Annotated in this window: 131 protein-coding genes, 1 tRNA gene, 28 pseudogenes and 1 other annotated feature; of the genes and pseudogenes, 89 read left to right on the top strand and 71 right to left on the bottom strand. The window is 69.8% G+C overall.

The window, feature by feature from the left end; translation table 11 throughout:
• Positions 1–64: 64 nt before the first annotated feature.
• The 3 genes from AADZ78_RS27970 to AADZ78_RS27960 all read right to left on the bottom strand — a co-directional run bounded on the left by AADZ78_RS27970 (position 65) and on the right by AADZ78_RS27960 (position 3007).
• Positions 65–1252: a recombinase XerD gene (locus AADZ78_RS27970; protein ID WP_204080035.1), complete on the bottom strand. Its 1188-nt coding sequence runs from the start codon at positions 1250–1252 to the stop codon at positions 65–67.
• A 301-nt stretch (positions 1253–1553) separates the two neighbouring features.
• Entirely contained in the window at positions 1554–1889 is a 336-nt protein-coding gene (locus AADZ78_RS27965; protein WP_085251496.1) for a helix-turn-helix domain-containing protein, read from the bottom strand.
• A complete protein-coding gene (locus AADZ78_RS27960; protein WP_139828828.1) occupies positions 1889–3007 on the bottom strand; it encodes a tyrosine-type recombinase/integrase in 1119 nt (372 codons plus the stop codon). The genes AADZ78_RS27965 and AADZ78_RS27960 overlap by 1 nt, the downstream gene beginning before the upstream one ends.
• A 616-nt stretch (positions 3008–3623) precedes the next feature.
• Between AADZ78_RS27960 and AADZ78_RS27955 the strand changes: the two genes are divergently transcribed.
• A complete protein-coding gene (locus AADZ78_RS27955; RefSeq protein WP_085251494.1) occupies positions 3624–3971 on the top strand; it encodes a PadR family transcriptional regulator in 348 nt (115 codons plus the stop codon).
• Positions 3968–4162: a hypothetical protein gene (locus AADZ78_RS27950; RefSeq protein WP_139828827.1), complete on the top strand. Its 195-nt coding sequence runs from the start codon at positions 3968–3970 to the stop codon at positions 4160–4162. Before AADZ78_RS27955 ends, AADZ78_RS27950 begins: the two co-directional genes overlap by 4 nt.
• A 160-nt stretch (positions 4163–4322) precedes the next feature.
• Here the strand turns inward: AADZ78_RS27950 and AADZ78_RS27945 are convergent, their stop codons facing one another.
• On the bottom strand, positions 4323–4481 hold the full coding sequence (locus AADZ78_RS27945) for a hypothetical protein (protein WP_372510556.1): 159 nt from the start codon (positions 4479–4481) through the stop codon (positions 4323–4325).
• Positions 4482–4578: 97 nt separating this feature from the next.
• Between AADZ78_RS27945 and AADZ78_RS27940 the strand changes: the two genes are divergently transcribed.
• Together AADZ78_RS27940 and AADZ78_RS27935 are read left to right on the top strand one after the other, a co-directional pair.
• Entirely contained in the window at positions 4579–4773 is a 195-nt protein-coding gene (locus AADZ78_RS27940) for a hypothetical protein (protein WP_085251493.1), read from the top strand.
• Positions 4764–5177 carry a PIN domain nuclease gene (locus AADZ78_RS27935; protein ID WP_085251492.1) on the top strand — a complete coding sequence of 138 codons (414 nt, stop codon included), beginning with the start codon at positions 4764–4766 and terminating at the stop codon, positions 5175–5177. The genes AADZ78_RS27940 and AADZ78_RS27935 overlap by 10 nt, the downstream gene beginning before the upstream one ends.
• 54 nt (positions 5178–5231) lie before the next feature.
• On the opposite strand, the gene AADZ78_RS27930 is transcribed toward AADZ78_RS27935, so the two are convergent.
• Complete coding sequence (locus AADZ78_RS27930) at positions 5232–5447, bottom strand: heavy-metal-associated domain-containing protein (RefSeq protein ID WP_085251497.1); 216 nt, start codon at positions 5445–5447, stop codon at positions 5232–5234.
• A 273-nt stretch (positions 5448–5720) separates the two neighbouring features.
• The gene (locus AADZ78_RS27920) at positions 5721–5981 is read right to left on the bottom strand and encodes a hypothetical protein (RefSeq protein WP_239657207.1); all 261 of its coding nucleotides are present in this window, start codon (positions 5979–5981) and stop codon (positions 5721–5723) included.
• Between the two features lie 139 nt (positions 5982–6120).
• On the opposite strand from AADZ78_RS27920, the pseudogene AADZ78_RS27915 reads away from it, so the two are divergent.
• A pseudogene (locus AADZ78_RS27915) lies at positions 6121–6282 on the top strand (ATP-binding protein); the annotation flags it as partial.
• 53 nt (positions 6283–6335) lie between these two features.
• Here the strand turns inward: AADZ78_RS27915 and AADZ78_RS29360 are convergent.
• The 5 genes and pseudogenes from AADZ78_RS29360 to AADZ78_RS27890 form a co-directional block, all read right to left on the bottom strand.
• Positions 6336–6584 (bottom strand): annotated as a pseudogene (locus AADZ78_RS29360) (IS1634 family transposase); the annotation flags it as partial.
• Between the two features lie 148 nt (positions 6585–6732).
• Positions 6733–7161 (bottom strand): hypothetical protein, encoded by a 429-nt coding sequence (locus AADZ78_RS27905; protein WP_204805626.1) that lies wholly within the window; start codon positions 7159–7161, stop codon positions 6733–6735.
• Positions 7162–7289: 128 nt separating this feature from the next.
• Positions 7290–9638, bottom strand: coding sequence for an arylsulfatase (locus tag AADZ78_RS27900; RefSeq protein ID WP_239656885.1), 2349 nt, complete (start codon positions 9636–9638; stop codon positions 7290–7292).
• Positions 9639–10302: 664 nt separating this feature from the next.
• A complete protein-coding gene (locus AADZ78_RS27895; RefSeq protein ID WP_275579516.1) occupies positions 10303–10617 on the bottom strand; it encodes a transglycosylase family protein in 315 nt (104 codons plus the stop codon).
• A gap of 134 nt (positions 10618–10751) precedes the next feature.
• Positions 10752–11162 carry a hypothetical protein gene (locus AADZ78_RS27890; protein WP_085251487.1) on the bottom strand — a complete coding sequence of 137 codons (411 nt, stop codon included), beginning with the start codon at positions 11160–11162 and terminating at the stop codon, positions 10752–10754.
• A 434-nt stretch (positions 11163–11596) separates the two neighbouring features.
• Between AADZ78_RS27890 and AADZ78_RS27885 the strand changes: the two genes are divergently transcribed.
• A complete protein-coding gene (locus AADZ78_RS27885) occupies positions 11597–11989 on the top strand; it encodes a hypothetical protein (RefSeq protein ID WP_085251486.1) in 393 nt (130 codons plus the stop codon).
• Between the two features lie 120 nt (positions 11990–12109).
• Positions 12110–12178: pseudogene (locus tag AADZ78_RS29355) on the top strand (hypothetical protein); the annotation flags it as partial.
• A gap of 15 nt (positions 12179–12193) precedes the next feature.
• Here the strand turns inward: AADZ78_RS29355 and AADZ78_RS27880 are convergent.
• Positions 12194–12352: a hypothetical protein gene (locus AADZ78_RS27880; protein WP_239655426.1), complete on the bottom strand. Its 159-nt coding sequence runs from the start codon at positions 12350–12352 to the stop codon at positions 12194–12196.
• 298 nt (positions 12353–12650) lie between these two features.
• On the opposite strand from AADZ78_RS27880, the gene AADZ78_RS27875 reads away from it, so the two are divergent.
• Complete coding sequence (locus tag AADZ78_RS27875; RefSeq protein ID WP_085251484.1) at positions 12651–12872, top strand: hypothetical protein; 222 nt, start codon at positions 12651–12653, stop codon at positions 12870–12872.
• Between the two features lie 376 nt (positions 12873–13248).
• Here the strand turns inward: AADZ78_RS27875 and AADZ78_RS27870 are convergent, their stop codons facing one another.
• Complete coding sequence (locus AADZ78_RS27870) at positions 13249–14490, bottom strand: integrase catalytic domain-containing protein (RefSeq protein ID WP_085251563.1); 1242 nt, start codon at positions 14488–14490, stop codon at positions 13249–13251.
• Positions 14491–14700: 210 nt separating this feature from the next.
• On the opposite strand from AADZ78_RS27870, the pseudogene AADZ78_RS27865 reads away from it, so the two are divergent.
• The 6 genes and pseudogenes from AADZ78_RS27865 to AADZ78_RS27840 all read left to right on the top strand — a co-directional run.
• A pseudogene (locus AADZ78_RS27865) lies at positions 14701–15067 on the top strand (WS/DGAT domain-containing protein); the annotation flags it as partial.
• Between the two features lie 194 nt (positions 15068–15261).
• Positions 15262–16527, top strand: coding sequence for an MFS transporter (locus tag AADZ78_RS27860; protein ID WP_085253374.1), 1266 nt, complete (start codon positions 15262–15264; stop codon positions 16525–16527).
• 437 nt (positions 16528–16964) lie between these two features.
• Entirely contained in the window at positions 16965–17330 is a 366-nt protein-coding gene (locus AADZ78_RS27855) for a hypothetical protein (protein WP_085253363.1), read from the top strand.
• A gap of 113 nt (positions 17331–17443) precedes the next feature.
• Entirely contained in the window at positions 17444–17809 is a 366-nt protein-coding gene (locus AADZ78_RS27850; protein ID WP_085253364.1) for a hypothetical protein, read from the top strand.
• Positions 17810–18984: 1175 nt separating this feature from the next.
• The gene (locus AADZ78_RS27845) at positions 18985–19311 is read left to right on the top strand and encodes a hypothetical protein (RefSeq protein ID WP_085253365.1); all 327 of its coding nucleotides are present in this window, start codon (positions 18985–18987) and stop codon (positions 19309–19311) included.
• A 428-nt stretch (positions 19312–19739) separates the two neighbouring features.
• The gene (locus tag AADZ78_RS27840) at positions 19740–20888 is read left to right on the top strand and encodes an IS30 family transposase (RefSeq protein WP_085253366.1); all 1149 of its coding nucleotides are present in this window, start codon (positions 19740–19742) and stop codon (positions 20886–20888) included.
• Positions 20889–20896: 8 nt separating this feature from the next.
• Here AADZ78_RS27840 and AADZ78_RS29350 read toward each other — a convergent pair.
• The 6 genes and pseudogenes from AADZ78_RS29350 to AADZ78_RS27815 form a co-directional block, all read right to left on the bottom strand.
• Positions 20897–21045: pseudogene (locus AADZ78_RS29350) on the bottom strand (helix-turn-helix domain-containing protein); the annotation flags it as partial.
• Positions 21046–21224: 179 nt separating this feature from the next.
• Positions 21225–21884: pseudogene (locus AADZ78_RS27835) on the bottom strand (IS1634 family transposase); the annotation flags it as partial.
• 129 nt (positions 21885–22013) lie between these two features.
• Positions 22014–23276: a haloacid dehalogenase-like hydrolase gene (locus tag AADZ78_RS27830; protein ID WP_085253367.1), complete on the bottom strand. Its 1263-nt coding sequence runs from the start codon at positions 23274–23276 to the stop codon at positions 22014–22016.
• A 256-nt stretch (positions 23277–23532) separates the two neighbouring features.
• Complete coding sequence (locus AADZ78_RS27825; RefSeq protein WP_085253368.1) at positions 23533–23844, bottom strand: hypothetical protein; 312 nt, start codon at positions 23842–23844, stop codon at positions 23533–23535.
• On the bottom strand, positions 23834–25444 hold the full coding sequence (locus AADZ78_RS27820) for a glycosyltransferase (protein ID WP_169726426.1): 1611 nt from the start codon (positions 25442–25444) through the stop codon (positions 23834–23836). Before AADZ78_RS27820 ends, AADZ78_RS27825 begins: the two co-directional genes overlap by 11 nt.
• An 823-nt stretch (positions 25445–26267) precedes the next feature.
• On the bottom strand, positions 26268–26588 hold the full coding sequence (locus tag AADZ78_RS27815; RefSeq protein ID WP_204806220.1) for a hypothetical protein: 321 nt from the start codon (positions 26586–26588) through the stop codon (positions 26268–26270).
• Positions 26589–27157: 569 nt separating this feature from the next.
• Between AADZ78_RS27815 and AADZ78_RS27810 the strand changes: the two genes are divergently transcribed.
• A complete protein-coding gene (locus AADZ78_RS27810) occupies positions 27158–27931 on the top strand; it encodes an SDR family NAD(P)-dependent oxidoreductase (protein ID WP_085253371.1) in 774 nt (257 codons plus the stop codon).
• Between the two features lie 40 nt (positions 27932–27971).
• Here the strand turns inward: AADZ78_RS27810 and AADZ78_RS27805 are convergent, their stop codons facing one another.
• The gene (locus AADZ78_RS27805) at positions 27972–29294 is read right to left on the bottom strand and encodes a WS/DGAT/MGAT family O-acyltransferase (RefSeq protein WP_085253372.1); all 1323 of its coding nucleotides are present in this window, start codon (positions 29292–29294) and stop codon (positions 27972–27974) included.
• 202 nt (positions 29295–29496) lie between these two features.
• Here AADZ78_RS27805 and AADZ78_RS27800 point away from each other — a divergent pair.
• Positions 29497–30889, top strand: a pseudogene (locus AADZ78_RS27800) (ISNCY family transposase).
• Positions 30890–31040: 151 nt separating this feature from the next.
• The gene (locus AADZ78_RS27795) at positions 31041–31436 is read left to right on the top strand and encodes a hypothetical protein (RefSeq protein ID WP_085253373.1); all 396 of its coding nucleotides are present in this window, start codon (positions 31041–31043) and stop codon (positions 31434–31436) included.
• A gap of 144 nt (positions 31437–31580) precedes the next feature.
• On the opposite strand, the gene AADZ78_RS27790 is transcribed toward AADZ78_RS27795, so the two are convergent.
• The gene (locus AADZ78_RS27790) at positions 31581–32789 is read right to left on the bottom strand and encodes an IS4 family transposase (protein WP_204080107.1); all 1209 of its coding nucleotides are present in this window, start codon (positions 32787–32789) and stop codon (positions 31581–31583) included.
• Between the two features lie 410 nt (positions 32790–33199).
• Here AADZ78_RS27790 and AADZ78_RS29345 point away from each other — a divergent pair, with 410 nt between their 5' ends.
• The 8 genes and pseudogenes from AADZ78_RS29345 (at position 33200) to AADZ78_RS27755 (ending at position 44231) form a co-directional block, all read left to right on the top strand.
• Positions 33200–33496 (top strand): transposase, encoded by a 297-nt coding sequence (locus AADZ78_RS29345; protein WP_085250974.1) that lies wholly within the window; start codon positions 33200–33202, stop codon positions 33494–33496.
• 866 nt (positions 33497–34362) lie between these two features.
• Positions 34363–35112: a glycosyltransferase gene (locus tag AADZ78_RS27785; RefSeq protein ID WP_085250972.1), complete on the top strand. Its 750-nt coding sequence runs from the start codon at positions 34363–34365 to the stop codon at positions 35110–35112.
• Positions 35113–35479: 367 nt separating this feature from the next.
• Positions 35480–36919, top strand: coding sequence for an ISNCY family transposase (locus AADZ78_RS27780; RefSeq protein ID WP_085251832.1), 1440 nt, complete (start codon positions 35480–35482; stop codon positions 36917–36919).
• Positions 36920–38012: 1093 nt separating this feature from the next.
• Positions 38013–38453 carry a lipocalin-like domain-containing protein gene (locus AADZ78_RS27775; RefSeq protein ID WP_085250285.1) on the top strand — a complete coding sequence of 147 codons (441 nt, stop codon included), beginning with the start codon at positions 38013–38015 and terminating at the stop codon, positions 38451–38453.
• 591 nt (positions 38454–39044) lie between these two features.
• A pseudogene (locus AADZ78_RS27770) lies at positions 39045–40064 on the top strand (VOC family protein); the annotation flags it as partial.
• A 146-nt stretch (positions 40065–40210) separates the two neighbouring features.
• Positions 40211–41128 carry a fumarylacetoacetate hydrolase family protein gene (locus tag AADZ78_RS27765; protein WP_085250287.1) on the top strand — a complete coding sequence of 306 codons (918 nt, stop codon included), beginning with the start codon at positions 40211–40213 and terminating at the stop codon, positions 41126–41128.
• Complete coding sequence (locus tag AADZ78_RS27760) at positions 41125–42762, top strand: bifunctional 3-(3-hydroxy-phenyl)propionate/3-hydroxycinnamic acid hydroxylase (protein ID WP_085250288.1); 1638 nt, start codon at positions 41125–41127, stop codon at positions 42760–42762. The genes AADZ78_RS27765 and AADZ78_RS27760 overlap by 4 nt, the downstream gene beginning before the upstream one ends.
• A 536-nt stretch (positions 42763–43298) precedes the next feature.
• Positions 43299–44231: a hypothetical protein gene (locus AADZ78_RS27755; RefSeq protein ID WP_139828672.1), complete on the top strand. Its 933-nt coding sequence runs from the start codon at positions 43299–43301 to the stop codon at positions 44229–44231.
• Here the strand turns inward: AADZ78_RS27755 and AADZ78_RS27750 are convergent.
• The 3 genes from AADZ78_RS27750 to AADZ78_RS27740 form a co-directional block, all read right to left on the bottom strand.
• Entirely contained in the window at positions 44128–44706 is a 579-nt protein-coding gene (locus AADZ78_RS27750) for an HdeD family acid-resistance protein (protein ID WP_139828673.1), read from the bottom strand. The genes AADZ78_RS27755 and AADZ78_RS27750 overlap by 104 nt on opposite strands.
• Positions 44707–44735: 29 nt before the next feature.
• Positions 44736–46064, bottom strand: coding sequence for an adenylate/guanylate cyclase domain-containing protein (locus tag AADZ78_RS27745; RefSeq protein WP_085250290.1), 1329 nt, complete (start codon positions 46062–46064; stop codon positions 44736–44738).
• A gap of 67 nt (positions 46065–46131) precedes the next feature.
• Positions 46132–46209: transfer RNA gene (locus AADZ78_RS27740), tRNA-Leu, on the bottom strand.
• Positions 46210–46299: 90 nt separating this feature from the next.
• Here AADZ78_RS27740 and AADZ78_RS27735 point away from each other — a divergent pair.
• Positions 46300–46843 (top strand): annotated as a pseudogene (locus tag AADZ78_RS27735) (ANTAR domain-containing response regulator); the annotation flags it as partial.
• A 293-nt stretch (positions 46844–47136) separates the two neighbouring features.
• Here the strand turns inward: AADZ78_RS27735 and AADZ78_RS27730 are convergent.
• Both AADZ78_RS27730 and AADZ78_RS27725 read right to left on the bottom strand, forming a co-directional pair.
• Positions 47137–47310, bottom strand: coding sequence for a hypothetical protein (locus AADZ78_RS27730; RefSeq protein WP_204805618.1), 174 nt, complete (start codon positions 47308–47310; stop codon positions 47137–47139).
• On the bottom strand, positions 47307–47477 hold the full coding sequence (locus tag AADZ78_RS27725; RefSeq protein ID WP_169726286.1) for a hypothetical protein: 171 nt from the start codon (positions 47475–47477) through the stop codon (positions 47307–47309). Before AADZ78_RS27725 ends, AADZ78_RS27730 begins: the two co-directional genes overlap by 4 nt.
• A 542-nt stretch (positions 47478–48019) precedes the next feature.
• On the opposite strand from AADZ78_RS27725, the pseudogene AADZ78_RS27720 reads away from it, so the two are divergent.
• The 9 genes and pseudogenes from AADZ78_RS27720 to AADZ78_RS27680 all read left to right on the top strand — a co-directional run.
• A pseudogene (locus AADZ78_RS27720) lies at positions 48020–48960 on the top strand (IS3 family transposase); the annotation flags it as partial.
• Positions 48289–48420, top strand: a sequence feature (AL1L pseudoknot). It overlaps the preceding pseudogene by 132 nt.
• 139 nt (positions 48961–49099) lie before the next feature.
• A complete protein-coding gene (locus AADZ78_RS27715) occupies positions 49100–50200 on the top strand; it encodes a tyrosine-type recombinase/integrase (protein ID WP_085250291.1) in 1101 nt (366 codons plus the stop codon).
• Positions 50197–50388 (top strand): hypothetical protein, encoded by a 192-nt coding sequence (locus tag AADZ78_RS27710; protein WP_085250292.1) that lies wholly within the window; start codon positions 50197–50199, stop codon positions 50386–50388. Before AADZ78_RS27715 ends, AADZ78_RS27710 begins: the two co-directional genes overlap by 4 nt.
• Before the next feature lie 24 nt (positions 50389–50412).
• A complete protein-coding gene (locus tag AADZ78_RS27705) occupies positions 50413–51495 on the top strand; it encodes an IS630 family transposase (protein WP_085251828.1) in 1083 nt (360 codons plus the stop codon).
• Between the two features lie 15 nt (positions 51496–51510).
• A pseudogene (locus tag AADZ78_RS27700) lies at positions 51511–52632 on the top strand (IS256 family transposase); the annotation flags it as partial.
• A 6-nt stretch (positions 52633–52638) separates the two neighbouring features.
• On the top strand, positions 52639–52887 hold the full coding sequence (locus AADZ78_RS27695) for a tyrosine-type recombinase/integrase (RefSeq protein ID WP_085252572.1): 249 nt from the start codon (positions 52639–52641) through the stop codon (positions 52885–52887).
• Positions 52884–53834 carry a tyrosine-type recombinase/integrase gene (locus tag AADZ78_RS27690; RefSeq protein WP_085252573.1) on the top strand — a complete coding sequence of 317 codons (951 nt, stop codon included), beginning with the start codon at positions 52884–52886 and terminating at the stop codon, positions 53832–53834. Before AADZ78_RS27695 ends, AADZ78_RS27690 begins: the two co-directional genes overlap by 4 nt.
• Entirely contained in the window at positions 53834–54874 is a 1041-nt protein-coding gene (locus AADZ78_RS27685; RefSeq protein WP_085252574.1) for a tyrosine-type recombinase/integrase, read from the top strand. Before AADZ78_RS27690 ends, AADZ78_RS27685 begins: the two co-directional genes overlap by 1 nt.
• A gap of 115 nt (positions 54875–54989) precedes the next feature.
• A pseudogene (locus AADZ78_RS27680) lies at positions 54990–55328 on the top strand (integrase core domain-containing protein); the annotation flags it as partial.
• A gap of 45 nt (positions 55329–55373) precedes the next feature.
• Here AADZ78_RS27680 and AADZ78_RS27675 read toward each other — a convergent pair.
• Positions 55374–56645 carry an MFS transporter gene (locus AADZ78_RS27675; protein WP_085252575.1) on the bottom strand — a complete coding sequence of 424 codons (1272 nt, stop codon included), beginning with the start codon at positions 56643–56645 and terminating at the stop codon, positions 55374–55376.
• Between the two features lie 681 nt (positions 56646–57326).
• Complete coding sequence (locus AADZ78_RS27670; protein ID WP_204903581.1) at positions 57327–58139, bottom strand: class I SAM-dependent methyltransferase; 813 nt, start codon at positions 58137–58139, stop codon at positions 57327–57329.
• Positions 58140–58879: 740 nt separating this feature from the next.
• On the opposite strand from AADZ78_RS27670, the pseudogene AADZ78_RS27665 reads away from it, so the two are divergent.
• A pseudogene (locus tag AADZ78_RS27665) lies at positions 58880–59464 on the top strand (IS1634 family transposase); the annotation flags it as partial.
• Positions 59465–59582: 118 nt separating this feature from the next.
• Here the strand turns inward: AADZ78_RS27665 and AADZ78_RS27660 are convergent.
• From AADZ78_RS27660 to AADZ78_RS27650, 3 genes are read right to left on the bottom strand one after another with little or no spacing between them, the layout of a single operon-like run.
• Positions 59583–60581 (bottom strand): tyrosine-type recombinase/integrase, encoded by a 999-nt coding sequence (locus tag AADZ78_RS27660; RefSeq protein WP_085251883.1) that lies wholly within the window; start codon positions 60579–60581, stop codon positions 59583–59585.
• Positions 60578–61531, bottom strand: coding sequence for a tyrosine-type recombinase/integrase (locus AADZ78_RS27655; protein ID WP_204080055.1), 954 nt, complete (start codon positions 61529–61531; stop codon positions 60578–60580). The genes AADZ78_RS27660 and AADZ78_RS27655 overlap by 4 nt, the downstream gene beginning before the upstream one ends.
• Positions 61528–62520 (bottom strand): tyrosine-type recombinase/integrase, encoded by a 993-nt coding sequence (locus AADZ78_RS27650; protein WP_085251881.1) that lies wholly within the window; start codon positions 62518–62520, stop codon positions 61528–61530. The genes AADZ78_RS27655 and AADZ78_RS27650 overlap by 4 nt, the downstream gene beginning before the upstream one ends.
• A gap of 189 nt (positions 62521–62709) precedes the next feature.
• On the opposite strand from AADZ78_RS27650, the pseudogene AADZ78_RS27645 reads away from it, so the two are divergent.
• The 5 genes and pseudogenes from AADZ78_RS27645 to AADZ78_RS27625 form a co-directional block, all read left to right on the top strand.
• Positions 62710–63642 (top strand): annotated as a pseudogene (locus tag AADZ78_RS27645) (IS1634 family transposase); the annotation flags it as partial.
• Between the two features lie 731 nt (positions 63643–64373).
• Positions 64374–72536, top strand: a complete 8163-nt coding sequence (locus AADZ78_RS27640) for a PE family protein (protein WP_341343655.1) — start codon at positions 64374–64376, stop codon at positions 72534–72536.
• A gap of 57 nt (positions 72537–72593) precedes the next feature.
• Complete coding sequence (locus AADZ78_RS27635) at positions 72594–73850, top strand: amino acid deaminase/aldolase (RefSeq protein WP_204903580.1); 1257 nt, start codon at positions 72594–72596, stop codon at positions 73848–73850.
• 16 nt (positions 73851–73866) lie between these two features.
• Complete coding sequence (locus tag AADZ78_RS27630) at positions 73867–75072, top strand: M28 family peptidase (protein ID WP_085248400.1); 1206 nt, start codon at positions 73867–73869, stop codon at positions 75070–75072.
• Positions 75069–76355, top strand: coding sequence for a D-arabinono-1,4-lactone oxidase (locus tag AADZ78_RS27625; RefSeq protein WP_085248402.1), 1287 nt, complete (start codon positions 75069–75071; stop codon positions 76353–76355). Before AADZ78_RS27630 ends, AADZ78_RS27625 begins: the two co-directional genes overlap by 4 nt.
• Before the next feature lie 145 nt (positions 76356–76500).
• Here the strand turns inward: AADZ78_RS27625 and AADZ78_RS27620 are convergent, their stop codons facing one another.
• Positions 76501–77286: an IclR family transcriptional regulator gene (locus AADZ78_RS27620; protein ID WP_085248416.1), complete on the bottom strand. Its 786-nt coding sequence runs from the start codon at positions 77284–77286 to the stop codon at positions 76501–76503.
• A gap of 65 nt (positions 77287–77351) precedes the next feature.
• Here AADZ78_RS27620 and AADZ78_RS27615 point away from each other — a divergent pair, with 65 nt between their 5' ends.
• Genes AADZ78_RS27615 through AADZ78_RS27605 form a run of 4 tightly spaced genes read left to right on the top strand, consistent with a single transcriptional unit; the run spans position 77352 to position 80357 of the window.
• Positions 77352–78695 carry an FAD-binding oxidoreductase gene (locus AADZ78_RS27615; protein ID WP_085248404.1) on the top strand — a complete coding sequence of 448 codons (1344 nt, stop codon included), beginning with the start codon at positions 77352–77354 and terminating at the stop codon, positions 78693–78695.
• Positions 78695–79504 (top strand): DAPG hydrolase family protein, encoded by an 810-nt coding sequence (locus AADZ78_RS27610; RefSeq protein WP_085248406.1) that lies wholly within the window; start codon positions 78695–78697, stop codon positions 79502–79504. The genes AADZ78_RS27615 and AADZ78_RS27610 overlap by 1 nt, the downstream gene beginning before the upstream one ends.
• A gap of 60 nt (positions 79505–79564) precedes the next feature.
• Positions 79565–80005 (top strand): class I SAM-dependent methyltransferase, encoded by a 441-nt coding sequence (locus AADZ78_RS29340; protein ID WP_085248408.1) that lies wholly within the window; start codon positions 79565–79567, stop codon positions 80003–80005.
• Positions 79911–80357: a hypothetical protein gene (locus AADZ78_RS27605; RefSeq protein ID WP_169726197.1), complete on the top strand. Its 447-nt coding sequence runs from the start codon at positions 79911–79913 to the stop codon at positions 80355–80357. The genes AADZ78_RS29340 and AADZ78_RS27605 overlap by 95 nt, the downstream gene beginning before the upstream one ends.
• A gap of 65 nt (positions 80358–80422) precedes the next feature.
• Here AADZ78_RS27605 and AADZ78_RS27600 read toward each other — a convergent pair whose 3' ends face one another.
• Positions 80423–80698, bottom strand: a complete 276-nt coding sequence (locus tag AADZ78_RS27600; RefSeq protein WP_085248412.1) for a hypothetical protein — start codon at positions 80696–80698, stop codon at positions 80423–80425.
• Between the two features lie 158 nt (positions 80699–80856).
• Between AADZ78_RS27600 and AADZ78_RS27590 the strand changes: the two genes are divergently transcribed.
• The 4 genes from AADZ78_RS27590 (at position 80857) to AADZ78_RS27575 (ending at position 87355) form a co-directional block, all read left to right on the top strand.
• A complete protein-coding gene (locus tag AADZ78_RS27590; protein WP_204080107.1) occupies positions 80857–82065 on the top strand; it encodes an IS4 family transposase in 1209 nt (402 codons plus the stop codon).
• 271 nt (positions 82066–82336) lie between these two features.
• Positions 82337–83545 carry an IS4 family transposase gene (locus AADZ78_RS27585; RefSeq protein ID WP_204903364.1) on the top strand — a complete coding sequence of 403 codons (1209 nt, stop codon included), beginning with the start codon at positions 82337–82339 and terminating at the stop codon, positions 83543–83545.
• A 389-nt stretch (positions 83546–83934) separates the two neighbouring features.
• Entirely contained in the window at positions 83935–85551 is a 1617-nt protein-coding gene (locus AADZ78_RS27580) for a hypothetical protein (protein WP_085250120.1), read from the top strand.
• Positions 85552–85693: 142 nt separating this feature from the next.
• A complete protein-coding gene (locus AADZ78_RS27575) occupies positions 85694–87355 on the top strand; it encodes a hypothetical protein (protein ID WP_204903578.1) in 1662 nt (553 codons plus the stop codon).
• Between the two features lie 175 nt (positions 87356–87530).
• Here the strand turns inward: AADZ78_RS27575 and AADZ78_RS27570 are convergent, their stop codons facing one another.
• Positions 87531–93005 (bottom strand): PE family protein, encoded by a 5475-nt coding sequence (locus tag AADZ78_RS27570; protein WP_341343654.1) that lies wholly within the window; start codon positions 93003–93005, stop codon positions 87531–87533.
• A 652-nt stretch (positions 93006–93657) separates the two neighbouring features.
• Between AADZ78_RS27570 and AADZ78_RS27565 the strand changes: the two genes are divergently transcribed.
• The 7 genes from AADZ78_RS27565 to AADZ78_RS27535 all read left to right on the top strand — a co-directional run bounded on the left by AADZ78_RS27565 (position 93658) and on the right by AADZ78_RS27535 (position 99888).
• Positions 93658–93810: a hypothetical protein gene (locus AADZ78_RS27565; protein ID WP_239656883.1), complete on the top strand. Its 153-nt coding sequence runs from the start codon at positions 93658–93660 to the stop codon at positions 93808–93810.
• 477 nt (positions 93811–94287) lie between these two features.
• On the top strand, positions 94288–95526 hold the full coding sequence (locus AADZ78_RS27560) for a PPE family protein (protein WP_085250063.1): 1239 nt from the start codon (positions 94288–94290) through the stop codon (positions 95524–95526).
• A gap of 170 nt (positions 95527–95696) precedes the next feature.
• Positions 95697–96869, top strand: coding sequence for a PPE family protein (locus tag AADZ78_RS27555; RefSeq protein ID WP_085250064.1), 1173 nt, complete (start codon positions 95697–95699; stop codon positions 96867–96869).
• 527 nt (positions 96870–97396) lie between these two features.
• Positions 97397–97684, top strand: a complete 288-nt coding sequence (locus AADZ78_RS27550) for a type II toxin-antitoxin system Phd/YefM family antitoxin (RefSeq protein WP_085250068.1) — start codon at positions 97397–97399, stop codon at positions 97682–97684.
• Positions 97681–97938, top strand: coding sequence for a Txe/YoeB family addiction module toxin (locus tag AADZ78_RS27545; protein WP_085250065.1), 258 nt, complete (start codon positions 97681–97683; stop codon positions 97936–97938). The genes AADZ78_RS27550 and AADZ78_RS27545 overlap by 4 nt, the downstream gene beginning before the upstream one ends.
• Positions 97939–98264: 326 nt before the next feature.
• A complete protein-coding gene (purU, locus tag AADZ78_RS27540) occupies positions 98265–99176 on the top strand; it encodes a formyltetrahydrofolate deformylase (protein ID WP_085250066.1) in 912 nt (303 codons plus the stop codon).
• A gap of 391 nt (positions 99177–99567) precedes the next feature.
• On the top strand, positions 99568–99888 hold the full coding sequence (locus AADZ78_RS27535) for a type II toxin-antitoxin system PemK/MazF family toxin (RefSeq protein WP_085250067.1): 321 nt from the start codon (positions 99568–99570) through the stop codon (positions 99886–99888).
• Between the two features lie 228 nt (positions 99889–100116).
• Here the strand turns inward: AADZ78_RS27535 and AADZ78_RS27530 are convergent, their stop codons facing one another.
• On the bottom strand, positions 100117–110511 hold the full coding sequence (locus AADZ78_RS27530; RefSeq protein WP_341343653.1) for a PE family protein: 10395 nt from the start codon (positions 110509–110511) through the stop codon (positions 100117–100119).
• 468 nt (positions 110512–110979) lie between these two features.
• Between AADZ78_RS27530 and AADZ78_RS27525 the strand changes: the two are divergent.
• A pseudogene (locus tag AADZ78_RS27525) lies at positions 110980–111152 on the top strand (electron transfer flavoprotein subunit alpha/FixB family protein); the annotation flags it as partial.
• Positions 111153–111315: 163 nt separating this feature from the next.
• Here AADZ78_RS27525 and AADZ78_RS27520 read toward each other — a convergent pair.
• The 7 genes and pseudogenes from AADZ78_RS27520 to AADZ78_RS27490 form a co-directional block, all read right to left on the bottom strand.
• Positions 111316–112131, bottom strand: a complete 816-nt coding sequence (locus AADZ78_RS27520) for an ExeA family protein (protein ID WP_085252377.1) — start codon at positions 112129–112131, stop codon at positions 111316–111318.
• Positions 112128–113618 carry a DDE-type integrase/transposase/recombinase gene (locus tag AADZ78_RS27515; RefSeq protein ID WP_085252376.1) on the bottom strand — a complete coding sequence of 497 codons (1491 nt, stop codon included), beginning with the start codon at positions 113616–113618 and terminating at the stop codon, positions 112128–112130. Before AADZ78_RS27515 ends, AADZ78_RS27520 begins: the two co-directional genes overlap by 4 nt.
• A gap of 127 nt (positions 113619–113745) precedes the next feature.
• Positions 113746–114894 (bottom strand): annotated as a pseudogene (locus tag AADZ78_RS27510) (IS1380 family transposase); the annotation flags it as partial.
• 56 nt (positions 114895–114950) lie between these two features.
• Complete coding sequence (locus AADZ78_RS27505) at positions 114951–116186, bottom strand: IS256 family transposase (protein ID WP_204081902.1); 1236 nt, start codon at positions 116184–116186, stop codon at positions 114951–114953.
• A gap of 120 nt (positions 116187–116306) precedes the next feature.
• Positions 116307–116556, bottom strand: a pseudogene (locus AADZ78_RS27500) (IS1380 family transposase); the annotation flags it as partial.
• A gap of 218 nt (positions 116557–116774) precedes the next feature.
• Positions 116775–117395: a hypothetical protein gene (locus tag AADZ78_RS27495; RefSeq protein ID WP_085252296.1), complete on the bottom strand. Its 621-nt coding sequence runs from the start codon at positions 117393–117395 to the stop codon at positions 116775–116777.
• Between the two features lie 322 nt (positions 117396–117717).
• Complete coding sequence (locus AADZ78_RS27490) at positions 117718–118680, bottom strand: alpha/beta hydrolase (RefSeq protein ID WP_239656880.1); 963 nt, start codon at positions 118678–118680, stop codon at positions 117718–117720.
• Between the two features lie 663 nt (positions 118681–119343).
• On the opposite strand from AADZ78_RS27490, the gene AADZ78_RS27485 reads away from it, so the two are divergent.
• From AADZ78_RS27485 to AADZ78_RS27475, 3 genes are all read left to right on the top strand, one after another.
• Complete coding sequence (locus AADZ78_RS27485) at positions 119344–120567, top strand: ATP-binding protein (RefSeq protein WP_085249488.1); 1224 nt, start codon at positions 119344–119346, stop codon at positions 120565–120567.
• A 209-nt stretch (positions 120568–120776) separates the two neighbouring features.
• Positions 120777–121190 carry a hypothetical protein gene (locus AADZ78_RS27480; RefSeq protein ID WP_239656879.1) on the top strand — a complete coding sequence of 138 codons (414 nt, stop codon included), beginning with the start codon at positions 120777–120779 and terminating at the stop codon, positions 121188–121190.
• 33 nt (positions 121191–121223) lie between these two features.
• Positions 121224–123005, top strand: coding sequence for an IS1634 family transposase (locus tag AADZ78_RS27475; RefSeq protein ID WP_239656878.1), 1782 nt, complete (start codon positions 121224–121226; stop codon positions 123003–123005).
• Between the two features lie 60 nt (positions 123006–123065).
• Here the strand turns inward: AADZ78_RS27475 and AADZ78_RS27470 are convergent, their stop codons facing one another.
• Entirely contained in the window at positions 123066–123278 is a 213-nt protein-coding gene (locus tag AADZ78_RS27470; RefSeq protein WP_204903572.1) for a hypothetical protein, read from the bottom strand.
• Between AADZ78_RS27470 and AADZ78_RS27465 the strand changes: the two genes are divergently transcribed.
• Entirely contained in the window at positions 123231–123782 is a 552-nt protein-coding gene (locus AADZ78_RS27465; RefSeq protein ID WP_085250902.1) for a hypothetical protein, read from the top strand. The two genes, AADZ78_RS27470 and AADZ78_RS27465, sit on opposite strands and share 48 nt — an antisense overlap.
• Before the next feature lie 112 nt (positions 123783–123894).
• Here AADZ78_RS27465 and AADZ78_RS27460 read toward each other — a convergent pair whose 3' ends face one another.
• Positions 123895–132396: a PE family protein gene (locus tag AADZ78_RS27460; RefSeq protein WP_341343652.1), complete on the bottom strand. Its 8502-nt coding sequence runs from the start codon at positions 132394–132396 to the stop codon at positions 123895–123897.
• A gap of 413 nt (positions 132397–132809) precedes the next feature.
• Positions 132810–133949: a hypothetical protein gene (locus AADZ78_RS27455; RefSeq protein ID WP_341343650.1), complete on the bottom strand. Its 1140-nt coding sequence runs from the start codon at positions 133947–133949 to the stop codon at positions 132810–132812.
• Between the two features lie 140 nt (positions 133950–134089).
• Between AADZ78_RS27455 and AADZ78_RS27450 the strand changes: the two genes are divergently transcribed.
• Positions 134090–134491, top strand: coding sequence for a hypothetical protein (locus AADZ78_RS27450; protein ID WP_139828797.1), 402 nt, complete (start codon positions 134090–134092; stop codon positions 134489–134491).
• Between the two features lie 70 nt (positions 134492–134561).
• On the opposite strand, the gene AADZ78_RS27445 is transcribed toward AADZ78_RS27450, so the two are convergent.
• The 4 genes from AADZ78_RS27445 to AADZ78_RS27430 all read right to left on the bottom strand — a co-directional run bounded on the left by AADZ78_RS27445 (position 134562) and on the right by AADZ78_RS27430 (position 143433).
• On the bottom strand, positions 134562–141299 hold the full coding sequence (locus AADZ78_RS27445) for a PE family protein (protein WP_341343651.1): 6738 nt from the start codon (positions 141297–141299) through the stop codon (positions 134562–134564).
• Positions 141300–141714: 415 nt separating this feature from the next.
• Positions 141715–142854, bottom strand: a complete 1140-nt coding sequence (locus tag AADZ78_RS27440) for a hypothetical protein (RefSeq protein ID WP_341343650.1) — start codon at positions 142852–142854, stop codon at positions 141715–141717.
• A gap of 196 nt (positions 142855–143050) precedes the next feature.
• Positions 143051–143197, bottom strand: coding sequence for a hypothetical protein (locus AADZ78_RS27435; RefSeq protein WP_169726212.1), 147 nt, complete (start codon positions 143195–143197; stop codon positions 143051–143053).
• A gap of 17 nt (positions 143198–143214) precedes the next feature.
• Complete coding sequence (locus AADZ78_RS27430) at positions 143215–143433, bottom strand: hypothetical protein (RefSeq protein ID WP_085248907.1); 219 nt, start codon at positions 143431–143433, stop codon at positions 143215–143217.
• Between the two features lie 134 nt (positions 143434–143567).
• On the opposite strand from AADZ78_RS27430, the pseudogene AADZ78_RS27425 reads away from it, so the two are divergent.
• A pseudogene (locus AADZ78_RS27425) lies at positions 143568–143792 on the top strand (arginine RICH protein); the annotation flags it as partial.
• Positions 143793–143810: 18 nt separating this feature from the next.
• Positions 143811–144149 (top strand): helix-turn-helix domain-containing protein, encoded by a 339-nt coding sequence (locus AADZ78_RS27420; protein WP_249044856.1) that lies wholly within the window; start codon positions 143811–143813, stop codon positions 144147–144149.
• A 489-nt stretch (positions 144150–144638) separates the two neighbouring features.
• On the opposite strand, the gene AADZ78_RS27415 is transcribed toward AADZ78_RS27420, so the two are convergent.
• A complete protein-coding gene (locus AADZ78_RS27415) occupies positions 144639–151142 on the bottom strand; it encodes a PE family protein (protein WP_341343649.1) in 6504 nt (2167 codons plus the stop codon).
• 210 nt (positions 151143–151352) lie between these two features.
• On the opposite strand from AADZ78_RS27415, the pseudogene AADZ78_RS27410 reads away from it, so the two are divergent.
• Positions 151353–151778: pseudogene (locus tag AADZ78_RS27410) on the top strand (transposase); the annotation flags it as partial.
• Between the two features lie 249 nt (positions 151779–152027).
• Here AADZ78_RS27410 and AADZ78_RS27405 read toward each other — a convergent pair.
• Positions 152028–158111, bottom strand: coding sequence for a PE family protein (locus AADZ78_RS27405; protein WP_341343667.1), 6084 nt, complete (start codon positions 158109–158111; stop codon positions 152028–152030).
• Positions 158112–158663: 552 nt separating this feature from the next.
• Here AADZ78_RS27405 and AADZ78_RS27400 point away from each other — a divergent pair.
• On the top strand, positions 158664–160292 hold the full coding sequence (locus AADZ78_RS27400) for a transposase (RefSeq protein ID WP_085250103.1): 1629 nt from the start codon (positions 158664–158666) through the stop codon (positions 160290–160292).
• Positions 160293–160665: 373 nt separating this feature from the next.
• On the opposite strand, the gene AADZ78_RS27395 is transcribed toward AADZ78_RS27400, so the two are convergent.
• Positions 160666–166623 carry a PE family protein gene (locus tag AADZ78_RS27395; protein WP_341343648.1) on the bottom strand — a complete coding sequence of 1986 codons (5958 nt, stop codon included), beginning with the start codon at positions 166621–166623 and terminating at the stop codon, positions 160666–160668.
• Positions 166624–167112: 489 nt separating this feature from the next.
• A complete protein-coding gene (locus AADZ78_RS27390; protein WP_341343647.1) occupies positions 167113–180393 on the bottom strand; it encodes a PE family protein in 13281 nt (4426 codons plus the stop codon).
• Between the two features lie 338 nt (positions 180394–180731).
• On the opposite strand from AADZ78_RS27390, the gene AADZ78_RS27385 reads away from it, so the two are divergent.
• From AADZ78_RS27385 to AADZ78_RS27365, 4 genes are all read left to right on the top strand, one after another.
• Positions 180732–181876 (top strand): IS3 family transposase gene (locus AADZ78_RS27385; RefSeq protein ID WP_139828804.1). Its coding sequence is split into 2 segments (ribosomal slippage): positions 180732–180999 and positions 180999–181876, totalling 1146 coding nucleotides; the frame shifts between segments, so codons are not numbered across the junction.
• A 407-nt stretch (positions 181877–182283) separates the two neighbouring features.
• The gene (locus tag AADZ78_RS27380; protein WP_341343646.1) at positions 182284–183132 is read left to right on the top strand and encodes an integrase catalytic domain-containing protein; all 849 of its coding nucleotides are present in this window, start codon (positions 182284–182286) and stop codon (positions 183130–183132) included.
• Between the two features lie 231 nt (positions 183133–183363).
• Complete coding sequence (locus tag AADZ78_RS27375) at positions 183364–183537, top strand: hypothetical protein (RefSeq protein ID WP_249044889.1); 174 nt, start codon at positions 183364–183366, stop codon at positions 183535–183537.
• A gap of 650 nt (positions 183538–184187) precedes the next feature.
• On the top strand, positions 184188–185894 hold the full coding sequence (locus tag AADZ78_RS27365; RefSeq protein WP_139828805.1) for an FAD-binding dehydrogenase: 1707 nt from the start codon (positions 184188–184190) through the stop codon (positions 185892–185894).
• 586 nt (positions 185895–186480) lie between these two features.
• On the opposite strand, the gene AADZ78_RS27360 is transcribed toward AADZ78_RS27365, so the two are convergent.
• The 3 genes and pseudogenes from AADZ78_RS27360 to AADZ78_RS27350 form a co-directional block, all read right to left on the bottom strand.
• Entirely contained in the window at positions 186481–187710 is a 1230-nt protein-coding gene (locus tag AADZ78_RS27360) for a DUF6880 family protein (RefSeq protein ID WP_239656869.1), read from the bottom strand.
• 166 nt (positions 187711–187876) lie between these two features.
• Positions 187877–188709, bottom strand: a pseudogene (locus AADZ78_RS27355) (plasmid pRiA4b ORF-3 family protein).
• A complete protein-coding gene (locus AADZ78_RS27350) occupies positions 188591–189466 on the bottom strand; it encodes a hypothetical protein (protein ID WP_169726340.1) in 876 nt (291 codons plus the stop codon). The pseudogene AADZ78_RS27355 and the gene AADZ78_RS27350 overlap by 119 nt, the downstream one beginning before the upstream one ends.
• Before the next feature lie 187 nt (positions 189467–189653).
• On the opposite strand from AADZ78_RS27350, the gene AADZ78_RS27345 reads away from it, so the two are divergent.
• Positions 189654–189917 carry a helix-turn-helix domain-containing protein gene (locus AADZ78_RS27345; RefSeq protein WP_204805952.1) on the top strand — a complete coding sequence of 88 codons (264 nt, stop codon included), beginning with the start codon at positions 189654–189656 and terminating at the stop codon, positions 189915–189917.
• Between the two features lie 5 nt (positions 189918–189922).
• Positions 189923–190126 carry a hypothetical protein gene (locus tag AADZ78_RS27340; RefSeq protein WP_085251318.1) on the top strand — a complete coding sequence of 68 codons (204 nt, stop codon included), beginning with the start codon at positions 189923–189925 and terminating at the stop codon, positions 190124–190126.
• Between the two features lie 85 nt (positions 190127–190211).
• Here the strand turns inward: AADZ78_RS27340 and AADZ78_RS27335 are convergent, their stop codons facing one another.
• Positions 190212–190436 carry a hypothetical protein gene (locus AADZ78_RS27335; protein ID WP_341343645.1) on the bottom strand — a complete coding sequence of 75 codons (225 nt, stop codon included), beginning with the start codon at positions 190434–190436 and terminating at the stop codon, positions 190212–190214.
• Between AADZ78_RS27335 and AADZ78_RS27330 the strand changes: the two are divergent.
• A pseudogene (locus tag AADZ78_RS27330) lies at positions 190416–190622 on the top strand (VapC toxin family PIN domain ribonuclease); the annotation flags it as partial. The gene AADZ78_RS27335 and the pseudogene AADZ78_RS27330 sit on opposite strands and share 21 nt — an antisense overlap.
• 502 nt (positions 190623–191124) lie before the next feature.
• On the opposite strand, the pseudogene AADZ78_RS27325 reads toward AADZ78_RS27330, so the two are convergent.
• Positions 191125–191581: pseudogene (locus AADZ78_RS27325) on the bottom strand (transposase); the annotation flags it as partial.
• Between the two features lie 461 nt (positions 191582–192042).
• Positions 192043–192873, bottom strand: coding sequence for a class I SAM-dependent methyltransferase (locus AADZ78_RS27320; RefSeq protein WP_204903563.1), 831 nt, complete (start codon positions 192871–192873; stop codon positions 192043–192045).
• Positions 192874–192909: 36 nt separating this feature from the next.
• On the opposite strand from AADZ78_RS27320, the pseudogene AADZ78_RS29335 reads away from it, so the two are divergent.
• Positions 192910–193065: pseudogene (locus tag AADZ78_RS29335) on the top strand (hypothetical protein); the annotation flags it as partial.
• A gap of 186 nt (positions 193066–193251) precedes the next feature.
• Complete coding sequence (locus AADZ78_RS27310) at positions 193252–194586, top strand: lipase family protein (protein WP_085252887.1); 1335 nt, start codon at positions 193252–193254, stop codon at positions 194584–194586.
• A gap of 175 nt (positions 194587–194761) precedes the next feature.
• On the opposite strand, the gene AADZ78_RS27305 is transcribed toward AADZ78_RS27310, so the two are convergent.
• Positions 194762–197662 (bottom strand): PE family protein, encoded by a 2901-nt coding sequence (locus AADZ78_RS27305; protein WP_085252888.1) that lies wholly within the window; start codon positions 197660–197662, stop codon positions 194762–194764.
• A gap of 323 nt (positions 197663–197985) precedes the next feature.
• On the opposite strand from AADZ78_RS27305, the gene AADZ78_RS27300 reads away from it, so the two are divergent.
• Together AADZ78_RS27300 and AADZ78_RS27295 are read left to right on the top strand one after the other, a co-directional pair.
• Positions 197986–199494 carry a cellulase family glycosylhydrolase gene (locus AADZ78_RS27300; RefSeq protein WP_085252889.1) on the top strand — a complete coding sequence of 503 codons (1509 nt, stop codon included), beginning with the start codon at positions 197986–197988 and terminating at the stop codon, positions 199492–199494.
• A gap of 514 nt (positions 199495–200008) precedes the next feature.
• A pseudogene (locus tag AADZ78_RS27295) lies at positions 200009–200256 on the top strand (formyltetrahydrofolate deformylase); the annotation flags it as partial.
• Between the two features lie 212 nt (positions 200257–200468).
• Here the strand turns inward: AADZ78_RS27295 and AADZ78_RS27290 are convergent.
• Complete coding sequence (locus AADZ78_RS27290) at positions 200469–206318, bottom strand: PE family protein (protein WP_264033206.1); 5850 nt, start codon at positions 206316–206318, stop codon at positions 200469–200471.
• Between the two features lie 310 nt (positions 206319–206628).
• Between AADZ78_RS27290 and AADZ78_RS27285 the strand changes: the two genes are divergently transcribed.
• The 3 genes from AADZ78_RS27285 to AADZ78_RS27275 all read left to right on the top strand — a co-directional run bounded on the left by AADZ78_RS27285 (position 206629) and on the right by AADZ78_RS27275 (position 208765).
• Positions 206629–206931 carry a group II intron maturase-specific domain-containing protein gene (locus AADZ78_RS27285; protein WP_085251629.1) on the top strand — a complete coding sequence of 101 codons (303 nt, stop codon included), beginning with the start codon at positions 206629–206631 and terminating at the stop codon, positions 206929–206931.
• A gap of 1201 nt (positions 206932–208132) precedes the next feature.
• Positions 208133–208354: an AbrB/MazE/SpoVT family DNA-binding domain-containing protein gene (locus AADZ78_RS27280; protein ID WP_085251630.1), complete on the top strand. Its 222-nt coding sequence runs from the start codon at positions 208133–208135 to the stop codon at positions 208352–208354.
• 3 nt (positions 208355–208357) lie between these two features.
• On the top strand, positions 208358–208765 hold the full coding sequence (locus AADZ78_RS27275) for a type II toxin-antitoxin system VapC family toxin (protein ID WP_085251631.1): 408 nt from the start codon (positions 208358–208360) through the stop codon (positions 208763–208765).
• Positions 208766–209083: 318 nt separating this feature from the next.
• Here the strand turns inward: AADZ78_RS27275 and AADZ78_RS27270 are convergent, their stop codons facing one another.
• The gene (locus AADZ78_RS27270; RefSeq protein ID WP_085251632.1) at positions 209084–209929 is read right to left on the bottom strand and encodes a DUF4436 domain-containing protein; all 846 of its coding nucleotides are present in this window, start codon (positions 209927–209929) and stop codon (positions 209084–209086) included.
• A gap of 343 nt (positions 209930–210272) precedes the next feature.
• Between AADZ78_RS27270 and AADZ78_RS27265 the strand changes: the two are divergent.
• From AADZ78_RS27265 to AADZ78_RS27255, 3 genes and pseudogenes are all read left to right on the top strand, one after another.
• Positions 210273–210497 (top strand): annotated as a pseudogene (locus AADZ78_RS27265) (FitA-like ribbon-helix-helix domain-containing protein).
• Positions 210494–210853 (top strand): hypothetical protein, encoded by a 360-nt coding sequence (locus tag AADZ78_RS27260; protein WP_239656870.1) that lies wholly within the window; start codon positions 210494–210496, stop codon positions 210851–210853. Before AADZ78_RS27265 ends, AADZ78_RS27260 begins: the two are co-directional and overlap by 4 nt.
• Before the next feature lie 277 nt (positions 210854–211130).
• Positions 211131–211682, top strand: coding sequence for a hypothetical protein (locus AADZ78_RS27255; RefSeq protein WP_169726353.1), 552 nt, complete (start codon positions 211131–211133; stop codon positions 211680–211682).
• Here AADZ78_RS27255 and AADZ78_RS27250 read toward each other — a convergent pair.
• From AADZ78_RS27250 to AADZ78_RS27240, 3 genes and pseudogenes are all read right to left on the bottom strand, one after another.
• Positions 211660–211911, bottom strand: a complete 252-nt coding sequence (locus AADZ78_RS27250; protein ID WP_085251633.1) for a hypothetical protein — start codon at positions 211909–211911, stop codon at positions 211660–211662. The genes AADZ78_RS27255 and AADZ78_RS27250 overlap by 23 nt on opposite strands.
• On the bottom strand, positions 211908–212189 hold the full coding sequence (locus AADZ78_RS27245) for a DUF6247 family protein (protein WP_085251634.1): 282 nt from the start codon (positions 212187–212189) through the stop codon (positions 211908–211910). The genes AADZ78_RS27250 and AADZ78_RS27245 overlap by 4 nt, the downstream gene beginning before the upstream one ends.
• Positions 212186–212801: pseudogene (locus AADZ78_RS27240) on the bottom strand (recombinase family protein). The gene AADZ78_RS27245 and the pseudogene AADZ78_RS27240 overlap by 4 nt, the downstream one beginning before the upstream one ends.
• Positions 212802–212945: 144 nt before the next feature.
• Here AADZ78_RS27240 and AADZ78_RS27235 point away from each other — a divergent pair.
• From AADZ78_RS27235 to AADZ78_RS29330, 5 genes and pseudogenes are all read left to right on the top strand, one after another.
• Positions 212946–213158, top strand: a complete 213-nt coding sequence (locus AADZ78_RS27235; RefSeq protein WP_239656871.1) for a hypothetical protein — start codon at positions 212946–212948, stop codon at positions 213156–213158.
• Positions 213159–213160: 2 nt separating this feature from the next.
• On the top strand, positions 213161–213571 hold the full coding sequence (locus AADZ78_RS27230; protein WP_085251636.1) for a PIN domain-containing protein: 411 nt from the start codon (positions 213161–213163) through the stop codon (positions 213569–213571).
• A gap of 137 nt (positions 213572–213708) precedes the next feature.
• Complete coding sequence (locus tag AADZ78_RS27225) at positions 213709–213972, top strand: type II toxin-antitoxin system VapB family antitoxin (protein ID WP_085251637.1); 264 nt, start codon at positions 213709–213711, stop codon at positions 213970–213972.
• 5 nt (positions 213973–213977) lie between these two features.
• Entirely contained in the window at positions 213978–214391 is a 414-nt protein-coding gene (locus AADZ78_RS27220) for a type II toxin-antitoxin system VapC family toxin (protein WP_085251638.1), read from the top strand.
• Between the two features lie 286 nt (positions 214392–214677).
• Positions 214678–215747, top strand: a pseudogene (locus tag AADZ78_RS29330) (transposase).
• A gap of 48 nt (positions 215748–215795) precedes the next feature.
• On the opposite strand, the gene AADZ78_RS27200 reads toward AADZ78_RS29330, so the two are convergent.
• From AADZ78_RS27200 to AADZ78_RS27185, 4 genes are read right to left on the bottom strand one after another with little or no spacing between them, the layout of a single operon-like run.
• A complete protein-coding gene (locus AADZ78_RS27200; protein ID WP_239655411.1) occupies positions 215796–216128 on the bottom strand; it encodes a hypothetical protein in 333 nt (110 codons plus the stop codon).
• Positions 216125–216247 carry a hypothetical protein gene (locus AADZ78_RS27195; protein ID WP_275580498.1) on the bottom strand — a complete coding sequence of 41 codons (123 nt, stop codon included), beginning with the start codon at positions 216245–216247 and terminating at the stop codon, positions 216125–216127. Before AADZ78_RS27195 ends, AADZ78_RS27200 begins: the two co-directional genes overlap by 4 nt.
• Complete coding sequence (locus tag AADZ78_RS27190) at positions 216244–216507, bottom strand: hypothetical protein (RefSeq protein ID WP_085251641.1); 264 nt, start codon at positions 216505–216507, stop codon at positions 216244–216246. Before AADZ78_RS27190 ends, AADZ78_RS27195 begins: the two co-directional genes overlap by 4 nt.
• The gene (locus AADZ78_RS27185; protein ID WP_341343644.1) at positions 216455–224848 is read right to left on the bottom strand and encodes a PE family protein; all 8394 of its coding nucleotides are present in this window, start codon (positions 224846–224848) and stop codon (positions 216455–216457) included. Before AADZ78_RS27185 ends, AADZ78_RS27190 begins: the two co-directional genes overlap by 53 nt.
• A 392-nt stretch (positions 224849–225240) precedes the next feature.
• Between AADZ78_RS27185 and AADZ78_RS27180 the strand changes: the two are divergent.
• Positions 225241–225536, top strand: a pseudogene (locus AADZ78_RS27180) (electron transfer flavoprotein subunit alpha/FixB family protein); the annotation flags it as partial.
• Between the two features lie 30 nt (positions 225537–225566).
• On the opposite strand, the gene AADZ78_RS27175 reads toward AADZ78_RS27180, so the two are convergent.
• The gene (locus AADZ78_RS27175) at positions 225567–226529 is read right to left on the bottom strand and encodes an alpha/beta hydrolase (RefSeq protein ID WP_239655419.1); all 963 of its coding nucleotides are present in this window, start codon (positions 226527–226529) and stop codon (positions 225567–225569) included.
• Between the two features lie 219 nt (positions 226530–226748).
• A partial coding sequence (locus tag AADZ78_RS27170) for a hypothetical protein (protein WP_341343643.1) occupies positions 226749–230686 on the bottom strand: 3938 nt, incomplete at its 5' end.

The following is a 230686-nucleotide window of genomic DNA, read 5'->3' as shown; positions in this document are numbered from 1 at the left end:
GCCGCCAAATTATCTACCGGTCGCTAGTCACAGGTGACACCTATCCGTGCAGCAGACCCGGGGCTTAGTCGCGGAGCGCACGTGGTGTGTTGATCGCGGGATAGGTAGCCATTGGGACGGCGGCGCGGGCCGCGTGGATGTTCATGACCTGGGTTGAGTAGCCGAGGAGATCGGCGAGGGAAACGGGGTCGATCTCTTTGGTGAGATCGTGTAGAACCCCGTTTCGGGCGGCTTTGATGTCAATTTTGAGGCAGCTGCGTAGTGACTTCATGAGTACTTGTTCGGAAATATGTTGTCCTGCACGCGTTCCGGGGAATAGCCACCGTGAGCGGTGGTTCATGGTGCGGTGGTTGCCGCGATCGGCAAGGTGGCGGTGGAAGAGAGGGAGCAGGGCTTCTGGTACTGGTGCGGGCAGGTCCCCGACCTTGATCGTTGTCCGCGTCGGCGTTGTGTCGACATCGTCGAGCGTGAGTTCGGAAATCCTGCTGACTGGGGTGCCGTAGAGCAGCAGGATCAGTCCGGCGATCCTGATGGATAAGGCGGTGTGCTCGGCTTCTGCAACGGCTTTGATTAGCTCGAGGCGTTGCCTCGATGAGGTGAGCGGGGTGGTGCGGGCGAGGCGGTATCCGGTTTTAAACGGCGGCGCGATACCGGCGCGGGTGCGCCATTGGATGAAGTTTCGGATAGTGCTGCGGGTTGTTGTTCCCTCGGAGAGATAGGCGTCGAGGTGGGCCTGCTGCAGATCGTTGATGGTGGTGTGGTGCTCGTCGAGCAGCCAGCGCAGGAACTTGCCGGCTTCGGTGATTTCTTGTTTGGCGCCTCGGGTGGCGTTGTCCATATTGCGTGTGGGATCGGTGTTTTCACGTAGCCGGCGCAGATGGTGCCATCGTGCGAACTGTTCGATGGGGGTGTGGATGGCCGGTGTGGGTTGCAGAGTTTCCAGTCGACGCGCGAGCCAGGTTTCGAAGCGGGCCAAACGCGGGTCCCCGCGCTCGGGCATCATGTGGTGATGCACCAGCATTTCGCGTAAATGCTCCAGGCTGCGTGAGGCCGGCAGCGCGTCGAAGGCGTCGTGGCTGAGGTGCAGTTCTCGGGTGCCGATCTTGGTCAACAGTGCAGCGGTGACGGGGTGACGCATCCAGGTAATGATGCTTTCGGGGCGGGGGACCGCGGCCAGCTCGGCGATGAGCCGTTTGAGGCGCATATCCGGTGGTGCATGGGGTTTGAGGATCTGCTCAAGATCGTGGGTCACCACGCAGCGTGCGCACTTGCCCCCGCGTAGGCGTTCGGCTTCGCCTCCGCAGCTGTCGCAGTCCAGGTTCGTAGTGATGCCGGCGCAGTCGCGGCAGATGTCTTGTCCGGTAGGAGAACGTCCCGGAAGCAGCCGCTGGGCGCCGCAGAAGGCACACGGCCCGTAAGTGCGGGCTGCCGCAGTGAAGCAGGGCCCGCAGATCGGCCCCTCGGGCCACGTCGCCCGAAACTTGGGGACCAGGCTGTGGCATCGGCCGCATTCGCGAGTCCCGGCGCTGCGGGGACGACCGCGTCTCCGTGGTTCAGTCATCAGTGACGATCCGCGCTTTGACCGGACGATAGGCATTAAGCAGGGGAACGTCGGCAGCCGCGTTAGCCACCTTGCTGCGCGATTGACGAGCGTCGGTGGCGGTGTAGGTGATCAGATCACCCGCCTCGATACCGAAGATGTCACACAGCGCGACAAGGACTTTGAACGCGATCCGTTCGGGCTCTTGCCCAACGATGCGATAGATCTGCGACTCCGACAGCGTGATGCCCCGCTCACGCAGGGGACCAACCAGGTCACGGCTGTTCTTCATCCCGGCTCGGGCCATGAACTCCCGTATCCGCCAGTGGTATTGGATCTCGCGTCTCATCACGACTCCTTGGGTGTCGGCCCGCCCAGGCGGGCATTACTGCGAGCCAGCGTCGCACTCAGGACACGTTCGAGCTCACGGGCTCGGTAGTCCGGTGCAGCCAGGGTGTAGATGGAGGTGGTCGAGGCATGCTCGTGGCCCAATTGCAGCTGGACGAAACTGACGTCGTAGCCGTATTCGACTTGCAGGTTGGTCGCATAGGCCCGGCGGAACGAATGCAGATCCAACCCGGCCGGGAACCCCAGTTCGTCGACGAAGCTGCGCATGCGTTGCCACAGGTTGCGTTCGGGAACCAGCCCACCCTTCTCGGTGGGGAACAGGTCGTTGATGGGCCGGCCGTAGCGGGGAAGTCCGCGCTCGGCCCAATCTGCGAGCGCTTCAGCCGCCCAGTCGAACACGGTCAACACAGTGCGCTGCTTGGCCGGCGACCCACGCATGGCCTTGCCGTAGCGCACCCGCACCAGGCCCCACTCACCGAAGAACGGAGCCCGGGCATTACGTGAGAAATCCACGAGTTGTAGGTGCCGGGCCTCGTTGCGGCGCAATCCCCATCCGTAGAGAGTTTTGAAGGCGACCGCGTCTCGCCAGGCCGCCAGCGCGCCTTTGCGTCCGGCATAAAGGATCCGCTCGGGCTCCAGGTCAGCCAGGTCGAAGAACTGCTGCAGCTCGGTGGGAGTGAACGGCCGTTTCAGCGGGCGCGCGTCATCAGCCTGAACATGCCGGGCCTTGTTGAACTCGGTGATGACCTGAGAAAACACCGTCCCAAACAGTCGCCCGCAGTGCTCATTCCAGTCGTACGCCGGATCGGTGGCGTAATCGAGGAACAGTTTCACATCCGTCTGGTAGGCACGCACCGTCGAATGGGCGAGGTTACGAACACCGCGCAGGTGGCCGAAGAAATCATCGGCATCGGTCGCCGTCCACTGCCACGGATAGGAGCCCACGAAGTCGCCCATCCGCAACACCGAGGTCGCCCGCCGGCGCGCTGTGCCAGGCGAGAAGTTCTGCGCCAGTTGCGCTCGTCGCCAACCCGTCAAAACATCACTCAAGAACGCATCGGGATCCGGGCCTGCCGCACCAGCCGGCAGGTAAACCAACTGACCCATCGTCGCGTCCACCCAACCTCCTCACCGACTGCAAATTCTGCATTCAGAATGCGAATCCTGCAATCCGAAACGCTGAACACCAAGGTCAACGCCACCCGGACACGACCGACAAACCCGTCCGGCGGCGCAGTGCCGTCAAGGGGGGACCGCAACCGGTCTCAAGCGAATCACCCTGCGAGTCAATGCAACTCACCTGAGACTGGGGAAGTACCACAAGCAGACGTATTCGCATTACATGCGAATAACCAACTTACAACTTGACATAAGATAAAATATCGGCGAAAGATGTTGTGCGCCAACGTATTACGATTAAGTGATCTCTTAAACTATTGCCACAGTTGGCGATCCATAACATAGATGCGTTCTGCGTTGGGCGTAAGCTGCCACGTTGGGGGTCATTAGTGAAGACGTCGCCCCCGTCTCGGCACCGGGCCTGGAAGAAACGCAGAACTCAACTTGCCGGGCCGCCCCAGCCTGTAGCTCAGGCCATTATCGTCACTGTGACGAAACCCTCCTCGATCAACCCCACCATCTTGGCCCCCTTTTGGTCCCAGCCCTACCGTCGGCAGCTAACACCACCCAGTGTGGTGTCACCTTTCCAGCACACTGAAATGTCAAGGACGTTCACATGCAGGTCGGCGGGCTGGTGAAACTCGCCAACACCAGCAGCAAAACCGGGTATCCCACCCCACCCCGGGTGGGGCCCCTGCTCGAGGAAGGCCGAGTTGACTTCGGCAACCTCTACCGTCTCTTACGTTCGCTCGAGGCCGAAGGCCTCGTCAGCTCATCGTGGAACGACGACCTGCCGGGGCCGCTCAAACGGACATACGAGCTCACCAGCGAGGGCGCTGCCCTGCTGGGTGCCTGGGCTGCGTCGCTGCGGGCCGCAGCGCAGCGGATCGACGCAGTGCTGCAGCGTTACGACGCTATCGCCACGCGGATCGAGGAGATCCAGGAAGGAGAGCAACAACCATGAGAACAATCCAGCGAGACGGCCCGCGCCGCAGGGGCGGCTGTGGCTGCGGATCACACGGGTCCGTGGAGGACACGGCGGAGGCCAGGCGCCGCGCACTCGAAGAGCACCAGCGCGACCTCGAGCAGGAGCTGGCCGACGTCGCCGAGCAGCTTCGCGATCTGTCCACCGACCAGCCCGCAGCAAGCGAGTGACGCTCGGTTGCTGCACGACAATGCGTACAACGTCTTGGATGACAACACCGGCGAGGTGTCACCAACCGCGCGAGAAGGTTGACCGCTGACACGACTCCACCGCCGAGGTCGCCGGCTGACGGCTTGTTTCGCGCTTGGCGAACCCACCGATGCCCGGTGGCTATGGCGGTCCGCCGGGTCCCATCACGCCGTGCATCATCGCGGGTATGCCGTCGCGCACGAACCCGGTGACCTCACGAGCGTGGGCGCGGATGGCATCAGTCAGCGCGGGATCGTCGGAGGTTTCCTCGGCGATGACGCCTGTGGGCGTGAGCGTCAACTGGCGGCGTTAGTCACCGGCGTTGCGGCATAGTCGCCTCCGACCAGACGTTACCCAATGCGTATATATCGCGATGCCTCTTGTATATACTGGGTTTATGGGTAAGCATCTGATCGACATTGATGAGCAGGCATTGGAGATGGCCCGCGCAGAACTGGGGACTTCCACGATCAAAGAGACGGTGAACGCGGCTCTGCGCAACGCAACGTCGCACCGACTACAGCATGTGGCCGCCGCGCTGGACGCACTGGCCGCCGCACCATCTGACGATCGCGCTGAGGCATGGCGCTGACGTTTCTCATCGACACCAGTGTGATCAAACGACTTGGCCAGCCCAACGTGCGGCAAGCGTTGGAACCCCTCGCGGCTTCGGGTGAACTCGCGCGGGCCCGTATCACCGATCTCGAGGTCGGCTATTCAGCACGGAATGCGGCCGAGTGGGACCGCTTAATAGCGGCGTTGGACGCATTCAAACCTGTCGAATCGACCGAATCGCATCATCGTCGTGCGCTTCAGGTGCAACGACTCCTCGCTCAGAAAAGCCAGCGCGGCCGCAAGATCCCCGACCTACTCATCGCCGCCGCCGGCGAAGAACACGGACTGACCGTTTTGCACTACGACTCAGACTTCGACCTGATTTCCGCAGTGACCGGCCAACCTTGCCAGTGGGTGGTGCCTTCTGGGACCGCCGATTAGAGCGTCCTAAGGTACCGAGAAGATTGATTGGGGGTCGTGGTTTGCGTCATGGCGTCAGCCGTTCGCGGCGACCGCGTACCCCTGGCTCTCGATCGCGGCCACCAATGCGTCGTGATCGATCAGGGTCTCATCGAATTCCACACTCACTCGTTTGCCCGGTATGTCGACAACCGCCGCGCGTACACCATCGAGGGGGCCCAGCGCGCCCTCGATGGTGTTCTTGCAGGCCTCGCAGCAGATTTCGGGTACCGAAATAACCTCTGTGCGCACCGCGATCACCGCCCCTCACGGCCCCTTTTGATCCCAGCTCTACGGCCGGCAGCTAACACCACCCAGTGTCATCCTTCCAGTGCACTGGAATGTCAAGGGTGGGGGCTCACGGATCGGCGTGCCGGATGAAACTCACCAACACCAGCACCGAGATCATCCGCGTCCACGAGGACTCGGGCCTGCTAACGCCGCTTGCACCCAGTGCATCCGGGTATCGTGATTGCGCGCCGATATGTTGGATCGTTTCTTCGATTCCCGACGATCACGGCGCGCTCAAACTACCGAGTCGGATGTCGGTTCGCCCACCACCCGGTCAACATCCTCGGCGGTCACCTCCCACGCCGGCCGACCCAGCGCCGCCAACATCCGCTCCAACACACCGACGTCGTTGGCGATCGTCGATTCGGCGAATCCCCGCGCGGTCCACGACGCCACAAACGCCTCCACGCAGTCGGCCTGAAACCGCTGGGGATCTCGCGTCTCAACGACCGGCGCGACCTCGCCCGTGACTACCCGCAGCCGCCCGTCTCCCACCCGCACACCTTCCTCACACCGGAGGTTTCGAGGCAGTACCTTAACTCGCGGGCTTACGCCTTGAAGATCAGCGACACGCCAATCGGCGGGAAAACCTCAGGCAGCAGCCTGAATCCGCGGAAACGAACCTGTGCTCGTTCCATATGAATGGCTGACCATGACCGCCGACACGCTGCTGGCTCAATCAGCCATCGATCGACTGACCTCCACCGCCCACACCCTCGTCGTCGAAGGACCGTCCTACCGCCAACGCACCCGCGGCCAGCTTGACCCAGACCGCCCCGACGAGCATCCTCAATAACGCGCCAAGGTGGTCCCATCCCCCTGGCAATCAGGTGATCCCATCACCCTGGCAAGCGACACCGAGCGGGTCGCCACGATCTCCAGCGGAGCCCCCGGCGAGCCGGGGCGGTCCAAGCCCAGGTCCAGGCTCCGCTGCCCGGCAGCAAGGCACTGTTCGGTGGCGGCCTTGAGCAGCTCCAAGCGGGCCTCGTCGTGGGCTGAGCCCAGGTGCTCGATCTTGCGCGAACCCCTCCGCGATGACCAAACGATCTGCACCGCCGTGGCACCCGATGCCGTCTTCACGGTGCGCACATACGCCACCACCGCACCCTAAAGCCCACCAATTAGTGCACACGTTCCGGGCCGAAAACGACGAAAACCCGAGGTCAACGACCTGCCAATGCACCGATCACCAAAACCTGGCCCAAGTCAGGCCTACTTGGACGCGCCCAGCCAGGACCAGGAAGCTTCAAAACAAGCAAAAAACAAACGCAGCCGTGGTCTTGACCGGCCCCGCCCCTTCAGGAATGACCTGTGGGGCACCGGTGTGCGAGCTGACCGATATCTTTCGGGATGTGGCGCCGCTGTAAAACGCCCCAGGCTGTGGGCGGCCACGCGACGTTGGACGCAATTCGTCGGCAAGGTCTACCCGATGCGCGAAATTGGTGGTGCCGAGGTGCCACAAAGCAGGTGAAATCTTAGGCCCGGTCAACGTCAATGCCGTATCGCCGGTACCCGCGGCCGAATTCCAGCCATCGGGCACGCTGATCGTGATCCGCGGTGCAGCCGGGTCGGACACGGTGGCCGTGGTTGCGAGGCCATTGCCGATCGGTGACGCGATGCAGGACAGCGCATCGGGCGGAATGTGGTCGGGCAGCGTCGGCGCGATGCCGGGCACCGGCTCCGCCGGGTCGGAATGCGCTGTAGTTTCGGCAGATCCACCGGTGACGCGGCCGCAGCCGGGTGCCGACAGGCAGACCAGGCCCGCCGCCACCAAGGACCGCGCACAGCAGTCTCGCTGGAGCGCTAATCGCGCGAAAAGGCAAGCGCCAGTTCCTTTTCCACATCCGAATACGGTCGACCGGACAGGTCGACGGTAACCTGGGCGATGGTGCCGCCGGTGAACGTGAACGGAGCCTTGTAGCGGCTCGACACCGCCGAACCCCCGTTGCGGCCAACGGTAATGCCGGCACCGGCCAACCCGAACGTTCCGGGATGCGTCGTTACTTCCGACAAGCTGCCGACCTCGTGCTCGTCGAAGAACAGCGTGGCATCACCAAGCGGCGTGTGGCTGTTGGCCACGGTTCCCGTCCGGTTGTAGCAGACGCCGAGCAGGTGCCTGCCCAAGGGAATCGGACCATTGGAGGAGATGAGCTGCTGGCGTTCGCCGAGGAAGTTGTAGACGTAGTGCAGGCGCCCGTCCTGGATGAAGAGCACGTGTCCGCCATGAGCGCCGCCTTGCTTGAACAGCACACCCTCGGCGCCGGTGGTATCCACGGTTACCTCGGCCACCACGGCGAACGAGCGGCCACGAATCTCGGCGGTCGCACCGATGCCGACGTCGGAGCAATTCGGATAGTAGACGTAGCTGGATCGCTCGCTGACCAAATACGGCCGCGACCGCATCATTGCTTGCGCGAAGTTCAAATCCGACAGCGGCAGCCCGTTGTACTTGGCGGCCTCGGAGAACCACAGCGCCTTGAGTTCCTCGAGCTTGTCGGGATGCTCGGCGGCCAGGTCGTGACATTGGCTGCGGTCTTTTTCGATGCGGAACAATTCCCAACGATCTGCATCGAAGTGTGACCAGCCCGCCGGTGTGGCGGCGTGGACGGTGTTGGCGAACCAACCCCGGTGCCAGATCCCGCGGGTCCCGAGCATGGTGTAAAACTGGGTGGTCTTTCCGGTATCGGCGGCCGGATCATCAAGAGCCGCTTTGAAACTCACACCGTCCAACGGCTTCTGCGGGATGCCCTTGACGGTCTCCGGCGGGGTCATGCCTAACAGGTCGTACACCGTCGGAGTGATGTCGCAGACATTGACGTAGTTGTCGCGGACCTCGCCGTGCGCGGCAATACCGTTGGGCCAGGAGATGATTGCCGAGTCGGCGATGCCGCCCTCATGCGAGGCGTAGCGCTTGAACAGCTTGTAGGGCGTGTTGAACGCCATCGCCCAGCCGATCGGGTAGTGGTTGTAGGTCTGCGGCCCACCAAGGTGGTCGAAGAGCTTCATGCTTTCTTCGACGGTGTCGATGTAGCCGTTGAAGAACTTGCCCTCGTTCACCGACCCGTTGGGTCCGCCTTCACCGCTGGCACCGTTGTCGGAGATCGCCACGATGATGGTGTTGTCCAGCTGCCCGGATTCCTCGAGATAGTCCAGGATCCGGCCGATCTGGGCGTCGGTGTAGCTCAGGAAGCCGGCGAATACCTCGGCCATCCGGTTGAACAGCTTTTTCTCTTCGTCGTTGAGCGAGTCCCACGGCCGCACCGTGTCCTGCAGCGGCCACGGCTCCCCGTTGGGTCCCTTCACGTCGAGATAGGGATTGATGGGCGACAGTTCGGTGTCCGGCGGCACGATGCCCATCGACTTCTGCTTTTCCAGCGCGATTTCGCGGTACTTCTCGTAGCCCATGTCGAATCGGCCGGCATACTTATCGGCCCATTCCTTGAAAACGTGATGCGGGGCGTGCCCTGCACCCGGGCACACGTAGCTGAACCACGGCTTGTCGGGCGCAATCACCTTCGCATCGCGTATGAACTCGATCGTCTTGTCGGCGAGGTCCTTCGACAGATGGTAGCCGTCCTCGGGTGTGCCGGGCGGGTTGACCGGGTGGTTGTCGTACACCAGGTCCGGATACCACTGATCGGTCTCACCGCCCATGAACCCGTAGAACCGCTCGAAACCCCGCGAGGTCGGCCAGTGCCGCTTGGTCGACGCCATACTGGATTCCTCGAGGGGCGTCAGATGCCACTTGCCCACGCAGTAGGTGTTATAGCCCCGTTCGGCGAGCACTTCGGATAGCAGCGCGGTGTCGGCCGGGATGCGACCGTTGCAGTTGGGGAAACCATCGGTCAATTCTTCGACGGTGGCCATCCCAACGGTCGTCGCGTTGCGCCCGGTCAACAGCGACGCCCTCGTCGGTGAGCACAGCGCGGTGGTGTGGAACTGCGACAGCCGCACGCCACGCTCGGCGATGCGCGACATGGCCGGCATTTCAACCAGGCCGCCGAAGCAGTCCCACGTCGCGATGCCGGTGTCGTCCCAGACCACGTACAGGATGTTCGGTGCGTTCTCCGGCGCCGTCGGCGCAGCATAGGGACCCCAATCCGGTTCCGAATCACGAATGTCCAGCTCGATCTTGCCGTTAAACTCAGTCACCTTCGCAGGACTCCCTCCCATAGTGGACTTACTTGCCGAACGTTGCGCAGATTACACCTGCCGACGGTCTCGCCAGCCCAACTCAGAAACACCTGAGACCTCTGACGTGAGCGCGCTTACCGCAGCTCCACGACCAGGTGCCGCCGCGCGTTACGGCACTACGACTTTGCGCCTGCCAGCGGCGGGTCGGTGTTTGGGCTCAATAGATCTTTGACGGGTCTGTTCTCAAGAGACGCTTGATGTTTCGGCCTAGGTCATGATCTTGTTTCGTCCGACTTTGTCGGTGTCGGAATGGACGGGTTGTGGATCAAGAAGCGTTGGCGGAGTACCTGTATCGGGCGGCGTGCGAGGTGCTGGGCGGCTCACCGATCGGTGAGGTGGGGGTGAACGCCTTTCTAGTAGGGTTTTGATATTTCGTTCGGTCATCGGCGGTCAGTTGCCGGGACACGCTGTTGCAGCGGGCTTTTGGGAATCTGGTTGCGTAAGATGCCAGGATGTTGTTCCGGATCACTGACAACCCAGCCGTCCACGAAGTACGCTTCAACTGCGGAGCGTCTACCAGACAATAGAACTTGAACCGCAGCAGGTCCAAGAATGCCTTAATGGACAAGCGCTTCCGTGTATCCACACATGGCGACACCCCCTTACCGGTGAACGATCCGGGTTAGCCAGTCTTGCAACTGCTCTTTCCATTGATCACCCCCACGATATTGGTCAATGAGCCTGTGGGAGCTGCCTCATGACTGCAGGACGAGCACTTCCCCCATGCGCTGATTCCTTGCTTGGCAGCAATCCTATTCGCCACATCGATCTGATCCTGACGGCTGGCAGTCGCCGGTGACGGCCCGACACCACCATAGGATCGCCAATCGTCCAGGCTCATCTGCAAGCCTCCGTATCGACCGTTACCAGTGTCGGCGGCCCAATTGTCGTTGGATTCGCACTGCGCGATCGCGTCCCAGTTGATGGAATCCGCCATTGACGTACCAGTAGACAACGCCGTTGCCGTAGCAACACTTGCTCCCACAACAGTGGCTCCAACGAATAATCTACACGCCGTCATCGGTAGCCATTCGCGCCGACCTCGAGTCGTTATCGGCTGCCTCGAAAGCGTCATAGTAGCCGTACCTTACTGGCCAACCAGCGGCCGTCCACCTTATCCATGACCATGACGACGCGTCCGCGATCAAGCTTCGGGGTCGGGTTGTCGGCATCGGTCAGCACCTGATCGACAAACATCACAACCACAACCTCGCTCGTGGCGGCGGACTGTACTGCCCCTGCAATGACGGTCCCGTGTGCCGAAGCCTGATGGCTTATCAGACCCTCACGCAACTGCGAACGGGTTTTGCTGAATGCCTCCCTGAACTCCCCTGTCGAGCCCTCGAGGACAAGGCCGAACCACTTGTTGTCAAGCATTTCGGGCTCGATGTTGACCAGAACAGTCATATATGTTTGCGCCGCTACGAGAGCCTGCTGAGTGGCGACGTCTTTTTGGTGTTGCTGAAAGAGCAACCAACCCATGAAACCTGACCCTGCCAGTAGCGCAGCGACCGCAACTGCAGCGGTCCACCGAAGAGCTGCTCTAGCCCGGAGTGAATGCGCGGGTTGGGCGGCAGCGTCGTGGACGGTTTCCGGTGGGGCCTGGACCGCGACCTCAGCACCGAACGAGTTTTGGTCGACGGGTTCGTGGGCACCGATTAATGGGCGATCTCCTGGAGATTCCATTTCACTCACCTACTTACTGATTGCATGTCGCGCTTCCTTGGCGGACGGATTGTGACTCATCCTCCCCTGCCATAGCCCCGGCCGCAGGGAACGACACGACCCGGTTTTCGGGGACGCTCTGCGGAACAACATCGATATTGCGCGCGGCTGGCCTGGCGGTTTGGCGCAGCGTCACGTGACCGATTTTGTGTCGCGTGTCCAGGTAGGACCGCGCCAGGTTCGCCCGGCTGGTGTCGCGGGTGTGCATTGGCGAGGTCGCGGCGATCTTCGGGCTGGAGATCTCGCGGCTGACCCTCTCCAAGGCCGAGGTGCTGACAGCGATCTCCGACCTGTTCGCGGTGTTTGCCACATGCGAGTCGGCCTACCGTGTGGTCGCCGCGTTCGCCGGGCGGCGGTTCCCGCTGGCGCCTATGGCGGGGTGTGGGCCGGGCAGCTGCGCTGGGGTCGGCTGTCGCACGCCGGGTGCTCGGCGTGCTCAAGAATCCCTATTGTGCCGGGGCCTACGTGCACGGCCGCTACACCTCGGCGCGGCGGGTCCACCCGGACGGCACCGCGCACGCCAGGATCATCGAACGCCCCCGCCGGTGCTCATCGGCGACCACCACGAGGGCTACAAAGGCTGAAGCGACTACCCGGTCAACGATGTCGAACTGGACGGCAACCGCACCAACACCTGCGCCCGCCCATCGAGGGAATCGCGTTGTGCCAGGGGCATCATCGCCTGCGGGTCGTGCGGAAAGCCGGTGCGCACGAACTGCCACAGCGATCAACGCCCGGCCTACGACTGCTCGGGCCGCGCCGATCGGGCCACCACCCGGACCTGCCGCTCAGTCGCCGTGGCCACCGTCGATGACGCGGTCGCCGGCAGGCTGCTCGCCGCGCTGAACCCAGACGAGGTCGCACTGGCCCTCGCTGCCGCCGATGAGGTCGCCGACCGGCACCACCGGCTCGGTCGCGCCGCCGAGCTCGCTGTGGAACGCGCCCACCTCGAAGGCCCGACCGCTCCCAGCGAGCCTTCCGCACCGTTGAACCCGAAAATCGTTTGGTCGCACGGACGTTGGAGGTTCGTAGGGAAACCAAACTCGCCGCCGTCGCCGAGGCCAAACAAGCACTGGCAACCGCACGCGAGCGCTGCCGCCGTTGCCGGACCGCCGAACTCGAACGGCTCACCGGCGACATGCCCATGCTGTGGCAGGCGCCGACCACCAGCAACAAAGATCGAAAGCGGTTGCTGCGCACCCTGAGCGAAGGCATCACCTTGCTTTCCGAGACCATCGGGACAAAGTGCGAACGGGGATCCGCTGGCACACCGGCGCCATTGACGAGATCGCCGTCGCCCGCGCTGCCCATCTCGGCACCGCCAAACGCAGCTCCTCGCCCGGCGGTCGCGATGGTGACCCACCTCGGCCCCACTACCCCACCGCCGAACTCGCCGAACTTCTCAACACCGCCGGGCTGACCATCGGCACCAGAGCCCCATTCGACGACGCGAGGTGCCTCACGTAATAGTGAGGCACGTCGAAGGCCGTGCAATGGACGGGTTCAGTGTTATCCTGGGCGCTGGGCCGTCACGGGCATCTAGGGGCCTCCCCCCTGCGCCCCTATCCCCTATCCCCTATCCCCTATCCCCACCCGGGGCACTGCCCGTGACGCCCAACCATCGATCTACGGGTCTGCGGTCATAAGCTCATCCCCGGATCAAGTGGCCGTGTTCTGCGGATGAACCGATACAATCCGCATTGATTGCCCACACCGCACAAAGAAGCGGTCTCAATCCCTTCCACCACACGGGTTTCGAGGCCAGCATCGATGGTTGGCCCCATCCGATCGCAGCGGCGCACCGACTTTCTCGGCATAAAATTCGGTAGCCTGTTGCCTCATTTCAAGATGCGCGCGAAGTTTGATTCGTTGACTCATCTACGGATGCGCGCGTGGGAGCGGGCTCGACTGGGGCCTTGGTCTTCGGTGCGGCCTTGCTGGTGGTGATCGCGAGTAGCTCGGAGGTGAGGGCCTGGATCTGACGTTGCACGGCGGCGGGGTTGATGCGGATGTAGGTGTCGGCCAGGATCGCCTTGTCCTCGGTGCTGATGGTCTCATGGGCCTCGGCACGGCGGTACGGCGTGGCCGCTTGGTCGTATTTCTTGGAGACCTTTGCACCAACCCGGACTTTCGACACCAGCTTTTGTTGCGGGTAGAAGTAGTTGGTCAGCTTCGACTGCAGGATCCAGATCTTGTTGAGCAGCAACAGTTCTGCTTGCGTGTCGTAGCGGTGGTAGCCCACCACGATGCGCACGATCGCCCAGTTCTTCTGCTCGACATGGCAGCCGTCGTTTTTGTTGCCCGGCCGCGAGCGGGTGAAGGTGATCCGGCGTTTCTCACACCACGCCAGCAGATGGCTATTGATGAACTCCCCGCCATTGTCGCTGTCCACGCCGAGGATCGGAAACGGCATGCTCTTGGCGATGTCATCGAGTGCGGCCAGCACCCATTTGCGGGCCTTGTTGGGCACGCTGCGGTTCTCGGTCCAGCCGGTAGCGATGTCGGTGACGGTCAAGGTCCAGGCGTGCTCACCAGCGGCATTACCGCCGTCGTGGGACACCAGGTCGATCTCGACAAACCCCGGTCGCGCGTCGTCCCAGTCCGCCCAGGTGCGTACCGGGATCTGAGACTTCAACAACGTCCCGGGCTTGGTGGTGCTGCGGCCCTTAAGCTGGTAGCGGCGCCGCTCGGGTGCCAGGCGGCGGTCGATGGTGGCCGCGGACATGCCCACCAGCAGCGCGGCGGTGTCGTCATCGATGACCAGCTCACCAAACTGCCGCAAAATCGCCACCAGCTCGCCCAGCACCGGCGCCAGCCGCTTACCCGCAGGCATGCCCAGAACTGCCCAGCAGAAGACCAGCGCTGCAACGACTTTCGGTCCATACTTCGGTGCACGCGGTGACCGGGGCTTGACCAGCTTTGGCCGCAACGCCGCCTTAAGTGCCTTGCGGGCATGATTGCGATGCCATCCCGTGGTGGCGCACAACTCGTCGAGAATCCGGCCCTTGCCAGCCTTGTCCGCCCGCGCGTAACGGCTCGCGATCGCCTTCGTCACGGCCTTGCGTTGACTCATCGTCAGTCCCATCGTCCGGGCCTAACCAGCGATGCGTCAGCAGCCAGGTAGGCGCGCCCTACGCGCGCACTCTCAGATGAGGCAACGATGAGAACTACGCGCGCATTATTGGTGAGTCAACGCGGGTAGTTGCATCTGGTAGATGAAACGTTAAGCTCATGGGATGAAGCGACTTTCGAGCGTTGATGCCGTGCATGCTCTGGTGTCCGGTGTGGTCCGCGCCACATGAGCACCCAAAGCGAAGGCATGGCCAAGGCGTCTTCAGCGCATCAAATCATGGGGCTCACCGACACCGCCCCACCCGGGCTGCTCGAGCTGGCTGCGCGCGGATACACCATGAGCGGGCTATCCCAGAACCTGCTCCCAATCAGCCTCGTCCTATCCCAATGTCCCGATCCCCTGTCCCGCTTTACATGACAGGCGCCGAATTGGAATCACTGGTGCCCTACGCTCGCCGGTCATGGACGTGGCCCTCAATATCAGGTGCTTCTCCTGCCGGGAGTACCTGGACTTAGGCTTGGTGACCACACCCGAAGTGGCGAACGACATCGACGAGATGGCCGACGCCATCGAGCCGGCACTCTCCTAACCCGAGCAGGTCGCTGGCTTGCGCAAGGCGCTGCGTTCTCGGAAGCCGACTCCGGCAGAAGGTAATAGGGTAGCGCCGTTTACCTTGATCCGTGCAACGGTGGTGCATATGAGCACATGTACACCCTACGTTCAGATGTCGCCGCGGGAATCGGTGGATTCCCAACGGCTTTGGCGCGAATGTTCCGGATCGCCATGAGCAACTGTAACCGCGTTCCGGCGTCTCTGATTATGTTCGCGACGTTAACGACCGCGATGGGTGTCGGGATCTCAATGCTTGTCTTGCCCTGGCTGGTGTTACAGCGCCACCATAGCGCCGGTGATGCATCGATCGTGGCCAGTGCCGCGATGGTGCCGCTGGTGTTCTCCACGCTGATCGCCGGCAATGCGATCGATTACTTCGGGCGTCGCCGGGTGTCGCTCTTCTGCGATTTTTTTACCGGTGTATCGGTGGCCGCTGTCCCGCTGATCGCGTCGGTGTTCGGCGCCAACGCACTCAACGTCGGCGTGTTGGCCCTAGTGGCCGCCTTCACGGCCACCTTCGACTCGGCGGGAATGACGGCTCGCGCGTCAATGCTGCCCGAGGCCGCGAGCCGAGCGGGCTGGTCGTTGGACCGCATGAACAGTAGTTGTCAAGGGGTCCGCAACGTGTCCTTGATCGTGGGTCCGGGCATCGGCGGTTTGATGATCGCCGCCATCGGCGGCATTAACACGATGTGGATCGTCACGGGGGCATCGGGGTTGTCCATCATGGCAATTGCTGCGCTGCGGCTCGAGGGCACTGGCAAGCCGCGCCATGAGAACCGTCCTGAAGGTCTGCTGTCCGGGATCGCGGAGGGATTGCGATTCGTGTGGGGCCTACGCGTGCTGCGCACGCTGGCCCTGATCGAATTGGCCGTAGCCGCATTGTATCTGCCAATGGAAAGTGTGCTGTTTCCGAAATACTTCGTCGACCGCCACCAACCGGCGGAGCTGGGTTGGGTGCTGGCGGCGATGGCTGTCGGGAGCCTGGCCGGAGCGCTCGGGTACGCTGCATTGTCGAAACGCATACGCCGGCGCACGACCGTACTCGTTAGGATACTCACCCTCGCTGCAGCGACCGTCGGCTTTGCGTTGCTGCCGCCGTTGCCGATTATCTTGGTGCTCAGCGTATTCGTCGGTCTCGTCTACGGGCCGATCCGCCCGATCTACCTCTACCTGATGCACACCCGGGCACCCCATCATCTGCGTGGCCGCGCGGTCGGGGCGATGACCTCGCTAACTTGCGCAGCGGCCCCGCTTGGCTTGGTGCTGGCCGGTCCGCTATCTGACGCCGTTGGGCTGCGCGCGACGTTTTCGGTGATGGCCGTCCCGATCACCGTGATCGGTCTTGTTGCCATGCTGCTTCCCTCGTTGCACGAGATGGACCGAACGTCCGAGCAAGACCGGAGTGAGCGTTCGCTGTGGCAACTTGCCTCTTGACGTTCTCCCTGCATCTGGAAGTTTGGAGATTCCCCGTGCCAGTCGGCCGTCTCGGTAGTTGATTTATGCGGCTATCGCAGTCGACCGATTGGTGGTGGAAGTCCGCGTCTCGTGACCGTGTCGCTTCGCGGCCCTGCCTCCATCGACTTCAATTTGGAGCCAGCTGCACTCATGGGGGCGCTGCCGCAGCGATCAGCTGTCCCGTACCGCGGCCGGAATATACTCTGGCGGTAATCATCTCAGGTGGTTGCGCGCCGAAACCCACTGCTACGCTCCTTATTGCTCGCGGTGATTGCGCTGACGGGTCCTTGCAGCCAGGGTGCACTCGCGGTTGCCAACACAATGGCTGCTACGCCACTTCCGGGACTTGGCCCGGAAGTGGTGGTCCTTCGGGCAGTTGGACCTCGCGCAAGCGGGTGGGTTCGTAGGTTGAGTGGGTGTCTGGTGACGAGTTCAGCCTGTGGTATTCGGATTCGGTGACGGGCAGTTATGACTGTGTGGACCGGATTGTGTTCAATGCTTTCTTCTCCCTCGGGCACAACCTGGGCGGGTTTCGTACCTGGTGGCGGTGGCTGCATGGCGGCAGCGACGAGGGGCTGGATAACACCCATCTGATGCGGGTGGTGGGCCGGTTCGAGCGCCGGGTCAAGGTGTGGGGCGCGGCCAAGTCGGTGGCCTGTGATCTTTTTGCAAGGCCGGCGAGCGCGAGCACTGTATTGCCGAGGAGCGTCTGGCCGGCTGGCCGGCATGCTCGAGCGGTTTGCCACCGCCTCGGACTGTGTGGACACCGGATTCCTCGATGACGGCATCCTCGGGGAGCTGCCTACCGGCACTAGCCTGGGCGCCACCCGAGTCGGCGGTGTTGACCTCAACAAACCCCCATCCATGACGCGCTGCGGGCCGCCCTGGCGCTGGCGTGGGCCCGCACTGGGTTCACGGTCGCGCCGAGCTGGTGGCCAAAGTGCACGGCCTCACCGGGCGCTGTGACTACACCGTCTGTCAGGCGGCCTACGACCTACGCAAACTGCGCGGCAAACAGCTGGTCGTCTTGCCCGGCCGATCACGCCGCTACCTCGTGCCGCCGCTGGCTGCACGAACCGTCGCCGTCCTACTCGCTCTGCGAGACCAGGTCATCGCTTCGATCCTGGCCGGGATCCGCAGCCCAAGGATGGGCCGCAAGCTCGTGCACTGGACCCGCGTTGACCGTGACTACGAAAAGATGCGTATCGACATGCAAACGTTGTTCACCGAGCTCGCCATCGAAACACCGTTAGCCGTTTGATGATTCACCGCAATCCAGTCATTCGACATCGACAACAAATTGTCGAAGGTCGATCCTCAAGAGGCTAAAGATGGAGCAAAAGAGGACATGAAACTTTTGACTCGCCTTGTTTGATAGGCGTTTCACGCTCGTCGGCCAACGAGCTTGTCGTGACGGGCGGTTGGGGCATAGGTGCCCCTTGGCTCTCTGTCACGAGATTCTCAATAGTGCGGTCGCATTCGTACTGCCAAATCGAATTGTACGCATTGAACTTGAAGGGACGATACGGATCCGGCGTTCGCCGATATGAGCCCTGTCAATGTTGCTGACGACAGCGTTTACCCTTATTCGTTGTGGCGGGTTCCGTCAGGTGGAGGGGTCGTTGATATGGATCGGTTCTGGTCGACAAACTTTGCGAAAACTAACGTGTTGCGAAGCGAAAACTGGCAGCTGCAGCGAGCCCGCCGGGTTACCGTGACTGGATGATGAGTTCCTATCTGCTAACAACGGGCACATCTGGACGGGCGAGCCGGCCCAGCTATGTGCGCATCTGCGACGTCGCCGACGACTTCATCGCGGCCGGCACCGAGCTGATCGACATGCAGGGCCCGAATGTGTCTGCCCGGCTTCATCGATGCCCACAATCACCCGACCGCGGGGGGGTTGACCAAGCCCTCGGTACTCGAGGGTCTTGTTACCCCGGACCCGGCATGGCAGCCGTACTTGACCTGCTCGGTGGAGTACAACCGCATTACGGTGAGTCGAGAAGATGGGTGGTCCGTGACTGGCCTTTGGGAACATAGCCGGGTTGGCTCAACGTGCTTGTCCACGTACTCAACGATCACCAAAGATCCTTCCGGGGAGGGTATTCCGCTAGGGTTGTCCACCCCACTGACCGCGCATAATTCATTCGCCGGCCCGGCACCGGTATGCCAAGTTGCGAATTGGCGTCACCATACTGACTATCGAATTCGATCCGGTGACCATGGTCGATATGTATGGGCGTCCGTGAGGCAACTCCGGCTGACGATCGAATCAGGGCACGCGCCGCCGACGAACATTTTCGATTTGCCGCCGGCGACATCCCGGCCCAATGGGCTTGCCCAGCTCAGCAGATCCGGCAGCGACCTGACGTGGTTGCCGCCAGTTCGGCCTCTCGCCAACACATTTCGTCATCTGGCCGAGGAGCACGGCGCATGAGTGGTGTACCCGGTAACGAGATCCCGAATACACTCACTGCCCTCGACTGGAACGAAATCACCTGCCAATTCGGAGCTGGATGCACCAATCGGGCTACGCACACCGTGCATTTGCATGTCGTGGACGCATGCAACAATCCCGGACTCGACCCGTTCGGCAATTCCGTCGGCATACTGTGCGTCGCCTGCCTGCGGAGCATTGAGGCCCGAGTCATGCGGCAGTTGAAGCGACTCATGCGCTACGGGGTGGTAATGCACTGCTTGACGTGCGGGGCACCGGTATGCGGGCTGACCGACATATTTCGCGATGTGGCGGCGCTGTAAACGCCGCAGAGGTAGACGGCCGCGCACGCTTGACGCGGTCTGTCAGGTCCGCCCGAGGTGCGAAATCGGCGGTGGGGCTATGAGTAATGTCAGTGCCTCGATCTCGGCGTCGAGCTTGGTCGGGCTGGTGTGCGATCGGCGAGGCCGGCCATGCCTCAGACTCAAGTGGTCGCTGTAACACCTGACGAGTTCGGAGGTGTTGTTCGATGGGGTTTCGGGTGCGGGGTTCGCGTGCGGTGCCAGCTTCGGTGCGGGAGCGGTTCTGGGAGGCGCTGAATTCGGGGCTGTCGCCAACAGCGGCGGCGACGGTGGCCGGGGTGCACGGCGGTACGGGTCGGGCCTGGGCTAGGGCTGCGGGTTATCAAACCAATCCCAAGCATTACGGCCTCCGGTATTCGCAGGCCACACGGGAGAGGTTTTGGGAGGCGATGTATTCGGGGGCCACGGTGACCGAGGCCGCGGTGATCGCCGGCGTGTCGGAGCACACCGGTAAGCGGTGGGTCCAACAGGCTGGATTCGTGCCACGAACGCCTGTGCCTGTTGATGCCCAGTCCGACCCGTCACCGCCGAGGGGGCCGATGTCATTTGTCGAGCGCTGCCGGTTGGAGCAGCTGCTGGAGACGGGGTACACCCGGGCGCAGGCCGCCAAGGTGTTGGAGCGCCACGAGGACACAATTCGCCGCGAGATGGACCGTGGACAGACCGTTTCGGGATACCGTGCCCGTGTCGGGCAGGACGTGGCCGAGGCCAATCGCAAGCGCCCTAAATCGCGCCACCTCGAGGACAGGCCTGCGCTGTTGGCTGAGGTGGTGGCACGCTTGGAGCAGCGGCACAGTCCCGAGCAGATCGCGGGGCGGCTGCGGGAGGATTTTCCCGACGATCCGGAGATGTGGGTGTCACACGAGACGATCTATCAAGCCCTCTACGTCCAGCCGCGCGGGGAGTTGGCCCGGCTGGTCAAAGACGCGCTGCGTACCGGCCGTACTCAGCGAAAACCACAGGGCCGCAAGCCGACTGGGGTCGGCAAGCTCAAGGGCATGATCAACATCAGCCAACGTCCCGCCGAGGCCGATGATCGTGCGATTCCTGGCCATTGGGAGGGGGATTTGATCCTGGGTAGTACCGCCTCGGGCTCAGCGATCGGCACCCTGGTCGAGCGCACCACCGGATTCGTGGTGCTGCTGCACCTGCCCGGCGACCGCACCGCGGCCACCCTGGCCGAAGCGATGTCGGCCAAGGTCCCCGAGATACCGGAAATCCTGCGCCGCTCGCTGACCTGGGACCAAGGCAGCGAGATGGCCCTGCACACCCAGATCACCGAGGCCACCGGCCTGCCGATCTACTTCTGCGATCCGCATAGCCCCTGGCAGCGCGGCACCAACGAAAACACCAACGGACTGTTGCGCCAGTACTTCCCCAAAGGCACCGACCTGTCGTTCTACGGCCCCGGCTGGCTCGACCAGGTCGCCGCCGAACTCAACGCCCGACCAAGAAAACGCCACGGCTGGCGCACCCCCGCCGAAGAACTCCACCGACTACTCTCGGACCCGTCCACATTCGTTGCAGCCACCGCTTGAATCCAAGTGCCCTCCTGCTTGAAGCGCGTACGCCAGGAGTCCAGCGACTGCCGCGTCGTGCCGTAGCGCGTTGCTACCTCACCGATCGGTGAGCCGCCCAGTCCCTTGCTACCGCGCGATACCGGTGCTCCGCCAACAAGGCCCCACCGGAGCACACAGGAAAAGCTGGGCATACCAGCAGATACCTACGAGGAATTGTCAAAAGCTGTGGATTGGTGGGGTTTCAGGCGACTTCCGATCCCGCGGTCTCGTCGTCGGGCGGTATCGGGTCCGGCGTGATGTCAGTGGGTCGTTCGAGCAGTTTGCCTTTGTGAAACCTGACTTAGGACATTTGGCTTAGTAAGCGATTTGGATTCCGAGGCGGGCGATGATGTCGCGTTGAGCTGCGGGGATCTCGGGCGGGAAGCCCTGGGTGGTGCCGTTGATGGTGATGGTGGAGGTGCGCAGGGGTCGGAGTTGTTTGATGACGTTGGCGATGGCCAGGCCGGACTGGTTTTGAATGCGGCGGGCCACGGCCAGGGCGGCGAAGACGATGGTCAGGTGCGCTTCGATCGAGTCACGGGTGTGATGGAAGATCGGTCGAGCCGCGAGGTCGTGTTTGGACATGCGGAATGACTGCTCGACGTGCCAGAGGTCGTGGTACTTGGCGATGACCTCGGCCGCCGGCATCGTCGCGACGTCGATGTTGGTGACGTAGCCCTTGAGGCCAATGAGCTTGCGGGCGCGGGCCAGGCTGGCCTCGTCAAGGAGGCGCTCGTCGCCTTTGGCGGTGACGAATCTGGTCTGTTTGGCGGGTTTGGTTCCGTCGATGATGGCGCGGGCTTCCTGGGCATTGAGGGTCGCGGCGTCGCGGCGGGCCCGTTTGGTCGAGTACTGCCAGACCGCCCGCCACGCTTTGGGATGCTCGGCCGGGACCCAGACCGGTTCGGCTCGGAGTTTGATGTTGTTGACCCGGCTGCGGGAATGTTTCGGCGTGACGGTGTCGATGATCTGTCCGGCGCATGGCGGAGACAGCGCATTTGCACGGACTTCACATGAAGTTGTGCGGTATGTCGATAATGCTTGCAGCGCAACGGTTTTAGTGCGTCAGCGACATGTTTTGTCAACTTGTCCGTTGCATGTACGTCATGCTCGGTACACCCGGTCCGGCTGGTCGGGCATGACATGTCCATCGGGTTGGCGCAGTGGTGCTTGCCCGCCGTCGGGCTCGTCGAAACCCTGGCTAGCGCACGGATAGGGCGGGCTCATCGGCAGCGGATTGATGAACGTCGGATTGACCAGCCACCGGCCGTCGGAGTCGGCATAAGCCCGGCACATCAGCTCGATCTGGTTCCGATTGAGCACCAGCCGCAGCGCGGTGGCGTCGGTGACAAAGGACACATCGCCATCGGAGTCGCCCGCGCCGAACACCTGGCGGCGCTGCGGCGCCAACTGCTGGAACGCCGCCGCGCCCTGCACGCCGAACACCTGCTCGTTGACCCGGCACCGTTTGCCTTCGTTGAAGGGCATCGATGGTTCATCCCCGCAGAGGGCGATGCGGGGAGTCAACACGTCGCCGTCGTGGTCGGTGCGTACGCCCATCACGCGATCTGCACTGACACCCAGGTCGGCGGCCCAGACCCGAACCACCGCCTCCGGGGAAGCGGAGATAATCCGCACGTCGAATCCGTTGGCCTGCAGAGTCCCAACGAGGTCTCGCATCTGCGAGTAGTAACGCACCCACCCCGTTTGGCGGGTACTCCCCACGGTCTGCACGGCGCCCTGTGCGGCGTCCAGATTCTCCCGCCGTGCTGCGGTGGCGAATCCGGTGACATCGGCGTCGGTCCAGCCGGCGAGCAATTGCAGCAACCAGGCATCGACCGGTTTGAACCTTCGGTGGTTGTACCCGGCGAATGCCGTTGCACCCGAACGAGTCTGGCCGTCGTTGTAGATTGACACCAGCTCGTCGGCGCATCCGGGGTCGGTTCCGGTTGGCAGCGGCTGGCCGGCAGCCGCAAGCGGGCCACACGCGGCGGCCAGGGCAGCGGCGGCCGGCGGGGTGAGGAATTGGCTGGTGGTGGTCCAGTCCCCGGCAGGGGGTTGGCGGATCTTGGAGTTGCGGACGATCCAGAAGAAGGTCGCGTGGCCGATGTCGTTTCGCACCACGGTGTTGTCCCAGTCGAACAATGCCAAGGGGGCTCCGTCGGTCACCGTACCGGTTTTTCCGCAGCTGCCCAGCTGCTTGATCATCCCGTTGATCCGGTCGCGGTTATCGCCGTACCATCCGGGATCGGCAGCCAGGGTCCGGCAGCCCGCGCTGGGCGCGCCCGGATGTCCGCCGGTGCAGCCGGTGAGCGCCAGTAGGACCGCACACGCCGCTGCGAGCGTCCGCGAAGGTGACAGTGTCATTGTTTTCCCTCGGGTTGGCTAGGCGTAGGATTTCAGCCGCGCGTTTTGACAGCGGTGTGCGGTGTGTGCCGTCATAGGCGGTCCATCTCGCGAGATATCCGCGCCGCCTCGAAATAGGCTGCTGAACGTCGCGGATAGCACGGTTGTGGCTCCGGTAGCGTGAGAAGGCGGCCGATTGCGACAATCATCCCCGCGCCCAGTCGGCGGCAGGTCGTTGCGGGTCCTGGCCCAGATTCTTCGCCTTGGCGTGACACGGTTAGTGTAGGCCCGCGACGCGAATACGAGCGCGTATCCGGGCCAGGCTGAGTAGGCGGTATGGGCTATTATCGACCACGGTGGCCCACCGTTCCCACCCATCGATCGCTTCGTCGATCTCTCTTTTCGACACGTCGTGCCTGCTCAGGGCGATTTCGTTAAGCCGGTTGTTGTCTTGGATCGCGATGAGTTGGCCGATTTCGCCAAAGGCGCACAAGTCGGACCACGGTGCGGAGCTGCACCGGAAGCGTAGTTTAAATCGTCGGCCGTCGTCATCGACGAAGTCCCAGCCGTATGCGTAGTCAATTTCCATGTCCACAGATCCCTGTCAGTCTTGAGGTTGATTCGCAGTGGCCGGGAGAGGCCGTAACGGTCGCTGATTCCGTGGCTCCGTTGGCATGATGTGCGGTCTTTTCCCAGACGAATGGCGCGGTAACCAGCTGATAGAGTGCGCGCCACGCGGCGAACCAGTGCGCCAGCCAATACACTGGCAGGGCGGCAACGACGAGCAGATGAATCCGGCGTGGTTTGACGCAAGCTAGATACGCGGCAATTAGCCAGATCAGCAAGGTCGCGAATTGGATCGCCGATATCACGTTGGTGTCTGCATAGACCGCGTGAATTAAACCCCGGAATCCGAGCGAGCCACTGATCCCGAGAGCGGATATTACGGGTTGCACAAGGAACTGCAGCGGTGTGCCCAGCACGACGGTCATGAGCCCTACTAGCCCTCGGACACCGAATCGCTGGACTGTGTCTAGTGGTGCTCGTGTGTGGATCAACGCGGTCAGCAGATAGCCCTTATGCCACCGCGTCCGCTGCCAGATCCAGTCCCGCAGCCGGTCTGTCGCGTCGGTGAAGGTGACGGAGTCGACCGTTGTCATCCGATAGCCCAGTGCGTGCAGGCGCATCCCCAGGTCCGCGTCCTCAGAAACGTTCCAGGCGTCCCATCCGCCCACATCCCGCACCACCTGAGTCCGGAAGTGATTGCTGGTGCCACAGGGGGGAAAGGGCACGCCGAGCGCGACCAGTCCCGGCAATATCAATCGCGAACGCAGTGCGTACTCCACACCGAAGCAATGCGTGAGCAGGTTCGTGCGTTCGTTGCCGGTGCGCAATTCCGCCTGTACGCACGCCAGGTCAGTAGAATTGGCGGCGAACACCGCGGCGGCGCGCCTGAGCTGATCGGGTTCCGGCCGGTCCTCTGCGTCGAAGATCGTTAGCAACTCGCCATTGGCGACTAGCAATCCGGCGTTGCAGGATCGCGGCTTGGTCCGCGGCGGGCCCGATGGCACCTGCAGGACCCGCATGTACGCCGGTGGACCCGCTGCCGCGATCGCGCGCTGCGTGCCGATGTCGCCGCGTTCAACAAGCAGCAGCACTTCAAGACGCTGCGGCGGATAGTCCAGCTTAGCCAGGCACTTCACCATGGCACCGATGACCTCCTCCTCCCGGTAGGCCGGGACCAGCACGGTATAGGTGGGTAGCTGCTCGTCGGCCAACTCCGGCACCAACTGCCGCCGAGCGCTGCCGGCTCTGGAACGCAGCAGACCCGCGACCGACAGGATGAACGTGATCAACACAATGCCGGACGTGATCCCCAGTAAGGCCAGTAGCAGCACCGACGGCGCCAGTAGCGCAGCGATGACACCAAACGCCGCCGAACTCAATCCGGCGAGCTTCTGCCACCCCCGTATGCCGTAGCGGGCAGCCATTTCTGGGTTGTTGTCCGCGAGGTCATGGACGATGGCGTGCGCCACTTCGGCTTCCGAGTCGGCAAAGACCTGGTTCTGTTGCCAGACCGGAAGCGAATGCAAGCCGGCCAAATCGACCGTCCCGGTTGTGGCCAGCCGCGGCGACGCCGACAATGCCGCGTTTCGAGAGTCACTGGCGGACGCGCTCGCTGTCGCCACGGAGAGCTCCTCACTGGGCAGCGTCATAGCGCTCCTGTCTCGGGGTTACCACTGCGCAGGCGGCAATCGCCCCGGCTACGCGCAATGCGCTTGAGGGTGCTTCCGGCGGCAGCGCAGCATAAATAGCTGTGATTCATATAACGGATCCTAATCTACCGTATAGCGGAGCGTCAACCGCTATCATCGCAGTTACATATCCTGTTCGCCAGGACAGCACTGCTGTTATTTGGTAGACTACATATTTGCTCGTGCGAATCCCTGTCGCGTAGGCGCGGGGAACAGGCGATAGCTGACGACGTCAGCTATCGCCTGTTCGAGCAGATCAACGGCTACCGCTACCAGGTCATCGCGACCTCCACCCGCGGCGGGCAGGCCCCAGCGGTTGGAGGCGCGGCTTCGGGTGTACGCCCTACGGCGACGGGTTCATCCGCTGCGGCAAGGACCGCTGGGTGGCCGTCGCACTGGTTCACGCGATCGATACCACCGGGTTATCGCCGCCGCCATCGCGTTTCGACCTTGCTGTGCTGGAGGATTCGGCGTCTGCTGTTGGATGGTCCGGTGGCCAAGGCCGAAACGGAGACTCTGCGCTGCCCGGCTGCTGCACGCGCTACCCACCCCATGCGCCATTCCCGCTACGTTATGCTTCACGTCTCGAAACCTTCCGCTGAGCACAGAATTTCGCCGACGCAGCGAACCGTGTTGGGGAGATCCCCCGACCCACAGGCCTCGCGTCCGATCGACCCCGGGATAGGCGCAGCCACCCACCAAGGACCATGGAACCCGGCGTCACTCCGCGGCATCTGGCGGCAACGCCTACCACGACTCAGCGAATCACGACGAACTCGTCAGCCCAACGACCCCTCACGAACGAACTCGGGCCACTGTGAAATGTAAAGGTCACCCAGATATGGGTGTTGCGTGGCACTGAACTGACGACGATGCCGTCACTTGTGGTAAAGACGTAGATGGTGGGGTTGGTCGTCGCACTGTACTGACGGCTGCTCGACGGAGTGACGGCATTGTGGGCGGCGTGACGGTTGGTGTTCGACGTGGTGAGCCGCCACGCCGACGCCGCGAGGTTGCCTTGGGTGCCTGCTTTTCGGCCGGTGTGAGGCGGAGCGAGGAGCCGGCCGAAGGTGTACATACCGTTCAGCGTCCGCATCGGGTCGTAGAACCCGTGGCGTCGGTGATCCCAGTAGGCGGCACCAGTGAGCACTGGTAAGCGAGTCTCGCAGCTGGTTGCCGGCGTCGGCGAGTAGGGGCCTCGGCGTCGTCGGGTCGGCGGATGACGATCATTCCCGGACAGGGCGTTCACGGTGTATCGGTGTCGCATACCACACCCCGGGGCTGGGGAAGGGGTCAGTTCGTATTGGGCGCAACATGTTTCGGGTCGCCGCCGTCACCCACTATGGGTGACAACGGCTCCGTTGGCTGCGCGATCTCGGTCACCGGCAGCGCCACTGGACGTTGTCACGTTGGTGATGCCGATATAAGCCGCGGTACGAAATCTCATCGGCATCGGCATCGGGAACGAGAAACAGACCGTTGGCGGTCGTCATGCGGAGAGACGGCCACCAAAGGGTGATAACGCCAACGGGCGAGAATCGCTGAATTGTGGCTCCGGCATCTCGATTTCGAGAAATCCGCATTGGGGGAGCCGATCCGCATGCTTGCTGGAGTTTGATGTACTTGGTGTCTGGTTATACTGGCACGATGCCTCGCCCCGTCGCTCTAATCACAGGCCCCACCTCCGGAATCGGCGCTGGTTTTGCTCAACATTATGCAGACCTCGGCTACGACTTGGTGTTAGTGGCCCGAGGCGTGGACCGATTAGAACAAATTGCCAGCGAGCTACGTCACGCTGGCCGTACCGTCGAGGTGTTACCAGCCGATTTGTCTGATCCTGCCGACCGTCGCAAAGTGGCCGACCGGCTGGCGGCCGGCGTCCGGGTGTTAGTGAACAACGCAGGTGCCATGCCCGGCAAGTTTTGGACCACGGATCCCGCCCAGCTCCAAGCTCAGTTGGACCTCAACGTGACCGCGGTAATGCAGTTGACCAGGGCGGCATTACCGGCGATGCTCGCTTCCGGTACTGGCACGGTCATCAACGTTGCCAGTGTGGCCGGCCTCCTGCCAGGACCAGTGTTTGGGTCTATGTACTCGGCATCCAAGGCGTGGGTGGTCGCGTTCACAGAGGTTTTGGCCCGGGAGTTGAAGGACACCGGTGTCGGTGTCCACGCGGTGTGTCCAGGAATTACGGCCACCGAATTCTTTCGAAAGGCTGGCACCGCTGAGCCCCAGGTACCGTCGTTTATGTGGCTGGAGGTCGACGACGTGGTATCCAGGGGTGTCGCCGATGTCGCCCGCGGCAAGGTGATCAGCATCCCGGGGATGCAGTACAAAGCGCTTGTCAGTGTGGGGCGGATACTCCCACCACGTCTGATGCGCGCCTTCACCGATCGGGTCGGCACCCCCCGTCGCGCTTGAGCCCCGACGGATAATGCAGCCGCATGGAGGTTAAGTATCTCTAGACTCCGATGGCGCGTTCCAGATCACTGAGCGACGTTTCCAAATGCGCAAGCAGCCGCTGCAGGTGCGGCACACTGCGCCGGCACGCCACCAGACCGAAATCCAGATTACCCGCGTTGTTCGTCAGAATGACGCTTAGCGCTTCACCGTTCATAACGTTGGCTAACGGATAAATGCTGTCGAGCCGGGCTCCCCCCCAATACATCGGTTCAGCCGGTCCAGGAACATTCGATATGAGAACATTGGCCGAAGGAAAAGCCAGCGGCAGTAACATAGTGAGCATTGACAATGCCAGCACATGCAACTGATCCAATTCGGAGAACACCTTCTTGCTTCGGCGCATTGACACGCTGATCGTCTCCAGCCTTGTCGCGGGATCATCGATGTTGGTAGCAAGATTGCACAGAACCGTGCCGATCTTGTTACCGCCTACTTCGGATACCGAGCGCAGACTAATCGGCACCGATGCGACCAGCGGCGTGTTCGGCAATGCGTGTTGTTCGACCAGGTAGTAGCGCAACGCGCCAGAACACATAGCTAGCACAACATCGTTAACAGTCACCCCGGCGGCCTCCTTGACGGCCATAACGCGCTCCAACGACCAAGACTGCACTGCGCATCGCCGTGCCTCCCCGATCTTGACGTTGAACATGGTGCGTGGTGCCAGAAAAGGCAAGGTCAGTTGCTGCTCCCATAGCGCGGCACGGGCCAGTTTCAGTGTCGAATGGGCCAGCGCTGCAAAAGATTTCGCCCGGTTCCTGACGGCACAGGAAGACATCGATCCCCCCGATCCCTCCGGTCGACGATGGGAACTCCACCATGCTCGCAGCTCCGTGTCAGCTGGATCTGCCGACAGCATGTTCTGCTGTATGACCCGTACCGCCGAGACTCCGTCCATCAGCGCATGATGCAACTTGACGTACAGCCCAAACCGCCCGTCGTTGAGCCCTTCCACCATGCACGCTTCCCACAGCGGGCGCCGGCGGTCAAGCATGCCGCTATGCAACCGGGAAGTCAGCTCCAACAGCTCGCTGACACCTCCCGGCCGCGGCAGCTCCGAGCGGCGCACGTGGTAGCCGACATCGAGCTCGCGATCATACGACCATGCCAGGTTGGGAACTCTACCCAGCAACGTCGCGGGACGCTTACGGAACGTGGGCTGGACATCCTCGTTCGCGAGCAGTGCCTCATAGAGCTCCCCGATGTAATCTCGGCCTGCGCCTTCTGGCGGCTCGAATAGCAGTAAGCCGCCTACATGGGTGGGACGCTCACGAGATTCGGCAAGCAGAAACAATGCGTCGGTGAGCCTCATGAGATCCATCCAGTCATTTAAGCAAGTGCAGCCCTGTTGATCCCCGGGGTTTTATGCACGCCTTCCTTTGGGGAAGGGAGGGCCCGACGGACACGACGAGAACGTCTAGCACTAAGACCTGAAAAAAGTCGGCGCGTTGATCCGTCGTGTGGTGTGGCTTAGCAGGTAAGGATGACCTCGAACCCTTGGGCAAGAAGGGATCGAGGCCATCGTGTTCAGAGGTGTAAATGATCAGCCGACGTTGTGGGATGCGATCTTGCCGTCGGAGTTGCTGGTGTTGCCCGCGGAGTTGGCTCGAGTGGATGCGCTGCTGGATGATCCGGCGTTCTTCGCGCCGTTTGTGCCGTTTTTCGATCCGCGACTGGGGCGCCCATCGACACCGATGGAGACCTATCTGCGGCTGATGTTCTTGAAGTTCCGCGACCGGCTGGGCTACGAATCGCTGTGTCGCGAGGTCGCCGATTCGATCTCCTGGCGCCGGTTTTGCCGGATACCGCTGGACGGGCTGGTGCCGCATCCGACCACGGTAATGAAGCTGACGACGCGCTGTGGTGCGGCAGCCGTCGGGGGGCTCAACGAGGCGCTACTGACCAAGGCGATCGAGTCGAAATTGGTGCGCACCAATAAGGTTCGTGCCGACACCACCGTGGTAGAGGCCGATGTTGGGTATCCGACCTATTCGGAGCCTTTTGGCCAAGGGGATCGCGACGATGGCGCGCAGTGTGGAGGCGATCAAAGCCGCCGGCGGGGCGGTGCGTACTTGCGCCCGCGACCGTCGCCGCTCGGCGGGTCGACGTGCCCGCTCGATCGCCTCCAAACTGCGGTTGCGTGGTTAGCAGCAACAGGATCAGGCCCAGGCGACGGTGCGGCGTATCACCGGGGAGTTGGCTGGGATCGCCGAACAGGCCATCGGTGAGGCCGCCACGGTGATCCGCAACGCCAAACGCGCGGTTGGGGGTGCAAGCGGGCGGCGTAGGGCCCGGTTGCGGCAGGCGATCAACCACTTGGCCACGGTCGTGGCGCGCACCCAGTGTGTGGTGGTACAGACCCGTAGCCGGTTGGCCGGGGTGATGCCGGACTCCAGCCGCCGCCTGGTCAGCTTGCATGATCCCGATGCGCGCCCAATCCGCAAAGGGCGCCTGGGCAAGCCGGTCGAGTTCGGCTACAAAGCTCAAATCGTCGACAACGCCGACGGTGTCATCCTCGACCACAGTGTCGGGCTCGGAAACCCGTCCGACGCAGCACAATTAGCCCCTGCGATCGAACGGATCATCCGCCGCACCCGACGTCCACCACGAGCAGTGACAGCCGATCGCGGCTACGGAGACGCTTCGGTCGAGAACGATCTACGCCAGCTCGGTGTGTCGAGCGTGGCCATCCCACGCAGGAGCAAACCTGGTGCTGCGCGCCGCGAGTTCGAACACCGACGGGCCTTCCGCGACAAGATCAAATGGCGAACCGGATCCGAAGGCCGAATCAACCACCTCAAACGCAGCTATGGCTGGAACCGCGCCGAACTCACCGGCATCGACGGCGCCCGAATCTGGTGCGGACATCGAGTCTTCGCGCACAACCTCGTCAAGATCAGCACCCTGGCAGGCTGAAACCCACACCGCCAGCCGGCCAGCAAGCTGATGTAAGCCGATCGCCCGACCAGCACCACCCCAACCCCAGGTTTCAGGTCTTAGTAGCTGATAGGCCATGAACCGTAACTGAGCGGACTCTTGTTGGAGTTCGATTCAGAGGAGGCGGTTCATGTCGATGTTGGCGGTTGCCCTTGATCCGGCGACGGTGGTAGTTGCGGTGGATCCGGGGAAGGTGCTGAACCGGGTTTGGGTAAGTAATGGGGCTGGTTTACTGGCCGAGCCGGTGTCCTTGCCGGTGTCGCGTGCGGGAGTGGATGCCCTAGGGCGTCTGATGGCTGCACACAACGCCAAAGAGGCGGTGATCGCGGTCGAAGCAACCGGTGATTTGCATTGGTCGTGGGTTGCCGAGCTGGAACGGTCTCACCCGGATTCGGTGCGGATTTTCGCGCCGTCGGAAACCAGGGCTGCGCGAACGCAATTGGGATCGGCACGGTTTAAGACCAATACCGTTCAGTTAAGGCGGAGAGTCGTGACGTCTGGTGGGCGTTGGGGTTGGGGCCAGTGAGCGTGAGTTGCGCGTTTGACGTGCCATTTGGACATTTTGCGTTTGATCACCCGTGGTGCGGATCGTCGGCGCCTGGCGGGGTTGAGTCGGTCGAGCAGGCGGCGCAGGAAGGCCCACCAGTGCTGATCGGCGGCTTGGGGGTCCTCAGGGGGGAAATGCGCCCTGTTGGGCGACGGATTGGCGGGTGATGCGCAGCGCGGCGGTGAAACTGACCCGGTCGGGGTCCTCGCCGGCGTGTTCGGCGGCCTGGGCCATCAGGGTACGAATGGCGTAGTGACAGCACAGATGTCCCCAAATCTCTTGTAGGACAAGATCAGGGGACTTCGAGCGCAGTACCACCTGGGGTCCGCGTTGATGGGTTTTGAGTTCGTCGAAGGTGTTTTCGATTTCCCAGCGCTGGGCGTAGGCGGCGGCCAACTCGACGGCGGGGGCCTGTTCGGGATCGGTCAGCGTGGTGAATAGCCGGTAGCTGGTGGAGTTTTCGCGTCCGTCGTCGATGGTGTAGTCGATGACTCGTGCCAGCATCGGCTCGCTGCGACGGTCAGCGCTGGACTGCAGATGCGCTAGCCACGAGCCGTCAGCAAGATCCTGCACATGCACCGGTTGTGGCGCGTAGGCGTCGGTGCGTACTCGCCACAACAGGTCGGCTCCGGTCGCAAGGGCTTTGCGCCACAAGGCATACGAGAAGAACCCGCGATCAGCCAGCAGCAGCATGTCCGGCGTGAGAGCATCCAGCAGCTTTTCGGCGAGTTTGGCCTCCGAGTCACGGTAACCACCGATCGTTGCGGCGAAGACCGCATGCGTGGCACACTCGGCCAGCCCCAGGATCCGGGCCTGCGGAAATGCGGCCTTCTCACCCCTGCCGCCGGCCCCCGGACGACTGAAGTACTCGTCGTTGGCTGGGGTGTCGGCCACATCCAGACAGCTGCCGTCGATGGCCACCAGCCGCCGCTCGGCCAGCCAAGCCCCTGGGGTTTGCGGTCCGGCTAACGGGCGGGCTACCCGGGAAAACAAGCTGGCCAACGGGGCCGATCCCAGCCGCTCACGAGCCTGAAAGATCGCCGACTTACCCGGCAGTCGATACTCTTCACGCCACCCCGACGCCCACGCCAAACCATCAGTGAGCTGGGCCAACACATCCTCATACGAGCCCTCTGAATACAGGCCCATCGCGATCGCGAAATACGCCATCACCCGCGCCGGCAACGACCGATGCCGCTGCTGAGTGCGACCGGCCTGCTCGATCACCTCATCCACCACCGTTGCGGGAAACACCCGCGTCAGCACCCCCACCGACACCAAATCTGACAACCGGCGATCCGACTCAGGCTTCCGCCAACCCGCACGAGGCATAGGTCATAAACTACACCCATGTAACCTTAACTGAACGGTATTGGGTTAAGACCGATGGCCGCGACTGCGCGGCGTTGACTAATCTGGCCCGCCAGGGCCATGGCCGGCGCTACGGCGAGGAATTGGTGGTAGATGCATTGCGGGCGGCGGTTCGTCATCGTCGTGGCCTAGTGATTGACCGTAAGGTCGCTCAGCAGCGTTTGCATGCGCAGTTGAATGCGTTGTGTCCGGGTCTGTCGGCTCCGCCCGGGCATGGCCGGGCGGAGCCGCTGGCCTCGCCGACGGGGCTGGCTGTATTGGGCTGTGCTGCCGCGTTTGCCGGTCGCCCGCCCCAGTTGCGCTCATTGAGCCCGGGCTCCAGGCCGAATAACCCAAGTCACCGCCGAGTACTGGGTGCGCCGCTGGCGAGGATGTCTGTCCCCGCCGGCCGATGCCAAACAACGTGCCCGGCGACTGGACCGAGACGTGCACCGCTACCGGGCTTTGCAAGCCGACATCGCTCACTTGATGCCGAGATCACCGAGCTGCTCGCCGCCACGGAAGGTCAGATCTTGACCACATTGCCCGGAGTCGCAGTCACCCGCGCCGCCGCATTTGCGGCGTTCAGCCTGCCGATTGCGCGCTTCTCCGACGCTGAGCACCTGTATTCGGCAACCGGTTTAGCACCCGCTCTCTACCAGTCGGCGACCCTACATCGCCGGAGCTGAATATCCCGACAGGGCCTCGCCGAACATCGAGACGCGTTAATGGGCATGGCCTGGGGTCTGTCGATCAGCTCACCGTCATTCGCCGAACGCAACGCCGAATTGCGCGCCCGAGGCATGGCACCGATCCAGGCCCGGGTGGCATTGGCCCGCAACGTGTGCCGTCTGGCATATCGGCTCCTGCGAACCCAACAACCCTTCGATGAAGAGCGGTATCATCGAGGAAGGCTCAGCCGCGGACGGTGACGGCCACGGTAGCTATGCCGCACGACGGCGCAACCTAGCTTGCCGCTCGCCCGCGCTGGGCCGTCTCATGGCGCACACGAAAGCCTGCCGCTCGACGGCGCCTGATCAGCCTGCCATTCTCGCGCGGCTCAGCCATCCACAACGACAGCCCTTCATCGCGCCAAACGCCGAGCACAGCGCCCGGCTATACGATCGTGCCCGATGTCAGACTGACTACCAGCGTGAAAGCTAGCCCGGGGGCTGCGGATGGTCTTCGGGCACACCGGTGACTACAAGACCCCGTGGTCGGTGATCAGGGCGAACGCTGGCCGGATGGGGATAGCGCGGCGACACTGCACCGGTGGTGGGCTGAGCCGAGGTCGATACCGGCGAGGCGGGCGGGAGTGTCGAGCCGGGAGGATCGGGAGCTGCGCGAGCTTTGCCGCGCGTGCCGCGAGCTCGGCTTCTGGGGCCGCGCCGCCTACGGGCATGCACGCCAAAGGCGCTTTGCGATGCCCCGCGAAATGCCAGTTGATCCCAGCGCGAGACCCTATGATGATAAATCATAAAAGCACCGTTGCCGCTTTGGAAGCAAAAATCCGAAGGAGGCCGACCGCGCATAAGGAGCTATAACGGAGCCAACAATGCCAATAATTTCCGTATTGACCCCAACTCAGCAAGCACGACGCGACTTCCTGCTTGAAGCAGGTCGAAGTCTAATGAATCAGGCGCTCCCCCCTAGCTGGACATTAGAATGGATTGTTCAAGAGGACGGCGAATCTCCGAAGCTAAGCGAAGACGTCGCCCTCTTTCCGTTCGCTAGGTACCAGTCCAATCGTAAGCAACTCGGCGAAGGGCAAACCCGCAATCTTGCCTTAGTTCGTGCCCTAGGCGAGCTTGTTCACGTTCTCGACGACGATGATCTGTTACTGCCCGGCGCCCTTGCCATGGCAATTGACACATTCGCAAATTACCCCCAAATCCATTGGGTAGCAGCACAAGTCGATGACTTACTCCCCGGTAACCGTCGGGTATCCATCACCGCACCAATCACCCCTGGAATCATCGAGCCCGGAGTGGTCAACGACTACATCTGCGATGTCTGCGCTCGTAACGAGCCATTTCTATGGCCAGTGCACACTGCGGGATTGACCATACGCACCACCACCATACGCGCATTAGGTGGATGGGGCAGCTACCCCGTAGGAGCCGATGTCGCACTCCTTACTGCTCTCACAGAATTAACACCAGGCTATCTACTCTCAACCATTACTTGGCTCTACCGCAGACACTCCCAACAAGTCACCGCGTCCAACGATTGGAAAGATCTAGCACCACAGATCGCCGCCCAACGCATAACCGCCATCAGAGAATTGGGACTGGGCTGCTTGTGACTTAGTGCTAGCCTCGTTTTTTCATGCCGGTGGGTGTGAGCTGGGGTCTGTTCGGGTTAGCTTGTGGCGAAGGTGTTTTCGGGTTTGGGCATAGTGGACTGGGGGCGGGGTCAGGGAAAGGCGGCTCGGGTGTGGTGCCAGGCGATTGCGATCGCGGTAGCCCATCGCGAGGGGTTCAGCGGTCGTGGGTGGGGTTGCGGAATCCGATCCGAGGGCGTTGCGGCGGATGGCGAGTCCTCCGCTACTGAGTCCACCCCCCGCTCTAGTTACTTCGACCTGAAAAAGTCGGCGCGTTGATCCGCGGGTTGATGGTGCTGAACAGGAAAGATGGCCTCAAGCCCTTGTTGCGGAAGGGATTGAGGCCATCGTGTTTCGTACTGTAGGCGATCAGGTGTCGCTTTGGGAGGCAGTGCTTCCCGCGGAGTTGTTGAAGTTGCCCGATGAGTTGGCGCGGGTCGATGGGCTGCTCGATGATCCGGTGTTCTTCGCCCCGTTCGAGCCGTTCTTCGATACACGGATCGGGCGTCCGTCCACGCCGATGGAGACCTATCTGCGGTTGATGTTCTTGAAGTTCCGTTACCGGCTGGGCTATGAGTCGCTGTGCCGAGAAGTCGCGGATTCGATCACTTGGCGCCGGTTCTGCCGGATCGGACTGGATGGGTCGGTGCCGCATCCGACCACGTTGATGAAGCTGACCACCCGGTGTGGCAGTGCGGCGGTCGACGGGCTCAATGAGGTGCTGTTGGCCAAGGCGGCTGAGGCGAAGTTGTTGCGTACTAATCGGATTCGGGTGGATACCACGGTGGTGCCGGCTAATGTGGCCTATCCGACCGATTCGAGTCTGCTGGCCAAGGCGACGCGCCGGATCGCCGGGATCGGCAAGCGGATCCAGGCCGCTGGGGGCGCGGTGCGCACCCAGCTGCGGGACCGCTCCCGCGCGGCGGGCAAGCGCGCGCACGCGATCGCGTCGAAACTGCGCTCTCGCGCCGCGCTGGGCCGCGACGAGGCCAAGGCCGCGGTGCTGACCAGCACCGGGGAGCTGGCTGTGCTGGCCAAAACCGCGGCGCGCGAGGCCGAGCGGCTACTGGTCAACGCCAAGCGGGCGGTGCGCCGGGCCCAGGTCAAAGCTGCCGACCTGCGCGCCCGCGGCGAGCATGATGCAGCAGCCGGCCGGCGACGTGGCCGGCTGGTGCGTGCGGTCAACGACCTGGCCAAACTGCTGGAAGCGACGCGGCAGATCGTGGCGCAGACCCAGCAGCGCGTCGCCGGGCACATCCCGGACGGGGCGAGTCGGCGGGTCAGCCTTCACGACGGCGATGCCCGCCCGATCGCCAAGGGCAGGCTGGGCCGGCCGGTCGAGTTCGGGCACAAGGCCCAGATCGTCGACAACGACGACGGCATCGTCCTGGACCACCGTGTGGAGCAAGGCAATCCACCCGACGCGCCGCAACTAGCGCCCGCGGTCAAACGGGTCACCAAACGCGCCCGGCGTACCCCGGGCACCGTCACCGCCGACCGCGGCTACGGCGAGGAACGCGTCGAAAACGACCTGCACGACCTCGGTGTACGTACGGTCGTGATACCGCGAAAAGGCAAACCCGGCAAGGCTCGGCAAGCCGAGGAACACCGGCCAGCCTTCCGACGAACAATCAAGTGGCGCACCGGCAGCGAAGGCCGCATCAGCACTCTCAAACGAAACTACGGTTGGAGCCGCTCCTCCATCGATGGCACCGAAGGAACCCGAATCTGGACCGGACACGGCGTCCTCGCCCACAACCTAGTCAAGATCAGCGGCCTCGCAGCATGACCCGACGCCCCAAAGCACGGATCTCTGCCTCCACAGTCACGCGGTATTCGCGCACCAACAGCAGACTCAGGGGCCGTCACTTTTTCAGGTCGAAGTAGTTAGAGTCGGGTTTGCTTGATTCGGATTCAGTTGGTCTCGCAGGCCATTGAGGTGTGGGTGTGCCTGCGCGCCGCAGCGTACTCGGCCGGTGTGCGATAGCCCGGCGTCGAACGGAGGCCTGTGATCATGTTCGTGTTTGAAGTCCGCGATGACCCCGCGGGCCTCGAATAGGGTGTTCCAGTGGTTGCGATTGAGGCACTGCTTCCTGGGTCGGTTGCTGAACGATATGGCCGTTGACCCCGGCGGAATTTAGACCAATGTCGGCCCTGTGCTCGCAGAACTGTTGTCGCGCTTTGGAATCCAACTCCGGGCGTTGTCTATCCGCAGCATCTTCGGCGGTCCGCCGGCCGCCGTGTAGGCCGTCTCGAGTTCGGTGATGAGTCGTTCGTCGGTGATCGAGCGCTCGACGATGTGCAGCAGGGAGAATCGGGGCGATCTTGATGGTCTTGCCGTCGGTGGTGGAGTCGAATTGGAAATCGATCGCCCACGCGCCACGTTCGAAGCATCAGCCTCGACCGGCGGGACCGAGGACACTCCGGTCTGTGTACGCGGATGGCGCCCCCGCGCCCGGAGGTGTGCGAGTCCGAACTCACCACCATGATTGGGGCGTAGTAGGAGTGCACCCGGCAGCGATTCTCGGCCATGGCCCTGTTCCTGCCGCGCAGCAGTGCCAACTCTGACGGCCGACTACGCACCCCTACAGCGACGTTCCATCGCCAGCTCGGCCTTTGGCTCGAAAATCAGTGTCACCGACGAGACCGCCGATGGTGTCCAAAATCGCTGTCCCACGGCGATCGACTGCAGGCCGAAAGTAACTACACAACAACCAGTTACGCCGTTAACTTGATAGCCTGTGCGTCGGCCCCAGAGTCGCCAATGGCACTGGGATCTCGGGGACATCGCCGTCCTTTGGCGAGACGATCGCGCGCAAGGCGATATGGTTACCGCGACCACCCGATTGTTGCTGCCATATGGCGCGTGAGGAGGCTGATTCGTGACGGAACTGTCTGACGTATTTGGGGTTTGGCGCCTGAGAAGCTACTTCTTGCAGAACGTGAAGACGAGCGAGCGCATCGAGCCATTCGGGGCCCGGCCAAACGGTGTTCTGATCCTGCTCCCCGAAGGTCGCATGGCAGCGTTGCTGACCGCTGAAGGACAGAAACTACCCGCAACCGAAGCTGAAGAAGCCGACGCATTTCGACACACAATCGCGTATTCCGGGCAGTTCCGCCTGGAGCCACCGGACCGATTCATCACGATGGTCGATGTTGCGTGGTCTCAACCCTGGGTAGGTTCCGAGCAGGCGCGGAAATTCGCGCTTGATGGCGAGACGCTCCACATCATCAGCGATCCCACCCGCTCTCCGCTGACCGGCGACGACGTAGTCGAAGGCGTACTGTCGTGGGTTCGCGAGAGGGCAATGGATGGAGGGTAGCGAGGCAACGGGCCGCCGGCCGTGATCGTTCTACACCAAATTGCTGGACAGGTTGCCGCGTCGTTAGCTGTTCGCGCTGCTCTTTTATGGTTTTGGCACCAAACGGTTTCGGTACCGAGCACGGCATCTACCTGGAAGCCATGGGTGTGACGACCATCCCGCTCGCTGGGGCGTGCGTTGTGTATGCGACTCTGGCGCTGGCCGAGCAGATGCGCCTGGCCCCCCTGCTACGCATGTGCGGTACCCGTGGACGCACCGATTGCCCTAGGACGGCCCGAATGCCGGACACAACACCGGCTGTCGAAAAGTACAGCGCCGGCAGTAGTTTAGCTGCTCGTGATGTAATACCGCACGCTGGGCCTGCCCAGCCAATTGGCACGACAACCAATGGATTCGAAAGTAGCACCGATTCGCTAGGTCTCGGTGCTACGCTTGCCTCTGCGCTGAGCTTTGGCATTCCGAACCGTTTGTCTGCAAGTCACCGCCACGACGTCATCGGCAAGGCCACGCGGACGCGACACCCCGTCCAAGTCAAGCCGCACACGAACCGCGAGGTTTCCCCCAGTGCCGGGGATTAGGAGAGCATCATCTATGAGCAAGCATGTCAGCGGTGCGCAGGGTGATCTGCACAGCGAGGAGGGCGCACGTAAGGGAGAACATCCGGGACGGTCGCGTGACCCGATCATCAAGGTGCATGACGTCGCTTGGTTGGAGTTCGAAAAGCCCGACTTGACTGACGCTGAAAAATTCGCCCACGCGTTCGGCTTCACTACCGCGTTGCGCACGGACGATGAGCTGCATCTGCGGGGCAGCGACGCCGGCACGGCGTGCCTGGTGATCCGCCGCGGTCCGCACGCGCGCTGTATCGGGCCGACGTTCGCCGCCGTCGACAAATCGGACGTGCAGCGGTTGGCCGATGCGACGGGTGCCAGCGTCCGTCCACTGCCGGAGACACTCGGCGGGGTGGCGGTCGATATGGTCGACCCCAGCGGGCTGCCGGTGAGGGTCGCATCTGGGATGCATCAGCTTCCGGCGCTGCCCGCCCAAGACCCGCATGTGTTCAACTTCGGCCACGAAGTGGTGCGCGTTAACGCGACCCAGCGGCCCCCGCGGGTGCCCACCGGGGTACAACGGCTCGGGCACGTGGTGTGGCAGACCACAAAGTACATCGAATCGCTGAACTGGTTTCTGGATCATCTAGGGTTAATCGTCAGCGACTTTTGCTTCGCCCCCGGTCAGCGTGAGCGCGGACCGGTCATGAGCTTCAACCGCTGCGACCGCGGCGCAACCCCCACCGACCACCACACTCTGGCGTTGGCGTCAGGCCCGGCCAACTGTTACGTGCATTCGGCGTACCAGGTGTGCGACCTCGACGCTCTGGCCGCCGGTGGCCAATACCTGGCCGAGCGCGGGTATCGCCGCTCGTGGGGCATCGGCCGCCACATTCAGGGCAGTCAGATCTTCGACTACTGGCGCGACCCGGACGGTTTACTGGTCGAGCACTTCACCGACGGCGACCTGTTCGATAGCACGCTCGAGCCCGGCTGGGCGCCGTTCACCGTTTCCGGGCTGTACCAATGGGGACCCGAGGTCACCAAAGATTTTCTCGGAGGTGCGGAATTGTCGGATCATCTCTAAGGGTAGGGAATCGAGCGACGGCCAACCTAGACTCAGGCGACTGGCGGATTCGTTGACCGCTGATGCGTTGCTTATCTGATTCGCAAACCCCCACCTCATAATCGAAAGAAGGACTTGTTATGACCGTCTCGATTCTCCGCACCGCCGATGGTTGGTGGGTGCAAACCGCTACCGGGGCCGCTCGCGTCTCAACGGATGCCGCCACCACTCGCGAGCTGCTGGCCGACCGAGCGGCCATCGACGACGCCGCGCGCAGCACTGACACGGTTCCTATCGACAGCCTGGAGCTGCTATCGCCGGTGACTTTGCCGTGTCGAGTGGTGGCCCAGGCAGTCAACTACGCCTCCCACGTCAGAGACGTCGGCCGCGACCCTGCCAAGACGCAGCTGACCTTTTTCCGTAAGGCGTCCGGTTCAATCACTGGGCCATTTGATGACATCGTCAAACCCGACCATGTCCAGCTTTTGGACTACGAAGTGGAGATCGGGCTGGTCATCGGCCGCGCTGTACCTGTCGGCACTGAGGTCATCGACGCAAACCTGGCCGATTTCGTCTGCGGTCTGGCGGTGACCAACGATGTGTCGGCGCGAGACGTGCAACAGGCCAAAGGCCAGTACTACGAAGCGAAGTCCTATCCGACATTCACACCGGTCGGGCCCGCGCTGGTGCTACTCGATGCCGATGAGCTTGAGCGCTTCGGGGAGCTGCGGGTACAGCTGCAGGTCAACGGCGAGGAACGCCAGAACAGTGTGGTCAAGGGCGACATGATCTATCCCCCGGTCCAAGCGCTGCAGGCGCTGTCCCGTTTCCAGCGCTTAGACGCCGGCGACCTGATATTGACCGGCACCCCGGTGGGCACCGCGGTCAGGAAGCCCAAAGATGCCCCCGCCGGCCCACCGACCTTAGAAGGGTTCTTGGCCAGCCAGGCGCAAAATCCGTTGTACCTGCATGACGGCGACGTGGTGGAAGCAACCGTGGCCACCGACGATGGCACCATCAACCTCGGCACTCAACGGAACGTGGTCAGGTACGCGTGAGCGGGAGCGAGTCGGACGTATCACCTAGCGCGCCGACGCCGGTTGCGGGGCCGGCGCCGCCGGTTGTCGTCGTCGGCGCCGGCCCCGCCGGCATCACCGCGGCCACGCTGCTCACCCAGTACGGCATCTCCTGTCTGGTTCTGGAGCGTCATCCCAATGTTTACCCGCAGCCACGTGCGGTGCACTGCGACGACGAGGTCTGCCGCATCTTGGCCCGCGTCGGCGTCTACGAGGAATTCGCGGCCATCTCCCGGCCCTGCGTGGGCGTTCGGCTGGTGGACCCGAAGATGCGGGTGCTGGATGAAGATCCCGCCCCGCAGGATAGCCCGCATGGTTTCCCAAAGGCCAACATGTTCGACCAGCCTGAGTTGGAGGTCTTGCTGCGCGCCAACCTGGCTAAACAACAGCCCGGCGCCGTGCTGCGAGGCGACGCCGAAGTTACCGGTATCACCCAATCGGACGACGGCGGCGTTCGGGTCACCTTCACCGATCGCGTCAGCGGCGCCGAGCACAGTGTCGAGACCACCTATGTCCTGGGCTGCGACGGCGCCAACAGCATGGTCCGCTCAGCGATGGGTGCGGTTATGACCGACCTGCACTTCGAGCAGCGCTGGCTGGTGATTGACGTGGACACCGACGCCGAGCTGCACCAGTGGGAGGGGTTGCACCAGCTCTGCAGCTCCGTGCGCGCGGGCAGCTACATACGGGTCGGTGACACCCGCTACCGCTGGGAATTCCAGCTCCTTGACGGCGAGACGGCCGACGATTACCGGAGTATCACCGCGATCCTTCCGCTGATCTCGCCCTGGCTGGCAGACACGCCCGTCGAGCGGCTGAGGCTGGTGCGGGTGGCCGAGTACACTTTCCGAGCCCGAGTTGCCGACCACTGGCGCGCACGCAGCCTGTTTCTTCTCGGCGACGCCGCCCACACCACTCCACCGTTCATCGGTCAGGGCATGTGTGCGGGCTTGCGAGACGCGATGAACCTGACCTGGAAACTGGCCGGCGTGCTCAGTAAGAGTCTGCCCGACAGCGTGCTCGACACCTATCAGCAAGAACGTGAGTCTCACGTCCGCACCACGATTCGGGCTGCGATCGGCTTGGGGTTGGCGATGACCGCCGGCGGGCAACTGGGAGACCTTTGCCGACGGTTAATCTTCCCGCGGGTGCTGCACTTACCAGCCGTACGGCGTATAGCCACCGCCGGCGTTGACCCGGCGTTGCACAGCTCTGCTCTGGTGATCAAGTCCCGCGGTAGAAGGGAGCTGGCCGGAAAGTTGTGCCCCAATCCGGTTCTGCCGCAGGGTGGTCGGCTCGACAATATGATCGCAAACCGATTCGCGCTGATCACCTCGTCGGTGCTGGGTGAGCAACAGCAGAACGAACTGGAGCGCCGCGGCGCCGTCGTTGTCTCCGCAGTCCCGGGAAGCCAGCTCGCCAGTTGGCTCGAGCAAGGTGCGGCCACCGCCGCGATCATCAGGCCTGACGGCACTGTGATGCAGGCGGGCCGTAACATCCAGGCGATCTGTGATGCGGTTCCCCAGTTCGCCGGAATTCACATACCGACGAGGCTTCCTATGCCTACTACTCAAGCTGGCGAGCCGGACGGCACGCCCCGGCTAGCCCAAAGTTAATGCATCATCGGCGAAACGCGGTTCGCATTTGAAGAGAGTTTTACTGGCAGGATTTGTCGTAATGATCGCCGAGTTCGCGATGCCAGTCAAGTAAAGGTGCGGCACCTCGGAGTGTGCCTGCGCAACGGCACAAGACGCATGCGGCAACGTGCACTACTACTACGAGGTCGAGCCACTAGCCGCATTTCTCCTTGAAGGCCTACCGGGGCTTCGCCTCAACCTGTGGAAGCGTGCCAAGGGTGGGCCACTGATCTGGAGGCTCCGGCTGGGACGTAATCGGTGAGATGCTGATGTCACCACACTGTAGGACCGCTCGTAGCGGTTGAGGGACCCGGTATTTGGGTCCTCGTCCCGAACCGGAACCTGTGATGACGCTACCTCGCACCGCCCGCCGATGCCTTGTCCGAGCATGTGGCGTTCGAGTTGGAATCGCTGGATCGGATGCGACTCAACGTGCGCCCGCCACGGCTGCAGTACGGGCCATCTTTGTCCACCACCGCGGCTGGAAGTTCGCCCCAACGGCGCTAATGGCGCCGATGACGAAGAACTATGTGGCCGAAGTCGATCATTACATCGATTCCCACCATCGGGCGCGGGAACGGTTCAACAGCGGGCAACGCAAGGGCGAAGTGACCCAAAAGTATCTGGCCGGCCACGACGGCAGCGAGGGCTTGTTGTACGTGGGAATCGCCCAGGAGCGGGCCGCGGTGTGGACCTCGACCCGGCGGCGCAACCCGCTCACCGGGTTGACCACCTACGCCTGGTTGAACAAGACCAGCAAGCTGGTCAACCACGTCTACTGGTACTGCTTCGATGACGACTTTGGCCCGTTCCTGCTGCGGGTGTGCACTTATTTCCCGTTCAACGCCCAGCTGATCGTCAACGGCCACCATTGGGCACAGCGGCAAGCGAGCAAGGCGGGGATCGGGTTCACCCCGCTGGACAATGGGTTCGCCGACTGCGACGACGTCGCCGGATTGCAGGCGATCTGCGAGGGCTTCGGCGGCGCACACATCGAGGCGCTGCTGATCAAATGGCAGCAGCGGCTGCCGCAGCCATTCACCGAGGAAGACGAGAGCCTCGGCGGCTACTACTACAAGCTCGCCCTTGATCAGGTGGAGTTCTCGGTGACCCACATGCTCGACAAGCCGGTGTCGGGGCGGATCTTCCTGGAGCAAGTCATCGCCGACAACCTCGACGTGGGTCGTCCTGACAAGGTCGGGCTGATCTTCGGGCGTCAGATACACCACGGCCGCAAACGACCCACTCCGGGGCCGTTCCGCACCCGAGTGTTCACCTGCGGGGTAACCGGCCAGTTTGCATTTCGACTACAAGTCGACCAGAGCGAAGCAATACCACAAGGAACTACTGTTGGAGCGATTGGGAGCCCTGGCGAATGCGGAATGCCGAAACGATCTCGAACACACCAATCACCACGAACCAGACGCCGACCACAATCGCCAGGGTGATGATCGACTCGAACGGCGATGCCATCACCACGATGCCGGCGATCAAACTGATCACGCCGACGAAGATGTTCCATCCCCGTCCGGGCAGCGCCGGATCGCTGATGGCGGAAACGGTGGTGGCGACACCGCGGAAGATGAACCCGATGCCAATCCAGATGGCCAGCAACAGAACTGCGTTACCGAAATGACGAAAAGCCAGCACCGCCAGGATCAGCGAGGCGGCGCCGCTGATGAACAGCAGGACCCGGCTACCTGCCGAGACATGCAATGCGAACGCGAAGGCGACTTGTGCGATACCGGTGAGCACGAGATAGACGCCGAAGGTGATGGCGGCAGCCAGGACGGATATTTGCGGCCAGGCCAGTATCACGACACCGAGGATCAGCGACAGAATTCCCGAGAGCAGCGTGGATTTCCACAAATGCGGCAACAAGCTTGGGACAGGAAGCGGTTCCATTGCACCAGTGTGACGCATGTGGCGATTCTGGTATAGGGCGTGCCGGCTCAGACGCCTGCCGTGTGCGGTTCTTCGGCTACCACGTCACGCGGCGCTTCGGCCGCCTTGCGCCCGATCAGGTACCACGTGCGCATGACGCCTTTGCCCTTGACGTCGATGTGGCCGCGTTCCCGCAGTACGAAGTCGTCCTTCAGACGCTCGTAAACCTCGTCGGGCACTTGAATCTGTCCGACCGAGTTGGTGGATTCCATTCGCGACGCGACGTTGACCGCGTCGCCCCACACGTCGTAGAAGAATCGCCGAGAGCCCACCACCCCGGCGACCACCGGACCGGTGGCCAAGCCCACTCGCAGCGGTACCGAGCGGCCGTGTGGGTCTTTCATTTCGGCCGCGACGGCGGCCATCTCGAGCGCAAAGTCCGCCAGCGCGTGGACATGATCGGGACGTGGTCGCGGGACTCCGCTGACGACCATGTAGGAGTCGCCGCTGACCTTGATTTTTTCCAGCTCATGCTTGTCGACCAGGGCGTCGAAGGCGCTGTAGAGGCGGTCCAGGAAGCGCACCAGGTCAGCCGGTGCGGTGCTGCTGGCGCGCTCGGTGAAGCCGACGATGTCGGCGAACAGCACCGAGGCCTCGTCGTATTTGTCGGCGATCACGTTGCGCTGCGGTTCCTTGAGCCGATCGGCGATGCTGGCCGGCAACATGTTGGCCAGCAAGGCCTCCGATCGCGCGTGCTCGGCTTCCATGATCGCCTCGGCGCGCGCCGTATCACGCAGCGCGAACCACACCGTTGCAACCGCCATCATGCACGAGGCTATGGCTGTGATGACGAAGCCAGTGTGCAGCGCCCAGGGTGGCTCCGCCCCGGTCGAGTAGGGGGCGAGGAACTGGACGGCGATCAGCAGTCCAGCACCGGCGGCAGCCAGCAACATGGCCAGGCGGATGCGCTCGATGCCCAGCTGCAGCACCACCAGGCTGGCGTTCGTCACGAAGTAGAACTGCACACCGGAGCCGGTGCCAACCTCCATCGCGATGACGAAGACCACAACATTGGCCGACAAGATAAAGGTCAGCGGCGCAACAAGTTTTCCGAAGCGGTGCAGCAACGGGACCATCGCGAAGATCGCTGCCGCGACGAAGTTGATTACCTGCTGCGGCCACAGCGCGGGACCGGCCCAGACCGCAATAACCGCGAAACTTGCGCACACCAACACCGCCATCGCGACGTTGATGTTGAGCACCCGCGCCCGACGCGCGGCGCTGGCCTCGTAATGCTGGTTGCGGGCGCGGCTCTCGTCCCGCACCGCTGCTACACAGTCGGGGCGTCGTGAGCCGTCAGCCCTTACGGGTGGGGCGCCGTACTTCTTAGCCACCACAAATCACAGCCTAACCGTTGAGCTCGCTGTTTACCGACGGTAGCGATGATTTTCCGGCGTCTTTGCGTGGTGCCCTCGGTGAGATTCGAACTCACACTGGACGGGTTTTTGAATCCGTTTCCTGTGCCAGTTGGGATACGAGGGCTTACTTCGGCCTCCTCCCTTAAAGGAGCCCGATCCCGACTCACCGCCCCCAAGGTTTCCAGTTGCAGACGCCCACGACACAATGTCCGTCATGACGGGCCCCATCACCGACGCCGACGCCCCCCCGCAGCGCCGGGTCCTGATCGCGGAAGGTGAAGCGCTCATCCGAATGGACCTCGCCGAGATGTTGCGAGAGGAGGGGTACGAGATCGTCGGGGAAGCCGGCGATGGCCAGGAAGCCGTGGAACTGGCCGAGCGTCATTTGCCCGATCTGGTGATCATGGACGTGAAGATGCCGCGTCGCGACGGGATTGACGCGGCGTCGGAGATCGCCAGTAAACGCATCGCCCCGATTGTCGTGCTGACCGCCTTCAGTCAGCGCGACCTGGTCGAGCGCGCCCGCGACGCCGGAGCGATGGCCTACCTGGTCAAACCCTTCACGATCAGCGATCTCATCCCGGCGATTGAATTTGGCGCTGAGACGGTTCGGCGAGATCGCCGCGCTGGAACACGAAGTGGCGACCCTGTCCGATCGGCTGGAAACCCGCAAGCTCGTCGAACGTGCCAAAGGCCTGCTGCAGACCAAACAGGGCATGAGCGAGCCCGAGGCGTTCAAGTGGATTCAGCGTACCTCCCATCGGTTCGGCTACCAATCTTGTTCGAGCCGAAGGACACCCGGCGGCGACCTAATGCAAGTGCTCGATCGGCACGACATCCCATCAGTGCTACAGGTGACCTCACAACCGGCCGGGGCACGATCTCGCGCTAGGCAATCGACCAACATTCCAGCGTGCGTAAGTGCTCACCGACCGGCCGCTCGGCAATCAGCCTCACTGAAACGGGCCCTCAGGCCCGCCAGCGACACGCTGATCAAGTCCCATTAGCGTGCGCGTTTGGGTCTGCTGCACGAACGGGTGACAGTTTTCGGTTACGCGTCCTGAGTGGCCGGTGTGGTCGCTGCAACGAATGTGGACGGGTCCGACAGTAGTCGGTCGAGTTCTTCGGCGGGGTTGCGCCAGCCGAGGCGTTTTCTGGGTTGGGCGTTGAGTTCGGCGGCGACCTGGTCGAGCCAGCCGGGGCCATAGAACGACTGGTCGGTCACACTGCATCCAACAGCGCACCGAGCTGTCCATCGCCAAGGTCGTCAAACAGCTCCGGCCACTGCGCAGCGCGACCATCGTCATCAACGGGACCAGCCAGACCTTCCCGCCCCAAATCCCGGATGCTCAGGCTGCCATCCTGGCCCACCTCGGCTAGAAACCGGGGCACTAAGCCAAATGTCTAACCTCCGGAGAAGACCGCATCCGCGCCCACATCCAACTGTGCTGGCTGGCGTTGCTGCTCGTACGCGTCGCCGAAACCTCTGGCCGCCGAGCCGGTACCCACGCCGCCCTTGCCGCCTCGGACTCGGCACGCTGATAAACCGGTTGTCGATGAAAAGCGTTGGTTAAAAGCGTCTTTGGCAGGTCATCGATCGAAAATCCTACTGCCCGAAATCGTTTGCCAGCGACCTCGACCAAATCTAGATCCGCGCAAAATACCGCCTAGTCGTAGCGAGCGTCCTCGTACCTATGTGCTGCGCTGGTTGTAGCCTCAGGTTGTTTCAGACCAAGTAGGCGGTGATGGCCGACCACGCAACTCTACTGCGCGATCATGTCACGTTCATTTGTCGATCGGTGGACCGGATCATTTAGCAGGTTTATGCCCCGAAGCTGCAAGCGGTGGGTGGGATGTGTCAGTTTCCGTACTTGCAGAAGGGGTGAACCGTCCCGGGTTTCATGCACACTTCCTTTCTTGGGAAGGATGGCACGATGCCGAGCAAGTACGACGAGAACACCAAGGCCAAGGCGGTCCGATTGGTCCGTGAGCATGCCGACGACTACGACTCGGAGTGGGCGGCGATGCGCGCGATCTCGGCCCGGCTGGGGATGACCGCAGAGACGCTGCGCAAGTGGGTACGTCAGGCCGAGATCGATGCCGGCGAGGTTGCTGGGGTGACGAGCGAGGAAGCCCGAGAGATCCGCGAACTCAGGCGGAAGAATCGTGAGCTTGAGCAGACCATCGAAATACTAAAAGCCGCAACGCATTTCTTTGTGCGGGAGTGCGACCCGCTACGTCGTTGATCTGTGCGTTCATCGATGAGCGCCGCGAGGAGTTCGGGGTCGTACCGATCTGCCGGGCACTGGCCGTGCACGGCGTGCAGATCGCCCCGCGCACCTACTGGGCACACCGGTCGGCGGCGCCGTCGAAACGGGCGCTGTGGGACACCACGATCACCGAGATCCTGGCCGGTATCTATGAACCCGACGCCAAGGGCAAACGCCCGCCAGAATCGCTGTACGGCAGCCTTAAGATGTGGGCACACCTGCGGCGACAGGGGATCCCGGTGGCGCGCTGCACGGTGGAACGGATCATGCGCTACCACAACTGGCGCGGGGTCGTCCGCGCCACGAAGGTTCGCACCACGATCGCCGACCCCGCTGCCGAACGGGCTCCGGACCTGGTGAAACGCCGCTTCAAAGCTGTCCGCCCAGACGTGCTGTGGGTCGCGGACTTCACCTACGTCCAGCTGGTGTGCGGACGCTTCGTCTACACCGCGTTCGTCATCGACGTTTACGCCGGAGTGATCGTCGGCTGGGAGTGCTCCAACTCCAAGCACGCCGGCTTCGTCGAATCGGCACTACGACAGGCCGCCGTCCTGCGTCGCCGCCAGGGCCACGCGTTGCCGGGCGGCACAATCCACCATAGCGATTATGCCGAGGTTTGTGTTAAGCCGAGGATCTGCGGAGATGGCCTGCGCTCGTGGGAGTTGCTCGTAGATTTCTCGGCTTAATGTTTCGGGTTTCTGGTTAGCGTCCGTCGTATCTCTACGTCTGTGGAAGGAGACGGTCATGGATACGACGGTTGCTGGGATCGGGGCGGTTGTCGTGGCGGAGTTGCGCGCGGCTGGCTACATGGAATCGACGGTTGGTCAGTACGCGAAAACGATCAAGGCACTTGCTGAGTTCGCCTCGGGGCGTGAGTATTCCACCAGTCTGGGTGCGGAGTTCGCCTCGATGACGATTAGTGCGCGCACTGGTCGGTTCAGTCCGCAGCGTCGGTTCGATTACCGGCGTCTGGTTACGGTGTTCGACTCGTATGTGCAGACCGGGCGGGTGGACCTGGCGGTTCGTGGCCGCGGCGGCGGAGGTCCACGACCGGCAGGCAGCGACTTCGTTGCGCTGGATGCCGCGTGGGAGGCCGAGATGAGCCGCCGCGGTCTAGCACCGGCCACCCGCGAGGCCTATGGGAGGGTGGCGCGTAGCTACCTGGTGTTCTTGGAAGCACGCGGTTTCGCAGTGCTGGACGGTGCGGATGGTGCCAGTGTCCTGGCGTTTTTGGAGTCCCTGCTGAATCGGTGGGCCAGGTCGTCGCTGTTTTGGGTGGTGTCGAACTTTCGTCCGTTCCTGAAGTTCACCGGTCGCACCGATCTGGTCAATGCGCTGAATCTGGCTGGCGTCAAACGTTTTCACGCGATAGTCCCCGTCTTGGAGGATTCCGACGAGGAGTTGGTTGTTCGGGCCTGTGCGGCGGGGGTGGTCAGCGCGCGGGATGCGGCGATCACCTTGCTCGCGTTATCGACGGGGTTGCGGGCCTGTGACATTGTGGCGCTGCGGCTCGGTGATGTCGACTGGCGTGGGCACACGATCGGCCTCGTGCAATCCAAGACGGGCAACCCGCTGACGCTGCCATTGCCGGCCTTGCTGTTGGGCAAGCTGGCTTCCTATGTTCTCGACGAGCGGCCCAGCTCCGCTGATGATCATCTATTCCTGCGTTCGGTAGCCCCACACACCCGGCTGGGTGATCACGCGACGGTGCACCGGGTGACCGTTGAGACATTCCGGAAAGCGGGAGTGAACAAGCCGAAAGCGGGCGTGTCATTCCATCTGTGTAAGTCCGAGGTGGTCCATCATCGGACCGCCGTTGGGGCGGACAGAAGGAGTGTTTTGTGACGAAGACCACGCAGGCGCCGGCTGAAGAGAAGACTGCGGCGCGGCGGCTGGCGGAGACGTTCACTGCGGAGACCTTGGATTCGCTGATCAAGGATGCGGTGAAATCGGGGTCCGCGATCGATGGTGCGGATGGTTTGCTCAACGAATTGACCAAGGCGGTGCTAGTGGTGTGTCCCGCAAATAATTGACAGTTGTCGGCTATGATTTCGGGTATGAGCAAACCCGTGCCCGCTTTGGTGGTGACTGATGGACAGCGCAAGATGTTGGAATCGTTGGCTCGGTCGCAGTCGGGGGCGCATCGAGAAGTGGTGCGGGCCAAGGCTTTGTTGATGGCTGCCGACGGTGTGGCCAACGCGGCGATTGCTGCCAGGGTGTCGGTGTCGCCGGCCACGGTGGCGAACTGGCGTACTCGGTTCAGCGAGGATGGTCTGGTCAAGTTTGGGCAAGTCCGGCAGGGTCGTGGTCGTAAGCCCTCCATCCCGGATGCCACGATCGAAAAGATCGTGGCGCTCACCAAGGGATCCCACCCACCAGGCCAGACGCATTGGAGCACACGAACGATGGCCCGCGCGGCTGGGGTGTCGAAGAGCACCGTGGCGCTGGTGTGGAAAGAGTTGGGTCTCAAGCCGCACCGCATCGATACGTTCAAGGTATCCAATGACCCCAAGTTCGACGAGAAGCTCGTCGATGTCGTGGGTTTATATCTGAACCCGCCGGACAACGCGATCGTGCTGTGCGCCGATGAGAAGTCCTCAGTGCAGGCCCTCGACCGCACCCAGGCATCGCTACCGATGACCAAGGGCCGTGGGCAGACGATGACTCATGACTACAAGCGCAACGGCACCACCACCTTGTTCGCCGCGCTTAACGTGTTGACCGGCATGGTGATCGGCCAATGCCTACCGCGACACCGCCACCAAGAGTTCCTCAAATTCCTGCGCACGATTGATCGAGAGGTTCCCAAGGGCCTACAGATCCACATGATCCTGGACAACTACGCCACCCACAAGCACGCAAACGTCAAACAGTGGCTGGACAACCATCCCCGCTTCCACCTGCATTTCACGCCGACCTCGTCGTCGTGGCTCAACCAGGTCGAACGCTGGTTTCGCGAGATCACCGACAAAGCGCTGCGACGCGGCGTCTTTGGTTCAGTGCCTGACCTCATCGCCGCGATCCAGGACTACATCGACACCCACAACCAAGATCCCAAGCCCTACGTATGGACCGCCACCGCCGAATCGATCCTGGCCAAAGTCGCTCGAGCCCGGACCACCCTAAACACCATCAACTAATTCCGGGACACACCACTAGAACGTGCGCTGAATTCGGAGCTGACGCATCATCTTGGGTACGAGTCGGGGGATCCGGCCGGGCGCGGGTCGGGTAATTCCCGCAACGGCTCGACACCGAAAACCGTGGCCACCGTTAATGGCCCGGTCGGTATCAAAGTTCCTCGTGATCGCAACGGATCGTTTGAGCCGGCGATCGTGCCGAAAAAGACCCGCCGGCTTTCCAACATCAATTCCGTTGTGTTGTCCCTGTATTCGCGCGGCATGACCACCCGCGATATCGAAGCCCATCTCGAGGAGGTGTACGGGGCCAGTGTGTCACGGGAATTGATCTCCAATATCACCGAGGTGGTGGTCGATGAGATCAAGGCCTGGCAGGCCCGCCCACTCGAGGAGGTCTATCCGATCCTCTACATCGACGGTTTGCGGCTGCGGATCGGCGACAACGGGGTGATCACCACCAAGGTGGCCTATCTGGCCATTGGGGTGGATCTCGAGGGCCGCAAACATGCCCTGGGCTGCTGGATCCAAGACTCCGAGGGGGCCAAGTTCTGGCAGAAAGTGGTCATCGACCTACGTAACCGCGGGGTGCGTGACATCCTGATCGCCTGCTGCGACGGGCTGACCGGACTGCCGGATGCGATCCGCTCGATTTACCCCGAGACCGTGGTGCAGACCTGTGTGGTGCACGTGATCCGCAACGCGATGCGGTTCGTGTCTTATAAGGATCGCAAGAAGGTGGCCTCGTCCATGCGGGCGATCTACACCGCGCCGACCGTGGATGCCGCCGAGTTGGCACTGAAGGAATTCGATACCGTCTACGGCCAGCAGTACCCTGGGGCGATCGATGTGTGGCGCAATGCCTGGCCCGAATTCGTACCGTTCCTGGATTATCCGGTCGAATTGCGCAAAATCGTCTACACCACCAACGCGATCGAGTCGATCAACTTCCAGCTGCGCAAGATCACCAAAAACCGCGGCCATTTCCCCGACAAAGACGCCGCGATGAAGTTGCTGTATCTCGGGCTGCGCAACATCTCCAGCGAGAGAGGAGGCTATTCAGGCACCGGAACGCCGAACTGGACCATTGCATTGAACACACTCGCCAGGCTCTTCCCGGGGCGAATTCCGTTGTGTTAGAATACAATTCGTAGTCAAATCACCTCTGACTTACACAAAATTCATGACAGGCTCGGAGTGAACAAGCCGAAAGCTGGAACCCGATTGTTGCGCCACAACGCCGCATCCCGGCTGCTGGCCGCAGCGGTTCCGCTACCGACGATCGCCGCAGTGCTTGGCCACGCCAGCGAAGATTCGACGAACCTCTACATGAGCGTCGACCGGCGACGTCTGCTCGAGTGTGTCCTGTCGGTCCCAGAAGCGGTGCGGTCATGAGTGGCCACGGCTTCACCAGCGCGTTCGCCACCGAGTTGGATGCCTACCTGGCGTTCAAGGCGAACATGGGATTCACTGGCGCTTCCCGCATCTGGTACCTCAAACAGTTCGACGCCTACTGCGCCGCCCATGACCGCACGGTGTTCGACAAGGACACCGTTGAAGGCTGGGTCAGTGTTCAGCTGCACCGTTGCGGCCGTTATCGGTCCTGGATGTCCTACATCCGTGACGTCGGCCGCTGGATGACGATGAACGGAATCCCCGGCGCTTATGTGCTCTCCGAGCGGTGGAAAGCCCCGTTCGTTGCCGCTCACCCCTACCTGTTGTCCCGCCGTGAGATCGAGGTGTTCTTCGCCGCCGCCTCCCGGATTCAGACGCCCTGCCCGTGGCGATGGCAGGCAGTCGCGTTCTTCACCCTGATGCACTCGTGCGGGCTGCGGACCGGCGAAACCCGCGCCCTGCAGACCAGTCAGGTCGACCTCGATGCCGGGCACATCGACATCATCTGGTCCAAAGGCCATCGCAGCCGCAGGCTGCCGCTGACTGACCAGGTCATCGAGATCCTCGACGCGTGCGACCGAACATCGCGAGCGCATTTCGCCTCTCGCCGAACATTTTTCGTCTCCGCTACCGGAAACCAGGTCAGTGCAGCATCGGTTGGGGTGATGTTCGGCCGTATCTGGGACCAGGCCGCGCTGCCCCGGCCCGTGGCCGGCCAACAGCCACGACCCTACGATTTCCGGCATCACTTCGCCTACGCCAACATCCAACGATGGATGACCACCGGCGACGACGTCACCGCGATGCTGCCCTACCTGTCTCGCTATATGGGTCACGCAACCTTTGACAGCACGTACTACTACGTGCACACCTCGCCCGATTTCATGGCCGCCTACGCCGACATCACCGCCCAACGCCAGTCCCTGCTACCGCAGGCCGGATTCTGATGAGACGCGACCCGCGCACCGGCGCACCGGACTTCTTCAGCTTCGCCCGCGATTATCTGCACGCCTATATGCCCAAGACCAGAGGTTTGTCGCCGAAAACGATTGAGGCATATCGGATCAGCCTGGAATGCTTCCTGGACTACCTAGCCGAGGTCGAGCACATCGGACGTGAGCACGTCAGCTTCGATCACCTCGACCGCCCACACCTCAAAGGGTGGCTGACCTGGATGACCGAACAGCGCCACTACACGCCCAAGACCGTCACGCTGCGCCTCAGTGCGGTCAAAGCGTTCCTGACCTACGCGGCCTACGAAGACCTCACCCTCGTCACGCTCAGCCAATCAGCCAAAGCACTCAAAGCCCCGGCTGGCCCCCGCAAGCCCATCGAGTACCTCACCGAAGATCAAACGCGGGCAATCCTTGCCACGTTCACCGGCCAGACAGCCAAATCTCGCAGAAACCGGATGCTACTGATCCTGCTCTACGACACCGCGGCTCGCGTCGGCGAAATCACCGGCTCGACTCTGCACGATCTTCACCTGACCGAGCCCGGGCACATCCGGCTTACCGGCAAAGCCAACAAGACCCGCGTCGTGCCGCTCACCGAGAAGACTATCGAGCACCTGCACGTCTACCTCGACGAGTTCCACCCGAACATCACCAAACTCCCCGCCACCAGGCCGTTGTTCTACAGTCTGCACCGTGGGCGACCTGCCGAACTGTCCGCTGACACGGTCGCCGCCGTGCTCAAGCAAGCCGCCGAATCCGCACGCACGCAATGCCCTTTGATCCCGGCGAACATCCACTGCCACCTGCTGCGCAAGACCAAAGCCATGGACCTCTACCAGCAGGGCATCCCGCTACCGATCATCATGCGCCTCCTCGGCCACGAAAACGCTTCCACTACAGCAGCGTTCTACGCTTTCGCGACCCTGGACATGATGCGCCAAGCGATCAACGCCGCAACCCCCGCCATCACAACCGCGGCCACCGAGCCGCTCACCGAAGACCAACTCCAAACCCTCTACAGCTTGCGATAGCCCGAAACGTTAAGCCGAGAAATCTACCAACAACTCCCACGAGCGCAGGCCATCTCCGCAGATCCTCGGCTTAACACAAACCTCGGCATAATCGCTGTTAAGCCGAATTCCGCTTAACAGCGACGCCGGAAGTCAATATACTGCAATATATTTCGGAGAGACGCTGATGATCGAAGGGCTGGTGCCGTCGATCGGAACGGTTGGCGATGCCCTCGACAACGCGCTCTGTGAGACGACCATTGGGCTGTACAAGACCGAGTGCGTACGCGAGGGCTCCCCGTTCCGCAACGGACCGCTGACCACCGTCGCCGACGTCGAGAGCATCACGTCTGCATGGGTGCATTGGTACAACACGGCCAGGCTGATGCACCGCCTTGACCGACGCCCGCCGGCCGAAGTCGAGGCCGAGTACTACGCTCAACAACCGATCGGGCAGCACACCGGTCACACGTAACGAGGTGTGCACGAAACCCGGGATGGTTCAGGGTTCGGTATCCCGTCACCGTTGCGCCGTATCCAGGGACGCGCCCATAGTTTCCGGAAGCAGGCCAGTGCAGATCAGACTGACGAGGATCAGGATGGCCATCATCAGCCCAATCGCCCAGCCGCCAGCCACTGCCAGCAGCGTGCCTGCAACCATCGGTGGGATCGCGCCACCGACTATTCCGCCCAGGTTGAAGGTCAACCCGCTGCCGGTGTATCGATAATGGGTGGCAAATGTTTCCGGAATGAAACATGCGACCGGCCCAAGACAGACTCCGAGAATCGCGTAGGTCCCGATGATTGCCACGGCGCACAATATGGGCTCGCGGGTGTCCATCAGCGGTATCACTGCAAACGACCACGGCAGTGCCGCCGCCAATCCGCATAGCATGACGCGGCGTCGCCCCACGCTGTCGCACCAGATGGCTGCCAGCGCGGTCAACGTTATCAGCCACAATCCGCCCAATACCCCAACAAGCAAGATTATGGTTCTTGGGTACCCCAAGTGCGTGTCGGCATAGCTTATTAGGTAGGTGCCGGCCATGAAGCTAAAGGTGAAATGTCCCACAACGCAGCCGGATGCGAGCCAGGCTCGACGGGGTTGGTTGCGGAAGAGTTCAGAGATCGGGACCCGGGGCAGCGTCCTGTCTGCTTGCTCTGCGGCAAACACCGGTGTTTCGTCGATCTTGAGCCGCACGTATAGGGCAACCGCAATCAATACAGCGCTGAGTAGGAATGGCACCCGCCAGGCCCAATGAATAAATGAGGAACTGGATTCGCCGATCGTGATATTCACCGCCAACAAAACGAGGTTGGCAAGGACCAGTCCCGCGCCGGCTCCCACCGAGGTGAACATTCCGTATCGACCACGGATCGCCGACGGTGCGTATTCGGCAGCCAACAAAGCCGATCCCGCCCATTCACCCCCGACGGCTACCCCTTGCAGTAGCCGAAGAGTGAGCAAGATCAGTGGCCCGGCAACACCGATCGTTGTCGAGCCCGGTACCAGGCCCACGGCTACCGTCGATAGACCCATGATCAACAACGTCGTGATCAAGGTTGCTTTCCTGCCGATGCGATCGCCGAAGTGCCCAAATATAATGGCGCCGAGTGGGCGAGAGAAAAACGCCGAGGCAAACGTTGCCAGCGATGCGATCGCGGATGCCACCGATCCCAAGCCAGGGAAGAACACCTTCGGGAAGATCAACGCCGCCGCGGTGCCATACAGGAAGAAGTCGTAGAATTCGATCGCTGAGCCAACCAGGCTGGCCAACGCTATACGCGTCATCGGTGTCCGCTGAACCGTCTTTGCATTCAGCGCATTTTGCGACGTCGCCGATCTGTCAATGCCCGCAACGAAGCGCTGTCGAATCCGCCCCTTGGTAGAAGCCCGTTCTGGACAGTATCTTTCGGTCGACTCGTCCCAGGCTGTTGCGGGGTCGTCAACGGCGTCTGCCCCGGTCGAACGTGGCCAACGGCGCCGAGTGTCGACTGCGCTGGTTGCGATCGCAGGGTCGTGATCCTGGTTCACAGAGATGTCGGCTTCCACGAACCTCTTCCTAGACACGCGAAAATGGCACAACTTGCGACATCGCTGTCGCTGCTGACCGGACTCCATGGGCGTCGTGACAACCTAGCGGCGGCTTAAGTAGCTACGCAGCATGTCCACCGCGGCGGTGATCTGGCTGCCGTGATCCGCTCGTGACTTCGGTGTCACTGGACAACCCGCGCATTCATCCGAAACCGTGATCGGCCCGCGGCCCGCGCCCGCGTCCCGATGCCGCGGTGGACCGAATCGGCGATCAAGAAAACCTTCGAGCTTAACTGAGTATGACCACCCACCGGCAGGAATCGCCGTCGGCGGATAGGCTCTCCACGTCATCGACTTGAGGGTGGCATACCGAGCACCCGACGAAGGGCGTGGGCTCGCGCGGTTGGCCCCATGCTCGTGGCGAGGAGGTCTGGATGGTCACTCATCCTTGGTTGCGCCGTTGCGGGAGAACACGACGGTGAGCGATGGCGCGCTCAGTCGCGTCGGCGGGGGCAGGATAGCGATCCGCATACCGGGATCGGCGGCGCGGCCAAGTGCCTCGAACGCTGACGGGCTGTAGGCGCGTAGCACGCTAATCATGCCGTCGTGCAGGAACGGTCGCGTGGTAGCCCACGGCAACAGCATCAGCTGCAGCGGCAACAGCAGCGCCCACCGCAGCACCAACCGCAGCGGCGGTTGTCGCTTGAGGTCGATCACCAGGAAGTATTTCCCGACGCGGGTGGCTTCGGCGATGGCGCGGCAGGCGATCGCCGGCGGGAGGTGGTGAAACGCCTGCGCGAACACCACCAGGTCGTAGCTGTTGTCTTCGGCGTCGATGGCGGTGGCGTCAACCAGCTCGGTACGGGCCCTGGGGTGGGTGCCCAGCTCCCCGGCAGCCATGTTGGCCACCGAGGTTGGATCCACGTCGCTGGTCGTGACCGTCGCCGTCGGGTGTAGTTCGAGGATCTTCGCTGAGAGTTTGCCGTGGCCGGCGCCAAGCTCGAGGATTCGTGGATTGGGGATGTCGGAGACGAACTTCAGTGCGGTGCGGGCGGACTTCTCGTGCAGCTTGGTCAGGGTGCCCATCCAGTTGAGCATCGTGATGACCTTCTGCTTGACCTCATCGGGTACGTCGTCGCGGTCGAGGTATTCCAGTGTGTCGGTCTGGAATCGACGATCCAGCCAGGAGGCGCCCGGGCCGCCCCTCGGCATGGTGGAGATCGTCTGGTCCTGCACATCTGCTGTGCTCATGGCGGTTTTCTCCCGTGCGTCTAGTTGGAAAGTTGGTGGTTGATGATTGACGGGTGATTCGTAAGCGCGTCGCCGCTTGCCGGTGTGAGTCCGGTTCGGGTGATTGTCAGGGGCCGGCCGGTAGTCAGGCCGTTGAGGCAATCAGTGGATCGCCAGGGGGGCGTGTTACGGGGCTCAACACGGTCTAAGCGGCGGCAAGGCCCCTGGCTACGCGCCCTGCGTATGAACGCGCCTCTACGGGCGAGCCGACGACAATAGCTGAGGGCCATATAACGGATCATAGCACACCGTATTACGGATCTCCAAGAGCGGATTATTGCCGCATTTGCTGCGTAACATCCTCGAGTAGCTGCGCTGTTCTTCGGCTCACTGCTGACTTTGCTGGTATGAATCCCTATGAGGTCGACGCGGCAGGTGTAGCTGAGGACATGGGCCTCGAGTACGCCGTCGAGCTTGTGGGCATCGACCAACGTCGGGATCGGCACCGACTTTGCCTTCGACTCCCCTGACTTCCTTGACGAACTGGCCGGCAACCCTCAATTACTCGACGACAGTTGCACCCGGGTCGGGCCCACGCGGTGGATGCCGCCAGAAACATTGTTGGCGCTTGACCAGTACCCCAGTCGGCCCGACTTAGGACATTTTCTGTGGTGGCCTAGGCATGCAGGGCGTTGAACTGTGAGTTCTCTGGGTGTCAGGTTGAAATTTGCACACTAAACCCGGGGCTCTACGGTGCTGTGGTGGCCTATGTGCGCACCGTGAAGACCGCCTCGGGTGCCACCGCCGTGCAGATCGTGTGGTCCACGCGGCGTGGGTCGCGCAATATCGAGCACCTGGGCTCGGCGCACGACGATGGCGAGGTCGAAGCACTCAAGGCCGCGGCACGCCAGCGTCTGGCTGAAGGTCAAACCACCCTTGACCTCCGGCTGGGCACCACCGGCGTCGACGGTGAGCCGCTCGAGATCGTGTCCACGATGTCGACACCGTTATGGGAGTCGTTGAGTGCGGCCTACCGGGTCCTCGGCTTCGACGCGGCCACCGGCGGCGACCGGGTGTTCGGGGATCTGGTGCTGGCCCGCATCATCGAACCGACTAGCAAGGCTGACTCGTTGCGGGTCCTGGCCGAAACCGGCATCGACACCGTCGACTACCGCACGCTCACCCGTCGGCTACCGAAGTTCGCTAAACCGGCTGTGCGCCAAGCACTGTCAAAGGCGTGTGCGACCAGGGCGGGATTGGGGCCGACGTCGCTGGTGCTTTACGACGTCTCCACCTTGTACTTCGAAACCGACACCGGTGACGGGTTCCGCGAGCCCGGATTCTCCAATTATCCCGAGGCTGCGATTATGCCGAGTCCCGGGCAGCTGCGGTGGTGTTCGCGCTGTTCGGTAAGGGTTCCAGGGGCGGCTCGCGCGGCATAATCGGGCTCTCTGATGTTGGTCGTCATAGGTGTTCGAGAAAGTTGAGGAGATCGTCGGCTGGTCGGTAGCGGCCGGGGGTGGTGTTCGGCCCGGTGACGCGGTTGAGCGCACGTTCTTTGATGGTCATGTCGGCGTGCAGATAGATGTGGGTTGTGAGTGGGCTTTCGTGGCCCAGCCACAGGGCGATCACCGAAGTGTCGATGCCGGCGTGTAGCAGCGCCATCGCCGCGGTGTGGCGCAGCGTGTGTGGAGTGACGCGTTTGGCCGCGATCGATGGGCAGGTAATCGCCGCTGCGGCAGCGTGTTTGGCGACGAGACGTTGAACGGCGTCTGCCGACATCGGTGTCTTACGTTGCGTTGGAAAGGCTGGACTGCTGGCGGCAGTGCCGGCCTCTGGCAGCCAGGCCCGTAGGACGGCTGCGGTGGGCTTGGTCAGCGGTGTGCTGCGTTCCTTTCGGCCCTTTCCGGTGGTATGAACGGCTGGTCCTGGTGTCATGGTGGCGATGTCGCTGATGGTCAGCGTGGTGATCTCCGAGACGCGAAGACCGGTCGTGACGGCGGTGAGCAGCAGGGCGTGGTCGCGGCGTCCGTACCAGGTGGTGCGGTCTGGCGTGGCCAGTAGGGCCTCGGTCTCGGTGCTGGTCAGATACGACACAGTCGCGTGGTCATGGCGGCGTTGCGGGATCGCCAAGATCTGGCTGGCCGTGTCAGCGCGGTCTGGGATCAGTGGCAGCGCATAGCGGTAGAACGAGTGGATCGCGGCCAGCCGTGCGTTGCGGGTCGCGGTGCTGTTGTGGCGTTCGGTTTCAAGGTAATTCAAGAAGGCGCCGATCATCGTGGCGTCGAAGTCATCGAATGTCAGCTGCGCCGGGGATCTCTTTGTCTGGCCGGCGGCGAAGATCAGCAGAAGCTTGAAGGTGTCCCGGTAGGCCGCGACCGTTTGCGAACTGGCCTGCAGGTGACTTCGCAACCGATCGGTGAAGAACCCTTGCAGCAGCGAGCTCAGCGTCGGCGCGGTCATGGCGCCGGCTCCGTGACAGGGGCTTCGGCGTCGTTGTCGAGGCGGTCGGCGGCAAGGGCGAGCAGTTCGGGCACTGCGTGCAGATACCAGTAGGTCGAGGCGGGATCGACATGGCCGAGCCAGGTTGACAGCAGTGGCAGCCGCGCTTGAACGTCCTGACCCTCGCGGTACCAGTCGATCATTGTGGTCACGGCGAAGGTATGGCGCAGATCGTGCAGACGGACTGGCCGGTGACCCGGCGCGGTGGTCAACCCGGCGGCGGTGACGATCTCTCGGAAGGTGCCGTTGAGCCGGTCCGGGCATAGCGGTCCACGCCGGGCGTTGAGGAAAACCGTTGAGCTGGCGTGCGTGCTGGCCCCAACCCATGCTTGGCGGGCTTGCAGGTAATCAGCGATCACGGTGACGGTGCTCGGATGGATAAACACCAGCCGGGACTTGCCGAACTTCGTCTCCAGAATCTGGATCATTCCGCTAGCCAGGTTGATGTCGCTGACGGCCAGCCGGCACGCTTCGCCGGGGCGTAGCCCGGTGGCGGTCAGCAGACCGATCAATATTCGCCACGTCAACGCCTTGAACGCAGGCTCCAGAATGCTTGTCGCGGCCAGCAGTGCGCAGATGTCGTTCTGGTTGAGCACATTTGGCTGTTTTGGCCGGTAGCGCCGAGGGCGGAGTTCTTCGGCCGGGATCTGCGTGGCGGGGTCCAACGCATGCTGGTATCGGGCGAAGATCCGCACCGCATCCAACCGGCGAGCTACTAGCGCTTCACTAACCGGAACCTTCATCTGGGTTGTGGCCCATTGGATCACGAGGTCGTGGTTGACCCGGGTGGCTCCCCGTTGCTCGCAGAACGCGACGAAGCTCAGCAGCAGCTTGCTCAGGCCTTCGAGTTTGAATCCCAGCGCCCTGCGGGTGGCGAGGTAATCAGTGACGTTCTCACGCAGCGTGTTCATGACCGTGCCCCCGGCCACGGGCGCGCCAGTGCCCGGCCAGCGTCGGGGTCTGTCTTCGCTGTGATTGTCGGCCAGGGCCGGGCCAAGGGCCGCAGTGCGACGTCATCAACTTTGGCGTAAATCGCGGTCGAGCGCGCACTGCGGTGGCGCAGCACCTGACTCACCTCCGGCAGTGAGGCCCCAGAGCGCAGCATCTCCGTTGCCAGCGTGTGACGGAAACGGTGCGCGTTGATCCGCTCTAGCCCCGCGTCTTGGCACGCCGCAGCCACCAGATGCGCGATCGCTCCGGGCGATATCGGACGCCCCGCCGGCTTGACGGTGGTGAACACCGACCGCGTCGTGCATGCCGGCCTGCCATCGACTAGCCACGCCGCGATCGCCTCACCAGGTTCAGCCGGCAGAGGTAAACGCTCGACGTGGTTACCTTTGCCGACGATGGTGAGTTCTCCTGCCCGCCAGTCGATATCGTCGAGACCAAGAGCTGCGATCTCGCCTCTGCGGAGCCCGAGTCGGGCCAACAGCAGCAAGATCGCATAATCGCGCCGATCGGTGGCAGTCCAGCAGTGCCGCGCTGCGACATCCAACAGATGCTCAAGATCTGCCGCCGGCACCGCCTTGGGAAGCGACGCCAAATGCCAGGCCGCCGGAACCGGAACCGCCCCCGACAGATCCGCCGATATGCGGCCTGTGGCGTGGGCGAATCGCAGAAACGAGCGGACCGACCGCGCCATCGACTTGGCCGAATTCGTATTCCGTTCCCTGCAAAATTCGACCATGAACGCAGTGACCATGCCGGCATCCAAAAGACCCACCGAGGCCTCGGCGGACTGTGGCAATGCCTTGAGAAACTGCGCAACCTCCTTCCTGTAATTGACAACCGTTGTCGGCGCCAATCCACGCTGATGATCCAGCCAGCGCCCGTACTCGATGAGCAAATCAACTACCGGCGCGGCACGATCACCGGCATCGAAGCTGCGTGTGGGGTCCATGACTCCTCCTCCTGATGGGCAACGCAATGCACCATCAGGAAGACACACCACAACTTTTCGCGGGCCGATTATGCCGCGCGAGCCGCCCCTGGAACCCTTACCGAACAGCGCGAACACCACCGCAGCTGCCCGGGACTCGGCATAATCGCAGCCTCGGGATAATTTGAGTTATGCCGATGTCGGCATAATAGCAAGGAACGCCGCTTGGAACCCCAGATCACCATCGGCTTGCTGACCGACGCATCGGGTTTCCCGCTGGCCGTGGAGGCGTTCGAGGGCAATAAGGCCGAGACCGCGACCATGCTGCCAGTCATCAACGCGTTCAAGGCCGCCCACCAGTTGACCGATATTGTCGTGGTCGCCGACGCCGGCATGATCTCCGAAGCCAACCAGATCGCACTAAAAGCCTCCGGATTGTCATTCATCCTGGGCACCCGGATCCCGTTCGTGCCCGACGTCGTCCGCGAATGGCGCGATAAACACCCCGATCAGGAAATCACCGACGGGCAGATCTTCGTTCAGCCCTGGCCGGCGACCAGCGGCGAGAAGACCCGCGGCATCCCCGACCGCGTCGTCTACTACCAGTACCGCGCCGATCGGGCCCGGCGCACCCTGCGCGGCATCGCCGAGCAGGTCGCCAAAGCCGAGAAAGCCGTCGACGGACGGGCTCCGTTGAAACGCAACCGGTTCATCAAGCTCACCGGCGCTACCAAGACCGTCAACCGCGAGCTGGAAGCCAAGGCCCGGGGCCTGGCCGGATTGAAGGGCTACACCACCAACCTGGTCGAGCAGACCCCGGAGTTCATCATCGGCGCCTATCACCAGCTGTGGCGCATCGAGAAGAGTTTCCGGATGTCCAAGCACGACCTGCAGGCCCGCCCGGTCTACCACCACAAGCGCGAATCGATCGACGCACACCTGACCATCGTGTTCGCCGCACTGGCCGTAAGCCACTACATCGAGACCCAAACCGGCTGGAGCATCAAGAAATTCGTGCGAACCGCACGCCGCTGCCGCAGGGTCCAAATCAAAGCCGGCCGACAACTCCTGACCGCCGTCGACCCTCTACCCGACGACCTCCGCGACGCCATCGCCAAGATCAACGCGGGCCTTGCACACTAAATTGTCCTAAGTCGGGTCAATTACTCGACGACAGTTGCACCCGGGTCGGGCCCACGCGGTGGATGCCGCCAGAAACATTGTTGGCGCTTGACCAGTACCCCAGTCGGCGCAGGCGGAGCAGCGCCGACATCTACGCTCGTCCTTGGCGGCAATTTTCTATCGTGTAGCCGAACACGCATGGCATCCGAGCTCGGTCACTCAACGCCCCATAACAACAGCGACAGCTCGAGGAATTCGGACAGTATTAATACCCGATGTCACCATTTCGCTCAGGCCCCCCAAAGGATACGCGCTCGGGCGCTGGTCGCCCGCAAGGCTTCTCGCCGGAAACGATGAGCGGCGGTTGGCACAACCCGATGGATCGCCCACAGCGGGCTTGGGTGGACTTCGCCGCGGATATTTCCTGAAGGAATTCATTCTGCGGACATTGCGACGCAATCAAGATCAAATAACTGCAGGCAACTTTCGTGTGGGATTGGTGGGGTGCTGTGTGCGCCTTTCCCGGGGGTGTTCCGTTGTGGTGGTTCACGGTGAAAAGCAGTCGTCGTTGTCGTGTTTAACATTTGCTGGGCCGGGGTCGCGTGGTGGAAGTGTTTAAGACCAAGGTGTGCGCAATGCGCTGGGTTGGGTCAGCGCGGGTCGTAAAGTTTGCGTCGTCGTTGTCGTGGGTTTGGGCTGCACGGGTCGGGCCGGCAAGGGCCGGGTCGTGCTGTGTCGACAGGAGGATGGCCATGGCGTTTGTGTTCGTGTCTTCGGAGGTGTTGGCTGCGGCGGCGGCGGATTTGTCGGCGTTGGGGTCGACGATTGGTGCGGCCAGTGCGGCGGCGGCGGGGGCTACGACGGGGTTGGCTAGTGCTGCGCAGGATGAGGTGTCGGCGGCGATCGCGGGGTTGTTTTCTCAGCATGGGCGCGATTATCAGGTGTTGGCGGGGCGGGTGGCGGGGTTTCATGACGAGTTCACTCGGGCGTTGGCTGTGGGTGGGCGGGTGTATGCGGGGGCCGAGGCGGTCAATGTCGGTCAGTTGGTGCTTGATGCGGTCAACGCGCCGACTGAGGTGTTGGTGGGGCGGGCGTTGATTGGTGATGGTGCTGATGGGGCTAGTGGTGCGGTGGGTCAGCGTGGTGGTGATGGTGGGTTGTTGTTCGGTAGTGGGGGTAGTGGGGGTAGTAGCAGTGATCCGGGGGCGGCCGGGGGTGCGGGGGGTTCGGCGGGGTTGATCGGCAATGGTGGGGCCGGCGGAACGGGTGGGGCCGGGGGGACTGGTGGTGCCGGGGGCCGTGGCGGGTTGGTGTTGGGCAATGGTGGGGCTGGTGGGGCCGGTGGGAGTTCGACCGCGGTGGGGGCCACCGGTGGGATGGGTGGTGTTGGTGGTGCGACGGGGTTGTTTGGCCATGGCGGGGCGGGTGGGGCCGGTGGGGCCGACACCGTTGGTCATGGTGGTGACGGTGCTGCCGGGGGGCGCGGCGGCTGGCTTGTGGGTAACGGTGGTGCGGGTGGGGTTGGTGGGGCTGGCAGCATCTCGGGTGGTACCGGCGGGGCCGGTGGTAGCTCCGCGCTGTGGGGTCAGGGCGCTCAGGGTGGGGCTGGTGGGGCGGCCAGTGCGGGTGATGGTGCTGGCGGGGCGGGTGGGGCCGGTGGTCATGCCACCGTGGTGGGTTCCGGTGGTGCGGGTGGGGCCGGCGGCAGCAGCCCTGACGGTGATGGTGGTGCTGGTGGGGCTGCGGGGCGCGGCGGCTGGCTGGTCGGCAGTGGCGGGGCCGGCGGGGCCGGCGGGTCTGGTAGCACGAGCGGTGGGGCTGGCGGGGCCGGCGGCGACTCTGCGCTGGTGGGTCGGGGCGGGGTCGGCGGGGCTGGTGGGGCCGCTAGCGGTGGCGGCGGTCAGGGCGGGGCCGGCGGGGCCGCGGGCAGGGCCGGGTTGCTGGGGTCCGGCGGGGTCGGTGGGGCCGGTGGGAGCAGCCCCAGCGGTGATGGTGGTGATGGTGGGGCCGGGGGCCGCGGTGGGTGGCTTGTCGGTAACGGCGGGGCTGGTGGGGTCGGCGGCAACGGTGGTGTGAGCGCCGGGAACGGCGCTGTCGGCGGTAATTCTGTGGTGTTTGGTCTAGGTGGTGATGGCGGTGCCGGTGGGGCGGGTAGCAGTGCCGGTGGTCATGGTGGGGCTGGGGGTCGTGGTGGGTGGCTGGTGGGCTCCGGGGGTGTTGGTGGGGCCGGTGGTGATGGCGGCGACACCGGTGGTCATGGCGGGGCCGGTGGGGATTCGGTGGTGTGGGGTCATGGTGGGCGTGGCGGGACTGGTGGTGATGGTGGCATTAGTGGTGGTCATGGTGGTGATGGCGGCGAGGCGTTGGTGGTGGGTCATGGTGGGCGCGGTGGGGCCGGTGGGACCGGTGGTGGTGATGGTGGTGATGGTGGGCGCAGTGGGTGGCTGCTGGGGGCCGGGGGTAGTGGTGGGGTGGGCGGGGCCGGGCATGCTGGTGGGGCGGGTCAAGATGGCGGTGACGGCGGTGATGGTGGTCGCGGTGGGGCCGGTGGGTGGTTCGGGTGGGCCGGTGATGGCGGCACCGGCGGGGTCGGTGGTGCTGGTGGGGCCGGGGTGGATGGGTTGGCCGATGAGGTCGGCGGCGATGGCGGGGCCGGTGGGGCTGGTGGGGTCGGTGGGGCTGGGGGTCAGCGTCCGCTGGTGTTCGGTGTTGCTGGTGATGGGGGCAGCGGTGGTGGTGGTGGGGCCGGCGGTGCCGGTGGGGCCGGTGGGGCGGGTACCAGCGCTGCGGGTGCTGGCGGCGGTGCCGGTGGTGATGGTGGAGCGGCCGGGGTGGGTGGGGCTGCTGGCGGTGGTGGCGGTGGGGCCGCGGGCAACGCGGGTGCTGGCGGCAAGGGCGGTGATGGTGGTGATGGTGGTGCCGGTGCGGCCGGTGTCGACGCCGCCGGGGGTTCGGGCGCCGATGGTGGTGTCGGGTTTGCTGGGGGTGCTGGTGGTGTCGGCGGCCAGGGCGGCAGCAGCGGTGTTGGTGGTGTCAACGGCGCCGGTGGTCAGGGCGGTGATGGCGGTGTCGGTGGCCAAGGCGGCGCTGGTGGATCGGGTGTCGACGCCGCCGGTGGTGACGGTGGGGCCGGCGGTCAAGGTGGTGCGGCCGGCGCCGGCGGTGCCGCGGGTAGCGGCGGGACTGGTGGGGCCGCGGGCGGCTTCGGTGACGGCGGTACCGGCGGCAAGGGCGGTGCTGGTGGGGCCGGGGACAGCGGCACGGATGCGGCCGTGGGTTCGGGTGCGGCCGGCGGGGCCGGGTTCGCCGGCGGCGCCGGCGGGGCCGGTGGCCAGGGCGGCAGCAGTGGTGCTGGTGGCACTAACGGCAGCGGCGGCCAAGGCGGCACCGGCGGCACCGGCGGCCAAGGCGGTGCTGGTGGATCGGGTGTCGATGCCGCCGGTGGTGACGGTGGTGTTGGTGGGGCCGGTGGGGCGGCCGGCCTCGGTGGTGCTGTGGGCAGCGGCGGGACCGGTGGGGCCGCGGGTAAGGCGGGTACCGGCGGCCAGGGTGGCGCCGGCGGTGCTGGTGGTGCCGGTGACAGTGGTGCGGATGCGGCCGTGGGTTCGGGTGCGGTCGGCGGGGTCGGGTTTGCGGGCGGTGCTGGTGGGGCCGGCGGCCAGGGCGGCAGCAGTGGTGCTGGTGGTGTCAATGGCACCGGTGGTCAGGGCGGTAGCGGCGGCACCGGCGGCCAAGGCGGGGCCGGTGGATCCGGTATCGACGCGGCCGGCGGTGACGGCGGTGTTGGTGGGGCCGGTGGGGCGGCCGGCCTCGGCGGTGCTGTGGGCAGCGGCGGGACCGGTGGGGCCGCGGGTAAGGCGGGTACCGGCGGCCAGGGTGGCGCTGGGGGTAACGGTGGTGCCGGTGACAGTGGTGCGGACGCGGCCGTGGGTTCGGGTGCGGTCGGCGGGGTCGGGTTTGCGGGCGGGGCTGGCGGGGCCGGCGGCCAGGGCGGCAGCAGTGGTGCTGGTGGTGTCAATGGCACCGGTGGTCAGGGCGGTAGCGGCGGCACCGGCGGCCAAGGCGGGGCCGGTGGATCCGGTATCGACGCGGCCGGCGGTGACGGCGGTGTTGGTGGGGCCGGTGGGGCGGCCGGCCTCGGCGGTGCTGTGGGCAGCGGCGGGACCGGTGGGGCCGCGGGTAAGGCGGGTACCGGCGGCCAGGGCGGCGCTGGGGGTAACGGTGGGGCCGGTGACAGTGGTGCGGATGCGGCCGTGGGTTCGGGCGCGATCGGCGGGGCCGGGTTTGCTGGTGGGGCCGGCGGCCAGGGCGGCGCCGGTGGCGCCAGCGGTGTTGGTGGTGTCAACGGCACCGGTGGTCAGGGCGGCACCGGCGGCACCGGCGGCCAAGGCGGGGCCGGTGGATCCGGTATCGATGCCGCTGGTGGTGACGGTGGTGTCGGTGGCAAAGGCGGGGCGGCCGGCCTCGGTGGTGCGGCGGGTATCGGCGGGACTGGTGGGGCCGCGGGCGGCTTCGGTGACGGCGGCACCGGTGGACAAGGCGGTGTCGGTGGGGCCGGTGACAGCGGTGTGGATGCGTTGGTGGGTTCGGGTGCGGTCGGCGGGGTTGGGTTTGCTGGCGGGGCCGGTGGGGCCGGCGGCCAGGGCGGCAATAGCGGTGTTGGTGGTGTCAATGGCACCGGTGGTCAGGGCGGTACCGGCGGTACCGGCGGTCAAGGTGGTGCTGGCGGATCGGGCACCGATGCCGCCGGCGGTGACGGCGGTATCGGCGGCCAAGGTGGGGCGGCCGGCCTCGGTGGTGCGGCGGGTATCGGCGGGACTGGTGGGGCCGCGGGCGGCTTCGGTACCGGCGGTACCGGCGGTGTCGGCGGGACTGGTGGGGCCGGTGGAAGTGGTGTTGATGCGTTGGTCGGTTCGGGCGCGGCTGGTGGTGTTGGGTTTGCTGGCGGTGCCGGTGGTCAGGGTGGTGCGGGTGGCAATAGCGGCGCTGGCGGTGTCAATGGCACCGGCGGTACTGGCGGTATCGGCGGTACCGGCGGCCAAGGTGGGGCTGGCGGATCGGGCACCAACGCCGACGGGGGTGACGGTGGTGTTGGTGGTCAAGGCGGGGCGGCCGGCCTCGGTGGTGCGGCGGGTATAGGCGGGACTGGTGGGGCCGCGGGCGGTTTCGGTGACGGCGGCACCGGCGGCAAGGGCGGTGTCGGTGGGGCCGGTGACAGTGGTGTGGATGCGTTGGTGGGTTCGGGCGCGGCCGGTGGGGCCGGGTTCGCCGGCGGCGCCGGTGGGGCCGGTGGCCAGGGCGGCAGCAGCGGTGCCGGTGGTGCTAATGGCACCGGTGGTCAAGGCGGCACCGGCGGCGCCGGCGGTCAAGGTGGTGCTGGCGGATCGGGCACCGATGCCGCTGGTGGTGACGGTGGTGTTGGCGGCCAGGGCGGGGCGGCCGGTTCGGGCGGTTCGGCGGGTAGCGGTGGGACTGGTGGGGCCGCGGGCGGCTTCGGTGACGGCGGCGCTGGCGGCAAGGGCGGTGCCGGTGGAGCCGGGGACAATGGTGTGGATGGGGCCAGTGGTTCGGGTGCGACCGGTGGTGAAGGGTTTGCTGGCGGGGCCGGTGGGCAGGGCGGCGCCGGCGGCAGTAGCGGCGCTGGTGGTGTAAACGGCACCGGTGGTCAGGGCGGTACCGGCGGTACCGGCGGCCAAGGTGGTGCTGGTGGATCGGGCACCGATGCCGCCGGCGGTGACGGTGGTGTTGGCGGCCAGGGCGGGGCGGCCGGTTCGGGCGGTTCGGCGGGTAGCGGTGGGACTGGTGGGGCCGCGGGCGGCTTCGGTGACGGCGGTACCGGCGGCAAGGGCGGTGCCGGTGGAGCCGGGGACAATGGTGTGGATGGGGCCATTGGTTCGGGTGCGACCGGTGGTGTCGGGTTTGCTGGCGGGGCCGGTGGGCAGGGCGGCGCCGGCGGCAATAGCGGCGCCGGTGGTGTAAACGGCACCGGTGGTCAAGGCGGCACCGGCGGGACTGGCGGTCAAGGCGGCACCGGCGGGTCAGGCACCGCTACCACCGGCGCCGCCGGCGGCCAAGGCGGCGACGGTGGCGACGGTGGGGCCGGCGGAGCGGCTGGCGCTGGCGGCGTGGCCGGTACCGGCGGCACCGGCGGCACGGCGGGCGGCATCGGTGACGGAGGAGACGGCGGCGCCGGTGGTGTTGGTGGTACGGGCGGCAGCGGGAGCAACGGCGACATATCCTCCCATCCCGCCGGCTACGCGGGCGGCGACGGGGGCGCGGGCGGGGCCGGCGGCAAAGGCGGTGACAGCGCCGCTGGCGGGACAAACGGTGATGGTGGCGCAGGCGGAACCGGCGGCCAGGGCGGCCAAGCCGGCCACGGCACCAGTGGGAGCCCGCTCTTGGGCCCCGGTGATGGCGGCCAAGGGGGTGCAGGCGGCGTTGGTGGCACTGGCGGCGACGCGGGCACCGGTGGCGCAGGCGGGGTCGCAGGTGCCGGCGCCAATGGCGGGGCCGGGGGCAATGGCGGGGTAGGCGGCACCGGCTACGGAAGCAACGGCCCCGCCGGTCCCGGGGGCCAAGGCGGCAATGGAGGTGTCGGTGGCGCTGGTGGTCAAGGCGGCGCGGCTGCCGCTGGCGGTCTCAACGGCGACGGAGGTCAAGGCGGTGACGGCGGTACTGCTGGGAACGGTGGGGCCGGCGGCTCTAGCACCGGCGGCTCGGTCGGCCCCGATGGCGGCGCCGGCGGGGACGGTGGGGCAGGTGGGAACGCCGGCCTGGGAGGAGCCGCGGGCACTGGTGCAGGTAGTGCCGGCACCGCCGGGAACGCGGGTAACGGCGGGAACGGCGGTCAAGGCGGTAACGGCGGGGAAGGTGGTGCTGGCGCCACCGGTATCGGCCTGGGTGCAGGTGGCGATGGCGGGGCCGCCGGCAACGGCGGCGCTGGCGGCAACAGTGGCGTCGGCGGCACCAATGGTGCTGGGGGCCAAGGCGGCAATGGCGGTGCCGGCGGCGACGGCGCGACCGGTGCCGCGGGCAGCGGCAGTGCGGGCGGCGCCGGCGGTAACGGTGGCGATGGCGGCACCGCTGGCACGGGCGGGGCTGCCGGGACCGGCGGCACCGGCGGCACGGCGGGCGGCGTAGGTACCGGCGGCCAGGGCGGTGACGGCGGCACCGGTGGGACCGGCGGCAGCGGCACCGCCGGGGCCAGCGGTACGGGCGCAACCGGCGGAGAAGGGTTTGCCGGTGGTACCGGAGGGGCCGGCGGCGCGGGCGGAAGCGCCGCTGTCGGCGGGGTCAACGGCGATGGTGGTCTCGGTGGCGCCGGTGGGCAAGGCGGCACCGGAGGTGCCGGTTCCGATTCTGACGGAGACACCGTGGGCGGCGATGGCGGCCTCGGCGGTGGCGGCGGGCAAGGCGGCATCGGCGGCTCCGCCGGCGGCGGTGCTGGTGCGGCCGGCAACGCGGGCGATGGCGGGCAAGGTGGCACCGGCGGTACCGGCGGCAAGGGCGGTCTCGGGTTCGCAACGAACCCCTCCGGCAACGGTGGCGTCGGCGGTGGCGGCGGCAACGGCGGGACCGGCGGGAACGCCACCGTCGGCGGCGCCAACGGCTCCGGTGGCGCCGGCGGTACCGGCGGCATGGGCGGTGCGGCCGGCGCCACCAACACCGCTGGCAGCAACGGGGGCGACGGCGGCATTGGGGGCAACGGCGGCGACGCTGGCGCCGGCACCGGCACCGCCGGCAACGGCGGCGACGGCGGCGACGGCGGCGCCGGGGCTAACGGGGGTGCCGCTGCGAGCGAATTTGGAGTCACTGTCGAGCAGGGTGGGGATGGCGGCAACGGCGGTGCTGGCGGCACCGGTGGGAACGCCCCCGTCGGCGGCCTCAACGGGAGCGGGGGCAAAGGCGGTGCCGGCGGCTCCGGCGGCTCCGGCAGCTTTGCCTTCACCAGTAGCTCCGGTACCGCCGGTGGGGCAGGAGGGGCCGGCGGCGACGGCGGCACCGGTGGGAGCCCCGGCTCCGGCGCAGGAACCGCAGGCAGCGGCGGCGGCGGCGGCCTGGGCGGAAACGGCGGCGACGGCGGCGACGGTGCTACCAACAGCGGCGGGGTTGGCGGCACCGGTGGTGACGGCGGCGCGGCCGGCACCGGTGGCCAAGGCGGTGCGGCTGCCGGCAGCGGCACCAACGGCGACGGCGGCGATGGAGGTGTCGGCGGCACGGGTGGTGACGGCGGCGCCAGCGGCACGGGCAGCAGCAGCCCGGGCTTCCAAGGCGGCACGGGCGGCAAAGGCGGCACCGGCGGCGACGGCGGCCAGGCAGGCGGCGGTGCAGGCACCGCCGGTGCCGCGGGTAACGGCGGTGCCGGTGGCATCGGTGGCCAAGGTGGTACGGGCGGCGACGGCGGCGCGGGGAACTTCGACGGTGGCCAAGGCGGCACCGGCGGCGCCGGAGGTGCCGCCGGCAACGGCGCCGACGGCATCACACCTGGCGGCAGCGGCGGCGCGGGCGGCTCCGGCGGTGCTGGCGGTGAAGGCGGTGTCGGTGGTGACCCCTCCGGCTCCGGGAACTCCGGGGCCGGCGGCAATGGCGGCGACGGCGGCGTCGGCGGTACCGGCGGCAACGGCGCGACCGGTGGCGATGGCGGCACCGGCGGTAGCGGGGGCGTCGGCGGCAACGGCCTGGCCGGTGTGCAATTCGGCGGCAACGGCGGCAATGGCGGCAACGGCGGGAACGCCGGCGCTGCAGGGGCCGGCGGTAACGGCGCCAATGGCGGCGACGGCGGCGACGGCGGCGACGGCGGCAGCGGCGAAGGCGCTGGCGATGGCGGCTTCGGCGGCGCCGGGGGCCTCGGCGGTGTTGGCACCCCACCCGGCGGCGTCAACGGCACGGATGGAGCGCAGGGCACTGACGGTTAACTCACCGGAGCGGGCTTCGAGGATGTTTGTGGCTGGCGCCAGCACGTGAAAGCGCCTATGAGAGGCGACCCATATTCAGTAGGCTGTCGTGAACAATGTTCGAACGGGCCGGTCAGGCTGGACGCGGCGGGCCGGTTGCAGCGCTACGAAGAAGCGTTCGCCGACCACGATGCGCCCTTTGCGTTCGTAGACCTTGACGCAATGTGGGGAAATGCCGAGCAGATGCTCGCGCGCGCCGGTGACAAGCCGATCCGGGTGGCGTCGAAATCCTTGCGCTGCAGGCCGATACAACGCGAAATCCTCGATGCCAATGCAAGATTCGACGGCTTGATGACATTCACCCTGCCGGAGACCTTGTGGCTGGCGGGCCACGGCTTCGACAACCTGTTGCTTGGCTATCCGACCAGCGACCGCGCGGCACTGCGCGAACTTGGCGAGCTAACAGCCAAGGATCCCGGTGGCGCGCCGGTCGTGATGGTCGACAGCATCGAGCACCTGGACGTGATCGAAAGCGCCACCGCCAGGCCCATCCGGCTGTGTATTGACCTCGACGCGGGCTATTGGCGTGCCTGGGGGCGCGTGAAAATCGGCCCCAAGCGCTCACCCCTGCACACACCCGAACAAGCCCGCGCGCTGGCTGTGGAGATCGCGAGGCGACCGGCGCTGCAACTGGTCGCGCTGATGTCTTACGAGGGTCACATTGCGGGGTTCGGTGACAAGGTCGCCGGCAAACGCGCGCAAAACGCCATTGTGGGGTGGATGCAGCGCCAGTCGATCGCGGAGTTGCGCGAGCGCCGCGCCCGCGCGGTTGAGCTGGTCCGCGATGTCGCGGACCTCAAGATCGTCAACGCCGGCGGCACCGGCGACTTGCAACTGGTGGCACAAGAGCCGGCGATCACCGAGGCAACGGCCGGCTCGGGGTTTTATGCGCCGACGCTTTTCGATTCGTACTCGACGTTCACGTTGCAGCCCGCGGCGATGTTCGCGCTTCCGGTATGTCGCCGGCCCGACGCGAAGACGGTGACCGCGCTCGGCGGTGGCTATCTGGCTAGCGGAGTTGGCGCTAAGGATCGCATGCCCACGCCCTACCTGCCGACGGGACTGAAGCTCGACCCGATGGAGGGCACGGGCGAGGTGCAGACGCCGTTGCACGGTGATGCTGCTCGGCGGTTGAAGGTGGGCGATAAGGTCTACTTCCGCCACACGAAAGCCGGCGAACTGTGTGAGCGGTTCGACCGCCTGCACTTGGTGCGTGGCGCGCAGATCGTCGACACTGTCCCCACCTACCGCGGTGAGGGGCGCACATTCCTGTGAAGCCGAAGGAGAGGTAATGACAGCGATCACCGCAGTGCCGACCGAGCTGGCCACGATGCGTGAGGTCGTGGAGACTCTCGCACCGATCGAACGGGCGGCCGGCGAGCCGGGCGAGCACCAGGCGGCCCAGTGGATCGTCGAGCGTTTGTTCACGGCGGGTGCACGCGATCCGCATATCGAAGAGGAGCAGTTCTACGACGGCTATCCACGGCTGCACGCCAAGCTGGCGGCGGTCGGGGTAGGGGCTGCCATCGCGGGCTTGCGTAGCCGGCGCCTGCGTGTACCTGCTGCGCTGGCGGGCCTGGGCGCGGCACTGGCGATCGCCGACGACTGTTCCAACGGGGTGCGGTTGGCGCGCAGGACGCTACAGAAGCCGCGAACGACATGGAACGTCGTGGCCGAAGCCGGCGATCCGGCCGGCGAGCACACGGTTGTGGTGTGTGCTCACCACGATGCTGCGCGCACTGGCTTGTTCTTCGATCAGGGTGTCCAGCAATACCTCGTCGAGCGATTTCCCGGGATCGCTGAGCGAGTGGACACCTCGCCGCCGCTCTGGTGGCCACCGATCCTGGCTCCCGCCCTCGCCGGTGTAGGCGCGCTGCGCGGCAGCCGCAAGATGATGATCGCTGGAGCCGCGATGAGCGCGGTCGCGGCCGCCGTTTTCGCCGATATCGCCCGCAGTCCGGTCGTTCCTGGGGCCAACGACAATCTGTCGGCCGTGGCATTGCTCGTCGCGTTGGCCGAGCGGCTGCTGGAGCGGCCGGTAGTCGGGGTGCGGGTGGTGTTGGTGTCGCTTGGGGCCGAGGAAGTACTGCAGGGCGGCATCTATGGCTTCCTGGCGCGGCACAAATCCGAGCTGAACCGTGATCGGACTTACTTCCTGAATTTCGATACGGTCGGCTCGCCGGAGCTTGTCATGCTCGAGGGCGAGGGCACCACAGTCATGGAGGATTACCATCATCGGCCATTCCGCGATTTGGTAATGCGCGCCGCCGAGCGCGCCGACGCACCCCTGCGCCGCGGCATGCGGTCGCGCAACAGCACCGACGCGGTGCTCATGAGCCGCGCGGGCTACCCGACCGCCTGCTTCTCTTCGATCGACCGCCACAAGGAGCTGTCGAACTATCACCTCATGTCGGACACGCCCGAGAACCTCGTCTACGAGACGGTGATGCACGCGGTCACTGTCGCCGAGTCGGTGGTGCGGGAGCTGGCGCGGTGAGCCTGCGGTGGGGCAACTGGGCGCGCGAGCAGTTCTGTGCGCCGTTGGCGATCGCGCGGCCGGCGTCGGAGGCCGAGCTGGTCGATGTGGTTGCGCGTGCGGCACAACGCGGTGAACGGGTGCGCGCGGTCGGCACGGGCCATTCGTTTACCGACTGTGCATGCACAGACGGGGTGATGATCGACATGTCGGGCCTGCAGCGGGTCATTGAGGTGGATCGGTCGAGCGGGTTGGTGACGATCGAGGGCGGCGCGAAGCTACATTCGCTAGGTCCGCAGTTGGCCGCGCACGGGCTGGGGCTGGAGAACCAGGGCGATATTGATGCGCAGTCGATCACCGGGGCCACCGCAACAGCCACCCACGGGACGGGCGCGCGCTTTACGAATCTGTCGGCGCAGATTGTGGCGCTGCGGCTCGTCACCGCCAATGGCGATGTCTTGAGCCTGTCGCAAGGTGATGACTATCTGGCGGCGCGGGTTTCGCTCGGTGCACTGGGAGTGATCTCACAGGTCACCGTGCAGACGGTGCCGCTGTACACGTTGCATCGCCGTGATGAACGGCGTCCATTAACCGAGACACTAGAGCGGCTCGACGAATACGTCGATGGCAACGACCATTTCGAGTTCTATGTGTTCCCGTACGGGGAAACAGCGTGGACGCGCTCGACTCGCCGCAGCGGCGACAATCCGACCCCGACGCCGCGGTGGAGACGTCGCCTTAACGATGGCCTGGAGAACGGCGTGGTGAGTCTGATCTGCCGAGCAGGACGGCGTTGCCCGCGTGCCGCGCCGGAAGTTAACCGCCTGATGACGAGCTTGATGCCGCCGTCGACGGTCCGCGATCACGCTTACAAGGTGTATGCGTCGATGCGCCAGGTCAGGTTCACCGAGATGGAATACGCGATCCCGCGCGAACATGCACGTTCCGCGACCGAGCGTGTCATCGATGTGGTGCGCCGTCGCCAGCTACCGATTTTGTTGCCGCTCGAGGTGCGATTCTCGGCTCCCGACGACGCCTTCCTGTCGACCGCGCAGGGGCGCGATACCTGCTATATCGCCGTCCATCAATACACCGGCATGGAGTTCGAGACCTATTTCCGTGCCGTCGAGGAGATCATGGACGAGTATGCGGGACGACCGCATTGGGGCAAGCGGCATTACCAGACCGCGGCCACGCTTCGCGAGCGCTATCCGAACTGGGACCGCTTCGCCGCGGTCCGCGACCGCCTCGATCCCAACCGGGTCTTTCTCAACGACTACACCAGACGTGTGCTGGGCAAGTGATTCGCCGGCCACCTACGCCTAAGCCTAAGACCAGCTGCCACATGCGATTACGACCGTGTCTGGCCGAGTTCCACTTGTACCAACACAATTACAGGACGTCGGGGCCGGGACAGGAGGTACCAAGGCGTGACGGCGAACTGGGTTTCTACCCAGATCTCGTGCGGCCCGAATTCTGGTCGCCGTCTCGATGTCGCATGGCCGGCGACTCGGCGGCCATCCGCAAGACAGCGATGATCTGCTGCTCTTTCTCCAGAAATCGCTCGGTGGGGGCAGGCACCGAAATCGCGATCACGTTGTCGCCCACGGATCGTCCCGCAATTGCAGCCGCGGAGATCCCTGGAGTGTGTTCGTCGCGATCGAAAGCGATTCCGGTGCGCCGGATTTCGGTGATCTCGCGACGCAACCCGTCGGCAATCTCGGAGTCGAATCGAGATAACGCCGCCTCGGCGTCGTCGTCGTCGAGTACCGCCAGTGCGGCTTTTCCGTTGGCCGTCCGGTCCAACGGAAACCGGACCCCGACGGCCGAAACCGCGCGCAGTCGGTGTGACGATTCGATCTGGTCAATGAACAGCATGCGTTGGCCGCGCAGTATCGACAGGTCGACGGTCTCGCCATCGGTTGCGCGGGCTATGCGTTCGATGGTTGGCCGGAATATCGCCGAGATGCGGGCGCCGGTGGCGTTACCGAATCCCAGCAATCGCTCACCGAGCGAGAACCGACCGTGCGAATCGACGCTGACCAACCCGACCTCGGACAGCCCGACCAGCAGCCGCCGCGTGGTCGACTTGGCCAACCCCAAGCGCTCACCGAGATCGACCAAGCGCAACGTTCCCGGTTCGGCGGCGATTTCGTCCAAGGCGGCCGCGGCGCGACGCAGCACCTGGATTCCCTCGTCGCGATACGTTGCCGGACTTCGTTCCGTTCGGGACACCACTCCACTATAGTGGGCCGCAGCACGGACTACCAAGACCCGAAATTCGGATCAAAGGAGATCTTATGAGCGCGCTACCGGCCGGGCGTCACTACTTCCGCGATGCTGACGGGTACGAGGAAGCCCGCCGCGGCACGGTATGGCACCAGCGCGTGCCGAAACGCTATCCCGAGGTGATTGTCCAGGCCGTTGATTCCGACGACATCATCGCGGGTGTCAGGTATGCGAGCGCCCACAGTCTCAAGGTCAGTGTCGTATCGGGAGGGCGCAGCTTCGCGGCGAGCCACCTGCGCGACGGCTCCGTGCTGCTCGACGTCAGCTGCCTCGATCACGCCCATATCGACGCCGAGAAGGGCCTGGCCGTTGTCGGTCCGGGTAAGGGCGGCAGCCTGCTCATGGCCGACCTGCAGGAGCAGAACCTGTTCTTCCCGGGCGGCCACTGCACGGGTGTGTGTCTCGGAGGTTATCTGCTCCAAGGTGGATATGGCTGGAACAGCCGGATGTACGGGCCGGCGTGCGAGAGTGTCGTAGGCGTGGATGTCATCACCGCCGACGGCGAGCAGATTCATTGCGACGCAGACAATCACGCCGATCTGTACTGGGCTGCCCGCGGCGCGGGTCCGGGCTTTTTCGGTGTCGTCACGTCGTTCTACCTCAAGCTGTACCCGCGGCCTGGCGCGTGTGGCAGCAGCGTCTATGTCTACCCGTTCGAGCTTGCCGACGAAGTCTTTACCTGGGCTCGTGCGGTCAGCGCCGAGGTGGACCCTCGAGTCGAGTTGCAGGCGCTCGCCTCTCGCGGGGAACCGAATGTGGGCATCGACATCCCCGTCATCTCGTTTCTGGCGCCGGTGTTTGCCGACTCCGATGAGGAGGCCGAAAAGGCTGTCGCGTTGATGGACAGCTGCCGCGTCGCCGAGCAGGCGCTCGTGAAAGTCCCTTATAGGCCAACAGATTTGCCTACCTGGGGGTATGGCTTCGCGATGAGCCACTATCTGTCCGACCATCACTACGCGGTGGACAACATGTGGACGTCGGCGTCGGCCGAGGACCTGCTGCCGGGTATCCGGACGATCCTGGACACGATGCCCCCGCATCCGGCGCACTTCCTCTGGCTGAACTGGGGCCCGTGCCCTCCCCGCCAAGACATGGCCTACAGCGTCGAAGCCGACATCTATCTAGCGCTTTACGGCTCCTGGAAGGACCCCGCCGACGAGGTGAAGTACGCGGACTGGGCGCGGTCCAACATGGTCGCCATGTCGGATCTGGCCGTCGGGATTCAGCTTGCCGACGAGAACCTAGGCCAGCGTCCGGCGCGGTTCGCCAGCGACGCAGCTATGGCCAAGCTAGACCGGGTGCGCTCCGAATACGACCCCGATGGCTTGTTCAACAGTTGGATGGGGCGAATCTGATGGCCGGGGAACTGTATCTGGGCTACCGCGGCGACGACGCGGACACGCCATGGGGCAAGTTCTTCAAGCCTGAAATGGCGCCGCTGCCACAGCATGTCGTCGAGGCGCTGCAGCACGGCCCGCAAGGCGGGATGGCGTTGTTGGCCTTCGACGACGCCGCGAGCGTTGCCGACGAGGGGTACCAGCAGACCGAGAATGGCTACGGGGTCTTCGAGGACGGCAGCTACCACGTGTCGGTACGCACCGACATGCCCGGTGTTACCCCGGCGATGTGGTCATGGTGGTTCGGCTGGCATGGTTGCGACACCCGCCGCTACAAGTTGTGGCATCCGCGTGCGCACCTGTCCGCAGCGTGGAAAGACGGGGACGACGCCGGCCGTCAGGGTGCCCAGCGTTATATCGGTCGCTGCTCGTTGATCAGCGAGTACATCGGCTCATCGCTGCTGAACGGTGCGATCCAATTCGTGGCGCCCCAGGAGATGGGCTGTCCCCCCGACAGCGACGATGCGGTGGCGGTGTGTGCTCGGCTGGGCTCCGGTTACGCCCCGGTGGATGTTGGATGGTTCATCCACCACATCCGGTCGACGCAAGGCGGGTCCGAGATGCGTTCCCGGTTCTGGGCGGGCGGATCGCACATCGCGGTGCGCAAGGCCCCTGGCGTGGCTTTAGAAGCGATGCGCCCCATCGCGTCGCGGATGCTTGGCGACCCGGTGGCCAGCGGTCGCAATCTGCTGGCGCATTGCGCGCAAGAGATGAACCACCTCGCCGGCTTCCTGCCAGCGCTGTACGACGCCTTCGACAATGCGTAACGCCTCGCGGCAGAGCCTCGCATATGCGGGCCAACAGGATTGGAGTTTCCACGTGCACCTATGGATCACATGACAATGTCCCAGGGTAGCGGTGTGCGCTACGACGCGATTGGCCACGATTACGCGGCTTATCGACGGCCTGACCCACGCATCTCGGCTGCCGTGCAGGCGGCGCTCGGAGACGCCCAAACTGTCGTGAATGTGGGAGCCGGCGCTGGCTCCTACGAGCCGGTAGACCGGCCAGTGATCCCGGTAGATCCCTCCAGGGTCTGGCCATTGCAGCGCGCACGAACCCGTCCCCCCGCCGTATTGGGGGTGGCAGAGAATCTACCGCTGGCCGACGGCGCAGTCGATGCCGCCATGGCCGTGATGACAATCAATCACTGGGCTGACGTTGACGTAGAGCGTGGACTCGCTGAACTTACCCGAGTTGCCGAGCAGGCGCGTCGTACCACTGACGACTTATATGGATGTGGAAGCCGAAATGTGGCTGCTACGTGATTACCTTCCCGGGGTGGTTGAGCGCAACCGACGAGAATTTCCAACGATTGCGCGGATCGAAGCGATGTTGAATGCGCCCACACGGGTTGTCACGGTTCTGGTGGCCGCCGACTGTACGGATGGATTTACACTATCGTTTTGGAGTCGGCCCGAAGCAGTTCCTGACCCGGCCGCAAGCGCCGCAACCAGCGAATTCGCGCGAATGGACCCAACTGCTGAAACCGAAGCAGTCGAACGTCTCGCTAGGGACTTTGAAGCAGGCATCTGGGACCGTGCGAACGGCCACCTGCGCACCTGTCCCGTGCTCGACGTGGGCCTGCGACTTCTGGTCTCAGAGATGACACCGTCTTAAGAAGGTCCCGTACATACCGCAGCCTGGCCATCGCCTCCTGACGAATCCGCAACGCCGCGTCCAGCTCAGTGCTTACCGCTGCCTCGGGGTGTCGACCGTCCGCTCCTCGGTGTCCGAGGAACGTGACAACCGATAAGGAACAGCGCCCCGATGGCGACCAGCCGCGCGGCCGCCGCCTGGTTCTCCGACCGCGACAACACGCTGGCCCCGATCCAGTAGAAGATGCTTCCCGTGTGCGGAGGAGGAGCGGCGCTTATGAACACGACGAGTTGCGCGCCCGGGTGCTCGAAGCCGTCGAAGGGATCGGCGTGACTGTCGCGCTCGGCGAGCCAGGCGGACATGGCCTGCCCGCGATCACATCGCTTACCCGTCGGCGGCGTGCTGTTCACCGTTGCACAGACCTCGCCCGGGCACGCGCACCATGCGATCTCCACGGCGATGCAGGCGTTTTAACCCCAATACCGTTCAGTTAAGGTTACATGGGTGTAGTTTATGACCTATGCCTCGTGCGGGTTGGCGGAAGCCTGAGTCGGATCGCCGGTTGTCAGATTTGGTGTCGGTGGGGGTGCTGACGCGGGTGTTTCCCGCAACGGTGGTGGATGAGGTGATCGAGCAGGCCGGTCGCACTCAGCAGCGGCATCGGTCGTTGCCGGCGCGGGTGATGGCGTATTTCGCGATCGCGATGGGCCTGTATTCAGAGGGCTCGTATGAGGATGTGTTGGCCCAGCTCACTGATGGTTTGGCGTGGGCGTCGGGGTGGCGTGAAGAGTATCGACTGCCGGGTAAGTCGGCGATCTTTCAGGCTCGTGAGCGGCTGGGATCGGCCCCGTTGGCCAGCTTGTTTTCCCGGGTAGCCCGCCCGTTAGCCGGACCGCAAACCCCAGGGGCTTGGCTGGCCGAGCGGCGGCTGGTGGCCATCGACGGCAGCTGTCTGGATGTGGCCGACACCCCAGCCAACGACGAGTACTTCAGTCGTCCGGGGGCCGGCGGCAGGGGTGAGAAGGCCGCATTTCCGCAGGCCCGGATCCTGGGGCTGGCCGAGTGTGCCACGCATGCGGTCTTCGCCGCAACGATCGGTGGTTACCGTGACTCGGAGGCCAAACTCGCCGAAAAGCTGCTGGATGCTCTCACGCCGGACATGCTGCTGCTGGCTGATCGCGGGTTCTTCTCGTATGCCTTGTGGCGCAAAGCCCTTGCGACCGGAGCCGACCTGTTGTGGCGAGTACGCACCGACGCCTACGCGCCACAACCGGTGCATGTGCAGGATCTTGCTGACGGCTCGTGGCTAGCGCATCTGCAGTCCAGCGCTGACCGTCGCAGCGAGCCGATGCTGGCACGAGTCATCGACTACACCATCGACGACGGACGCGAAAACTCCACCAGCTACCGGCTATTCACCACGCTGACCGATCCCGAACAGGCCCCCGCCGTCGAGTTGGCCGCCGCCTACGCCCAGCGCTGGGAAATCGAAAACACCTTCGACGAACTCAAAACCCATCAACGCGGACCCCAGGTGGTACTGCGCTCGAAGTCCCCTGATCTTGTCCTACAAGAGATTTGGGGACATCTGTGCTGTCACTACGCCATTCGTACCCTGATGGCCCAGGCCGCCGAACACGCCGGCGAGGACCCCGACCGGGTCAGTTTCACCGCCGCGCTGCGCATCACCCGCCAATCCGTCGCCCAACAGGGCGCATTTCCCCCCTGAGGACCCCCAAGCCGCCGATCAGCACTGGTGGGCCTTCCTGCGCCGCCTGCTCGACCGACTCAACCCCGCCAGGCGCCGACGATCCGCACCACGGGTGATCAAACGCAAAATGTCCAAATGGCACGTCAAACGCGCAACTCACGCTCACTGGCCCCAACCCCAACGCCCACCAGACGTCACGACTCTCCGCCTTAACTGAACGGTATTGGTTTTAACCCGGCTTAACTTCAATACCGTTCAGTTAAGGTTACATGGGTGTAGTTTATGACCTATGCCTCGTGCGGGTTGGCGGAAGCCTGAGTCGGATCGCCGGTTGTCAGATTTGGTGTCGGTGGGGGTGCTGACGCGGGTGTTTCCCGCAACGGTGGTGGATGAGGTGATCGAGCAGGCCGGTCGCACTCAGCAGCGGCATCGGTCGTTGCCTGCGCGGGTGATGGCGTATTTCGCGATCGCGATGGGCCTGTATTCAGAGGGCTCGTATGAGGATGTGTTGGCCCAGCTCACTGATGGTTTGGCGTGGGCGTCGGGGTGGCGTGAAGAGTATCGACTGCCGGGTAAGTCGGCGATCTTTCAGGCTCGTGAGCGGCTGGGATCGGCCCTGTTGGCCAGCTTGTTTTCCCGGGTAGCCCGCCCGTTAGCCGGACCGCAAACCCCAGGGGCTTGGCTGGCCGAGCGGCGGCTGGTGGCCATCGACGGCAGCTGTCTGGATGTGGCCGACACCCCAGCCAACGACGAGTACTTCAGTCGTCCGGGGGCCGGCGGCAGGGGTGAGAAGGCCGCATTTCCGCAGGCCCGGATCCTGGGGCTGGCCGAGTGTGCCACGCATGCGGTCTTCGCCGCAACGATCGGTGGTTACCGTGACTCGGAGGCCAAACTCGCCGAAAAGCTGCTGGATGCTCTCACGCCGGACATGCTGCTGCTGGCTGATCGCGGGTTCTTCTCGTATGCCTTGTGGCGCAAAGCCCTTGCGACCGGAGCCGACCTGTTGTGGCGAGTACGCACCGACGCCTACGCGCCACAACCGGTGCATGTGCAGGATCTTGCTGACGGCTCGTGGCTAGCGCATCTGCAGTCCAGCGCTGACCGTCGCAGCGAGCCGATGCTGGCACGAGTCATCGACTACACCATCGACGACGGACGCGAAAACTCCACCAGCTACCGGCTATTCACCACGCTGACCGATCCCGAACAGGCCCCCGCCGTCGAGTTGGCCGCCGCCTACGCCCAGCGCTGGGAAATCGAAAACACCTTCGACGAACTCAAAACCCATCAACGCGGACCCCAGGTGGTACTGCGCTCGAAGTCCCCTGATCTTGTCCTACAAGAGATTTGGGGACATCTGTGCTGTCACTACGCCATTCGTACCCTGATGGCCCAGGCCGCCGAACACGCCGGCGAGGACCCCGACCGGGTCAGTTTCACCGCCGCGCTGCGCATCACCCGCCAATCCGTCGCCCAACAGGGCGCATTTCCCCCCTGAGGACCCCCAAGCCGCCGATCAGCACTGGTGGGCCTTCCTGCGCCGCCTGCTCGACCGACTCAACCCCGCCAGGCGCCGACGATCCGCACCACGGGTGATCAAACGCAAAATGTCCAAATGGCACGTCAAACGCGCAACTCACGCTCACTGGCCCCAACCCCAACGCCCACCAGACGTCACGACTCTCCGTCTTAACTGAACGGTATTGGGCTTAACTTCGGCCTAGTCCCAGTGAGGCCAGCCTCGGACCGCCGAGGTGGGTACCAGGTTGGGTGGGATCGTTGGGGTTGGCTGCGGGTTGACCAGCGGTCCGAGCCTGCCCTCCCAGGATCGTCGCGCCGTGAACCTGGTCGCTGGTCAGGTGGTCATGTCGGGGCCAGGCTATTCAGATGGCCGCAATAGTCACCGTAAACGACGTCCTTGAGGGGCATGTGGGCTTGGATGTGGAGTGTTTGGATCGGATCTATCTGAACGGCTATGTGCCCAATTTGCAGGTGGCCGGGCAGGTGGTGTCGTTTATGACCGCGCATCTGGGAAATCCGATCCCCTCGCCGGCGATCTTGGAGAAGATCGGTACCGCGTTTCGCAAGGCCGTGGACCGCTTCGCTACCGATAACAAGATCCCTCTGGTGCGGTTCGGTAAGGACGACCGCAAGGCCGACGTGATGCGCCCGTATCTGGCTGGCCAGGCGCGCACCGGTCGCTCTGGAGTGGCCGCGATCGGCATCGCCCAGGAGTTTCAGAACGTGTTCGCCTCGACGCAGCGACTGGGCGACCCGGTTCCGTGGTTTTCGTTTTTCAAGGCCGACCGGCGGGTGACGTGTTTTTACTTCTACCTCTGGGACATTGATTTCGGGCCGGCGTTCATCAAGATCTGCGCCTACTTTCCCTACCCGATCAAGGTATGGATCAACGGCCACGAGTGGGCCAAATGCCAGGCCACTCAAGCCGGCATTGGGTTCACCGAACTGTCCAACGGGTTTGCCAGCTGTGCGGATCCCGCCGCGCTGCAGGCCATCTGTGACCGGCTGGGCCCGGGCACGATCGGGGTGTTCTTCGAACGCTGGATGAGTCGGCTGCCGCTGCCGCTGACCGAACACGACCGCGCCGGCGGCTACTGGTGGGAACTGTCCATGCGCCAGATCGAGGTCTCGCGCACCCTGGTCTTCGATGCACCGCGACAGGCCCGCGGGTTCTTCGAAGCGCTGGTCGCTGACAATCTCGATATCGGCCGCCCCGACAATGTGGAACTGATCTTCCACGGGCCCCGAGGGCTGGGCCAGCCCGTCAAACTCGGTTGTGTGCCCAGGACCAGGATCGTCACGTGTGGCACCGAGGTCACCGTTAATGCCTTCTACAAGAACTCCCGCATCAAGCAATATCTCAAAGACGCACGCGCGCTGCGCATCGAGACCGTGATCAACTCGCCTGATGATCTGCGCTGCCACCGCCGCCTGGTCCATCTCGACGAGCTGCAGGCCCGCGCGCGTGCGGTCAACCGCCGTCTGCTCGATACTGAACGTGTCGGTCAGGGCTGCGTCCTTGCGAGTCCAGCCTTTGAGCGGATCGCACAGCCCAGCCTCACCGAGGATGGCAGGAGGGCCCCGGCCTTACGGTTCGGCGACCCTCGGGTCCAAGCCCTGGCCGGCGCCTTGTGCACCAGCGTGCTCGCCGTCACCGGCATCACCAACAAGAGCCTGCGCGCCTTGATGACCGGGCTGCTCGGCGGGAGCGACTACTCGATGAACCAGGCCAGCTACGACCTTGCCCGGCTGCGCCTCAACGGGCTCATTACCCGCATCCCCGGCAAGAACCGCTACCACCTGACCAGCGACGGGCTGCGGTTTGCGATCTTCTACACCAAAGTCCACGACCGGCTACTACGTCCACTTTTGGCCGCCGACCAGCTACCAGCCCCGCCCCAATTGCGAAACGCATTGCGCACCATCGACATTCACATCACAGAAACCATCGACCAGGCACGACTCCTGCCGAACGCAGCCTGAAAACTCAAGACAAGTCTCACAGTCCTAGCGACCAAGGGTCGGTAGCGACCAAGGGTCGCTACGCCGCCGCCGGGACTTCGCCCGGCGGCGGTGGCCCTTCGGGCAGTTTCACCTGACGTGGTGTGGGTGGTTTCGTGGGTGGGTGTCCAGCGATGAATTCAGTCTGCGGTATTCGGATTTGGTGATTGGGACCTATGACTGCGTTGATCGGATCGTGCTTAACGCGTTCTACCCACTCGGGTATGAGCCGGGCGGGTTGCGTACTTGGTGGCGACGGCTGCACCAGGGCAGTGACGACGAGTTGGACAACACGCATCTGATGCGGATGGCGGGGCGGTTCGCGCGCCGGGTCAAGGCCTGGGGCGCAGCCAACGCGGTACCGGTGATCTTCTGCAAGTCCGGGCAGCGCAAGCACCGTATCGCCGAGGAGTATCTGGCCACCCATGAGGTCGGCACCGGGGTGTTTTTGGTGCTGGTGGCCAAGGCGCCGGCGCCGGTGTGGAAAGTGGTGCGCTCGGCGAGGACCGGTGCGATCGTCAACATCGAGAGGAGGCGCGAATACGTCAACCACTATTCGTTTCACATCATCGACCCCGAGTGGGGTCACGTGACGATCAAGATGAGCGGGCATCCGCCGTTCGGCGCGCAGATCATCCTCAACGGGCATGAGTTCGTGGCTCGGCAAGCTGCCGCGGCGGGGATAGCATTTACCAAGGCCGGCAACTGCTTTACCGCAATCGCCGACCCCGCAGGCCTGGCCCGGATCGCAGATGCCTTGTCGCAGGATGCGACTGTAGGGCGGCTGGGCCAGGTCTGCCAACGATGGATCTATTCGGCGTGTTTGTGTTTTGGGCTCGATCTTGACGAGCAACAGCGCAGTGGATTCGGTTACGGATTCGCCGTCTACCAGCTCGAGTACAGCCGCAACCTGATCTTTTCCGAGGGCGCCAGGATGCAGCAGGTGTTCGATGCTGTGGTGGATCGCACCCGTTCTCGGCTGGATGCGCCCAAAATCCGCACCATCTTCGGCGCCGCGCGGCGCCCGTACCGCACCCGCAAGGGTTCCTCGGCGATCGAAGCCGCGATCGAGACACCTACGTATGACCTGACCGTGTTCAAGCTGCACTTCGGGCGGCTGACCGGCAAGGCCTATACCAAAGGCGAACGCGTGCTTCGCTTCGAGGCGATCGCGCACAATACCGCCGATTTGCGCTGCGGGCGCATGATCGAGAAGTTTCCGCAGATCGTCACTCAGCTGGCCGGTATCGCCGAGCGGTTCGCCACCGCCTTGGACTGTGTAGACACCGGATTTCTCGACGACGGCATCCTCGATGAGCTGCCCACCGGATCGACGCTGGGCGCTTCCCGCATCGGCGGTGTCGACCTCAACAGACCCCGCATGCATGAGGCGCTGCGCGGCGTGTTGGCGTTGGCGCCCGCGCCCAACGGGTTCACCGTCGCCGAGTTCGCCGCCAAAGTCCACGCCCTCACCGGGGTAGACGACAGCGCTTACAACGTCCGCCAGGCGGGCTACGACCTGCGCAAACTGCGCGGCAAACAGCTCGTTGACAAACCCGGCCGCGCCCGCCGCTACCATGTTCCGCCGCTGGCGGCGCGCACCATCGCCGCCCTGCTCACCCTGCGTGACCAGATCATCGCCCCGATCCTCGCTGGCGTGCACAGCCCGAAGATGGGACGCAAACCCGCGCATTGGACACGCGTCGACCGCGACTACGAACGAATCCGCATCGACATGCAAACACTGTTCACCGATCTCGCCATCGAAACACCCCTAGCCGCTTGAGGATTCGGCGCAAGAAACTCATTCCACATCGCCAACAAATTGTCGAAAGTCGATCCTCAAGCGGCTAGTGAGACCGGGGTCCGCAGCCGTCGCAAACATATTGTCGAAATTTGAAGCTCAAGCACCTGGCCCCGGAAGGCGGAGGAACCACACCAGGATTGTTTGCTCAAATGTGTCACGACCCATGCGGCCCGTCGGCACCGTCGCTGCCGGCGTCGCCGTCGCTGCCGTCGCCTTCGAGGCCCGTGCCGCCGCTGCCGCCGTTGCCGCCGGTGCCGCCGGTGCCGCCGTCCCCTCCCCCGCCGCCGTTGCCGCCACTGCCACCGTTGCCGCCGTTTTGACCGTTGCCGCCGTTGCCGCCATGCGTGGAGGCGGAGTCGCCGCCGTTACCGCCGGTGCCGCCAGTGCCGCCGTTGCCGCCAGCACCACCGACGCCGTCGCCGTTGCCGCCGTTGCCGCCGTCGCCGCCGTCAGCGCCGGTGCCGCCGTTGCCGCCGTTGCCGCCGAAGTTGCCGCTCCCGGTGATGGAGCCGCCATCGCCACCTGTGCCGCCTACGCCGCCGGTGCCGCCCTTGCCGCCGCTGCCGCCGCCTTCGCCGCCTGCACCGCCTTTTCCGCCGACTGCAGCGTTGCCGCCCGCGCCGCCTGCACCCCCACCGGCGATCTCGCCGGTGCCGCCGGTGCCGCCGTTGCCGCCGTTGCCGCCTTGGCCGCCTTGGCCGCCGGTTCCACCGCCGGTGCCGTTGATGCCGGCGCCGCCGTTGCCGCCTTGGCCGCCGGTGCCGCCGGCGCCGCCGTCGCCGCCGTTCCAGCCGTCTAATAATCCTTCTGCGCCGTTGCCGCCGTCACCACCTTGGCCGCCGTCACCACCTTGGCCGCCGGTGCCGCCGGTGCCGTTGGCGCCTGCGGTGCCGCCGCCACCGGTGCCGGCGGCACCGCCCGCGCCGGCGTTGCCGCCCGCCCCGCCGTTGGCGCCGTTGCCGGCGAAGTTGCCGTTGCCGCCGGTCCCGCCGGTGGAGCTGCTGCCATCGGCACCGCTGCCGCCGCTGCCGCCGTTGCCGCCGTTGCCGCCGTTGCCGCCGGTACCTCCATTGCCGGCGGTGCCGCCGTTAGCGGCCCCGCCGGTGCCGCCGGTGCCGCCGTTGCCGCCAGCGGAGCCGTCCGACCCGTCGTCACCGCTGCTGCTGGACGCGTCGACGCCGCTGCTGCCGGTGCCACCGGTGCCGCCGTTACCGCCGTTACCGCCGGTGCCCGCAGTTCCGGTGTCGCTAGCGCCGGCCGAACCACCGTTACCGCCGTTACCGCCGTCGCCGCCGTTGCTGGTGGTGCTGCCGTTGGTGCGTGCGCCGCCGTCGCCGCCGTTGCCGGCGTTACCGCCGTCCCCGCCGTCGCCGCCGGTACCGCCGCCTGTGGCGGTGCCGCCGGCCCCGCCGTCCCCGCCGGTGCCGCCCTTGCCGCCGGTGCCGCCAACAGCAAAGGAACCAAGACCCTCGCCGCCCGTGCCGCCGCTACCCCCCTCGGAGCCGGCGCCGCCGGTGCCGCCGGCACCCCCGTCGGTGCCGGCACCGCCCGCTCCGCCGCTGCCGCCGGTGCCGCCGGTGCCGCCGGTCCCGCCGGACCCGATGGTGCCCGAACCGCCGTTGCCGCCGCTGCCAGCCGCACCGGCGTCGCCGCCGTGGCCGCCGGTGCCGCCGCCGCTGCCGTTGATGCCGGCCCCGCCGGCCCCGCCGTGGCCGCCGGCCCCGCCATTGCCGCCGGTGCCGCCGTCCAAGCCGGCAAAAGAGGAAGAGTCTTGTCCGCCGGTGCCGCCGTTACCGCCGGTGCCGCCTTTACCGCCGGTGCCGCCGGTACCGGCGGTGCCGTTGGTGCCGGTGGTGCCGCCGCTACCGCTGCCGGCGGCCCCACCGGCACCGGCCGCGCCGCCGGTGCCGCCGTTACCGCCGTTACCGCCGGCGGTGCCGTCACCGCCGACGCCGCTGGTGGAGCTGCTGCCGTCGGTGCCGTTGCCGCCGGTGCCGCCGTTGCCGGCCTTGGCCCCGTTACCGCCGGCGCCGCCGTTGCCGGCGGTCCCGCCGTTGGCTGCCCCGCCATCGCCGCCGGTGCCGCCGGCCCCGCCGTTGAAGCCATCACCGCCGGTGGTGCCGGTGGCGCCGTCGCTGCCGGCATCGCCGGTCCCGCCGTTGCCGCCGGCCCCGCCGTTACCGCCGACACCGGCGACACCGGCGGTGCCGGCACCGGAGGCGGTTCCCCCGATGCCGGCGTCGCCTCCGGTGCCGCCGTGACCGCCGTCGCCGCCGGCGGTGGCGCTGCCATCGCCGCCGTTGGCGCCCTGTCCGCCGGTGCCGCCGTTGCCGCCGTTGCCGCCGTTAGCGCCGGCGCCGACACCGGCCCCGGCGTCACCACCGCCGCCACCGGCGCCGCCTTGGCCGCCGTAGCCGCCGGTATTGCCCGCGGTGGCGGCCCCGCCCTGCCCGCCGTCGCCGCCGTTACCGCCGTGACCGCCGGCACCGTTGGTGCCGCCGGCGCCGGCGGTCCCGCCGGCCCCGCCGGCCCCACCGCCACCACCGGCGCCGCCGGTGTAGCTGTCGGGGTACCCGCTGCCCCCGTTACCGCCGTTACCGCCGGTGCCGCCAGCCCCGGCGACCCCGGAGACCCCGCCGGTGCCGCCGGTTCCGGCCGCGCCGGCGTCCCCACCGACCCCGCCGGCCCCACCAGCCCCGCCGGCCCCGGCGCCGGTGGTGTCGCCGTCGGCGGCGTTACCGGCGTTACCGCCGACCCCGCCGGCCCCGCCGTTACCGCCGCTGCCGTTGATGCCCCCAGCAGCGCTGTTGCCGCCGGCCCCGCCGGCCCCGCCGGCCCCACCGGCCCCGCCGGTATACCCGGCGCCGCCCGGGGTGGTGTTGTCATCACCGATCCCACCCTTACCCCCGGCCCCGCCGTCACCGCCGACACCGGCGTTGCCGGCGAGACCGGCGCTACCGGTGCCGGTGCCGGCGGCCCCACCGTTACCGCCGGCCCCGCCAACTCCGCCGGCCCCACCGTTACCGCCGGCGCTGTTGGCACCGTTACCGCCGGCACCGCCGGTGCCGGCGGCGGCGCCGTTACCGCCTTGGCCGCCGTTGCCGTTGGTGCCGCCGGCCCCGGCGGCCCCACCGGCCCCGCCGTTACCGCCGGCCCCGCCCGCGTAGCCGTCACCGCCGGTGGCCGAGGTGGCCCCGGCGGCGCCGTTATCGCCGGTCCCGCCATCACCACCGGCCCCGCCCTGGCCGCCGACACCGGCGTTCCCGGCCACACCGGCGCTGCCGGCACCGGTACCGGCCGTCCCACCAGCGCCGGCGGCCCCGCCGTCACCGCCGGTGCCGCCGGTGCCGCCGTTGCTGTTGTTGCCGGTGCCGCCGGCACCGCCGACCCCGCCGGTGGCGCCGTTACCGCCTTGACCGCCGTTACCGTTGGTGCCGCCGGCCCCGGCGGCACCACCAGCCCCGCCGGTACCGCCGGCCCCACCCGCGTAGCCGTCACCGCCGGTGGCCGCGGCGGCCCCGGCCGCACCGTTATCCCCGGTCCCGCCATCACCACCAGCCCCGCCTTGGCCACCGATACCGGCGTTGCCGGCGACACCGGCGCTACCGGCACCGGCGCCGGCCGCCCCACCAGCGCCCGCGTTGCCGCCAACCCCGCCGTCACCGCCGGTGCCGCCGTTGCTGTTGTTACCGGCCCCGCCGCCACCGCCGACCCCGCCGGCCCCGCCGTTACCGCCTTGACCGCCGTTACCGTTGGTGCCGCCGGCCCCGGCGGCCCCACCCGCCCCGCCGTTACCGCCGGCCCCGCCCGCGTAGCCGTCACCGCCGGTGGCCGCGGTGGCCCCATCGGCGCCGTTATCCCCGGTCCCGCCGTCACCACCAGCACCGCCTTGGCCGCCGACACCGGCGTTGCCGGTGTGGGCGCCCCAGCCGGCCCCGGCCGCCCCCCCAGCACCCGCGGCCCCGCCAGTACCGCCGTTACCGCCGGTGCCGCCGGCGCTGCTGGCACCGGCCCCACCGGTCCCACCGGCACCGCCGGTGCCGCCGTTACCGGCGACACCGCCGTTACCGGCGATCCCGATCAGCGCCTTGCCCCCGGCCCCCCCGGCCCCGCCGTTACCGCCGGTACCGCCGTCCCCACCGGCGCCGCCGGCGGTCGAGGTGTCGCCGCCGGCCCCGCCGGCACCGCCGGTGCCGCCGGCCCCGCCATGGCCGCCGAGCCCGATCACTCCCGCGGCCCCGCCGGCCCCGCCGGCCCCACCGTTGGCGCCGTCACCACCGGCCCCGCCGCTAGCCCCGGTGGTCCCGTCGTAGCCGGCCGCCCCGACACCCCCGTTACCGCCGTTACCGATCAGCAGTCCCGCATCGCCGCCGCGGCCGCCGTCACCGCCGTAACCGCCGCCCACACCACCGGCCCCCCCGGACCCGATCAAGACGGCGGCCCCGCCGGACCCGCCGGACCCGCCGACACCATCGACCCCGTTACCGGCCCCACCGGCCCCACCGGCCCCACCCGAACCATAGAGCCACCCGCCGCGGCCGCCGCCCCCACCGTGACCGCCGTCACCGCCGGCATTGCCGCCCCCGGCCCCACCAGCCCCACCGGCTCCGAATAATCCGGTGTTGCCGCCCAGACCACCAGCCCCGCCGGTACCCGCGGTCGCGGCGGCGGTCCCGCCGGCCCCACCGGCCCCGCCCGAGCCATACACCAGCCCGCCATCACCTGCCCCACCACCAGCACCGCCGCTGTGGCCACCCGAGCCGCCCTGCCCGCCGCCGCCACCAGCGCCGAGCACCGACGCCGACCCACCACCGCCGCCACCACCACCGGTACCGCTGAGGGGATCGCCGGCCCCGCCGGCCCCGCCGGCCCCGCCGTCACCGATGAGCCAGCCGCCGCGCCCACCGGCGGCCCCGTCCCCGCCGTGACCGCTGAGGCCGGCCCCACCGACCCCGCCAGCCCCGCCATGGCCGATCAACCCGGTCGCACCACCAGCACCGCCCATCCCGCCGGTGCCCCCCACCGCCGTCGAGCTACCCCCGGCCCCACCGGTCCCACCCGAACCCCACACCCAGCCACCGCGCCCCCCGGCCCCCCCAACCCCGCCGGCCCCCCCGGTCCCACCATTGCCGCCGTTACCGATCAACCCCGCCGACCCGCCCGCACCCCCGGGTGTGCCCGCATCACTGCTACTACCCCCATTGCCGCCGCTACCCAACAACCAGCCGCCATCACCACCGGCCTGACCCACCGCACCACTGGCCCCGTTGGCGCCGTTGCCGATCAACGCCCGCCCCGTCACCGCCACACTCGAGGCGTTCACCGCATCCAGCAGGCCTTGCGCCGCGGAAGCCTCCGCGCCCGCATACCCCCCCGCGCTGGCGGCCAACACCGCGCTGAACTGCTCATGAAACCCCGCCACCCGCCCCGCCAACACCTGATAATCGCGCCCATGCTCAGAAAACAACCCCGCGATCGCCGCCGACACCTCATCCTGTGCCGCACTGGCCACCGCTGTCGTCGCGCTTGCCGCCGCCGCACTCGCCTGGCTGATCGTCGACCCCAACACCGACAAATCCGCCGCCGCCGCCAACACCACCTGCGGAGACACCACCACAAACGACGACATGACAACCCTCCCACCAGACCGGCCACCACCCCCGGGCCGATACCGGCCCGATGACGTGCAGCCCACAGCCACCGACAACGACGAACACACCCTACGACCCCCACCACCCCAGCCCGCGCATTTCAGCGCACCCTCTGCGCGACCACCACCCCCACCCCCCGCCACGCCCAACACCTGTACAACACCACAACCCCAACCCCCACCCACAGTGACCAACCACAACCAACACCCCCACAAAACCCCCGACACCACACCCACAATCCAACACGCCCGGTGACGCTGATCTTGACCGCCTCAGAATGTTCAGAATGTCCGTAGACTTCGATTCCCGAAGGCAACATCCGCGGCAAGGTTCACCCAAGCCCGCTGAGGACGATCTCATCGGGGACACCCCTGGGGAGGTCGACCCTATGGCGGGCTCGAGTACCGGCGTCCCGCCGCTGAAAACCGTGGTCTGCCGTCAGGCGCGTCGCTCTGTGGCAAGGTGTCCAGCGCCGGAAGACCGCAGGCGTCGCCCGATGACAGACCACACAGGAACCACCCTGGTCGACACGACCGGTAACCAAAACCCTACTAAAACGATTAGGAGTCGATAATCGTGGCGATCGCATCAGACTCAACTGTGATTTTCCTTCATTCACACCCTACTTGGATGGCAGCCCAGCAGCGCGAATGTCAGCGCCAGGAAGATATGCGCCGCCACCCTTCTTTCCTCACCGACCAGCACGCTGCTGGGCTGGAGCCCAACGTGGCCGCCGGCGCCTGCTACTGCACGGTTTGGCCCGGCGCCGACGCGCCCGCCTGAAGGTGATGCGCACCGACACGGGCGGCCGCGGGCGCCAGGATCGACGCCCACCAGTTAGGCCGCGAGGTGTCGATACGCTCAACCATCCCGGGGACCGGCTTGTGCAGCCAGGTACGTCTCGCTTACCGAGGAGTGAGGTGTTTTGACATACCTCAGAGGTGCCGCCCGGCGACGGTGGTCAAGGCGGCGTTTGCCGGGCGCGCTCACGGCTCGGCGCCCGCATTGTGTACGGACTGCGCGATTCCGCGATAAATCAGTCACTTCAGGTACCACTGCTTTATGGAGCCGGTTTCAGAAGCTGGGATTTCACACACGAGTTGGGTCGCCCCATTCGTTTACGCTGACGTTACACAACCGAAGTAGTCTATGCGGACTATTTCCCTAGCATATTGATGCAGTGAAACTATTATTGCATTAGTCACTAGTGTGTTGGTTTTCTTCGCCGACGGCCCCAGTCTCTCAGTAGGCGGTTACGCTATGACATTCGACGCTCTGCCCGCCAAGGCTGACGTCTTGCAGGGCGATGCGCCCTGGCGCCGGCTGGGGGTTGCCGCGGGCTATGACTATGGGGCGTTACCACCCGAGATCAATTCCGGTCGTATGTATAACGGTCCTGGATCGGGGTCCCTGGTGGCCGCTGCGGCGGCGTGGGCCAGCCTGGCCGCGGAATTACACCTGGTGGCGACTGCCTACAGCTCGGTGATCTCGGAGCTGGCCAGCATGCTGTGGTCAGGGCCCGCGTCGGATTCGATGGTCACCTCGGTGCTGCCGTTTGTCGACTGGTTGAGGGCAACCGCGACGCTGGCCGAGCAGACCGGGAGTCAGGGCAGGGCTGCCGCGGCGGCCTATGAGGTGGCGTTTGCGATGACGGTGCCTCCGCCGGTGATCGCGGCCAATAGGGCTTTGTTGATGACGCTCATCGCGAGCAATTGGCTCGGGCAGAACACGCCGGCGATCGCGACCACCGAGTCACACTACGTCGAGATGTGGGCGCAAGACGCCACCGCCATGTGCTACTACGCGAGTTCGTCGGCAGCCGCGTTGATTTTGACTCCGTTTGCGCCGCCGCCGAGCACCACCAATCCCGCCGGCCTGGCCGCCCAGGCCGGCGGGGCGAGCGATGGCGCCGCCACCCAGGCAAGCACCGCCACGGCGGCGTTATCGCAATCGCACCCCTATCTGGTCGCCGCCTCCGCGATCGCGGCGCTGCTGGGGCAAGATGCCTCAGTTACGGCGTTTCCTTGGAGTGCCGCACTCAAGTACTGGACCATGTTCCTGGGCGCTGTTGCTACTGGCGAAGGGTTCATTTACGACGGCGGTGGGTTTCCGCTGAATGCTCTCCAGTTTGTCGGCGCGATGTCGTGGGCGCCCGCGGCAGCGGGGGCCGATGCGGCTGCGGCGGCAGCCGGTGCGGGGGGCGCCGCTGGGTGGTTGAGCTTGTCGCAGCTGGGGTCAGGACCGGTGTCGGCGACTGCGGGTTTGGCCGACACGATCGGGCCGCTGCGGGTGCCGCAAAGTTGGGCGACGCTGACCTCCGCGTCGCAGGTGGAAACCGTGGACATGTCGGTTCCGTGTGTGCGCGCCGCCGCGGGGTGCAGCGCGGTGTCGGGTCTCTTCCGGGGTGTACCGATGTCGGGCGCCTGCACCGATGGCAATGTGGGCCGCCGATACGGACTGCGACTCACCGTGATGTCACGTCCGCCGAACGCCGGGTAGTGCACGTGGGCCAGGCTAATGGCGCATCAAGCCAACGACTTTCGATAAGGGAATGACATGTCGCCGACTGAAACCGAAGCGCCGCCGGCGACTGCGATCAAGACACGAGGTAGCGGTCCAAGAATCAGCGCTCAGAAGGCGGCCCGCGACGAGTTAAGGAGTCCCTAGCGATGGGTTTCGATTTTGGGGCGTTGCCACCGGAGGTTAACTCCGAGCGCATGTACTCTGGCCCGGGGTCGGCACCGATGGTGGCTGCGGCGTCGTCTTGGAATGGGTTGGCTTCTGAGCTGAGCTCGGCCGCCGTCGGTTACGAGCGGGTGATCACGACGCTGCATGACGACGAATGGCTGGGTCCGGCGTCGACGTTGATGCTCGAAGCGGTCGCACCGTATGTGACGTGGATAAGAGCCACGGCCGCACAAGCTGAGCAGGCGGCCGCTCAGGCGCGGGCGGCCGCGGCCGCTTTTGAGACCGCGTTCGCGGCCGTGGTGCCTCCGCCGCTCATCGCCACCAATCGCGCTCAGCTAGCGTTGCTGATAGCCACAAATGTGTTCGGTCAATACACGACCGTGATCGCAGCCCTGGAGGCTCAATACGGCGAAATGTGGGCCCAAAACGCCACCGCCATGTACAGCTACGCGGGTTCCTCGGCCGCTGCCACGAAGGTGACGCCGTTTACCCCGCCGCCGCAGATCAGCAGCCCGTCCGCAGCGGCCACGCAATCCGCCGCAGCCGCCCAAGCCGGCGCCAGCGCCGCCGGTACAGCGCAGAACACGCTCACGGGGCTCATTTCTCAGCTGCCGAGCACTCTGATGGACCTCGCATCACCGTTGTCGTCCGCCCTGACTTCTGCAGGGTCGTCCTCAAACCAGGGATGGCTGCAGTGGTTTGCCAACTGGTACGAGCCGATATCACAGCTGATCTACAACACCGTGGGTTTGCCGTATTTTGCGATCGGCATCGGCAACAGCCTGGTGACATCGTGGCGGGCGCTGGGATGGATCGGCCCGGAGACCGCTGCCGGAGCAGCATCAGTTGCTGCAGGCGCCACACCGGCAGCGCTGGGCGCCGCTGGGCCGGTAGCCGCAGGCATAGGCAACGCCACCGCGATTGGCAAGTTATCGGTGCCCCCCTCCTGGACAGCGGCCGGACCAGCCCCCATCGCGTCCGTGGGCTCAGCCGCCGCGCCGATGGCTAGCGACATCGTCAATCCCGCGGAGGGCGCTGTGCTTGGAAACCTGCTGGGCGGCCTGCCGCTGGCGGGACCCGGCGCTGGCGCGGCAAGCGGTCCCCGGTACGGATTCCGGCTCACTGTGATGTCCCGGCCGCCATTTGCCGGATAAGGCGACTCGTTTAACGCCCAGAACTCGACGCTGCCGCCCTCTGCAAGCTCTTTGATCAGAACGCCGCAGATGCGAAGAGACGTCGTGGTTTGCCGACACGACCGAGATCCAGCCGCACCCCTGTCTGGTCGTCATGGCCAACCCGATCAACGTCGGTGACTTCAAAGAGATCAATTCTGGTTCTCCCTGATCAGCTTGCCGCCGGCGCTTCCGTTGCCAACCAGTGCCGCCGGTGCCGGAGGTGTGCGCAATGAGATCCATTACGACTTGGCCGCAGCCCCATACCCCACCTTGCAGTCGTCGCGCCTTCACCGCCGAGGACGCCAATGACTACACGCCGCGAGAACATGATCGCGCTGCACGGTGCTCCCCATCAGCACCGGCGGTGGCCACCACAGCACCACTGTCACCGTAACGGCTGCCGCCCGGCGCACCGGCGGACAACGGGTCGCAGTCCACACGCCGCCGTACGGAAATACTGTACATTATACGTACAGATATTCGGCATGGATAGGAGTGCCCACCCGATGTCCATCAGCGCGAGTAAAGCACGCCAACGTCTGTTCCCACTGCTCGAGCAAGTCAACACTGACCACGAACCGGTCCGCATCACCTCGAAAGCTGGCGATGCGGTGCTTATGTCGGCCGATGATTACGACGCGTGGCAGGAGACCGTGTATCTGCTCCGCTCGCCAGAGAACGCCCGCCGCCTGATGCAGGCCGTCGCCCGAGACAAGGCCCGTCCCGCAGTGTCGGACAGGGACACTACGAAGACGATCGAGGAGCTGCGGGAGATGGCCGGCGGCCAGGGGTGAGGGACATCAACTTCGATGCTGACGCCTGGGAGGATTTTCTGTTCTGGCTGGCCACCGACCTGAAAACGGCGCGGCGCATCACCCGGCTGATAGGCGAGGTCCAGCGCGACCCGTTCACCGGAATTGGAAAGCCAGAAGCGCTCAGGGGCGATTTGTCTGGGTACTGGTCTCGGCGCATCGACGATGAGCATCGGCTCGTATACCGGGCCGATGAGCACGAAGTGAAGATCCTCAAAGCCCGGTATCACTACTGACTCGGAAGGCTGCTGGTGTGACCGCCCTGATCGTGATGGATTTGGCTCAGAACGGAACCAACGATCCGCCACGCCATGGTGAGTACCGGCGCTATGACGGGCGGTCGTGTAGGCCAACATCGGTCCGACCACCCATCGCCGCATCGGAGACGGCACGCCGGTAGGCGCGCTTCCCCGCAAACTTGGTGGTGAGTTGGTGGCCTGCCACCCAACCCCGAGGTGCTGCTGGCGCCCGATGACGAAGACGCGCCGTCGTTTCCGTCGCAGCCACTCGCGACGGTATCGTGGCCTCGGGAAATTTGACCAACCGGCAAAGGGGGCCGTGGGTGTCATCGGCGAACCAGCCTGACAACTATCCCCCGCGACCTATCGGTCCCCCACCCCCTGCTGATATCGGCCGGTTGTTGCTTCGCTGCCATGACCGCGCAGGAATCATTGCCGCGGTGAGTGCCTTCCTGTCGCAGGCGGGGGCAAACATCGTTTCGTTGGATCAGCACTCCACCGCGCCCGAAGACGGCACATTCCTGCAACGCGCAATTTTTCACCTTCCTGGCCTGACGGCTGCGATCGATGAGCTGGAACGCGAATTCGCCAGCACTGTGGCCGGCAAATTCAACATGGACTACCGATTTACCGAAGCGGCAAAGCCCAAGCGGGTGGCCATCATGGCATCCAAAGAAGACCACTGCCTGTTAGACCTGTTGTGGCGCAACCGTCGTGACGAACTGCAGATGTCTGTCGTTATGGTGATCGCCAACCATCCCGACCTGGCCGAGCGGGTGCGTCCCTTCGGTGTGCCCTTCATACACATTCCCGCCACCCGCGATACCCGCGCGCAAGCCGAACAGCGTCAGCTTCAGTTGCTTTGCGGCAATGTCGATTTGGTGATACTGGCCCGCTACATGCAGATACTCACACCGGAGTTTTTGAGCGGCGTCGGCTGCCCGCTGATCAACATTCACCATTCATTCCTGCCGGCCTTCGTCGGCGCATCGCCCTACAAGCGCGCGCGAGAACGAGGGGTCAAACTGGTCGGCGCGACCGCGCACTACGTCACCGAAGTACTCGACGAGGGCCCGATCATCGAACAAGATGTGGTGCGCGTCAACCACACCCATACGGTCGACGATCTGGTGCGTGTCGGCGCAGACGTCGAACGCGCGGTACTGTCTCGCGCCGCGCTCTGGCACTGCCAGGACCGCGTCATCGTGCACGACAACCAGACAATCGTCTTCTGACACCTGCAATCGAAACCGACAAGGATTTCGCAAGGTTTCACCAAGCGCCGGCCGGCACTCATCGCGCACCGGCAACCCGGCGCCCCACAACTCGCAACGACGCGTAAGAGGGGTAGTCATGTTCACCGCCCATATCCGTTCCCTCGTTGGCATGTCTGAGCTGGCCTCGGCGATCGGCCTGGCCGCTTTCGGGGCCTCGCTGTGCACCGGTAATCCGAATTCGCGGGGCTGCTGCCGGGGGGTATCGCCGGGTGCAAGTGTGGGTGCCTGACGTCCGCTCTGCGTAGTTCGCCGCAGAAGCACACCGGGAAGCACTGGCGCTCGCCGAAGCCGACCGGTGCAGCGATGATATCGACTTTGTCGAGGCGATCTGCGATCTGGCCGACGACGAGTGACCCGCGGCGAGCTCTGGACCGTCTCGGGTGGCGTCTATGCCGCCAAGCCCTGGCCGGCTCTCATCATTCAAGACGACCTGTTCGACGCGACAGAGTCGGTCGTCGTCATCCCGCTGACCAGCACCGTAGCCGATGCGCCGGTAACGCGCATCGCGGTGCCCACGACCACCGGAATCACTGGGGCCAGCTTCGTCATGATCGACAAAATCACCACAGTGCGCCGGTCGAGCCTGGGCACGCGGATCGGTTGCTTGCCTACGACCCTCATGGCTGACATCGAACGCTCACTCATGGTATTTCTCGGCCTGGCTTCCTGAAGCACCGCGTGTCCTTCCGCGCGACTGAATAGCCCCGTTCCCGATGCCGCTTTGGTCTCAACTTAAGAGACGAGAACAGCGGACAGGGCTATGACCCGGATCTGCTCGGTTGGCCAGGCATGGCGAGTCATCTTCGCAGACGGCGGCCGGGGATCTAAGCAGCGTCGCGCGACCAGCGAACCGGGTGAACAACTCCTCACCACCGCTGGATCACCTGCAAGGACACGATCACGAGCCGTGCTCCCCATCAGTCCCGGCGGAGCCGTGGACGCCGTCCGTACCGCCGGAACCGGCGGTACCGCCGGCACCGCCGCCGCCGCCGGTACCGCCGTCGCCGCCGCCGCCGAAGTTGCCGCCGTTGCCGCCGTTACCGCCGGTACCGCCGTCGCCGCCGTTGCCTTCGCCTACCTCAGTGCCGTCACCGCCGTTGCCGGCGTTCCCGCCGGTGCCGCCGTTGCCGCCGGCGCCGCCGACGCCACCGACAGAAGAGGCGTTACCGCCGTTACCGCCGGCACCGCCGGCGCCACCGTTACCGCCGTTACCGCCGGCATTGGCGTCGAAGGAGCCGGCGCCGTCACCGGCGTCGCCGCCGTTAGCGCCGGCACCGCCGGCACCGCCGTTTCCGCCGTTGGAGGAGTCGCCTCCGGCGCCGCCGGCACCGCCGTTACCGCCGTTACCGCCGGCACCGCCGGCACCGCCGGCGGTGCTCGTTGTTTCGCTGCTTAAGCCGCCATTGCCGGCGGCTCCGCCGTCGGCGCCGTCGCCGCCGTTGCCGGCGTTGCCGCTTTCTGAGCCGCCACCGGCACCGCCGTTGCCGCCGTTGCCGCCGCTGCCTCCGTCGGGACCAGGAATAGAAGTGTCGTACGACTGTTCGGAATTGCCGCCGGTGCCGGCCTTGCCTCCAGAGCCGCCGTTGCCGCCGGTGCCGGTCCCGGTACCGGCGCCGCCGTTGCCGCCGTTGCCGCCGTTGCCGCCGTTGGCGCCAGTACTTCCATGAGCATTGGTGGTGCCGCCGACGCCGTTGCCGCCGTTGCCGGCGGTGCCGCCGTTGCCGCCGTTGCCGCCGCTGCCGCCGCCGCTGCCGCCGTTGCCGCCGTTGCCGCCGTTGCCGCCGTTGCCGCCCCAGCCGCCGTTGCCGCCGGTGTCGCTGGTAACGGTGCCAGTGAAGCCGTCGATGCCGTTGCCTCCGTTGCCTCCGTTGCCTCCGTTGCCGCCGTTGCTGCCACCCGCGCCGCCGTTGCCTCCGTTGCCCCCGCTGCCGCTGCCGCTCGCGTTCGCCCCGATGGTGCCGGTGCCGTCGATGCCGGCGGCGCCGTCGCCGCCGTTGCCGCCGTTGCCGCCTTTGCCACCGACGCCGTTTCCTCCCCCGCCGGTGCCACCGTCGCCGCCGTCACCGCCGTCGCCGGCCGCGCCGCCGTCGCCGCCGGTAACTTGTGGGTTGTTGCCAGTGTAGGAACCACCGGTGCCGCCAGCACCGCCGTTGCCGCCGGTACCTCCGCCGCCGCCGACCCCGCTGGAGGCAGTGCCGCCGGCCCCTCCTTTGCCTCCGGTGCCGCCGGTGCCGGCGTCACCGGCGAAACTGTTGTCCTGACCGCTGGCAAGGCCCCCGTCGCCGCCGTTGGCGCCGTTGCCGCCGTTGCCGCCGGCCCCGCCATTGCCCGTGCCGGTGGCGTTGCCCCCGGCGCCGCCGGCGCCGCCAGTCGCGCCACTGCCACCGACACCGCCGAAGCCGTCCAGGGGGTTGGTGTTCTGGGCGCCTGTACTGGATGCGCCGGCGTTCCCGCCGGCCCCGCCGTCGCCGCCGTTACCGCTCCCAGAGGAGGCACCGCCGGCGCCGCCGTTGCCGCCGGCACCTCCGCTGGAGCCGGTCGTGCCCTCTCCCTCGTAATTGGCAGCGCCCGTAGAGCCGGCCGAGCCACCGGTGCCGCCGGCGCCTCCCTTGCCGCCGGCGCCGGTGCCATTGCCCGTTCCGCCGTTGCCGCCGTCACCACCGCTTCCGCCGGTGCCGGCGGACCCGCCAACGGCACCGGAGATATCGCCATCCTCGCCGTTTCCGCCGGTGCCGCCTTGGCCTCCATCGCCGCCGTTGCCTCCGGCGCCGTCGTCAGTGCCGCCGTTGCCGCCGCTGCCTCCTGCGCCCCCGGCACCAGCGGCGCCGCCGTTGCCGCCATCGCCCATGCCGAGGTCGCCCTCGTTGCCGTTTCCGCCGGTTCCGCCTTGGCCACCTTGGCCGCCGGCGCCGCCGTTGCCGGTGCTGCCTGATGCGTGGCCGCCGGCGCCGCCATTGCCGCCGTTGCCGGCGTTGCCGCCGTTGCCGCCGGAGGCAAAGTGGCCGCCGCCTTTGCCGGCATTGCCGCCGTTGCCGCCGGTGCCGGCTTGGCCACCACTGCCGCCGTCGCCGCCGTCTGTGCCGTTTCCGCCGGTGCCGCCGTTGCCGCCGTTGCCGCCGTCGCCGCCGGTGCCGCCATCGCCTATATCGCCGGTGCCGCCGGTGCCGCCGGTGCCGGCGTTGCCGCCGGTGCCGGCGTTACCGCCGTTGCCGCCTCCGGCGCCGTTGATGCCGGCACCGCCGTCGCCGCCGTTACCGCCGTTGCCGCCCCAGCCGCTTGTGCCGCCGCTCCAGCCAGTATCGGCGCCTTCGGCGCCTTCGGCGCCGTTGCCGCCGTTGCCGCCGTCGCCACCTTGGCCGCCGGTGCCGCCGGCGCCGTTGGCGCCCGCGGTGCCGCCGCTACCGGTCCCGGCGGCCCCGCCAGCGCCTGCGGCACCGCCGTTGCCGCCGTTGCCGCCGGTGCCGCCGGTGAAACCGCTGCCGCCGGTGCCGGCGGTGCTGGAGCCGTCGGCGCCGTCGCCGCCGGTGCCGCCTTGGCCGCCGGTACCACCATTGGTGCCAGCACCGCCAACACCGCCGCCAGCACCGCCCTGTCCACCCTGGCCGCCGGTGCCGCCGTCGCCGCCGGTGCCGCCAATACCGCCGCCGCCGGTGCCGCCGTTGCCGCCGTTGCCGCCGGTGCCCGCTTCGCCGCCTTTACCGCCGGTGCCGCCGCCGGCGCCGTTGATGCCGGCGCCGCCGGCGCCGCCGGTGCCGCCGTGGCCGCCGCTGCCGCCGTTGCCGCCGAACCAGGGGACAACGTCGTTGCCGCCGTTGCCGCCGTTGCCGCCGGTGGCGCCGTCACCGCCTTGGCCGCCGGTGCCGCCGGTGCCGTTGGCGCCGGCGCTGCCGCCGCTGGCGGCACCGCCCGCGCCGGCGGCGCCGCCCGCACCACCGTTGCCTCCACTTCCGCCGGCGGTCCCGTCGCCGCCGGTGCCTCCGGTGCTGCTGCTGCCATCGGCGCCGCTGCCGCCGTTGCCGCCGGTGCCGCCTTGGCCGCCGTTGCCGCCGGTGCCGCCGCTGCCGGCACCTGAGGCGGTGCCGCCGCTGCCGCCGCTGCCACCGGCGCCGCCTTGGCCACCGGTGCCGCCGGCGCCGCCGCTGTCATCGGTGCCGGTGCCGCCGCCACCGCCTTGGCCGCCGGTGCCGCCGGTGCCGCCGTTGCCGGCGTTGCCGGCGCCTGTGGCGTTGCCGCCATTGCCGCCGGCGCCGCCGTTGCCGCCGTCGGTGCCGTTGCCGCCGGCGCCGCCGTTGCCGCCGTCGGTGCCGTCGGTGCCGGTGCCGCCGGTGCCGCCGGTGCCGCCGTCACCGGCGTTGCCGCTGCCTGCGGTGTTACCGCCGGTGCCGCCGTTGCCGCCGTCGCCGCCGGCACCGCCGGTGCCGTCACCGTTGCCGGTGCCGGCGGTGCCGCCGGCGCCGCCGTTGCCTGCGGTGCCGCCGGTGCCGCCGGTGCCTGCGCCGCTGGAGGCATCACCGCCTATGCCGCCGTTGCCGCCGGTGCCTCCGTTGCCGGCATCGCCGCCGGTGCCGCCCGAGGCGGTGCCGCCGGTGCCGCCGGTGCCGCCGTTGTTGCCGGCGCCGCCGGCCCCGCCGTTGCCGCCGCCGTTACCGGCGCCGCCGGCACCGCCGCTACCACCGCTGCCGCCGCTGCCGCCTTTGCCGCCATCAGCGAAGGCGCCGGCACCGGCGCCGCCGGTACCGCCGTTGCCGCCGGTGGCGGCGCTACCACCGGCACCGCCGCTACCCCCATCGGTGCCGGCGCCACCGGCACCGCCTTGGCCGCCTTGGCCGCCGCTGCCGCCGGCACCGCCGGGGCCCGTGCCGAAGGAGGTGCCGCCTTGGCCGCCGGCGCCGCCGGCGCCGGCATCGCCGCCTTGGCCACCGGCCCCGCCACCGCTGCCGCTGATGCCGGCGCCACCGGCACCGCCTTGGCCGCCGGCCCCGCCGGCACCGGCGGTGCCGCCGTCGGAGCCGGCCAGCGAACCATCGCCGCCGGCGCCGCCGGCGCCGCCTTGGCCGCCGGTACCGCCCTTGCCGCCGTCGCTGGCGGTACCGTTGGCGCCCGCGCTGCCACCACCACTACCAGCGGCCCCACCGGCGCCGGCGGCCCCGCCGGCCCCGCCGGCCCCGCCGTCGCCGCCGGCGGTGCCATCACCGCCGGCGGTGCCATCACCGCTGGTGGAGCTAGTGCCGTCGGCACCGGCGGCACCGTTACCGCCGGCGCCGCCCGTGCCGGCGGCACCGGCATCGCCGCCTTGGCCGCCGGTGCCGCCGCCGCTACCGCCGATGCCGGCGCCACCAGCACCGCCTTGGCCACCGGCCCCGCCGTTGCCGCCGGTGCCGCCGTCCAAGCCAGCAAAAGAAGAAGAATCTTGTCCGCCGGTGCCGCCGTTGCCGCCGGCACCACCTTTGCCGCCGGCGCCGCCGTCACCGGCGGTGCCGTTGACGCCCGCACTGCCGCCACCGCCGCTGCCGGCGGCCCCACCGGCACCGGCCGCGCCACCATTGCCGCCGTTACCGCCGGCACCGCCAGCTGTACCGTCACCGCCGACACCGCTGGTGGAGCTGCTGCCGTCGCTGCCGCTGCCTCCGGCACCACCCTTGCCTCCGTCGGCGCCGTTGCCGCCGTTGCCGCCGCTGCCGGCGATGCCGCCGTTGGCCGCCCCGCCGGTGCCGCCGGCGCCGCCGGCACCGCCGTCACCCCCGTCACCCCCGTTCGCGCCGGTGCCGCTAGCGGCGTCGGTGCCGTCTAGGCCTACGGTGCCGTTACCGCCGTTGCCGCCGGTGCCGCCGGTGCCCGCAGTGCCGTTGGATCCGCCGCCGGTCGCGGTCCCGGCGGCGCCGGCCGACCCGCCGTTGCCGCCGTTGCCGCCGTCGGCTCCTATGCCGGTACTGCTGTCGCCGTCGCCGCCGTTGCCGCCGTTGCCGCCGTTGCCGCCGTCACCGGCGTTGCCGGTGCCGGCGGCGCTGCCGCCGCCGCCGGCGTCGCCGCCGTTGCCGCCGGCGCCAGCGGTGACAGTATCGGCGCCGGTGCCCCCGTTGCCGCCGTTGCCGCCGTTGCCGGCATTACCGCTGCCAAAGGATGCCCCGCCGGCCCCGCCGGCCCCGCCGGCCCCGCCCTTGCCGCCAACGCTGGTCACAAAGCCCCCACCGTTGCCGCCGAGGCCTCCGGTGCCGCCGTTGCCGGCATCACCGCTGCCAAAGGATGCCCCGCCGGCCCCGCCGGTGCCGGCGGTTCCGCCGTCACCGCCGGTGGTGCCGTTGCCGCCGGCGCCGCCAGCCCCGCCGTTACCCCCTCCACCGGCGTTGTCGCTAGCTGTGGCGCTGCCACCGGCCCCGCCAGCCCCGCCGGCCCCGCCGGCACCGCCGGCGAAGGTGCCGGCACCGCCGCTACCGCCGGTGCCGCCGGACGCAGCGTTACCTCCGGCCCCGCCGCCGTTGCCGGTGCCGCCGTCACCGCCGGCCCCGCCGGCGCCGGCATCGCCGCCGGCCCCGCCGTCACCAGCAATCGACTCACCACCATTACCGCCGTTGCCGCCGATAGCGGCGGTACCACCGGCGCCGCCGGCACCCCCGTCGGTGCCGGCGCCACCGGCACCGCCGGTACCGCCTTGGCCGCCGGTGCCGCCGTTACCGCCGGGGCCCGTGCCGAAGGCGATGCCGCCTTGACCGGCGGCCCCGCCGGCGCCGGCGTCGCCGCCTTGGCCACCGCTGCCGCCGCCGCTGCCGCCGATGCCGGCACCACCGGCCCCGCCGGCCCCGCCGGCACCGCCGTTACCGGCGTTGCCGCCGTCGAAGCCGGCGATCGCGCCGTCGGCGCCGGCGCCTCCCTTACCACCCGCCCCGCCGTGGCCACCGTTGCCGGCGTTACCGCCGACACCCGCGCTACCGGTGCCGGCGCCGGCGGCCCCACCGCTACCACCGACCCCACCAGCCCCGCCGGCTCCGCCGTTGCCGCCGGCGCTGTTGTCACCGTCACCACCGTCACCGCCGTTGCCGGCGGCGGCGCCGTTGCCGCCTTGGCCGCCGTTGCCGTTGGTGCCGCCGGCCCCGGCCGCCCCGCCCGCACCGCCAGCCCCGCCGGCCCCACCCGCGTAGCCGTCACCGCCGGCGGCCGCGGTGGCCCCGGCGGCGCCGTTATCCCCGGTCCCGCCATCACCACCGTTACCGCCTTGGCCGCCGGTGCCGGCGTTGCCGGCGACACCGGCGCTACCGGTGCCGGCGCCGGCGGCCCCACCATCACCGGCGGCTCCGCCGGTGCCGCCGTTACCGCCGTTACCGCCGTTGCTGTTGGCGCCGTTGCCGCCGTCACCGCCGTTGCCGGCGGCGGCGCCGTTGCCGCCTTGACCGCCGTTGCCGTTGGTGCCGCCGGCCCCGGCCGCCCCACCAGCCCCGCCAGCCCCGCCGGCCCCACCCGCGTAGCCGTCACCGCCGGCGGTTGCGGTGGCCCCGTCGGCGCCGTTATCCCCGGTCCCGCCATCACCACCGTTACCGCCTTGGCCGCCGATGCCGGCGTTGCCGGCGACACCGGCGCTACCGGCACCGCTGCCGGCGGCCCCACCATTGCCCGCGTTGCCGCCAGCCCCGCCGTTGCCGCCGTTTCCGCCGTTGCTGTTGTTGCCGTTGCCGCCGGTGCCGCCGTTGCCGGCGGCGGCGCCGTTGCCGCCTTGGCCGCCGTTGCCGTTGGTGCCGCCGGCCCCGGCGGCCCCGCCAGCACCGCCAGCCCCGCCGTTACCGCCGTTGTAGCCGTCACCGCCGGTGGCCGCGGTGGCACCGTCGGCGCCGTTATCGCCGGTCCCGCCATCACCACCGTTGCCGCCGTGGCCGCCGACACCGGCGTTACCGGCGACACCCGCGCTGCCGACGCCGGTGCCGGCGGCCCCACCGTTACCGGCGGCTCCGCCGGTGCCGCCGGTGCCGCCGTTACCGCCGTTGCTGTTGGCGCCGTTGCCGCCGGTGCCGCCGACACCGCCGGTGGCGCCGTTGCCGCCTTGGCCGCCGTTGCCGTTGGTGCCGCCGGCCCCGGCGGCACCACCCGCCCCGCCGGCCCCGCCGGCCCCGCCCGCGTAGCCGTCACCGCCGGCGGTCGCGGTGGCCCCGTCGGCGCCGTTATCGCCGGTCCCGCCGTTACCGCCAGCCCCGCCGGTGCCGCCGATACCGGCGTTGCCGGCGACACCGGCGCTGCCGGCGCCGGTGCCGGCCGCCCCACCGTTACCGGCGGCCCCGCCAACCCCGCCGTTACCGCCGTTTCCGCCGTTGCTGTTGACGCCGTCACCGCCGTTGCCGCCGACACCGCCGGTGGCGCCGTTACCGCCGGTGCCGCCGTTGCCGTTGGTGCCGCCGGCCCCGGCGGCCCCACCCGCCCCGCCAGCCCCGCCGGCCCCGCCCGCGTAGCCGTCACCGCCGGTGGTCGCGGCCGCGCCGGCCGCGCCGTTATCCCCGGTCCCGCCGTTACCACCAGCCCCGCCTTGGCCGCCGATACCGGCGTTCCCGGCACTGCCGGCGCTACCGGTGCCGGTGCCGGCCGCCCCACCGGCACCGGCGGCCCCGCCAACCCCGCCGGTGCCGCCGTTGCCGCCGTTGCTGTTGTTACCGGCCCCGCCGTTACCGCCGAGCCCGCCGGCCCCGCCGCTGCCGCCGGTGCCGCCGTTACCGTTGGTGCCGCCGGCCCCGGCCGCACCACCGGCCCCGCCGGTGCCGCCGGCCCCACCGTGGTAGCCGTCACCGCCGGTGGCCGCGGTCGCGCCGGCCGCGCCGTTATCCCCGGTCCCGCCGTTACCACCGGCCCCGCCGGTGCCGCCGACACCGGTGGTGCCGGTGTGGGCGCCCCAGCCGGCCCCGGCCGCCCCCCCAGTCCCGGCGACACCGCCGGTGCCGCCGTTACCGCCGTCACCGCCGTCGCTGCTGGCACCGGCCCCACCGGCCCCACCAGCCCCGCCGGTGCCGCCGTTACCGGCGGTGCCGCCGTTACCGGCGATCCCGATCACCGCTTTGCCCCCGGCACCCCCGGCCCCGCCGGTACCGCCGGTGCCGCCGTCCCCACCGGTGCCACCGGCGGTCGTAGCGTCACCGCCGGCCCCGCCGATCCCGCCGGTGCCGCCGGCCCCGCCGTGGCCGCCGAGCCCGATCAACCCCGCGGCCCCGCCGGCCCCGCCATCCCCACCGTTCGCGCCGTCCCCACCGGCCCCGCCGGCGGTCGCGGTGGTCCCGTCGTAGCCGGCCGCCCCGACACCGCCGGCACCGCCGTTACCGATCAACAGCCCGGCATCGCCGCCGCGGCCGCCGTCACCGCCGTAGCCGCCGCCCCCACCACCGGCCCCCCCGGACCCGATCAGGGTGGTGTTACCGCCGGCGCCGCCGGCCCCGCCGGCACCATCGATGCCGTTACCGGCCCCGCCGGCCCCACCGGCGCCGCCATCGCCGATCAAGACCGCGCCGGCCCCCCCGGTGCCGCCGCCCCCGCCGGTGGCGCCGGCGCCGCCGCGGCCACCGTTACCGCCATCACCGAACAATCCGGCGTCCCCACCGGCCCCACCGGCCCCACCACTGCCCCCGCTGCCGCTGCCCGTATCGCCGACACCGCCGGTGCCGCCGGCCCCGCCGTTGCCGTACAGCCAGCCGCCGTGCCCGCCGCGGCCGCCGGCACCGCCGGTGCCGTCCAGATCAGCTCCTCCGGCCCCGCCGGCCCCCCCGGCCCCGATCAACCCCGCGGCCCCACCACGACCACCGGCCCCACCGGAGGCCCCGCCCGCGCCACCGGCGCCGCCAGCGCCGCCGGCCCCGCCCGGGCCGTACAGCAATCCGCCCTGCCCGCCCTGCCCGCCGGCCCCGCCGGCCCCGTCCAGGTCAGACCCCCCGGCCCCACCGGCCCCACCGGACCCGATCAACCCCGCACCCCCACCACCGCCACCCGCACCGCCGGAGGCCCCCGCACCCCCGGCGTCCCCACCGCCACCGCCGGCCCCGCCCGGCCCATACAGCAGCCCGCCGCGCCCGCCGGCCCCGCCGATCCCCCCACCACCACCACCGGCCCCGCCGACCCCGCCGGCCCCCCACACCACCGCGGCCCCACCGGCCCCGCCGGCCCCGCCGGCCCCGGTGACCAGATCCGCACCCCCGCCACCACCACCGACCCCACCATTGCCGTACAGCCAGCCACCACGCCCACCCTCACCACCACCCCCACCAACACCGCCGACCCCGCCGGTATTGGCCCCGCCGGCCCCGCCGGCCCCCCCAGCCCCGAACACTCCCGCCGCGCCACCATCACCACCGGCGCCGCCGGAGGCCCCGGCCCCACCGATCACCCCACCGTCGCCGCCGGCGCCTCCACCACCCACCAGCCGGCCCCCGGCACCGCCGTGCCCCCCATCGCCGCCACCCACCCCGCCAGCGCCCCCGTCACCACCGCCACCCCACAACGGGGCCGCTCCACCGGCCCCACCAGCCCCACCACCACCGCTGGTGGCATCCCCGGCCCCGCCGGCCCCACCAGCCCCACCGGCGCCATAGACCACCCCGCCGCGCCCACCGGCCCCACCGGCCCCACCAAACCCGTTACCCCCGGCCCCACCAGCCCCACCCGCACCGCCATGACCCCACAACGGGGCATACCCACCGGCCCCACCCGCACCCCCACTACCCCCGCTCGTGGTCACGCTGCCCCCGGCCCCACCGGCCCCACCCGAACCCCACACCCAGCCACCGCGCCCCCCGGCCCCCCCAACCCCGCCGGCCCCCCCGGTCCCACCAGCCCCGCCGTTGCCGATCAACCCCGCCGACCCGCCCGCACCCCCGGGTGTGCCCGCATCACTGCTACTACCCCCATTGCCGCCGCTACCGAACAACCAGCCGCCATCACCACCGGCCTGACCCACCCCACCACTGGCCCCGTTGGCGCCGTTGCCGATCAACGCCCGCCCCGTCACCGCCACACTCGAGGCGTTCACCGCATCCAGCAGGCTCTGCGCCGCGGAAGCCTCCGCGCCCGCATACCCCCCCGCGCTGGCGGCCAACACCGCGCTGAACTGCTCATGAAACCCCGCCACCCGCCCCGCCAACACCTGATACTGGCGCCCATGCTCAGAAAACAACCCCGCGATCGCCGCCGACACCTCATCCTGTGCCGCACTAGCCACCGCTGTCGTCGCGCTTGCCGCCGCCGCGCTGGCCGCACTGATCGTCGACCCCAACACCGACAAATCCGCCGCCGCCGCCAACACCACCTGCGGAGACACCACCACAAACGACGACATGACAACCCTCCCACCAGACCGGCCACCACCCCCGGGCCGATACCGGCCCGATGACGCGCAGCCCACAGCCACCGACAACGACGAACACACCCTACGACCCCCACCACCCCAGCCCGCGCATTTCAGCGCACCCTTTGCGCGACCACCACCCCCACCCCCCCGCCACACTCAACACCTGTACAACACCACAACCCCAACCCCCACCCACAGTCACCAACCACAACCAACACCCCCACAAAACCCCGACACCACACCCACAATCCAACACGCCCAGTGACGCTGATCGCCTCAAAGGCGATAGCGTGGCGACGCCTGCCCAATCCCGCTGCGGTCCATCTCAAAGGGAGTCGCGCTCATCAAATCCACCGAGAAGCCCCACCGCGACCAGCACTTTGACACGTGTTCTCAATGCTCAATTGGGAATTAGGTATCGCCCGTCGTGCTGGCGGGGCGCCGTGGTCGATTCCCGGCTGTTACCCGGGCCAGTTCCAGGTGAGCCAGACCGGCAAGACGGTGTCGGCCCCAGCTCTACATCCGCTGGGTTTCGGGGCCATCGAGCACCGCGCGGGCAGGCAAACTTCCAAGACGATCGTCGCGCTGGACAAGGACCAAAGGCACCCATCTTCGAAATCGCCGACCACGTGTTGAGCGTCATTCAGGATGACGATGACGGCGTCATTGGGATTGAAGCGATCCGATAAGGCGAACGGCCCCGCTCGGCATGCTGAGCGGGGCCGTTGTGGGCGTGTTGACGGCGTTGTCGCCGGGCTGACGCGGTGGTGGTCGGGTTGATGCGGACTGGGTTCAATCCGTGGCGGTTTCGGTGATGGCGATGCGTGCTGCCTTTTCGTCGACGATGCTGTGATCGGCGGCGAACGCGGCGGTCAGTGCGTGCAGGGCCAGGTTGTTGACTGCGCGGGGGTGACCGCGCGAGGCGTTGTGGATCAGCCCGATGGCGTCTTCGGAGAACAGGGTGTCGGCTCGTCCGGAGATTTTGCAGTGGTGGCGAATGTAGTCAGCGGTGTCGGCGCCGTTCATCCCGCCGATGTGATAGCGCACGGCGATGCGCTGGTCCAGTCCGGCGAGCACGCCCAGCCGCAGTCGCTGGCGCAGGCTGGGTTGGCCGATCAGGATGACCGCGAAGGGCGATCCAGAGTCCATGTCGTGGTTCGTTAACAGCCGGATCGCTTCGAGCTGATGGTTGTCCAAGAGGTGGGCTTCGTCGACGACCAGGACGGGGTTGCGGCCTCGTTCGGCGTGTTCGGTGGCCAGCGCTTCAGCGGCTTGTGGCGTTAGGACGGAGCGGTGGAAGGCCGGGGTGTGCCCGAGGGTGGCCACGACGTGGGTCAGCATGCCGCGCACTCCGACGGTGGGGTTGGCCAGGTAGATGAATATGTGGCGGGACGGATCCAGGCTGGCGGTGGTAGCCCGCACGGCTACGGTCTTGCCTGCGCCGACCTCGCCGGTGATCACCCCGATCGCGTGCTGGTCCACACACCAGCTGATGCGGGCGACCGCCTCACCGTGGCCGCTATGGCGGTGCAGCATGCTCGGTGCCAGGTCACGCCCGAACGGCATCCGAGTGAATCCCCAATGTGATTGCAGCCGTTGAATACTCATGCCGACGTCTCTCCTTGTGAGTCGATGTTGTTTTCGATGTCGTCGATGGATAGCTGGCCGGGGATTTCGCTGTCATCGCCGTAAAGGGCGTGATACCCGATGCGTTCGTCGCGGCGCAGCTGCTCGTCGTGGGCGGCCGCGGTCAACGTCAGATAGTCGATCCCGGTCGCCGCCGGCGGCTCGGGCTCGGGTGTTTCGGGTTTGGCTTTCGGGTGGGTGTGGCGGGAGATCTTGTGCGGCAGGGCTTTCCCATAGGACTTGTCGTGGTAGCGGACCTCGATGGTTTCCAGGTCGAATGGGCAAAACACCAGCTCTACCCGCCGACCAACCAGCACTGGATCGACCTGGTAGGTGTTGGTGTGCAGCGACACGGTGGCGGTCTTGGTGACCACGCGGTATTGCGACCACAGGAACGCCTCGGTCAGCGCGTCAGCGCCCGGCATGGCCGGGGTGCGGCCCAGTCGGTCCCAGCCGGCCTGCCACCGCGCCAGCGGTGCTTGCCCGGTTTCGGTATGCACACGGCGGTGGTATTGGGTTTCCACCCAGGCCATGAACAACCGGTTGAGCTCCAACAACGCGGTGGCGTCATCGACGCCGGCGGCGGCGAGGTCCTCGCTGGTGGTGTCGGTGACCTCGACGAGGAACTGTTGGCGCACGCTGCGAAACCAGCGTTCTATCTTGCCCCGTCCTTGAGGCCGGCCTGGTTGGGAATGGATCAGGCGCACACCGAGTTTCGCGCAGGCCCGCAGCAGCCACGCATCGACGAAGGCGCTGCCGTTGTCGACGTAAATCCCGCCGGGAACACCGCGTGCGGCCAGCGCCGGGCGCAACGCTGCGGCCAGGCGCACCGTGTCTTCGGCGAAGCCGAACCGGTAGCCGACCGCCAGCCGGGAGTGATCGTCCAGGAAGGCAAAAAGGTAAGTTTTGCGGTCACCCACCCGTGGCCCGTGCAGCGCGTCGCCGACCCAAATCTGGTTGGGGTCGGTGGCCTCGAACCGGCCGAACACCGCCGGGGCTTCACCGGCATTCGGGCCTGTCAACTCCAGTCGGTGGAAATGACGCAGCAGGGTCGACTCTGAGGGCGTCCACCCGGTCGCGGTGCGCAGGATGCGGGCCACCTGCGCCACGGTGCGGCCCGGATTTTCCCGCTTGAGCGAGGCTGCTAGCTCCAGCACCTGGGCATCGGTGCGCGCGGCCAGCCGCCGCGGTGTCGGTACCAGCGCCTCGAACCCGCCGGTGCGGTAGCGGCGGATCCAGCGGTCCAGCGTCTCGCGCGAGACTCGGGTCTGGTTGCCGAACGGGTCGGTGTGGGTAGTGGTGGCGATCTCGCGCACCAGTTTGCCGCGCTGCTTGCTCGATAGCCCCTCATCCAGGGCCGGGCAGATCAGCTGGTAACGGAACAACCCGATCGCGTGGGCTCGCTCGCGGCGCTTTTGTTCCTCTAACCTCGATTTTTCGTAGTGATTGGCGTGGGCTCGGTTTGACACCGAGTTGTGTTGGTGGGTAGTGGTTTTGGTGTGGTGGCATGGGTGGTCGGTCCCGTGTCGTCGGGTGGGACGGGCGTTCCCAGGGCCGGTGGGTCTTTCATCGTCGGTGGGTCAGGTGGGCCGGGTTCTATCCGAAGCCGGTGCGGATGGTGTGCCAGGCGGTCGCGATCGCTGCGGCCCAGCGCCAGGTGGCGTCGATACGTAGCCGCAGTTGGCGGGCGCCGCGGGTGATGCGGGCCGCGGTGTGCAGGACTCGGTAGCGGAAGGTTGCGATTTCGGCGCGGGCCAGTGCCGGGTGGCTACGAAAGCCGATCAGGCGGGCCCAGGTGACCAGGTCGGCTGCGGTCAGGGCGATTTCGAGCCAGGCGGCGTTGGCCCAGAAGGAGTGACACGGCAGGTTGCCTAGGCCGGTGGCTTTGAGTTCACGGATGCGGTCTTCGACGCGGGCGTGCTGGCGGTGCCGCAGTTCCAGGCCGGCGACCTGCCCGGGTACGACGCCGGGTTCGGTGTCGGTGATGAACGCGGTGACCCGCATCCCGTCGGCGTCGGTGAACCGCAGTTGCGCGCCGGGGTGGGGTCGTTCTTTACGCAGGATAAGCCGGGTTCCGGCCGGCCAGGAGGCCAGGTTGACCAGGGGTGTGGCCTCGGCAACCCAGGCGCCGTCACGGATACCGCCGTCGGTGTCGATCGCCGGATACCAGCACTGACCGATGTTGAGGGTGTCCACGGCGTCCTGCACGCGGGCATCGACGGGGTAGCCGAAGGAGAACCCGACTCCGGCGGTGCGGCATGCCTCGGCGAAGCTGTGGGTGGCTCCGGCGGTGTCGCAGCGCACCAACACCTGCGGCGCGTCCGGGTTCAGCGGGTCGGGCCGCCATGCCGCGGGCAGGGCGGTCAGTGCCTGTTCCAGGACGATGATGTGGTCGCTGGCGGTGTTGGAACCGGCGTTGCCGTTGCGCAGCAGCCCGGCCAGGGCTTCCCCTCCGGCGATCTCGGGGCGGTCCAGAAACGCCAGCAGTGGATGGTGGCCGTAGCTTTTCTTCCATGTCGCCGCCGCGCCGGTCTTGTTGTCGGAGTGATCGACCACCAGGGTGGCGTCGATATCGATGTGCAGCCAGCCCTCATCGGTGGGGGCGGCTCCGGCTTGCCATGCTGCTGCCCGCGCGGCGGCTCGGGCTGCCCGCACCCCGGGTAGGTGCGTGGCGTCGATCCGCTCATCGATCAGCCGCCACATCGTGGTCGTCGACGCTTTCGCCCCGAACGCATGCTCACGGTCACGAGCCTGTCATGAATTTTGTGTAAGTCAGAGGTGATTTGACTACGAATTGTATTCTAACACAACGGAATTCGCCCCGGGAAGAGCCTGGCGAGTGTGTTCAATGCAATGGTCCAGTTCGGCGTTCCGGTGCCTGAATAGCCTCCTCTCTCGCTGGAGATGTTGCGCAGCCCGAGATACAGCAACTTCATCGCGGCGTCTTTGTCGGGGAAATGGCCGCGGTTTTTGGTGATCTTGCGCAGCTGGAAGTTGATCGACTCGATCGCGTTGGTGGTGTAGACGATTTTGCGCAATTCGACCGGATAATCCAGGAACGGTACGAATTCGGGCCAGGCATTGCGCCACACATCGATCGCCCCAGGGTACTGCTGGCCGTAGACGGTATCGAATTCCTTCAGTGCCAACTCGGCGGCATCCACGGTCGGCGCGGTGTAGATCGCCCGCATGGACGAGGCCACCTTCTTGCGATCCTTATAAGACACGAACCGCATCGCGTTGCGGATCACGTGCACCACACAGGTCTGCACCACGGTCTCGGGGTAAATCGAGCGGATCGCATCCGGCAGTCCGGTCAGCCCGTCGCAGCAGGCGATCAGGATGTCACGCACCCCGCGGTTACGTAGGTCGATGACCACTTTCTGCCAGAACTTGGCCCCCTCGGAGTCTTGGATCCAGCAGCCCAGGGCATGTTTGCGGCCCTCGAGATCCACCCCAATGGCCAGATAGGCCACCTTGGTGGTGATCACCCCGTTGTCGCCGATCCGCAGCCGCAAACCGTCGATGTAGAGGATCGGATAGACCTCCTCGAGTGGGCGGGCCTGCCAGGCCTTGATCTCATCGACCACCACCTCGGTGATATTGGAGATCAATTCCCGTGACACACTGGCCCCGTACACCTCCTCGAGATGGGCTTCGATATCGCGGGTGGTCATGCCGCGCGAATACAGGGACAACACAACGGAATTGATGTTGGAAAGCCGGCGGGTCTTTTTCGGCACGATCGCCGGCTCAAACGATCCGTTGCGATCACGAGGAACTTTGATACCGACCGGGCCATTAACGGTGGCCACGGTTTTCGGTGTCGAGCCGTTGCGGGAATTACCCGACCCGCGCCCGGCCGGATCCCCCGACTCGTACCCAAGATGATGCGTCAGCTCCGAATTCAGCGCACGTTCTAGCACCGCCTTGGTCAATTCGTTGAGCAAACCATCCGCACCGTCGATCGCGGACCCCGATTTCACCGCATCCTTGATCAGCGAATCCAAGGTCTCCGCGGTGAACGTCTCCGCCAGCCGCCGCGCCGCAGTCTTCTCTTCAGCCGGCGCCTGCGTGGTCTTCGTCACAAAACACTCCTTCTGTCCGCCCCAACGGCGGTCCGATGATGGACCACCTCGGACTTACACAGATGGAATGACACGCCCACGGTCACCGCATAATTGGCCGACCCCGTCGATGCAATCGGCGCCGTCGGCGACCGCCGCGGCAAGATCGGCGAATACCTCCCCGGGCGCATACACCCACGGGCCCCCGTAGGTGTCGGCCAACGCGGCGGTGACCTGCGCTGATAGGCCCGTGCGGTCGGCGAGCTCACGCGGCATGCGACACGACACCATGGCCGTCGGCGGACACTTTCACCCGCGGTGCGACCGCGATATTCTTCACTCGCGAAGTGCCTTCCCGTAAGAGTACTTGAACCCTAGAGAAGTCCAATTATCCCTTGCAGGACAGGCACTTTCGCGTATCTACACCACGAAACTCACAACATTTCACGAAAAATCCGGGCTAACGACACGTCGTGGTTCTCCTCTGCATTCGAAGGCCCGCCCGAACCGTCGTCGGGCGGCGCCTTGGCGAGGATCACCGATCACCCGGTGCCGGCGTCAGGGGCGATTCGTGTTGCCCACGCTCAGCGCTCGTGGTGGCGACCATCCCGGCGTGAGTAGCCGACCGGCGCTGAGCGCGACCACCACCCGCTGCGGCGTCACCGTGTCGACCAACCCGGACGCACCGAAGCGGAACCGCAGCGCCGCGGTCGCCGCGGTTACCGCGGCCACCAGGTCACGCCACGCACAGCCCGTCGCGTCCGGGATCGCCACGTCCACCCCGGCCGCGACCGCCACCCTCAGGAACCAGACTCGAAGCGCTTCAAGCCGTGACCCTGCGCGGCGCAGCCAGCCCCGTACTGTCGCCGCCGGCATCTGCAGGCTGGCGCCGATTCGGCGATGCCCAGCGCCCGTGGCGCGGGCGGTCACCGCAGCCCAAATCCGTTCCGCCGCATAAGCTCTACGCAACAACACCGTCACCGGCAACAACACATGCGTGACCGCGCAGGATCGACAACGCCCACGCCGCGGCCGCAACGGATCACCGATACCCGCGATCTGGCGGGCACGGGCATACCCCCACCCACCCAACACACCGTCGCGGCACGTCGGGCATCCGATCCCACCAACTGCCAACCGCGACTCGACGTCGACAGGATCAGCCTCTACCGTCACCATCAGTGCCTCCAAGCACTACAGCGCGGCACCCCGCAAGCCAGCCAAGACTTCAGCGGGGTGCCGCGCACCCATCAGTTCCTCGTCACACTGATGGTGCACACGAACCAGATCAACCCCGCCAGCACACCGACCGCCGCATCGGCAGCCTCAATGACGAATGCCTACCCAGTGGTCGTCATCCCAAGAGACGGCCAACACCACGGCGTGCTCGGCGACCTGTTCATTGCGGCTCCACAGTTGATGAGGCGATCTGGCCCGACAACGGCCGACAACGGCCGGCGGCTGGGCTGCAGGCCGCAGACGCTAACGCTAACGAGGCCCGTTACAGACCTCGTAGGCGACGGACACGATCGGCGATGACGCGCCGCGACACCGCGGTGTTGGGAGCCAGAATGTCGAATACGTGTGGACACCCGGGATGCACGTGTACTTCGGTTGTGACACCGGCCCGAGCCAGGCGGCACGCGTAGGCGAGGTCCTCGTCGCGGAAGATGTCGAGGTCACCCACGTCGATGTAGGCGGGAGGCAGCAGGGAGAGATCGGCCGCGCGCGCTGCGGCGGCGTAGGCGCTGACGCTCTCGCTGCCGGCATGCTCACCCAGCAAGGCTTGCCAGCCGGTGATGTTGTCGTCGTAGCTCCAGATGGCCGTCGGCGCTAGCTCTGGGTCCGGCAGCGTTGTCCGGTCATCGAGCATCGGGTAGATCAACAGCTGCAGCGCGATTGCGGGACCGCCGCGGTCTCGTGCCAGCAGGCACACCGCGGCGCTAAGCCCACCACCGGCGCTGTCTCCCATCACGGCCACCCGCGCTGGATCAACACCGAGTTCATCGGCGTGGGCTGCCAGCCACTGAAGCGCGGCATAGCAATCCTCCACCGGAACCGGGTGTGGATATTCAGGGGCGATCCGATAGTCGACGAGCAGCATAGGCACAGTGGATTCGGCGACGTAGCGCGCGGCCAACCAGTCGTAGAGGCCGCCAAATTCGTGTAATCCGACAATCATCCCGCCGCCGTGCAAGTAGAGCACCGCACTGCCGGGAGACGCTGTTTGTGTCCCGTAGAACCAGCTCAACGTCAGCGCGGCCCCATCGTCGGTGTCGAGGGTGTAGCGGCGCACCTTCACCCCAGCAATGGCCGGCAGGGTTGGTACCAATTCTGCGAATACCTGGCGGGTGATCGCTCGCCGTGCCGTCACATCTCCGGCCGGTGGTGGTTCCGGCGCGGCCGAGGTACCCGGCTGCGCCGCCATCTCGCAGAGCACCTCGGGGTCGATCTGCAAACCCACTACGTCTCACCCACTCTCTACTTGGCACTTGGCTGCCGCGCAGCAGTGTAGTGCGAGTCGGCCCAGTGCCCCCGCACAGATACGACGCCGATCCCGCCAGCCGGCGTTTCATGCCTGCAGCATACGGGTCACAGCAACGCACCCCCGGGCGAGTCGGGGACACGGTTTGCCGACGGTACCGCAGTAATCGCTAGCCAACCGACCCCTTCGAAGGTGAATCGTCACGACCCATGCTGCCCGGTTGCGCCCGTGGTGCCGCTGCTGCCAGCGCTACCGTCGCCGCTGGTGCCGGTACCGCCGCTCCCGCCTGTCCCACCGGTGCCACCGGTGCCGCCATCGCCGCCGCCGCCCCCGCCGGTGCCGCCCTTGCCGCCGGTGCCGCCGCTTCCGGATTTCTTCGAGGGTACCCTCCCCGCCGGTTCCGCCGGTTCCGCCGCCTGTGGCGGTGCCGCCGGTCCCGGGGTGATGGGACCGCTGGTTTGCCATGAGCATGGGGCCAGTTGGTCTTTCGGTCACGGGCCGTGTTGATGGTGCCCACACCAGCATAATTCGCTACTGTGGAATCAGGACGTTTCTAGCCGTGGAATCAGTGCATTCTAGATAGTGGAAACGGCACATTAGATCTTGTGGGATCGGTGCGTTCATGACGGGGGGGGGGGGATCATGTATCAGGCGAGATTTGTCGACGGGCTGCTTGAGCGGCTCATGGCCGATTTCCCCGCCGTGGTGATTACCGGTCCGAGAGCTACCGGTAAGACCACCACGGCGGCCCGCCATACCCGAAGCGTTGTGCGCCTTGACCGAAAGGCAGACGCCGAGGCGTACCGTGCGGACGCTGATTCTGTCCTGGCCCGACAACCCGAACCGGTTCTGCTCGACGAGTGGCAAGCGGTGCCTGAGGTGCTCGGTGCGGTGAAACGCTCCGTCGACCGAGATCCGCGCCCGGGCAGGTTCGTGATCACCGGTTCGGTCCGTGCGACGCTGACCGCAGAGACTTGGCCAGGGACCGGGCGGGTACTGACGCTGCCGATGTACGGCTTGACCGTGGCTGAGTCGCAAGGCCGACCTGACAAGCCCGCTTTTTTGGATGTACTCGCTAACGGGGGTGTTCCGCCTAATCCCCAACGACCGCCGGATTTGGTCGGTTATCTCGACCTCGCCCTAGCGGGCGGCTACCCGGAGCCGTTGTTGCTACGGCCTGCACGCAGCAGGGCCCACTGGCTTGAGAGCTACGTCGAGCAGCTCATCACGCGCGACGCGGCGGAACTGCAACACGGCCGCGACCCCGATCGGCTGCGCCGATACTTTGCGGCGGTGGCACTCAACACCGCCGGATTCGTCGAACAAACGACACTCGCCGGCGCAGCCGGTGTCGACAAGCGAACAGCTGCCGCCTACGAACAGCTTCTGCGAAACCTGCTGGTTGTTGACGCGCTACCGGCGTGGACGACTAACCGGCTAAAACGGCTTGTCCGCGGACCGAAACGTCACCTTACCGATGTCGCGCTGCTTAGCGGCGCTGTCGGTGTCGACACTGCGGCCGTCCTCGCCGACGGTGCCCTGCTGGGTCGGGTCCTGGAAACGTTCGTGCTGGCTCAACTGCGCGCGGAGGTACCCGCCTGCCACACTCGTCCGCGCCTGTATCACCTCCGCCAGGAACAAGGCAGGCGGGAGATCGACATCGTCGCTGAACTTGGTGGTCGACGCGTTATCGGTATCGAAGTCAAGGCCGGTACTGCGACGCGGACCGATGCCAGACACCTCGGGTGGCTTCGTGACGAATACGACGACCGATTTCTCGCCGGGGTCATACTGCATACCGGAACACACCTGTATGAACTCGGAGACCGAATCACCGCTGCACCGATCGCGGCGCTTTGGAGCTGAGTACTCACGGTTGCGTTGTTAGCGTGCAGACGGCGCCGGCGGATCGATTTCAACAACAGCCCAGCCCCGGACCGCAGGCAGGCGTCATCGGCTCCTGCAACCCCGTGAACAAGAATTGGAGTATCCGACCGGCACCAGTCACGAGACGATCATGATGGGGGGCACGTCCTCGCAATGTCAACGTGAATTGGCCCCGCCATGATGGCGTGTTGAACGGCACCCGGTATGGCGATCGCCGCGTCACTGTGGGTGAGGATGTGTCGCGCGCCACCGTGATGGGACCGGCTGGTCTGCCCCTTCGCGGATGCAGCGACGCCCTGCAGCGGTGGGGATACGGCCGCCGCCGGCACGTCCGTAGCATCGGCGCGGCGGCTATCGACGTGCGGCCCCGGCGAGTGCGCTGCGGCGGATGCGAAACCACCGATGTCCTGTTGCCGGCAGCCCTGCAACCACGCCGGGCCGATGTCACCGAGGTGATCGGCGCCGCCGTCGCCGCCGTCGGCGCCGTTGCCACCGTTAGCCCGAAGTTGCGGGAGCTGAGCGGGTCGATTGCTTTGTTGAGCTGGGGAGAGCGTTCATGCAGGCCGGAATATGTAGTCAGAATAATAGGGCGTGTCGGCTAGGAATACCTCGATAGGGCCGTTAAACTGCTTGACATGTCGCGGGGAAGTGGCAAGGTTCACGTAGTCAAAGTTCGCAAGAAACACGTGGACAAGCACGGCAAGCCCCGCGAGTACTTCTCGGCGTATCTGCGGCGCACCTACCGCGAGGGCAAGCGGGTGCGCAACGAGACGGTGTCCAACCTATCGGCGCTGCCCGAGCACGTTGTGGACTGGATCGACGCAGGCCTCAAGGGCCAGCAGCTCGTGTCGGCCGGTAGCGAGTTCACCATCGCCCGATCGCTGCCGCACGGACACGTCGCTGCGGTGATGGCGATGGCCCACCAGCTGGGCTTTCCCGCCCTGCTGGGGTCGGCATGCCGGGCACGGGATTTGGTGCTGGCGTTGATCATCTCGCGGGTGGTACGCCCGGCGTCCAAGCTGGCCACCGCCGCCTGGTGGCCCGATGTCACCCTGGGACCCGATCTCGACGTCGCCGACGCCAGCACCGACGAAATCTACGCCGCGATGGACTGGCTGCTCGACCGCCAAGACACCATCGAAGCCAAGCTCGCCGCTAAACATCTTGGGCCAGATGTGAATCCGTCACGAATGGCGCTATTCGACCTGACCAGCTCCTGGGTGACCGGGCGGTGCTGCGAACTGGCCGCGCGCGGCTACTCCCGCGACGGCAAGAAAGGCTGCGAGCAGATCGAATACGGCATCCTCGCTGACCCACAGGGCCGGCCGGTGGCCGCACGAGTGTTTGCCGGCAATACCGCCGACCCGGCGGCCTTCACCGACATCGTCGCGGTCATCCGCACCCGGTTCGGGCTGACCCGACTAACGCTGGTGGGCGATCGTGGCATGATCACCTCGGCGCGCATCGCCGCGCTCCGCGAACTCAACGACGATCCCAACACCGCAACGGATTTCGGATGGATCACCGCGCTACGCGCCCCGCAGGTGGCCACCTTGGCCACCGACGACGGGCCACTGCAGATGAGTCTGTTCGACAGCCAGGACCTCGCCGAGATCACCCACCCCGACTTTCCCGGCGAACGACTAATCGCCTGCCGCAACCCACTACTGGCCGCCGAACGCACCCGCAAACGCAACGACCTGCTCGCCGCCACCGAGCACCTGCTGGAACCCATCACCACCCGCGTTGCGGCCGGCCGGCTGGCCGGCGCCGACAAGATCGGCGTCGCGGTCGGCAAAGTGATCAACAAACACAAGATGGGCAAGCACTTCCACTACCAGATCACCGACACCAGCCTGACCGTCGAACGCCGCCACGACCAGATCGCCGCCGAAGCCGCCCTCGACGGCATCTACGTGCTACGCACCCCCGTGCCCACCGACCAACTCGACGCCGCCGGGGTCATCACCAGCTACAAGAACCTGGCCCACATCGAACGCGACTTCCGCATCATCAAAGCCGACGACCTGGACCTACGGCCCATCCACCACCGCCTCGATGACCGAGTCCGCGCCCACGTGCTCATCTGCATGCTGGCCTGCTACCTCATCTGGCACCTGCGCAAAGCCTGGGCCCCAATGACATTCACCGACGAACACCCACCCCAACGCGACAACCCGGTCACCCCAGCGCAACGCTCCCCAAGCGCCCATGCCAAGGCCTCCACCCAACACGACGCCGCCGGCAACCCACTGCGCAGCTTCGCTGGCCTACTGGCTCACCTGGCCACCCTCACCCGCAACCAAATCCTCTTCACCGACACCGGCACCGAAATCCCCATGCTCACCGACCCCACCGATGATCAGCGCCGCGCCTTCACCCTCATCGGCACAACCATCCCCCTCCTGGCCGCGTAGTCAGACACCCCGGCCCCAGAAAGCAACAAATCCCCAGCTCAACGCCGAATACGCACTACTTCACCACAGCAACTTCGGGTTAGCGCCGGTCCCGCCGCGGTTGTCGCCGCCGGTACCGCCGTTTCCGCCGGTGCCGCCGGTGCCGCCGCCGTCGCCGCCGTCCCCGCCGACTGCGTAGTCGCTCAGGCCGCCCCCGCCGTCGCCGCCGGTGCCGGCGGCGGCGCCGTGACCACCCTGACCACCATCACCGTTGATGCCGCCGGCCACGGCCACCCCACCAGCCCTGGCAGCCCCACCAGTACCTCCGGCCCCACCATCACCACCGTTGCTGTTGTTGCCGGCGCCGCCGTTACCACCAGTCCCGCCGGCGGCACCGTTATCCCCGGTACCGCCGTTACCGTTGACGCCGCCGGCCCCGGCCGCCCCACCAGCCCCGTCGGCCCCACCCGCGTAGCCGTCACCGCCGGCGGTCGCGGTCGCCCTGGCCGCGCCGTTATCCCCGGTACCGCCGTTGCCGCCGACCCCGCCTTGGCCGCCGACACCGGCGTTACCCGCGGCACCCGCGGCGCCGGTGCAGGTGCCGGCCTCCCCACCATTGCCCGCGGCCCCGCCGGTGCCGCCGGCCCCACCATCACCGCCGTTGCTGCTGTTGCCGTTGCCGCCGTTGCCGGCGGTGCCGCCGTTACCGCCGTTGTAGCCGGTGGCGCCGGCGGCCGCGGCCGCGCCGTTATCCGGCCGGCCCCGCCCGACCGATCAACCCCGCCCACCAACGCCTGACTCGGGGCGTTGTGCGCATCCAACAAGCTTTGCTGCGCGCCGGCCTCCGCGGTCGCATACCCTCACGCGCTTGCGGTCAACGCCTGGGTGAACTCCCACTGATTACCCGCGATCACGATGCACCGTGCTGCCCATCAGCACCGGTGGTGCCGTCGCTGCCGCCCGGGCCATCTCCGGTGCCGCCGATGCCGCCGGGGCCGCCGTCACCGCCGCCGCCGCCGGAACCGCCGTCACCGCCGCCGCCGCCGTTACCGCCGTCACCGCCGCCGCCGCCGTTACCGCCGTCGCCGCCGCTGCCTCCTACGCTCTGTAAAGAAGCGCCGGCACCAGCGCCGTCACCGCCGCCACCGCCGGTGCCGCCGGCGCCACCGGTGCCGCCGTTGGAGGAATCACCTCCGGTGCCGCCGACTCCGCCGATACCGCCGTCGCCGCCGTTTCCGCCTTGACCTTCGTCGTTCTCGCCGCCAGTGCCGCCGGCTCCACCGTTTCCGCCGTTGCCGCCGGTGCCGGCGTTGCCACTTTCTGAGCCACCGCCGGCACCGCCGTTACCGCCGGTGCCGCCGTTGCCTCCGGTGGCAGCAGGATCGTCGTCGAATGACGCGCCGGAAGTGCCGCCGTCGCCGCCCCTGCCTCCGGAGCCGCCGCTGCCGCCGGTGCCAGTCCCGTTACCGGTGCCGCCGTCGCCGCCCCCGCCTCCGGAGCCGCCGTCGGCACCTGTACCACCAATGGTTTCTGTGGATAACGCGTCGGCGCCATCGGCGCCGTTACCCCCGTGGCCGCCCTCGCCGCCGTCGCCGCCAGTTCCGCCGCTTCCGCCTCCGGTGCCGCCGTCTCCGCCGGTGCCCCCGTCGCCGGCGTTGCCCCCGGTGCCGCCACCGCCGCCGTTGCCACCGCCTTCAAGAGGATCGTCGCCGTTGCCTCCGTGGCCGCCGTCACCGCCTTGGCCACCGTTGCCTCCGGTGCCGCCGCCGTCGCCGCCGGTGCCACCAGCTCCGCCGGTCCCGCCGCCGCCAGCGGCGCCGCCGGCGCCGCCGGCGACGTCGTCGACGGTGGTTCCCCCGCCTGCGCCGCCACCGCCGCCGTCGCCCGCGTTACCGCCGTTGCCGCCGGTGCCGCCGTCCGCTCCACCTTTGCCTCCGGTGCCGCCTTGGCCGCCGGTGCCGCCACCACCACCGGTACCACCGGCCCCAGTGCCGCCGGCGCCGCCGGTACCACCGTCGCCCGCGGTGCCGCCCTCGCCGCCTTCGCCTCCGGTGCCGCCGTGCGCTCCACCTTCGCCTCCGGTGCCGCCTTGGCCGCCGTCGCCGCCGTCACCACCGGTACCACCGGCTCCAAGGCCGCCGCCGCCGCCGGTACCACCGTTGCCGGCGTTGCCGGCTCCTCCTCCGGCGCCGCCTTTGCCGCCTCCGGTGCCGTTGATGCCGGCCCCGCCGGTGCCGCCTTGGCCACCAGTGCCGCCGTTGCCGCCGTTGCCGCCGTTCCAGCCGCTGAACAATCCGTCTGCGCCTTGGCCGCCGTTGCCGCCGTTGGCGCCGTTGCCGGCTTGGCCGCCGTTGCCGGCGGTGCCGTTGGCGCCGGCGGTGCCGCCGTTGCCGGTGCCGGCGGCTCCGCCGGCACCGGCAAGGCCGCCGTTGCCGCCGTTGCCGCCGTTGCCGCCGGGGTTGCCGTTACCACCGTTGCCGCCGGTGGTGCTGCTGCCGTCGGCGCCGCTGCCGCCGTTGCCGCCGGTTCCTCCGTTGGCGCCGTTGCCGCCTTTGCCGCCGTTGCCGGCGGTTCCGCCGTTGCCATCACCGCCGGTGCCGCCGTTGCCTCCGTTGCCGCCGTTGGTGCCGTCGGTGCCGTTGTCGCCGGTGCCGCTGGCGGCGTCGGTGCCATCGATGCCTGCGCCACCGTTGCCTCCGTTGCCGCCGTTGCCGCCGTTGCCGCCGGTGGCGGTTCCGGCGGTGCCGGCGGCTCCGCCGTTGCCGCCGTTGCCGCCGTGGGCTCCCGCTCCGCCGTTGGCGCCGTTGCCGCCGTTGCCGCCGTTGCCGGCGGTTCCGCCGTTGCCGGCCCCCCCGTTGCCGCCGTTGCCGCCGTTGCCGCCGTTGCCGCCGTTAATGCCTGCGGTGGCGTTGCCGCCGGCCCCGCCGTTACCGCCGGTGCCCGCAGCACCGTTGGCGCCGCCGCTGGTGGCGGTGCCGGCGGCCCCGGCGGCCCCGCCGTTGCCGCCGTTACCGCCGTGGGCGCCCGCGCCGGCGCCGTCGGCGCCGGTCCCGCCGGTGCCGCCGGTGCCGCCGTTGCCGGCGTTGCCGCCGCCGGTGGCGTTGCCGCCGGCCCCGGCGGCCCCGCCGTTGCCGCCGTCGCTGGCCACCGCGGTGGCGGCGCCGGTGCCGCCGTGCCCGCCGGCCCCGCCGTCACCGGCGTTACCGCTGCCAGACGAGGTGCCGCCGGTCCCGCCGGCGCCGCCATCGCCGCCCTTGCCGGCAGCGCTGGTCACAAAGCCGCCACCGGCGCCGCCGCTGCCGCCGGCGCCGCCATCACCGGCGTGACCGGTGCCGGCGGCGCTGCCGCCGGCACCGCCGGTTCCTCCGGTCCCGCCGGCGCCGCCGGTGGTGTTGGCGTCACCGCCGTCACCGCCGTTACCGCCGGTGCCGCCGTCACCGGCGTTGCCGGCGCCGGTGGCGGTGCCGCCGGCCCCGCCATCGCCGCCCTTGCCGGCGCCACCACCGGTGAGTTGGCCGCTGCCGCCGGCGCCGCCTATGCCGCCGGCGCCGCCGTCACCGGCGTTACCGCTGCCTGAGGTGTTACCGCCGGTGCCGCCGGCCCCGCCGGCCCCACCGGCGCCGTTGCCGACGTCGGTGCCGGCGCCGCCGTTACCGCCGGTACCGCCGGCCCCACCGTCGCCGCTGCCTGCGGTATTACCGCCGGTGCCGCCGACACCGCCGTCACCGCCGGCACCGCCGGTGCCGTCACTGTTGCCGGTGCCGGCGGCCCCGCCGTCACCACCGTCGCCGGCGGTGCCGCCGTGGCCGCCGGTGCCCGCGCCGCTGGAGGCATCACCGCCGTCGCCGCCGCTACCGCCGTTGCCGCCGGTGCCGGCATCGCCGCCGGTGCCGCCTGAGGCGGTACCGCCGGTACCGCCGTTGCCGCCGTTGTTGCCGGCGCCGCCGGTGCCGCCGTTACCGCCGCCGTTGCCGGCGCCGCCGGCCCCGCCGCTACCACCGGTGCCGCCGGTGCCGCCCTTGCCGCCATCAGCGAAGGCGCCGGCACCGGCGCCGCCGTCACCACCGGTGCCGCCGGTGGCGGCGTCACCACCGGCGCCGCCGTCACCCCCGTCGGTGCCGGCCCCACCCACACCGCCGGCCCCACCGGTACCACCATGACCGCCAGCACCGCCGGCATCGCCGATGCCGCCGGCCTGGCCGCCGGTGCCGCCGCTGCCCGCAGCACCGCCGCTACCACCGGCGCCGCCGTGGCCGCCGCCGCTACCACCGATACCGCTCCCACCGCCACCACCGTGACCGCCGGCACCCCCAGCACCGCCGGCGCCGCCGTCAAAGCCGGCCAGCACACCATCAGCGCCGACACCGCCGTCGCCGCCTTGGCCACCGGTACCGCCCTTGCCGCCGGTACCGCCGCCGCCGTTGACGCCCACGCTGCCGCCACCAGGGCCGCCGGCCCCGCCGGCGCCGGCGGCCCCGCCGGTACCGCCGGCCCCGCCATCACCGCCGCCGGTACCGGCCCCACCGGTGGCGCCGGTGCCGGTGGCGCCATCATTGCCGTCACCGCCGTCACCGCCCTGACCGCCGGTGCCGCCGGCGCCGCCGGCGCCGCCGGTGCCGGCCCCGGAGGCGGCGCCCCCAGTGCCGCCGGCGCCGCCCGCGCCGCCGTTACCGCCGGTGCCGCCGGCGGTGGTGGTGGTGCCCGCGCCGGCGGTACCGCCCTGGCCACCGGCCCCGCCGTTGCCGGCGTTACCGCCGCCCGCGCCGTTGCCGGTGCCGGCCCCGGCGTCTCCGCCGTTGCCGCCGTCACCGCCTTGGCCGCCGTAGCCGCCGAACTCGCCGGTGGTGCCCGCACCCCCGACACCGCCGGATCCGCCGTTACCACCGGCCCCGCCGGCGCCGTTGGTGCCGCCGGCGCCGGCAGCCCCACCTTGCCCGCCGGCCCCGCCGGCGCCACCGGCACCGCCGGTGTAGCTGTCGGCGTATCCGGTGCCGCCGACCCCGCCGTCACCACCAGCGCCGCCGCCGCCAGCAGTGCCGGCGGCGCCGCCGGTTCCGCCGGTTCCGGCCGCGCCGGCGTCCCCGCCGGTTCCGCCGGCACCACCAGCCCCGCCGGCGCCGGCGCCGGTGGTGTCGCCGTCGGCGGCGTTACCGGCGTTACCGCCGACCCCGCCGGCCCCGCCGTTGCCGCCGCTGCCGTTGGTGCCCCCAGCAGCGCTGTTGCCGCCGGCGCCGCCGGCCCCGCCGGCCCCACCGGCCCCGCCGTCATAACCCGCAGCACCCAGGGTGGTGTTGTCATCACCGACCCCACCCTTACCACCGGCCCCGCCGTCACCGCCGACACCGGCGTTACCGGCGACACCGGCGCTACCGGTGCCGGCGCCGGCGGCCCCACCGTTACCGCCGAGCCCGCCGGCCCCGCCGGCCCCGCCGTTGCCGCCGTTGCTGTTGGCGCCGTTGCCGCCGGTGCCGCCGTTGCCGGCGGTGGCGCCGTTACCGCCGGTGCCGCCGTTGCCGTTGGTGCCGCCGGCCCCGGCGGCACCACCCGCACCGCCAGCCCCGCCGGCCCCACCCGCGTAGCCGTCACCGCCGGCGGCCGCGGTGGCCCCGGCCGCGCCGTTATCCCCGGTCCCGCCATCACCACCGTTACCGCCGTGGCCGCCGACACCGGCGTTACCGGCGACACCGGCGCTGCCGGCGCCGCTGCCGGCGGCCCCACCATCACCGGCGGCCCCACCAACCCCGCCGTTACCGCCGTCACCGCCGTTGCTGTTGTTGCCGTTGCCGCCGGTGCCGCCGTTGCCGGCGGTGGCGCCGTTACCGCCTTGGCCGCCGTTGCCGTTGGTGCCGCCGGCCCCGGCGGCACCACCCGCCCCGCCGTTACCGCCGGCCCCACCCGCGTAGCCGTCACCGCCGGCGGCCGCGGTGGCCCCGGCCGCGCCGTTATCCCCGGTCCCGCCATCACCACCGTTACCGCCTTGGCCGCCGACACCGGCATTGCCGGCGACACCCGCGCTGCCGGTACCGCTGCCGGCCGTCCCACCATTACCCGCGGCCCCGCCAACCCCGCCGGTGCCGCCGTTGCCGCCGGCGCTGTTGGCACCGTTGCCGCCGTCACCGCCGACACCGCCGGTGGCGCCGTTGCCGCCTTGGCCGCCGTTGCCGTTGGTGCCGCCGGCCCCGGCCGCCCCACCCGCCCCGCCAGCCCCGCCGGCCCCACCCGCGTAGCCGTCACCGCCGGCGGTCGCGGTGGCCCCGGCCGCGCCGTTATCCCCGGTCCCGCCATCACCACCAGCACCACCGGTGCCGCCGACACCGGCGTTGCCGGCGACACCCGCGCTACCGACGCCGGCGCCGGCCGCCCCACCATTGCCCGCGTTGCCGCCAGCCCCGCCGGTGCCGCCGTTTCCGCCGGTGCTGTTGACGCCGTCACCGCCGTCACCGCCGACACCGCCGGTGGCGCCGTTACCGCCGGTGCCGCCGTTGCCGTTGGTGCCGCCGGCCCCGGCGGCCCCGCCCGCACCGCCTTGGCCGCCGTTGCCGCCGTTGTAGCCGTCACCGCCGGTGGCCGCGGCCGCGCCGGCCGCGCCGTTATCCCCGGTCCCGCCATCACCACCGTTACCGCCTTGGCCGCCGACACCGGCGTTGCCGGCGACACCGGCGCTGCCGGTGCCGGTGCCGGCCGCCCCACCGTTACCGGCGGCCCCGCCAACCCCGCCGTTACCGCCGTTTCCGCCGTTGCTGTTGACGCCGTCACCGCCGTCACCGCCGACCCCGCCGGTGGCGCCGTTGCCGCCGGTGCCGCCGTTGCCGTTGGTGCCGCCGGCCCCGGCCGCCCCACCCGCCCCGCCAGCACCGCCGGCCCCACCCGCGTAGCCGTCACCGCCGGTGGCCGCGGCCGCGCCGGCCGCGCCGTTATCCCCGGTCCCGCCGTTACCACCGGCCCCGCCGGTGCCGCCGACACCGGTGGTGCCGGTGTGGGCGCCCCAGCCGGCCCCGGCCGCCCCCCCAGCCCCGGCGACACCGCCGGTGCCGCCGTTACCGCCGTCACCGCCGTCGCTGCTGGCACCGGCCCCACCGGCCCCACCAGCCCCGCCGGTGCCGCCGTTGCCGGCGGTGCCGCCGTTACCGGCGATCCCGATCACCGCTTTGCCCCCGGCACCCCCGGCCCCGCCGGTACCGCCGGTGCCGCCGTCCCCACCGACCCCACCCGCGGTCGTAGCGTCACCGCCGGCCCCGCCGATCCCGCCGGTGCCGCCGGCCCCGCCATGGCCGCCGAGCCCGATCAACCCCGCGGCCCCGCCGGCCCCGCCATCACCCCCATCAGCGCCGTCCCCACCGACCCCGCCGGCGGTCCCGGTGGTCCCGTCGTAGCCGGCCGCCCCGACACCGCCGGCACCGCCGTTACCGATCAACAGTCCCGCATCGCCGCCGCGGCCGCCGTCACCGCCGTAGCCGCCGCCCCCACCACCGGCCCCCCCGGACCCGATCAGGGTGGTGTTACCGCCGGCGCCGCCGGCCCCGCCGGCACCATCGATGCCGTTACCGGCCCCCCCGGCCCCCCCGGCCCCGCCATCGCCGATCAAGACCGCGCCGGCCCCCCCGGCGCCGCCGCCCCCGCCGGCGGCGCCGGCGCCGCCGCGGCCACCGTTACCGCCATCACCGAACACTCCGGCGTCCCCACCACCCCCACCGGCCCCACCACTACCCCCGCTGCCGCTGCCCGTATCGCCGACACCGCCGGTCCCGCCGGCCCCGCCATTGCCGTACAGCCAGCCGCCGTGCCCGCCGCGGCCGCCGGCACCGCCGGCCCCGCCCAGATCAGCCCCCCCGGCCCCGCCGGCCCCCCCGGCCCCGATCAACCCCGCGGCCCCACCACGACCACCGGCCCCACCGGAGGCCCCGCCCGCGCCACCGGCGCCGCCAGCGCCGCCGGCCCCACCCGGGCCGTACAGCAACCCGCCCTGCCCGCCCTGCCCGCCGGCCCCGCCGGCCCCGTCCAGGTCAGACCCCCCGGCCCCACCGGCCCCACCGGACCCGATCAACCCCGCACCCCCACCACCGCCACCCGCACCGCCGGAGGCCCCCGCACCCCCGGCGTCCCCACCGCCACCGCCGGCCCCGCCCGGCCCATACACCAGCCCGCCGCGCCCCCCAGCGCCGCCGATCCCCCCCCCACCACCACCGGCCCCGCCGACCCCGCCGGCCCCCCACACCACCGCGGCCCCACCGGCCCCGCCGGCCCCGCCGGCCCCGGTGACCAGATCCGCACCCCCGCCACCACCACCGACCCCACCATTGCCGTACAGCCAGCCACCACGCCCACCCTCACCACCACCCCCACCAACACCGCCGACACCGCCGCTATTGGCGCCCCCGGCCCCACCGGCCCCCCCAGCCCCCAACACTCCCGCCCCGCCACCATCACCACCGCCACCCCCGGAAGCCCCGGCCCCACCGATCACCCCACCGTCGCCGCCGGCGCCCCCACCACCCACCAGCCGGCCCCCGGCACCGCCGTGCCCCCCATCCCCGCCACCCACCCCACCGGCGCCCCCATCACCACCACCACCCCACAACGGGGCCGCTCCACCGGCCCCACCGGCCCCACCACCACCGCTGGTGGCATCCCCGGCCCCGCCGGCCCCACCGGCGCCACCCGAGCCATACACCACCCCGCCGCGCCCACCGGCCCCACCGGCCCCACCAAACCCGTTACCCCCGGCCCCGCCAGCCCCACCCGCACCGCCATGACCCCACAACGGGGCATACCCACCGGCCCCACCCGCACCCCCACTACCCCCGCTCGTGGTCACGCTGCCCCCGGCCCCACCGGTCCCACCCGAACCCCACACCCAGCCACCGCGCCCCCCGGCCCCCCCAACCCCGCCGGCCCCCCCGGTCCCACCATTGCCGCCGTTACCGATCAACCCCGCCGACCCGCCCGCACCCCCGGGTGTGCCCGCATCACTGCTACTACCCCCATTGCCGCCGCTACCGAACAACCAGCCGCCATCACCACCGGCCTGACCCACCCCACCACTGGCCCCGTTGGCGCCGTTGCCGACCAACGCCCGCCCCGTCACCGCCACACTCGAGGCGTTCACCGCATCCAGCAGGCCTTGCGCCGCGGAAGCCTCCGCGCCCGCATACCCCCCCGCGCTGGCGGCCAACACCGCGCTGAACTGCTCATGAAACCCCGCCACCCGCCCCGCCAACACCTGATACTGGCGCCCATGCTCAGAAAACAACCCCGCGATCGCCGCCGACACCTCATCATGTCCCGCACTGGCCACCGCTGTCGTCGCGCTTGCCGCCGCCGCACTCGCCTGGCTGATCGTCGACCCCAACACCGACAAATCCGCCGCCGCCGCCAACACCACCTGCGGAGACACCACCACAAACGACGACATGACAACCCTCCCACCACACCGGCCACGGCCACCGACAACGACCCACCAACCCTACGACCCACACCCACCCCACCCAGCACAAACAGCGCACAACCAAGGATCTACACACCCCCCACACCACCCCCACCCCAACACCTGTACAACACCACAACCCCAACCCCCACCCACAGTCACCAACCACAACCAACACCCCCACAAAACCCCCGACACCACACCCACCAACCAACACCACCGTTACCTGGCAGTTATCCGATCGTGACTGCCTCACACTGTTGAGCCGCGCTGGGCCCACGTCACCGTCGGACCCGCGGCCTAACACCCCACAAACACAGCCCCGCAACGACACGGCTGCACAAACTCCGCAAACTGCGCCCGAGTGCAGTCGGGTGCCCACTCGTCGAAAGTGGCCTCGCTCAATCGAAGTCCCGGGGACAATTTTGATCCTCCCCGGTGTTTACGCGCCGCCGGTTGAAGAGATCTTGGACCAGGTCACGGGACCGCGCCGAAATCGGGGTGCCGGGAAAAAATCTTTCGACGATTGCCCAGACCTCGTCCTCGGTAGCGATCCCCAGGCGGCTCAGTAGGGTTCCTAGATCGCCGGCGTCGCGTACCGCGCGGGCGGCGAGGACTTTCATCGCCAGCAGGTGATCCGGCGGGGTCACGTTGACCTGAAGATATGGGTGGTCAAACACGCGGTCACCCTCGCCGGGATTGCGGGCAACATAGCTCGCGGCTTGGTTGTTGAGCCACGTTGTAGGCCAACCGTTTTCGCGCGCGATCGCGCGAATCGCCGCGATCATCGGTCCATCGGGGCTGAACCGGGCGTCGATGTCGCGGGTCGCCGTTCGGTTCGAGTCGTAAGCCAGGATCATCGCCGCGCCACCATAGACGTGCACGTGACCGATGATCCGCCGCCGCTCGAGCTTAGCGGCCAGGGCTTGGAACGCGCGCCGGATATCGGTGAGGCCGAATAGCGGTTCGGGCATCAGGCTGGCTCCGTCATGGGTGAGGTCGAGGCGGTCAAGGTAGATCCCGCGTCGCCGAAACGATGCGGGGGTCCACAGTAGGGCCTGCACCCGCGCGGAGGGCAGCGTCGATATCCACCAGGCCCGGTACAGGAAACGTTCGACGGTGATCGTCCATAACGGCCCGGGTAGCCCGTGACGGGCAGCGAGGTGCTCCGCGGCGGCCGCGAGCAACGCATCGAAGCGGGGGTCGCCAATGAGGGCCGGTTCCGCGGTGATCAGCGGCAATGCTGCGCCGCCGGCTTCGTCTGCACCCCGGATGAATTCGAAGAATACCCGCAGTCGGGTCGTGTCGTCGCAGCTCCTGGCGATCGCCTCCGCGGCCTGCCCGGCCGTCAGCCCAGCCCGAGGTGGGGTGAGGTCGTTGCGCGCCCCTTGCTGGCGGCGCACGGCGCGGACCGCGTCGGCGGGGTACCCGGAGATGCGGTGGATATGGCGGCTGGACAGCAGTCCTCGTGCACGCGCCGGGGTCACGCCCCAGTGCTGGGCGGCCTGGTCAGCGGTCCATAATTCCACACCCGCCAACATACGCGCATTCGGCGCGGATGTTACTGCGGTGTCAGGCTACCGAGTAAGTCATCACACCGTTGGCCGTACTGCCGGTGACGGTGGGTGTTCCCAGACCGAGCGTGTTTCAGGTCGCACCGATGTGGAACACGGTTGTGACCGTGCCCGTGTCGATCACGGTTGTGGCGGTGCCCGCCTACAGTGTTCTGGCGATCGCCCGTCCCCCAATTCGTCGCCGACATCCACGACCTGGCCTGCCGCCGACCCGACCCCTGGATGGCGTCACTCTCGACGAACCCTCTGCCAACGACCAATCCGTCCTCACCCAGGCCATCGCCGCGATCGAAGCGGCTCCAGCCGCGTCGAGTTCGTTTGGCACCCCTTTTGACCGGGCCGTGTTGCTGTTCGGGATCGGCCTGGCCTGGGCGCATTCGCCCGCCCCCGAAGCCGCGACCGACGATCCCACCCCGTCGCGCACGCCGCGCCGCCGCCGTCGAAGCCGGCCACCCGCATCATCGCTATCCGGGGCTGACCCGGCCAGTGTTGACCGTCTCATTGGATGACGACCACGGGAAGGATTGCCAACTGCACCGTAGTAACCGCCGGCCAACCGAGCCCAGCAAAGATGAATAGTCACGACCCGTGCTGCCCGGTTGCGCCGGTGGTGCCGCTGGTGCCAGCACTACCGTCCCCGCTGGGGCCGGTGCCACCGCTCCCGCCTGTCCCACCGATGCCACCGGTGCCGCCGTCGCCGCCGCCGCCGCCGTTGCCGCCGTCGCCGCCGTCGCCGCCGTTGGCGCCATTGCCGCCGTTGCCGCCCGTGTTGTCGAATGCGTCGCCACCATTGCCGCCGCCCCCGCCGGTACCGCCGGTGCCGCCGTTGCCGGCCAGGCCGCCTCCGGTGGCGTTGCCGCCCTTGCCGCCGTTGCCGGCGGTTCCGGCGTCGCCGCCGTTGCCGCCGTTGCCATGGCTGCCGCCGGCGAAACCGCCGCCCCCGCCGGAGCCGCTGTTGCCGCCTTCGCCGCCGTCGCCGCCAGCGGCGCCGTCACCCGTGCCGCCGGTGCCGCCAGCGCCCCCGGCGCCGCCGTTGCCGCCGTCGCCGCCGTCGTCCCCGCCGCCGGTGCCGCCACTGCCACCGCCTCCGCCACTGCCGCCGGTGCCGCCGGTGCCGCCAGTGCCTCCGGTGCCGCCGCCGTTGCCGCCAGCGCCGCCAGCGCCGCCGGTGCCGCCGATGCCGCCGATGCCGCCCTGTCTAAACGCGCTTTCTCCGCCGTTGCCGGCGGTTCCGGCGTCGCCGCCGTTGCCGCCGTTGCCTCCTTTGCCGCCGCCGGTGCCGTTGATGCCGGTTCCGCCGGTGCCGCCCGTGCCGGCGTTGCCGCCGTTGCCGCCGTTGCCGCCGTTGTAGGCGGTGCCATCTCCGTCGCTGCCGGTGCCGCCGTTGCCGCCGTTGCCGCCGTTGCCGCCGGTGCCGCCCGTGCCGGCGGTGCCGTTGGCGCCGGCGCTGCCACCGCCGCCAGCACCGGCGGCCCCGCCAGCGCCGGCGTTGCCGCCCTTGCCGCCGTTGCCTCCACTGCCGCCGGCGGTCCCGGTGCCGCCGTCGCCGCCGGTGTCGCTGCTGCCATCGGCACCGCGGCCGCCGGTTCCGCCGGTGCCGCCGGTTCCGCCGTTGCCGCCTTTGCCGCCGTTGCCGGCGGTGCCGCCGTTCGTGGCCCCGCCGGTTCCGCCGGTGCCGCCGGCTCCGCCGTTGCCGCCGGCGGTGCCGTCGCCGCCGTTGTCACCCGTGTCGCTGGCGGCGTCGGTGCCGTTGGCGCCGGTTCCGCCGGTTCCTCCGGTGCCGCCGTCGCCGCCGGTGCCGCCGGTGCCGGTGGCGCTAGCGCCGGCTGAACCACCGTTACCGCCGTCGCCACCTTTCGCTCCGGTGCCGGTGCCGCCGGCGGCGCCGGTGCCGCCGTTACCGCCGTTACCGCCGTTACCGCTGCCGGCGGTATTGCCGCCGGTGCCGCCGGCCCCGCCGTGGCCGGCGGCACCGCCACCGTTGCCGGAGCCGCCGTTGCCGCCGTTGCCCGCGTTGCCGCCGTCGCCGCCATTGCCTGTGCCGCCTGATACGTCGCCGCCGGTGCCACCGTTACCGCCGTCGCCGCCGTTCCCTCCGGTGCCGGTGGGTCCGTCGGCGCCGTTGCCGCCGTTGCCGCCGGTGCCGCCGTTGCCGCCGGTGCCGGTGGCGCTAGCGCCGGCTGAACCGCCGTTACCGCCGTCGCCACCGTTTGCTCCGGTGCTGGTGGTGCCGTCGGCGCCGTTACCGCCGTTACCGCCGTTACCGCCGTTACCGCTGCCGGCGGTATTGCCACCGTTGCCGCCGTTACCGCCGGGCCCGCCGTCGCCGTATGCGCCGTCGCTGGTGTAGCCGGAGCCGCCGATGCCGCCGGTGCCTCCGTTGGCCGCGGTGCCGCCGGTGCCGCCGTTGCCGGTGCCGCCTAATACGTCGCCGCCGTTGCCACCGTTGCCACCGGTGCCACCGTTGCCGCCGGTGCCTCCGGTGCCGCCTTGGTCGCCAGCGCCGGAGGCGGTGCCGCCGGTGCCACCGGTGCCGGCGTTGCCGCCGTTGCCGCCTTTGCCGGCGTCGCCTCCGGCTGTGGCGGTGCCTCCGGTGCCGCCGGTTCCGCCGGTGCCTCCGGTTCCGCCGTTGCCGCCATCGGCGTAATCGCCGAGGGTGCGGCCAAGACCTTCGCCGCCGATGCCCCCTTGGCCGGCGTTGCCGCCGGTACCGCCATTGCCGCCAGCGCCGCCGCTGGTGCCCCCGGCACCGCCCTTTCCGCCGTCGCCGCCAGTGCCGGAGGCGCCACCGGCACCCCCGGCACTGGTGATGCCGTATCCGTCGCCGCCGGTGCCGCCGGCTCCGCTATCGCCGCCGTCGCCGCCGACGCCGCCGGCACCGCCACCGGCCCCGCCGCTGCCGCCATCACCGCCGGTGCCGCCGTTGGCGCCGGTGCCGCCCGCGCCACCGCTGCCGTTCCCGGAGCCTATGTCGCCGCCGTCACCTCCGGCACCACCGACACCACCGGCCCCACCGGCCCCACCGGTGCCGCCGCCGCTGCCGTTGATGCCGGCCCCGCCGGCCCCGCCGTGGCCGCCGGCCCCGCCGGTGCCGCCGGTGCCGCCGTTGAAACCTACACCGGATTCGGTGGTAGCCGTGCCGCCGGTGCCGCCGTTGCCGCCGGTGCCGCCTTTGCCGCCGGTGCCGCCGTCACCGGCGGTGCCGTTGGTGCCGGTGGTGCCGCCGCTACCGCTGCCGGCGGCCCCACCGGCACCGGCCGCGCCGCCGGTGCCGCCGTTACCGCCGTTACCGCCGGCGGTGCCGTCACCGCCGACGCCGCTGGTGGAGCTGCTGCCGTCGGTGCCGTTGCCGCCGGTGCCGCCGTTGCCGGCCTTGGCCCCGTTACCGCCGGCGCCGCCGTTGCCGGCGGTCCCGCCGTTGGCTGCCCCGCCATCGCCGCCGGTGCCGCCGGCCCCGCCGTTGAAGCCATCACCGCCGGTGGTGCCGGTGGCGCCGTCGCTGCCGGCATCGCCGGTCCCGCCGTTGCCGCCGGCCCCGCCGTTACCGCCGACACCGGCGCTGCCGGCGGTGGCCGCACCGGAGGCGGTTCCCCCGATGCCGGCGTCGCCTCCGGTGCCGCCGTGACCGCCGTCGCCGCCGGCGGTGGCGCTGCCGTCGCCGCCGTTGGCGCCCTGTCCGCCGGTGCCGCCGTTGCCGCCGTTGCCGCCGTTAGCGCCGGCGCCGACACCGGCCCCGGCGTCACCACCGCCGCCACCGGCGCCGCCTTGGCCGCCGTAGCCGCCGGTATTGCCCGCGGTGGCGGCCCCGCCCTGCCCGCCGTCGCCGCCGTGACCGCCGTGACCGCCGGCACCGTTGGTGCCGCCGGCGCCGGCGGTCCCGCCGGCCCCGCCGGCGCCACCGCCACCACCGGCGCCGCCGGTGTAGCTGTCGGGGTACCCGCTGCCCCCGTTACCGCCGTTACCGCCGGTGCCGCCAGCCCCGGCGATACCGGCGATCCCGCCGGTGCCGCCGGTTCCGGCCGCGCCGGCGTCCCCGCCGACCCCGCCGGCACCACCAGCCCCGCCGGCGCCGGCGCCGGTGGTGTCGCCGTCGGCGGCGTTACCGGCGTTACCGCCGACCCCGCCGGCCCCGCCGTTACCGCCGCTGCCGTTGATGCCCCCAGCAGCGCTGTTGCCGCCGGCCCCGCCGGCCCCGCCGGCCCCACCGGCCCCGCCGGTATAACCGGCGCCGCCCGGGGTGGTGTTGTCATCACCGATCCCACCCTTACCCCCGGCCCCGCCGTCACCGCCGACACCGGCGTTGCCGGCGAGACCGGCGCTACCGGTGCCGGCGCCGGCGGCCCCACCGTTACCGCCGGCCCCGCCGACCCCGCCGGCCCCACCGTCACCGCCGGCGCTGTTGGCGCCGTTGCCGCCGGTGCCGCCGGTGCCGGCGGCGGCGCCGTTGCCGCCTTGGCCGCCGTTGCCGTTGGTGCCGCCGGTCCCGGCGGCTCCACCCGCACCGCCGGCGCCGCCGGCCCCGCCCGCGTAGCCGTCACCGCCGGTGGCCGCGGTGGCCCCGTTGGCGCCGTTATCGCCGGTCCCGCCGTTACCGCCGGTGCCGCCGGTGCCGCCGGTGCCGGCGTTGCCGGCGAGACCGGCGCTGCCGGTGCCGGTGCCGGCAGCCCCACCATTGCCCGCGGCCCCGCCGGTGCCGCCGGTACCGCCGTTACCGCCGTTGCTGTTGGCGCCGTTGCCGCCGTTGCCGCCGGTGCCGGCGGCGGCGCCGTTGCCGCCGGTGCCGCCGTTGCCGTTGGTGCCGCCGGCCCCGGCGGCCCCGCCAGCCCCGCCGGTGCCGCCGGCGCCGCCCGCGTAGCCGTCACCGCCGGTGGCCGCGGTGGCCCCATCGGCGCCGTTATCCCCGGTCCCGCCGTTACCGCCGGTGCCGCCTTGGCCGCCGACACCGGCGTTCCCGGCCACACCGGCGCTGCCGGCACCGCTGCCCGCGGCCCCACCGGCACCGGCGGCCCCGCCGTCACCGCCGGTGCCGCCGTTTCCGCCGTTGCTGTTGTTGCCGGCCCCGCCGGCACCGCCGACCCCGCCGGTGGCGCCGTTACCGCCGGTGCCGCCGTTGCCGTTGGTGCCGCCGGCCCCGGCGGCCCCACCCGCCCCGCCGGTACCGCCGGCCCCACCCGCGTAGCCGTCACCGCCGGTGGCCGCGGTGGCCCCATCGGCGCCGTTATCGCCGGTCCCGCCGTCACCACCGGTGCCGCCTTGGCCGCCGACACCGGCGTTGCCGGCGACACCGGCGCTGCCGGCACCGCTGCCCGCGGCCCCACCAGCGCCGGCGGCCCCGCCGTCACCGCCGGTGCCGCCGTTTCCGCCGTTGCTGTTGTTACCGGCCCCGCCGCCACCGCCGACCCCGCCGGCCCCGCCGTTACCGCCTTGACCGCCGTTACCGTTGGTGCCGCCGGCCCCGGCGGCCCCGCCAGCACCCCCGGTACCGCCGGCCCCACCCTTGTAGCCGGGGGCGCCGGTGGCCGCGGTGGCGCCGGCCGCGCCGTTATCCCCGGTCCCGCCGTCACCGCCAGCACCGCCTCGGCCGCCGACACCGGCGTTGCCGGTGTGGGCGCCCCAGCCGGCCCCGGCCGCCCCCCCAGCACCCGCGGCCCCGCCGGCCCCGCCGTTACCGCCGGTGCCGCCATCACTGCTGGCACCGGCCCCACCGGTCCCACCGGCACCGCCGCTGCCGCCGCTGCCGGCGGTGCCGCCGTTACCGGCGATCCCGATCAGCGCCTTGCCCCCGGCACCCCCGGCCCCACCGTTACCGCCGGTACCGCCGTCCCCACCGGCGCCACCGGCGGTCGAGGCGTCGCCGCCGGCCCCGCCGGCACCGCCGGTGCCGCCGGCCCCGCCATGGCCGCCCAGCCCGATCAACCCCGCGGCCCCGCCGGCCCCGCCGGCCCCACCGTTGGCGCCGTCACCACCGGCCCCGCCGCTAGCCCCGGTGGTCCCGTCGTAGCCGGCCGCCCCGACACCCCCGTTACCGCCGTTACCGATCAGCAGTCCGGCATCGCCGCCGCGGCCGCCGTCACCGCCGTAACCGCCGCCCACACCACCGGCCCCCCCGGACCCGATCAAGACGGCGGCCCCGCCGGACCCGCCGGACCCGCCGACACCATCAACCCCGTTACCGGCCCCACCGGCCCCACCGGCCCCACCCGAACCATAGAGCCACCCGCCGCGGCCGCCGCCCCCACCGTGACCGCCGTCACCGCCGGCATTGCCGCCCCCGGCCCCACCAGCCCCACCGGCTCCGAATAATCCGGTGTTGCCGCCCAGACCACCAGCCCCGCCGGTACCCGCGGTCGCGGCGGCGGTCCCGCCGGCCCCACCGGCCCCACCCGAGCCATACACCAGCCCGCCATCACCTGCCCCACCACCAGCACCGCCGCTGAGGCCACCCGAGCCGCCCTGCCCGCCGCCGCCACCAGCGCCGAGCACCGACGCCGACCCACCACCGCCGCCACCACCACCGGTACCGCTGAGGGGATCGCCGGCCCCGCCGGCCCCGCCGGCCCCGCCGTCACCGATGAGCCAGCCGCCGCGCCCACCGGCGGCCCCGTCCCCGCCGTGACCGCTGAGGCCGGCCCCACCGACCCCGCCAGCCCCGCCATGGCCGATCAACCCGGTCGCACCACCAGCACCGCCCATCCCGCCGGTGCCCCCCACCGCCGTCGAGCTACCCCCGGCCCCACCGGCCCCACCCGAACCCCACACCCAGCCACCGCGCCCCCCGGCCCCCCCAACCCCGCCGGCCCCCCCGGTCCCACCATTGCCGCCGTTGCCGATCAACCCCGCCGACCCGCCCGCACCCCCGGGTGTGCCCGCATCACTGCTACTACCCCCATTGCCGCCGCTACCGAACAACCAGCCGCCATCACCACCGGCCTGACCCACCGCACCACTGGCCCCGTTAGCGCCGTTGCCGACCAACGCCCGCCCCGTCACCGCCACACTCGGCGCGTTCACCGCATCCAGCAGGCTCTGCGCCGCGGAAGCCTCCGCGCCCGCATACCCCCCCGCGCTGGCGGCCAACACCGCGCTGAACTGCTCATGAAACCCCGCCACCCGCCCCGCCAACACCTGATACTGCCGCCCATGCTCAGAAAACAACCCCGCGATCGCCGCCGACACCTCATCCTGTGCCGCACTAGCCACCGCTGTCGTCGCGCTTGCCGCCGCCGCACTGGCCGCGCTGATCGTCGACCCCAACACCGACAAATCCGCCGCCGCCGCCAACACCACCTGCGGAGACACCACCACAAACGACGACATGACAACCCTCCCACCACACCGGCCACCACCACCGACAACGACCCACCAACCCTACGACCCACACCCACCCCACCCAGCACAAACAGCGCACAACCAAGGATCTACACACCCCCCACACCACCCCCACCCCAACACCTGTACAACACCACAACCCCAACCCCCACCCACAGTCACCAACCACAACCAACACCCCCACAAAACCCCCACCACCACACACCCACCAACCAACACCACCGTTACCTGGCAGTTATCCGATCGCGACTGCCTCACACTGTTGAGCCGCGCTGGGCCCACGTCACCGTCGGACCCGCGGCCTAACACCCCACAAACACAGCCCCGCAACGACACGGCTGCACAAACTCCGCAAACTGCGCCCGAGTGCAGTCGGGTGCCCACTCGTCGAAAGTGGCCTCGCTCAATCGAAGTCCCGGGGACAATTTTGATCCTCCCCGGTGTTTACGCGCCGCCGGTTGAAGAGATCTTGGACCAGGTCACGGGACCGCGCCGAAATCGGGGTGCCGGGAAAAAATCTTTCGACGATTGCCCAGACCTCGTCCTCGGTAGCGATCCCCAGGCGGCTCAGTAGGGTTCCTAGATCGCCGGCGTCGCGTACCGCGCGGGCGGCGAGGACTTTCATCGCCAGCAGGTGATCCGGCGGGGTCACGTTGACCTGAAGATACGGGTGGTCAAACACGCGGTCACCCTCGCCGGGATTGCGGGCAACATAGCTCGCGGCTTGGTTGTTGAGCCACGTTGTAGGCCAACCGTTTTCGCGCGCGATCGCGCGAATCGCCGCGATCATCGGTCCATCGGGGCTGAACCGGGCGTCGATGTCGCGGGTCGCCGTTCGGTTCGAGTCGTAAGCCAGGATCATCGCCGCGCCACCATAGACGTGCACGTGACCGATGATCCGCCGCCGCTCGAGCTTAGCGGCCAGGGCTTGGAACGCGCGCCGGATATCGGTGAGGCCGAATAGCGGTTCGGGCATCAGGCTGGCTCCGTCATGGGTGAGGTCGAGGCGGTCAAGGTAGATCCCGCGTCGCCGAAACGATGCGGGGGTCCACAGTAGGGCCTGCACCCGCGCGGAGGGCAGCGTCGATATCCACCAGGCCCGGTACAGGAAACGTTCGACGGTGATCGTCCATAACGGCCCGGGTAGCCCGTGACGGGCAGCGAGGTGCTCCGCGGCGGCCGCGAGCAACGCATCGAAGCGGGGGTCGCCAATGAGGGCCGGTTCCGCGGTGATCAGCGGCAATGCTGCGCCGCCGGCTTCGTCTGCACCCCGGATGAATTCGAAGAATACCCGCAGTCGGGTCGTGTCGTCGCAGCTCCTGGCGATCGCCTCCGCGGCCTGCCCGGCCGTCAGCCCAGCCCGAGGTGGGGTGAGGTCGTTGCGCGCCCCTTGCTGGCGGCGCACGGCGCGGACCGCGTCGGCGGGGTACCCGGAGATGCGGTGGATATGGCGGCTGGACAGCAGTCCTCGTGCACGCGCCGGGGTCACGCCCCAGTGCTGGGCGGCCTGGTCAGCGGTCCATAATTCCACACCCGCCAACATACGCGCATTCGGCGCGGATGTTACTGCGGTGTCAGGCTACCGAGTAAGTCATCACACCGTTGGCTGCCACAGCGATCAGCAGAACCGGCCACAAAGATAGCCGCCAACAGGCCGCTAAGACTGATACGAAAATTGAGGTGACGGCGAGGTGGCGACCATCGGTGGAATTGCCGGTTGATCGTGTCGTGCTGGATTCTTATGCGGTGTCAGCGAGTGATGTGAGGGTGACGGTGTAGCCAAGAGCTTCGATCTGGTGCACAGCGTGGGCTTTGGTTTTGGCCGGTTTGCGCAGGGTGTAATAGTCGGTGCCGAGTTCGCGGTAGAACGCGCCGTTGGTGAGCATGTTCCACGCGGTGATGATCAGGGCGTGTTCGACGCCCCACCACAGGCACCAAACATCTGCTCACTAAGCCGATCGGGAATCAGATCCGCCCTACGATGTTGAACGGCACTCGGTATCGGGATCGCCGCGTCACTGTGGGTGAGGACGTGCAGTCGAGTCGTGTGCGGCGGCATGATGACCACGATCAGGATCGGACGAGGAACCCGCGCCTTGCCGGTACGCGCGTCGGTGATCATGGTGACGGTCGCAGTCAGAGGGGACCTGCTGGGGCAGAACCGATTCCGAACGATCCGACAGCAACACCAATTGGCCCCTTCCTGGCAAGGACGTGATAGACCACGCTGGTGGCTCATGCGCGCCGGAGCACCCGATGATCGTCGTCCGTACGGCCGAGGCGGCCGAGCAGGCCGTGACCGAGGCCAGCTGGTCTGCCCCCGCCGCGGATGCGGCGACACGTTGCAGCGGTGGGGATATGGACGCAGCCGGCACGTCCGCAGCCTCGGCGCGGAGGTGATCGACGTGCGGGCCCCAACGGGTGCGTTGCCGCAGACGCGAAACCACCCATGTGCTCCCGCCGGCGGCGCTACAGCCACGCCGGGCCGATACCACCGAGGTGATCGGCACTGCACTCGCCCACAAAGCCGCAGGTATCGGGCATCGGAGGATCGTCGCTGCGCTGAGCCGCTCACCGTCGACCGTGCGCCGCTGGCTACGGCGCGTCCGTGATCACCCCCATCTGACCCAGCTGTGGCAGCGCGGCGCCCAAGCACTCGTCCGCCTCAACGCCGACGCATTCAATGAGCTGCCCGGGACCGGCAAGCTACTGCGCGACCTCCTGACCATGCTGGCCGCCGCGGCCTGGTGGACCCAGCGACGGCTGGGCTTCAGCGAGCCCCTGTGGACCCTCATCGGACTGCACAGCCACGGCAGGCTTCTTTCGCCGCCGGCCTGATTCGCCCTGCGGCCCGGCTCCCGGCCGGGCCCAGGCGCCTGCCCGCCCACCTGCCTCCGTCACCGTGAACACCAACCCCGCCGCCAGTCCGTCACCGTGAACATCACTGCGTCACCGTGCACACGAACTGCCGCCGTTCGTCCTCACCGACAGTGCCGCCATCGGGTTCGTTTTGAATGCCGGGCAACACCTACGAGGCGGAACTGCGGATTAGTCAGGTGTGGAATACCACAACACGAGCCGCTTTTCACAGTCACCAACCACCACAGCAGGACACCCCGGGAATCGCTCAACGCAGCACCCGCCATCCAACAGGCCGAGGGCACGCCAAGCAGATCCCCGACGCCATAGGCGCCCAGTACCACGGTGCCCAACACCCCACATCTGCGCCACGTCGCCGATATCGCTGTGCGTCTATTCGGTCAGACCCAACAGCCCGATGCCCCATAGGCGCGTTCCCCGCTGACCAGGAATGCAGGACCTCAATGGTTACGACCCTGGCTGCCCGTCGGCGCCGGTCGCGCCGCTGCTGCCGGAGCTGCCGGCAGTGGCGCCACTACCGCCACTGCCGCCGGTACCGCCGTTGCCGCCGTTGCCGCCGCCACCGCCGCCGCCGCCGGTACCGCCGTTACCACCGTTGCCGCCGTTGCCGCCGTTACCCCCGTCGCCGCCGAAAGAATTAACGGAGGAAGCGTCGCCGCCGCCGCCGCCGTTGCCGCCCGTGCCGCCGCTACCACCGGCGCCGCCCACACCGCCGCCCGAAGCGTCGCCGCCGTTGCCGCCGGTCCCGGCGCTGCCGCCGCCGCCGCCGGTGCCGCCGTGGCCGTCGGTGCCAGCGTTACCGCCGCCTGAGGCGTTGCCGCCGTTGCCCCCGTTGCCCCCGGTGCCGCCGTTGCCGCTGCCTGAGGCGTTGCCGCCGATGCCGCCGTTGCCCCCGGTGCCGCCGTTGGATCCGCTGACAGAACCTTCACCGGCAGTGCTGCCGGTGTAGGTGGCGTTGCCACCGTTGCCACCGTTGCCACCGTTGCCACCGCTGCCGCCGCCGTTACCGGTGCCCCCGTTGCCCCCGTTGCCGGCGGTGCCACCAACGCCACTGGTGCCCCCGAGGCCGGTGGATTCCCCATCCTCGCCTGGGCCGCCGTCGCCGCCGTTGCCGCCGCCGCCACCGTGGCCGCCGGCGCCACCGCCCGTGCCGCCGTCACCGCCGTTGCCGCCGTTGCCGGCGGTGCCGCCGTTTCCTCCGGCGCCACCGGCGCCACCGCTGCTACCTCCAGTGCCGCCGAAGCCGCCGGCACCGGAGTCGCCGCCTAAGCCGCCCTGACCGCCGGTGCCGGCGCCGACACCGCCGTTGCCGCCGCTCCCGCCGTTGCCGCCGCCACCACCCTCGCCACCGGTGCCGCCGGCGCTTACGACAGAGCCGCCGCCGCCGTTGCCGCCCGTGCCGCCCCTACCACCGCCCCCACCGACACCGCCGGTGCCGCCGCCGGCACCACTAACGCCGGCCCCACCAGCGCCGCCGGCACCGCCAACGCCACCGACCGCGCCGTTGCCGCCAGCCCAACCACTGCCCAAGCCGTTGGCGCCGCTGCCGCCGTTGCCGCCGTCGCCGCCTTGGCCACCTTTGCCGCCAGTGCCCCCGTTGCCATTGGTGCCTGCGGTGCCGCCACCGCCGCTCCCGGCAGCCCCGCCGGCACCGGCGTTGCCGCCGGCGCCGCCGCTCCCGCCCTTGCCACCGGTAGTGCCGTCGCCGCCGGTACCATCGGTGATGTACAGGCCGCTCTTGCTGGTTCCGTCGCTGCCGTTGCCCCCGTTGCCGCCGTCACCGCCGCTGCCTCCGTTGCCGCCGGCGCCGCCGCTGCCTGCGGCACCGCCAGGGCTCGAGTTGCCGCCTTGGCCACCTTGGCCGCCGTTACCGCCGGCGTAGGCGATACCGCCGACGCCGCCGCCGGATGCGCCGGTCGTGCCGTTATCTCCTTGGCCGCCGTTGCCGCCGGCGCCTCCCTGGCCGCCGGTGCCCGCGATACCCACCGACCCACCGACCCCGCCGCTACCCGCAGCACCGCCCGCCCCAGCAGCCCCGCCGCCACCGCCGTTGCCGCCGTCACCGCCGACAGTGCTGGCGCCCACAGCGCTGCCGCCATTACCGCCGGTACCGCCTTGGCCTCCGTTGCCGCCGGCGCCGCCGCTGCCGTTAACGCCGCCGGTGCTCGAGTTGCCGCCTTGGCCACCTTGGCCGCCGTTACCGCCGGCGTAGGCGATACCGCCGACGCCGCCGCCGGATGCGCCGGTCGTGCCGTTATCTCCTTGGCCGCCGTTGCCGCCGGCGCCTCCCTGGCCGCCGGTGCCCGCGATACCCACCGACCCACCGACCCCGCCGCTACCCGCAGCACCGCCCGCCCCAGCAGCCCCGCCGCCACCGCCGTTGCCGCCGTCACCGCCGACAGTGCTGGCGCCCACAGCGCTGCCGCCATTACCGCCGGTACCGCCTTGGCCTCCGTTGCCGCCGGCGCCGCCGCTGCCGTTAACGCCGCCGGTGCTCGAGTTGCCGCCTTGGCCACCTTGGCCGCCGTTACCGCCGGCGTAGGCGATACCGCCGACGCCGCCGCCGGATGCGCCGGTCGTGCCGTTATCTCCTTGGCCGCCGTTGCCGCCGGCGCCTCCCTGGCCGCCGATCCCGGCGTTGCCGGCGGTACCGGTCGCCCCGGTACCGGTGCCTGCGGTTCCGCCGGCACCTGCGTCACCGCCGGTGCCGCCTTGACCGCCATCGCCACCGTTACTGCTGCTACCAGCCCCGCCGTCACCGCCTTGGCCGCCGACGCCGCCATTGCCGCCTTGGCCGCCGTTGCCGTTAACGCCGCCGGCCCCGGCGGCCCCGCCGTTACCGCCTTGGCCGCCGGCCCCGCCGGCAAACCCAGCCCCGCCTGTTGTGCCGCTAACGCCGGTGGCGCCGGTGTCCCCGTCACCGCCGGTGCCGCCTTGCCCACCGCCGCCGCCGATCCCGGCGTTGCCGGCGTTACCGGTCGCCCCGGTACCGGTGCCTGCGGTTCCGCCGGCACCCGCGTCACCGCCGGTGCCGCCTTGACCGCCATCGCCACCGTTACTGCTGCTACCAGCCCCGCCGTCACCGCCTTGGCCGCCGACGCCGCCATTGCCGCCTTGGCCGCCGTTGCCGTTAACGCCGCCGGCCCCGGCGGCCCCGCCGTTACCGCCTTGGCCGCCGTTACCGCCGTTGTAACCGGTGGCGCCGGTGGTCGCGGTGGCCCCATCGGCGCCGTTATCGCCGGTCCCGCCGTTACCACCGGTGCCACCTTGGCCGCCGGTACCGGCGTTGCCGGCGACACCCGCGCTGCCGGTGCCGTTGCCGGCGGCCCCACCATTGCCCGCGTTGCCGCCGGCCCCGCCGTTACCGCCGTCGCCGCCGTTGCTGCTGTTGCCGTTACCGCCGTTGCCGCCGTTGCCGGCGGTGGCGCCGTTGCCGCCTTGGCCGCCGTTACCGTTGACACCGCCGGCCCCGGCGGCACCACCCGCACCGCCGGCCCCGCCGTTACCGCCGTTGTAGCCGTCAAGGCCGGTGGCCGCGGTGGCCCCGGCGGCGCCGTTATCGCCGGTCCCGCCGTTACCACCGTTACCGCCTTGGCCGCCGGTGCCGGCGTTGCCGGCGACACCGGCGCTACCGGCACCGGTGCCGGCGGCCCCACCCGCACCGGCGGCCCCGCCAACCCCGCCGGCCCCACCGTCACCGCCGGCGCTGTTGGCGCCGTTACCGCCGTTGCCGCCGTTGCCGGCGGTGGCGCCGTTGCCGCCTTGGCCGCCGTTACCGTTGGTGCCGCCGGCCCCGGCGGCACCACCCGCGCCGCCGGCCCCGCCGGCCCCACCCGCGTAGCCGTCACCGCCGGTGGCTGCGCTGGCCCCATCGGCGCCGTTATCCCCGGTCCCGCCATCACCGCCAGCACCGCCTTGGCCGCCGACACCGGCGGCCCCGGCGACACCCGCGCTACCGGCACCGGTGCCGGCAGCCCCACCAGCACCGGCGGCCCCGCCGACCCCGCCGGCCCCGCCGTCACCGCCGTTGCTGTTGTCACCGTTGCCGCCGGTGCCGCCGTTGCCGGCGGCGGCGCCGTTACCGCCTTGGCCGCCGTTGCCGTTGGTGCCGCCGGCCCCGGCGGCACCGCCAGCACCGCCGGTACCGCCGGCCCCGCCCGCGTAGCCGTCACCGCCGGTGGTCGCGCTGGCCCCGTCGGCGCCGTTATCGCCGATTCCGCCATCACCACCGACCCCGCCGTCACCGCCGACACCGGCGTTCCCGGCCACACCGGCGCTGCCGGCACCGGTGCCGGCAGCCCCACCGTTACCGCCGGCCCCGCCAACCCCGCCGGTACCGCCGTTGCCGCCGTTGCTGTTGTTGCCGTTGCCGCCGGCACCGCCGTTGCCGCCGGTGGCGCCGTTACCGCCTTGGCCGCCGTTACCGTTGGTGCCGCCGGTCCCGGCGGCCCCGCCAGCACCGCCGGTACCGCCGGCGCCGCCCGCGTAGCCGTCACCGCCGGTGGCCGCGGTGGCCCCGGCCGCGCCGTTATCCCCGGTCCCGCCGTCACCACCGGCCCCGCCTTGGCCGCCGATACCGGCGTTACCGGCCACACCGGCGCTGCCGGCACCGCTGCCGGCCGTCCCACCAGCGCCGGCGGCCCCGCCGTCACCGCCGGTACCGCCGTTTCCGCCGTTGCTGTTGGCGCCGGCCCCGCCGTTACCGCCGACCCCGCCGGTGGCGCCGTTGCCGCCTTGGCCGCCGTTGCCGTTGGTGCCGCCGGCCCCGGCGGCCCCACCGGCCCCGCCGTTGCCGCCGGCCCCGCCCGCGTAGCCGTCACCGCCGGTGGCCGCGGTGGCCCCGGCCGCACCGTTATCGCCGGTCCCGCCGTCACCACCGGTGCCGCCTTGGCCACCGATACCGGCGTTGCCGGCGACACCGGCGCTACCGGCACCGCCGCCGGCCGCCCCACCAGCGCCCGCGTTGCCGCCAACCCCGCCGTCACCGCCGGTGCCGCCGTTGCTGTTGTTACCGGCCCCGCCGCCACCGCCGACCCCGCCGGCCCCGCCGTTACCGCCGGTGCCGCCGTTACCGTTGGTGCCGCCGGCCCCGGCGGCCCCACCCGCCCCGCCGGTACCGCCGGCCCCACCGTTGTAGCCGGGGGCGCCGGTGGCCGCGGCCGCGCCGGGCGCACCGTTATCCCCGGTCCCGCCGTCACCACCGGTGCCGCCGGTGCCGCCGACACCGGCGTTGCCGGTGTGGGCGCCCCAGCCGGCCCCGGCCGCCCCCCCAGCACCCGCGTTGCCGCCGGCCCCGCCGTTACCGCCGGTGCCGCCATCACTGCTGGCACCGGCCCCACCGGTCCCACCGGCACCGCCGCTGCCGCCGTTACCGGCGACACCGCCGTTACCGGCGATCCCGATCAGCGCCTTGCCCCCGGCCCCCCCGGCTCCGCCGTTACCGCCGGTACCGCCGTCCCCACCGGCGCCACCGGCGGTCGAGGTGTCGCCGCCGGCCCCGCCGGCCCCGCCGGTGCCGCCGGCCCCGCCATGGCCGCCCAGCCCGATCACTCCCGCGGCCCCGCCGGCCCCGCCGGCCCCGCCGTTGGCGCCGTCACCACCGGCCCCGCCGCTAGCCCCGGTGGTCCCGTCGTAGCCGGCCGCCCCGACACCCCCGTTACCGCCGTTACCGATCAGCAGTCCGGCATCGCCGCCGCGGCCGCCGTCACCGCCGTAACCGCCGCCCATACCACCGGCCCCCCCGGACCCGATCAAGACGGCGGCCCCGCCGGACCCGCCGGACCCGCCGACACCATCGACCCCGTTACCGGCCCCACCGGCGCCCCCGGCCCCACCCGAACCATAGAGCCACCCGCCGCGGCCGCCGCCCCCGCCGTGACCGCCGTCACCGCCGGCATTGCCGCCCCCGGCCCCACCAGCCCCACCGGCTCCGAATAATCCGGTGTTGCCGCCCAGACCACCAGCCCCGCCGGTACCCGCGGTCGCGGCGGCGGTCCCGCCGGCCCCGCCGGCCCCACCCGAGCCATACACCAGCCCGCCATCACCTGCCCCACCACCAGCACCGCCGCTGTGGCCACCCGAGCCGCCCTGCCCGCCGCCGCCACCAGCGCCGAGCACCGACGCCGACCCACCACCGCCGCCACCACCACCGGTACCGCTGAGGGGATCGCCGGCCCCGCCGGCCCCGCCGGCCCCGCCGTCACCGATGAGCCAGCCGCCGCGCCCACCGGCGGCCCCGTCCCCGCCGTGACCGCTGAGGCCGGCCCCACCGACCCCGCCAGCCCCGCCATGGCCGATCAACCCGGTCGCACCACCAGCACCGCCCATCCCGCCGGTGCCCCCCACCGCCGTCGAGCTACCCCCGGCCCCACCGGCCCCACCCGAACCCCACACCCAGCCACCGCGCCCCCCGGCCCCCCCAACCCCGCCGGCCCCCCCGGTCCCACCATTGCCGCCGTTGCCGATCAACCCCGCCGACCCGCCCGCACCCCCGGGTGTGCCCGCATCACTGCTACTACCCCCATTGCCGCCGCTACCGAACAACCAGCCGCCATCACCACCGGCCTGACCCACCGCACCACTGGCCCCGTTAGCGCCGTTGCCGACCAACGCCCGCCCCGTCACCGCCACACTCGGCGCGTTCACCGCATCCAGCAGGCTCTGCGCCGCGGAAGCCTCCGCGCCCGCATACCCCCCCGCGCTGGCGGCCAACACCGCGCTGAACTGCTCATGAAACCCCGCCACCCGCCCCGCCAACACCTGATACTGCCGCCCATGCTCAGAAAACAACCCCGCGATCGCCGCCGACACCTCATCCTGTGCCGCACTAGCCACCGCTGTCGTCGCGCTTGCCGCCGCCGCACTGGCCGCGCTGATCGTCGACCCCAACACCGACAAATCCGCCGCCGCCGCCAACACCACCTGCGGGGACACCACCACAAACGACGACATGACAACCCTCCCACCACACCGGCGCCACCGCCACCGACAACGACCCACCAACCCTACGACCCACACCCACCCCACCCAGCACAAATACAAACAACTAGCCGCGATTTTGCGTGGGGGACTGTAATTTGAACGGTGTAACTCCTGAGGAAAAAGGAGAGCACTGTGGCCGAAGTGACCGTTGATGAAGACGTCATTAGGCCGGACGTCGTGGTGGATCTGGACGAGGTGGACCAGCAGCTGGTCGGGCAGTTGGTGGATCGGGCCAGCTCGCAGGGGCTGCGGTTGACCGGGGAGGACGGCCTGCTGGGCCCAGCTCACCAAGAGGATCATCGAATCTGCGGCCGAGGGCGAGATGATTGATCATCTCGGCTACGCCAAGCACGATCCGGGCGGCCGAACGGCGGCAACTCCGGCAACGGCGCCCTCACCAAGCAGCTGCTGACCGACGTCGGGCCAGTGGAGGTCGCGATACCGCGGGAACGTGACGGCTTGTTTGAGCCGCAGATCGCGCGCAAACGCCAACGCCGGCTGTCCGGGATCGACGAGCTGGTGAACTCGTTGTCCGCCAAAGGGTTAACCCACGGCGAGATCGCCGCGCACCTGGCCGAGGTGTACGGGGCGCAGGTGTCCAAGCAACGTCATCGACAACACCGCCGACCTCCACTCAACGCGCCACTTACACATGCGACCTCGTGTCGCACCACCTGCGAAGCGCCTTCCCGTCCGAGCTTGTTGAACCGTAGAGAAGTCCAACTATTTTCTGCAGGACAGGCACTTTCGCTTATCTGCACCCCGCGACACGTAACGTTTCACGAAAAATCCGGGCTAACTGCAAGAACGGTTACCACCTACCCCACAAGGCCCGTTCGACACCAGCCACCCAGCTTAAGACCCGTGTGCGCCACTGGTGCCGGTGGTGCCGTCGCTACCTGCGTCGCCGCTGCTGCTGCCGCCTTGGCCGCCTTGGCCGCCGGTTCCACCATCGCCGCCGGCACCACCGTCACCACCGCCGCCACCGTTGCCTCCGTCACCACCGTTGCCGCCGTTCGTGCCATCGCCACCGTTGCCGCCCTGGCTCGAGACGGACGTGCCGCCGTTTCCTCCGTCACCGCCCATGCCGCCCGTACCGCCGGTGCCGCCGACGCCGCTGCCGGAGGTGTCACCGCCGTTGCCGCCTTTGCCGGGTTGGCCGCCATTGCCGCCGTTGCCACCCATGCTGAAGCTTCCGTCCTCCCCGCCATTGCCGCCATCTCCACCGTTGCCGCCGCCGCCGCCTTGGCCGCCAGCGCCGCCGCCGTCATCGCCGGTACCGCCAATCCCGCCGTTGCCGCCGCTGCCGCCTGTTCCGCCGGCACCCGCCGGCCTGCCCTCGACACCGGCGCCGCCGGTGCCGCCCTGGCCGCCGATGCCCCCGCCGCCGCCTTTTCCGCCGGTATTGCCGTTGCCGCCAGAACCGCCGTTCCCGCCGATCCCGCCGTCGCCGCCGGGGCCGGCGCTGGCGCTGCCGCTTCCGGCGCCGCCGGTGCCTCCGATTCCAGCGTTGCCGCCTTGGCCGCCGGCACCGCCATTACCGCCGTCGACACCGTCACCTCCGGTTCCGCCGCCGCCGCCCGCGCCGCTGGCACCGCCTGAGCCGCCGGCCGTGAGGAGGGGTGTCGCGGCGGTGCCGCCGTTGCCGCCGTTGCCGGCGGTTCCGCCGTTGCCGCCGTTGCCGCCGCCGGTGCCGCCGATGCCAGCACCGCCCTGGCCGCCCTTGCCGCCTTGGCCGCCTTGGCCGCCGTTGCCGCCGTTGGTGTTAGCAAGGAAGCCCCCAGCGCCGTTGCCGCCGTTGCCGCCGGTGGCGCCGTCACCACCTTGGCCGCCGGTGCCGCCGGTGCCGTTGGCGCCCGCGGCACCGCCGCTACCGGTGCCGGCCGCGCCTCCGTGCCCGGCGTTGCCGCCGTTGCCGCCGTTACCGCCGTTGCCGCCGGTGGTTCCGTCGCCGCCGGTGCCACTGCTGCCGCCGCCGTCGCCGCCGTCGGCGCCGCTGCCGCCGGCGCCACCCTTGCCCCCGGTGCCGCCGTTGCCGCCTTTGCCGCCGTTGCCGGCGGTACCGCCGTTGGCAGCTCCGCCGTTGCCGCCGTTGCCGCCGTTGCCGCCCGCGTTGCCGTCGCCGCCGTCGTCGCCGGTGCCGCTGGCGGCGTCGGCGCCGTCGATGCCTGCGGTGCCGTTACCGCCGTCTCCGCCGTTGCCGCCGGTGCCCGCAGTGCCGTTGGCGGCGCCGGCCGCCCCGCCGTCGCCGCCATCGCCACCGGTGTCGCCGTTGCCGCCGTTGCCGCCGTTGCCGCCGTCGCCGGCAGCACCGCTGCCGGACGAGGTGCCGCCGTTGCCGCCGGCTCCGCCATCCCCGCCCTTGCCGGCGACGCTGGTCTCGGTGCCGCCGGTGCCGGTGCCGCCGTTGCCGCCGGTGCCGCCTGCGCCGCCGTTGCCGGCGTTACCGCTTCCTAAGGCTGTCCCGCCGGTTCCTCCGGTTCCTCCGGTGCCGCCGACGCCGGCGGTGGTGTTGCCGTTACCGCCGGTGCCGCCGTTACCGCCGGCGCCGCCGTGACCGGCGTTACCGCCGCCTGTGGCGGTAACGCCGGCCCCGCCATCGCCGCCGTTGCCGGCAGCACCCCCCGCGGCCTGGCCGGTGCCGCCGTTGCCGCCGGCACCGCCCTTGGCGCTTGCGCCCGCGTCGCCGTCGGCCCCACCACCGCTGCCGGCGCCGCCGCTACCGCCGGTGCCGCCGACGCCGGCATCGCCACCGGTACCGCCGTCACCTGCGTTGGACTCACCACCGTTGCCGCCGTTACCGCCGGCGCTGGCCTGGCCACCCGCCCCGCCGGCCCCACCGTCGGTGCCGCCGCCACCCGCCCCGCCGACCCCACCGGCCCCGCCGTGGCCGCCGGCCCCGCCGACCTCGCCAAGGCCGGTGGCGTGACCGCCGGTGCCGCCGCTGCCCGCAGCACCGGCATTACCGCCGGCGCCGCCCTGGCCTCCGCCGGTACCACCGATACCGCTACCACCGCCACCGCCAGCACCGCCAGCACCGCCGTTGCCGCCGTTGCCGCCGTCGGAGCCGGCCAGTAAGCCATCGGCGCCGGTGCCGCCGTTACCGCCGGTGCCGCCTTTGCCGCCGGTGCCGCCGTCACCGGCGGTGCCGTTGGTGCCGGTGGTGCCGCCGCTACCGCTGCCGGCGGCCCCACCGGCACCGGCCGCGCCGCCGGTGCCGCCGTTACCGCCGTTACCGCCGGCGGTGCCGTCACCGCCGACGCCGCTGGTGGAGCTGCTGCCGTCGGTGCCGTTGCCGCCGGTGCCGCCGTTGCCGGCCTTGGCCCCGTTACCGCCGGCGCCGCCGTTGCCGGCGGTCCCGCCGTTGGCTGCCCCGCCATCGCCGCCGGTGCCGCCGGCCCCGCCGTTGAAGCCATCACCGCCGGTGGTGCCGGTGGCGCCGTCGCTGCCGGCATCGCCGGTCCCGCCGTTGCCGCCGGCCCCGCCGTTACCGCCGACACCGGCGCTGCCGGCGGTGGCGGCACCGGAGGCGGTTCCCCCGATGCCGGCGTCGCCTCCGGTGCCGCCGTGACCGCCGTCGCCGCCGGCGGTGGCGCTGCCGTCGCCGCCGTTGGCGCCCTGTCCGCCGGTGCCGCCGTTGCCGCCGCCTCCGCCGTTAGCGCCGGCGCCGACACCGGCCCCGGCGTCACCACCGCCGCCACCGGCGCCGCCTTGGCCGCCGTAGCCGCCGGTATTGCCCGCGGTGGCGGCCCCGCCCTGCCCGCCGTCGCCGCCGTTACCGCCGTGACCGCCGGCACCGTTGGTGCCGCCGGCGCCGGCGGTCCCGCCGGCCCCGCCGGCGCCACCGCCACCACCGGCGCCGCCGGTGTAGCTGTCGGGGTACCCGCTGCCCCCGTTACCGCCGTTACCGCCGGTGCCGCCAGCCCCGGCGACCCCGGAGACCCCGCCGGTGCCGCCGGTTCCGGCCGCGCCGGCGTCCCCGCCGACCCCGCCGGCACCACCAGCCCCGCCGGCCCCGGCGCCGGTGGTGTCGCCGTCGGCGGCGTTACCGGCGTTACCGCCGACCCCGCCGGCCCCGCCGTTCCCGCCGCTGCCGTTGATGCCCCCAGCAGCGCTGTTGCCGCCGGCCCCGCCGGCCCCGCCGGCCCCACCGGCCCCGCCGGTATAACCGGCGCCGCCCGGGGTGGTGTTGTCATCACCGATCCCACCCTTACCCCCGGCCCCGCCGTCACCGCCGACACCGGCGTTGCCGGCGAGACCGGCGCTACCGGTGCCGGCGCCGGCGGCCCCACCGTTACCGCCGGCCCCGCCAACCCCGCCGGCCCCACCGTCACCGCCGGCGCTGTTGGCGCCGTTACCGCCGGCACCGCCGACCCCGCCGGTGGCGCCGTTACCGCCTTGGCCGCCGTTACCGTTGGTGCCGCCGGCCCCGGCCGCCCCACCCGCCCCGCCGTTACCGCCGGCCCCACCCGCGTAGCCGTCACCGCCGGTGGCCGCGGTGGCCCCGGCCGCGCCGTTATCGCCGGTCCCGCCATCACCACCGGCCCCGCCGGTGCCGCCGACACCGGCGTTACCGGCCACACCGGCGCTGCCGGCACCGGTACCGGCCGTCCCACCGGCGCCGGCGGCCCCGCCGTCACCGCCGGTGCCGCCGGTGCCGCCGTCGCTGTTGTTGCCGGTGCCGCCGGCACCGCCGACCCCGCCGGTGGCGCCGTTGCCGCCTTGACCGCCGTTACCGTTGGTGCCGCCGGCCCCGGCGGCCCCACCGGCCCCGCCGTTACCGCCGGCCCCACCCGCGTAGCCGTCACCGCCGGTGGCCGCGGCCGCGCCGGCCGCGCCGTTATCCCCGGTCCCGCCATCACCACCAGCCCCGCCCTGGCCACCGACACCGGCGTTCCCGGCCACACCGGCGCTGCCGGCACCGCTGCCCGCGGCCCCACCGGCACCGGCGGCCCCACCGTCACCGCCGTCACCGCCGGTGCCGCCGTTGCTGTTGTTACCGGCCCCGCCGCCACCGCCGACCCCGCCGGCCCCGCCGTTACCGCCTTGACCGCCGTTGCCGTTGGTGCCGCCGGCCCCGGCGGCACCACCAGCCCCGCCGGTACCGCCGGCCCCACCGTTGTAGCCGGGGGCGCCGGTGGCCGCGGCCGCGCCGGCCGCACCGTTATCCCCGGTCCCGCCGTCACCACCGGCCCCGCCTTGGCCGCCGGTGCCGGTGGTGCCGGTGTGGGCGCCCCAGCCGGCCCCGGCCGCACCCCCAGCACCCGCGGCCCCGCCGGCCCCGCCGTTACCGCCGGTGCCGCCGGCGCTGCTGGCACCGGCCCCACCGGTCCCACCGGCACCGCCGGTGCCGCCGTTACCGGCGACACCGCCGTTACCGGCGATCCCGATCAGCGCCTTGCCCCCGGCCCCCCCGGCCCCGCCGGTACCGCCGGTACCGCCGTCGCCACCGGCGCCGCCGGCGGTCGAGGTGTCGCCGCCGGTGCCGCCGGCCCCGCCGGTGCCGCCGGCCCCGCCATGGCCGCCGAGCCCGATCACTCCCGCGGCCCCGCCGGCCCCGCCGGCCCCACCGTTGGCGCCGTCACCACCGGCCCCGCCGCTAGTCCCGGTGGTCCCGTCGTAGCCGGCCGCCCCGACACCCCCGTTACCGCCGTTACCGATCAGCAGTCCGGCATCGCCGCCGCGGCCGCCGTCACCGCCGTAACCGCCGCCCACACCACCGGCCCCCCCGGACCCGATCAAGACGGCGGCCCCGCCGGACCCGCCGGACCCGCCGACACCATCGACCCCGTTACCGGCCCCACCGGCGCCTCCGGCCCCGCCCGAACCATAGAGCCACCCGCCGCGGCCGCCGCCCCCACCGTGACCGCCGTCACCGCCGGCATTGCCGCCCCCGGCCCCACCAGCCCCACCGGCTCCGAATAATCCGGTGTTGCCGCCCAGACCACCAGCCCCGCCGGTACCCGCGGTCGCGGCGGCGGTCCCGCCGGCCCCACCGGCCCCACCCGAGCCATACACCAGCCCGCCATCACCTGCCCCACCACCAGCACCGCCGCTGTGGCCACCCGAGCCGCCCTGCCCGCCGCCGCCACCAGCGCCGAGCACCGACGCCGACCCACCACCGCCGCCACCACCACCGGTACCGCTGAGGGGATCGCCGGCCCCGCCGGCCCCGCCGGCCCCGCCGTCACCGATGAGCCAGCCGCCGCGCCCACCGGCGGCCCCGTCCCCGCCGTGACCGCTGAGGCCGGCCCCACCGACCCCGCCAGCCCCGCCATGGCCGATCAACCCGGTCGCACCACCAGCACCGCCCATCCCGCCGGTGCCCCCCACCGCCGTCGAGCTACCCCCGGCCCCACCGGTCCCACCCGAACCCCACACCCAGCCACCGCGCCCCCCGGCCCCCCCAACCCCGCCGGCCCCCCCGGTCCCACCATTGCCGCCGTTGCCGATCAACCCCGCCGACCCGCCCGCACCCCCGGGTGTGCCCGCATCACTGCTACTACCCCCATTGCCGCCGCTACCGAACAACCAGCCGCCATCACCACCGGCCTGACCCACCGCACCACTGGCCCCGTTGGCGCCGTTGCCGATCAACGCCCGCCCCGTCACCGCCACACTCGGCGCGTTCACCGCATCCAGCAGGCCTTGCGCCGCGGAAGCCTCCGCGCCCGCATACCCCCCCGCGCTGGCGGCCAACACCGCGCTGAACTGCTCATGAAACCCCGCCACCCGCCCCGCCAACACCTGATAATCGCGCCCATGCTCAGAAAACAACCCCGCGATCGCCGCCGACACCTCATCCTGTGCCGCACTGGCCACCGCTGTCGTCGCGCTTGCCGCCGCCGCACTCGCCTGGCTGATCGTCGACCCCAACACCGACAAATCCGCCGCCGCCGCCAACACCACCTGCGGAGACACCACCACAAACGACGACATGACAACCCTCCCACCAGACCGGCCACCACCCCCGGGCCGATACCGGCCCGATGACGTGCAGCCCACAGCCACCGACAACGACGAACACACCCTACGACCCCCACCACCCCAGCCCGCGCATTTCAGCGCACCCTCTGCGCGACCACCACCCCCACCCCCCGCCACGCCCAACACCTGTACAACACCACAACCCCAACCCCCACCCACAGTGACCAACCACAACCAACACCCCCACAAAACCCCCACCACCACACCCACCAACCAACATCACCCGCTACCTGGCAGTTATCCGATCGTGACTGCTTCCTTGAGTTTCGCAGTTAGGCGTATGAGGCCCGTGTGATTTTTGGGGCGATTGTGGCCGGGACCAGGACGGCACCGGTTGCTTTCACCCAGATTTGGCCCAGCTCGCTACTGGCCCAGATCTCTGCGCGCAGCGCATTGTCGAAACCCCCGAAGCGTCTGGCATCACCTAGGACGCTGCTGATTTAGTGGCCCGGGTTTCGGCGTGCCTGACCGGGTTTGGCGCGGGTGTGCCATGAGGATCGGTGGGTGGCGTTGGGATGTGAGAATCGGCAGGGCCGGTTCGATGACGCGATGCTTCTGGTGGGTGATCAGTTGCCCGAGGGCAGCATCTATCGGCTGTTGGCCGAGCACGGCGGCGCGCTGTTCGGCGATGACTATTTCGCCGACTTGTTCAAGGCCTCGACGCGGGGCCGCCCGACTGTGCCGGCGCGCGTGGTGGCCACGGTGATGCTGTTGCAGGCCTACGAGGGCTTGTCGGATCGGGAAGCGTGTGACCGGCTGGCTTTCGACTTGCGTTGGAAGGCCGCTGCCGGGTTGACAGTGGGGGCGGAGGCTTTTCACCCCACGGTGCTCGTTGGGATGCGCAACCGGCTGCGGAAGTCCGATCGGCCGCGGCGGTTGTTCGATGACGTCAATACCACCGCCCAAGCGGCCGGGTTGTTACGGGGACGGCGGCGGGTGTTGGATTCCACCCCGTTGTTTGATGCGGTGGCCACTCAGGACACGGTGATCCAGTTGCGGGCCGCGATCCGCAAAGTACTGTCCGTGGCTGACCGGGCCGATCCTGCGTTGGCGGGTGCGGTGCGGCAGGTGCTGACCCGCGACGATGACTACGCCAGCCTGGGTAAGCCGCCGTGCGACTGGGACGACCCGAAAGCCCGAGAGTCGCTGGTGGATGCGCTGGCCCGCGATGCCCAGGCGGCGTTGGAGGTGCTGGATGGCCGCGAGTTGGACGGGCCGCTCGCCGAAGCCGCCCAGCTGCTGGGGTTGGTGGCCGGCCAAGACGTCGAGGCCGGCGAGGATGGGGTGTTTCGTATCGCCCGGCGGGTGGCCCGGGATCGGCTGATCTCCACCGTCGATGTCGAGGCCCGCCACGGGCACAAGTCACGGGCCCGTACCTTCGACGGTTACAAAAGTCACCTCAGTGTGGATCCGGATGAGGAGCTGATCACCAATGTGGCCATCACCGCGGCCAACACCGCCGATCGCGAGGTCATCGACGAGCTGCTGAACGAACCCGTCGCGGGCGCACCTGCCGATGCCGAATCGGACGATGACGATGACGACGGTAGCGACTCACAGAATGGTTCGGGGTCCAAAGGGTTTGAGGTGTATGGGGATTCGGCCTACGCCGGCGGGGCTACGCTGGATGAGCAGACCCAGCGGGGTCATGACATGCGCGCCAAAGTGCCTCCGGTGCGCAACGCCAACGGCTATTCCAAAGACCAGTTCAGGATTGATCTGGCCGGCCGCACCGTCACCTGCCCGGCTGATCACACCGTGAGCATCCGCGCTGGTGTGCGTCACCCCGTGGCGCGCTTCGGTGTGCTGTGTCAGTCGTGTCCGTTGCGGGCGGAGTGCACGAAGTCCCGTCGGGGGCGCGTGATCAGCATTCACCCGCGGGAAGCCGCGCTGCAGCACGCCAAAGCGCGCCAACGAGATCCGGCCTGGCAGCAGGACTACCGGACCTATCGGCCGGTGGTGGAACGCAAGATCAGCCACTTCACCCACCGCCCCTGGGGTGGCCGAAGAGCCCGCTGCCGCGGACACAAACGCATCCTGACCGACATCCTGGCCCGAGCCGGCGCCATCAACCTCGCCCGACTGGCCGCCCTGGGCCTACACCACGGAGCCGCGGGCTGGGCGATTGCCTGACCCCACCACCGACCGACCATCCAAGGGGTCAATTTTCAGATGCCGTCACGGGTCAGAATTCGGACGCCGTCGACGCCAACCCACCAGGGGCCATTACATCAGCGGCGTCCTAGCAGCTGGTCCGCCGGATGGGTCGGACGAAGCGAACGACGCGACGTTTTGGCCTTAGCGGTCCTACGGCGGCCACGACTCTTGGGCATACCCGCAAGTCCATCACATCAGCCCGCGTCGGCCGCGTCGACTACACCCGTACGCGCCCCTGAAACTGCGAAAGTCGGGAACTCGGTAGAGCCACCAAACCGACAGCTGCCCGGCTCCGCAAACTCCGCCGGGTCGCCTTCGGCCTGGGGTATTGAGAGCGATACCTGAATAGTTACGACCCGTGTGCGCCATTGGCGCCGGTGGTGCCGTCGCTACCGGCACTGCCGCTGCTGGTGCCGGTGCCGCCTTGGCCGCCGGTGCCGCCGCCGCCGCCATCGCCGCCGCCGCCACCGCCGCCGCCGTCGCCCCCATCACCACCGGTGCCGCCGTCCGCGCCATTACCACCGTTGCCGCCCGGGTTTAAATCGGACATGCCGCCGTTGCCGCCGCCACCGCCTTGGCCTCCGTTGCCACCGTCACCGCCGACCCCGCCTCCGGTGGCGCTGCCGCCCTTGCCGGCGGCACCACCAGTACCGCCGGCACCACCGGCACCGCCGGTACCCTGTCCCTCGCTGCCGCCTAGGCCGCCGGTGCCGCCACCACCGCCGTCCCCAGCGCTGCCGCCGTTGCCGCCTCCGTTGGCGGCGCCGCCGCCGCCGCCTTGGCCGCCGCTGCCGCCGGTGCCGCCGACCCCGCCAATGCTGTCGCCGTTGCCGCCGGTGCCGCCGCTACCGCCGGTGCCGCCGGTGCCGCCGGTGCCGCCGCCGCCGCCGTCGACGCCGTTTCCTCCTTCGCCGCCGGCGCCGCCGTTGCCGCCGGCACCGCCGTTCCCACCTGCGGAAAGGACTCCACTTGGGCCGCCGTTGCCGCCGGTCCCGCCGTTGCCGGCGGTCCCGCCGTTGCCGGCGGTGCCGCCTCCGGTGCCGTTGATGCCGGCGCCGCCGTTGCCGCCGCCGCCGGCATCACCGCCGGCGCCGCCGTCGCCGCCGTTCCAGCCAGTGAGCGCACCGCCTGCGCCGTTTCCGCCGTTTCCGCCGTTGGCGCCGTTGCCGCCGGTGCCGCCGGTGCCGCCGGTGCCGTTAGCGCCGGAGCTGCCACCGCTACCGGTGCCGGCGGCACCGCCCGCGCCGGCGTTGCCGCCGGTGCCGCCGTTGCCGCCGTTGCCGCCGGTGTTGCCGTTGCCGCCGGTGCCGCCGGTGGTGCTGCTGCCGTCGGTGCCGGTGCCGCCTTTGCCGCCGGTGCCGCCTTTGCCGCCGTTGCCGCCTTTGCCGCCGTTGCCGGCGGTTCCGCCGTTGCCGGCGCCGCCGGTGCCGCCGTTGCCGCCGTTGCCGCCGGCGGTGCCGTCGGTGCCGTTGTCGCCGGTGCCGCTGGCGGCGTCGGTGCCGTTGTCGCCGGCGGCGCCGTTGCCTCCGTCGCCGCCGGTGCCGCCGGTGCCTGCAGCACCGTTGGCGCCGCCGCCGGTGGCGGTGCCGGCGGCCCCGGCGGCACCGCCGTTGCCGCCGTTGCCGCCGGGGGCTCCCGCGCTGGCGCCGTCGACGCCGGCGGCGCCGTTGCCGCCGTTGCCGCCGTTGCCGCCGTTACCGCTGCCTGTGGCGTTGCCGCCGGCCCCGCCGTTGCCGCCGTTGCCGCCGTCACCGGACAGGGCAGCAGCGGCGCCGGTGCCGCCGGTGCCGCCGTTGCCGCCGTTACCGGCGTTACCGCTGCCGGATGAGGTGCCGCCGGTGCCGCCGTTGCCGCCGGTGCCGCCGGTGCCGGCGATGTTGCCGGCACCGCCATCGCCGCCGTTACCTCCGGTGCCGCCGTCGCTGGCGTTGCCGCTGCCGGATGAGGTGGCGCCATCACCGCCATCACCGCCGTCACCGCCGTCGCCGCCCTTACCGCCTGAGGCGGTGCCGCCGTTGCCGCCGGCGCCTCCCGTGGCGCTGGTGCCCGCGTCGCCGTCGACCCCGCCGCCGTTACCGGCGCCGCCGTCCCCGCCGCTACCACCGGTGCCGCCGGTGCCGCCTTTGCCGCCATCAGCGAAGGCGCCGGCACCTGCGCCGCCGGTGCCGCCGCTACCCCCGTCGGAGCCGGCGCCGCCGGTGCCGCCGTTGCCTCCGTCGGTGCCGGCGCCGCCGGTCCCGCCGTTACCGCCTTGGCCGCCGGTGCCGCCGGTGCCGCCGGGGCCCGTGCCCAAGCCGATGCCGCCTTGGCCGCCGTTGCCGCCGGCGCCGGCGTTGCCGCCGGCCCCGCCGGTGCCGCCGCCGCTGCCGTTGATGCCGGCCCCGCCGGCCCCGCCGTGGCCGCCGGCCCCGCCGGTGCCGCCGGTGCCGCCGTCGAAGCCGGCCAGCGAACCATCGGCGCCGGTGCCGCCGGTGCCGCCGGTGCCGCCTTTGCCGCCGGTGCCGCCGTCACCGGCGGTGCCGTTGGTGCCGGTGGTGCCGCCGTTACCGCTGCCGGCGGCCCCACCGGCACCGGCCGCGCCGCCGGTGCCGCCGTTGCCGCCGTTACCGCCGGCGGTGCCGTCACCGCCGACGCCGCTGGTGGAGCTGCTGCCGTCGGTGCCGTTGCCGCCGGTGCCGCCGTTGCCGGCCTTGGCCCCGTTACCGCCGGCGCCGCCGTTGCCGGCGGTCCCGCCGTTGGCTGCCCCGCCATCGCCGCCGGTGCCGCCGGCCCCGCCGTTGAAGCCATCACCGCCGGTGGTGCCGGTGGCGCCGTCGCTGCCGGCATCGCCGGTCCCGCCGTTGCCGCCGGCCCCGCCGTTACCGCCGACACCGGCGCTGCCGGCGGTGGCCGCACCGGAGGCGGTTCCCCCGATGCCGGCGTCGCCTCCGGTGCCGCCGTGACCGCCGTCGCCGCCGGCGGTGGCGCTGCCATCGCCGCCGTTGGCGCCCTGTCCGCCGGTGCCGCCGTTGCCGCCGTTGCCGCCGTTAGCGCCGGCGCCGACACCGGCCCCGGCGTCACCACCGCCGCCACCGGCGCCGCCTTGGCCGCCGTAGCCGCCGGTATTGCCCGCGGTGGCGGCCCCGCCCTGCCCGCCGTCGCCGCCGTTACCGCCGTGACCGCCGGCACCGTTGGTGCCGCCGGCGCCGGCGGTCCCGCCGGCCCCGCCGGCCCCACCGCCACCACCGGCGCCGCCGGTGTAGCTGTCGGGGTACCCGCTGCCCCCGTTACCGCCGTTACCGCCGGTGCCGCCAGCCCCGGCGACCCCGGCGACCCCGCCGGTGCCGCCGGTTCCGGCCGCGCCGGCGTCCCCACCGACCCCGCCGGCACCACCAGCCCCGCCGGCCCCGGCGCCGGTGGTGTCGCCGTCGGCGGCGTTACCGGCGTTACCGCCGACCCCGCCGGCCCCGCCGTTCCCGCCGCTGCCGTTGATGCCCCCAGCAGCGCTGTTGCCGCCGGCCCCGCCGGCCCCGCCGGCCCCACCGGCCCCACCGGTATAACCGGCGCCGCCCGGGGTGGTGTTGTCATCACCGATCCCACCCTTACCACCGGCCCCGCCGTCACCGCCGACACCGGCGTTACCGGCGAGACCGGCGCTACCGGTGCCGGCGCCGGCGGCCCCACCGTTACCGCCGGCCCCGCCAACCCCGCCGTTACCGCCGTTACCGCCGTCGCTGTTGGCACCGGTGCCGCCGGCACCGCCGACCCCGCCGGTGGCGCCGTTACCGCCTTGGCCGCCGTTGCCGTTGGTGCCGCCGGCCCCGGCCGCCCCACCCGCCCCGCCGGTACCGCCGGCCCCACCCGCGTAGCCGTCACCGCCGGTGGCCGCGGTGGCCCCGGCCGCGCCGTTATCGCCGGTCCCGCCATCACCACCGGCCCCGCCTTGGCCGCCGACACCGGCGTTACCGGCGACACCGGCGCTGCCGGCACCGGTACCGGCCGCCCCACCAGCGCCGGCGGCCCCGCCGTCACCGCCGGTGCCGCCGTTTCCGCCGTCGCTGTTGTTGCCGGCCCCGCCGGCACCGCCGACCCCGCCGGTGGCGCCGTTACCGCCTTGACCGCCGTTACCGTTGGTGCCGCCGGCCCCGGCGGCCCCACCGGCCCCGCCGTTACCGCCGGCCCCACCCGCGTAGCCGTCACCGCCGGTGGCCGCGGCCGCGCCGGCCGCGCCGTTATCCCCGGTCCCGCCATCACCACCAGCCCCGCCCTGGCCACCGACACCGGCGTTCCCGGCCACACCCGCGCTGCCGGCACCGCTGCCCGCGGCCCCACCGGCACCGGCGGCCCCACCGTCACCGCCGTCACCGCCGGCCCCGCCGTTGCTGTTGTTACCGGCCCCGCCGCCACCGCCGACCCCGCCGGCCCCGCCGTTACCGCCTTGACCGCCGTTACCGTTGGTGCCGCCGGCCCCGGCGGCACCACCAGCCCCGCCGGTACCGCCGGCCCCACCGTTGTAGCCGGGGGCGCCGGTGGCCGCGGCCGCGCCGGCCGCACCGTTATCCCCGGTCCCGCCGTCACCACCGGCCCCGCCTTGGCCGCCGGTGCCGGTGGTGCCGGTGTGGGCGCCCCAGCCGGCCCCGGCCGCACCCCCAGCACCCGCGGCCCCGCCGGCCCCGCCGTTACCGCCGGTGCCGCCGGCGCTGCTGGCACCGGCCCCACCGGTCCCACCGGCACCGCCGCTGCCGCCGTTACCGGCGACACCGCCGTTACCGGCGATCCCGATCAGCGCCTTGCCCCCGGCCCCCCCGGCCCCGCCGGTACCGCCGGTACCGCCGTCGCCACCGGCGCCACCGGCGGTCGAGGCGTCGCCGCCGGTGCCGCCGGCACCGCCGGTGCCGCCGGCCCCGCCATGGCCGCCCAGCCCGATCACTCCCGCGGCCCCGCCGGCCCCGCCGGCCCCACCGTTGGCGCCGTCACCACCGGCCCCGCCGCTAGCCCCGGTGGTCCCGTCGTAGCCGGCCGCCCCGACACCCCCGTTACCGCCGTTACCGATCAGCAGTCCGGCATCGCCGCCGCGGCCGCCGTCACCGCCGTAACCGCCGCCCACACCACCGGCCCCCCCGGACCCGATCAAGACGGCGGCCCCGCCGGACCCGCCGGACCCGCCGACACCATCGACCCCGTTACCGGCCCCACCGGCCCCCCCGGCCCCACCCGAACCATAGAGCCACCCGCCGCGGCCGCCGCCCCCACCGTGACCGCCGTCACCGCCGGCATTGCCGCCCCCGGCCCCACCAGCCCCACCGGCTCCGAATAATCCGGTGTTGCCGCCCAGACCACCAGCCCCGCCGGTACCCGCGGTCGCGGCGGCGGTCCCGCCGGCCCCACCGGCCCCACCCGAGCCATACACCAGCCCGCCATCACCTGCCCCACCACCAGCACCGCCGCTGTGGCCACCCGAGCCGCCCTGCCCGCCGCCGCCACCAGCGCCGAGCACCGACGCCGACCCACCACCGCCGCCACCACCACCGGTACCGCTGAGGGGATCGCCGGCCCCGCCGGCCCCGCCGGCCCCGCCGTCACCGATGAGCCAGCCGCCGCGCCCACCGGCGGCCCCGTCCCCGCCGTGACCGCTGAGGCCGGCCCCACCGACCCCGCCAGCCCCGCCATGGCCGATCAACCCGGTCGCACCACCAGCACCGCCCATCCCGCCGGTGCCCCCCACCGCCGTCGAGCTACCCCCGGCCCCACCGGTCCCACCCGAACCCCACACCCAGCCACCGCGCCCCCCGGCCCCCCCAACCCCGCCGCCCCCCCCGGTCCCACCAGCCCCGCCGTTACCGATCAACCCCGCCGACCCGCCCGCACCCCCGGGTGTGCCCGCATCACTGCTACTACCCCCATTGCCGCCGCTACCGAACAACCAGCCGCCATCACCACCGGCCTGACCCACCCCACCACTGGCCCCGTTGGCGCCGTTGCCGATCAACGCCCGCCCCGTCACCGCCACACTCGAGGCGTTCACCGCATCCAGCAGGCCTTGCGCCGCGGAAGCCTCCGCGCCCGCATACCCCCCCGCGCTGGCGGCCAACACCGCGCTGAACTGCTCATGAAACCCCGCCACCCGCCCCGCCAACACCTGATAATCGCGCCCATGCTCAGAAAACAACCCCGCGATCGCCGCCGACACCTCATCCTGTGCCGCACTGGCCACCGCTGTCGTCGCGCTTGCCGCCGCCGCGCTGGCCGCGCTGATCGTCGACCCCAACACCGACAAATCCGCCGCCGCCGCCACCACCACCTGCGGGGACACCACCACAAACGACATTTGTGACACCACCAATCAACTCCAATAGCTCGGGCAGCCAACAACCGATGCACACGACAACACCGGTGGGTGAAATCTAACCCCGCGGCAAACCAACAGGACGCATTTCACCGAACCCTATTTCTGCCACACGCACCGATCCCACAACGCGGGAGAATTGGCCCATCTGACGTCGATTTTGGGCTACGACCACCGGCTCAAACGCGCTCTCGCGATCCCCCTGGCGTTACCGCACTGCACCCACTGGGCCGACGACAATCGGGTTACGCGAAAGGCCTGCTTGTGGGACTTCGCCAGAGCGATCAGGGGGCGGCGCCAACGGTGGTGGACGGTACCCGGACTTGCCGGTGCAGTCGGTTATTCCAGGCGCTGCAGCCGGTAACGAGTCGTGGTTGTCGTCTACCGGCATGACGCATAGTTCATAGTTCTGGCCGGCGGCCGATGGTATAAGCCGCGGCGGCGCCATTGCGGGCTGTTGGGCGGCGCTTGTCAGGAGGGGCCGCCAGAGCCGCCGGTGCCGGCGGTGCCGCCGCCTCCACCGGCGCCGCCGGTGACACCTGAGGGACCGCTGCCTGTCTTGCCGCCGCCGCCGGCGGTTCCGGTGCCGCCTGGGTTGGTGCCTGCGTCGCCGGCCCCGCCGTTACCGCCGGTGCCGCCTGCGCCGCCAGCGGCGCCGCTGCCACCCAGGATGCCGCCGTTGCCGCCCTTGCCTCCGGTGCCGCCCGTGGTGCCGTTGCCGCCGTCACCGCCCGGACCGTTGGTGCCGCCGTTGCCGCCTGTGCCGCCGCGGCCGCCGTCGCCGCCGGTGCCGCCATTGCCGCCCGTACCCGAGCCGCCGCCGAGGCCACCCGCACCTCCGGCGGCGGCGCCACCGCCATTGCCGCCGTCGCCGCCGGTGCCAGTGCCGAAGCCGTTGCCGCCCTTGCCGCCGGTGCCGGCGGTGCCGCCGGTTCCGCCGATGCCACCATTGCCGGTGCTATTGCCCGCGCCGCCGGTGCCGCCGGTGGCGCCGTTGCCGCCGGTGCCACCGGTGGCGCCGCTGCCGTTGCCGGAGCTGCGGTTGCCGCCGTTGCCGCCGGTTCCGCCGGTTCCGGCGTTGCCGCCGTCCCCGCCGTCGCCACCACCAGTGCCACCGGCGCCGCCGTTGCCGCCCGCGCCCGCGGCGCCGCCGTTGCCGCCTAGGCTATTGGTGTTGTTGACACGGTTGCCGCCGTTGCCGCCGTTGCCGCCGGTGCCACCTTGGCCGCCGAGGCCGCCGTCGCCGCCGCCGCTTCCGCCTTGGCCACCTGTGCCGCCCGCGCCCGCAGCGCCGCCGCTGCCGCCGTTGCCGACGCCGAAATTGTTACTACGGTTGCCGCCGTTGCCGCCGTTGCCGCCGTTGCCGCCGGTGCCGCCTTGGCCGCCGGTGCCGCCTCCGGCGCCACCTTGACCGCCGTTGCCGCCGGTTCCGGCCGCACCGCCTGCGCCGCCATTGGCGTCCTGACCACCGGAAGAGCGATTGTTGGCGGCGGCGCCGTTGCCGCCGTTTCCGGCGGTGCCGCCTTGGCCACCAGTGCCCCCGCCGGCGCTGCCGACACCGGCGCCGCCATCGCCGCCGGTGCCACCGTTGCCGCCCTTTCCTCCGCTGCCGCCATTGCCGCCGTTGGCGGTTGCAATTCCGCCTGCCCCGCCCTGTCCGCCGGCGCCGCCTTGACCTCCGTTGCCGGCAGCGCCGTTGACGCCGCCACCGGCGCCGCCGACACCCGCGGCACCGCCATTGCCGCCTTGGCCGCCTTGGCCTCCGTTGGTGCCGGTACCGCCGGTGTTGGTGGCGGTGGCCCCGGTGGCGCCGGCGCCACCGCTACCGCCGCCGGCACCGTTTGCTCCGCTGCCGCCCTTACCGCCGCCGGACCCGCCGATGCCGTCTCCGCCGGCACCGCCGCTGCCGCCCACCCCGCCCTTGCCGCCGGTCCCACCATTTGTGGCACCGACGCCGTTAGCGCCGGAAGTGGCGCTGCCAGCGGCGCCCCCGTTGCCGCCGTCGCCGGCAGTTCCGTTGGCCCCAGCACTGCCGCCGCCACTACCAGCGGCACCGCCGGCGCCGGCGTTGCCGCCAGTGCCGCCCGCTCCGCCGTTGCCGCCATTGTTGCCGCTGGTGCCCGTATTTCCGACGGCGTTTCCTCCCCCGCCACCGGCGGCGCCCTTGCCGCCCGTGCCACCGGTTCCCCCGTCGCCGCCGCCGACGCCGGCGATGCCAGCGCCGCCAGCCCCGCCGCTGCCGCCGTCGCCCCCGTTGCCGCCGGTGCCGCCGTTGCCCCCGCTTCCGGAGCCGCTTGTGCCGGCGCTGCCGGTAGTACCTACCGCACCATCGCCGCCGTTGCCACCGTCGCCAGCTACACCGTTTGCACCTGTACTCGCCCCGGTACCGCCGGCACCCGCGGCACCGCCCTTGCCGCCGTTACCGCCGGAACCCCCGGCGCCACCGGCGAGGCTGTTGGTGGCACCCGCACCGCCGTCGCCGCCCTTGGCGCCATTACCGCCAGCACCGCCAGCGCCTGCGGTTCCGCCGTTGGCGGCGCCACCGGCCCCGCCGGTTCCGCCGTCGCCGCCGTTGCCACCGGTGCCGCCGTTTGCACCGGTACCTGCCGCACTTGTCGCGCCGGGGGCACCAATGCCGCCGGCGCCACCAGCACCGCCAGTTCCGCCGGTACCCGCCGCGCCGGTGGCGGAGCCGGTGCCGCCGGCCCCGGCCCCCCCACCTTGACCGCCGTTGCCGCCAGTGCCGCCGTTCGGGGCGCCGGTGCCGCCGGCGCCGCCGGTGCCGCCGGTCCCGCCGCTGCCGCCGGCCCCGCCGGCGCCCTGTTGGCCGCCGCCGCCGGCGCCGGCCGCTCCGCCGGTGCCGCCGGCGCCGCCTTGGCCGCCGACCCCGCCGGTGCCGCCGGTGGCGCCCGGCGCGGCCACGGTGGTGTTGTCGGCGCCTTTCCCGCCGACCCCGCCGACCCCGCCGGTCCCGCCGTCGCCGGCGGTGCCGGCCGCGCCCATGGTGGAGCCGGTGCCGCCGGCGCCGGCGGCCCCGCCTTGGCCGCCGACCCCGCCGGTCCCGCCGGCCTGGGCCGCGACCGCGGGGTCGCTGCCATCGGCGCCGGTGCCGCCGACCCCGCCGGTCCCGCCGGTCCCGCCGCTGCCGCCGGCCCCGCCGGCGCCCTGTTGGCCGCCGCCGCCGGCGCCGGCCGCTCCGCCGGTGCCGCCGGCGCCGCCTTGGCCGCCGACCCCGCCGGTGCCGCCGGTGGCGCCCGGCGCGGCCACGGTGGTGTTGTCGGCGCCTTTCCCGCCGACCCCGCCGACCCCGCCGGTCCCGCCGTCGCCGGCGGTGCCGGCCGCGCCCATGGTGGAGCCGGTGCCGCCGGCGCCGGCGGCCCCGCCTTGGCCGCCGACCCCGCCGGTCCCGCCGGCCTGGGCGGCGACCGCGGGGTCGCTGCCATCGGCGCCGGTGCCGCCGACCCCGCCGGTGCCGCCGGTCCCGCCGCTGCCGCCGGCCCCGCCGGCGCCCTGTTGGCCGCCGCCGCCGGCGCCGGCCGCTCCGCCGGTGCCGCCGGCGCCGCCTTGGCCGCCGACCCCGCCGGTGCCGCCGGTGGCGCCCGGCGCGGCCACGGTGGTGTTGTCGGCGCCTTTCCCGCCGACCCCGCCGACCCCGCCGGTCCCGCCGTCGCCGGCGGTGCCGGCCGCGCCCATGGTGGAGCCGGTGCCGCCGGCGCCGGCGGCCCCGCCTTGGCCGCCGACCCCGCCGGTCCCGCCGGCCTGGGCGGCGACCGCGGGGTCGCTGCCATCGGCGCCGGTGCCGCCGACCCCGCCGGTGCCGCCGGTCCCGCCGCTGCCGCCGGCCCCGCCGGCGCCCTGTTGGCCGCCGCCGCCGGCGCCGGCCGCTCCGCCGGTGCCGCCGGCGCCGCCTTGGCCGCCGACCCCGCCGGTGCCGCCGGTGGCGCCCGGCGCGGCCACGGTGGTGTTGTCGGCGCCTTTCCCGCCGACCCCGCCGACCCCGCCGGTCCCGCCGTCGCCGGCGGTGCCGGCCGCGCCCATGGTGGAGCCGGTGCCGCCGGCGCCGGCGGCCCCGCCTTGGCCGCCGACCCCGCCGGTCCCGCCGGCCTGGGCGGCGACCGCGGGGTCGCTGCCATCGGCGCCGGTGCCGCCGACCCCGCCGGTGCCGCCGGTCCCGCCGCTGCCGCCGGCCCCGCCGGCGCCCTGTTGGCCGCCGCCGCCGGCGCCGGCCGCTCCGCCGGTGCCGCCGGCGCCGCCTTGGCCGCCGACCCCGCCGGTGCCGCCGGTGGCGCCCGGCGCGGCCACGGTGGTGTTGTCGGCGCCTTTCCCGCCGACCCCGCCGACCCCGCCGGTCCCGCCGTCGCCGGCGGTGCCGGCCGCGCCCATGGTGGAGCCGGTGCCGCCGGCGCCGGCGGCCCCGCCTTGGCCGCCGACCCCGCCGGTCCCGCCGGCCTGGGCGGCGACCGCGGGGTCGCTGCCATCGGCGCCGGTGCCGCCGACCCCGCCGGTGCCGCCGGTCCCGCCGCTGCCGCCGGCCCCGCCGGCGCCCTGTTGGCCGCCGCCGCCGGCGCCGGCCGCTCCGCCGGTGCCGCCGGCGCCGCCTTGGCCGCCGACCCCGCCGGTGCCGCCGGTGGCGCCCGGCGCGGCCACGGTGGTGTTGTCGGCGCCTTTCCCGCCGACCCCGCCGACCCCGCCGGTCCCGCCGTCGCCGGCGGTGCCGGCCGCGCCCATGGTGGAGCCGGTGCCGCCGGCGCCGGCGGCCCCGCCTTGGCCGCCGACCCCGCCGGTCCCGCCGGCCTGGGCGGCGACCGCGGGGTCGCTGCCATCGGCGCCGGTGCCGCCGACCCCGCCGGTGCCGCCGGTCCCGCCGCTGCCGCCGGCCCCGCCGGCGCCCTGTTGGCCGCCGCCGCCGGCGCCGGCCGCTCCGCCGGTGCCGCCGGCGCCGCCTTGGCCGCCGACCCCGCCGGTGCCGCCGGTGGCGCCCGGCGCGGCCACGGTGGTGTTGTCGGCGCCTTTCCCGCCGACCCCGCCGACCCCGCCGGTCCCGCCGTCGCCGGCGGTGCCGGCCGCGCCCATGGTGGAGCCGGTGCCGCCGGCGCCGGCGGCCCCGCCTTGGCCGCCGACCCCGCCGGTCCCGCCGGCCTGGGCGGCGACCGCGGGGTCGCTGCCATCGGCGCCGGTGCCGCCGACCCCGCCGGTGCCGCCGGTCCCGCCGCTGCCGCCGGCCCCGCCGGCGCCCTGTTGGCCGCCGCCGCCGGCGCCGGCCGCTCCGCCGGTGCCGCCGGCGCCGCCTTGGCCGCCGACCCCGCCGGTGCCGCCGGTGGCGCCCGGCGCGGCCACGGTGGTGTTGTCGGCGCCTTTCCCGCCGACCCCGCCGACCCCGCCGGTCCCGCCGTCGCCGGCGGTGCCGGCCGCGCCCATGGTGGAGCCGGTGCCGCCGGCGCCGGCGGCCCCGCCTTGGCCGCCGACCCCGCCGGTCCCGCCGGCCTGGGCGGCGACCGCGGGGTCGCTGCCATCGGCGCCGGTGCCGCCGACCCCGCCGGTGCCGCCGGTCCCGCCGCTGCCGCCGGCCCCGCCGGCGCCCTGTTGGCCGCCGCCGCCGGCGCCGGCCGCTCCGCCGGTGCCGCCGGCGCCGCCTTGGCCGCCGACCCCGCCGGTGCCGCCGGTGGCGCCCGGCGCGGCCACGGTGGTGTTGTCGGCGCCTTTCCCGCCGACCCCGCCGACCCCGCCGGTCCCGCCGTCGCCGGCGGTGCCGGCCGCGCCCATGGTGGAGCCGGTGCCGCCGGCGCCGGCGGCCCCGCCTTGGCCGCCGACCCCGCCGGTCCCGCCGGCCTGGGCGGCGACCGCGGGGTCGCTGCCATCGGCGCCGGTGCCGCCGACCCCGCCGGTGCCGCCGGTCCCGCCGCTGCCGCCGGCCCCGCCGGCGCCCTGTTGGCCGCCGCCGCCGGCGCCGGCCGCTCCGCCGGTGCCGCCGGCGCCGCCTTGGCCGCCGACCCCGCCGGTGCCGCCGGTGGCGCCCGGCGCGGCCACGGTGGTGTTGTCGGCGCCTTTCCCGCCGACCCCGCCGACCCCGCCGGTCCCGCCGTCGCCGGCGGTGCCGGCCGCGCCCATGGTGGAGCCGGTGCCGCCGGCGCCGGCGGCCCCGCCTTGGCCGCCGACCCCGCCGGTCCCGCCGGCCTGGGCGGCGACCGCGGGGTCGCTGCCATCGGCGCCGGTGCCGCCGACCCCGCCGGTGCCGCCGGTCCCGCCGCTGCCGCCGGCCCCGCCGGCGCCCTGTTGGCCGCCGCCGCCGGCGCCGGCCGCTCCGCCGGTGCCGCCGGCGCCGCCTTGGCCGCCGACCCCGCCGGTGCCGCCGGTGGCGCCCGGCGCGGCCACGGTGGTGTTGTCGGCGCCTTTCCCGCCGACCCCGCCGACCCCGCCGGTCCCGCCGTCGCCGGCGGTGCCGGCCGCGCCCATGGTGGAGCCGGTGCCGCCGGCGCCGGCGGCCCCGCCTTGGCCGCCGACCCCGCCGGTCCCGCCGGCCTGGGCGGCGACCGCGGGGTCGCTGCCATCGGCGCCGGTGCCGCCGACCCCGCCGGTGCCGCCGGTCCCGCCGCTGCCGCCGGCCCCGCCGGCGCCCTGTTGGCCGCCGCCGCCGGCGCCGGCCGCTCCGCCGGTGCCGCCGGCGCCGCCTTGGCCGCCGACCCCGCCGGTGCCGCCGGTGGCGCCCGGCGCGGCCACGGTGGTGTTGTCGGCGCCTTTCCCGCCGACCCCGCCGACCCCGCCGGTCCCGCCGTCGCCGGCGGTGCCGGCCGCGCCCATGGTGGAGCCGGTGCCGCCGGCGCCGGCGGCCCCGCCTTGGCCGCCGACCCCGCCGGTCCCGCCGGCCTGGGCGGCGACCGCGGGGTCGCTGCCATCGGCGCCGGTGCCGCCGACCCCGCCGGTGCCGCCGGTCCCGCCGCTGCCGCCGGCCCCGCCGGCGCCCTGTTGGCCGCCGCCGCCGGCGCCGGCCGCTCCGCCGGTGCCGCCGGCGCCGCCTTGGCCGCCGACCCCGCCGGTGCCGCCGGTGGCGCCCGGCGCGGCCACGGTGGTGTTGTCGGCGCCTTTCCCGCCGACCCCGCCGACCCCGCCGGTCCCGCCGTCGCCGGCGGTGCCGGCCGCGCCCATGGTGGAGCCGGTGCCGCCGGCGCCGGCGGCCCCGCCTTGGCCGCCGACCCCGCCGGTCCCGCCGGCCTGGGCGGCGACCGCGGGGTCGCTGCCATCGGCGCCGGTGCCGCCGACCCCGCCGGTGCCGCCGGTCCCGCCGCTGCCGCCGGCCCCGCCGGCGCCCTGTTGGCCGCCGCCGCCGGCGCCGGCCGCTCCGCCGGTGCCGCCGGCGCCGCCTTGGCCGCCGACCCCGCCGGTGCCGCCGGTGGCGCCCGGCGCGGCCACGGTGGTGTTGTCGGCGCCTTTCCCGCCGACCCCGCCGACCCCGCCGGTCCCGCCGTCGCCGGCGGTGCCGGCCGCGCCCATGGTGGAGCCGGTGCCGCCGGCGCCGGCGGCCCCGCCTTGGCCGCCGACCCCGCCGGTCCCGCCGGCCTGGGCGGCGACCGCGGGGTCGCTGCCATCGGCGCCGGTGCCGCCGACCCCGCCGGTGCCGCCGGTCCCGCCGCTGCCGCCGGCCCCGCCGGCGCCCTGTTGGCCGCCGCCGCCGGCGCCGGCCGCTCCGCCGGTGCCGCCGGCGCCGCCTTGGCCGCCGACCCCGCCGGTGCCGCCGGTGGCGCCCGGCGCGGCCACGGTGGTGTTGTCGGCGCCTTTCCCGCCGACCCCGCCGACCCCGCCGGTCCCGCCGTCGCCGGCGGTGCCGGCCGCGCCCATGGTGGAGCCGGTGCCGCCGGCGCCGGCGGCCCCGCCTTGGCCGCCGACCCCGCCGGTCCCGCCGGCCTGGGCGGCGACCGCGGGGTCGCTGCCATCGGCGCCGGTGCCGCCGACCCCGCCGGTGCCGCCGGTCCCGCCGCTGCCGCCGGCCCCGCCGGCGCCCTGTTGGCCGCCGCCGCCGGCGCCGGCCGCTCCGCCGGTGCCGCCGGCGCCGCCTTGGCCGCCGACCCCGCCGGTGCCGCCGGTGGCGCCCGGCGCGGCCACGGTGGTGTTGTCGGCGCCTTTCCCGCCGACCCCGCCGACCCCGCCGGTCCCGCCGTCGCCGGCGGTGCCGGCCGCGCCCATGGTGGAGCCGGTGCCGCCGGCGCCGGCGGCCCCGCCTTGGCCGCCGACCCCGCCGGTCCCGCCGGCCTGGGCGGCGACCGCGGGGTCGCTGCCATCGGCGCCGGTGCCGCCGACCCCGCCGGTGCCGCCGGTCCCGCCGCTGCCGCCGGCCCCGCCGGCGCCCTGTTGGCCGCCGCCGCCGGCGCCGGCCGCTCCGCCGGTGCCGCCGGCGCCGCCTTGGCCGCCGACCCCGCCGGTGCCGCCGGTGGCGCCCGGCGCGGCCACGGTGGTGTTGTCGGCGCCTTTCCCGCCGACCCCGCCGACCCCGCCGGTCCCGCCGTCGCCGGCGGTGCCGGCCGCGCCCATGGTGGAGCCGGTGCCGCCGGCGCCGGCGGCCCCGCCTTGGCCGCCGACCCCGCCGGTCCCGCCGGCCTGGGCGGCGACCGCGGGGTCGCTGCCATCGGCGCCGGTGCCGCCGACCCCGCCGGTGCCGCCGGTCCCGCCGCTGCCGCCGGCCCCGCCGGCGCCCTGTTGGCCGCCGCCGCCGGCGCCGGCCGCTCCGCCGGTGCCGCCGGCGCCGCCTTGGCCGCCGACCCCGCCGGTGCCGCCGGTGGCGCCCGGCGCGGCCACGGTGGTGTTGTCGGCGCCTTTCCCGCCGACCCCGCCGACCCCGCCGGTCCCGCCGTCGCCGGCGGTGCCGGCCGCGCCCATGGTGGAGCCGGTGCCGCCGGCGCCGGCGGCCCCGCCTTGGCCGCCGACCCCGCCGGTCCCGCCGGCCTGGGCGGCGACCGCGGGGTCGCTGCCATCGGCGCCGGTGCCGCCGACCCCGCCGGTGCCGCCGGTCCCGCCGCTGCCGCCGGCCCCGCCGGCGCCCTGTTGGCCGCCGCCGCCGGCGCCGGCCGCTCCGCCGGTGCCGCCGGCGCCGCCTTGGCCGCCGACCCCGCCGGTGCCGCCGGTGGCGCCCGGCGCGGCCACGGTGGTGTTGTCGGCGCCTTTCCCGCCGACCCCGCCGACCCCGCCGGTCCCGCCGTCGCCGGCGGTGCCGGCCGCGCCCATGGTGGAGCCGGTGCCGCCGGCGCCGGCGGCCCCGCCTTGGCCGCCGACCCCGCCGGTCCCGCCGGCCTGGGCGGCGACCGCGGGGTCGCTGCCATCGGCGCCGGTGCCGCCGACCCCGCCGGTGCCGCCGGTCCCGCCGCTGCCGCCGGCCCCGCCGGCGCCCTGTTGGCCGCCGCCGCCGGCGCCGGCCGCTCCGCCGGTGCCGCCGGCGCCGCCTTGGCCGCCGACCCCGCCGGTGCCGCCGGTGGCGCCCGGCGCGGCCACGGTGGTGTTGTCGGCGCCTTTCCCGCCGACCCCGCCGACCCCGCCGGTCCCGCCGTCGCCGGCGGTGCCGGCCGCGCCCATGGTGGAGCCGGTGCCGCCGGCGCCGGCGGCCCCGCCTTGGCCGCCGACCCCGCCGGTCCCGCCGGCCTGGGCGGCGACCGCGGGGTCGCTGCCATCGGCGCCGGTGCCGCCGACCCCGCCGGTGCCGCCGGTCCCGCCGCTGCCGCCGGCCCCGCCGGCGCCCTGTTGGCCGCCGCCGCCGGCGCCGGCCGCTCCGCCGGTGCCGCCGGCGCCGCCTTGGCCGCCGACCCCGCCGGTGCCGCCGGTGGCGCCCGGCGCGGCCACGGTGGTGTTGTCGGCGCCTTTCCCGCCGACCCCGCCGACCCCGCCGGTCCCGCCGTCGCCGGCGGTGCCGGCCGCGCCCATGGTGGAGCCGGTGCCGCCGGCGCCGGCGGCCCCGCCTTGGCCGCCGACCCCGCCGGTCCCGCCGGCCTGGGCGGCGACCGCGGGGTCGCTGCCATCGGCGCCGGTGCCGCCGACCCCGCCGGTGCCGCCGGTCCCGCCGCTGCCGCCGGCCCCGCCGGCGCCCTGTTGGCCGCCGCCGCCGGCGCCGGCCGCTCCGCCGGTGCCGCCGGCGCCGCCTTGGCCGCCGACCCCGCCGGTGCCGCCGGTGGCGCCCGGCGCGGCCACGGTGGTGTTGTCGGCGCCTTTCCCGCCGACCCCGCCGACCCCGCCGGTCCCGCCGTCGCCGGCGGTGCCGGCCGCGCCCATGGTGGAGCCGGTGCCGCCGGCGCCGGCGGCCCCGCCTTGGCCGCCGACCCCGCCGGTCCCGCCGGCCTGGGCGGCGACCGCGGGGTCGCTGCCATCGGCGCCGGTGCCGCCGACCCCGCCGGTGCCGCCGGTCCCGCCGCTGCCGCCGGCCCCGCCGGCGCCCTGTTGGCCGCCGCCGCCGGCGCCGGCCGCTCCGCCGGTGCCGCCGGCGCCGCCTTGGCCGCCGACCCCGCCGGTGCCGCCGGTGGCGCCCGGCGCGGCCACGGTGGTGTTGTCGGCGCCTTTCCCGCCGACCCCGCCGACCCCGCCGGTCCCGCCGTCGCCGGCGGTGCCGGCCGCGCCCATGGTGGAGCCGGTGCCGCCGGCGCCGGCGGCCCCGCCTTGGCCGCCGACCCCGCCGGTCCCGCCGGCCTGGGCGGCGACCGCGGGGTCGCTGCCATCGGCGCCGGTGCCGCCGACCCCGCCGGTGCCGCCGGTCCCGCCGCTGCCGCCGGCCCCGCCGGCGCCCTGTTGGCCGCCGCCGCCGGCGCCGGCCGCTCCGCCGGTGCCGCCGGCGCCGCCTTGGCCGCCGACCCCGCCGGTGCCGCCGGTGGCGCCCGGCGCGGCCACGGTGGTGTTGTCGGCGCCTTTCCCGCCGACCCCGCCGACCCCGCCGGTCCCGCCGTCTCCGGCGGTGCCGGCCGCGCCCATGGTGGAGCCGGTGCCGCCGGCGCCGGCGGCCCCGCCTTGGCCGCCGACCCCGCCGGTCCCGCCGGCCTGGGCCGCGACCGCGGGGTCGCTGCCATCGGCGCCGGTGCCGCCGACCCCGCCGGTGCCGCCGGTCCCGCCGCTGCCGCCGGCCCCGCCGGCGCCCTGTTGGCCGCCGCCGCCGGCGCCGGCCGCTCCGCCGGTGCCGCCGGCGCCGCCTTGGCCGCCGACCCCGCCGGTGCCGCCGGTGGCGCCCGGCGCGGCCACGGTGGTGTTGTCGGCGCCTTTCCCGCCGACCCCGCCGACCCCGCCGGTCCCGCCGTCGCCGGCGGTGCCGGCCGCGCCCATGGTGGAGCCGGTGCCGCCGGCGCCGGCGGCCCCGCCTTGGCCGCCGACCCCGCCGGTCCCGCCGGCCTGGGCCGCGACCGCGGGGTCGCTGCCATCGGCGCCGGTGCCGCCGACCCCGCCGGTGCCGCCGGTCCCGCCGCTGCCGCCGGCCCCGCCGGCGCCCTGTTGGCCGCCGCCGCCGGCGCCGGCCGCTCCGCCGGTGCCGCCGGCGCCGCCTTGGCCGCCGACCCCGCCGGTGCCGCCGGTGGCGCCCGGCGCGGCCACGGTGGTGTTGTCGGCGCCTTTCCCGCCGACCCCGCCGACCCCGCCGGTCCCGCCGTCTCCGGCGGTGCCGGCCGCGCCCATGGTGGAGCCGGTGCCGCCGGCGCCGGCGGCCCCGCCTTGGCCGCCGACCCCGCCGGTCCCGCCGGCCTGGGCGGCGACCGCGGGGTCGCTGCCATCGGCGCCGGTGCCGCCGACCCCGCCGGTGCCGCCGGTCCCGCCGCTGCCGCCGGCCCCGCCGGCGCCCTGTTGGCCGCCGCCGCCGGCGCCGGCCGCTCCGCCGGTGCCGCCGGCGCCGCCTTGGCCGCCGACCCCGCCGGTGCCGCCGGTGGCGCCCGGCGCGGCCACGGTGGTGTTGTCGGCGCCTTTCCCGCCGACCCCGCCGACCCCGCCGGTCCCGCCGTCGCCGGCGGTGCCGGCCGCGCCCATGGTGGAGCCGGTGCCGCCGGCGCCGGCGGCCCCGCCTTGGCCGCCGACCCCGCCGGTCCCGCCGGCCTGGGCCGCGACCGCGGGGTCGCTGCCATCGGCGCCGGTGCCGCCGACCCCGCCGGTCCCGCCGGTCCCGCCGCTGCCGCCGGCCCCGCCGGCGCCCTGGACGGTGCCGGCTCCGCCCATACCGCCTTGCCCGCCTGCTCCGCCGGCGAAGCCGGGACCACCGGTGCCGCCGGTACCGGCAGTGGCGTCGAACCCGGCGGCTCCAGCCCCACCGCTACCGCCCTGGCCGCCTGCACCGCCGTTGCCCGCAGTTCCGGTCGCGCCGGCGCCGCTGAAGAACTGACCGGCGGTCCCACCGGCCCCACCCTGACCAGCGGTACCGCCGATGCCTCCGGTGCCACCCGCGCCGCCGACCCCACCTAGACCTGCCACCGTCCCGTCGGCACCGGTGCCACCGGCACCACCAAGGCCGCCGACCCCGCCGGTCCCGCCAAGCCCGCCGGGGCCGAACAGCAACGCGCCGCGGCCTCCGGCCCCGCCGGATCCGCCGGTGCCGCCGGCGCCGCCGGCCCCGCCCACGGCGCCGACACCGCCTGCGCCCCCGGCCCCGCCAGCGCCGCCGGCACCGCCGCCTGCCAGTAACCATCCGGCGCCCCCGGCCCCGCCTTGGCCGCCGGCTCTGCCGTCACCTCCACCAGCCCCGGCGTCCAGGCCAGCCCCGCCGGCTCCGCCGGTTCCGCCGGCGCCGAACAACAACTCGGCGCGCCCTCCGGCCCCGCCCGTGCCGCCGCCATACCCTCCGCTGCCGCCGGCCCCGCCGCCGCCCCACAGCAATCCGCCGTCACCGCCGTCGCCGCCGGCGCCGCCACCAGAGCCGCCAGCCCCGCCGGCCCCACCGGCCCCGATCAACCACTCACCGCGTCCACCGGCACCGCCCGTGCCGCCGCCATACCCCCCGGCGCCTCCCGCGCCGCCGCCGCCCCACAGCAATCCGCCGTCACCGCCGTCGCCGCCGGCGCCGCCACCAGAGCCGCCAGCCCCGCCGGCCCCACCGGCCCCGATCAACCACTCACCGCGTCCACCGGCACCGCCAGTACCGCCGCCATACCCCCCGGCGCCTCCCGCGCCGCCGCCGCCCCACAGCAATCCGCCGGCCCCACCAGAACCACCGGTCCCGCCGCCGGCGCCGCCCGTCCCGCCGGGCCCGCCTACGCCGGCTAGCCACCCGCCGCCGCCACCGGCACCACCCGCGGCCCCACCGACTCCGCCGGCCCCGCCTGCGCCACCGTTGCCCAATAACCCTGCCGACCCGCCCGGTCCGCCGGCCTGACCGGTTGCGCCGGCAGCGCCGTTGCCGCCGTTGCCCAGCAAGATCCCGCCATCGCCGCCGGCCCCGCCCGGCGTAGTTGCATTCGCGCCGTCACCGATCAGCGGACGTCCGAACAATGACTGTGTGGGGGCATTGATCACGCCTAGGAGACCCTGCTCGACGTTGATCGCCTCGGCACCCGCGTAAGCACCCGCCCCAGCTTGCAGCGACTGCACAAACTGCTGTTGCCAGGACTGCATCTGCGTGCTAATGGCCTGATACTCGCGCCCATACGCGCCGAACAGCGCCGCGATTCTTGCCGAAACCTCATCGCCACCGGCTGCCAACAGCTGTGTCGTGGCTGCCGCCGCGGACGCGTTGGCCTCACCGACCGAGGTGCCGATCCCCGTTAGCTGCTCAGCTGCCGCCGCTACGGCCTCAGGCGAAATCCACACGTAGGACATGGGGCGGCTCCACTGATTAGGCAGGATGTGGCGAGACCGATTAGGCAGGATGTGGCAAGCCACCATCCGAGCTCACGACCGGCGGTCACAGCATATTGGTGAAGCGAATGGCTCGTCTTCGTTTCGCGGATAATCTCCGCCCGGTTCTGCTAGCACAAATGGGAGAGCAGTGTGCGTAGTCAACTCGCCGATGCACCAGACAATTAGACAACACCGGTTGCCGGAATGTAGCCCACCACACACGCTCATAAAGCCCACTGGCGTGTTCCCCGTGAATGAGTCCAGCTTGTTTTAGAGTCCTGTGGCCCGAGGTCGGGCTGGAAGGGACGATGAAACACATGGCTGGTCGGAAGCGGCATTCCGCGGAGGACATCGTGCGCAAGTTGCGCCGCGCGGACGAGTTGGCTGCTGAAGGTAAGACTGGTGAGGAAATCGCCGCCGAGTTGGGTGTCTCAGCAGCCACGCTGTACAACTGGCGCCGCGCCTACGGCGGCATGGACACCGACGCCGCTAAAGAGCTGCGGGAGCTGCGGGAGCAGAACACCCGATTGAAGAAGCTGCTGGCCGAGGCCGAACTGGAGAAAGACGCGCTGCGGGAGGTCGCGAAGGGAAAATTCTGAGCCCAGCTGCCAAGCGCCGCGCCGTGGACATGCTCAAGGATACGTTGAGCATGTCGGAACGGTTGGCGTGCAAGGCTGTTGGGCTTGCCCGCTCCACCTACCGGCGCCTGCCTGCGGCGCAGACTCCGGCCGATCCGGATGCCGAGATGAGGGCCTGGCTGCGCGCGTATGCCACCAAACACCCCTGCCATGGGTTCCGGCGTGCCTGGGCGGCGTTGCGCCACGACGAGGGCCGTGAGGTCAACAAGAAGAAGGTCCACCGCCTGTGGCGTGAGGAGGGCCTGCAGGTCAAGATCCGGTCGCCGCGTAAGCGGGCCGGGGTGTCCTCGGTCCCGCCGGTCGCGGCTGATGCGCCGAACGTGGTGTGGGCGATCGATTTCCAGTTCGACTCCACCACCGATGGCAAGGCGATCAAGATCGCCTCGATGATCGACGAGCACACTCGGGAGTCGCTGCTGAACATCGTGGAGCGCTCGATCACCGCCGAACGCCTCGTGGCTGAACTCGAGATGGCGTTCACGGTGGCTGGCGGGCCGCCGAAGGTGCTGCGGATGGACAACGGGCCGGAGCTGGTTTCCCAAGCGCTGCAACGGTTCTGCGAGAACAAGACCGGCTTGGTCTACATCCCACCAGGATGCCCATGGGTCAACGGCTACATCGAATCGTTCAATAACCGGCTACGCAAGGAGTGCCTCAACCGCAACCACTGGAACACCCTGTTCGAGGCTCGCGTGGTCATCGGCGACTTCAAGCACGAACATAATCACCGACACCGCCATTCGGCGCTGGGCTACCGCACACCGGCCGAGTACGCTTCGGCCTGCAGACACACCCACACCCCGGTGGCCTGCGAGATTAACTGAACCTGGATCAAACAAGCCCGACTCTAAAACCGGGTGGACTCAGTAACGGGGACTCGCCACCACTTCACCGGACCTTTCCCATCACACACAGCGATCCCACACTGCGGGAAAGTTGGCCCACTAAAGGCGTCTTTTTGGGGCACGATCACCGGCTTAGACGAGCCATGCGATCCCCTGGGCGTTGCCGCATACCGACTGGGCCGTTGACCGTGAGGTTTAAAAGTCCCTGTGCCAGCCAAATCCTTGCGCCGCGGACCGGCCCCCCGAATTGCGTGGCCATCGTCCTTGTGCTCCAATAGATTTGACCCTTGGGGATTGAATGACCCTAACGTGGCCTCCGCGATCGCGTCCACTGCCCGACGTGCCATCACCAAGTTTGAGCGCGTGGCCGAGAAGGCTTGCCCGATGTGGAGGGCAAGATCGAAATGGCCGCGAGACGGCAGGTGACCAACAAGTTGCGGGTTCAGTACTGCAGGGCATCGAAGGCGGACAAGAGCAAGACACGGGATCGGGTGGTGGCTACCACGGGGATAGGCCGCTCAACGGCCCGGCGGATGCTGACCGGCCCCAGACTGCCCAACCCAGTAGAGCAAGTCGATGGGCGCACGCTGATGTCGCGGGGTTTCAGCGACGACGCCAGGGCGTTGCTAGAACACGTGTGGGCCTTGATGGGCATGCCGTGCGGCAAGTACCTGGTGGTGATGCTCGACGTGTGGCTGCCGCTGCTGGCCGCCGCCGGTGATCTGGACAAGTCGTTCGCGACCGAGCAGGCGTTAGCTGAGCTGGCGGCGATGAGCGCGGCGATGGTGGACCGGTACTTGAAGCCGTCCCGGGACAGGATATGCATCAAGCGCATCTCGACGACGAAACCGTCTCCGCTGCTGAGTAATTCGATCACCATCCGTACCTGCGACGACGAGACACCCGAGGCTCCGGGGGTGATCGAGGCCGACACCGTGGCGCACTGCGGCCCGACGCTGATCGGTGAATACGCCCGCACGCTGACGATGACCGACGTGGTGATCGGCTGGACCGAGAACTGCTCGATTCGTAACAACGCCTCCAAGCGGATCGTGGAGGGCATTGAGGAGCTAGAGAAGCGGTTCCCGTTCCCCATGGTGACCTTCGACTCGGAGTGCGGGTCTGAGTTCATCAGCCACGAGGTCGCCGGATGGTTGCAGGCCCGCGATATCGAGCAGCTCGCGGCCATACCAGAACAACGACCAGCCGATGTGGAGTCTAAAACAACCACGTAGTACGCAAACACGCGTTCTACTGGCGCTACGACACCGGCCAGGAGCTGGAAGCTTCTCAACCAGCTGTGGTAGCTGGTGTCGTTGCGCCTGAACTTTTTCACCCCGACGAAATGGCCCATCGGCTACACCACCAGCGCCAACGGCCGCCGCAAACGCATCTAGCACAAGCCCAAGACCCCGTGGCAGCGCTTGCAGGAATCGGGAGTAATTGACACTCACCAACTTTCGAAAGTGGCCGCCCGAATCAAGGGCATCAACCCGGCCGACCCGACACGGCAGATCAACGCCATCCAGCGGCAACTGCTGGACTTGGCCAAGACCAAGACCGAAGCCCTCGCCGCCGCCCGTCATGTCGACCTGGAAGCATTGCAACCGTCAATCAACCGATTGGCCGAAGCAGAGTAACGCAAGCCTCCTCACGCGCTCATTATGTGTGAGGCACCAGCCATTACTTCGCGCTCACTTTTGGCCGAGGCACCTCGCTGCCTCGGTCGGGATGGACGGCTTCGCACCGCCCCTTGCGGACCTCGCCGAGCTTGGCCAGCCCTCCTGAGTGAACCGAGCCTGCAAGGACCACACGGTAACCGGCATCGCACCTACCCTCGGCGATCCACGTGTTGGCAATACCGTCAGTGGGCATCAGCAACACCCGCGCTCGATACGCCTGCCGATGCGGTGCTGACTGCGAGCGAGCAGGCGGCCGACCGGGTGCTCGAGCATCCCAGGCTTCGTACCCGGCTGTGCGGCACTCGGCTAGTTGGTGTCGCCTGGCGTCGTCAAAGCGTTGCCCGGCGACGGCTTTCGACGACTCGATGATTTTCACGGAATTACCGAGCTGGACCTGGTTCTGGTTCGCAAGTCCTCCTCAAAACAAGGCAATTCTCGCCGTTGCGTCGTCAGATGGTGGCGACCCGCTGCGCTCGGCTCGGACGACTCGGTGGCGACTCGCTGCGCCCGGCTCGGATGAATGCGGCGACTCGCTGCGCCCGGCTCCGCCGCGCTTGCGATCGCCGCGGCCGCGCTTGCGATCGCCGCGGGGTCAGCCGTCATGATCGGTGGCATTACCCTGTACCGACATGAGCGATGGATCTTCTGGTTCAGGGGCTGGGGCGGACGACTTCGCTGCCGACGCGATTATCGTCGGTGCCGGTCTTTCGGGCATGGTGGCGGCCTGCGAATTGGTCGACCGCGGCCTGCGGGTATTGATCCTGGACCAGGAGAACAGGGCCAACCTGGGTGGGCAGGCCTACTGGTCATTCGGCGGACTGTTCTTCGTCGATAGCCCCGAACAGCGCCGTATGGGCATCCGCGACAGTCATGAACTCGCCCTGCAGGATTGGCTGGGAACGGCGGCATTTGATCGTCCGGAGGACTACTGGCCCCAGCAATGGGCCCATGCGTACGTCGATTTTGCGGCGGGGGAGAAGCGTAGCTGGTTGCGGGCGCGGGGGCTGAAGATTTTTCCGCTGGTGGGCTGGGCCGAGCGTGGTGGTTACGACGCTCAGGGGCACGGCAACTCGGTGCCCAGGTTTCACATCACCTGGGGCACCGGGCCGGCGTTGGTCGAAATCTTCGCGCGTCAGTTGCGGAACCGGCCGAATGTACGCTTTGCCCACCGCCACCAGGTCGACAGGTTGATCGTGGAGGGTGATGCCGTGACGGGTGTTCGGGGCACCATATTGGAGCCTGCGGATGCGCCGCGCGGCGCGCCGTCGTCGCGAAAGACTGTGGGAGAGTTCGAGTTTCGCGCTTCGGCTGTTCTCGTCACCAGTGGTGGGATTGGCGGCAACCATGATCTGGTGCGTAAGAACTGGCCGAAGCGGATGGGGCGCGTACCCAAACAATTACTCAGTGGCGTGCCTGCCCACGTCGACGGCAGGATGATCGGCATATCCCAAAGGGCCGGCGCGCGGGTGATAAACCCCGACCGGATGTGGCACTACACCGAGGGCATCACCAACTACGATCCGATCTGGCCCAGCCACGGCATCCGGATCATTCCCGGCCCGTCGTCGCTCTGGCTGGATGCGGCAGGCAATCGACTACCGGTTCCGCTGTATCCGGGTTTCGACACACTGGGCACGCTCGAGTACATCACCCAGTCGGGGTATGACTACACCTGGTTTGTGTTGAACGCCAAGATCATTGAGAAGGAATTCGCGCTGTCCGGCCAGGAACAGAATCCTGACTTGACCGGGCAGAGCATCCGCGAACTGGTGCGTTCGAGGGCCCGGTCCGGTCCGCCGGGGCCGGTGCAGGCCTTCATCGACAAGGGTGTCGACTTTGTCAGCGCAAATACGTTGGGCGAGTTGGTGGACGGCATGAACGAGTTACCCGATGTGCTGCCGCTGGATTACGGGACGGTCGAAGCCGCGGTCACCGCCCGTGATCGTGAAGTGGCCAACAAGTTCAGCAAAGACGGTCAGATCACCGCGATCCGGGCCGCCCGCACCTACCTGGGCGACCGGTTCGGTCGCGTCGTCGCGCCGCACCGACTGCTCGATCCCAAAGCCGGGCCGCTGATCGCGGTCAAGCTGCACATCCTGACCCGAAAGACCTTGGGCGGAATAGAAACTGACCTGGAAGGGCGGGTGCTCAAGTCCGACGGCACACCTCTGACCGGGCTGTATGCCGCCGGCGAGGTGGCCGGGTTCGGCGGGGGCGGCGTACATGGCTACCGGGCCTTGGAGGGCACCTTCCTGGGCGGGTGCATCTTCTCCGGCCGGGCCGCGGGTCGCGGCGCCGCGCAGGACATCATCTAGCCTCGCGTGTCGTTAATTGCTTTACGTTGGCTGGTTGCGAGAATCAATGGATCTATATGACCGCGGCGTTGGAGTTGCGTGATTGCGACAGGGGTACCCAATAACCCGAGATCGCAGATCGCACGGGTAGCTCGTGGCCGACGGTGCTCAAATGGCGTGGCCGGTATGTAGGTTCGGGTACCGGCGGGCTTGACGATTGAGCCACGCCAGGGGCGTGCGGCAATGATCGACGAGATCGCAGTGATCGCAGAAGCGTTGGCCGAGAAGGGAAAATCGCGTGCACATCTTGGAGTGACGCATTGGTCGAGTCGGCTCATAGGGGGCACGGCTGGGGATCTCGTTCGCCTCGGTGGCACGGATCTGGCGCAAATGGGACATCCAGCCGCATCGGAGCGAAACGTTCAAAATTCTGCACTGATTCAATGATTCCGAGATTCCGAATTGAGCTGTCCCGCCCGGACCGGATGGTTGGCGCCCATTTGGCATTGTGTCGCTCGCTCAGATCGAGCCTGCTGTGTCAGCGTGGCGGCAAAGCGTCCAGCGGTCAGCGAAAGGTCCAGGGATGCTGAGGGCTTCCGGTCGATGTTCAGGGCAGTCCTGCGCGGTTGAATTCCTGTTGGAGTCGTGGTCGGCGGCTGTGGGTCTCTCGTAGTTGGGCGACCACCGTGTCGACCGCTTGCGCGTGGTCGCTGCCGGCTGCCAGTCGGCGCATCTTGGCCAGCCGTCGCGCGGCCAGCCGGTAGTTCTGGGGTCTGGCCACCACCAGTTCGCCCTCCACGAGGCGTTGCAGAACAGGAAGGACGGCCAGGGGGTCGATCCTCTCGTAGGCCTTGACGAGTTCGCTCCATGTCGGGTCGTCGGCGAGGGCCATTGAGTGCGCGAGATCCCAGGCGAACTCAACGTCTTTAAGGGTGTGCAGGGCGAACATCACGGCATGACGGGGATGTGCTGCGAGTGTGGTCGTGACTTCGGCTCGATAGTCGGGCCAGGAGGCGCCGGCTGCGGCGCGTAGATGTGCCGCCGTTGTCGCCGACGGCCAACGACGGAAGACCCGAACGCGAGCGTGCAATGCCTCGTGGGGCCGGTGTTGGTCGAGGAGTGAACACCAGTAGTCGGCGGCGCGGCGGGATTGGTGGCCGTCGTCGAAGTCGGTGGCTTGTTTGGCCCAGTCGATGGCCAGGTCGGTCTGCCCGATCTCTTCGAAGGCCTCGGCGGTTTCTTGTAGCCAGGCCGCGACGCGTCGGTCTCGGGCGTGGGTGGCGATGATCGCGTCGATATCCCGGTCGAGCACGGCCAGCCTACGGGCGTTCCACTCAATGGTGAACCACTCATGCGAGTGCCGCGATGCCCGGCGATCGGCTTGGCTGGGACGCTGGCCCAGATCGGCCTCGATCTGCATCAATTGTCGCCGGTAGGTGATCATCCCGGCCTCGCCCAGTGCGGGGGCGTAGGCCACCGGATCAAGGGTGAAATAGTCGACGTCTCCGTCGAATTGGAACGTCATCATCCAGTCGATGAGTTTGGCCGCCGCAACGTTCGCGGCGGCGGCGAGCTTGGGATGCAGGTCCAGGAGCCGCCGGCACGCGTCGCCGATGATGCCGCTGGAGTCATCGGCGACGGCGATGACTTTGATCGCGCTGCCCAATGCTTTGTGGGTCACCGAGTACGCCTCGGCTGGATCAGCCGTGGGCAGGGCGGCCTCAAGGATGTCCAAGGCGACGTGCATCTGGTGTCCGTGATCGTTGGCCGGGGCCCATCGGTGGACATCGGCCCGGGTACGGATCAGTGGCAGGACCCTGTCGCCGAGCCCGCTCACCGGCGGATCCCAGGTCCGACGGTGAGCCGCCGGCGGCGTAGATCATGCGGTGAGTGCTGACCAACATGGGCCGTCAATCTGACCCGATGGGCCGTCAATTTGACCCGCTCCTTACCGGCATCCCGAATAATCGATCGTTGTGCGGTAACCCTCCCCATCGTGGTGCCTACTTCCGGTGTCTCGAGTTCAGGAGAACCGACGTGAATGCGTCGTTGACCTCGTCGGTGTCGAAGTGCGCCGGGTCGTGTTGGTCGGGTCGGTCGATGCCGAGCCATTCCGGACGGTCTTGGTGTTCTTCGTGGGCGGGGTCGTCGAGGATCTCCAGCAGCTCCTGATACCCCAGATGCCGCCGCAATCCTCCGGTGGAGCTTTCCGACGCCCGCCGACACACCTGGGGTAGATCGAGGCATCCTCGCACGGCACGGTGTCCTCGACGGTGATCAGGTGTTCCCAGTCGTCGCCGAAATCGTAGGTGTAGGTGAGTTTCGTCCCGGGGCCGGCGGCGACCTGTTCGAGGGTGACCTTGGCATCAGATCGCAACCCCAGCTCGGGATCGGGAATACCGAATTGACCGTAGGCGGTGTCGAACGCGTACATATGCGTGGAATGCCAGTTGAACGTTACCTGCAACACCTTGTGCAGCTCGCGCAGCGCGATGTCGCCACGAACCTGCAGGCGCCGCCAGATCGGTGGTCTACTTGCGCGTAGGTCGACACGCAACTGCAGAACCGGCGCCGGACCGTCCTTCGTCTTGCGCTTGGCGGGCAGTTTCGGGCTCGACTTCACCGGGACGATAGCGGCCGGCCCGCCGAACACCCCTGGCAGCGCTGCAAGCCGATCCAGCGCTGCCAGCAGACCGGCGACCCTGGATTCAGCATGTTCACCGTGCGGCGGCGTGGGTTTTGGTCGTCGATTGCGGCAGCGCCCGCAGTCTAGCCCGCAGCAACGGCGCCAGAGCCCGATACCCCGGACCGTCCTGGTCGTCGAGATCGTCGTCATCAAAAAAACCCGCGGCGTCGAACAAGCCACGGAGATCGGTGATGTCCTCCGAGTCGAACGGAACGTCCTGGTCATCTCGGTCGTGATGGTCGCGAACATCCATCGCCGCTTCGGCCCGCCACCGAAATTCCGCCGGATCCAGGGCCGTCGTGGTGAGCCGGGCCTTGTCACGTTCAAGGGCCCGGTGCAGCTTGGCGAGTGCTTCGGTCAAATCCGCGCAGTCCATCAGCATGATCTCGGCTGCCTCCCCGCAATCTTGGGGGTCCACCAGAATCATCACTGCGTGGGCCGCGCCCGCGCGGTCGAAGCGGGCCGCAAGCACCAGCGTCTGGTCGTCTTCGCATAGTTCGACGCAATCACGCGCGCTCACCGGAGCCGACAACGCCGCCACCCACTCCGGAGCCGCCACACCGCATGCCCGCAGTCGGTCCAGTCCCGCGGTAGCGGCCTCGCCGATTGGCCCTTCGTCGAGCGTGGCGAGCACCGCGAGCATCCCGGCCGCTCGTGGATCGCCCACCGCCTCGATGATCGAGACAACCTCCGGCGCGGCCAATGCCGTCGCATCCGCGCCGAGTAAACCGATGCCACCAAGCAACGTCGAGCCGAGGATTTCGGCCTCCACCGTATCGCTGATCTGGGCGAAACCCCCCAGGATCGCCTCCACCGCGACCCGGGCAACGCTGCCCACGTCGGCATCATCGACACGAACGTCGGGTGGTTGGGCCGTCACATCGAACAGCGGTCTGCGCCAACTCATGGCCAATACTGTTGCACATCGAGACACCGACATCAGACAGGGCGCACCGCTCGGCGCCAACCTTCCCTGCTGATGCACCCACGGCGCTACCCGCCCAACAAGTGGCTTAGCGAGACAGCGCGCCACCACAAGGTATCCGCATATCTTAACTGCGCGGAGGACGTCACGTGTCATCTATAGTTAACACGTGCTAGTTGAGGGCACGTTCCATCGCCTGGGCCAGCGCCTGCGCGAGCTGCGGAATTCCGTTGGCGAGACCCAGGCCGCCGCCGCGGCCGCCGTCGGGCTTACACGGCCATACCTAAGCGCGATCGAAGCCGGCCGCAGAAACATCACCCTGGAAACTCTTTACGCGCTCGCCGAGCACTTCGACGTCGACCCCACCGAACTACTGCGGCCTCAGCTGCCAGAAGCCGAGCACGAAAACGGGATCAACACGGGAAGGAACTAACTCGCGTGGCATCGATTCAAACACTGGAACGTCGCATTGCGGCCTTAGAGGCAAGACTGGCCGAGATCGAGGGCGGCTACGGTGACACGCTGTATCACCTGCGCCGGGCCAGCATCAAGTCTGAACTTCGCCTCGGAAAGATTCTCGACCACCTCCACATCGACGACGTAACCGAAGACGACATTGACAACGTTCTCGGCGAGGAATAGCAATAGCCGTCGTTCAGTTCCACGAATCCTTCCGGGGAAGGCTAATTCCCGAATGACCGAGATCGACAATCAACCAGATTTGCAGTCACCAATTTTTTGCCCGTTTGTCGGGCGGGTCAGGGGACACGTTGCCGGCTACCGTCGAACACGCGCTTCGGCAACAGGTGTCCCAGGGCGACGAGACCGAGGCGGCGCGGGCGGAAGGATCGTCGAGCACATCGCCGACGCCACCAATCGAGTCGATATAGGTGTGCTGCTGCCGGATGAGGCTTGGCGATGACCCACCTGGATTCTCGACAACAGTGCTCACGTGCGGCTGCTCGCCGGCGAAACGCCGCCTGCCGGTATCGATCTAGTCGACCTTGGCATTTGCGGCATAGGAGAACTCGAAATGGTTGTATTCGGCCGGTCGGCAAAGGGCTTCGACAACACGCAGGCGTCGCTGCGCGCTTACCATACACCCGCCGACATCTTCGAGCGAGTCCGCAGACTTCAGTGCCCTCCTAGCTGGCTATAGGTCGTGTCAAGTCGTGGGTTTGTGCGTAGAGCATCGTCGCCGGTGGTTGCCGGTGTTGAAAGATCTGGCCGGAGTGCGGTGTGCTGTGAGGAGTGCCTGAGCACCCACGCTGATGTATGCGACCTCAACCGGTTGGTGTGGGTCATCTGGCGTCGTTCGGGCTGCTGTGAAGGCGAAGGGCCGGGTGCCAAGCTAGGCGCGGCGTAACCCTGTCGGGTCCGCCATAGCTGTCACGGCATCTGGTCCGGCCCTTCGTCGTCCTTCCAGCCTGGCACTACCGGCCGCAGTTGTGAAGAGGGGCCGTTCGAGGGGTGTTGTTGCCTCCCGTGGGGTCGAGGGATGGTTTCCTCGTCCGGTCAAGAGTGCGCCGGTGCTCGTCGCAGTCTACCTCGTTCGTCCTCGCTGCGCTGCGGGCGCTGCAGGTGGACAGCTCCTGCGTCTCCGGCGCCGAGGGCCGGGACCGAGGAAAGCCCAACCAGTGTTAGCTCCAGCGGGATGGGTCGTAGCCGGTGTGATCGCGGACCAGCGCATAAGCGATACGGGTGGCGCGGTGTGCCAGCGCGCAGCCGATGATCCCGCCGGGTTTTGCCGCGTGCTTTCAGTTCGCCGGCATAGGCTTTGGCGGCGGGTTCAGACAGCCACAGGCCAATACCGAGGTCGATCAGCGCTCGGCGCAGCGCCACGCTGCCCTCGCGGCTGATCTTGCCGTCACGGCGTTCGCCGGCGGATTCGTATTGCATGGGCGATGGTCCCGAGGCCCGATAGATTTGCCGGGGCCCCGGCCACCGGCCCGGATCCCCCAGGGCGGCAGCACAATTAGACACCCGGACCACACCCCAGCCCGGAACCGAGGTCAACGTCGCGAACGGACTCAGGGGGACCAACCTCGCCAGCTCGGCTTCGGCGGCGCTGATGTGGGTGTCGAGGGCGGCCAACAGCTCGGCCATCACGGCTTCGACCTCTGGGCGCAGCAGCTTCCACTGCTCGTCGGCCAAATGCGACGGATGCCGTGGTGTGCGGTCAAAACATCAGGCAACCTGCGGCAGCGCGGCTGGTATTCGAGGAACTCGACACGGTAGACAGGTATTCACGGGGCTCCGGCAGCAAAAGGATGTGGCGTCCATCTGCGACCGCGAGCCCCGTCTTGTGTCATTGCGCGACACTCAAACGCTATTGCATCGTTACCACTTCACTACAGCCACACAGGTTTACGAATGGGCACTAAACTAATACTAATTAAGGACACGCAGTTATCACGCGCTGTGCGCGGCCCCGCCAGGGGCCGTTCAGCGCAGCACTCACCATCCAACAAGGCCGTTACCTGATCTATCCGAACCCGCTCAGCCACGCCGAATCCGGCATTATCCGGCTAGTCGGTGAGCAGTTGGTGGTTAACCGATTAAGGCGTCGGATTTGTTCGCCGCGGCGACGTTGTGCCGTTGCGGGAGAACACGACGGTGAGCGATGGCGCGCTCAGTCGCGTCGGCGGGGGCAGGATAGCGATCCGCATACCGGGATCGGCGGCGCGGCCAAGTGCCTCGAACGCTGACGGGCTGTAGGCGCGTAGCACGCTAATCATGCCGTCGTGCAGGAACGGTCGCGTGGTAGCCCACGGCAACAGCATCAGCTGCAGCGGCAACAGCAGCGCCCACCGCAGCACCAACCGCAGCGGCGGTTGTCGCTTGAGGTCGATCACCAGGAAGCATTTCCCGACGCGGGTGGCTTCGGCGATGGCGCGGCAGGCGATCGCCGGCGGGAGGTGGTGAAACGCCTGCGCGAACACCACCAGGTCGTAGCTGTTGTCTTCGGCGTCGATGGCGGTGGCGTCAACCAGCTCGGTACGGGCCCTCGGGTGGGTGCCCAGCTCCCCGGCAGCCATGTTGGCCACCGAGGTTGGATCCACGTCGCTGGTCGTGACCGTCGCCGTCGGGTGTAGTTCGAGGATCTTCGCTGAGAGTTTGCCGTGGCCGGCGCCAAGCTCGAGGATTCGTGGATTGGGGATGCCGGAGACGAACTTCAGTGCGGTGCGGGCGGACTTCTCGTGCAGCTTGGTCAGGCTGCCCATCCAGTTGAGCATCGTGATGACCTTCTGCTTGACCTCATCGGGTACGTCGTCGCGGTCGAGGTATTCCAGTGTGTCGGTCTGGAATCGACGATCCAGCCAGGAGGCGCCCGGGCCGCCCCTCGGCATGGTGGAGATCGTCTGGTCCTGCACATCTGCTGTGCTCATGGCGGTTTTCTCCCGTGCGCCCAGTCGGTGGTTGATCAGGGCGTCTGTGCGATGGGTGCGGTGCTGCGAGGGGTGAGCTCGGAGTTGGTCGCCATCAGCGTGCCGGCTCCGGCGCAGCGGTTTCCACATCAGGCAAGCCTTCTGGGCCACGCGCTGAGGCACCACCACCGGCTACGCGCTCAAAGTGGGTGAGGCACGCCGCCGACTTTTTCAGGTCGAAGTAGTTAGATTAAAGTTGAATTAAGTGCAGTATATGAGCTAGATGCGAGGCGCTGGCCGCCGACAAGGTGCCGGCGCCGAGCTATGACTGGCTGCTTGTGCGTTTCATTCGGGATTGTTCATGTGCGAGGGTGCCGATGCCCACGAAGGGAAGCCTGCATGGCGGAGTTCGACAACCTTGCTGGAGCGCACACCGCCGAGTGGGTCACCCGCCCGCCGCATGAGGAATTGCAGCGCAAGGTACGCCCACTGCTGCCGTCCGATGACCCCTTCTATCAGCCGCCGCTCGGCTATCAGTATGCCGAGCCCGGGACGGTCCTGCGCTCGCGTGACGTCGAGCTAGCTTTTTTGGGTCTCATACCACAGCGGTTCACTGCCACCCAGCTGTTGTACCGGACGATGGACATGAGCGGCGCCCCCGAGGCGACGGCGACCACGGTGATCCTCCCGACAGACCTGACTCCAAAACAGCCCGTGCCACTGCTGTCCTACCAGTGTGCGATCGATGCCATGACATCGCGCTGTTTCCCGTCCTATGCGCTGCGACGGAGGGCGAAGGCTCTAGGGTCATTCACTCAGTTCGAGCTTCTGCTGATCTCCGCCGCCATCGCCGAGGGCTGGGCGGTCTCCGTACCGGACCACGAAGGTCTCCAGGGGCTGTGGGGTGTGCCGTACGAGCCTGGCTATCGGGTGTTGGATGGGCTCCGCGCCGCCACGAGTTCAGAACGTCTCGGTCTGTCAGAGTCGAGGCCGATCGGCCTGTGGGGCTATTCCGGCGGCGGGCTGGCCAGCGCGTGGGCTGCTGAAGTGGCTGGCGAGTACGCCCCCGAACTCGACATCGTCGGGGCGGTACTGGGCTCACCCGTCGGCGACTTGGGCCACACGTTCCGCAGGCTTAACGGCGGCTTCCTTGCCGGCATGCCCGCGTTGGTGGTTGCTGCGCTCGCACACGCGTACCCCGGTCTGGACGGGGTGATCAACGAGCACACCAATAACGAGGGTCGCGAGCTGCTCAAGCGGCTGGAGACGATGACGACCGCGGAAGCCGTCCTGCACATGGCGAACAAGGACCTGGGCGATCTTCTCGATAAGCCGCTCGAGGATGTGCTGTCAAGGCCGGAGGTGGTGCATGTCTTCAACGACATCAAACTAGGCGCCGCGGTGCCGGCACCGCCGGTGTTGATCGTGCAAGCCGTGCATGACTACCTCATCGCCGTGGACGACATCGACGCGTTGGCCGACGCGTATGCGGCCGGCGGCGCCAGGGTCACCTATCATCGGGACGCCTTCAGTGAACATATCTGCCTGCACCTACTATCTGCCCCGATGACGCTTCGCTGGCTCACCGACCGGTTCGAGCGCCGACCGCTGACCGACCATCTGATCAGGACCACCTGGCCGACCATCTTCAATCCTATGACCTACATCGGCATGGCACGGCTGGCCAAGATTGCGGCCAAGCTCATCGCGGGAGGGAAACTCCACCACAGTTAGCGGCCCACCATGTGCGCTATTTTCCGGGGCCGAACAGGCGGCAGCTGTCGGCGCGGGGCAACTCCGTAAACTATGTGCGGTAGGTGACCGCATGGAGCAAACCAAGCGTCACGCGTCGCCGACCGCAATGCTGGCCCGGCACACCCGTTCGTAAAGGCGGCGTAGGGCGAGCGCGCTACTTCCCGATTGCTTGCGCCAGCTGTTCGGGGGCCCATTGCACCACGGCGGGCACGATGCCGCCGACGGGCGTGCCGCCGAAGGTCACGTCTCCGATCAGCGGCACGGTGCCGGTAACGGGCCGCATCGGGGCGAGGATCCCGTCAAAGGGGATGTTGGCCGTGATATCGAATCCAAATCCCCTTATCGTCAGCGGCACGGTGTGTTGGCCGTTGAGGAATCCATTGAGAATGTTGGCTGGAGCATCGACGAGCACGCCCACCGCCCCTTGCAGGTTGCCCGTTTGCACAGCATCGACAAACGATGTGACGCTTTGTCCGGTCGCGATCGCCGTGCTGACCGGCGAACCCAGCGAATCGAGCAGGAGCGCAACCGGCAGCCCGAACACCAGGTCTGCTTGGAAGGGCGACATGCTCACGACAGTCAACGAGACGGTCGTGTCCGTGACAACCGCGCCCACGTTGGCGACGTTGGTCCAAATTGAATTGGGGATGACCGTGATCGGCACCAGGTCTCCTAGGGCGCCGTGCACAACGACGATAAACGGGTTGCTGCCCGATAGGCTGACCCCGGTGAAAACGAGGTTGACCAGCCCGGTCACCGTCTCGTGCAGCGCGCCACTAATGTTGCCGGCCAACAGGTCTTGGAGGGCCGCGTGCAGGTACGTCGGCAATTCCTGGAACGAGGCTACCAACGAGCCCGCCGAGTTCTGCAGCGACGAGACGCTCAGCTGGGCGTAGCCGCCCAGGTTGTTGCCGACCTGCACCAGAAATGGCGCGGGGTCAGTTATCCACGTAGTACTGATGGTTTGCAAGTTGGAGATCGTGTTCACGAGCAAGTCGTGATACGACGCCATGCCGGAGGGTGATGGGGTGCTGCCGCCGGACACGCCAGGATGGCCGATCGTCCCGGCAGCTCCGCCGGTCCCGGGTGTCCCGCCGTGGTTGGCGTTGCCGCCGTTGCCGCCGTTACCAATGAGCGCGCTGCTGGCGCTGCCGCCGTTGCCGCCGTTGGCAGCCCCAGTGCCGCTAGCGTTCACACCGGCATTGCCGCCGTCGCCACCGTTGCCTATGAAGGTGGAGTTGCCGCCGTTGCCACCGTCACCGCCGGCACCGGTAGTGGTGGAAGCGGTAGCTCCGCCGTTGCCCCCGCTGCCGCCGGCACCCCACACACCGGCGGTGCCGCCGTTGCCGCCGGCCCCGCCGTTGACGGCGCCGGTGCCGGACGCGGCGCCCCCGGCGCCCCCGGCCCCGCCATTACCGATGCCGACGCCGGTGCCACCATTGCCGCCGGGCCCGCCGCTGCCGGTGCCGGTGCCGGTGCCGCCGGCCCCGCCGGGCCCGCCGTTGCCGTACACGCCGGCGCAGTTGGTGCACCATCCGCCGTCGCCGCCGCTGCCGCCGGCCCCGCCGGCCCCGTTGGCACCGGTGGAATCCCCGCCGTTGCCGCCGGTACCGCCGGCGCCGAACAGCATGGCATTGCCCCCAACACCGCCGTCCCCTCCGCCGGTACCGCCGTCGCCTCCGAAGCCGCCACGGCCACCGCTGCCGATCAGGCCCCCGTTGCCACCGGCCCCACCGACCCCGCCGGTGCCGCTTTCACCACCGGCGCCGCCATTGCCGCCGGCACCGCCGCCGCCGAAGAGGACTCCGACGCCACCGTTGCCGCCGCCGCCACCGCCCCCGCTGCCTACGCCGGCGCCGCCATTGCCGCCGGCTCCGCCGCTGAATACCCACCCGCCGCTACCGCCGTTGCCGCCGTCCCCGCCGGTGACGGCGACGGTGGTGACTGCGTTGCCGGTCCCGCCACGGCCGCCCCCACCGCCGGTGCCCCACAGCTCGGCGTTGCCGCCGATGCCACCATTGCCGGCGGTCCCGCCACCACTAGCGCTGGTAACGTCCCCGCCCCGGCCGCCGTGGCCACCACTGCCGATCAGGCCTCCGTTGCCTCCATCGCCGCCATTCCCGCCGGTTCCAGGGTTAGCACCGGTGCCGTCGTAGTCCCCCCCGGCCCCGCCGCCGCCGCCATTGCCGATCAGGCGGCCGGCACCGCCCGTGCCGCCGGTGCCGGCGCCGCCGCCGCTGCCACTGGCGTCACCGCCGGTCCCGCCGGCACCACCACCGCCGTACAGCCACGCGCCGGTGCCACCCCGACCGCCGCCGCCGCCCGTGCCGCCGCCAAGGACGTCGCCGACGGCGGCGCCGCCGGCGCCACCGGAGCCACCGGAGCCGAACAACTCGGCGTCGCCGCCGGCGCCGCCAGCACCACCGGTTCCGCTGGTAGCGTCGCCGCCGGTGCCACCGGCGCCGCCGTTGCCGACCAGCCACCCGCCGCGGCCGCCGGCGCCGCCGGTCCCGCCCGTACCGGCGGTTGCGCTGCCACCACGCCCGCCGGCGCCGCCGTTGCCAATCAGGCCGGCGGATCCGCCGGCACCACCGGCCGCTCCCGCGTTGGTGCTGTCCCCACCGTTACCGCCGCTGCCATACAACCAACCGCCGGGTTCGCCGGGCTGCCCCACCCCATCAACGGTGCCCCCGTCGGCGCCGTTGCCGATCAGCGGGCGTCCAGTGAGGGTCCGGATGGGGTCGGTGACGGAGCTCAGCTGGGTCAGCTGGGCGTTGACGGCCTCGCCGCTGGCATAGGCGCTGGCCCCCGCGGCGAGGGCCTGTACAAACTGGTCGCAAAACCGTGCGGCCTGCCAGCTCAGCTCCTGATATGCCCGAGCGTGCTCGGAAAATACTGCCGCAACAGCGAGTGAGATCTCATCGTTAGCGGCGACCTGCATCTCCGTCGTGGGCACTACCGCCGCTGCGTTAGCTGCGCTGATGATCAAGCCGATGTTCGCCACATCCGCTGCAACCGCTGCCATCATCTCTGGCGCCGCCATCACGAACGACATAGCCCGAATCCTCTCAGCCCAGCCCGGCGATCACCCGACGATGAACGTAATCGATGGGACTAGAGTTTCTGGGTTAGGCGCACGGGTTCAATGTGACCTGTGGGGTGACTGTGGCCCTGCCGGAGGCCCGGCCGGCGCCGATCGGCTTGGTTGCGGTCCAACCGCGGCCGCTTCCTTAGGCCGCCACGCCCACACGGTAGCCGAGACGACACCGAACCGTGCGCAAGCCGTAATCGCAGCGTCTGTTGCAACAGTGACTATTGCAGTTCACTGTTTCGAAAGTGATTTGTGTGACCAGAACCCACACGGATGGCAGGTCCATAGTGCGCATCTACCTTTGCCGCGCGGGCACGTTTGCCGTGGTCGCCACGCTGATCGCCGCGCTGACGGTCTTCGGCGGCGTGCCGTACGCCGCTCCCCGCCAGGTGTCTGCAACGAGCACCGGACCGGCGCTGCCACTCACCAACACCGGCACCTGGATCACCGGCGCCGACGGACGCGTGGTCGTGCTGCACGGGATGAATCAGGTGTACAAGGTGCCGCCGTATACGCCCTCCGCCGACGGGTTCGGAGCCTCCGACGCAGAATTCCTCGCCACCTACGGCTTCAACGCGATGCGGTTGGGCGTCATCTGGAAGGCCGTGGAGCCGCAGCCCGGCGTCTACGACGACACATACCTGGCCTCGATCGCGCAGACCGTGCAGATACTGGCGGCCAACGGTATTGTCAGCCTGCTCGACTTTCACCAGGACTTGTACAACGAGCTGTTCCAGGGCGAGGGTGCGCCGGACTGGGCCGTGCAAACGGGCGGGCTGCCCAACCCGCAACTGGGCTTCTCGCTGAACAACTACCTCAACCCGGCCGAGAACTATGCGTGGGGCGCTTTCTGGCGAAATGTCCCGGCGTCGGACGGGGTCGGGCTGCAGGACCATCTCGGCGGGTCTATTGCGCACACCGCGGCTTACTTTCTCAATAACCCGAACGTCCTAGGCTACGAGGTGTGGAACGAGCCATGGCCGGGCCCGATATGGCTGCCGTGTGTGAACCCGATCACCGGCTGCATCCTGTTCGACTCGACGAGGCTGACCGACTTCTACAACCGGGTGGTGCCGACGATTCGCGCCGCCAACCCGACAGCGCCGGTGTTCTTCGAGCCGAACACGATCTTCAACGTGGGCATCCGCACCAACCTTCGTTCGGTGAACGACCCGCACACCGTGTTCGCATTCCACGACTACTGCATTACTCCCACCCAGCAGCCACCGCTATATCAGATCTGCATCGTGGAGGACGAGTTCGTCTTCAACCACGCCAAGAACTACGCGAACAAACACGGTATCCCCCAGCTGATGACGGAATTCGGTGCCACCGAAGAACTCAAGGTGATCGCCGAGGTGATGTGCCACGCCGACGATCACAAGATCGGCTGGCTGTACTGGGCGTATACCGGCAACGACAAGACGAGCGTATCACCGAACGGGCAGGCAGTGGTCATCAACCCAGCACTGCCGAAGACCGGCGACAATGTCAACTGGGCCAAGCTCAAGACACTCGCCACACCCTACCCGCAGGTGGTCGCCGGCACCCCGACGTCCTGGTCGTTCACCTCGGGCATATTGCGGCTCAGTTACTCGACCGAACGGGCCGACGGCCAGGGACGCTTCGCCCCCGGCACACAAACGGTCATCTCGGTGCCGCAGATCTGGTACCCGAACGGCTACCGAGTGACGGTCACTGGTGGCCAGGTAGCCTCCGCCCCCGGCGCCCCCCAACTGATCGTGCTGGCGAACCAGAACGCAAGCACAGTCAACGTCGTCGTACAGACGACGTAAGGCAGGCGAAAAGTGGGCGGCACCAGGAGTCGCACATGGGCATCGCCGCCGGAGTCCGTCCCGACTTCCCGGAGATCAATCGCGGGCCGCATACACCACGTCAAGGTGTCGCAGATCATTCCGACACCACGCAGTTCGAGGGGTGTCTGGCGGTTCCGCGGCGCTTAGCGGACGGTCGGTCGGCTCGGAGAAGCTGTGGATGCGCTGAAACCATGTCGCCCCCGGGGCCGGCGTCGCCCACTGCCATCACGCCAAGTTGGTCATCTACAGCCAAGCGGGCGGTCATGGCAGCGAAGCAGCAACCGGCCGAGGTCGGCAGGGATGGGAGGTTTACCCGTCTCCTCCCGGCGATCTCCGGGCACGCCACATGTGGAAGTGGAAATGTCACAGTTGGATCGCTGCGGAACCCGCTCATCCCCGGTGTGCGCCACCCCAACCGAGGCATACCCATGTCCGGGTCCGGGTAGCCCTCGGTGATGACACCACGGTTGAGCACACCGCAGCGGGCTACGTAATTATTGCTGCGGTGAGTGCCTTCCGGGCGCAAGCCGGGGCCAGCAGCGTTTCGCTGGATCAGCACTCCACCGCGCCGGAAAACGGCACATTCCTGCAACGCGTGATTTTTCACCTGCCCGGTCTGACGGCTGCGATCGACGAGCTGAACGCGAATTCGCCAGCACTGTCGCCGACATGTTCAACATGGACTACCGGTTTGCTGAGGCGGCAAAGCCCAAGCGGGTTGCCGTCGTGGCACGAAAAGAAGGCCAGCGTACGAGATCATCGGCCTTTCGTCGTTTTCGTGCTGCGGGCGATGGGCGTTCGGGTGGCTCGACCGTATCGGTATTGTTACGGGCTTCATCACCGTTGTTCTGATCGTCATGCCAACATGGTCAACGTCGGCGGCTTTGGGAGATCAAATTCTGGTTCGCCCTGATCAGCTAGCGACCAAGGGCCCCCTAGAAGCAACCTTGCGACTATCCCGGTTGGCCATCCGAGCCGTCGACCCCGTCGGAGCCGTCGCTGCCGTCGCTGCCGGCGCTCCCGGTGGTGGCGCCGCTGGTGGCCGAGCCGGCGAGGCCGCCGGTGCCTGCAGCTCCACCGGTGTCGGTGCTGGTGCCGCCGGTGCCTGCAGCTCCCCCGGTGCCGGTGCTGGTGCCGCCGTTGCCGCCGTTGCCGCCGTCGCCGCCGTTGCCGCCGTTGCCGCCGTTGCCGCCGTCGCCACTGCTGGTACCCGACGTGTCGGCGGAGCCGCCGGTGCCGCCAGTGCCGCCGACTCCGCCGTTACCGGCCATGCCGCCGTTGCCGCCACTACCGCCTTTGACAGAGCCGGACTGACCGCTACCGCCGTGACCGCCGTCGCCTCCATCGCCGGCGTTCCCACCGACACCGCCGGGCCCGCCGTCGACCCCGGAGCCGTTGATCCCGGCCGCCCCGCCACCTCCGTTGCCGCCGGTGCCACCGGTTCCGCCGATCCCGCCGGAACCACCAATGCCGGAGCTACCGTTGACTTGCCCACCAGGCCCCCCTTGGCCGGCGGTGCCGCCGTTGCCGCCGGCACCGCCATTACCGCCGCCATTGCCGGTGGCGGTTCCGCCCTTGCCGCCGTCGCCACCATTGCCGCCCGTGCCGCCCGTGCCTCCGCCAGCCGTCCCGCTGGAGCTAAGGCCGCCGGTGCCGCCATTGCCGCCATTGCCGCCGGTGCCGCCCGTGCCGGCGTTGCCGCCGCCCGACGCAGCTCCGCCCTCACCGCCGGTACCGCCAGCCCCACCCTGCCCGCCTTGTCCCGCGTTGACATCGTTTTGTTCCGTTTGGCCGCCGGTGCCACCGGTACCGCCGGTGCCGGCGTTGCCGCCATTGCCGCCGGTGCTGCCACCGGTTCCGGTCCCGCCAGCCCCACCGGAACCACCCGCACCACCTTGGCCGCCATTGCCGGCGTTCTCATTGGGAAAGCTGCCGCCGTCCCCGCCTTGGCCGCCTTTTCCGCCGTTGCCGCCGTTGCCCGCGATGCCGCCGTCACTCGCGGATCCGCCGTTGCCGCCGTTGCCGCCGCTGCCGCCGCTGCCGCCGTGGTCGGTCGCGGATCCCTCTTCGCCAGAGCCGCCTTGGCCGCCGGCGCCGCCATTGCCGGCGTCGCCGCCAGCGCTACCGTTGACGCCGGCGCCGCCGTTGCCGCCGTTGCCGCCGTTGCCCCCCTGGTAACCGGTGCCGCTTTTGCCGCCCTGGCCGCCGGTGCCGCCGTTGGTGCCGTTGCCGGCGGTCCCACTTGTGCCTGCGGTGCCGCCGCCGCTGCCGGCCGCGCCGCCCGCACCGGCATCGCCGCCGCTGCCGCCGTTGCCGCCGTTGCCGCCGGGGCCACCGGATTGACCGGGACCAGCGACGTTGTTGATGCCGTTTCCGGGGGTGCCGCCGTTGGCGCCGTTACCGCCGTTACCGCCGTTGCCGCCAGTTGCGCCAGTACCGCCAGCGGCGCCTCCGGCGCCGCCCTGCCCCCCGCTACCACCGTTACCGCCGCTACCGCCGTCGATGGTGCTCAGGCTGCCTTGGGCTCCGGTGGCGCCGTTACCGCCCTGGCCGCCGTTGGCACCATCGCCGCCGATACCGCCGTTACCAGGGATTCCGTCGGTCCCGCTGGTTCCGCCGATTCCTGCTGCACCGCCCGCGCCGCCTTGCCCGCCGGTGCCGCCACCACCGCCGTTGCTGCCGGCGCCGGCGGACGCGGTGGCATCCGCGCCGGCGCCGCCGGTGCCGGCGGTACCTCCGGCACCGCCTCGGCCGCCGTTGCCGCCGGTACCGGTACCTGCGGCGGTGCCTCCGGTGCCGCCGGCGCCGCCTTGCCCGCCGGTGCCTCCGATGCCGCCGGGGCTGGTGGTAGTGCCGCCGCCGCCGGCGCCGCCGGTGCCGCCCTGGCCGCCGATTCCGCCATTGCCAGCGGTTCCGCCGTTGCCAGCGGTTCCGCCGTTGCCGCCATCACCGCCGTTCCCGCCCGACTTCCCGGTTCCGCCCCCGGTGGTGCCGGTGTCGCCGTTGCCGCCGGTGCCGCCGGTGCCGCCGGTGCCGCCGGTACCCGCGCTGCCGCTCGCGCCGCCACTTCCGCCGGTGCCGACCGCGCCGCCGGTGCCAGCGGCACCGCCGGCGCCACCGTTGCCGCCAGTTCCGCCGGCTACGGCGTATCCCACACCGGTGCCGCCGGCACCGCCGTTGCCGCCGTTGCCGCCGGTGCCGCCAATGCCACCGGTGCCGTTCGTGCCGCCATTGCCTGACCCACCTTGACCGCCAGCGCCGCCGGCGCCGCCGTCGTAACCGGTGGCGCCGCCGAAGCCGCCGGCCGCGCCGTTGGCACCGGCGGCGCCGTTGCCTCCGGTGCCGCCGATGCCGCCTTGCCCACCGGTGCCCACGCTGCCCTGGTTGCCGCCTCCACCGCCGGTGCCCACCTGGCCGCCAAGGCCCGCAACACCACCGGTGCCACCGGTGCCGCCTTGGCCGCCGACACCGTTATCGCCCGCGCCGCCTTGGCCACCTTGCCCACCTTGGCCGCCTTGCCCGCCGGCGCCGCCGGTGCCATTGGTGCCACCATTGCCCGACCCACCTTGGCCGCCGTGGCCACCGGCACCGCCGTTAAAGCCGATGCCGCCGGTGCCACCGCCAGCCGCGCCGGCGGTGCCAGTGCCGCCAGTGCCGCCAGTGCCGCCGGTGCCGCCTTGTCCGCCGGTGCCCGCGCTTCCGCCGCTGCCGCCGCTGCCGCCGCTGCCCGCCTGGCCACCGAGTCCCGCCGTACCGCCGGTGCCTCCGGTGCCGCCTTGCCCGCCGACACTGCCACTGCCCTCGCCGCCTTGGCCGCCCTGGCCGCCTTGGCCCCCGGTGCCGCCGGTGCCGCCGGTGCCATTGGTGCCACCGTAGCCCGACCCGCCTTGGCCACCGTGACCGCCTTGGCCACCGTTAAAGCCGGTGCCGCCCGTGCCGTCGCCGGCCGCGCCGGCGGTGCCGGTGTCGCCAATGCCACCCGTACCACCGGTACCACCGGTACCACCGGTACCACCGGTACCTGAGTTCCCACCGCCGCCCACGCCGGCCGCACCTGCGGTGCCCGCAGCGCCGCCGGTGCCGCCATCGCCGCCGGTACCGCCGGCCACGCCGTAGCCCACCCCGGTGCCGCCCTCGCCGCCTTCGCCTCCCTCGCCTCCTTTGCCGCCATTGCCGCCGTTGCCGGCAGTCCCTCCGTTGGCAGTGCCGCCCGTACCGCCGGTACCCCCGGTGCCGCCCGCGTATCCGGTCCCACCGGTGCCGCCGCCCGCGCTGCCGGTGCTGCCGGCACCGCCTTTGCCGCCGCTGCCGCCAGTGCCGCCGGTGCCGCCGGTGCCGCTTAGGCCCGCGCTTCCGCCTCCGCCGCTACCGGCCGCACCTCCGGTGCCTGCGGTGCCGCCGTTGCCGCCGTTGCCGCCGTTCCCGCCGGCTGAACCGCTGCCCGCGCCGCCGTCCCCGCCGGTGCCGCCCTGGCCGCCGTCACCGCCGCGGCCGCCAACGCCAGCGGTACCTCCGTTGGCGGCGCCGCCGGCGCCGCCGGTGCCGCCGGGGCCGCCCGCGTAGCCGCTGCCGCCCGCGCTGCCCACACCGCCCGCGTCTCCGTTGCCACCGGTGCCGCCGGTGCCGCCAATGCCGCCGGCGCCGCCGATACCCCCAACGCCCTGGCTGCCGCCGCCGCCGTTGCCGGGGGCACCACCAGCCCCGGCTGCGCCGCCGACGCCGCCGGTCCCGCCACCGCCGCCGACAGAGCCGATGCCGGTACCGCCGGTGCCGCCTTGGCCGCCGTTGCCCCCGTTGCCGCCCGTGCCGCCGGTGCCGGCGGTTCCGCCGTTGGCGTCGCCGCCGGTGCCGCCGGTGCCGCCTGCGCCACCGCTAAAGCCGGTGCTGCCGATGCCGGCTGGGTTGCCGTCGGTGCCAGTCGCCCCGACACCACCGGCGTTGCCGCCGTTGCCGCCGGTGCCCCCTTGCCCGCCGGTGCCCGCGCTGCCGCCACTGCCGCCGCTGCCACCGGTGCCTACCTGTCCGCCGAGTCCCGCCGCCCCGCCGCTGCCGCCGGTGCCGCCTTGGCCGCCGGCGCTGCTGCTGCCTACACCACCTTGGCCCCCTTGTCCGCCTTGGCCGCCGGTGCCTCCGACACCGCCGGTGCCGTTGGTGCCACCGTTGCCCAACCCCCCTTGACCGCCCTGGCCGCCGGCCCCGCCGTTGTAGCCGGTGCCGCCGGTACCGCCGCCGACGGCGCCGACGGCGCCGGTGTCACCCATGCCACCTGTGCCGCCTTGCCCGCCTTGCCCGCCGCTGCCCGCGCTGCCGCCACTGCCGCCGCTGCCACCGGTGCCTACCTGTCCGCCGAGTCCCGCCGCCCCGCCGCTGCCGCCGGTGCCGCCTTGGCCGCCGGCGCTGCTACTGCCCGCACCGCCCTGGCCGCCTTGTCCACCTTGCCCGCCGGTGCCTCCGGCGCCGCCAGTGCCGTTGGTGCCGCCCGCGACGGCGTTGCCGCCGTTGCCGCCGTGGCCACCGGCACCGCCATTAAAGCCGTTGCCGCCTGTACCACCACCGGCCGCGCCCGCAGCGCCTTCGCCGCCGATGCCGCCGATGCCACCGATGCCACCTTGGCCGCCTGTGCCGCCGGCGCCAGTGGCCCCGCCGACCCCGAGAAGCGCCCTGCCGCCGACGCCGCCGGCCCCGGACGTGCCGCCATTGCCGCCGCTACCGCCGTCGCCGCCTACCCAGCCGCCGCCCGCACCGCCGGCCCCGCCGGCCCCTCCCAGCCCACCGTCGCCGCCGGCTCCAGCGGCCCCGCCGGCCCCGATCAACGCGTGTCCTCCGGCCCCGCCGGGTCCGCCGTTGCCGCCGGTCGCACCGTTGCCACCGCGCTGGCTGGCCAAGCCGATTCCGCCATCGCCGCCGCCACCGCCGGTGCCGCCCGTGCCGCCGGCCCCACCGACCCCCAACAAACCACCGTCACCGCCAGGTCCGCCCGCGCCGCCGGCACCGCCGGCGCTGCCATTCCCGCCGGTACCACCGGTAGCGCCATCGGCACCAGTCCCGCCTGTCCCGCCGGCGCCGCCGATACCAAGCAGCCGCCCACCATCTCCGCCGGCGCCACCGGTGCCACCGCCGGCGCCACCGGCGCCGCCGGATCCGCCATGGCCGATCAACGGGGCGTAACCACCTGCCCCACCGGCACCGGCAACCCCAGCACTCGCAGCGCCACCGCTCCCACCGACCCCGCCGGACCCCAACAGCCAGCCACCACGCCCACCTGCACCGCCTGCCCCGCCTGCCCCGCCGCTCCCGCCAATACCGCCGTCGCCGATCAGCCCGGCAGAGCCGCCCGCACCGCCGGCCGCCCCGGGATTGGTGCTATTGCCACCATTGCCGCCGCTGCCGAACAACAGCCCACCCGCTCCGCCCGGCTGGCCCACCGGCCCACTAGCCCCATCAGCACCATTACCGATCAATGCACGCCCAAAGACCGCCTCCGTCGGCGCATTCACCACATCAAGGACCAAGCCGCGGACATTGGCTGCCTCAGCCTGCCCATACACCTGCCCACCCACAGCCAACGCCCGCGTGAAATCCTCATGAAACACCGCCACCCGCGCCGCCAACATCTGATAGTCCAACCCATGCTGGGAAAACAACTCCGCAATCGCGGTCGACACCTCATCAGCGGCAGCACTGCGCACCACCGTCGTCGCACCCACAGCCACCGCAGTAGCCCGGCCGATCGTCGAACCAACAACCGACAAATCCGCAGCCGCCGCTGCCAAGATTTCCGGGGATGCGATCACAAAGGCCATGGCCAAACCTCTCGCCTAGTCGGCACGGCGGGGCCACTCCCGCCTACACTGGCAGCGTAAAAACAACGACAACGGCAGAAGCGTATTACCAGCGCTGACCCAGTTCAGCACGTTGCGCGAAAATTAGCTTCAGGCGCTTCGACCACGCGAAAACCCGACCCGATAAGCGTGAGAGACGACAACACCGGCCGCTTTCCATGGTGGAAGGAAACAGCGAGAGGCCCGTGGAGAACCGGGCGGAGTGCCTATCATCCAACAAGGCAGCTACCTGATCTTGATTGCGTCAGAATAATGTGCCCCGGGTTCCCGACTGTGGCTGCCGGTCGAGGAAGTGGTTCAGGACCTCAACAGGTTCCTGCGGGGCTGTGCGGGCTATTTTCGCTACGGCCATAGCGCGGCTCGCTTCCACAACATCACGCAGCACGCACGTGACCGGCTCGCGTTGTTCATCGGCAAACGGCACAAACACAGACCTAGCTTCGGCCGGTCTGTCGTGGCCCCCAAGTCGACGGAATTCTGCGGGCTGCTGAACCCGAATGGAACCGTGATCGCACCCAGGGCCAACAAGCCTTGGCGGGACAAGCCAAACGCCGACGGTGAACGGCGTAGGTAAGCCGTGTGCGGGAGGGAGCAGCCGACAATGCTGCGACCCAGCTGGTGAGAGTCCAGCCGTGTCAATTGTCCGTGTCGGACACGAAGCAACGCCACTGCCTGGATCGGGTAACCGGCCGGGTTCTGCGTGGTGTGAAAGGCCTGGCGGCTCGGCGTCTTTGGGCGTCGCGGTCGGAGCAACCTGGAGGTCGAGCGACCGTAGGAGCCCGAAGGTAATCGAATGACTGCAGCCTCGATATACGGCTCCCCACCGAAGTTGCCGTGTGGGGGTAAATCCGCGCGTCGAACCCGTTTCCCGTGGGGTGAGACCGGTGTCCTTGGTGAAGTAACGGATAAAGGCAGCCGAGGAGCGTGGCGGGGTATGGGTCCGAGCACCTACGCAAGGGTCTCAGAGACAACGTCGGGAAGGGGAAGGGCCATCTCCCAGCAGAGGCTGACAGCAACCTGCAAGGACCGCGTGCACAAGGAGGAATCCAAGGCACGAGGAGGGTTTTGGTCTGGCGCATGGGCTCGTAGGAGTGATGAAGGAGGGGTGATGCCCTCCGAGGCGACCCTTGAGGTCGCCCCGACTCGGGGTAACACCCTGGGCGGGCAAAGGGGCCCTGGGCACTGGGTGGCCAACAAGCCGGGATTGTGGGAGGACATAGCCGGGATCGCTCGGTCCAACTTCCCCTCAGGTGGGCGATTATGGTGGCGAACGTCGAGGCCGGAAGGGAAACCGACTGGCCGGTGCACTACCCAGCTACCGTCGTCCATCACCTGGGATACGTCTTGGCCTTGGCGGCGAGGAGGCAGGCAAACCATCGGCGCGAGGGGTGTATGCGGGTCAGCGCTTAAGCTTCCGCACCGCTGGGCAGGCCCGCACTCTGATAAATGGCGTGCAGAACACAGGTCAGAACCGGACTCGGGAAATCCGACCGTCCGGGATCGTAGGGCGGCTTTGAGAAACGTGGCTAGCACCGCCAGCGGCGGGTTGGTGCGTGCGCTCAATTTCGAGCCCGACAACCGCATGCACGGTCTGAAGCGGCGGGAGCTGGAAACGGGACAGAGATCGCCAGGGCCACGGAGATGAAGGACACCAGGGGAAACCCTGTGGTCAACGACGGCTCCGAGCCCTACCGCCGATGCTAGCTACCGCGCCAGCTCCTGACCCTACCGTCGCCGGTAATACTGCATGGTATTACTACTGCTACCCTTGGCTCATGCGTGTCACGAGCAAGGGACAGGTGACCATCCCACGAGACGTACGACGACGTTTGGGCATCGAGACTGGGACCGAGGTCGACTTTGAGATTGACGGCGACGTCGTCCGGCTCGTGCGGCGGACCCAAGGACGCGGAGTGGCTCTTGTCGAGCAGATGCGCGGACACCGCCTGTCGATGACCACCGACGAGATCATGGCGCTGACTCGCGGCGAATCCTGAGCTATGTGGCTCGGGACTCTGGTGGACTCCAATGTGCTACTCGATGTGCTCACCGACGACCCACGTTGGGGTAGGTGGTCTGCAGAACAGCTCGCGAGAGCATTCGATGCCGGCTCGGTCGCTATCAACCCGCTGATCTTTGCTGAACTCTCCGTGGGGTTCGAACGGATCGAGGACATTGAGGAGGCATTGCCCGATCGAATCGAACGCGAGAACCTGCCCTGGGAGGCCGCCTTCCAGGCCGGACGTTGCTTCCTACGGTACCGCCGCCGTGGTGGCACCCGCCCTGCACCGTTGCCCGACTTCTACATCGCTGCCCACGCCGCGGTGACCGGACGAGTGCTGCTCACCCGTGACCGACCCCGGCACCTGGATCTCCTGCCAACGCTGGAGGTCATCTCACCCGACTGACGGGCAAAGTGTATTGTCGCTCCGCTCCGCTCCGGTCAGCGTCGGCGTACGGAGCATCTAAGCGCAAGTCGCCCAACGCCCTACCGCGGTTCGGGACGGGCACCTTCTGGAGGACGTTTTGGGACGCACAATCCCGGATCGCGCCAATCGTCGGCTCGTCGGTGTCGAAGTGCGCCAGGTCGCGCTGGTCGGGTCCGTCGATACCGAGCCATTCCAGTGAGGTTTCGGCAAGAATCGCGGCGCCGTGAACACCGCCCCGTCAGCATGCACACCAACTACGGCCGTTCGCCCTCAACGAAAGCGCCGCTCTTCCATCTCTTATTTTTTCTGCCTGGCAACGTTGGGTGCCAGATGATGCCACCAGCAAGAGATGTAGAGCACCAGCGACACGACCAGCGCCACAATCACCCAAAGAACGATCGTGACGTCAATCCAACTTCCGAAAGGCGGCGAGTCGGGTAGCGCATTTCGAAGCGGCATCACCGCAAAGAGCATCGCCGCGTACCACGTTGTCATGGGCGGCTGGAAATTTCGTCGGCCACGCACCGTCTGAATAGCAACGAAAAATGCTAGGCCGGCAAGGGTGATAAGAACACCGAGTATGAGGACGGCGAACGCCATGGTGCTTGGTGATCGGTACACGTTCAGGCGGTACGGCGCATTGGCATCGGCCTTGTCGAGGTCGGGCACGTCAACTTGCCAGCCGAGCAGACGGTCGACCAACGTCACCGTCGCTTGTTCGGGTACTTGCCCAGGGCCGGAGAAGAGTTGAACGTTGATCGGCCCCGACTGGTAACGGTCAAAGGGCCAATCCGCGACGTCACCGAAGAGGGGCATCGTAATACGAAAAACATCGGGCACCTCACCCTTCGACCATGTGTGCTTGCTTGCCGTTACTACAGACGTGGCTACCACACTGAGGTCGTCTTTGAGATTTCGGGTTTGAGGGTCGAGCAGCGCTGGCCCCGGTGAAACGATGAGGATAGCGATAAGCACGCCGTTGTTTGACTGAATATCTTCAATGTCGACAACCACCCGAGTCGCGGTGCTCGATGACTGACTGTCTGCAATTTGCTGTGGACGACCCATTCCGCCATTGACATACAGCACAAGTGAGCCGATATAGGCCGCGATGAAAATGACGACACCTATGCCGAGTCTCACTGGTGCACCATCCTTGTGTCGGTGGTTTTGGATGGGTCGCCGATGCACCTGAGGTGTCGCTGGGTTATCGCCTTGTGAACTCGACAACAGCGATGTCCAGCGTGAGATCTGCGGAACCCAGCATTCACCCCGTTGGCACGCCGACGATCGACAGCGCTCAGCGCCTGCGAGCGCCGAACGGTGAGCGAACAGGCAGTCGTGCACCGGTACCACACGAGAGTGCCTCCCCACTGGGACTAGCAGCGGGAAGGCTGTCATGCAGCCTACCTCAAACATGCCTTGCCGGCGGAACAGCCCGGTTTAAGCGGCGAAACGGTTATGTGATATCGGAAGTGTCCTAATCATGGAACAGATCGTGATCCGCAACCTGCCCGCGGGCACCAGGCAGCGCTGCGGGTCCGCGCCACACGGCACCACCACTCCGCCGAGGCCGAAGCCCGCGCGATCCTCACCGCCGTGGTATCCGGGGAGGATGTTGTCGCAATGTCCGCCCTGCTGCGCTGCCGACAGCGGCCACGACTTCGAGCCAGAGCCGCTACCCCTAACCGTCCCCACCCCTGAGATGTGACCTACATCCTGGACCAATGTGGTGTCTGCTCTGCGGGTGCCCGGGCGCAACCCCGATTCAACCCCGATGCGCAGAACTGGGTCGACTCCGCGCCCGTACCCGACCAGTTCGTGACGGCCACCACCATCGCCGAGATCGAGCGCGGCGTCATCGCCAAATCGCGCAAAGACCCGCCCCAGGGCGAACACCTGCGGCGGTGGTTCGAGGACAAGGTGCTGCCCGCCTTCGAGGGCCGGGTCCTGTCTTGGACCTGCCCGCCGCCCGCATTCTGGCAACCTACCGAGCGCCCGAGCGCGTCCCGTACGCCGACGCCCTTATCGCCGCGGTCGCCCCGTCCGCAGGCATGGTGGTCGTGACCCGCAACACCCGGCACTTCGAACCTCTCGGCGTGCACTGCCTGGACCCGTGGCAGCGTTGACATCGACCTCCGACCGACAACGACTACCGCCTCCACCACCCCAACGGCTCCTACGCAGGATCCTGGCAGCGCGCCGTATGCGTACGACTGCTCGCAATCGTCCCCGACCTCACCATCTCATCCGATGGTCGCCGTCGCATTTCGCCGCCTCAGCGAACGGAGCATCGATCAAGCGCTACATCGAAAACCAAAACCGGCACCCACAGATCCCCCAGGTGTCCCGCACCGGGTGCGACCAGCCAAAGCTCACCGCGCCGCGCCGTGGATCATCGCTCGCCAAGAGCGGTTTCGACATCGCTAAGACGCCGCCACAGACGACGCTGGTCAAGATCATGAAAGCCGAAGTGTCGGTAGAACTTTGCTGTCCGCTCGTCGATCGCGTCGACAACCACCGCTCGGGCACCGAACTCGCGCCCACCGCCGACGCAGCGACGAAGCCCATCGACCAGCAAGTAGCCGCCGAGACGTTGGCCCTGCTCGCTGCGGTCAACAGCCAGCCGCACCCGGCAGCACACCCACAATCCAACACCACCCGTTACCTGAACGTGACCGCCTCACTCACGCTGTTGAGTAACGTCGTGCGTAACCACATCGCCCGATTAACCGCGATGGGATTGCACGTCACCGTCGAACCCGCGGCCCACCACCCACAAGCACAGCCCCGCAACGACAAAGCCGCACAATCTCTGCAGCCTGCGCCCGGGCGCAGTCGCGTGTCCGCTCACCTTGGGACTGGCGGTGGGTTTATCCGGCCCAGAGGATGTTAAAAATGATCAGGAGTTCGGCGTTGTCATCGACCCGAAAGGATAGCAGCCCGTGCTCGCCGAATTGGGTTTCCCGGTAGTCCGGCTCGTCAGGGTAGACCTGCCAAGCATCCCACGGAGCATCGACGAGCCGGATGATCCGTTCCATGAACGCGTCGTATGCGTTGGGGTGGTCAATGAGGTCGGCGAACTGGGCCTGTGCTCGTCCGATCAGCATCGGCCGGTAGCTCACCGCATGTCATCCCACCCGGGCAGCGGAAGAAGGTCTTCGGGGCGGGCGTCGCGGGCAGCCTGTGCGGCAGCATCGAAACCGGGGTCGGCGTAGGCGGTGGCGCGGAGCCGCCAGCGATGCAGCCGAGTGCGCAGCCGGGGCCACTGCCCGACCTCGCGGGCAGCGTCGAGTCCGGCCCGGTATTCGGCGAGGAACTGTTCGTGCCAGCGATCCGGTAACAACGCCAGGATTTGCGTCGGGTCATCGGGGTCCGGGTCGTACGCCGATTCCGCGGTCACGTCACACTTTCCTTGGCTTTGCCGTGCCGGAGTGTTCGATACACAGTCGGCCGGGAGACCTTGAATAATTCGGCCAGATCGGTGATGGTGTAGTCGTCGGCGCCGTGCATCCGGCGCCGTTCCTTCTGCTGCTTGACGGTGAGCTTAGGCTGGCGGCATTTGAGCCGGCCTTTCGCGTGGATAACCACCCTACCCTCACGAGTTCTCATCCATAGCAACTTCCTCGTCCATAGGAACTCGACTTCGAATTCGGCGACGGCATGCCAAGACGTTGAAGAACATCTTGCCCATCGGGTCGGCGGGATCGTAGACCTGTCCACCGAGGGACCGTTTGATCCCATGCTTGGCGAGGTCGTCGCAGATGGTGCGGGCGTCGGGCACCGATCGGGCGAGCCGCTCCAGTTTCGGCGTCACGAGCGTGCGGCCCTCGCGGATTGCAGTCAGCACCTGGTCGAGGCCGGGCCCGGCACGGGTCGTGCCGGTGTAGCCGTGGTCGAGATAGATCCGGTCCCCAGTCACTCCCAGTTCACGCAGCCAAGACCGCTGCGCGGTCACGTCTTGTGTATCAGTTGAGCAACGCGCGTAGCCGATGAGCGCACCAGCGCCAGTCACGAGCCAACTGTAACGGATAGCGACCGCTCAATGAGTGCCGGTTCGTAAATCTGTGTGGCTGTAGTGACTGGTAGTAGCGATACAATACCTCTGTGCTTCAGTGGTACACTGATTCACATGCCACCCAGAAATATTACGCTTTCGATGCCAGATGAACTCGTCCGTCGCGCGAAAATCCTCGCGGCGCAGCGCGATACATCGGTGTCCGGGCTGGTCGCGCGGCTGCTGGAACAGCTCGTCGGCGACGTCCGCGACTACGACGACGTGGCAGTGGAGGAACGCCGCCTCATGAAAGAGGGCATCGGCCTGCGCGTGGGTGAAATCACCTGGTCACGCGACGAGGTCCACGAACACTGACCATGGACTTCGTCGACACAAATGTCCTGCTGTACGCCTACGACACCGCTGCAGGACATCGTCATGACCGCGCCGCCGACCTTGTGGGCCGTCTCTGGCAGGAACGAAGCGGTGCAATCAGCGTGCAGGTACTGCAAGAGTTCTTCGTCAACGCCACCCGCAAGGCTGCTGCTCCGGCCACACTGGAAGCGGCGGTCGATCGACTTCGCAGCCTGTCCCGCTGGCGCGTTCATTCACCACTAGCAGACGATGTCGTGGCGGCGGCCTCGTGGTCGCACCGGCATCAGCTGCCGTTCCGGGATGCCATGATCGTGCGCAGCGCCGCTGAGCTGCACTGTGGCATCCTTTGGTCGGAGGATCTCAATGACGGCCAGCTCATAGAGGGTGTTCGCGTACGTAATCCGTTCGGATGATCATCCCAATGGCGGCGATGGTCTTGCACGCCAGTCCTGCCCGCTCGCCTACCACGGGCACCGCTCACCATAGGTCAATTTCGGATCAGGATACCAAGTGAGGGTACCAAGTACCTCCCTGGCGGTACCATGTATCTATGGCTTTTAATGTCAAAGACGAAGAGGTCATCCGCTTCGCCGACGAACTCGTCGCACGCCTTCACCTCCCGAGTCGTATCGAAGCTATCCGCTATGCGCTGCGGGCCCAGATCGAGATCACGCAGTCGCGGACTGGTAACCGCACAGACGAACTCCTCGACGTCCTCAGAACCGAGATCTGGCCATTGCTGCGCGATCGATCGCCCATCACCAAGGCTGAACGCGAACAAGCACTCGGATACGACAGGGCGACGGGAGTTTAGCCACCGTGATCATTGACTCTTCCGCCCTCGTTGCTCTCGTCCAGGGCGAGGCCCCATACACCGAGCAAATTGCGGCGGCCCTCGCCGCCGACCGAAGCCCAGTCATGTCCGCGGCGAACGCCGCGGAATGCCTCATCGTGCTCACCAGCCGGCACGGCTTAACAGCCCGGACCGTCTTCGACCGCCTACGGTCCGAAATCAACCTCGGATTCCAACCCTTTACCCTTGAGCACGCGATGGCCGCCCATCGTGCCTACTTCCAGTACGGAAAGGGCCGCCATCCGGCCGCTCTCAACTACGGGGACACGATGGCTTACGCCACCGCCAAGCTCGCGCACGAACCACTCATTGCCATCGGCAATGACTTCGCCCACACGGACCTGGAGTTCGACGGCGTCATCGGCTACTGGCCAAACTAATTTTGTTGCACAACAAGGCTATACACATCGGCAACCGACATCGCAGCAGTACATTGGCGCAGCTTCAAGAGGCGGCGGCTCTCCCCAGCAACTGAGCGACCTTGGCAGGCGGATCGTCACTCCCTGCAACGCGGGAGCCTTCATCGGAATCCGAATACCGGCCACCCGCGCTGCATACACCACATTCAGCAGGTCCCCGGTCTTGTCCGGAATCCGGTGCAAATAGGGAGCACGGGCGTAGGTTCCGCTTCACGACCTGCAAGTCTGCGAAGAAGGAGCAACGCCCGTGTCAGTTCGAGTATCAGCCACCGACCGTATCCGCATCAAGATCGATGCCTTGTTTGCCGAGGATCGGGAGTTGCCGGAAATCCTTGAAGAGGTCGCCCGTCTCGGCGCTCAGCTGTTGGTGCAGGCGGCGCTGGAGGCGGAGGCCACCGAGTTCCTCGGCCGCCAACGCTACCAACGCAGCGCCGCCTGTCCCGATGCTAACGAGGGCTCCGAGCCGAGTATCAGGCGTGTGCGTGCCGCCGACTCGACGAGATCGTGCTGGAATACCTGTTTTGGATGCCTCGTTCTTTCGGATGCATCCTGGGTCGCCGGCCGAGCCGGTGTTGGCCTCCCGGGGCATCACCACCGAGGACAAACCGGTGTTCGTCGGATTGTCACCTGGGACCGGCGAGTCCACCGACGCGTGGGCCGATTTCCTGACCGATCTGCGCGAACGCGGCCTTGGTACTCCGCTGCCGATCGTCTGCGACGGCGCCAAAGGCCTGAACGCGGCTATCGAACGAATCTACCCAATAGCTTTGCGTCAGAGATGTCTTATTCATCGACTCCGAAACGTGCTCGCTAAGATTCCTACCGGGATGCAAGCCGAGGTCCGCGACGGTTACTGGGCGATTTTCGACACCACCGACCTGGGCATCGAACCGGGACCCCAGCTGGTTGAGATCGTCGACAATCGGATCAAGGCGTTCGCCGCCAAGTACTGCGACCTTTACCCGGCGGCCATGCGGGTCCTGCTACCGACAACGCAGTGCTGAGGGCTTATCTGCGGTTCCCGGTCGAACACCATGGGCGCGTTCGAATTTCATTGAACGATCCTTTGGGGAGACCAAGCGACGGACCAAGGTCATTGGCCGATTCCCCGGCGAGACCAGCGCCATCAGCCTGGTGTGGGCCGTGCTTGATCGCGCCTCGGCCGGTTGGCGCGGTCTGACCATGACACCGGTCGGCACTCGGCTGCTGGAAGACCTACACCGGTCGCTGCTTGACCCACCCCGTGAACTGCGGCCGTCGCCTTCCGCCACCAGTGGCGACACCGACCAGGCCGATCCCATCTCAGCCACCGCGTAGCGACCTCGGGTCGCGACGCCGCTACGCCCCCAGGCAGCAGGACAGTTGTTACCGCTGGCCTTGATGGTTGGCGGTGATCAGATTGATCGGTGGAATGTAGCCGGTGATGCTGTTGATGGTGCGGTGCAGCGCGTCGATGTCGCAGCGGGCCAATCCGCCAGCGGCTGCTATGACGTGTTCGATGGTGAACGCCAAATCGTTGATGGTGCCCAGGATCTGGCGATCGGCGGTCTTGGCCGCCACCGCTGCCCGTGGAGTGGCCGCCGCCACCGCCGGTACCTCCGTCGCCGCCACCACCGAAGTTACCGCCGTTACCGGCGTTACCGCCGGCGCCGCCTTGTTCAGTCGGTCGATCGACGGTACCGCCGTCGCCCCTGTCATCGCCGATGCCCGCCGACAGAAGAGGCGTTGCCGGCGTTGCCGCCGACGGCGCCTTGGCCGCCGAGTCCGCCGGTACAGCCAGAGGCCTTCCAGGGCCGTGCTGCCGTTCGAGGAGTCACCGCCGGTGCCCCCGGCTCCGCCGGTGCCGCCCTGACCCGTCGTCGTTCTGGGCACCAACACCGCCGATTACGCCGCCACCGCCGGTGCCGCCCTTGCCGGCATCGCTATTTTCTGAGCCACCACCAGCACCGCCGTTACTGCCGCTGCCGCCGGCGGCGGCTTGATCGATATCGTCCGTCGTCAGCGACCAACAACCAACATCTCCGTTACCCGTGCTGCCCGTCGGCGCCCGCGCTGCCGTTACTGCCGGCGGCGCCATCGGATTCTAGCCCAGTGCCGCCGGACCCCCCTTGGCCCCCGGTCCCGCCGCTACCACCGTCACCGCCGCCACCGCCGCTGCCGCCATTGCCGCCGGTACCGCCGTCGGTGCCGTTACCGCCGTTTCCGCCGTCAGAGTTGCTATGACCGCCGGTCGAGGATCCGCCGTCGCCGCCGTTACCGCCGTTGCCGCCGCTGCCGCCTTTGCCGCCAACACCGCCGCCCGAGGCGTCGCCGCCCGCGCCGCCGGTACCTGCGGTGCCGCCGTCGCCTCCATTGCCGCTGGCTCCGCCTACATCATCGATGTCGTCCTTGCTGTTGGAGGAACCCGCACTGCCGTTGCCGGCGTTACCACCGCTGCCCCCATCGCCGCCGTTGCCATCTCCCGTGGCGCCGCCGCCGGTCCCGCCGTCGCCCCCGGCGCCGCCGACAACGCCATTCCTGCCGGTCCCCTCAGTGAAGGAGAAGCCTGGGGTGCCACCGTCGCCGCCGGCGCCACCATTGCCGCCGCTGCCGCCGTTGCCGCTGCCGTTGCCGGTACCACCGTTGCCGCCGACGCCACCATTGCCGGCGGTGCCGCCGTTGCCGCCGTACGCGGAATCACTATCGGTAATGAAGGTCGCTTCGCCGCCGGTGCCGCCGGCGCTGCCGTCGCCGCCGTTGCCGCCGTTGCCCCCGGCGCCGCCATTACTGCCACCACTGCCACCGTCACCGCCACGGCCGCCATTGGAGCCGGCGCCGCCATCGCCACCGTCGCCGGTTTCTTGGTTAATCGCGCCTTCACCAGCCGTGCCACCAGGACCGCCATTACCGCCGTTACCGCCGTTACTGGCGCCGCTGCCGTTGCCACCAGCACCGCCGTCACCGCCGGCGCCAGCGTTGCCACCGTTTCCGGCTTGTGCGGTACCCAAGCCACTCGCGCCGCCGCTGCCGCCGTCGCCGCCGGCCCCACCTGTGCCGCCGGCGGCACCTGCTCCGCCATCGGTGCCGTTGCCGCCGGCTCCACCGGTGCCACCGCCACCGCCACCGCCACCGGCCCCGCCGTCACCGGAGTTGCCGATGCCCCCGGCTCCACCGGTGCCGCCAGTGCCGCCCTCGCCGCCCTGCCCGCCGTCGCCACCGCCGGTACCGTTGATGCCTGCGCCGCCGGCGCCGCCTTTGCCTCCCTGTCCGCCGTCGCCACCGACGGTGCCATCGACGCCTATAGCACTTGAGCTCGGGCCGTAACCCGTGCCGCCGGTGCCGCCGGCCCCACCGGTGCCGCCGGCCCCACCGGTGCCGCTGGCACCGGCGCTACCGCCGCCGCCGGTCCCGGCAGCGCCGCCCGCCGCCGCCGCGCCGCCGGTGCCGCCGTCGCCGCCGTTGCCGCCGGACCCGCCTTGACTTCCTGTTGCGCTGCTGGCTTGGCCGCCTTGGCCGCCTTGGCCGCCTTTGCCAGCGGCACCCCCGTCGCCGCCCTGGCCACCGCTGCCGGCGGTTCCACCGCCGCTGACCGCGCCTCCCGCACCTCCTTGCCCACCGGCGCCACCCGTGCCACCGGTGGCGCCGTTGCCTCCAGGAGTGCCGTCAGTGTCGGTGCTTTGGCTCCCGTCGCTGCCTTCACCGCCTTGGCCGCCGTCGCCACCGCTACCGGCGGCGCCGCCGGTACCGCCGGTGCCGCCGGTGCCGCCGGTACCACCGCCGCTGGCCGCACCTCCCGAGCCCCCCTGCCCGCCCGTTCCACCGTTGCCGGCGGCACCGCCGCCGCCGCCGCCGATGTTTGCGCCGTCCACGCCGGCGCTGCCCTGACCGCCGTTGCCGCCGGTACCGCCGTTGCCGCCCTCGCCTCCACTGCCGGCGACCCCGCCGTTGGCCTGGCCCCCTGCCCCCCCCTGCCCGCCAGTGCCACCATCGCCTGCATCACCGCCGGTGCCGAAAGTATCACCATCGGACACGCCGGTGCCGCCGGTGCCCCCGGTGCCCCCGGTGCCTCCCTTGCCGCCGCTACCTCCGGTTGCGTCGGTGCCGCCTGGGGCACCCCCGTCGCCCCCCTGACCCCCCTGGCCGCCGGCGCCGCCGGCATAGCCATCGGAGTGCCCGGCGTCCCCGCCGGTGCCGCCGGTACCGCCGTCGCCGCCGTCGCCGCCGGTACCGCCGTCGCCGCCGTTGCCGGAGCTGCCACCACTGCCGCCGGTGCCTGCCGCGCCGCCGGTGCCTCCCTGCCCGCCCCTGCCGCCGTTTGATCCGCCCTCTGCGTCGCCGCCGCTGATGGCCGTGTTATCGCTGCCGTTGCCGCCGTTACCGCCGTCGCCACCTTGGCCGCCGTTGCCGTTGGTCCCGGTGCTGGCGGCGTCACCGCCGGTGCCGCCGGTGCCGCCGTCGCCGCCGTCGCCGCCGGCCCCGGTTCCGGTGCCGCCGGTGTTGATGCCGCCGTCACCACCGGCGCCGCCGGTGCCGCCGTCGCCGGCCACGCCGACTCCGGAGGCGGCGCCTCCGGCGCCACCATTACCCCCGTCGCCGCCGGTGCCGCCGTTGCCCGTGGTTTCGCCGTTGGAGGAGTTGCCGCCGACACCCCCGGCACCGCCGGCGCCGCCGGCCCCGCCGTTACCGTCGGTGCTGCCTCCGGTGCCCCCGGCACCGCCGGTGCCGCCGGTGCCGCCGTTACCGCCCGCGGCACCGTCAGCAAAAGCGGCGCCGCCGCCGGTGCCGCCGGTGCCGCCGGCACCGCCGGCACCGCCGTTACCGCTGGCGCCGCTGCCGGTGCCGGCCCCGCCGGCGCCGCCGGCCCCGCCGCCGCCGGCGTCGCCGCCCGCGCCACCGAGGAGGCCCACTTGGCCGGTGTCAAGGTTGGTGCCGCCGGCGCCGGCCGTGCCGCCGCTGCCGCCGTTGCCGCCGCCGCCGCCGGTCCCGTCGCCGCTGCCGCCGTCACCGCCGGCACCGCCGTCCCCGCCGGTGCCGGTGCCGCCGCCGGCCCCGCCGGTGCCGGTGGAGCTACCACCGCCAGTGCCACCGTTACCAGCGTTGCCGCCAGCCCCACCATTACCCCCAGCGCCGCCGCTGCTGCCCCCGACACCGCCAGCCCCGCCCTTACCGCCGCCACCAGAGGTACCGCCAGTCCCGCCGAAAGCGGTGAACCCGTTGCCGACGCCGCCGCCGCCGCCGTCTCCGCCGACGCCGCCGGTGCCGCCGACACCACCAGAGCCCCCGCCGGTTCCGCCTTGACCACCGTCCCCACCTTGGCCGCCAACACCGCCGGTGCCGCCGTCACCACCGTCGCCGTTGCCTGAGCCGATGTCGCCGCCACCGCCCGCGGCGCCACCGGTACCGCCGTTGCCGCCGGCCCCACCGTTGCCGCCGCCGGCCCCGCCGATACCGGCGCCACCAGCGCCGCCGGCGCCGCCAGCGCCAGCCGCGCCACCGTTGCCCCCGGAGTAGCCGGCACCGGACTCGGTGGTAGCCGTGCCGCCGGTGCCGCCGGCCCCGCCATCGCCGCCATCGCCGCCGGTGCCGCCGTTGCCGGCGGTGCCGTTGGCGCCCGCGCTGCCGCCGCCACCGCTGCCGGCGGCCCCACCGGCACCGGCTGCGCCGCCAGTGCCGCCGTTACCGCCGTCACCGCCGGCAGTACCATCACCGCCGGCGGCACCGCTGGTGGAGCTGCTGCCGTCAGTGCCGTTGCCGCCGGCGCCACCGTTGCCGGCCTTGGCCCCGTTACCGCCGGCGCCGCCGCTGCCGGCGGTCCCGCCGTTCGCCGCCCCGCCATCGCCGCCGGTGCCGCCGGCCCCGCCGTTGAAGCCATCGCTGCCCGCGGTGCCGGTGGCGCCGTCGCTGCCGGCACCACCGGTCCCGCCGTTGCCGCCGGCCCCGCCGTTACCGCCCACACCGGCGCTGCCGGCGGTACCGCTACCGGATGCCGCGCCTCCGGCGCCGGCGTCGCCTCCGGTACCGCCGTGACCGCCGTCGCCGCCGGCGGTGCCGCTGCCATCGCCGCCGTTGGCGCCCTGTCCGCCGGTGCCGCCGTTGCCGCCGCCTCCGCCGTTGGCGCCGCCGCCGGCGCCGGCGCCGGCGTTACCGCCGCCGCCACCTGCGCCGCCTTGGCCGCCGTAGCCGCCGAACTCGCCCGCGGTGGCGGCGCCGCCCTGCCCGCCGTCGCCGCCGTTACCGCCTTGCCCACCGGCACCGTTGGTGCCGCCGGCGCCGGCGGACCCGCCGTCACCACCGGCCCCACCCACACCACCCGCGCCGCCGCTGTAGCTGTCGGCGTATCCGGTGCCGCCGACCCCGCCGTCACCACCAGCGCCGCCGCCGCCAGCAGTGCCGGCGGCGCCGCCGGTTCCGCCGGTTCCGGCCGCGCCGGCGTCCCCGCCGGTTCCGCCGGCACCACCAGCCCCGCCGGCGCCGGCGCCGGTGGTGTCGCCGTCGGCGGCGTTACCGCCGGCGCCGCCTTGCCCGCCGGCCCCGCCGTTACCGCCGCTGCCGTTGATACCGCCGGCGCTGTTGCCGCCGGCCCCGCCGGCCCCACCGGCCCCGCCGGCCCCGCCGGCGTAACCGGCGCCGCCCAGGGTGGTGTTGTCATCACCGGCCCCGCCCTTACCACCGGCGCCGGCATTGCCACCGGCCCCACCATTGCCCGCGCTGCCTGCAGCACCGGTGCCGGCGCCCGCGGCCCCACCGTTACCGCCGAGCCCGCCGGCCCCGCCGGCCCCGCCGTTGCCGCCGGCGCTGGTGTCACCGTTACCGCCGGTGCCGCCGTTGCCGGCGGCGGCGCCGTTGCCGCCTTGGCCGCCGTTGCCGTTGGTGCCGCCGGCCCCGGCGGCCCCGCCAGCACCACCAACCCCGCCGTTACCGCCGTTGTAGCCGTCACCGCCGGTGGCCGCGGTGGCCCCGGCCGCGCCGTTATCGCCGGTCCCGCCATCACCACCAGCCCCGCCGGTGCCGCCGACACCGGCATTGCCGGCGACACCGGCGCTGCCGGTGCCGGTGCCGGCGGCCCCACCATCACCGGCGGCCCCGCCGACCCCGCCGGTGCCGCCGTTACCGCCGTTGCTGTTGGCGCCGTTGCCGCCGTTGCCTCCGACACCGCCGGTGGCGCCGTTACCGCCGGTGCCGCCGTTGCCGTTGGTGCCGCCGGCCCCGGCGGCCCCACCGGCCCCGCCAGCCCCGCCGGCCCCACCCGCGTAGCCGTCACCGCCGGTGGCCGCGGCCGCGCCGGCCGCGCCGTTATCCCCGGTCCCGCCGTTACCGCCAGCCCCGCCGGTGCCGCCGACACCGGCGTTGCCGGCGACACCCGCGCTACCGGTACCGCTGCCGGCGGCCCCACCATTGCCCGCGTTGCCGCCAGCCCCGCCGGTACCGCCGTTACCGCCGTTGCTGTTGACGCCGTCACCGCCGTTGCCGCCGACACCGCCGGTGGCGCCGTTACCGCCGGTGCCGCCGTTACCGTTGGTGCCGCCGGCCCCGGCCGCCCCACCCGCCCCGCCAGCCCCGCCGGCCCCGCCCGCGTAGCCGTCACCGCCGGTGGCCGCGGCCGCGCCGGCCGCACCGTTATCCCCGGTCCCGCCATCACCACCAGCCCCGCCTTGGCCGCCGACACCGGCGTTACCGGCGACACCCGCGCTACCGGTGCCGGTGCCGGCCGCCCCACCATTGCCCGCGGCCCCGCCAACCCCGCCGGTACCGCCGGCCCCGCCGTTGCTGTTGTTACCGGCCCCGCCGCCACCGCCGGCCCCGCCGGCCCCGCCGCTGCCGCCGGTGCCGCCGTTACCGTTGGTGCCGCCGGCCCCGGCCGCCCCACCCGCCCCGCCAGCACCGCCGGCCCCACCCGCGTAGCCGTCACCGCCGGTGGCCGCGGTCGCGCCGGCCGCGCCGTTATCCCCGGTCCCGCCGTTACCACCGGCCCCGCCGGTGCCACCGACACCGGCGCTGCCGGTGTGGGCGCCCCACCCGGCCCCGGCCGCCCCCCCAGCACCCGCGACCCCGCCGGTGCCGCCGTTACCGCCGTCACCGCCGTCGCTGCTGGCACCGGCCCCACCGGCCCCACCAGCCCCGCCGGTGCCGCCGTTACCGGCGGTGCCGCCGTTACCGGCGATCCCGATCACCGCTTTACCCCCGGCACCCCCGGCCCCACCGGTACCGCCGGTGCCGCCGTCCCCACCGGCCCCACCCGCGGTCGTAGCGTCACCGCCGGCCCCGCCGATCCCGCCGGTGCCGCCGGCCCCGCCGTGGCCGCCGAGCCCGATCAACCCCGCGGCCCCGCCGGCCCCGCCATCCCCACCGTTCGCGCCGTCCCCACCGGCCCCGCCGGCGGTCCCGGTGGTCCCGTCGTAGCCGGCCGCCCCGACACCCCCGGCACCGCCGTTACCGATCAACAGCCCGGCATCGCCGCCGCGGCCGCCGTCACCGCCGTAGCCGCCGCCCCCACCACCGGCCCCCCCGGACCCGATCAGGGTGGTGTTACCGCCGGCGCCGCCGGCCCCGCCGGCACCATCGATGCCGTTACCGGCCCCCCCGGCCCCCCCGGCGCCGCCATCGCCGATCAAGACCGCGCCGGCCCCACCGGTGCCGCCGCCCCCGCCGGTGGCGCCGGCGCCGCCGCGGCCACCGTTACCGCCATCACCGAACAATCCCGCGTCCCCACCGGCCCCACCGGCCCCACCACTACCCCCGCTGCCGCTGCCCGTATCCCCGACACCGCCGGTGCCGCCGGCCCCGCCGTTGCCGTACAGCCAGCCGCCGTGCCCGCCGCGGCCGCCGGCACCGCCGGTGCCGTCCAGATCAGCTCCTCCGGCCCCGCCGGCCCCCCCGGCCCCGATCAACCCCGCGGCCCCACCACGACCACCGGCCCCACCAGAGGCCCCGCCCGCGCCACCGGCGCCGCCAGCGCCGCCGGCCCCGCCCGGGCCGTACAGCAATCCGCCCTGCCCGCCCTGCCCGCCGGCCCCGCCGGCCCCGTCCAGGTCAGACCCCCCGGCCCCACCGGCCCCACCCGACCCGATCAACCCCGCACCCCCACCACCGCCACCCGCACCGCCGGAGGCCCCCGCACCCCCGGCGTCCCCACCGCCACCGCCGGCCCCGCCCGGCCCATACACCAGCCCACCGCGCCCGCCGGCCCCGCCGATCCCCCCACCACCACCACCGGCCCCGCCGACCCCGCCGGCCCCCCACACCACCGCGGCCCCACCGGCCCCGCCGGCCCCGCCGGCCCCGGTGACCAGATCCGCACCCCCGCCACCACCACCGACCCCACCATTGCCGTACAGCCAGCCACCACGCCCACCCTCACCACCACCCCCACCAACACCGCCGACCCCGCCGGTATTGGCCCCGCCGGCCCCGCCGGCCCCCCCAGCCCCCAACACTCCCGCCGCGCCACCATCACCACCGGCGCCGCCGGTGGCCCCGGCCCCACCGATCACCCCACCGTCGCCGCCGGCGCCTCCACCACCCAACAGCCGGCCCCCGGCACCGCCGTGCCCCCCATCGCCGCCACCCACCCCGCCGGCGCCCCCGTCACCACCGCCACCCCACAACGGGGCCGCTCCACCGGCCCCACCGGCCCCACCACCACCGCTGGTGGCATCCCCGGCCCCGCCGGCCCCACCAGCCCCACCGGCGCCATAGACCACCCCGCCGCGCCCACCGGCCCCACCGGCCCCACCAAACCCGTTACCCCCGGCCCCGCCAGCCCCACCCGCACCGCCATGACCCCACAACGGGGCATACCCACCGGCCCCACCCGCACCCCCACTACCCCCGCTCGTGGTCACGCTGCCCCCGGCCCCACCGGCCCCACCCGAACCCCACACCCAGCCACCGCGCCCCCCGGCCCCCCCAACCCCGCCGGCCCCCCCGGTCCCACCATTGCCGCCGTTGCCGATCAACCCCGCCGACCCGCCCGCACCCCCGGGTGTGCCCGCATCACTGCTACTACCCCCATTGCCGCCGCTACCGAACAACCAGCCGCCATCACCACCGGCCTGACCCACCCCACCACTGGCCCCGTTGGCGCCGTTGCCGATCAACGCCCGCCCCGTCACCGCCACACTCGAGGCGTTCACCGCATCCAGCAGGCTCTGCGCCGCGGAAGCCTCCGCGCCCGCATACCCCCCCGCGCTGGCGGCCAACACCGCGCTGAACTGCTCATGAAACCCCGCCACCCGCCCCGCCAACACCTGATACTGGCGCCCATGCTCAGAAAACAACCCCGCGATCGCCGCCGACACCTCATCCTGTGCCGCACTAGCCACCGCTGTCGTCGCGCTTGCCGCCGCCGCGCTGGCCGCACTGATCGTCGACCCCAACACCGACAAATCCGCCGCCGCCGCCAACACCACCTGCGGGGACACCACCACAAACGACGACATGACAACCCTCCCACCAGACCGGCCACCGCCCCCGGGCCGATACCGGCCCGATGACGCGCAGCCCACAGCCACCGACAACGACGAACACACCCTACGACCCCCACCACCCCAGCCCGCGCATTTCAGCGCACCATCTGCGCGACCACCACCCCCACCCCCCCGCCACGCCCAACACCTGTACAACACCACAACCCCAACCCCCACCCACAGTCACCAACCACAACCAACACCCACAAAACCCACGCCACCACACCCACAATCCAACACGCCCGGTGACGCTGATCGCCTCAAAGGCGATAGCGTGGCGACGCTTGCCCAGTCCCGCTGCGGTCCATCTCAAAGGGGGTCGCGTATCAAATCCACCGAGAAGCCCCACCGCGTGCTGACAGGACGCCGCGGTAGGGGTGTTCCGTGCGACGGTCGATTCCGCCTATTACCCCGGCCAGTTCCAGGTGAGCCAGACCGGCAAGCTCGGTGTTGCCCCAGTTCTACATCGTGCTGGGGTCGCGGGGCGATCCCGCACCGCGCCGGGCATGCGGACGTCTGTGATCATCGTCGCGGTAAACAAAGGACCAATAGGCATCTCTCTTCGAGATAGCCGACCACGGCGTGCTCGGCGACCCTGTCCGCGGTGGTCGAACAGCTGACCCAGGCGATCCAAGGTCGGCGAGGCTCAGATCCTGCCTGATATAGCAAGGGGAGCCGATGGCGGTCCCTTTTACAGACCGCGTAGGCGACGGACACGATCGGCGATGACGCGCCGCGACACCGCGGTGTTGGGAGCCAGAATGTCGAATACGTGTGGACACCCGGGATGCACGTGCACTTCGGTTGTGACACCGGCCCGAGCCAGGCGGCGCGCGTAGGCGAGGTCCTCGTCGCGGAAAATGTCGAGGTCACCCACGTCGATGTAGGCGGGAGGCAGCAGGGAGAGATCGGCCGCGCGCGCTGCGGCGGCGTAGGCGCTGACGCTCTCGCTGCCGGCATGCTCACCCAGCAAGGCTTGCCAGCCGGTGATGTTGTCGTCGTAGCTCCAGATGGCCGTCGGCGCTAGCTCTGGGTCCGGCAGCGTTGTCCGGTCATCGAGCATCGGGTAGATCAACAGCTGCAGCGCGATTGCGGGACCGCCGCGGTCTCGTGCCAGCAGGCACACCGCGGCGCTAAGCCCACCACCGGCGCTGTCTCCCATCACGGCCACCCGCGCTGGATCAACACCGAGTTCATCGGCGTGGGCTGCCAGCCACTGAAGCGCGGCATAGCAATCCTCCACCGGAACCGGGTGTGGATATTCAGGGGCGATCCGATAGTCGACGAGCAGCATAGGCACAGTGGATTCGGCGACGTAGCGCGCGGCCAACCAGTCGTAGAGGCCGCCAAATTCGTGTAATCCGACAATCATCCCGCCGCCGTGCAAGTAGAGCACCGCACTGCCGGGAGACGCTGTTTGTGTCCCGTAGAACCAGCTCAACGTCAGCGCGGCCCCATCGTCGGTGTCGAGGGTGTAGCGGCGCACCTTCACCCCAGCAATGGCCGGCAGGGTTGGTACCAATTCTGCGAATACCTGGCGGGTGATCGCTCGCCGTGCCGTCACATCTCCGGCCGGTGGTGGTTCCGGCGCGGCCGAGGTGCCCGGCTGCGCCGCCATCTCGCAGAGCACCTCGGGGTCGATCTGCAAACCCACTACGTCTCACCCACTCTCTCTTGGCGCTTGGCTGCCGCGCAGCAGTGTAGTGCGAGTCGGCCCAGTGCCCTGCACAGTTTCGACGCCGATCCCGCCAGCTGGCGTTTCATGCCTGCAGCATAAGGGTCATAGCAACGCACCCCCGGGCGAGTCGGGGACATGATTTGCCGACGGTACCGCAGTAATCGCTAGCCAACCGACCCCTTCGAAGGTGAATCGTCACGACCCATGCTGCCCGGTTGCGCCCGTGGTGCCGCTGCTGCCAGCGCTACCGTCGCCGCTGGTGCCGGTACCGCCGCTCCCGCCTGTCCCACCGGTGCCACCGGTGCCGCCATCGCCGCCGCCGCCGCCGTCGCCGCCGTCGCCGCCGTCGCCGCCGTTGGCGCCGTTGCCACCGTTAGCGCCGGTCCCGCCGCGGTTGTCGCCGCCGGGGCCGCCGTTTCCGCCGGTGCCGCCGGTGGCCCCAGCGCCGCCAATGCCGCCATTGGTACCGGTGCCGCCGGCGCCGCCGGTGCCGCCGGTGCCCCCAGCGCCGCCGGTAGCAGCGGTACCGGGCCCGAACGCGCCATTCCCGCCGGCTTTCCCGCCGGTACCTCCGGAGCCGCCGGGGCCGCCCGCACCGCCGGCCCCGGCGTTGGTGCCGTTGCCGGCGCCGCCAGTCCCGCCGATGCCTCCAGAGCCGCCGGCGCCGGCGGCGCCGCCGGTTCCGCCGTCGCCAAGGTTGCCGTCGCCGCCGGTGCCGCCGGTACCTCCAGGGCCACCTGCGCCGGCCGATCCGCCGGTTCCGCCGACGCCGCTGCCGATGGCGGCGCCGCCGTTACCGCCATTGCCGCCCGCGCCGCCATTGCCGGCGGAGCCGCCGCTCCAGCCGGTCAGGAAACCCTGGACGCCGTCGGCGCCGTCGCCGCCGGTGCCGCCGTTGCCGCCCTTGCCGCCTGCCCCGCCGTTGGTGCCGTTGCCGGTGCCGCCGTTGCCGCCGTCGCCGCCGCTGCCGCCGCCGCTGCCGGCACCGCCTTGCTCGCCGCTGCCGCCGCCGTTACCGCCGTCGCCGCCGTTACCGCCGTTGCCGCCGTCAGCGGCGGTGCCACCGCCGTCGCCGCCGCTGCCGCCACTGCCGCCACTGCCGCCATTACCGGCGCTGCCGCCGTTGCCGCCGGTGCCGAGGAAGGTACCGGTGCCGCCGTTACCGGCGGCACCGCCGTCGCCGCCAGCACCACCCTTGCCGCCGTCGCCCGCTGGTCCGCCGCCAACGCTGTCGGCCCCGGCGCCGCCGTTACCGCCATTGCCGCCGTTGGCGGCGTTGCCGCCGTTCCAGCCAGCCGTAGCGCCGCCGGCACCAGTGCCGCCGCCGCCGCCACCACCACCGTCACCGCCGGCGCCGCCGTTGCCACCGGAGCCAGCGGCCCCAGCGCTGCCGCCGTTGCCGGTGCCGGCGGCTCCGCCGGCACCGGCAAGGCCGCCGTTGCCGGCGTTGCCGCCGTTGCCGCCGGGGTTGCCGTTGCCGCCGGTGCCGCCGGTGGTGCTGCTGCCGTCGGCGCCGCTGCCGCCGGCCCCGCCGTTGCCTCCGTTGGCGCCGTTGCCGCCTTTGCCGCCGTTGCCGGCGGTTCCGCCGTTGCCATCACCGCCGGTGCCGCCGTTGCCTCCGTTGCCGCCGTTGGTGCCGTCGGTGCCGTTGTCGCCGGTGCCGCTGGCGGCGTCGGTGCCATCGATGCCTGCGCCGCCGTTGCCGCCGTTGCCGCCGTTGCCGCCGGTGGCGGTTCCGGCGGTGCCGGCGGCTCCGCCGTTGCCGCCGTTGCCGCCGTGGGCTCCCGCTCCGCCGTTGGCGCCGTTGCCGCCGTTGCCGCCGTTGCCGGCGGTTCCGCCGTTGCCGGCCCCTCCGTTGCCGCCGTTGCCGCCGTTGCCGCCGTTGCCGCCGTTAATGCCTGCGGTGGCGTTGCCGCCGGCCCCGCCGTTACCGCCGGTGCCCGCAGCACCGTTGGCGCCGCCGCTGGTGGCGGTGCCGGCGGCACCGGCGGCCCCGCCGTTGCCGCCGTTACCGCCGTGGGCTCCCGCGCCGGCGCCGTCGGCGCCGGTCCCGCCGTTGCCGCCGGTGCCGCCGTTGCCGGCGTTGCCGCCGCCGGTGGCGTTGCCGCCGGCCCCGGCGGCCCCGCCGTTGCCGCCGTCGCTGGCCACCGCGGTGGCGGCGCCGGTGCCGCCGTGCCCGCCGGCCCCGCCGTCACCGGCGTTACCGCTGCCAGACGAGGTGCCGCCGGTCCCGCCGGCGCCGCCATCACCGCCCTTGCCGGCAGCGCTGGTCACAAAGCCGCCACCGGCGCCGCCGCTGCCGCCGGCGCCGCCATCACCGGCGTGACCGGTGCCGGCGGCGCTGCCGCCGGCACCGCCGGTTCCTCCGGTCCCGCCGGCGCCGCCGGTGGTGTTGGCGTCACCGCCGTCACCGCCGTTACCGCCGGTGCCGCCGTCACCGGCGTTGCCGGCGCCGGTGGCGGTGCCGCCGGTGCCGCCATCGCCGCCCTTGCCGGCGCCACCACCGGTGAGTTGGCCGCTGCCGCCGGCGCCGCCTATGCCGCCGGCGCCGCCGTCACCGGCGTTACCGCTGCCTGAGGTATTACCGCCGGTGCCGCCGGCCCCGCCGGCCCCACCGGCGCCGTTGCCGACGTCGGTGCCGACGCCGCCGTTACCGCCGGTACCGCCGGCCCCACCGTCGCCGCTGCCTGAGGTATTACCGCCGGTGCCGCCGACACCGCCGTCACCGCCGGCACCGCCGGTGCCGTCACTGTTGCCGGTGCCGGCGGCCCCGCCGTCACCACCGTCGCCGGCGGTGCCGCCGTGGCCGCCGGTGCCCGCGCCGCTGGAGGCATCACCGCCGTCGCCGCCGCTACCGCCGTTGCCGCCGGTGCCGGCATCGCCGCCGGTGCCGCCTGAGGCGGTACCGCCGGTACCGCCGTTGCCGCCGTTGTTGCCGGCGCCGCCGGTGCCGCCGTTACCGCCGCCGTTGCCGGCGCCGCCGGCCCCGCCGCTACCACCGGTGCCGCCGGTGCCGCCCTTGCCGCCATCAGCGAAGGCGCCAGCACCGGCGCCGCCGTCACCACCGGTGCCGCCGGTGGCGGCGTCACCACCGGCGCCGCCGTCACCCCCGTCGGTGCCGGCCCCACCCACACCGCCGGCCCCACCGGTACCACCATGACCGCCAGCACCGCCGGCATCGCCAATGCCGCCGGCCTGGCCGCCGGTGCCGCCGCTGCCCGCAGCACCGCCGCTACCACCGGCGCCGCCGTGGCCGCCGCCGCTACCACCGATACCGCTCCCACCGCCACCACCGTGACCGCCGGCACCCCCAGCACCGCCGGCGCCGCCGTCAAAGCCGGCCAGCACACCATCAGCGCCGACACCGCCGTCGCCGCCTTGGCCACCGGTACCGCCCTTGCCGCCGGTACCGCCGCCGCCGTTGACGCCCACGCTGCCGCCACCAGGGCCGCCGGCCCCGCCGGCGCCGGCGGCCCCGCCGGTACCGCCGGCCCCGCCATCACCGCCACCGATACCGGCCCCACCGGTGGCGCCGGTGCCGGTGGCGCCATCATTGCCGTCACCGCCGTCACCGCCCTGACCGCCGGTGCCGCCGGCGCCGCCGGCGCCGCCGGTGCCGGCCCCGGAGGCGGCGCCCCCAGTGCCGCCGGCGCCGCCCGCGCCGCCGTTACCGCCGGTGCCGCCGGCGGTGGTGGTGGTGCCCGCGCCGGCGGTACCGCCCTGGCCACCGGCCCCGCCGTTGCCGGCGTTACCGCCGCCCGCGCCGTTGCCGGTGCCGGCCCCGGCGTCTCCGCCGTTGCCGCCGTCACCGCCTTGGCCGCCGTAGCCGCCGAACTCGCCGGTGGTGCCCGCACCCCCGACACCGCCGGATCCGCCGTTACCACCGGCCCCGCCGGCGCCGTTGGTGCCGCCAGCGCCGGCAGCCCCACCTTGCCCGCCGGCCCCGCCGGCGCCACCGGCACCGCCGGTGTAGCTGTCGGCGTATCCGGTGCCGCCGACCCCGCCGTCACCACCAGCGCCGCCGCCGCCAGCAGTGCCGGCGGCGCCGCCGGTTCCGCCGGTTCCGGCCGCGCCGGCGTCCCCGCCGGTTCCGCCGGCACCACCAGCCCCGCCGGCGCCGGCGCCGGTGGTGG

The sequence above is a fragment of the Mycobacterium riyadhense genome, from assembly GCF_963853645.1.
GTDB classification, from domain to species: Bacteria; Actinomycetota; Actinomycetes; order Mycobacteriales; family Mycobacteriaceae; genus Mycobacterium; species Mycobacterium riyadhense.
This window is presented reverse-complemented; position numbering and strand designations above follow the sequence as displayed.

Excerpts from the sequence above, each read along its gene's own strand:
- AADZ78_RS27965 (WP_085251496.1), bottom strand. The coding sequence starts at position 1,889 with ATGAGACGCGAGATCCAATACCACTGGCGGATACGGGAGTTCATGGCC.
- AADZ78_RS27955 (WP_085251494.1), top strand. The coding sequence starts at position 3,624 with ATGCAGGTCGGCGGGCTGGTGAAACTCGCCAACACCAGCAGCAAAACC.
- AADZ78_RS27950 (WP_139828827.1), top strand. The coding sequence starts at position 3,968 with ATGAGAACAATCCAGCGAGACGGCCCGCGCCGCAGGGGCGGCTGTGGC.
- AADZ78_RS27940 (WP_085251493.1), top strand. The coding sequence starts at position 4,579 with ATGGGTAAGCATCTGATCGACATTGATGAGCAGGCATTGGAGATGGCC.
- AADZ78_RS27935 (WP_085251492.1), top strand. The coding sequence starts at position 4,764 with ATGGCGCTGACGTTTCTCATCGACACCAGTGTGATCAAACGACTTGGC.
- AADZ78_RS27895 (WP_275579516.1), bottom strand. The coding sequence starts at position 10,617 with ATGGCGGATTCCATCAACTGGGACGCGATCGCGCAGTGCGAATCCAAC.
- AADZ78_RS27890 (WP_085251487.1), bottom strand. The coding sequence starts at position 11,162 with ATGGGTTGGTTGCTCTTTCAGCAACACCAAAAAGACGTCGCCACTCAG.
- AADZ78_RS27870 (WP_085251563.1), bottom strand. The coding sequence starts at position 14,490 with ATGGGACTGACGATGAGTCAACGCAAGGCCGTGACGAAGGCGATCGCG.
- AADZ78_RS27860 (WP_085253374.1), top strand. The coding sequence starts at position 15,262 with ATGAGCAACTGTAACCGCGTTCCGGCGTCTCTGATTATGTTCGCGACG.
- AADZ78_RS27845 (WP_085253365.1), top strand. The coding sequence starts at position 18,985 with ATGAGTGGTGTACCCGGTAACGAGATCCCGAATACACTCACTGCCCTC.
- AADZ78_RS27840 (WP_085253366.1), top strand. The coding sequence starts at position 19,740 with ATGTATTCGGGGGCCACGGTGACCGAGGCCGCGGTGATCGCCGGCGTG.
- AADZ78_RS27830 (WP_085253367.1), bottom strand. The coding sequence starts at position 23,276 with ATGACACTGTCACCTTCGCGGACGCTCGCAGCGGCGTGTGCGGTCCTA.
- AADZ78_RS27825 (WP_085253368.1), bottom strand. The coding sequence starts at position 23,844 with ATGGAAATTGACTACGCATACGGCTGGGACTTCGTCGATGACGACGGC.
- AADZ78_RS27815 (WP_204806220.1), bottom strand. The coding sequence starts at position 26,588 with ATGTACACCTTCGGCCGGCTCCTCGCTCCGCCTCACACCGGCCGAAAA.
- AADZ78_RS27810 (WP_085253371.1), top strand. The coding sequence starts at position 27,158 with ATGCCTCGCCCCGTCGCTCTAATCACAGGCCCCACCTCCGGAATCGGC.
- AADZ78_RS27805 (WP_085253372.1), bottom strand. The coding sequence starts at position 29,294 with ATGGATCTCATGAGGCTCACCGACGCATTGTTTCTGCTTGCCGAATCT.
- AADZ78_RS27795 (WP_085253373.1), top strand. The coding sequence starts at position 31,041 with ATGTCGATGTTGGCGGTTGCCCTTGATCCGGCGACGGTGGTAGTTGCG.
- AADZ78_RS27790 (WP_204080107.1), bottom strand. The coding sequence starts at position 32,789 with ATGCCTCGTGCGGGTTGGCGGAAGCCTGAGTCGGATCGCCGGTTGTCA.
- AADZ78_RS29345 (WP_085250974.1), top strand. The coding sequence starts at position 33,200 with ATGTCTGTCCCCGCCGGCCGATGCCAAACAACGTGCCCGGCGACTGGA.
- AADZ78_RS27785 (WP_085250972.1), top strand. The coding sequence starts at position 34,363 with ATGCCAATAATTTCCGTATTGACCCCAACTCAGCAAGCACGACGCGAC.
- AADZ78_RS27765 (WP_085250287.1), top strand. The coding sequence starts at position 40,211 with ATGACCGTCTCGATTCTCCGCACCGCCGATGGTTGGTGGGTGCAAACC.
- AADZ78_RS27755 (WP_139828672.1), top strand. The coding sequence starts at position 43,299 with ATGACGAAGAACTATGTGGCCGAAGTCGATCATTACATCGATTCCCAC.
- AADZ78_RS27750 (WP_139828673.1), bottom strand. The coding sequence starts at position 44,706 with ATGCGTCACACTGGTGCAATGGAACCGCTTCCTGTCCCAAGCTTGTTG.
- AADZ78_RS27715 (WP_085250291.1), top strand. The coding sequence starts at position 49,100 with ATGGATACGACGGTTGCTGGGATCGGGGCGGTTGTCGTGGCGGAGTTG.
- AADZ78_RS27705 (WP_085251828.1), top strand. The coding sequence starts at position 50,413 with ATGAGCAAACCCGTGCCCGCTTTGGTGGTGACTGATGGACAGCGCAAG.
- AADZ78_RS27690 (WP_085252573.1), top strand. The coding sequence starts at position 52,884 with ATGAGTGGCCACGGCTTCACCAGCGCGTTCGCCACCGAGTTGGATGCC.
- AADZ78_RS27685 (WP_085252574.1), top strand. The coding sequence starts at position 53,834 with ATGAGACGCGACCCGCGCACCGGCGCACCGGACTTCTTCAGCTTCGCC.
- AADZ78_RS27675 (WP_085252575.1), bottom strand. The coding sequence starts at position 56,645 with ATGACGCGTATAGCGTTGGCCAGCCTGGTTGGCTCAGCGATCGAATTC.
- AADZ78_RS27670 (WP_204903581.1), bottom strand. The coding sequence starts at position 58,139 with ATGAGCACAGCAGATGTGCAGGACCAGACGATCTCCACCATGCCGAGG.
- AADZ78_RS27660 (WP_085251883.1), bottom strand. The coding sequence starts at position 60,581 with ATGACCGCGCCGACGCTGAGCTCGCTGCTGCAAGGGTTCTTCACCGAT.
- AADZ78_RS27655 (WP_204080055.1), bottom strand. The coding sequence starts at position 61,531 with ATGAACACGCTGCGTGAGAACGTCACTGATTACCTCGCCACCCGCAGG.
- AADZ78_RS27650 (WP_085251881.1), bottom strand. The coding sequence starts at position 62,520 with ATGGACCCCACACGCAGCTTCGATGCCGGTGATCGTGCCGCGCCGGTA.
- AADZ78_RS27640 (WP_341343655.1), top strand. The coding sequence starts at position 64,374 with ATGGCGTTTGTGTTCGTGTCTTCGGAGGTGTTGGCTGCGGCGGCGGCG.
- AADZ78_RS27635 (WP_204903580.1), top strand. The coding sequence starts at position 72,594 with ATGAGAGGCGACCCATATTCAGTAGGCTGTCGTGAACAATGTTCGAAC.
- AADZ78_RS27630 (WP_085248400.1), top strand. The coding sequence starts at position 73,867 with ATGACAGCGATCACCGCAGTGCCGACCGAGCTGGCCACGATGCGTGAG.
- AADZ78_RS27615 (WP_085248404.1), top strand. The coding sequence starts at position 77,352 with ATGAGCGCGCTACCGGCCGGGCGTCACTACTTCCGCGATGCTGACGGG.
- AADZ78_RS27610 (WP_085248406.1), top strand. The coding sequence starts at position 78,695 with ATGGCCGGGGAACTGTATCTGGGCTACCGCGGCGACGACGCGGACACG.
- AADZ78_RS29340 (WP_085248408.1), top strand. The coding sequence starts at position 79,565 with ATGGATCACATGACAATGTCCCAGGGTAGCGGTGTGCGCTACGACGCG.
- AADZ78_RS27600 (WP_085248412.1), bottom strand. The coding sequence starts at position 80,698 with ATGTCCGCCTGGCTCGCCGAGCGCGACAGTCACGCCGATCCCTTCGAC.
- AADZ78_RS27590 (WP_204080107.1), top strand. The coding sequence starts at position 80,857 with ATGCCTCGTGCGGGTTGGCGGAAGCCTGAGTCGGATCGCCGGTTGTCA.
- AADZ78_RS27585 (WP_204903364.1), top strand. The coding sequence starts at position 82,337 with ATGCCTCGTGCGGGTTGGCGGAAGCCTGAGTCGGATCGCCGGTTGTCA.
- AADZ78_RS27580 (WP_085250120.1), top strand. The coding sequence starts at position 83,935 with ATGGCCGCAATAGTCACCGTAAACGACGTCCTTGAGGGGCATGTGGGC.
- AADZ78_RS27570 (WP_341343654.1), bottom strand. The coding sequence starts at position 93,005 with ATGTCGTCGTTTGTGGTGGTGTCTCCGCAGGTGGTGTTGGCGGCGGCG.
- AADZ78_RS27565 (WP_239656883.1), top strand. The coding sequence starts at position 93,658 with ATGGCAGCCCAGCAGCGCGAATGTCAGCGCCAGGAAGATATGCGCCGC.
- AADZ78_RS27560 (WP_085250063.1), top strand. The coding sequence starts at position 94,288 with ATGACATTCGACGCTCTGCCCGCCAAGGCTGACGTCTTGCAGGGCGAT.
- AADZ78_RS27555 (WP_085250064.1), top strand. The coding sequence starts at position 95,697 with ATGGGTTTCGATTTTGGGGCGTTGCCACCGGAGGTTAACTCCGAGCGC.
- AADZ78_RS27550 (WP_085250068.1), top strand. The coding sequence starts at position 97,397 with ATGTCCATCAGCGCGAGTAAAGCACGCCAACGTCTGTTCCCACTGCTC.
- AADZ78_RS27530 (WP_341343653.1), bottom strand. The coding sequence starts at position 110,511 with ATGTCGTCGTTTGTGGTGGTGTCTCCGCAGGTGGTGTTGGCGGCGGCG.
- AADZ78_RS27520 (WP_085252377.1), bottom strand. The coding sequence starts at position 112,131 with ATGAGTATTCAACGGCTGCAATCACATTGGGGATTCACTCGGATGCCG.
- AADZ78_RS27495 (WP_085252296.1), bottom strand. The coding sequence starts at position 117,395 with ATGGTGACGGTAGAGGCTGATCCTGTCGACGTCGAGTCGCGGTTGGCA.
- AADZ78_RS27485 (WP_085249488.1), top strand. The coding sequence starts at position 119,344 with ATGTATCAGGCGAGATTTGTCGACGGGCTGCTTGAGCGGCTCATGGCC.
- AADZ78_RS27475 (WP_239656878.1), top strand. The coding sequence starts at position 121,224 with ATGTCGCGGGGAAGTGGCAAGGTTCACGTAGTCAAAGTTCGCAAGAAA.
- AADZ78_RS27460 (WP_341343652.1), bottom strand. The coding sequence starts at position 132,396 with ATGTCGTCGTTTGTGGTGGTGTCTCCGCAGGTGGTGTTGGCGGCGGCG.
- AADZ78_RS27455 (WP_341343650.1), bottom strand. The coding sequence starts at position 133,949 with ATGTTGGCGGGTGTGGAATTATGGACCGCTGACCAGGCCGCCCAGCAC.
- AADZ78_RS27445 (WP_341343651.1), bottom strand. The coding sequence starts at position 141,299 with ATGTCGTCGTTTGTGGTGGTGTCTCCGCAGGTGGTGTTGGCGGCGGCG.
- AADZ78_RS27440 (WP_341343650.1), bottom strand. The coding sequence starts at position 142,854 with ATGTTGGCGGGTGTGGAATTATGGACCGCTGACCAGGCCGCCCAGCAC.
- AADZ78_RS27435 (WP_169726212.1), bottom strand. The coding sequence starts at position 143,197 with ATGCTCACCAACGGCGCGTTCTACCGCGAACTCGGCACCGACTATTAC.
- AADZ78_RS27430 (WP_085248907.1), bottom strand. The coding sequence starts at position 143,433 with ATGATCACCGACGCGCGTACCGGCAAGGCGCGGGTTCCTCGTCCGATC.
- AADZ78_RS27415 (WP_341343649.1), bottom strand. The coding sequence starts at position 151,142 with ATGTCGTCGTTTGTGGTGGTGTCCCCGCAGGTGGTGTTGGCGGCGGCG.
- AADZ78_RS27405 (WP_341343667.1), bottom strand. The coding sequence starts at position 158,111 with ATGTCGTCGTTTGTGGTGGTGTCTCCGCAGGTGGTGTTGGCGGCGGCG.
- AADZ78_RS27395 (WP_341343648.1), bottom strand. The coding sequence starts at position 166,623 with ATGTCGTTTGTGGTGGTGTCCCCGCAGGTGGTGGTGGCGGCGGCGGCG.
- AADZ78_RS27390 (WP_341343647.1), bottom strand. The coding sequence starts at position 180,393 with ATGTCCTACGTGTGGATTTCGCCTGAGGCCGTAGCGGCGGCAGCTGAG.
- AADZ78_RS27350 (WP_169726340.1), bottom strand. The coding sequence starts at position 189,466 with ATGAGTTGGCGCAGACCGCTGTTCGATGTGACGGCCCAACCACCCGAC.
- AADZ78_RS27320 (WP_204903563.1), bottom strand. The coding sequence starts at position 192,873 with ATGAGCACAGCAGATGTGCAGGACCAGACGATCTCCACCATGCCGAGG.
- AADZ78_RS27310 (WP_085252887.1), top strand. The coding sequence starts at position 193,252 with ATGGCGGAGTTCGACAACCTTGCTGGAGCGCACACCGCCGAGTGGGTC.
- AADZ78_RS27305 (WP_085252888.1), bottom strand. The coding sequence starts at position 197,662 with ATGTCGTTCGTGATGGCGGCGCCAGAGATGATGGCAGCGGTTGCAGCG.
- AADZ78_RS27290 (WP_264033206.1), bottom strand. The coding sequence starts at position 206,318 with ATGGCCTTTGTGATCGCATCCCCGGAAATCTTGGCAGCGGCGGCTGCG.
- AADZ78_RS27280 (WP_085251630.1), top strand. The coding sequence starts at position 208,133 with ATGCGTGTCACGAGCAAGGGACAGGTGACCATCCCACGAGACGTACGA.
- AADZ78_RS27275 (WP_085251631.1), top strand. The coding sequence starts at position 208,358 with ATGTGGCTCGGGACTCTGGTGGACTCCAATGTGCTACTCGATGTGCTC.
- AADZ78_RS27235 (WP_239656871.1), top strand. The coding sequence starts at position 212,946 with ATGCCAGATGAACTCGTCCGTCGCGCGAAAATCCTCGCGGCGCAGCGC.
- AADZ78_RS27230 (WP_085251636.1), top strand. The coding sequence starts at position 213,161 with ATGGACTTCGTCGACACAAATGTCCTGCTGTACGCCTACGACACCGCT.
- AADZ78_RS27225 (WP_085251637.1), top strand. The coding sequence starts at position 213,709 with ATGGCTTTTAATGTCAAAGACGAAGAGGTCATCCGCTTCGCCGACGAA.
- AADZ78_RS27200 (WP_239655411.1), bottom strand. The coding sequence starts at position 216,128 with ATGACAGGGGCGACGGCGGTACCGTCGATCGACCGACTGAACAAGGCG.
- AADZ78_RS27190 (WP_085251641.1), bottom strand. The coding sequence starts at position 216,507 with ATGGCGCCGCCGGCAGTAACGGCAGCGCGGGCGCCGACGGGCAGCACG.
- AADZ78_RS27185 (WP_341343644.1), bottom strand. The coding sequence starts at position 224,848 with ATGTCGTCGTTTGTGGTGGTGTCCCCGCAGGTGGTGTTGGCGGCGGCG.